Genomic DNA, 230,686 nt, shown 5'->3' with positions numbered 1-230,686 from the left:
GCCGTATGGGCGAGAGCAGTAAGGAAGTATTTGAATACGTGTTAAAGTATAAAGGCAAGCTCAACAAGGTTAAAGATTACGAGAACATCGTGATCAAGGCAAATGCCGATGGTTCAACTATCCGTTTGCAGGATGTTGCCCGTGTAGAATTCGGTTCATATACCTATTCATCAAACAGTGTACTTAACGGCAGCGCTACATCAGGTGTGGCTATCTTCCAAACAGCCGGATCAAACGCTAACGACATCTTGACAGAAGCAAAACGTTTGTTAGATGAATTCTCTACCACCTTACCAAAAGGTATTGAGCCGGTAGTAATGTATAACACCAAGGAGTTTTTAGATGCCTCTATTGAGCAGGTACAACATACGCTGATTGAAGCATTTGTGCTGGTATTCATCGTTGTATTCATTTTCTTGCAGGATTTCCGTTCTACCTTGATTCCGGCTATCGCCGTTCCGGTGGCTATTGTGGGTACTTTCTTCTTCATGGGGCTGTTTGGCTTTAGTATCAACCTGCTTACTTTGTTCGCGCTGGTACTGGCTATCGGTATTGTGGTGGATGATGCCATTGTGGTGGTCGAGGCGGTACACGCCAAAATGGAACATACGGGGCAGGACGCCAAAACGGCTACCATCGAGTCCATGAGTGAAATATCAGGCGCTATCGTATCCATAACACTGGTTATGGCGGCGGTATTCGTTCCGGTAGGCTTTATGCAGGGCCCGGCAGGTGTATTCTACCGTCAGTTTGCGTTTACATTAGCTATTGCGATTTTGATTTCGGCACTGAATGCCTTAACGCTTAGTCCGGCACTTACGGCCTTATTCCTAAAAAACCCGCATGCCCAAGGCGAACATGGCCATACGGAGCGTAAAGGCTTTGTTGGTCGCTTCTTCGCTGCATTCAACACTGGTTTTAACGCGCTTACAGGTAAGTATATCAGGTCTATCCAATTCCTGATAAAACGCAAATGGGTAGCTGTATCAGGTTTGGCATTGGTAGCCGCGGTTACTTTTGTCATGATCAAACGTACACCATCAGGCTTTATTCCAACTGAGGATCAGGGCTTCCTGCTTTATGCGGTAAACACCCCTCCGGGTAACTCATTGGAGCAAACCCGTAAGGCAATGAAGGAGATAGATGATATTGTAAAGAAAGATCCGATCACGCAGAACCATTACCAGGTAGAAGGTTTGAACTTTATCACCAACGCAAACGCTTCGTCATACGGTGCCGGTTTCATCCGCATGAAGGGTGAGGATGATCGTGGTGAGGTGAAGGATCTGAACCAGATCACTGCCATGATGACCCAAAAGGTTGCCGCCCAGGTAAAAGGTGCAAGCGCGTTCTTCTTTACCTTCCCAACCGTACAGGGTTTTGGTAACGTAAACGGTTTTGAAATGATGTTGCAGGACAGAACCAACGGTACTATGGGTAAGCTGGATTCAACTACCAAAGCATTTTTAGGTGCGCTTATGCAGCGTAAAGAGATCGCTTATGCCTTTACCACATTTGCTGCCGGTAACCCGCAATATCAACTGGATGTTGATAATGCCAAGGCCCGCCAGTTAGGCGTGCAGGTTAAGGACTTGCTGCAAACGCTGCAAGTGTACTACGGTAGTAGCTTCGTAAGCGACTTTAACCGCTTTGGTAAATATTACCGTGTAATGGTGCAGGCGGATGCTACTTACCGTACTAACCCGCAATCACTCAACAACATATTTGTAAAAAATAACCAGGGCGAAATGGTGCCGGTTAACTCGGTAGTAAAGCTTAAACGCGTTTACGGACCCGAAACGGTAACACGTAACAACCTGTTTAACGCCGTAACCATTAACGGTGTGCCTAAACCGGGTTACAGTACAGGCGACGCTATTAAAGCCGTTGAAGAAACAGCCAAACAAGCATTGCCACGCGGTTTTGGTTATGAGTGGACCGGCATGACCCGTGAGGAGATCAACGCGGGCTCACAAATACTGCTCATCTTTGTGATGAGTATGATATTCGTTTACTTCCTGCTGGCTGCGCAGTACGAGAGTTATATACTGCCGCTGGCGGTTATTCTGACTATACCGCTGGGTATATTCGGTGTTATGCTGTTTATTAACATGCTGGGTATCGATAACAATATCTACGTACAGGTGTGTTTGATCATGCTCATCGGATTGCTGGCCAAGAATGCCATTCTGATTGTAGAGTACGCGGTACAACGCCGCAAGGCAGGCATGGGCTTGGTTGAGGCTGCGCTTGAAGCATCTCAATTAAGGCTTCGCCCGATATTGATGACCTCATTCGCGTTCATCGTAGGTTTGATTCCGTTGATGAGGGCAAAAGGTGCATCAGCTCTGGGTAACCATAGTATTGGTGCTGGCGCTGTAGGCGGGATGCTTACCGGTGTAATACTGGGTGTATTTGTTATCCCGGTATTGTTCGTCATCTTCCAGGCCTTGCAGGAAAAATTGAGCGGTGGTAAAAAGAAAACCGAAGTAAAAGCCAATCAACAAGTACAACTTGAAAATGCCTGATCCATCATATATTATCATGAAAAAGAATAGTTTAATTATATATGCCGCATTGCTGATAGCGTTAACTCTGAACGCTTGTAAGGCAGGAAAAAATTACCAGCGGCCAACGGTGCAGTTACCCGAAAAGTTTGCCGGGGTAAGCTATGCCGATACCAGCAGTATTGCTAACATACAATGGAAACAATTTTTTACCGATACCACCTTGCAGGGTTTGATTGATAGGGGTATCAAATACAACTACAACCTGCAAATTGCGGTTAAACGTATTGATATTGCCCAGCAACAGGTAAAACAAGCCAAGTTATCGTTATTGCCGCAATTGAATTTGCAGGTAACCGGGCAATACAACCGCCCGTCAGACAATAGCTTGAACGGCCTGAGCGCGAGCAGCTTTTTAGGTAGCAAGCACATTGAGGATTACAACGCCAGCCTGCTGCTGTCATGGGAACTGGATACCTGGGGTAAGATCCGCAGACAACAAGAATCCGTTATGGCACAATACCTGCAAACGTACGAAGCTACAAAGGCGGTGCAAACCCAACTGGTTGCCGATATAGCACAGGGTTACTACAACCTGCTGATGCTGGACAGGCAGTTGACCATCGCCAAACAAAACCTGACACTTAGCGACAGTACGGTTAACCTAACCCGCCTGCTGAAAAATGCAGGCGAGGTTAACCTGCTGGCTGTTCAGCAAGCTGATGCGCAACGCCAAACTACGGCGCTGCTTATTCCTCAGTTGGAGCAAAGCATCACCATACAGGAAAATGCCTTGCAGATATTGACAGGGCAGCTACCCGGCGCTATTGCCCGCAACAAAGGTATTGAAGCGGCAGAGTTGCCCACCTCGCTTAACACCGGTTTACCTGCCGCACTACTGAGCCGCAGGCCGGATGTTCGCTCAAGCGAGATGGCGCTGGTGGCTTCAAACGCGCAGGTAGGGGTGGCGCAGGCTAACATGTACCCATCATTAACCATTACGGCGCAAGGTGGCTTGCAGTCATTTAAATCAAGCAACTGGTTTAATATCCCGGGTTCATTATTTGGTTTGGCTACCGGTACGGTGTTACAGCCTATCTTCCGAAATCGTACCCTGAAAACACAATACGAGGTTGCTAAAATTCAGCGTGAGCAAGCGGTGCTGCAATTCAGGCAATCGGTATTGAACGCGGTAGGCGAGGTAAGCAATGCCCTGGTGCAAAACCAAAAATTGCAGCAACAAAGGCAAATTGCTACCGGCCAGGTTGATACTTTAAACCAGGCGGTTAAAAATGCCCGCTTGCTGTTTAAAAGCGATATGGCTAATTACCTTGAGGTAATTACCGCGCAAACCAATGCCTTGCAAGCTCAGCTTAACCTGGCATCAATACAGCGGCAGCAATTAGGCGCCGTTGTTGAGCTTTACCGCTCACTGGGCGGCGGCTGGCAATAATTTTTAGATATATTGAGTATTTAGTGAAAGCCGGTTTGCACTTAATTGTGCAGCCGGTTTTTTGTTTTGAAAAAAACGTGTAAGCAAGTTACATGTGAAACTTACTTACACGGTAAGGGGTTAATTTTAATCGTTCGGCTGAATAAGTTGTGTGTAATCAACCCCGAGCGCGTCAGCTATCAGAAAAAAACGTTCGAGGCTGATTTTTGAATAGCCAAGCTCGATTTTACTGTAGGCATTTTGCGATATCCTGGCCTTCATGGCTACGTAATCCTGCGAAAAATTACGCGCCTTACGTACCTTCCGGATGTTGGCCGATATCATTTGGTTTACTGAAAACATAAAATAGGTTTTATTGGATATTAACAATTACGTAATATTCGGCTTAACAGTTTGGTTTTTCGCATAATAATTAATACAGCCGGCTTGTTACATTTACGTTATTCAAAAAGGCCTATCTTTGCCGCCGAAGATGAATGATGATACGGAAACGGTACCTGCGAATGCCGATACCAAGCCTGCCAAAAGTATTTACACCCTACAATTTTGCTTGCTTTGCCTAAGCTCCCTGCTGTTCTCGGCAAGTTTTAATATGCTGATACCTGAGCTGCCGGCCTATCTGAGCAGTTTGGGTGGAGCCAAATATAAAGGACTTATCATAGCGTTATTTACGCTAACCGCAGGCATATCCCGTCCCTTTAGCGGTAAATTTACCGATACCATAGGCCGCGTGCCCATAATGGCGGTGGGCTCTATAGTATGTTTTGTTTGCGGTTTTTTGTACCCCTTACTGGCAAGTGTAAGCGGTTTCCTGTTTCTGCGTTTAATCCACGGGTTTTCTACCGGTTTTAAGCCAACGGCTACAGCTGCTTACGTGGCCGACGTAATACCGCAAAGCCGTTGGGGCGAAGCGCTGGGCATACACGGGTTATGCTTTAGTACAGGTATGGCTATTGGCCCGGCAATAGGCAGCGCTATAACTTTACATTTTTCGATAGACATTTTGTTTTACTGTTCATCGGCCCTGGCGCTAATGTCAATTATTATTCTGACGAACATGAAGGAAACGCTTAAGGACAAAAAGCCATTCAGCTTTTCGCTTTTCCGTATCTCTAAAGATGACATTATAGACCGTAGAGTGATACCGGCAGGTGTGGTAACCCTGATATCCTACATGCCATACGGCGCGATATTAACTGTAATTCCGGATTGGTCGCAGCATATCGGCATAGCCAATAAGGGTATGTTCTTCATGGTATTTACTATTGCCTCGCTGCTGATCCGTTTTGTTGCCGGCAAGGTGTCTGACAGGCATGGCCGTGTCAACGTTATACGCGCGGGTATAGCTATCATAGCTGTTTCGCTCCTGGTATCCGGATTTGGCAATACACCGTTTATGCTGTTGACGGGCGCAGTGTTATTCGGCATCGGTTCGGGCATCGCATCGCCGGCTATTAACGCCTGGACGGTTGACCTGAGCGACCCGAAATTTCGGGGCAAGGCCGTTGCAACGATGTATATCTCATTAGAGGCAGGGATAGGTTTAGGCGCCTTACTCGCTGGCACCTATTACCAGGATGTGCTGGCGCGTATTCCGATAAGCTTATTCGTTTGCGCGGCAATTGCATTGTTGGCGTTGTTGTATATGATGGTTTGGAAACGCACACCGTTTTATACGCCGCACAATAGCTGATCGGTGTTAATTTAATTATTACTCAAAACATTTTTGCCCGGCGAGGTTTTTGTTTAAAACATCAACCAAGAAAAGACATGGGCATATTACAATCAAAAGTAGCTTTCATAACGGGTGCCGATTCAGGTATCGGTCGGGCAACGGCCATCGCTTTTGCCAAAGAAGGCGCGTCGGTAGCTATCTGCTACAGGTCTGACGAAGAGGGTGCAAAAGAAACTAAAGCACGCATTGAAGAGCACGGCGTTAAAGCGCTGTCGGTAAAACTCGACGTAACGGAAGAAGAAAAGGTAAATGAGGTTATAGACCGGATTATTGCAGAGCTTGGTGGCCTTGATATATTAGTGAATAACGCTGCGGTGAACGGCTCAAATATCAAGGTAGCGGAAATGGATACCAAAACGTTTGACACCTGTATTCGTACCAATGTTTACGGTCCGTTTTTTACCAGCCGTAAGTTTGTGCAGCATCTGCAAAAAAGTAATATTAAGGGTAAAATCATCAATATATCCTCCATCCACGAGGAAATAGCGACCCCCGGCAATGCAGATTACAATGCCTCAAAGGGTGCCCTGCGTAACTTTACCCGTTCGCTTGCGCTCGAACTTGCTGAAAGCGGTACCACGGTTAACAACATTGCGCCTGGCATGATACTTACGCCGATGAACCAAAAGGCTATGGATGACCCGGAGCAACTGAAAGAAGCCACATCGCATATACCGGCCAAGCGCGCCGGAAAGCCGGAAGAAATTGCGCAGGTAGCCTTGTTCCTGGCATCGCCGGCGGCAAATTATGTTACCGGCTCAACCTATGCTATGGATGGCGGCCTGATGATAAATTTAGGGCAGGGTGCGTAACTTGTTAAGTTTATAATAATTATATTGGCTGTATAATGGCCAATATAATTATTGAGACTGAGCGCCTTATTTTGCGTGAACTTACCTTAGCTGATGCCGAATTTATACTGGCATTAGTAAACACACCCGAATGGCTAACCAATGTAGGCGACCGCAACGTGCACAACCTAGCCCATGCGGAAAGGTACCTGCAAGGGCCGATAAAAAGCTATGCAGAGCATGGCCTGGGTTTATGGGCGGTTATCTTAAAATCCGATAATACGCCCATTGGTTTGTGCGGGCTGATTAAACGCAACGAGCTTGAAGATATTGATATCGGATATGCTTTGTTTAAAGAATATACGGGCAACGGTTACGCGCTCGAAGCCGCTGAAGCCGTTTTAAACAAGGGTTGGAATGATTTTGATTTTAAACGGATTGTAGCCATTACCATCCCTGAGAATACCCGCTCCGGGGCCTTGCTACTGAAGCTGGGCTTTACTTTAGAAAAAGAGTTTTACATGGATGGCGATACCCAGTTGCTACAGCTTTACAGTATTATCAGGTAGCCCGTTAACAAGCTTTACCCTTAGCAATAAAAAAATATTACTTTTGCCGCTACTGATACATGAACGAACCGACATTTAACTATCATGACCAGGCTTTCGGCCTTGATGCTGCGGCTGATTATACGTTGCTGGTACAACTGCACAGTAATAGTTTTACATACGCGGTAACTGCAGGCAATAATCTTTTGGTTTGCGAAAGCGGGCATCCGCTTGAAGAGTTATCGACTCCTGAAGAACTTGCCGACCTGTTTGAAGCGGATTACAAGCAACTGGTTATCGGTTTACCGGCAACAGGTTTTACCTTGTTGCCCAATGCGGTTTATAATGAAGCCGATATTACCGGTTATGGCCGGTTGCTGAATGTGCAATCATCAGATAAACTATTTGTTCAGCAACTCGATAGCGAGAACATGGTCATCTACAAGGTGCCCGTTAAACACGCCGACCTGGCAGAGCAGCGTTTCGGGCTCGAAAATACAGTGTTTAATGCTAAGGGTTGCGTAAACGCTATCGGAGCCAATCACCCGGCGGACGACACGCTTTATTTGAATTTACTGGACGGTCGTATTGATTTGCTTTACTTCAGATACGGTAAAATACGCTACTACAACAGCTTTGAATGCGCTACTGCGGATGATGTTTTGTATTTCTCGGCATTGGCGGCTAAAGCCATTAACATGGAGCCTGCCGACCTGCATCTCAGCATTAGCGGAGCCATTGAAAGCGACGATGAATTATTAAGCAAGGCAGCAGCGTTTTTTAAGGCGGCTGAATTAAATACCCTAAGCTTGTTTGCTTTACCGAGAGAGATAGAAGCGCAGCAGATATTGTCACTTACCGCGTTATCATTATGCGCATTATAGGGGGTAAGCTGCGCGGATTAAGGCTTAACCCGCCAAATAATCTTCCGGCGCGCCCCACTACCGATCTGGCCAAGGAAGCTTTGTTCAACATCCTGCAAAACCAAATTGAGTTGGAAGAAATCAGGGTGCTCGATCTGTTTAGTGGTACCGGTAATTTATCATTGGAGTTTTCATCAAGAGGAGCAAGCGTAGTTACCGCAGTAGACCGTAATATAAACGGCCTGAACTTTTTGAAGGATATGGCTAAAAAACACGGGCTGGAAGGTATTGAAACTTACCGTGCCGATGTGTTTAAATACCTGGCGATGGAAACCGAGCAATATAATTTGATTTTTGCTGATCCGCCGTACGATCTGAACCGCATTCCTGAAATTGCCAAGGTGATTTTCGAGAAAGATTTGTTATTGCCTGACGGTATGCTGATTATTGAGCATCAATCCATGCAAAACTTAAGCAATCATCCCGCCTTTGTTGAGCAGCGCAAATACGGCCACTCTTCGTTCTCATTCTTCAAAAAAAGGGCTTCCTGCGGCTGAATAGGCTTTTGATTTTTTGCCAGAAAGAACTCACACAAACGAACACTTCGCCTTTTACTATTTTAACCGGATAGGTGCGCACATAATCATTTTGCCCGGCGCTTCCCCTTCCGTTTTCAAGCGAGTAGGAGAAACGGTGTACCGGGCATACCAGTTTGCCTTCTTTACACCAGCCGCGACTTAAATCTTCGCCGGCATGCGGGCAACGTGCTGATAGCGCGTAGATATTACCTTCATAACCAACCACACATATACTTTTGCCATCAGCTTTTACCTTTTTAATAAAGGTATCAGCAGGCTGCACATCATCAATTTTAAACCACTCCATTTAAAAATCTACCTGCAAATTCATTACTGCCGGGTTGCGTGTAATTTCGTCCATGTCGGTAACCAGTGTAACACTTCGCCTGTCGGCTGATAATACCGCTTTAGGGTTATTCACCTTTTTTACCGGCTTGGCAAAATTAAGCACCACTTTGTAAGGCATATCAATTAACATGGCCTTGGCCATTACCAGGGTTGATTGCGTGCGTTTTAAAAACGCGTTGAACTTCATTTTGTCTACAATACGCCTGAAGCGGGTGGGGGTAATTTCGTACGTGTAATAATCCTGGCTGCCTATTAATGATTTTGAGTCGGCCTCGGTATTACGGCTTTGTCCTTTTGTAAGTGCGCTCAACTGACTGTTTTGCGATATTTTCGAGATGTTTTTCAGATAGTATTCAAGATCGGCTGTATTTTTTGCATAATGGCTGACCTTGACATTCATCATGCTTTTTTGCAGATCCATTTTAACGGCCAGGTCGCTGGTTTGAGCAAGCTTAATGTCCTCAGCCGTCATGGTACGCTGGATGCTATCCGGTATTGCGCTGTAAAAGTTAAGTACGGTATCCTTTTTCATGGAGAATTGCGGTGTGGTGCGCAACGAGTCGGTCATGAGGTTTTGCAATACCGATATAGCCCGGCTCATATCAAAACCATAAACTACCTTGCACGATCCATCGGCTGCAAAGCTATAGCGCTCCTCAATATCAACACATGATGATAGTAAGAGCATGACTATTAGGGTGATAGGAAGGCAGGTTTTTTTCATCAAGGTAAATTTAAAGTAAAATAACTAATATTCAATAAAATAAAAAAGCCGTAAAAAATTGGCTATGCCGTTAATGTGTATATTTGCCGATTAATTAGTATGGCACATCAAATACCGGACGACGGCACATTGCTTCCTTTAATGGAGGAGTTTTACACGATACAGGGCGAGGGATACAACACCGGCAAGGCGGCATATTTTATTCGTTTAGGCGGATGCGATGTGGGCTGCCATTGGTGTGATGTAAAAGAGAGCTGGGATGCTGAACTGCATGCGCTTACATCGGCTGATACGATAGTTGAACACGCTGCACAACACCCGGCAAAAAATGTGGTGGTTACAGGTGGTGAGCCTTTGATATACAACTTGGATTACCTTACTGCGCAATTAAAAATAAACGGTATCCGCACATTTATCGAAACCTCCGGTGCGTACCCGCTATCCGGCAACTGGGATTGGATTTGCCTTTCTCCAAAAAAGTTCAAGGCGCCATCGCCTGATGTGGCTGTAATGGCTAATGAGCTTAAAGTCATCATATTTAATAAGTCAGATTTTGAGTTTGCCGAACAGCATGCCAAAACCGTTTCGCCTGATTGCAAGCTGTTTTTGCAGCCGGAATGGTCAAAAGCCAAGGAAATGACCCCATTAATTGTAGATTATGTGATGAACAATCCGCAGTGGGAAATTTCGTTGCAAACGCACAAGTTTTTAAATATCCCTTGATTTATTGTAACTTGGGTTACTAACCATCGTTATTGTAACCTATGCGATACGTTTTTCTTCTGCTATGTTTTACATTAGCGGCATCAGTTTCTTTTGGTCAAAACGGCCAATATACCAGTAACAACAAGCAGGCTATCAAGCATTTTGTAGCGGCCAATCATTTAATGGACGACAGGATGTTCGACGAGGCTATTGCCGAATTAACCAAAGCTGTTGCTGAGGATGACAAGTTTGTTGAGGCGCATATTCAGTTAGGCGATCTATGGCGAAGAAAGCGCGAATTTGGTAAAGCCGTTAACTACTATCGCAAAGCCATTACAGCAAACCCCGAGTTTAACCGTGCTGTCTATTTAAAAGCAGGCGAGGCAGAAATTACCGAAGCGCAGTACGCGGAAGCAAAATTACACTTACAAAAGTATCTCGCCTTCGGTAACATCACGCTGCAAAATATGGCTTACGCGCAAAAGCTGATAGCCGATTGCGATTTCTCCATACAAGCTGTGAAAAATCCGGTAGCGTTTAAGCCAATAAATCTCGGCACAGGTGTAAACTCCGTTGATGACGAGTACATGCCTGTTGCCACCGCCGACGAGAGTATGCTGATCTTCACCCGTAAAATAAATAATAATGAGGATTTTTATAAAAGCGAAAAAAAGGATAGTAACTGGCAGCCTGCGGCATATTTAAGCTCTAATATTAATACTGCTCAATACAATGAGGGCGCTCAGTCTATATCGCAGGATGGTCGTTATTTGTTTTTTACAGGTTGTAACCGTCCTGATGGCAGAGGCAAATGCGATATCTATATTGCGCAAAAGCATGGCGAGGGTTGGGGTAAACCGGTAGGTATAAATCCGCCCGTTAATACAGGAGCCTGGGAATCGCAACCTTCGATAAGTGCTGATGGGCGGACGTTATATTTTGTAAGCAACAAAGCCGGCGGACTGGGCGGTTACGATATATGGAAAACTACGCTTACTGATAAAGGCTGGAGCCAACCTGAAAATCTTGGCCCAGGTATTAATACGCCATATGATGAGCAATCTCCCTTTATCCACCCCGATGATAATACACTTTATTTCAGTTCGAACGGCTGGCCGGGTTTAGGCAATAAGGATCTGTTTGTAAGCCGGCTTGATGCTAACGGAAAATGGCAAAAGCCTGAGAATTTGGGCTATCCCATTAATTCAAGCGGAGATGAGAACGGGTTGACACTGACCGCTCAGGGCGATTACGCATTTTTTTCTTCAAATAAATTACAGGGTAGCGGCGGGTTTGATATCTATACGTTCGAAATGCCGGTTAAGGCACGGCCAAAGCTGGTTACCTATGTAAAAGGAAAAGTAACTGATGCTAAAACTAAAAAGCCTATTGAAGCGGATGTGGAGATCATTGATCTCGAGCGAAACCATATTGTTTACCAGGATTACAGCAGCGAAGACGATGGCGGCTTTTTGGCCACACTCACTTCCGGTAAAAACTATGGGTTGAATATCTCTAAAAGTGGTTATTTGTTTTATTCCGAGAATTTTTCACTGGCAGGCCGTGAGCCAAAATCTCCGTTTATTATAAATGTAGAACTGTCGCCGATTGAAATAGGGAAGAAGGTGGTGCTGCGTAATATATTTTTCGATACAAACAAGTTTAACCTACGGCCTGAATCAAAAGCCGAACTTGCCAAACTGATTCAGTTTTTAAGTGAAAATGCAACAGTTAAAGTTGAAATATCAGGCCATACCGATAACGTAGGTAATGACGATCAGAATCTGGTGCTATCACAAAATAGGGCAAGGGAAGTGTATGATTATTTAATGGCCGCCAAAATATCCTCAGCGCGGTTAATATTTAAAGGTTACGGCGAAACGCAGCCTATTGCCGACAATAATACCGAAAACGGCCGCCAGTTAAACCGGCGTACCGAATTCAAAATTGTTGCGCAGTAATTATTATTATAATGCGTCGTCTGCGTCGGCAGCATACAGGTCTTCAATAGCCTCGGCATATTTTTGTTCGATAACGCGGCGTTTGGTTTTCATGGTAGGGGTGATCTCTCCCTCTTCCATGCTGAACGGTTTGCGTTTAACTTTGAAGTTTTTGATACGCTCAAACTTAGCTAACTCGTTTGAGTATTTGCGGATATCCTCCGCCATCCATTTAACAATTTCGGCATCATCAATAAAGGTTGCTTCCTGCTCAAAAAAACTTTCGGGCAACCCGAATTTGGTTTGCAGCGCATCTTTCGACGGGGTAATTATAGCGGTTATGTATTCGCGCCTGTCGCCAATTAAAAATACACCTTCAATTCGCGGGCTTTTCAGGTAAGTGTTTTCAACCGGTGTTGGGTAAACGTTTTTACCATAGGCATTTACCAGCATATTTTTCAACCGGTCGGTTATTTGAATGTTACCTTTAAAAAAGCGGCCAATATCACCTGTATGAAACCATCCATCCTTATCAATTGCGGCGGCAGTGTCTTCCGGTTTGTTCCAGTAGCCCTTCATCACGCAATGGCCACGCACAATAATCTCACCTTCGTCTGATTCAAAATCGGGCTTAAAGCTTTTATGGGTTTGGATGGTATATATCTGCTTGGTATCAATATTCTGTATGGCCACCTCAATACCCGGTATCACCCGGCCGGCAGTGCCATAAACCTGCCTGTCCTGCTCATTAACACTCATCACCGGAGATGTTTCCGTCAGCCCATATCCCTCCAGCACCTTAATGCCCAGATCGCCAAAAAACTCGCCTACATTTTTAGGCAACGCACCTCCCCCCGATATCATGAACTTCAGGCGGCCGCCGGTTTTCTCTTTAATTTTGCTGAACACTAATTTATCGGCAAGCTTGTTTTGGGTATTTAATATTAACCCCGGCAATTTCCCGGCTTCTAACGCGTAGCGGTATTTACGGCCAACGCTCAACGCCCATAAAAATATCTTGGCTTTGATGCCGCCAGCTTCAGTGCCTGTTTTCATGGCACGGTCCTGTATACGTTCCAACAGTCGGGGCACGCAGTTCATAATGGTAGGTCTGACCTCACCCATATTTTTTGCCAGTAGTTCAAGGCTTTGGGCGAAAACTATTTTACAACCCATTGCCAGGCAAATGTGGTAAGTGGCTGTGCGCTCAAATACATGCGATAGCGGCAGGAACGATAAAAATACATCCGTTTTTTCAACTACGGTTATCTGCTCGAGGCTCGCCCAAACATTGGCGGTAAGGTTTTGATGCGTAAGCATCGCGCCTTTAGGTGTACCCGTTGTGCCTGATGTATATATAAGGCATGAAATATCGGTAGGTAAAATTGCTTCGCGGGCTATATTGATATCTGCCTTATACTGGCCAAGCAGCGAAGTGCCTTCAGCAATAACCTGTTTAAGGCCAATGATACCGACGTTTAACGCTTGGCCTGATATATGTTTTTCAAATTCATCAAAAGCAGGTATGATGTGGATGAGCGAAGGGCAGTTGTTGGCAGCCTTTTGAATTTTGCGAAAAAGGAAGGGGTTGCCTACTAATATAGTGCGCGATTGCGAATCGTTCAGTATATACTCCACATCGGCCTCGCTAAGCGTTGGATATATAGATGTATTGACTGCGCCAATTTGTTGTAAAGCCTGGTCATAGTAAATATAGTCGGGCCCGTTCTCAATCATCAGTGCGAGATGATCGCCTTTTTTTACCCCGATGTGCAGCATCCAGGCTGATAAAGCGTTAATCTTTTCGAGCGCCTGATTGTATGTAATGTCAATCCATTCGTTTTTTACTTTGTGGCTTAAAAAGGGCTGATCCACAGGATGAATATTTTTGATGATGTTTTGTATAAAGGCCGGTACTGTCGCCGGTTTGCTGGCTAAATTCATTAAGGTACAATTGATTGTTGTAAAAAAAGCAAAGCTAATTTTATTTTACAAGTGGTAAACCATTTTAGCTGAACCTTTAATAAGTCAGCATTATTGTTAACAATATTAAAATGTTATAACGTTTTACCTTGCAAAAATCATAAACTGGTAGATTAATGTTAAATTTAACTGTCAAACGGTCAATTAAAAAATTCAAATCAGGGCTTTTTTAAATGAAATAATAAACTATATATTCGTGAATAATTAAAATATTTAAAAAGTATTGTCAAGATTACAGTTTTTTAATATTTTGATTTGTGTTTAGAAAAAAAAATTAAAAATTGTTTTGCATTTGTAACATTAATGTTAAATTGCCAATACATTTAAATATTAATTGCAGCTGGTATAATATGTATAAAATTTTTACCTGGTACATTAATCAAAAATCAAAAAAAGCTAATGTGGGCAATCGGTCCGCCAAGTTTTTTCTGAGTTCTGCAATCGATATCGAGCATATCATCCCGCTATCAATTTTCCAATATAAATCAAGGTTTGCGGTACCCGTTCTATATCCTATGGGTTCTATTCCGCGCGGCCTGTTGCAACGCTAAAAAAGACATGTATGTTATTAATTGATTATTAACCTTAAAACAAGATATATAATATGAGATAAACGGTACTCCGCAAAAAAAACAGGAATTATAATCAATAATTCCTGCAAGAAACTAATTAACTAAGGGCAATGCCAGTGGCAGCTGTTATTGCCTGATAATCAAGTCACTTTAACCGAGTAAAATTATGAAATATTTTGAACATCCATCGGGTGTAAGGGATAAGTACTGGCTAAAAAAAGCCTCATTAATTTTTAAGTTCTCTATGTTAGCCGTGGCCGCAACCAATTTCAGCAACACTGTTGCAGCGGCGCCGGTATCAGTTAAAAAAACAATAGCCCCTGTAGCCGTTACCGGTAGGGTGGTTGATGAAAAAGGAGCTCCGCTTCCGGGTGTATCTGTAGCCGTTAAAGGCTCAACCGCAGGCACCGTTACTGATGCTTCAGGTAAATTCTCTATCAACGCGCCAGATAACGGTACGCTGGTATTCTCATTTATAGGTTACCAATCTCAAGAGGTAGCCGTAGCAGGTAAAACAGTTATTAATGTAACTTTACAGCCATCGCAAACAGACCTTAAAGAGGTTGTTGTAACCGCTTTAGGTATCACTAAAGAACAAAAGAAACTGGGTTACGCTGTAACAACGGTAAATGGCGAGGCTTTAAACAAAGCTAAGGAAACCAACGTTGCTTTATCATTACAAGGCCGCGTTGCCGGTTTAAGTGTAGGCGGTTCAAACGGTGGTCCGGGTTCATCAGCGAGGGTATTATTGCGCGGTTTAACCAGCTTTACCGCAGGCGGCCCGCTTTATGTTATCAACGGTGTGCCGATGGATAATACACAAAGAGGCCAGTCTGGCGAGTGGGGCGGTGCCGACTATGGCGATGGTATCTCAAACATCAACTCTGACGATATCGAATCAATGACTGTATTGAAAGGACAGACCGCTTCGGCTCTATATGGTACACGTGCATCCAACGGTGTAATTTTAATTACTACCAAATCGGGTAAAAAGAACTCTCAGTTTGGTATTGAATTTAATAGCAACGTTCAGTTTGATAAAGCGGTTGATAATACCGATTTCCAGCAAGTTTATGGTCAGGGTATACAAGGAGTAAAACCTACTACACTTGATGCGGCCCGTTTATCAGGTAGCCTTGCCTGGGGTACCAGAATGGATGGATCTGATGTAATGCAGATCGACGGTAAAATGCATCCGTATTCTCCGGTATCTAATTACATTGATTTTTACCGTACTGCACCAAGCTTTACCAACACCGCTTCGTTTACCGGTGGTAACGAAACAGGTGCTTTCCGTTTATCGCTGTCAAACCTGCGTGCCAATTCAATTGTACCAAACAGTTATTTAGACAGGAAAACCTTTAACTTTAACGGTAGCCAGCAAGTTACCAAAAGGTTGAATATTAGTGTGGTAGCTAATTATGTACTCGAGAATTCTAAGAACAGGTCGGGTTTGAGCGATGGCCCGGGTAACCCGAACAACGGTCTTTTCCTGGCGCCGAATCAAGATATCAAGACCCTTTCGCCAGGCACTACAACCGGAGGTAAGGAGCTAACCTTTACGGATGATACTTATGTTACTAACCCATATTTCGCTGCTAACTTTTTCCAGAAAAATGTTAAACGTAATCGTTTAATATCTTCACTTTCTGCAAAGTACGATTTAACCAACTGGTTATATGTTCAAGGCCGTTTAGGTTATGATAACAGTAACGATTTAAGGGTTGATATTGAGCCAACAGGTACTGCTTACCGTAACGATAACGGTACTATGAATCAAACCAACCTGCAAACTACAGAGTTTAACGCGGACGTATTAATTAACGCTAAGCGTAACTTAGTTAAAGACTTGTTGGATTTAGACTTAAGCGTTGGTGGTAACATTCGTAAGTCAAATCTTACCGGTACTTATATCAACGGTCAAAATGGATTTATCATCCCATATTTTTATAGTTTAAGAAACTTTAGAACGAGAGATTCAGGACCGTATAATGATCTATCTGCTAATCAAGTAAATTCTGCGTACTACTCAGCTGATTTTTCATTCAAGAATTTCTTTGTATTGAGTACAACCGGCCGTTATGACTATTACAGCTCGATTTCTAAATCAGTTGGTCCCGGTATATTCTCGCCATCTGTTGCAGGTAGCTTTATCTTCTCTGAATTATATCAGATAAATGGCCTTGATTTAGGTAAAGTACGTTTATCATATGCGCAAACAAGCGCTGATGCGAAGCCATACGCTAACACAGTTTATTATGATCTGAACAATTCAATTAACGGCATACCTGCTGCGGGTTTCAGCAGCCAGTTGCCCAACTTGTTTTTGAAACCATACAGATTGCAAGAGCTTGAGGCTGGTTTAGAGATGAAATTCTGGGGTGACAGATTGGGTTTTGACATTACTTATTTCTCACGTAAAACCAAGGATGAGATCATCAATGCTCAAACTGACTGGACGGCCGGTTACACCAACCGTTACATCGGTACAGGCTCAACTCAAAACCGTGGTTTAGAGGTCGAAATTCATGGTACACCGGTAAGAAAATCAGACTTCAGCTGGACGCCGTCATTCAACTTTACTTTTGTTAAGAACAAGATCCTGTCAACTGATGATTTGGAAAATAACGTAAACTTTGGTACTTACCGTCCTGCGGCAAGTTCAGGTACCGCTATTACAGCGCTTGTAGTTGGTTTAGCTGGTCCGCAAATTCTGGCCAGTGATTACAAACGTGATGCTGCCGGTAACATCGTATATGATGGTGACGGATTGCCACAACGCGGCGAGTTGAAAGCTATGGGCTCAACCATCCCTAAAATTTACGGTGGTTTTAACAACACATTCAACTATAAACAATTTAACTTAAGCTTCCTGGTTGATTACCGTTTTGGTAACAAAGTGCTTTCAGCTACTGAAAACGGAAGTATTTTCAGAGGTTTAAATAAACTTACGTTGGAAGGCCGTGAAGGCGGTGTGGTTGGTCAGGGTGTTACTGAATCAGGTGCTACAAACACCACGGCTGCTCCTGCACAAACTTACTATCAGGCATTATCACGTAACGTAGGTGCGGTATCCGTATTAGATGGTAGCTTTATCAAATTGCGCCAGATAACTTTAGGTTATACCTTTAATGCTGCATTCCTGAGAGGTACTCCGTTCAGCAGCATTGGTGTTTCTGCAGTAGGCCGTAACCTTTGGACGATCATGAGAAAGACCAAAAACATCGATCCTGAGTCAGGCTTCTCTGCTGATCCAAGATATGCCGGTATTGAAGGTACCAGCTTACCTTTCACCAGAACTTATGGTTTAAACGTAAACTTTAAATTCAAAAACTAACGAGATGAAAAAACGATATATTATTGGGTTTTTGTTAGCGGGAGCTTCTCTCGTAACAAGTTGTACCAAAAATTTTGAAGAGGTAAATACGCAGCCAGACAAACTTACGGATGAGTTGATCAACCCCAATTACCTGATGTCGCAGGCCCAGATTACGTTTTCACAAACCGGATATGATCAGTTGCTGTTTCAAAGCATGTGGATGCAGTCATTAGCGTCAACATTCAGCTACTACAGCAATGGCGATAAATATGTATACGGTGGTGGTGGTACCGGTTATTTTAACCGCACCTGGAACCGTAGCTATCAGGCATTGTCATTGGTATATGAGATGAAAAATCTGATAAAAGACAAACCTGAGTATGCTAACCTTGAGGCTTGTGCCACTATCTTACAGGCAATGTTTATACAACGTGTTACCGACTTACATGGTGACGCGCCATATTCACAGGCTTCACAAGCAAAAAATGGCATTTTTGAGCCTGTATTTGACAAGCAAGAAGATATCTACAGAGCTATCCTGTCGCAATTAGAGCAAGCTACTGCAGCACTCGACGCGTCAAAAGCAACACCTACAGCGGATCTTTTCTACGGCGGTAACATCGCGCAGTGGAAACGTTTGGGTTACTCGCTGATGTTGAAAGCTGCAATGCGTTTAACTAAGGTTGACGCTGCTACTGCTAAAACATATGCTGAAAAAGCCTATGCAGGCGGTACCATGAGCTCTATTGCTGATAACGCTAAGGTAATGACCGATGCCAATGGTAACACCAGCAGTAATTCTGACGCTTTATTGGTTACTGATGATTTCAGGGAAGTGCGCTGGGGTAAAACATTGATTGATTTTATGAAATCAAGCAATGACCCTCGTGTATCTGCTATTGCCGAAATTACTGATGGTAATGGTAAGGCAGCTAATGAGGACCGTACCAAACCGGGTATAACTACTTACAGCCTGCAAATGGGTATGCCTAATGGCTATGTAACTACCGGTGGTTCGAGAGACATTTCAAATGCTCCCGGTTATCCTGGTGCTACTCCGGCCGCTTCAGCTACTGATGCTCCTGCACCCCTAGGCAAATATTCTCGCCCGCGCTTACAGGTTTATGCTGAGAGAACCAGCGCTAACTTCATCTATACTTATGGCGAATCTGAGCTATTGTTAGCCGAGGCTGCCACAAGGGGTTGGAGTACAGGTTCTGCAGCTACACATTATGCTAACGCATTAACTGCGGACATGGCTTCACTTGCTCAATATAACACTTCAGGAGCTGCTGCTGTTAATAGTGCTGCTATCGCAACGTATGTTGCTGCGCACCCGTTAGTTTCGGCAACTGCTTTAGAGCAAATAAACATGGAATATTATGTAGTTACATCAACTACCTTCAACTTCAACGAAACATTTGCTAATTGGAGAAGATCAGGTTTCCCTGTATTAACGCCGATAACTTATGCAGGTCAGTTTATCACAGGTCAGGTTCCGCGCAGAATGCCTTACCCAACCACATTATTGCAAACTAATGGTGCTAATTACCAGGCAGCGGTTCAACGCCAGGGCCCTGATAATTTTGCTACCCGTGTTTGGTGGGATAAGCAATAACTTTTCTTTTATAATTAATAATTACAACCCGGAAATGGGTTGTAATTATTAATTATTCTTTTTTCTCATTTATTTTTTCTTCCGATTCAGTTTATTATGGCCGGGTGGAGATCGTTCGCTTTGTGTGTTACGGCGGCATTTGCTGTACCTTTTAATGTGTTTGCGCAGCAGCCTTTATTCAGGCAGCTTGATGCAAAACAAACGGGCATTACTTTTTCAAATGCCATAAATGAAACAGAATCGCTTAACGTACTCTCGTACGAATACTTTTACAATGGCGGCGGCGTAGCCGCGGGGGACATCAACAACGATGGTTTAACTGACCTGATGTTTACCGCCAATATGCAACCTAATAAATTATACCTTAATTTAGGCGGACTGAAATTTAAGGACATCACCAAAGATGCCTGCAAGGAACTGGCCGGCCGGTCGGGCTCATGGAAAACAGGCGTTACCATGGCCGATGTTAACGGCGACGGACTATTAGATATTTACGTATGCTACTCAGGCAAGGTTGAAAATAACCAGCGCCGTAATCAACTCTTCATCAACCAGGGCAATAATAAGTTTAAGGAAGAAGCAGCCGCTTACGGCCTCGACGACCCGGGTTACAGTACGCAAGCCGCGTTTTTTGACTATGATAACGACGGTGACCTCGACATGTTTTTGCTGAACCATAATATCAAAAAAATTGATAACATGGAGCTGGCCCGTTATAAAAACGAAACGGATATGCTGGCGGGCAACAAACTGTTCGAGAACAATAACAATAAATTTACTGATGTATCTACGAAGGCGGGTATCATCCAAAATCCGCTGACGTTTGGTTTGGGCATTGCCATTGCCGATATTAATATGGACGGCTGGCAGGATGTTTATGTTACCAATGATTACAACGAGCCTGATTACATTTACATTAACAATCACAACAAAACATTTACCGATGCATCGAAGAAAATGCTGAGGCATATGTCGCATTTCTCGATGGGGGTTGATATTGCCGACTATAACAACGATGGTTTACCCGACATCCTGACCCTTGATATGTTGCCCGAGGATAACCACAGGCAAAAATCATTACAACTCGAAGAAAATTATGAGTCTTTTGAGCTAATGCTTAAGCAGGATCTCTACAAACAATATATGCGCAACATGCTGCAGCTCAATAATGGCGATGGCACGTTCAGTGAAATAGCTAACATGGCGGGAGTGGCCGCTACCGATTGGAGCTGGTGCCCGCTGATAGCTGATTTTGATAATGATGGTTATAAGGACATCTTCATCAGCAACGGTTACCTGCGCGATTACACCAACAAGGATTTTTTACGCTATTGGGGCGATTACAAGATCAAAAAAGCCATGAACAAAGAGCCGTTCCTGCTAATGGAGCTGATCAAGGCTATGCCTTCAACCAAATTGCCTAATTACATTTTCAGCAATAACCACAACCTCACTTTCAGCAATAAGCAAACGGAATGGGGCTTAACAGAGACGAGCATATCAAGCGGAGCTATTTATGCTGATTTGGATAATGATGGTGATCTGGATCTGATCATAAACAATATCAATCAGCCAGCATCAATTTACGAAAACACCCGTAACGCTGCGAATAACAATTACCTGGCCATTAAACTCAATGGCAAAAAGCCAAACCCAAATGCGGTAGGGGCAAAGGTTTATTTGTACGGTACAACAGGCGCCCAATACCAGGAAGTAAATCCTAACCGGGGCTATTTAAGCAGTACATCAACCATACTGAATTTTGGTTTGGGCGATACTAAAAAAGTGGATTCAATAAAAATTATCTGGCCCGATCAAATGGTGCAGGTTATTGGTAACCCGGCCGTTAATCAACGTTTGCAGGTTGAGCAGAATTCAACTGCGTCATTTAAAGAAGCATTAACCAGTACCAAAACAATATTCACCAAGCAAAAACCACTGGTCGATTTTAATCAGCAGGCATTGGTTATTAATGATTTTAAACGCCAGTTGCTGATGATGTTCATGTACTCGAAAACATCGCCGGTTATGGTTACTGCCGATATTAATGGCGATGGCTTACAGGATATTTACATCAGCAGTGCCGATAATACAACAGTAGGCAAAGTATACCTGCAACAGCAGGGCGGTACGTTTAAGGAAACTGATTTAAAACGTGGTAACGATCAAAATATAGGTACAGTAGCCGCTGCTGCTTTTTTTGATGCCAATGGTGATAAATTCCCTGACCTATACCTGGCCAAGGGCGGTTACGCTACTTATGAGGCAAACACAGGTAACCTGGAGGATGAACTTTATATTAACGATGGTAAAGGCAGCCTCACATGGGCGCCAACCGCATTGCCATCGCAAACCGGGGCAAACAGCAAATCGTGCGTTCGTCCGTATGATTTTGATAACGATGGCGACCTTGACCTGTTTGTAGGCGGCAGGGTAGTACCCGGTAAATATCCAACCGCGCCGGATAGTTTTTGGCTATTAAATGATGGCAAAGGTAAATTTACCGTAGCATCATCAGCAAAGCCGGGCATGGTAACAGATGCGCAATGGATCGACCTTAACAATGATAAACGTGCCGACCTGGTTGTTTGCGGTGAGTTTATGCCGATAATGGTGTACCTGAATACCACAGGTGGTTTTGTTGATAAAACAGCTGATTACTTCGCTACCCCGAAAAAAGGTGTGTGGATGTCGTTAACCATTGCCGATGCAAATAGTGATGGCAAGCCTGATATCATAGCAGGTAATATGGGAATTAATTCGCCGCTAAACGCGTCGGACAAGCAACCATCTGAATTATACTATGCTGACTTTGATGGCAACGGTTCCATTGATCCTTTCCTGAATTTCTACGTGCAGGGTAAAAGCTATCCGTTTGTGAGCCGTGATGAGCTTAACGAGCAGATCTACCCTATGCGCCGCAGGTTTGCATCCTATAGCGCCTACTCCGATGCTACAATGAAGGAGATATTCACGCCTGAGGAACTATCAAAGGCGAGTATGCTCAGCATCAACACAACCGAAACCACTTGTTTCGTAAACAACGGCGGCAAGTTTGAGGCTGTTGCTTTACCTGTGCAGGCGCAATTTACGGTAACAACGCAAATTTTAACCGGCGATTTCGATAACGATAAAAATACCGACCTGTTACTGCTTGGTAATCACTCAAACAACCGCCTGAAATTTGGAAGTATTGATGCCGGGTATGGTACCTTGTTGAAAGGCGACGGCAAGGGTAAATTTAGCTATGTACCACAACCGCTGTCGGGCTTATCAGTAACCGGCGATGTTAAATCGGCTATTCAAATAAAGGCAGGCAAGGATAAATATTTAGTGGTGGGTGCGGCTGAAGGGCCATTGCAATTTTATAAATACTGATGAAGAGAATTTTACAAAGGTTAGTATTTGTTATCCTGTTATTTAATGCCGTAGCGGGACTTGCACAGCAACGCGCCAAAAGTTTCCCGGATTATATGTGGCCGGGGCACGCGCTGCATAACGTGAGCATGGTAATGGTACACGATGTGGTTAGTCCGCCCGTAGCCGCGCGCTATTACGCTTACTGTATGCTGGGCGCGTATAATATTGTTAACGCGCATGATAATAATGTGCCACTGCTTAATAAACTGATCAAAAGCTATTCGCCTACGCATGGTATAGATACTGTAAAAATGGCTTATGATTACCGCATAGCCAGCTATTACAGTATTCTTGAAACCGCTAAGCTCATGCTGCCATCAGGATTTTTGATTAAGGATGATCAGGACGCTTTCATCACACAGGTGAAGAAAACCGGTATCAAGCAGGAAGTTATCGATAATTCGATAAAGGTAGGGCAGCAGGCAGCAATTGATGCGGTTAATTTTTCAAAAGGCGACAGGTACAACAAACTTAGCGCCCTGAAACGCTATACGCCGTTACAAGGCGAAGGCTACTGGTACCCAACCCCGCCGGGATATTTTGAGGCGGTTGAACCTAACTGGCGAACTATACGCACAATGGTGCTTGATACGGCCACGCAATGTAAACCGGCTCCGCTTACACCGTTTAGTAAAGATTCAACTTCGGCTTTTTACAAGCAGGTGAAAGAGGTTTACCAGGTATCAAAAAAACTGACTGATGACCAGATTAACCAGGCGCTTTTTTGGGATTGTAACCCGTTTGCAATAACCACTTCAGGCCATATGTCTATCGGGTATAAAAAGATAAGTCCGGGCGGGCATTGGATGCATATTACCGCGCTGGTATCAAAACAGGCAAAGCTTACGTTTGATGAAACAATATGCTTGCTGACTTTGGAAGGCTTAACCCTTATGGACTCGTTCATTGCCTGTTGGGAAGAAAAATTCGCTACTAACCGCATCCGGCCCGAAACATTCATTAACCGGTATATGGATGTAAAATGGCAGCCGATTTTACAAACGCCGCCATTCCCCGAATATACCAGCGGGCATTCGGTAGTATCAGCAGCATCGGCTGAGGTACTTACCTATATGTTGGGCGATAATTTTAAATACGAGGATGATACCGAACTACCTTTCGGAAGCGGAAAACGATCATTCAACTCATTCCGCCAGGCAGCTGATGAAGCCGGAATGTCGAGATTTTACGGAGGAATACATTATATAGAAAGTATAGAAACAGGCAGTACACAAGGAAAAAATGTAGCCGGCTATATCATAGCCAGGATGAAGGAAGCAGGCGTTAAGCCATGTATTAAACAAGGTAAATAATAAGTAAGCGAGGGAATATGTTACAACCTGATCTGTCTGTATTGAATGATAATGCCAACATTATACAATGCTTGTGCTATCATAACGCGTTATCGGGCACCGAAATAAGTAATTATATCAATAAAAGTATACCTTATACCGTTAAGGTAATAAACGGACTGATAAAGGCAGGTGTTATTGAGAAAAAAGGATATGCCGACTCAAACGGTGGCCGCAAGCCATTGAAGTATTCACTTGTGCCTGATACATTTTTTATCGTATCTGTAGCCATGAGCCAGTATGATATTGAATACGCGGTGCTCAACCTTAACAACCAGTTTGTAAAGGATATTGTAAAGGAAAAAATTGTAATTTACGATATGCAGGCTGATGAGCTTGTAGCCCGTATTGATCAGTATATTAGAAGTACGGGTATAAGTGCCGACAGGTTTTTGAGCGTAGGCATTACTATGCCTGGTTTTATTGCCACGGAGCGGGGCATAAACTTAAGCTATTTGCATGTTGATGCAGATACTACGCTGGCCGAAAAGCTACAGCAGGGTTTAGGTTTGCCTGTATTTATCGAAAATGACTCAACCGCGATAGCCTTGGGCGAGCAAAAGTTTGGGGCTGCCGTTGAACAGAACGATGCTATGATACTTAACCTGGGCTGGGGCATAGGTCTGGGCATGATACTCGATAACAAGGTATTTCGCGGGCATAGTGGCCTGGCGGGCGAGTTTAGCCATATATCGCTGGTTAACAACGGTAAAATATGTAAGTGCGGTAAGCGCGGATGCCTGGAAACGGATTCATCCTTAATAGCGATTACTGAAAATGCCGTGCTTGAAATGCAGAACGGCCAAAAAAGCAGCCTGAAAAACTACGACGTGGTTGATGCAAATGCTATTATTAACGAGGCAATTAAAGGGGATATGCTGTCGGTAAAATTAATATCAGAAGCGGCTTACAATGTGGGGCGCGGACTGGCTATGCTGATCCACATCATGAACCCATCCACGATTGTTTTGAGCGGCAAGGGCAGTGTTATTGGTAAGTTATGGCTGTCGCCCATACAGCAGGCCATTTATGAGCATTGCATACCGCAATTGGCTAACGACACCGAACTGGTTATATCAAAGCTTAACGTTAAAGCACAGTTGCTGGGTGGCTCGGTACTGGTTATTGAGCATTTGGGCCAGCCGTTAATTAATAAGATAAACGCATTACAAAATAAAGCGGTTACCATTGATGATAAGTAAATCTACTATATGTAAAGCCTTTGCTGCGGCAGCTATGCTGTACAGTACGGGCGTTTTAGGGCAGGCACACAACTTGTCTAAAAAGTACGAAAAACCGACCGACCCGCTGGTGGTGGCCAAACTTGCCCAATGGCAGGACCTGAAATTCGGCCTGTTTATGCACTGGGGTACTTACAGCCAGTGGGGCGTGGTTGAAAGCTGGAGCATTTGCCCTGAAGATGAAGGCTGGACGCAGCGAAAAGGCCCGTATTCAGATACTTACAATAATTACCTTAAGGCGTACGAAAACCTGCAAACAACCTTTAACCCGGTAAAGTTCAATCCCGAAAAATGGGTGAAGGCAGCTAACGAAGCCGGTATGAAATACGTGGTTTTCACCACCAAGCACCATGATGGCTTTAGTATGTTTGATACTAAGCAGACAGACTATAAGATAACGGATAAAAAAACGCCCTTCTCAACTAATCCAAGGGCTAACGTTACCAAGGAGATATTTAACGCCTTCAGGAAACAGAACTTCATGATCGGCGCATACTTTTCAAAACCCGATTGGCATTCAAAGGATTACTGGTGGCCATACTTCCCGCCCAAGGATCGTAATGTGAATTATGACCCGGCTAAATACCCGGAGCGCTGGGATGCTTTCAAAAAATTCACTTACAACCAGATAGAGGAATTAATGACCGGCTACGGCAAGGTAGATATTTTATGGCTGGATGGCGGCTGGGTTAGGCCCAAGGAAACCATTGATACGGCGGTTGACTGGCAGCGCGGCATCAAATTTAACCAGGATATTGACATGCCGAAGATAGCCGCAATGGCAAGGCAGCACCAGCCGGGTTTAATGGTGGTTGACCGTACCGTTGCCGGCCAATACGAAAATTATACCACCCCTGAACAGGAAGTACCCGAAAAACCGTTAAGCTATCCGTGGGAGAGCTGTATTACCATGGGTAACTCATGGAGCTATGTGCCGGGCGATAAATACAAATCGGCACATGATGTTATTGACCTTTTGGTTAAAATAGTATCGCGCGGCGGTAACCTGCTGATGAATATCGGCCCGGGTCCTGACGGCGATTGGGACCCCGTTGCTTACGATCGTTTGAAATCGATTGGAGCGTGGATCAAAATCAATGGTGAGGGTATATATAACTCACGGGCCGTTGCGCCATATTCAAATGGTAATGTATTCTATACCAAATCGAAAGATAAAAAAGTGGCCTATGCCTTTGTATTACCTGAGGGTGAACAAGGCGATAACGTAACCATTAACATTGAGGGTATGGGTAAGCCTAAGCAGGTATTGCTAATGGGCGGCAAACAAAAGGTAAAATGGAAGGCCGGTGCCGATGGTATAGTGGTGAGCAATTACAAAGCGCTTTATCAGCAGGCAGGTTTAAAAGAGGCCGCCGGTTTTAAAATCGTCTACTAAATTTTATATAAATCATTTATCGTTTTGAAGATCAACAGTAAAAGTATTTTAAAAGCACATATCGGTTTAGGCTCGGGTTTACTCATGGCCCTTAGCTTATCTGCCGCAAAGGCACAAACCACATACGAGTTAAATGAAGGCTGGTTATGCAAAAAGGCATCAACAGTACAGGCTGGTGGCGTAAAAATGTCGCAAGCCTCATTCGCTACCACAGATTGGGAAAAGGCTACCGTACCGGGTACGGTTTTAACTACCCAGCTCAATAACAAGCAGGTGCCTGATCCGTTTTACGGCATGAACAACCAGCGTATACCTGATATTTACAAGATTGGCCGCGATTACTATACCTACTGGTTTGTAAAGGATTTTAAGGAAGCCGCTCCACAAGGTAATAACCAGGTTTATTTGAACCTGCGTGGCGTTAATTACAGCTCAGATATCTATTTGAACGGCCATAAACTGAATGCAAACCTGCATAAGGGCATGTTCCTTCGTCAGCGTTATAATATTACCAAGTGGCTGGCTAAAAATGGCAGCAACCGCTTGGCTATCATCGTTCACCCGCCCGATGTGGTGGGCAATCCTAACGGTGGCCAGGGTGGTGATGGTACCATTGCCAAGGGCGTAGGTCTGCAGTACACCGCAGGATGGGACTGGATACAACCCATGCGCGACCGAAATACCGGTATATGGGATAAGGTAATCATTGAAAAAACCGGCGCTGTTGCTATCTTAAATCCACATGTAATTACTTTAGTTCCGGGTGTGCGCCAGCCTGAAGGTCCGCAAGCTCCGGCTACTATTAAGGTGGCTGCAACCGTACAAAACCCTACGGCGCAACCGGTAACCGGTACGCTGCGTTACACGATTGCAGGTGGTTCGGTTTCAAAAAAGATCATCCTAAAGCCATCATCATCTCAGGATGTTCAGTTGGATGATTACGTGCTTAAAAACCCGAAACTGTGGTGGCCTAATGGTTACGGCGAGCAAAACCTTTACAACTTGCGTATTGAGTTTTTAACTGCCGATAATAAGGTATCGTCAAAAGAAGATGTTGAGGTAGGCGTAAGGCAAATTACCACCAACTGGAACGAGAAAACCGAAAGCCGCCAGGTTAATGTTAACGGTCAAAAGATATTCATCAAAGGCGGTAACTGGATCATATCCGACGCGATGTTGCGCTTCTCGGATATGCGTTATGATGCCGAGGTTCGCTATCACCGTGATATGAACCTGAACCTAATCCGCATTTGGGGTGGCGCTATTGTTGAGCGCCCTGAGTTTTACAAGGCTTGCGATAGATATGGTTTGCTGGTATTCCAGGATCTATGGGGATCAGGCGATTGTAACGGTCGTTGGGTTGACCCGATGAAGGCTGAAGATCAGTGGACGCGCCGTAAATATCCGGATGATCATGACCTGTACATGCGTTCAGTATCTGACCAGGTGAAGATGGTACGTAACTATCCGTCGCTGGCCTTATGGTGCGGCGGTAACGAGATCACGCCTCCGCAGGATATCCTGGCTGCATTGCAGGATACCGTTTTCCCTAAGCTTGATCCAACCCGCTGGTTCGTATCCTACTCCAATTCAGAGCTCATGTCGCGCAACGTATTAGGTGGTAATGGCGATGGCCCGTACGGCATCCAACCGTTATCTGTTTTCTGGGATTTTAAAACGTACCCTTTCAACTCCGAGGTAGGCTCGGTAGGGGTAAGCGATTATACCTCGTTAAAAAGATTCATCCCTAAAGAAAATATGGTTGCGCCGGAGTTTGACGCGTCAACCGGTAAATCAAAGGTTGATTCGGTATGGGATTATCATAAGTATATCGGTTACGATGGCTTTATTGACAAGTACGGTAAGCCTCAGGATGCCGAGGATTTTGCCGAAAAAGCACAATTGATAAATTATGATCAGTATCGTGCCCTGATGGAAGGCTTTAGCTCGCACATGTGGGATTGGTATACCGGTGTCATCATCTGGAAAACACAAAACCCGTGGACGGCCATGCGCGGCCAGATGTATGATTATTACCTCGACCCAAATGCTTGCCTGTACGGCTTAACCAACGGCAGCCAGCCGCTGCACATTATGTACAACCCTGGCGATGGTATGGTGATGGTTGCCAATAATACCTTTAAAACGCATACCAACCTGATGATCGTTGCCAAGATACTTGATTTGGACGGTAAGGAGACACCGATAACACAAGTATTCGCGGATGTTACGCCAACCACCACCAAGAGGTACCTGTCAGTAAAAAAGCAATTAGATGAAGTAGCAAAGGATAAAGGCGCCTTCCTGGTATTGCAACTACAGGATCATACCCAAAAAATAATCAGCGAAAATATTTATTGGGTTGCCGATGCTAAGGGCGAGTATTCAGGCCTGAAAAACATGGCCGCTTCAAAAGTAACCGCTACGGCTAAAAAGGCAGCTAACGGCAAGGTTGAAGTAACATTAACTAACCCGGCTAACACGCCACTGGCATTCTTTAACCGTGTATCATTATTAAACAGCACTACAAAAGAGCGCATGTTACCTGTTTTTTATAGTGACAACTATGTATCGGTATTGCCGGGCACCAGCAAAACGGTGACTGTTGATTACGATCCGAAACTGCATACCGCCACACCGGCAGTAACCGTTAGCGGATGGAACTTAAAGGAAATAAGCATCGCTGTTAATTAAGAATTAGGGCTAAATTGGCGGGCTATTTAATAGTCTACAAAACAAAACAAATGAAAAAAAGTATTTTCTCGCTGTTTGCACTGGCGGCATTGTGCGGAGGGGCATTCGGGCAGGGCAAACCAACGGGCCTTTCAAAATATGTTGATCCGTACATTGGTACGGGCTTTCATGGTCACGTGTTCATGGGCGCCAACGTTCCCTTTGGCGCGGTACAATTAGGTCCGGTAAATGTATCTGAAGGTTGGGATTGGTGTTCGGGCTATCATATCAGCGATACCACCATTGTTGGCTTTAGCCATACCCGCCTGAGTGGTACGGGTATCGGCGATCTGGGTGATATTGCCCTGATGCCAACCACTGGCCCGATCAAGGTTGCTAAAGGCAGCCTTGAAAATCCGGAATCGGGTTTTATATCAACATTCAACCGTTCGTCAGAAACTGCGCAGGCCGGTTTTTATGCTGTAAAGCTAAATCGTTATAATATTGGTGTTAAATTAACCACCACGCCACGCGTAGGTTTTCATGAATATACCTTCCCTAAAAACGATCAATCACACATCGTGATCGACCTGCAGCAGGGCATAGGCTGGGACAGGCCGATGAAAACATCGCTTACCCTGGTGAACGATACCACCATCACAGGCTACCGTTACTCACAAGGCTGGGCGGTTGATCAGCGGATATTTTTTACCATGATCCTGTCAAAACCTGTCAAAACGCTAACGGTTTATGACAGCACCACTGTTAAAACCGGTACATCAATCGAGGCGGTTAAGGCTAAAGGGGTAATTACGTTCGCTACTAAAGACGGCGAAAAGGTTTATGTAAAAGTTGGCATCTCTCCGGTAAGTGTTGAGAATGCAGCCCTTAACATGAAAACCGAATTACCGGGCTGGGATTTTGCAGGCACTGTAACCAAGGCGCAAGCCGCTTGGGATAAAGCACTGAGCAAAGTAGCCATTACCACGCCCGATGAGGACAAGAAAAAGGTATTTTACACAGCCATGTACCACACCATGATAGCACCATCAGCATTTAATGATGTTAACGGCGATTATTGGGGAACTGATAAAAAGGTGCATAAAAACGAGGGTTTTAATAACCTGACCACCTTTTCGTTATGGGATACCTATCGTGCTGCCGACCCAATGTACACACTGTTGCACCCTGAGCGTGTAAGCGATATGATAAACACCATGCTGGCCATTTACAAGCAACAAGGCAAGCTGCCTGTATGGCACCTGATGGCTAATGAAACTAACTGTATGGTGGGTTACAGCGCTATACCGGTAGTGGTTGATGCCTACCTGAAAGGTTACAAAGGCTTTGACGAAAAATTAGCCTGGGAAGCGGTAAAAGCTACTGCCATGGGTGATGAGCGCGGCATCAAATTCGTAAAATTAATGGGTTATGTACCTGCGGATAGTACAGCCGAATCCGTATCAATGGGCTTAGAGTATGCTTTGGCCGATTGGAGTGCTGCGCAAATGGCGAAGAAGATGGGTAACATGGCCGATTACGAGTACTTTAGTAAACGGGGTAATTACTACAAAAACTATTTCGATAGCAAAACCGGTTTCTTTCGTGCTAAACTGGCTGATGGTAAGTTTAAAGAGCCGTTTGATCCGTTCCGCTCCATACACGAGCGTGGCGATTATACCGAGGGCAACGCCTGGCAATACCAATGGCTGGTGCCGCAGGATGTGGAGGGCTTGATAAAATTATTGGGTGGCGATAAAAAGTTTACCGCTAAACTGGATACCTTTTTTGTTGCCAAAGGCGATATGGGTGCCGAAGCATCAAACGATATTTCAGGTTTGATAGGCCAGTACGCGCACGGTAACGAGCCGAGCCACCATATTACCTACTTATACACTTACGCTGGGCAGCCCTGGAAAACAGCCGAAAAGGTACGCTACATCATGAAGGATTTTTATACCACCAAAACTGATGGCATCATCGGTAATGAGGACGTAGGGCAAATGTCGGCCTGGTATGTTTTATCATCATTAGGTTTTTACCCGGTTAACCCGGCTAATGGTAACTATGTGTTTGGTAGTCCGCTGTTTAACGAAGCGCTGATCAACCTGCCGGAGGGCAAAAAATTCAAACTTACCGCACTTAATAACAGCGATGAAAATAAATACATACAGCGCGTTACCTTAAACGGAAAACCATACACAAAAGCTTATATTAGCCATACCGAATTAATGAAGGGCGGCGAACTGGTTTTTGTAATGGGCAACAAACCCAACTTTAAATGGGGTACAAAACCGGCAGATCGTCCGTATTCCAAGAAGTAAACTATTTGATTGAGAGATGCCGCTAAAGGCAACCATATTTAAACCTGCTTTAAATACTGGCGCTGTAAAGCCGGTATATATTATTTTGCAATGCGCCGTAGCCATGTGTTTTATTGGCCACGGCGCATTTGGCATTATAACCAAACCCATCTGGTGTAACTATTTTGCCGTAGCCGGGATAGGAGAGGCGACGGCATACAAACTGATGCCTGTGGTAGGTATGGTTGATATTTTAATGGGCATCAGCATACTGATCTATCCTACACGTGCAGTTACACTTTGGTTGGTTGTATGGGGTTTAATTACCGCATCCATGCGCCCATTATCTGGCGAGCCTTTTGCCGAGATGATTGAACGTGCCGGTAATTACGGCGCGCCGCTGGCATTGCTTTTATTGTGCGGATTTGAGCCGTCTGTTGAATCATTATTTAGTAAGATGAAACAGCCGGTAACTGTTAGTGTAGCTCGTTTGCAGATGGTGCAATCAGCTTTACGCATAGCGGCGTTTTTACTGCTTACCGGGCACGGTTGGTTAAACCTGATCCACAAAAAAGGATTAATTGGGCAATATAATGCGCTGGGTTTCCGCCAGGCAGAAAATGTGGCTTTGGTAAATGGCATTGTTGAAATTGCGGCGGCCGTGTTTATTTCAGTTAGACCGAACCGTACTTTGCTACTGGTGTTTTTTATATGGAAAGTAGCAACCGAACTTTTGTACCCGCAATATGCCGCTTTGGAGTGGATTGAAAGGGGCGGAAGTTACGGTGTTTTATTGGCCTTATGGTTTATTTGCGCGCCGCATACCAAAACAGCACACGGCGCACAAAAACAGTCATTACATCTTGATGAATTATTTTGAGCTAACGCCAACCTCGGCAATCGCTACACCATTCCCGCTGACCACATGATCGGCTTGAAACTTAAAATAACGTGCTTTAATAGGTGCACTTAGCTTCACTTCCTGCTCAACAGGGTTGGCTTTTATGTTGGAGAATTCACCTTTTGCAGCTTCTTTCCAGTCGGTACCATTATCGCTCACATAAAAAGTATAGCGGTCAACAATACCCTCAGTTTTCTTGTCCTGTCGTGTCAGATAAGTGAATATGCTGATGGTTTGCGCAGTGCCCATATCGACAGCCAGTTCAGTTGGTTTGAAGCTTGCCGAAGTGTCTTTTTGTAAAGTATTCCAAATCGAGCGGTAATTCTCATCTATAGCTTGTGCAGCATCGTTATTGGCGGCGTTTAACAGTTTCCATTCTTTTTTATTCAGACCGAATTTTACGTTAGCGGCTTCGCTGGTTACACCTCCATCAACCGCTATAGCCTTAACAACGCCGCCCTTGGTCAAAACAAATGTTTTGTTGTATGGGGTGGATGATTTGGTTGGGGTGCTGCCATCCAGCGTGTAGTAAATGTTTGATACAGGCGCATCGGTACTGATGGTAACTTCACCGCTGCTGGTTTTACTGATAATCGGCGCGGTTACATGCACGGGTTCTTTATACAAGCCAAAATCGCTTAGCGCAATACTTACCGGTGATTTTACAATGCGGAGCCTTACCTTGCTTGCTGTAATGTTTTGCGGCAAGCGTATCAATCGTTTTGAGCCTATGCTTGTAGCGGTAGCTACCTGTTTCCACTCACTATTTTGATAGGCATCAACAGCCACTTCTTCAATACGCTGCCCTAATTTGATATTCTCACGCAGTTGAATCACATTAAAGCTAACCAGCTTTTTAAAGCTCAAGGTGAGCATTGGGGTATTCACTTTATCATCCGTGGCCCAGTACGAGAAAGGGTTAGTATCGGTCAGGAATTGGGTGCCGTACAATTTGCTGTTTTTGCCGCGTATATTACTGGCCGTAATTATAGCATCCTTAGCCAGATTAACCGCGAATGTTTGTTTCAATAATTCGCCAAAGGCTTTCAGCTTGGCTACATCATCAGCATCTATCACCCCATCACGATTTGGCGATAAACCCAGATCCAGCGCCGCGCCGCGGCCCACGCTTTTATAATACAGATCAAGCAGGGTATATGGCGATTTCGCCATCCCATCCTGACTGGCATGGTAAAACCATCCCGGACGCAAAGGTACATCACACTCTGCAGGCATCCAGTATCTGCCGTTGCGGGTGCCCTCGATGCCTAATTCATATAGCACCTCGCCGTTAGCCGGTTCTTTGCCGGGTTGCGAGGGTTTTGGTGTGTAGGTTGCCCAGCTGGTTTCGCCGGCATGGCCTTCCTCATTGCCTACCCAACGCACATCTGGGCCAACATCGCCAAACAAGGTTGCTCCGGGCTGCATTTTACGGGTAATGGCCCAGGTGTTTGGCCAGTCGTAATAAGTGGTGCGGTCTATTTTGCGTGTCTCGTTAGCGCCGCCGTAGTAGCCGTCGCCACCGTTGGCACCATCATGCCATGAAATAAATAACTTGCCATAGTTGCTGTATAACTCGCGCAACTGCTGCTGGTATATCTTCAGGTATTCAGGCTTGCCGTAAAAGGCATTGTTCCTGTCCCAGGGCGAGCAGTATAAGCCCAATTGCATACCCAATTTCTCGCAGGCCAGTTGGTATTCTTTCACCATATCGCCCTTGCCATTTTTCCAGGCGGCTTTGCTGATGTTGTGTTCGGTGGTTTTAGTAGGCCACAGGCACAATCCATCATGGTGTTTGGCCACCATAACAATCCCCTTAAAGCCTCCGTCCTTAGCTGCCTGTACTATTTGCACGGCGTCAAACTTTGCCGGGTTAATCAGCTTCGGGTCCTCATTGCCAAAACCCCATTCTTTATCAGTATACGTATCAACCCCGTAATGTACAATACAATACATCTCCAGTTTATGCCAGGTAAGCTGCGCTGCCGATGGCGTTACACCGTAAGGCTTAGGCGCAGGCTGGCCGAAGGCCAAAGCGCTTTGCAACAGGAGCGAGGCGAGGGCTATTTTTTTCATTCTGTATGTCTGTCTAAAAATGGACTAATGTTTTAACCATGATGCAGGTATTTCGGCCGGGGTTGAACCATCCTTACTGTAAAGCAGCTTTAGGGCGTAACCGCCGCCGCCTTCCAAAAAGTTAATCTCAAAGGGTTGCAGGCCTTTTTTAAGTGCTACCTGTCCGCTTTTTTCAATAGCCGAGTGCATAGCCTCATTGTCAACTACCAGGCGGTCGGCTACTTTAAGTATGCCGCCATCATCGCAGGTCAGATAAAAAGTGTATACGCCATCTGTTGGGATATCAAGATAGCCCCTGTACTTCAGTCCAAAGCTTGGCGCGGTGGCTTCTTTAGGCACTGTAACAGTACTCACTGTTAACGCCTGATTTTTAGCCGTGTCAGGTATCAGTGTAGTCTTTTTGTAGAACGCAGGGAAATAACGCACCACCAAACCTGCCTGTAAGCCTGTTTTGTTCACCGGTTCTGCCAATGGTTGCTTTACATACTTCAAGTTATACAGATCGCCACGAACGCCTGACGCGGTATAAGCCACCAAACGAATGTTTTGCGATTGCGAAATCTTTAACGGGCCGGTCAATTCGGTTGACTGCTGCGTTGGCAATAAGCCATCGGAAGTATAAAATATTTTTAATCCCGGTAGCGGTTTGCTTACGTTAAGCGTGGCTTCATCAGTAAATACGTTGCTTTCAACCAGCTCCGTAAAATCAGGTAAGCGGTAGTGAATCTTCAATGCATCAAAGCGCGGATATTGTTTCAGCAAGCGTTGCTGGTAGCTTTTGTAATTCTTTTTATTGGTCCATAAAACCTCGGCAAGGGCGGTCATGCGTGGAAATATCATGTAATCCGCACGGTTTTCTGTCGGGATGCGCTCGCTCCACAGGTTGGCCTGTGCGCCAATGACGTTGGCTGCTTCCTGTTTGTTCAGTTTTTCGGGTATCGGGTTAAAATGGTAAACATTGTAAACCGAGTTCTGATCCGGATCGTTATCAAAATACAGCGGGTTTCCCGGCGTCATGATCACCTTATTGCCATTCTTAGCAGCCTTGATCGGCGCGTTAGGCACCCAACTGCGCCAGTACATCACCACAGCGGTCGAGCTGATGCCATCCTCCAATATCTCATCCCAACCGATCAGTTTTTTGCCATTCCTGTTAAAGAATTTCTCCATTCGGTTAATGAAATAGCTTTGCAGTTCGGCCGATGTTTTGAGTCCCACTTTGGCCATCATGGCCTTGCAGGCTTCAGATTCGCCCCAACTGGTACGGTCAACCTCGTCGCCTCCTATGTGAATATACTTGCTCGGAAACAGCGCGAATATCTCTTTGTAAACGTTTTCGGCAAATTCGTAGGTGCTTTCGTTACAAGGGCATATCGGGGTAGTAAAAAGCTCACCCCATTTGCTGCCGCCTGTGCACGACAGGAATGGATAGTTGTTAATAGCCGCCATCATGTGCCCCGGCATATCAATTTCGGGGATGATGTCGATATGTCTTTTCATGGCATAGGCAATCACATCTTTCATTTGCGCCTGGGTGTAAAAGCCGCCATAAAGCGTTTTGCCATTACGTTTGATGATGTGTTTCGGGTCGATAGCGAAATCAGGGTTATCCTTTGATTTTTCGATACATGCCGAGTCCTGGTTATTAAACGTGCGCCATGCGCCAAACTCCGTTAGCTTTGGATATTTCTTGATCTCGATGCGCCAGCCCTGGTCATCTGTTAAGTGCAAGTGCAGCTTGTTGAATTTATAGAGGGCCAGGCGATCGATATACTTCTTCAAATACTCAACAGAGAAAAAGTGACGGGATACATCCAAATGCATACCACGCCACGCATACGCCGGCTGATCGGTAATTATTACCGCGGGCACGGTAAGGGTAATTGCCTTACCGGTTTGTTCAACACCGTCGGGCAATAATTGGCGTAAGGTTTCAACACCTCTGAATATACCTGACGCCGTTTTTGCGGCCAAGGTTATTTTTTGCGTGGTGACGGTTAGTTTATAACCTTCATCAGCAGTAATAGTATTATCCGTAATAAACTGTATTACATTTGCAGATGCAGGAGCATAAGCCAGCGACTTGCCTGATCCATTGGTGATAAGCACGTTAAGCAACTCAGCTTCCGGTAAAAATTTCTTACCCGCAGGCAGCGCTATTTTAGTTTTACTGTTAATAGTGAAAATGCCTGTACCTTTAATTACCGATTGCGGATAGGGTATAAGGTTAATTTGCGGAGCAGTTGTTTGGGCAGTAAGCGTTGAGATACTCACTATTATGCCAAGCAGCGCAATGGTTACGATTATAAAAAATTTTGATGTTTTATTTATTATCATTTCAGATTTGTGGTTATAGGGTTAACAGACACGCCCTTAAAGCAAATTAATGTCAGTCTTATTAACTGACCCGGATCAATCGCCAAATTAGTAAATCATATCTAAAAACAAATTAAAATATTTATAAAAACACTTATACTTTTATTAAAATTTTAAAATGTATTTGATTTTCGAAATTTATTAATAATCTTGTGATTTGCAATGCAACCGATTGCAATAAATTTAAGCTATGATAATTAAGCCAAACATTAAGTGCATTTTATTAGCGGCGGCGTGTACCTGCAGCTTCGTTGTTAAGGCGCAAAACAAGCCCAAGTTCAGGGACGAAAAATTACCGGTTAACACCAGGGTTAACGCGCTGATCTCTGAATTGACCTTACCCGAGAAAGCATCGCTAATGGGTTACCGCAGCGCCGAAGTACCACGCCTGAGTATACCAGCCTACAACTGGTGGAACGAAAGCTTACATGGTGTAGCAAGGGCAGGTGAGGCCACGGTTTTTCCGCAGGCTATTGCCATGGCGGCAACGTTTAATGATGACCTGGTAAATGAAATAGCAGGTGCCATTTCAACCGAGGCACGAGCTAAATACAATTTATCAATAGCTCAAAACAGGCGTTTAATGTATATGGGTTTAACCTTTTGGTCGCCCAATATCAATATTTTCCGTGACCCGCGTTGGGGGCGGGGACAAGAAACCTATGGTGAGGATCCGTTTTTAACCGGTACCATCGGCAGCGCTTACATAAAAGGTATGCAGGGCAATGATCCGGCACATCTTAAAACATCAGCCACAGCAAAACACTTCGCGGTACACAGCGGCCCCGAGGCGCAACGCGATTACTTTGATGCCAAGGTAGACGAAAAAGATCTGCGCGAAACCTATCTGTACGCTTTTCATAAACTGGTTGATGCCGGTGTGGAATCGGTTATGACGGCTTATAACCGGGTTAACGGTGTACCAACATCCACCAATAAAAAACTCATAACCCAGATTTTGCGCGGCGAATGGGGCTTTAAAGGCCACGTAGTAACCGATTGTGGCGCGTTGGATGATATTTATTTAACCCACAAGGTACTACCCGATAAAGTATCTGTAGCGGCGGCAGCAATAAAGGCAGGTACTAACCTGGACTGTTCCAGTATTTTCCAAAGCGATATTGTAAATGCGATCAATAAAAAACTGATCACCGAAAAAGAGGTAAATGAGTCGCTATCGCAAATTCTGCGTACACAGTTCAAACTTGGTTTTTACGATGATGCCAAAAGCTCACCTTATGCCGGTTATGGTGCTGATAGTGTACACAATGATTATCACATAGCTTTAGCCCGCAAGGCCGCGCTGCAAAGTATGGTACTGCTTAAAAACGATAAGAATATTCTCCCTTTAAATAAGCAAGACTATTCGAGTATTATGGTGGTTGGATCAAGCGCCGCATCGTTAGATGCGCTGGTAGCTAACTATCATGGCGTAAGCAGCCGTATGGTAAATTTTGTTGAGGGTATTACCGCCGCTGTTGGTCCGGCTACGCGTGTGGAGTACGATTTAGGATCGGGTAATAGAGATACCACCCATTTTGGCGGAATATGGGCTGCCGGTAATGCCGATGTAACAGTAGCCGTAGTAGGTTTAACCCCGGTATTAGAGGGTGAGGCAGGCGACGCATTCTTATCCGAAAGCGGTGGCGACAAAAAGACTTTAAGCATCCCGGCAGATAACATCGCTTTTTTAAAGGAACTGCGTAAAAAGGTAACCAAGCCCATTATAGCGGTAGTTACCTCGGGCAGTGATGTTGATATTGCCGAGATTGCCCCTTATGCCGATGCCATCATATTGGCCTGGTACCCAGGCGAGCAGGGGGGGAACGCGTTGGCCGATATACTGTTTGGTAAATATTCGCCATCCGGCCACTTGCCATTAACCTTCTACAAGTCGGTTAACGATTTGCCTGCGTATGATAATTACAACATGAAGGGGCGCACTTACCGCTTCTTTACCGGGCCGGTACAATATCCGTTCGGCTTCGGTATGAGCTACACTTCATTTAAGTTCGACTGGAAAACGCAGCCACAAAAAAGCTACAGCGCTAAGGATTCAATCACCGTATCGGTTAACGTAACCAACACCGGCGCTATGGATGGCGATGAAGTGGTGCAGGCTTACATCAAATATCCGCAGGGAGAGCGCATGCCATTGAAAGAATTAAAAGGCTTTAAACGCGTAACCGTTACTAAAGGCGGACAGCAAACAGCGACTATTAAAATACAGGTGAGCGATCTGCAAAAGTGGGATTTGAAAGCTAACAAATGGAAATTATATCCAGGCACTTACACATTAAACATCGGCAATAATTCGGCTGACGAAAGATTGACGGCGACATTTACTATTAAGTAGTAATGGGTTGTATAAACACAAAGGGAATATCAAGCGATATTCCCTTTGTTATTTTACGGTGTATCTAAACAGCGCGTAAATCGTGTACCAGGCCAAGCTTTACGGCTAATCTGCCTGCAATTTCGCTTCGGCTTTTGCCCTCAATGGCCATTAAAAATTCAATGGGGCCACCTTCTTTACCACAGCCGAAGCATTTAAACGTATTTTTATCCTGCGATACCATGAGCGATGCGCCAGAATCCGGATGGAATGGGCAGCGGCCTTTTAAGGCTTTGCGGCTATCCTGCAAAGGCAGGTAGGCTGACACGATATTTACAATAGGTGCTTTAGTTTGAATGTGCGATATCAGTTCGTCAGAAGGCATGGTTAATAGTAATTATTAGAGGCTCAAACTTAATAAAAAAGCCCATAATAATGCATATCAGCGGCATTGATCTATGGGGTAGAACTATCTTATTGTGCAGCAATAACAAAAATAGCAGGGCTGCGTTATTGCTCTTCCTTAAAAAATACTTTGTAATAGTTCATGGCCTTGTCATCATCAAAACCTTTCTCAATCAAATCCTTATCGCCATGAATATAGATATGGAAATTACGGTCGAGTTTTAACACGCTTTTATAAACCCGCGCTTGTTTTTTTACTGCGTTGGTTGATATCTCGAAGCTATCTGCAATGGGTGTTTCAAACTCGTCTTCGTATTGCTGTTTATAATTTTTGAATGACTCGATGGCTTGCTCATTGCCAATAACTTCGCCCGCAAATTCGTCCAGGTCAAACGTTTCTTTCTCCTTAAAATACTTCATGCTGCGGTTCAGCAGGTCTATCTTATCGGCCTTGCTCATCTCAAACTCATCGTCCAGCTTTTGGGTTACAAAATTTTTATATACGCTGAGTGTATTGGCTGTTTGGTTAAAATTGTCGTTGCGGATTTTAAGCTTTAAAAAATCATCTTTCCAGTAAACGGCTGCGTCCTGACTGTTGCCGGTTTTATCAATCACCACCACCTTGTAGCCGTCTTCTTTAGCGGTATTAAAAATGAGGCAGCCTTTATCCAGCTTATTAATGTTGATCCCGTTTTCCTCATAGTCCATCTTAAAGCCGCCCTTGTCAGGGTAAACTTTTAGATAGGTTTCCTTTGTTTCAGATTTGAAAACGCCTATCGCATCCAATAGCTCACCCTCGATTTGCACGTTATTGAATAATCCGACATAGAGCTCACCGGCTTTAATTTTTGGGTGGGTAGTAACCGCATAAAGGTGCTTGGCTATATGCTGTGATACCTCATGAAAACGCTCGTTATCCTCAAAAATCTGCGTGACAAAGCTGAATATCTCATTCAGGTTGATGTCGCTGTGATGCATCAGGTGGTATACCTCGTTGGTTTTTTCGAACGGGGTTAAAAAATACTGCATCAGCAGGCGGGGAATCATCTCGTCCTTCAGGTCAAGCGGTTCGTCAGACAGGGAGTACATTTCGTCCTGCGCCTGATTACCTACATGGTGAACGGATAGGGTATCTAAAAAAGCTTCGAAAGAGGTAATCATTTAATTATAGTATAGAATAAATCAAGAAAAAGATATACTTCAATAACTTGAAAAGTAAAGACTGCTAAGATTACACAATCAATAAATTCATGAATTGAAATGCCACAAATGTAAATGCTCGAATGAATTATAGCAACTTTGAAGCTTAAGTATAACAAAGCAATAATTGCTAACAATGCAGATGCAACAACTGCTTTCTTATTAAAATTTATAAGCTCATTAAATCGCCCACCTTGTTTTATCCGCTGTATAGAAGGCGTGTCACTTTGCAAAAGTAATGCTAATACAGCAAGCAAAAATCCAAAACTAATTGAAGAAATGTCAATTGCTTTATCTGAAAAGCTTTCCATATCAATTTTAGAACTGAGATGAAATTTACAATTCATTAAAGCGAAACCTAATGCAAGGACTGTAGATAAATATTTTTCCTTTAATTTATCTATTGTCATCATATAGGGTAGTTATCAAGGTCGTTTTTTATCCGTTCATAAGCACTTAATATTTCTTGCTTACGTAAAGTAGGTTTTAAGTCAACCATATTTTTATCTTCATTGTAGTTGATAAATTCAATCATTTTATCCTTAATAAAATCTACTTCAGTAATATTACTTTCATCTTCTTCATAACCTCTAATCGCAAATTTTCTTATATTGCTTTTCATCAAATCGTAATTATTGCCAATCCATTCAAGCATTTGATTGATTTTACTCGTATGAAGAGATTTATCCTTTTTACTTGTTATTTTATATGTGACATCAATTAATTCGGCTCCTAGTTCCTCACCAGGTTTTGCAATTTCTTTAAGTGATTTTTGATTGTTTTTAACTTTTTTTACTATTTCTTGCGGAGCAAAAAATTGCATATGAACCGATTTTTTACTGCCCATACCTAATAACTTTTTCATTGCATCGATATTCATTACTAAATCAAATCGAATATCAAAGGACTGGATCAAATATTCATTAGTTTCATTGTATTTATGAACTATGTCATAGATATGTTTGTCGAATTGTCCCATGTACAAACCATCTTTAGTTACTTCGTAGAGGAAAAATTTTGATGTTTTAGAGTACAGGAAGACATTGCCATATGCCAATCCTTCTGGCTCCGTTAAACCTAATGAAGACAACTGGTTTGTTAGAATATTATTTTTAGGTGGAGTTGCATTCATTTTAGTAGATTGAACTATACCTAATATTACATCTTCTTTTTCTTCAATAAATACAAATTGCGTATGTTTTGGGCCAGATTTTATACTAATTGATGTCAGGTCTGAATTTAATAGTAAATCTTCGAAATTTAGTACATCTCCGCTTAACGTTTTGATTCTAACCCGGAATACTTCGATCTTTTTTTTGCTCATGTGCGTAGGTTTAAATTTTAGATAAATTAGGAATATTAAATATAACAATTTATCTAAAATGCATAGTAATTCAATTATGGAAATTAAGTTTAGTGATTTATACCGAACTTTGCGCTGATTATGATACTTAATGACGATACTATTGTTGCCCTTGCCACGCCAAACGGCGTAGGCGCTATAGGCGTTATCCGCCTGTCTGGTCCCCAAGCCATAACCATCGCCCAGAGCGTTTTTAAGGGGAAGGATCTGACCAAACAAGCATCGCATACCATCCATTTTGGTCATGTAGTTGATGGCGACGTGTTGCTTGATGAGGTGCTGATGTCGTTATTCGTAGCGCCACGCTCATACACTCGCGAAAACGTGGTAGAGATATCGTGCCATGGTTCAAATTATATATTAGAAAGTATCATCCGGCTACTGATTAAGCACGGTGCGAGGGCTGCCAAACCCGGCGAGTTTACACTGCGGGCATTTTTAAACGGACAACTCGACTTGTCTCAGGCCGAAGCCGTTGCCGACCTAATCGCGGCCAATTCAAAGGCATCGCAGCAGGTGGCCCTGCAGCAACTACGTGGCGGATTCAGCAATCAGTTAACCTCATTACGCGAACAGCTGGTGCAATTTGCTTCATTGGTTGAACTGGAACTTGATTTTTCGGAAGAGGATATTGAATTCGCTAACCGCGTTCAGCTTAAGCAACTGGTTGTTGATACCATGAAGGTTATCGGTGGCTTAATACGCTCGTTTGAACTGGGTAACGCGATAAAACAAGGTGTTAACACCGTTATAGCCGGGCGACCTAACGCTGGTAAATCAACCTTACTGAATGCGCTGTTAAACGAAGAGCGTGCAATAGTAAGCCATATTGCAGGTACCACACGCGATACCATAGAAGAAGTTTTAAATATAAACGGCATTAATTTCAGGCTGATTGATACCGCCGGAATACGCGAGGCTACCGATGCCATTGAGCAGATAGGGGTGGAGCGTACCATGGAAAAAATTAGTCAGTCCGCCCTGATTATCTACGTTTACGATGCTGCCCAAATAACAGCAGAAGAACTTAATGCAGACATTGCTAAACTACAACGCCCCGGCATGAACCTGTTGTTGGTTGCTAACAAGATTGATCTATTGAACGAATCACAACTGACTATGCTGCATGCCGAAGCTATACAGGTATCAGCACAACAAAAACAACATATCGACTCGCTGAAAGACCACATATACCACGCGGCCATAAAGGAGCAACTTACTGGCAGCGAAACCCTGGTAACCAACATACGCCACCTCGAAGCCCTGCAAAAAACAGAAGAAGCCCTGAACCGCGTGCTCAACGGTGTGGACGGTTACATCACATCCGACTTTTTAGCCATGGATATAAAACAAGCCCTGCATTATCTTGGCGAAATTACAGGAACGGTTACAACTGATGATTTATTGGATAATATATTTAGTAAGTTCTGTATCGGCAAATGATCCCACAAAGTATCGCAAAATAAACATATAACAAGACAAACAAACGCCTCACTATCAAATAGTAGAGGCGTTTTTCTTTGTGTTATTTCGTGTCTGGTGAGGGTTCTTTGCAATGTTTTCGTAGGTGAGTTGTAACTGAAAATTGATTTTGTAACTCGAAAAAAAATGAGGGCGAAATTAGTGCACATAAGGACATCTAATGACATTAAAAGACGCCGAAAGACATTAAAAAACACTTAAATACACTTAATCCGGAGAAATTACGACAGGTGGAGAGTTTTTAAACTCAGGGTTTGTCATCTTGAATGGGAAATGATGGGAGAAATTGCGAGCCTTGCCATACAAATAAATTAAAGTTTTTTATAAAATCGAAATTTGACTATGATCGGTAACTTTGCTTTTTAACTAATACTGTAATAAAAAGTCGGAATATTAAAATTTACCGGTGATTTGAACATTGCCATCTATATCTAAAGCTATATCAACATTTTTTCAATTTGTTCTTCTATCTGCTTTGCTATTTCTGATTTTCGAAACCAACCCGATAAATGCCCAAAATAAGACTGGTTCATCTGTTGTGTCCGCTTTGGGTTCAGAATATGTATGCGTTAATTAAAAAGTATCTCCTCAATAATCTTTTTCATGCCGTTGGCTTGGTCGGCATTGGTGAAATAAACGTAACCAAACTGTTTTTCAGGATCAATCATAAAGGAAGAGGTGTACCCCAGGTTGTTTCCTCCATGCCAATAATTAGTAGCGCCATTGGCTTTGATAACGGCTAATCCTGCTGTCCAGCTATCTATTCGAAAAAAGAGTTTTACCGGATCATCCGACTTTAAAGTGATGACGGGTGTATACAAAGCCGGGTAGAGTTTTCTTACCTTCATCACCTGAATAACAAATTTGGCATAGTTGGTCACGTTAGCGAACATTCCACCGGCGGCGTCAAAGCTTTGACGGTCCCTGTTGTCAAGCACGGGCTTGCCGTCTTGATAACCAGTGGCGAAATTTTCTTTGCTTTCTTGCGTCAGGACAAAATGGAAGTGTTTAAGTTTTAACGGCAGGGCTACTTCACACTGAAAATCCTGGTCAAGGGTACGCAATGACTTCTTTTTTAAATGAGCTATAACTTTGGCGAGGTACATATAACCTTCGCCCGAGTAGGAAAACGCACTCCCTGGATCAAACGCCAGTTGCATCTTTTCACCTTCGCGCCAGTTAGGCAAGCCGGTGGTATGGCTCAGCACCATGCGTGCGGTAATTTTTTTGTAACGCTCATCATTAATATCTGCTGAAGGTAAATATTCAAAAAGTGGTTTATCCAGATCAATGACGCCATCGTTCGCTAATTTCTGAACATAAAAACTAAAGACGGGCTTTGACATAGACGCGGCTTCAAAGTATGTTTGAGCAGTAACCGGCTTGCGGCTTTCAACATTGGCAAAGCCGAACCCCCTTGCATATACGATTTTACCCTTGTTGATGATTGCAAGCGACATGCCGGGTATTTTGAGGGAATCCATGGCCTTTTTAACTTGCAACTCTATGCTTACAATACTGATACGTTTACCTGAATGGGTGCCGATCTGGGCTTTGCTGATGCTGGTTGATAATAGAAGTAAGATGAATATTTTGCGCATATATGGAAAGACGTTTGAGTATTGATAAGTGTGACGAGTAATTTCAAACGATATTATCAAGCCCAGGTTTGGGTGGAAATGACTATTCCAAAAGCTTAAGGTTTATTATCCGGATGTTGCTGGAAAACCATTATTTATTATTTAAAAAATGTTAGCTACCCCCAAGCTGATATACATTCTCAATAATCTCGCTGTTCTTGAACTGATTTTTTTCCCAAGTGATCAGAAAAGTACCGCCCCAAACTTTCTCCCGGTCGCGCAGAATTGGTCTGATCTGCTGCTTCATGAACTCAAAATGTAGCAATGGCAATGCTTTATCGGTTTGTATCCAATAGTATTCTACGCCTTTACCGGGAAGTTGATTAATACTACCCGCCTGGTATAATGCCGTATAGTATGTCCTGAATGATACCTCAGGATGATCTGGCACCCCTCTGAATTTATGCGTATACACCCCGGAAAGCTTGATATTGCTGATCCGCAATCCAAGAGTATGCGAAAGGCTATCCATTGCTTCCCTTATGGCTTGAGGCTTGTCCGACCGGATGGCGGGTGTATGCCAACCCAATCCGTTCTTCATCATCAAAATTTCGTTTTTGTTATTAAAGACGATCAGATACTGAACGGTATAATTATCGTTTGTCTTCGTTTGAGCCTGGCTGTTTTGTGCCCTGCATTCATTGATTACAAACATGGTGAGGAGTAAAAGTAAAGTATTGAAGGTTTTCATAAGCTATAGAGTTGATCAGCTGTGTCGTTCCCATGAGCTAAACGAATATAAATATAAAATAGGATCGTGCTGGTATTTTAAAGTCTTTATTGGCTCATTGCGGATCATAACCACTATTGGCAAGTAGGTCTTCGGGGTTGGTAGGCCCAAAAGCCTTGGTGCTCGTAATGCTGGAAAACAGCCACAATGCCGGCGGAATAGTCAAATAGGATTTGATCAGCCAGTAAGGTTTGTTCCTGGGCTATTGTTAATTCCGGTTGTGCCTCCCCAAGAAAGATCTCCAGCGAAAGTTTCCCTCGCCATCCAGCTCGCTATGTACCGCGTCATAAAGTCAAATCCACTGCTACGGTTCATTTACGTCTTCTTAAGCTTTGTAATGGATCGTATCCAATTCTCTTCTTAACTTGATAAACCGTTTGAAGTGTACATAACCCAATTGTCAATAGGAATGATGGCTTACCGCATCAATTAGACCATAAAACTGAAGAGCGATTTAGCGTATCCTTCACCTCAGTAAAAAATATCACAAGGTAAACTGTATTATTGATACTGTAAATTCGACCAATCAGTTAGCTAGAATATCATTAATAAACTAAAAAGAAAAAAGATATCAATTGATAACCATCGTAGTTGGGTTTTATAGCCAACGATTATTTTTTGGGGTTGCAGCAAATCAAATACTTATATATATAAAAAATATCAAAATGCTGTAAATGAAGATTTCAAGAAATTATAAAACAATAAAGCCTGTAAACTTTTAAATTACAGGCTTTACCAGCATTGCCGAGCAGGCAGGGCCAATTTCTTCACCCTCAAGTTTTGATAATGTTGATGTGTTAAAGTATAATTTTAAGATGGTACTGGATACTCTTAAAAGGAAGCTTTATTTAAAACAATTTTTATCGTTTTTACTATCTGTAAGTTGATTAGTTCTTAGCCTGATCCCAAATAGATTTGACTGTGTACACTTCCAGATTTTTCACATCGATGTTGTTACTCCAAAAATGGAATCCTTCGGTGTTCTTAGCATCCGGCTTGCGTTGCATGGAGTAGGAGTAAGCGCCATTATCAATAAATACCTCAATGGATGTACGGTCAATGTAAATATCAGCGCTTAGTTCCATGCTGGTCATGTCTTCGGGCGAGTAAAATACGCCGTTAAGCGTGTTGTAGTTCATATCGTAATCAATGATATGTTGCCCAAGAAGGTTAAGCCCGGCACTTGTAGCGTGCGACAGCTTGATGGTTGCCTTGATACGCAGCCGGTCATGGTTATTATATGCCTTAAGCAGATCATTAGCGGCGCCTTCTTTGAGGTTTGTCCACTGTCCGGTTTTTTCAAACAGTTGTTCGGTCTCTCTTATTGGCATACTGAACAGGCGAACGCCGTTCTTAGTGGTTTTCAGAGTAAGCTCAGTAGGCAATAGCATGATACCGTTAAACGGCATACCGGGGTGTGATAAGCGGCCCCAGCCGATTTGTATGCGGCGGCCATCGCTTTCAGGTATATTGGTAAATGTTTGCGCGGCGTAGATGGTACCGGTGCTAAAATAATGCTTGCCCGATTCGGGAGTGAACTTTTTACCATCAAATGAGCCGATCATATACGTGTTTGAAGCGCCGTACATCACCCATTTGGTTTTGCCTTTATCGCCATCAACCGGTAACTCAAACAGGTCAGGACATTCCCAAAAACCTGTAGTATGGCTTTGGTAAACCCAATCTTTAAGGTTAGCGGAGTTGTAGATGGAGTGCCCGTCGCGTTCGTTAAGCACCAAAACCCAATGTTTGCCCGGTGCATACCAAAACACCCGCGGGTCACGCGTATCCTGGCTGTTCCATTTTTCTTTTGAATCAATCAGCGGATTGCCTTTATACTTTGTCCAGGTACGGCCTTTATCAAGGCTATAAGCCATGCACTGTACTTGTTTGCCATGCCCGTCAACAGTGTAAGTGGCTATCATGGCAGGAGTTTTGCCTTTGTTAAAGCCGGCGGTATTATTGTAGTCGATCACGGTAGAGCCTGAGAACATGGTGCCCAGATCATCCGGACTAAGCGCTACCGGCAATTCCTGCCAGTGTATCATATCCTTACTCACTGCATGCCCCCATGACATGTTTTCCCATTCCTTTTCATAAGGATTATGCTGATAGAACAAATGGTATTCGCCCTCATAAAATATCAATCCATTAGGGTCATTGATCCAGCCACGGCGTGTGGTAAAGTGAAACTGCGGGCGGTTTTTTTCATGATAAATGGAATCCTGCCCGGCAATTTTATCATCCTGGTAAATTTTTGAGAGTCCTGCGTTGTCACCTTCGTAACTAATGGTTACGGTTTTGCCTTTCAGGTTACTTACATCGCAAAACACCCAGTATTCGGGTTCGCCGCTGGCTAAGCGTATCTTGAACTCGCGCTCCTTTTTGCCACCAACGGTAAACTTCATGTTGCTGCGTTGTTGCGCCTGCGATACCGGCAGGTTCAAATACCGCTTGGTAATTTTTATAGGCAGATCAGCAGCCTGTACATGTAATGCGCTGCAGGCGGCCAGGCAACAGGTAAGTATTGTTTTAGTAAATGTTTTCATAATCATACTTAGTTATAAATAAAAGGAAGAGATTATAAATTGTCTTCGGTTAAATTATTTAAGGGTTATAAAGGGTTTAATTTATTATTGCGAGCCATAAGTGTCATTCGGTTTGCTGTAATAAATTTTTCGCGCCTTTTTTGCCATACCAGTAAATAGTGGCTGAAATATCAGCGCTGCCGTTTTCCCAGCCAAGCATCTCCACGTTGTAATGAAACTGTTTGTTGAATGGTACCGCGTCGAGGTTTCGGGTACGTGTAAAGGTGTTTTCCCCAAATGAGTCCTCATTATCCGCACGCGTAGCATTTGCAAAAGGTGATTGGTAGATCACTACCGGCGCCCATGATGTGTTGTAATAATCCTCTAAGCCGGTACCGTATTCTGATGTGAATTGCTCCCCGTCAACCCATAATTTCTGATCACCCTCGCCATACCATTTGTGCATATGGTTATTTACCGAAAAGGTTTCGCCCACAAACAAGCCTGCACCGGTAAACTTAGCAACATCCCATTCAATAGGTTTATCAGCTTCTGTTCTTTTTATGGGGATGTTATTTTCCTGACGCCAATCGGCATGAAAGTAAAGGCTTGATGCATCCCAGTTCCAGGGCTTGGATATTACGGTAATAGTTAAATTGACTGCCGCGTCGTTTTTATTTACTACAGCAAGCCGGCCGCTACGCTGATAAGGCATCACAAAGCGGCTTATCATTTCAGCTTTTGGGCTTACCGTTCTGTACCAGCTGTTTACCGCGGTACTTCCGGCTCCGCTTCCAAAAAAATCACTTAGCGGACAATAAACTGTTTGTTCGCCATCAAACACAGCTTTTAAAAATAACGAACGCAATAGGGCATCGGTATACTGAGTTGTATCATTCAGTTTGATTTGAAAGAATGAAACAGCATGGCTACCTGCCGGGAGTGGGATTATGGCTGTGCCTTGTGCGGCTACTTTGTAAGCCTTGCTGTTTTTTATTTGCTGAATATTAGGGTTAAGCAACTTATCATTAACGCGTTTTATAAGCGCTTTATTAGCGGTAAACACGCTGCCTGAAAAGGTTTCGACCTTTGTACCGGCCGGATATTTACGGAAATTGATCTGGTAATAACGCTTCTCCGCAACAGGGTTCTGCGGGTCTTCCCAGGTTACCTTACAATGTTTTTTATAGGGCATAGGCAGGTATAAAGTGCTTCCGCCTTTTGCTTCTGCCTCATAACTTGAGTGCGGTATCAGAAGTCCCTTCCCCAAAGGGTAAGGGAACTTCATCAAATCATATCCGGGGATGATGATACGCGCGTTTGGTTCATTGTCAAAGTATATGCGCAAAGTGCCGGGCCTTTTAAAGGTGGTTTCCCAAAAACGCACAATAGCACCAGGCCCATCTTCGTCCATCATTACATGTTCATTACGACCGGAGTTGTTTTCCATACGTATAAAGTTTGTATGATCCTCATTAGCGAACCATCCCGGTTGCTGCGCGGATACCGAATGCCTGTCATAACTGCTTACCTGCCTGAGCAGGTATTGGCTTTCAGGCAATCTGGCAACCGCCGAGGCATCCGCTAGCTCATTCAGTAAGGATTTCAAGGTAACCACATTCTGAGCCGGAACGATGAGCGTACAGCTAATCAGCCAACCTGTAAGTATAACTTTGCGCAGTATATTCATCACCCTATATTGGTTTACCATCCGGTATTTTGTTTGTAAAGGCCCTTACTAAAGTTGATCTGGTTTAGTGGTATCGGCAAATACTCGTCACGGTTCTTTTTAAATGAGGCATCGTTTAGGTGTGTTACGCGGCCTTTTTCTTTGGCAAAGTACGTATTCATGTATTCAGCCGCAATACCCCAGCGTACCAGGTCAAAAAAGCGGTAACCTTCCATGGCAAACTCCATTCGGCGCTCATAACGCAGGGCCTGGCGCGCGTAGTCGTTAGTCCAGGTGCAATTTACACCGGGCTGATAGGTGTTAATCAGGTAGTTTGAGGTAGATGTACCATCACTCATCTTTAACCGGCCGGTACTGTTTTTGGCCCTCGTGCGTATAGCATTGATCAGCGGCAGGGCGTCCTGTTCGCGGCCCAGTTCAATAAGCGCCTCAGCTTTCATCAGCATCACATCGGCAAACCTGATGATAGCCCAGTTTTTCGAGCTCGACATAAAAGGAGGGAAGCGCTTGAAAGATGGATCATCAAATAATACCGTTTCTTTCAAACTTAGCATCGGCCCGTAAATTTGCGGCGCGCGCGACCATGATGTTTGATAGATGAATGATGGCCGGTACTTGTAAGGGTGCCCCGGTATAGCGGCGGTATGGTCAAGCCTCGGGTCGAACGAGTGCGATTCGTAGTCGCCGTCTTTGGCTATCTCGTTATTGTTAAAAGTGCTAAAATCAGGCAGGCCCTGGCTGTTAGTAACAAAGGCATTGATCAGGTTATAGCTAGGCACGTGAAATCCGCAGCAGCCATATTCCTTATTCATCGGGTAGTTTAGCGAATGCCCGTTATCAATACGGCCAAACGGGGTATTGTCATCAAGGGAGTACTGTATGGCGAATACCGATTCGGAACCGTTTTCATATTGGGTCAAAAAGTTTTGGGCATAGTCAGGAAACAGGGAATAAGGCCCTGCTATCACCTCGTCGCACAACGTATTAACCTCGGTTAGTTTTGCCTGGTCTTTACCGGTAACATTATTATTATCATCTTGCATATAGGCCTGATACAATAAAGTTTTAGCCAGATAGGCTTTAGCCGCGTATTGATTAGGGCGCCCAACTTCGGCCTGCGTTGTTGGCAGGCTTTCCGCTGCGAACCTGAAATCGTCGGCTATCTTGGTCCACAAGGCATCGCTTGAATAGCCTCGGTTTGATACCGTATCATAAGCGGCGCGATCAATGGTTTCATCAATATACGGCACATGCTTATACAATATCTTTAGCAAAAAATAAAAATGACCACGCAAAAAACGGGCTTCAGCCTGGCGGGCTGTTTTGTTAGGATAGTCGGCCTCCGTCATTGTATTGATGCGGGTTAAGGCATCGTTAGCACGACCAACCCCAATGTACAGCCTGAACCAGGTAACGTCCGACGCACCCAGATCAACACGATTAAGCGCGAAGGTTTCGTAAGCATGAAAATCGCCCACGTCGCCGGGGCCATCGCCGCCTTTATAAGCATCGCCGCTGCGTACGCTGCCATATGACCATAGGTTGCTATAAGGCGCGGTAAAGGCATCGTTACCTAAAGCTGAATAGGCGGATATAAGCATCTTGTCCACATTTTCAGGTGTATTCAGGTCATCGCCTGACACTGTGCCTTGAGGCTGCTCATCTAAAAACTTTTTGCACGATGTTGTCAGCAGGCAAACCATCAATACAGGTAATATATATCTTTTCATTTTTCTTTTATAATTAGTTAAAAGGTAACGTTAAGCCCAACTGTAGTTATAACCGGTATCGGAAAACCATTCCCCGGGTTTTCCGGATCAGGAGCTGTGTATGACGATGATTTGATGGTAACAAGGTTGCTGGCCTGCAAAAACAAGCGGGCATTTTGTACCTTGTATTTAGTTAAAACGTTTTTCAGGTTATACCCTAACTGAATGTTACGCAGTTTGAGGTACGATCCGCTCTCGATAAAATAAGTTGAGAAGCGTCCCTCGTTATTTCTGTCAACAGTGGTAAGGGCGGGTATGGTTGATGATGTGTTTTGGGGTGTCCAGGCATGCAACACGCGCGAGCCCCAGTTGGCACCGGGTTGTAATGACGAAAAATCGGTTAGTCCTTTGTAGGTGTTATTCACATCATTGCCCTTAACGCCTTGTAAAAAGAACGAAAGATCGAAACTTTTGTAGCTGATGTTGGCGTTGAAACCATAAAGAAAATCCGGGTCGCCGCGTCCTATGTAGTCGCGGTCGCGATCGTTAATGAGGTTATCGCCATTCAGGTCTTTATAACGGATACGGCCTACGCCTTTACCCGGCTGCTCGGGTGCGCCATCAACCTCGGCCTGGTTTTGAAATATGCCATCAGCCACGTAACCAAACATGGAATTTACCGAGCGGCCCAGAATGGTTTTGTCGGTACCGTTGCCGGGATATGAGGTCAATACCTCGGATGGTAGTTTGGTTATTTTGTTACGATAGGTGGAGAAGTTACCCGTCAGGTCAACCTTCCATTCGTTGAATGATGTTGAATAGTTAAGCACCATTTCAAAACCCTTGTTGTATACTGATGCGCCATTGGCAAAACGGTCGCCGCCGTTACCTTTAACGGCTAAATAGGCTGGCTTTATCAATATGTCTGTAGTGTTTTTGGTAAAGTAATCTATTGAACCGGTGATGCTGTTGTTGAATAAGCCAAAGTCGATACCATAGTTATTCTCGGTTTTTTCTTCCCACCTGATGTCGGGGTTACCGGTTTGTACCAGCACAAAACCTGATGGTAGCTGGCCTGTACCATTGCCGCCAATATCATAAGCGGTACCACCATCAAAATTACCTGTGGGGTTGGTGCCGTAAATAGGGGTGTATAATGAGTAGTTGGCGTAATTATCTATCTCCTGGTTACCGGTGCGGCCCCAGCCGTAACGCAGTTTCAGGTCGGATATAAATGGCAGGTTGTCCTTAATAAATGTTTCTTCGCTGATACGCCAGCCTAATGATGCAGCCGGGAATATACCGTACCTGTTATTGCTGCCAAATCGGGATGATCCGTCTCGGCGTAGTGTAACCGAAGCTATATACCGGTCGTTATACGAGTAATTTACCCTGCCAAATATTGATAGCAGTGAATTGCCCGAGCCACCACCGTAATTAGCGATGTTGGTTGAACCGGCATTCAGATAAGCATAATTCATGTTCTCCAGCGCGTAACCTTGCCTGCTGCCGCCAAGGTTGCGGTTCATGATCTTGATCTGCTCATGCGCTGCAAGCAGGTCAATCTTATGCTTTTTAAATGAAAGGTTATAAGTTAGCTGATTCTTCCAGATCAGGTTGCCATCGTACGAGCTGTTGCTGCCCACGGCATTCGAAGGGTCAACCAGATAACCCGACACGTATGATTTGCGTAACGTACGGTTGTAATTGGTAGCATAATCAATACCGTAATTAGTGGATAGGGTAAGGTTGGGCAATATAGCCAGATCGGCATAAGCGTTACCGAATACACGTCCCAGGTGATTGATGTTCTGTTTGTTATCCTCAATCAGCCTAACCGGGTTTTGCCTGTCAGCCATGCCCGCCGATGGACCGCCCCAACCGCCATCAATGGTTCGCACCGGAATGATAGAAAAATCAATTAGCGACAAACCAGTTATATCGCCCAGCGGCAGCATAGGGTTGCGGATATATGAGCCCGAAAAGTTCTCGCCAATTTTTAAGCGTCCGCCAAATAAACTATAATCAGAGTTGAACCTGGCAGTGATTTTCTGGTTACGACTTTCTTTAATAATACCTTTATTATCGTAATAACTAACCGAGAAGAGGGAATTGCTTTTTTCGGTTCCGTTTGATACATCCAGGTTATACTGTTGTATATGCGATGTTTGGGATATTTCATCAAACCAGCGGGTATCTGCCGGGCGCATGGTTTTTGCCGCATCTAAAAACTCGGGTAGTCTTACGTTGTTCAATACTGGATTATCAAAGTTGTTATTCCAATCGTATTGATAGGTTGAGTTAAGATTAGGGTTTTGCCTGTCGTTAACTGCGGCTTGCCAGTAAGCCCGGCCGCGGTCGTTTGTGTTTAACACATCCAGTTTAGAGTTGTAAAACTGCCATGATGATGAGCCATTGAACGTGATACGGCTTTGCCCGCTTTTAGCCCGCTTGGTAGTTACAATAATTACCCCGTTGGCCGCCCGCGAGCCATAAATAGAGGCTGATGAGGCATCCTTTAATACCTGTATCGATTCCACATCATCAGGGTTAAGCTCCTGCAAGCCGCGGGTAGTGGGCACACCGTCAATTACATACAGCGGATCATTATTGCCCAGCGTACCTATGCCGCGTATGCGCACTGTTGCGCCGCCGCCAGGGTTACCATCGGTAGTAATGTTAACACCGGCAACCCTGCCTTGTAGTGCTTTTACGGGGTTGCCCAGCGGTATGTCCTTAATATCCTTGGTATTTACTACGGATACCGCGCCCGTAAGGTCTTTTTTGCGTTCCTTTTGGTATCCGGTTACCACCACCTCGTTCAGGTCGGTGTTACTTATCTGCATAGTTACAGTGAGTTTGGCGGTGCCGGTTAATTTGCGGGTAACGCTTTGCGCACCCATGTAACTAAAGTTAAGGGTTTGGCCCGCGGCTGCCTGAATGTTAAAGCCGCCTTTTACATCGGTTATCACCGCTTTTTGTGTTTCAATAACCGTAACGGTAACACCCTCAAGCGGTGTTGAATTTTGATCGGTAACGGTACCGGTAATGGCTGGCGTTTGCGCCAGCCCGCTTTGCGCCAGCGCTGTTAGCAGGCAACAAAAAAGTAATAGTTTTCTCATGTTTGGTTTTAATTGGTTTTGGGTTATAACTGTAGGCGGTAATTCAAAAACTCATGCAATTCAATAGGCTGATAAACGGGGCAGCCGCCTTTTTTTGAGGCTACAAAGGCGCCCATGGCTACGGCATTGTCAATAATGGTTTGCGGTTGTTTTTGGTGATAGTGATTGTAGATAAAAGCAGCCAGGAAAGCATCGCCGCTGCCAATGGTATCGGCCATTTTTATAACCGGCGGATGTGCCTTAAAAACATCATCGCCGTTAAAATAAAGCGCTCCCTTACGCCCGCGGGTGAGTATTACTTCCTTTAATTCGAATTTTTCGATCAGGAAAAGTATCTGGCTATGGTTGTCATTCGGCGCGTCAAAAAGCTCGCAAATAATGTTGATCTCCTCCTGGTTGCATTTGAGTATATCTGTTTTTAAAAGCAGATTGTGCAGCAGGGTAGGCGTAAAGTGCGGCTGACGAAGATTAACGTCAAACACTTTTATAGCATCTGTTTCCAGCAAACGGAAAAGCGTATCGCGCGAGGCGGCATTACGTGAGGCTAAGGTGCCGAAAACAAGGTAACGTGCAGCATCCAGTGCTGCTGCCTGCTCTTGCTGGTATTCAATATAATCCCATGCTACGGGCGATACAATGGTGTATCTAACCTCTTCGGTGCCGTTTATTTCGGCTATTACTTCGCCCGTTTGTTGTGTAGCATTGGTTTGTATCAGGTTGGTAGCTATACCGGCGGAGCGCATAACGTCGATCAGTTTGTGGCCGTTATCGTCATCTCCAATACAACTTATCATGCCGGCAGGTAAGCCCAGCTTATTCAAATGGTAGCAAACGTTAAGCGGCGCGCCACCAGCCTGGGGGCCATCGGGTAAAATATCCCATAAAACTTCGCCGTAGCAAACAGCTAAATTTTGTTGTTGTAACATGGCTCTCAATTAATGAGTTATAAGATTGGTTTCGATTTGCTCAAGGCTGCGGCCCTTGGTTTCGGGCATAAACTTCCATACAAAAATGAGCTGGCACACCATCATGGTCGCAAAGAACAGGAAGGTGGTTTGGCCGCCCAGCTTTTCAGCAAAGTAGGGGAAACAGAAGGCTATGGCCGCCGCCATTACCCAGTGCGTTGAGCTGCCCAGGGTTTGCCCTTTGGCGCGTACTGAGTTAGGGAATATCTCAGAGATAAATACCCATATAACCGCCCCTTGCGAGAAGGCGAAGAACGCAATGAATATCATGATATAAACCGGAATGGAAAAGCCGCTTTGCGCCGCGTTGTTAAAGGAGAACGCCACCAGTAAGAGCGAACTGATGAGGCCGAACGAGCCGATCAGCATCAGCGTACGGCGGCCAACTTTATCAATAACATTAATGGCTGCCAGCGTGAATACAAAGTTGATTACGCCAATGCCCACGGTTGAGAGCAGCGAAGTATGCGCACCAAGTCCGGCCATTTCAAATATCCGCGGAGCGTAATATATAATGGCATTTATGCCCGATACCTGGTTAAAAAAGGCGAACATACCGGCTAATAAGATAGGTGTACGGTAATGCCCGGAAAACAAACTTTCCTGTTTACCGGTGTTCGTGTGGGCTGATGCCTGAATAGTTTGCAGCTCTTTCACGCTATTCAGCGGGTCAATAATATCTAATATTGATTTTGCCCGGGTCAGGTCATTTCTATGCAGAATAAGCCAGCGTGGGCTTTCAGGAATAAACCTGATCAGGATAAGAAATAATAATGACGGTACCGCCTGCACGCCCAGCATTAATCGCCAGCTATCTTCACCTGTTTGGCTGATAAGGTAATTGGAGAGGTAAGACAGCAGGATACCCAACACCACGTTAAACTGGAAAAGCCCTACCAGTTTGCCGCGCCTGTCGGCCGGTGATACTTCTGAAATATAGATAGGGGCGGTTACTGATGATATGCCTACACCTAAGCCGCCAAGAAATCTGAATACCAAGAAAATGATCCAATTGTTGGCGAAAGCGGTACCTAATGATGATAGCAGGTAGGCTGCGGCAACAAAGTAAAGGGTGTTTTTGCGGCCAAACCTGTCCGACGGTTTTGCGCCTAACAACGAGCCGATAACTGTGCCTATTAAGGCAATGGATATGGTGAGGCCATGCTCAAATACGCTAAGCTCCCAAAATTTTTGAATAGCCTTTTCGGCACCTGAAATTACGGCTGTGTCGAATCCAAACAAGAAGCCGCCAAGCGCCACGACCATTGACCAGGCCAGCACAGAATTTTTATTCATAAGTAAAGATTTATGTATTGGTTATTGCCGCAAATTATGGCGATGGGCACCTGTGCGGGTATTGTTTATATATCAAAAGGTATCAATTTTATAACATTTGATAATATGTTGATTATTAGTATTATACTATTATGATGCAGCTGTTTATTTAAACCGATCTTAGTTTTTGTTACCGCGTATGTTTGGCTTTGTTACATAGCGGGGCAGGTGTGTTTGGTACACCATTAAGTATGCGTAATTACTAATTGTTGTTATTTTTAGGGCGATGGTAATAGTAGGATAGATTTAAGTAGATGTGCAAAACAAGAAAGGCCGGATGAACCGGCCTTAAATAAGTTTTATTATGGTAGGTGTTAAACCTGCGTTTTTCGCTTATACTCGCTGGGAGTACAATTGTATTTGCCTTTAAAAACGGTAGCGAAGTAGTTAGGGTTTGAAAAGCCTACGGCGTAGGTAATTTCTGCAATGGTCATGTCCTCGTTAAGCAGCAGGTAGGTGGCTTTTTTCAGTCGACGGTTTAAAATATAATCGGTAATGCTGCAACCCAGCAGGGCCTTTACCTTACGATATAATTGTATGCGCGATACGCCTATCACCTTACATATATCATCAACACTAAACTGATCGTTAGCCAGGTTTTGCTCCACAATACCGGCAAAGTCATTCAGGAATTTCTTATCTATCTGCCTTGAACCTGATGCTCGTTCAAGCGGGGTAATGTCGCTGGTAAACCTGTCCTTAAGCAGGCGGCGGTTATACAGCAGGTTGTTCACGCTGGCCTGTAAATACTCCATATTAAATGGTTTGGTAATATACAAATCGGCCATGGCGTTAATGCCCGATATTTGCTGCTCCATGCTGCCCTGCGCTGTTAACAGTATGATAGGTATATGCGATGTACGCACATCCGATTTCAATTTCTCGCACAACGTTTTGCCCGATATTTCAGGTAAAACCACGTCAGAAAGTATCAGATCGGGCACCAGCTCATAAGCCTTGGTTATGGCATCGGTGCCGCTGGTGGCTGTGAACACCTCATAGCTTACCGAAAACTTATCGGCCAGGTAATCCAGTAGTTCGGCATTGTCTTCAACTATAAGTATTGAGTGCTGTTTAGGCTCCTCAAATGGACTTTTATCCATAACCTTAACCGGCTCCTTAATATCAGCGTTATAAATGGCCGAGCGTATTTCCATGCCAGCCCAGTTGCCCGGCAGTACAGATCGTTCCTCGTCGTTTAAATGAGCGTTGCCCAAGGGCAGACTTACGGTAAAGGTACTGCCATGCCATTTTTCGCTGGTTACGTTAATGTGGCCATGATGCAGGGCTACTATTTCTTTTGACAACGAAAGGCCAATACCCGAGCCATTCAGTGGCATGTGATCACTTTGATAAAAATGATCGAATACGAGCTTTAATTCCTCGGTGCTCATGCCCACGCCGGTATCCTGTACATCAACCTCAACATGGTCAGCCAGCCGGGTTATCTTAACCTTGATGCGTCCCTTTTCGCAGGTAAACTTTATGGCGTTAGCCAGCAGGTTAAAAAACACCTTTTCGAGCATGGCGGCATCAAACCAGCATTTTATATCACTTTCTGCCGATGATATGGTGAGCGATATATGCTGCTTCTGCGCATGCATCCTAAAGTTATCAACCACATCGCGCACAAAAGCTACAAGGTTACCCTCCGCGGTTTTGATGGATTGTTTATCGTATTCTATCTTACGGTAATCAATTATCTGGTTTACCATGCGCAGCAGGCGGTGACTGTTCTGGTGTATCAGGCGCATGCTTTTGCCTTCCATCGCCATCAGTTTCTGGTTGTTCATCATATCCTGCAAGGGCGATAGTATCAGCGTTAGCGGCGTACGAAACTCGTGCGATACATTGGTAAAAAAGTTTAGCTTAGCCTCGGTAGCCACCTCAGCCTTGGCCGACATTTCAAGCAATTGATTTCGCTGTAAAAGTATCTCCTCATTCTTGGCGTTAAGGCTTTTGTTGATCTTCCGGTTTTCATTCAGCGAATAAAACGCAAGCCCACCCGAAATAACGGTTAACACCAGCGCAATTACGATGACATCGAGTACTATCTGCTGGTTGTTGTAGATGTTCTGCTGTTCGGCTATCAGCGTTTGCTGACGCTCAATATCCTTTTGCTGATTTTGTACTTTATCCCATTGCAGGTTCATGAGCTGTACGTTGGCCGAGTCGATCACTAATGATTTAAGGATGTTCTCGCGCGCGAAGGGTTCATTGTTTAATATTTTAAAGGCGGTAGCTATGGCTTCCTTACCACCGGTAGGGTAAAGCACACTGGCATCAATAACTTTGTTCGCAATCATTTGTAAACCGCCACCTTGCCCCGGCAGCGCATCAACTCCTACAATGCGTGCCTTTAATGGTTGATGTAATGCTTTAAACGATTCGCTTACGCCTGACGCCATAACATCATTATGAGCAAATACGGCGTCAATTTTTGGTAGTTCGTTCTTGATGCGTGCCAGTTGCCGGCGCGTGTTTGGTTTTAGCCAGTCGCCATAAACCTTGGTTGCAATACGTACATCCGGAAATTGCTTCAATCCATCCCTGAAACCCCTGTCGCGTTCAATAGCAGGCGATGAGCCGGGCAGGCCCATTACCTCTAAAACCGATGTTTTTCCTTTTAAGGTAGATCCTAAATACTCACCGGCCATTTTGCCCAACTGATAGTTATCGGCCCCAACATAGGCGGTGTAAAGTGTTGATGCAGTTTTGCGGTCAATAATAATAACAGGGATGCCTTTATTATAAACCTCTTCCACAATTTCGGTAAGCGGCTGAGCTTCATTAGGCGATATAATCAATATGTCGATGCCCTGCTTCAGCATCTTTTTTACCTGTGCGATTTGCCTGCTGCTGCTATTTTGAGCGTCGGTATAAATAAATTTGGTGCCGGGGTGTAACGATAGCTCGATTTTCACCTCCTCGAGCATCGTCTTTCGCCAAAGGTCTGAACCTACGCATTGCGAAAACCCAATTTTGTAAGTAGCAAGCTCTTTTTTATGATTGCAACTTTCCATCAATGTCACCATCATAAACGCCCCTAATAAATTTAATACGCGGAAAAGACTTTTGATGTGAGACATATGAAGGATACAACTGACGTTTTACGAAGGATGCTTTAAATAATAAAATTAAAAAAAAAACCATAAACCTATAGACCGCAGATTTAGTCTCTTCTACAATCGGGCCAATTAAAAGTAGGATTTCTAGCCGCAGTGCATCGAGGCAATTGATAGCTATTTTATAATTTGAATTGAGCTTAGACGTAATAGTGGTCACCACACTGCTGCTCAAGGCATCGATAGCAGCAGCTATAAATCGGGCATCCAATTTACTCGCAACCCGCAACCGCTGTGAAAATTACTTCGAAAATAAAATGTAGCTTTGGGTGGTATCACTTTTGCAGATTTAGTGCTTAATACTGTGAGTTCGCTAACGTCGTTAGAGCAACTAACCACATCCACAAGCTATCACTCATCATTAAAGTATATTTACACGCAAAAAATCAATCCCCCAAATCAGAATTTTCCCAAGTGGCGCGAAGTCCTAACCTGATGGCTCAACAGAAAGGAGCGCATCTTCGAAACGTTTGAGCAACATAGCTCACAAAGGAATGGGGATACTTGCCACACTACGCGGCAGATTCTAATTGGACGCAATAGTTACTGCTGATCCGGCTACAAAAATCAGCAGTTCGGCTAATCTGCCGCCGGGCGCTGGCCGGTATATTTGTGAGGAGTACCTCAGTACAGGACGAATGCAATCACAGAACGAGAACAATCCGCCTTCGGGCAGCTCAGCTTACCGCCCGGACCCGGGATACAAGGATGTATTTGCCCGAACCGGCGGTACATCGGCCTTCGGCACTGCGCCCGGCGACTGGCAGGCGATGCGAAAAGCTGGTAACAAGGCCATGGAAGCGCTGGCCGGACAGGCACCGCAATATCCGGATATCAGAACCGAAACCTTTACTACCGCCGCGGAAGACGGCACCCCGCTTACCCGTCACTACTTCTATAAAGACGGAATACAGCCGTGCTCGGCTATCATTTACGCACACGGCGGCGCAATGATCATGGGCAGCGTCAGTCTCTTCCACTCTCTTATCGCACAGCATGTCAGCGGTACGGGTGTGCCATTCCTCGCGGTGGAATACCGTAAAGCACCTGACGAAGCGAGGGGAACGACGCTTGCCGGCGACCTCTGTTCGGGACTTCAATGGCTGATCCAAAACGCGGCTAAATTCGGTATCGATGCAGCGCGTATCGCTCTGATGGGCCACAGCGCCGGCGGCGGACTGGCCGCCGGCGCGGCGATCCTGGCCAGAGAAAAAAAATTAAAGGTCGCCATGCAACTGCTGATCTACCCGATGCTGGACGACCGGAACACCGATACGGAAAATGACGCGGCTGTGCAGCCCTACCTGACCTTCACCCATGAAGACAATTATACAGGCTGGAGCGCCCTTCTGGGCGACCGGGTCGGCACAGCACACGTTTTGCCCGTTGAAGCGCCGGCACGCTTAACAGACTTTGCCGGGCTGGCACCTGCCTATATCGAGACCGGTGAACTGGATATCTTCAGGAATGAGTCCATCGCATATGCCCTGGACCTTTCGAAAGCCGGCGTGCCTGTTGAATTTCACCTGCATCGTGGCGTGCCCCACGGTTATGACAACGTTCCCTCAGCGATCACAGAACGTGCGCTTGCCGACCGCTTCCGGGTGATCCGTTCGCTGTGACAACTGACGAATACCGAAACCTAATGACCAGACAAACAGTTACAGAACATAAAAACCACACTACCATGAAAAAGACCATATTCATTACAGGCGCCTCGACCGGCATGGGCCAGGCGACTGCCAGATTCTTTCAGCAAAAAGGCTGGCGCGTGATCGCGACGATGCGTGACCCCGGTAAAGACAAGGAGTTGTCCTTACTCGAGAACGTAACGCTGCTGCCCCTTGATGTGACCGATCCCGGGCAGATCAAAAGCACGGTCGCGCAAGCCATTGCCCTGCATCCCGTCGACGTGGTATTCAATAATGCCGGTTACGGCTTGATCGGCGTGCTGGAGTCGTTGAGCGACGAGCAGATCATGCGACAGCTGAACACCAATCTGATGGGCGTGATCCGGGTCACCCAGGCTTTCATCCCGCATTTCCGGGAAAGGAAGAGCGGCGTGTTCATCAGCACGACCTCAATGGGCGGATTGCTGGCCTTTCCGCTGTATTCCATTTACCACGCCGCCAAATTCGGCGTACAGGGCTGGTCGGAAAGCATGTCCTTCGAACTGGGCCTTCATAATATCCGGATCAAGACGGTCGCGCCCGGTGCGGTGCTCACGGATTTCCTGAGCCGTTCACTTGACAAGAGCAGTCATCCGGCCTACAAGGAACTGGAAGATAAATTATTCGCGGCATCGGAAAGTATGCTGTCGCAGGGCGTACCACCCGAAAAGATTGCCGAGGTCGTTTATGAGGCGGCCACAGACGATAAAGACCAGATTACTTACCTGGCCACACCGGATGCCAAAGCGGCTTATGAACGCCGGCTGGAGATCGGGGCCGAGGCATCCCGTAAGGAGATCCGCCAGCAGATCCTGGGTAGCTGATTACGGCAGATCACACACCTTCACTCAGGCTACCAGGCAACATGTAAAATATATTCGCGGTATCATGCAGGCCCTAAAAGCCTGCATGCTGCTTTTCCCAGATATTCTTTGATCCCGGGCGGTTCTGCCGGTAGTTTCGGATAGCCCGTACCGGAAACATTTTCCGCAAAAAGCCATCTTCCCTGCGCTTCGAGAAACCGGCGCATCGCAAAGAACCGCGGCCAGAAGATGCGGAGACCAGACCGAATTGTGCCTGATAGGAAAAGTGCCGGTCGCCGGCCAGCCCGGACAGCATCGCAGCCAGTTCGTTTCCGGTGACCAGATCACCGGCCAACACCTGTTTGGTGCCCTTATAAGTGTCCGGCGCATCGAAGAGCCAGGCTGCAGAGATCCCGATGTCCTGCAGCGCGATATAGGGTACCCGCGCGTCAGCGCCGAAGCGTCCCTTGATCACCTTGCCGCTGACCTTGAGCAGTTGCGAACCGATATGCTCCATGTATAATGCCGGCAGGATGATCATCGTGCCCGGCAGGTATTTCCTGAACAGCTCTTTCAAAACCAGTTTGCTGTCGATCCAGGGAACGCCCGAGGGGCTGCCCGTCAAGTTGATAACGGGCTGTAAACGACATGGGGAACACCGGCCTCCAGACAAGCCCAGACGATGTTCTTGCCTTGTCTCATCTCCGCGCCGGTGTCAAAGACCCCCGCGCTCATACGACCGGGGCTGGGTGACCGCGAAAACGCCATCGCAGGCATTCCGGAGTGATGCCATATCCGAGAGATCGGCCTGTACCACTTCGGCACCCGAAGCGGCAAGCGCCTCAGCCGCATCAGTATCCGGATCCCTGGTCAGGGCGGTGACCGACCAGCAGCCGCTACCGCGCCCCACTGGTTTCCCGTGGCTCCGCAGACGACTATTTTATTGCTTTGCATATCCTGTAATTAATTATAAATCATCTGGTGGCGATAAAGAAGGCGATGATGGAAACGGCAAGCCCACCGATAAAGGCCATATAGGCATAGGACAGATACGTGAATTTTTATTCAGCACCTTACGCACATTGAACACCTCTTTATAGATCTCGTTATAGACCTGCTGCTTTCCGCCTTTCAACAGGCTGTCGAGCTGTGCCGAATAGGTATTGAAATCGGCATCCCGGAATTCAAAGCCTACCAGATCGAAACTTCCGAAGAAAAAGGTCTGGTAGCTCTGCGAGTCCTTGTTCTGGCTATAGGAATTTCGTTGCGGCCGGCTCGCAAGAATGCTCAGCAGGATCGTAACGAAGGCGACACCGAGGATCAGGAAGATCGGCACGATCAGCATCGGGTACTTTTCCGTGCGGCTCATTGTAAAGCCGATCACGACGGAAATAATAATAGAGTTGAGTGGATCAGCAATCCCGCCTTGGAATCTGCCACATCGACCAGTTTGACGTAATTCCGGAAAGCAATCTTGAACATGTCCTCGGTCTCCTTGTCCGGCATGACCGCAGCGCCATGTTTGCCGGTGGCGGATGTTGCCACAGCCGCTGTACCGCTTAAGGACCTTGTTCTGGTTCCTGGCCATATCCTCCGCGTAATGCCGTTTGGCATAGTCGGTAAACAATGCTCACCGGAAAACTCGTCGCGTACTTTTTCCAGAATGACCAGTTTATCGAAATGCTCGGTATTCAGCCGGTTCATTTCCTCTTGGAGATACTGGATATGCATGAACATGTCGTCCATGCCAAGGCGGTAATCAAGGGCATCCCAGACCACCTTTTCAACGAGGTTCGCGGGTGCTTCAGCGCGGATGTGGCGGTCGATCATTCCGCGAACGACCGCTTGCTCTTGCTGGGGGTAACCGGCCTGCTGCGCGAAATCGGCAAGCAGCCGAAACGGTGTGTCTTCGCGCACCATGATTTTGGTCACGCCTGCGAAACGGAAAAGGGAGGCGAGCAGCGCATTGCCGAGCTCATAGCCGCCAAGCTGCTCATCTTTAGCAATCTTGAGGCATTCTTCCGCCAGCCGCCTGCAGATCGACAGACCATAACTGAAGTTGAGTTCGGAGAACGATTTATAGTAGCTGCCGAGATAAACCAGCGCAGATTCATAAATTTTGATGACGTTCTTCCTGTCGTTCATATTATGCAGTGTTTGATACAAAAGTCGTCAAGGGTATGCCGAAAACCTGCAACCCGGTGCCAAAGCGACACCGGGTTGCAGATCAGTACGGAATAAGATATAAGGCGATGACCTGGATCAGGCTAACAGCTCTTTAAGCCCGTAAGCTTCCATGGTCTTGTCAAATTCCGCCTGTGTGGCTTCGTTGATGGCACTGATGAACTGCCCGGTCGTCGGGTCGACGACAGTCCTCACCGGCCTTTCGCCCTTCGGCATGCCGATAAGTTTTACCACCGCATCGGCGATGTACTGCGGGTCCGGTTTATGGGTTTCGAAAAGCTGGCCGATAGCACCGAATATCTTGCTCGGATATTCTTCCAGCGCTTTATACCCATCACCCGCCGCGGTGTCCGCGCCGGTCTGTGTTTTGGTGCCCATTTCCGTCGGAAAGCCGCCCGGTTCAACGATGACAGCATCCACGCCTAAGGGTCTGAGTTCGTAAAAAAGTCCTTCGCTCAGGCCTTCCAGGGCGAACTTAGAAGCGCAGTACATGGTAAAGAACGGGAAGCTTACCCTGCCGAAACCGCTGGTCACGTTGATGATCAGCCCTTCGGACCGCTCACGCATTCCGGGTAAAGCCAGTTTCATCAGCCGCCAGGGGCCGACCACGTTGATGTCCAGCATACGCTGCAGATCGGCAGCCGTGGAGGTCTCGCCGACGCCGAACATGCTTGCGCCCGCATTATTGACCAGTACATCGACCTTTCCTTCCGCAGCGATTACGCTTTCGAAGGCTTTCTTCACACTGGCTTCATCAGTTACCTCTAGGTCTACCACGGTGACGTTCTCTACGCCTGACAGCTCACGGGCCTTCTCGGCGTTCTTGCCCGTTGTATCTCTCATGGTGGCATATACCTTATGCCCCAGTGCGGCAACGCTTTTCGCGGTCAGCCAGCCGAAACCGCTGTTGGTTCCGGTGATCAGTACGACTTTATTACTCATTTTTTTACAAGTTAGACATTTTTACAAATCTTGGGATTTGGCCGCCAAAACTGCTTACCATATGGTAAAAAATGAGTTAACGCAGATTTTTTCTGATCCTGCTCAGCGATTGCTGGGTGACGCCGATATAGGAAGCGACGTAAGCCAGCGGGATACGGGTCGCCAGTGCGGGAAAACTTTCCAGGAATACCAGGTAGCGCTCCGTGGCCTCGCTGGAAACCATTTTGCTGCGTCTCATTAAGGATTCGTCTAGGCATTTTTTAACCATCTGGGTCTCGATGTTCCGCCAGTTCACAATGGTCGCCAGCAGATCGTCCCAGTCCTCTTTGGTGAATACGAGCAATTTGCAATCGGTAACCGTCTGGACGTATTCGGATGAAATGATCTGCGCTTCGAACCTGGGGAAATCTGTGACAAACTGGCCTTCTCCGACGAAATAATGGGTGACCTCCTGACCTTTATTATTGTAGTAGCAGAAGCGCAGCACCCCTTCGAGAATATAGGCGACCTGCTTCGGCACCTTGCCCGCTTCGGAAAAGTAGGTCTCTTTGGGAAGTTTAAGAAGTTTGGCTTTGCTGGTGACCAGTTCCGCCTGCTGTTCGTTCAGTGTATCAAATCGCTGTAAATAATCAAGGAGTTCTTTCATGTATAAAGATCACAATAATATCAGGCGAAAAATTTATCATATGGTAAAAAAAATAATAGTGCTAACTCGCTCAGACAAGGATCACCTTGCCCGGCCGGCCGGATGACCGGGACCGCCGTATCGCGGCAGCGAAATCGTCCAGGGCGAAAGCTTCATCCGCACGGAGCTCCAGCGATCCGTCGGCAAGCAGCCCGAACAGTTCCCCGACGAAAGCGGCTTTCCGCTCATAACTGTTGCCGCTGAGCCAGTGAAGGCTCGTGTACCCGGAGACGGTCAGTTTTTTGCTAATGAACAGCATTGGATCTACGCTAACGGGCTGTTTGGAAAGATCGGAAAACAGGATCATCCGTCCGCCGAAACCGAGTGTGGCTGCCGCCTGCGTGCCGGTAATTCCGCCGACGGGATCGATCACGGCGCTCGTACCGGAGCCTTTCGTCAGATGGCGGGTGATCACCATGATATCTTCCTTTTGTGTATTGATGATGTGTTCCGCACCCATGGCCCGCATCTGCTCCGCCGCAATCCGGTCCCTGACCACGTTGATCAGTTTGAATTTGAATATCCGCGAGAACTGGACCAGCAACTGGCCAACGTTCATCGACGCTCCCGTATTCAGCACCCACTGGCCTTCGCGAATGTCCAATACGTCCCTGATGATCGCCAGGCAGGTCAGCGGGTTAACAATCAGGCAGGCCTGCGTGTCGCTTATGGCGTCGGGAACGGGAATGAATTTGTCGGGCGCGCCGGTGACAAGGTCCTGCCAGGTTCCGGGCAGGTCGACAGGTGTCGGGATCACCCGCTGACCGGTCCTGAAAATAGCGGCCCCGTCCGGGACATGTTCAACGATGCCTACGCCTTCAAAGCCGGGTACGACAGGCTGTCCGGGCTGCCGGTCACCACCGCTAATCAGCGCCAGTTCATAGGGATTGACCGGCCGCCGGAGCATCCGTACAAGAAGTTCGCCTTCTTTTACTGCGGGCACCGGTGCCTCTTCGACCCGGAGTACCTCTTCCGGTTTGCCGTACCGGTCAAAGACCAATCTTCTATTCATGCTGCCATTAATTTATTCGCACACAAAATTAGCTGGTGTACAGGAACATGGATGAGCCGGACCGCTGTTTTTTGTATCCTTATCGGGTCTGGAACGCAGATCGGCATCTTTTGCTCCTAACTTTGTTTGCGAGCTGTCATACGCCCGTGGATGCCAAGCGCCTGCCGGTCAGACCGGCAGGACAGGCAAAGCCGCTGGTCAGGCGACCTCTGCGACGGCGGAGCGTTCACCGACGATTACCTGACGGTGTTTTGCGCCCCACATGGCCAGATCCCGGATGATGTCCTGCAGCGACCAGCCGTAATCGGTCAGGTTATATTCGACGGTTACGGGCTGCCGGTCCAGGACCGTCCGTTTGATCAGCTTGTTCAGCTCCAGTTCTTTAAGTTCTTTGCTGAGTTGCTTATTGGAGATGCCGTCCAGGTCGCTCAGGATGTCCGAGAACCTGCGTTTGTTGTAATAACACATCGTTGAAAGGATGGATATTTTCCATTTCCCGCTCAGGACGTCCATCGCATCATGAATCGCCATGATATCTGTTTTGTGACAAATCTGTTCCGCCATAAGTTACTTGGTTACTCGAAATATACTGTTACTTTTAGTTACAAAGTTAATAAAGTATATTTTGTTTACATAATTTTGCAACCATATTAAAACATAAAACAATGAATTTCACAGGCAAGAATGTTATTATAACCGGCGGAAGCCAGGGTATCGGCTTCGCGACCGCACAAGCCTTCATCAAGGCAGGTGCACAGGTACTTATCACCGGCAGAAATGCAGGCGGACTTAAGAAAGCGGCGGATAAGATCGGCAGCCCAAACCTGCAGACAGCAGTAGCCGACACGTCGAATCTTGACGGCATAGCCGCGCTGGAAAAGGCGGTGGCTGATAGCGGCAAAACCGTGGACGTATTGTACCTCAATGCGGCTATCGCCGTTTTCGCACCAATTGAACATGTGAGTGAAAGCGATTTCGACGCGCAGTTCAACACGAACGTGAAAGGCCCTTTCTTTACACTGCAGAAACTGATCCCGCATTTAGCGACCGGCGCGTCCGTGATCATGACCTCCTCAGGCGTAGCAACCGCTGCCAGCTTCGCGGGCAGCGTTTATTCGGCGACCAAGGCGGCACTCAACAAGATCGCGGATGTCGCGGTAAATGAGTTGGCGGAGAGAAAGATACGTGTCAATGTCGTCAGCCCGGGACCGATCCAGACTCCCGGATTGCTATCCGTGGCAACGGCCGAAGTTCAGGCCTACCTGGCTTCAAAAAGCGCGTTGCAGCGTCTGGGTAACGCCGAAGAGGTCGCCAATACCGTGCTGTTCCTAGCATCTGACGGGGCGGCCTACATCAACGGAGCGGATATCGCGGTAGACGGCGGATCGATCCAGTATATGCTGAAATAAAACGTTTGGTCAGCCCTGATCGCCAGATGGCCGGAGCAGATATGCTTTCAGCCATCCGGCGTATACGGCTGCCGATTAGACGCCGCTGCTCATCAATGCATTGTTATATCTAAAGAACAACAATATGGAAAAAAGAGAGATCAACCCATGGACCTGGCAGGACGATCGCAATTACGTCCAGGCAGTTGAGGTCAAAAACGTTCAAAGCACGCTGTACTGTGCCGGGCAGGCGGCGGTACATCCGGACGGCAGGTCCAGCGACGCGGACATGAAAACGCAGCTGCTGCTGGCCATCAGTAACCTCGAAACGGTCATCCGGGAATCCGGCTACGAACTGAAGAATATTGTCAGGCTGAATGTTTACACGACGTCGAACGATGAGTTTCTTCCGCATTTCGATATCCTGAAAGAGTGGATAGCTAACAACCGCATCAGGCAGGCGCTGACGCTCTTCCACGTGACCAATCTGTTTGAGACCCTAAAGGTGGAGCTTGAAGCGACCGCGGTCAAATAGGTCGCCGTCCACTGATCCGGATCAAATTTCACCGGCCGGCAAGCTTTCTTGTCCAGCCGGTCCTCGCACTAAATAACACTATTCCCTTTGCCGGCTACTTTCTTCTTTAGACCCGCCTGTAGGTCGATGCATACAACATTCTGATTTACAAAGCCTTATCGCTACCGGGTTCTGCTACCTTTGGCGAAACCTCCATTTCTCGTATATTTATACGTTAATTAAGATCATTACTGCATCCAAATAAACGATACGCGAGGTCAATATGTATGAAGCTTTCTTTTCTTATCTCGGCAAATTCAGTGATTCGGCCCTCTCCGAATCGGAAAAGGACCTGATGAAGCGAACCTTCGTACCTCACCGGTTGAAAAAGAAGCAATATCTACTGCAGGCAGGTGATCACTGCAAGAATTTCGCTTTTATCGTCAAAGGCGCGATGCGAATGTACTCAGCGGATGAAAAGGGTTTTGACCACATCGTCCGGCTGGGTGTGGAGAACTGGTGGATGGGTGACCGGGAAAGCTGGTCCATGGCCCAGCCCAGCCGTTACCACATTGACGCCTGGGAAGATTGCGACCTGCTGTATATCACCCGGGAGGGTTCGATGGACTTGCAGAAGCAGGTGCCCGCATTCTGCGAGATGAAACTCCAGCTGGACGAACGCAATCACATTGCCAATAACCGCAGACTGACCTCTGCGATCAGCGAGACCGCTGAACAGCGCTATCTGCATTTTGCCGAATGCTATCCTGAGCTTAAGCAACGTTTTCCTCAGCATATCATTGCTTCCTATCTCGGCATCAATAAAGATACCCTGAGCCGGATCCGGCGACAGCTGATCAGAAGATAGCGCATGGCTTTCCCGGTTATATTATGCCCGGTCATTCTTTCTTACTTGACTGAGCGGAATTCCCGCGCTCGCCCTTAAGGCCAGTGTCTTTCCAAACAGGCGTTGTGCACGCGTCGTAGCATACCTTTCCGGCAATCTCTAGCCTGACATTAACTGTCCTTCATGAACGGGCGGGCTTTCCAACGTCCGATCGGGATACATAAAACAGCGATCTGGTTATTCCGCCCAAAATGCACCGCCTTTAAATTTGTCAGCTACCGCGCAGGCCGTAACCGGTCGTGGAACGGGACCAGCGTCAGTGAGGTCCGTCTGGACGCGCCTGAACGGAGTTTTTCAGACCTGAACCTTTCCGCCGCAGCTGATCCACGACCCGATCCGAGTCGAAAAGGTAGACATAGGTCTACTTCTTTTAACGACACAGGTCGTCGTTGTGATCATATGCGGGTTTGGAAATTTGGAAACGGCTCGCCGCGGTATCGTCAGGACCCTTGATGCCTGCAGCTTGCCTGATTGTAACAAACATTGACCTGTGACCGAAGATGAAAACACATGAATACCCCAACGGGGAAATAACGATCCTCTGGAAACCTGAACTATGTATCCATGCGGCCGTCTGTGTGCGGACGCTGCCGGATATTTACGACCCTAAACGCCGCCCCTGGATCCGGCCAGAGAACGCGAGCAGCCGGCAGCTGACCGATCAGGTCGCCAAATGCCCCTCGGGCGCACTGAGCATCAAAGAAAGCACGCTAACGAACCCAAAAGAAATATGATGGAAGATACCAAAGTTGTTTTTACTGACCATGTCCACGGTGAGGTACAGATATTTTCCGGCGACCGGCCCGCCGGCAAAATGAACCTGGCGATGACGGGCGGAAGGCTCGCGGTCTTCCATACAGAAGTATATCCTGAATTCAAGGGCCGCGGTTTGGCGAAGGCCATGCTTGAACGCCTTGTCGCTTACGCGCGGGAGAAAAAAGTGACGATCATTCCGCTATGCCCGTTCGTCAACGGGCAGTTCCACCGCGACCCCGAGATCTATGAAGATGTATGGAATAAAGACTGGCATAGATGAAATACCTGCTTGAATATCCGGTCAGAGGGATCATCGGCAGTGATCGATTCCTGACCTCCATTCACTGGCGGAACGGCATGCTGATCACGGACGAACCCGAAAAGCTTGGCGGCAGGGACCTCGGGCCTGACCCTTACACGCTGCTGCTGTCGTCGCTGATCTCCTGTACACTGGCGACCCTGAGAATGTACGCTGACCATAAAGCGATCCCGCTGCCGGAGATCGAGGTAACGGCGAACATGTACCAGCGCATCGGCAATGACGGCACCGTCATGCAGATCGAACGCGAGATTGTGATCCCCGGATCTGCGGATGAGGAGCTCCGGCAAAGGCTGATCCGCATAGCCGAGAGCTGTCCGGTTTCCAGGATCCTTAAAGGGAACATCAGGATCTCGACCAGCCTTCGGGACGGCGAAACGACGGAGGCTATGGCCCCGGCCGTCCGGGACCGGGAGACTGACTGAAACAGAAAATTAATTACGCGGCGCAGGTAAGCGTGCTTGCGCACTGAACAGAATATCATGGTCGACGAGACGGTTTTCGAAGCGGGCGATCAACATAAAGATAATAACGATGCATGAAGAGCTGCTGCTGATCCTGGGAATGTTGTTCGTTGTCATGCTGTTGGTTATGCTGGCACAGAAAGTAAAGATCGCTTACCCGATCTTTCTGGTCCTGGCAGGCCTTGGCATCGGCTTTCTGCCAGGCATTCCGGCACTCAAGCTGGACCCTGAAATGATCTTTCTCATTTTCCTGCCGCCGTTATTGTACGAGGCAGCCTGGTATACGTCCTGGAAGGATTTCAAGCGATGGAAGAACGCAATTGCCCTGCTCGCCTTCGGACTGGTGCTTATCACGTCCGTCGCGGTCGCCTATGCCACGAGCTATTTTACACCGGGCTTCACGCCGGCCACAGGCTTCCTGCTGGGCGGCATTGTGTCGCCTCCGGACGCGGTAGCGGCGACGACGGTGCTGAAGGGACTTAAAGTACCGCGCCGCACCAATACCATACTCGAAGGAGAAAGCCTGGTCAACGATGCTTCCTCCCTGATCGTCTTCCGTTTCGCGCTCGCTGCCGTTCTGACCGGAGCTTTCTCCCTGCAGCAGGCGACGGGGCAGTTCTTTGTCGTCGCCGGTATGGGTGTGGTCACCGGCCTGATCGGTGCGCATATCATGTATGCTGTTCATCGTTTCCTGCCGACCACCGCTGCAATCGATGCAACACTGACGGTCATGACGCCCTATATCTTATTCCTCGCCGCCGAACATTTTCATTTTTCGGGCGTGATGGCCGTAGTGAGCGGCGGCCTGTTCATGTCGTTCCGTGCGCACGAGATCTTCAGGACCGGGGCCACCCGGGTCAACATGGTGAGCGTCTGGCATACGCTCATTTTTGTTATGAATGCGCTCGTGTTCATTCTCATCGGCCTGGATCTCTCCGAAATCGTGCGGGGACTGGGGAGCCTGTCCATGACCGAAGCTTTGAAATACGGCGTTCTGACGAGTGTCAGCGTGATACTGATCAGACTGGTTTGGGTATTTCTGACCGCGCAGGTTCCCCTACTGTTCAGCAAAGCGAAGCAGCAGGCCCCTTCGCCAGGTTGGAAGAACCCGCTGATCATCGGCTGGGCGGGCATGCGCGGGGTCGTTTCCCTGGCGACTGCCTTATCGATCCCCCTATACCTGAATGACGGCAAGGCATTCCCGAACCGTGATCTCATCATCTTCATAACCTTCGTGGTGATCTTCATAACGCTCGTTTTCCAGAGTCTGACACTGCCAGGCATCATCAGGCTGACGGCTATCGCGGAGATCGATCCGGTTCTGCCGGAACATGAACAGCATGCCGGCATCAGACTGCGGCTGGACACGGTCGCTTTGCAGCACCTTAACGCCAGACATGCGGCGGCGAGCAGCAACAGCCTGCTTAAAGCTTACGCCCAGAAACTACAGCAGGCCATAGCGGGACATCGACAATACCTGGGCTCTGTCGAGGTCTGTACCAGTCATGACTCAGAGCGGGAACAATTTCAGGACGTCATGGCCGATATTTATAGCCGGCAGCGCCAGGAACTTTTCAAAATGAAGAATGAAAAGACCTATACCGACGAAGCGATACGCAAGGCGGAACACCTACTGGATATCAATGACCTGAGAATCGCTGAGAATACATTATAACTTTAATTCACATCAACCCAAATAAACATCATGAAAGACACACTTTACGAACAAAACCCGGAAAACAGAAAGGAATTCATCAAAGTCGCACCGAATGTGCGTCTTCACGTCACCGATATCGGAGAGGGAAAACCGCTGGTTCTGATCCACGGCTGGCCTTTAAGCGATGCCATGTATGAGTACCAGTATCAGTATTTTGTTGAGCGCGGCGTCCGCGTGATAGGCATCACCCTGCGCGGTTTCGGCAGATCCGGCAAACCGTTCGGCCGGTATGATTACGAAGTGTATGCCGCTGACATCAAAGCCGTCCTGGAGAAACTTGATATCCGGGACGCCGTTCTCGGCGGCTTCTCCATGGGCGGCGCGGTATCTGTTCAATTCGTGAGCCGATATCCGGGAGAGCACATCAGTAAGCTGGCTCTTTTCGGCGCGGCGGCACCGATCTGGACACAACGGCCGGACTTCCCGTTCAACATCACCCGGGAAGCTGCCCAGGAACTGATCGACCTGAGTCGTGCGGACCGGCCGAAACTTTACGAGGAGTTCGGTAAGATATTTCCGGCCAGCAACACTTCCGTCTCAGCGGGTATGGCGGCCTGGCTCGGCACGATCAACTGGGAAGCGTCGCCTTATGCGGTCACGCAGTCGCTGATCGCCTTGAAGGATACGGACCTTCGGTCACAGCTCTCGACGATTAATATCCCGACCGTGATCTTTCACGGAAGGTTCGACAAGATCTGCAGCTTTCAGCTGGCAGAGCAGATGCACCAGGCGATCAAAGGATCCGAACTTGTGCCCTTTGACCACAGCGGACATGCGCTTTTCATCGAAGAAGCCGAAAAATTCAATCAGGAACTCGAAGAATTTATCCTCAGTTGAGGCAGTCGCTTGATTCCATCAACTATGCAATACGAACATGAGTAAGAAGAAAGAACAGGTCAGATATCTTAAGAAAAGCTTTGCCGCCGCGCTCAGCGCCTTTAAGCGGGAAAAAGACAAACAAAAGCGAAAAGAGGCCTTTGAATTCCTTTCAGGGAGGATGGCCGAATTCAGAACGTGCGGCCGGGATACCGAGGATGCTACAAAGCTTCAGCCTGGCTCAGGAAGCGGCGGCGGGAATGGTCCGGCGGGGAACTTAGTGCCTTCACCTGCGCTGGTGGAGGAGATCCGCTCAGAACACCGGCATGAACCGGCGCCTGAAGGAGCCTCATGAGGACCGCGATAACGACGGAGCATCGACATAGGTCTATAACTTTTATAGGTTTATGTCGACGTGCTGTTTCGGCGGTAAGCGGGAGATTTGCAGAAACAAGCGGCACACGCCCCAGGCAAAACCAGGACAAGGGTTTTGTCCTGCGGATCTTTGCCCATGATCTGCCTGCCTGTCATTAAAGGACGGTAAGCGGGTCATTGCAGCACAGGAGAAAATTTATTTATCTATAAACCATACAACTATCAGACCATGTCAAACAACCAAAAAAAAGGCCTTGACGCCTTGTTACGCCCGGAAGACAGTATCCTTGTACTGATCGATCACCAGCCTTTTCAATTCACCAACCTGAACAGCCACGACCCGGCCGTCATCATCAACAATGTGACGGGCCTTTCCAAAGCGGCTAAGGTATTCAAAGTCCCAACCATCCTTACAACCGTAATCGAAGAACGCGGCGGCCTGATCATCAAGCAGCTGCAGGAACTCTTCCCGGACCAGAAGCCGATCAACCGCACCTTCATCAATACTTGGCAAGATCCCGCCGTTACCGATATCGTTGCTGCAAGCGGCCGTAAGCAGCTGATCATTGCAGGCTTATGGACGGAAGTATGCGTGGCGATGCCGGCGATCCAGGCGGTCGCAGAAGGCTATGATGTTTTCGTTGTTACGGACGCTTGCGGGGCAGTATCCAAGGAAGCCCATGATATGGCGGTGCGCCGCATGGTGCAACACGGTATCACGCCGATCAACTGGCTGGCCGTCGCTTCTGAATGGCAGCGTGACTGGGCACGGACAGAGACTGCAGGTCAGCTGGCCAGTGTACTGTTCGAGAACGGCGGTGCCAGCGGCGTAGCCTTAGCGTGGGAACTGCAGTTACTGGCCACACCGGTACCAGCTGAGAAGTAGTCGAATCGCAGGCGGCATCCCGGCCCGGCCGGGATGCCGCCTGCTGCTGAATGATCAACCTTTAATATTCAAAGACCATGAATAATGAACTATCCCGGATCATGGAGAACAACCTTGACCGGGTCTGGAACGAACGCGACCCGGCCGCCAGGCGGAAGGCCATCGAAGAATTATATACGGAGTCGGCCACTTTGAACCACGTGGAAGACCAGGTGACGGGCATCGACGCGATCGATCAAAGCGTTTCCGCTACACAAAAGGTGCTGCCCGCGAATTTCATATTCACCAAACTGGGTCCGGTCATCATCAATAACGGGATCGGCCGGCTTGTCTGGGGTGCGGGCCCTTCCGGTCAGTCGCCTGTCGCCACGGGAATGGATATCGTGCAGTTCCGGGAAGGCAGGATCGGCGCACTTTACGTGTTCCTGGACACAGGACCGAAGTGACCAGCCTTTGAAAAACCAATTACAACATTCATCAAACCATCATCATGACAAACAAAGAGATCGTGGTCCGGGCAATGAAGGAATTCTTCACCGAGCGTGACCACAGCGCCATAGAACGATACTGGCAGGAGAATTACATCCAGCATAACCCCTTGATGGCGAACGGGCATCAGGGATTGCGGGACCTTCTTGAACACATCGAGCCGGGTTTCCGTTGGGAACCGGGCATTTTCGTAGAGTCTAACGACCTCGTTCTCGCGCACAGCCAGGTACAAGGCTGGGGACCTTCGCCGCTTATCGTGGTCGACATCTTCAGGCTGGAGAACGGCAGGATCGCCGAACACTGGGACGTTGTCCAGTCCGAGGTGCATTCCAGCAAAACGGTGAGCGGCAATCCCATGACCTCATTCAGTTATGTAATACCTGCTGCACATGAAGCATGAACTGACCGGTAAACTGTTCCTGGCCGACCTCGGCGCGTTCAGGTCCGAGCTATATTTCGAGACCGATGAAACATTGGTATTCAAGATCATCGAAGGCGGCGGTCCGGGTGAACCGGGACATACCGAAAAAGTGAAGATCACGGTCGCCGAGGTGCGTCCGCAGGTCTTCATGGTCGCGTGGAAAGAAGCGACCGGTGCAACGGTGACACATATCGAAGATCATGAGAACGGGATACTTTACAGCAATGCGACCCTGCCTGACGGAAGCTTTTATCCGATGAAAGGAACGATCAGTCCGTTGGTCAGGTCTTCCGCGGCATCCTGAGTGATAACGATTAACAAAATTAAATAACATCAATTGTCCTGCAGGAAGAGCCGCAGCGACAGCTATAAAGAACAATCATATGGAAATAGGCATCGATAGCTTTGCATCGGCCATGTACGGAAGCAACGAGCTGAACAGTGTTGATGCCATGGCGCAGCTGCTGGACAGGATCGTGGCCGCCGACCAGGCGGGTCTTGATATCTTCGGCATCGGCGAACATCACAAAAAGGAATACCTGGACTCCGTGCCGTCGGTCATTCTGGCGGCTGCGGCAGCACGTACGAGCAGGATCAGGCTGACGAGCGCCGTGACCGTGCTCAGCACGTCAGACCCGGTGCGCGTCTTCCAGAGCTTCGCTACGCTGGATATCATTTCGAAGGGGCGGGCGGAGATCGTCGTCGGCCGGGGCAGCGCCGTCGAAGCTTATCCTTTATTCGGCTACGACCTGAACAGCTACGACGCATTATTCAAGGAAAAGTTGAAACTCCTGCTCCAGATCCGCGATGAAGAGTTCGTGACCTGGAAAGGGACCTTCCGCCCCGAAATGAAGGATCAGCCGGTCTACCCGCGGCCGGTCCAGGAAAAGCTGCCCGTCTGGGTCGGCGTCGGCGGAACACCCCAGTCATTCGTCCGTGCCGGAATGCTGGGTCTGCCCTTAATGGTCGCCGTGATCGGCGGCGAGACCGAGCGGTTCCGCCCGCTGATCGATCTCTACCGGAAGTCCGGTGCTGAGGCCGGCTTTAGCCCGGACCAGCTTAAAATAGGCCTGCACTCGCCGGGCTATGTCGGCGAGGACGACCGGTCTGCGATCGGGGAATATTACCCGGGATATGCAGAGACCTGGACCAAGGCCGGACGCGAGCGCGGGTGGCCGCCGGTTACCAGAAGCCAGTTCGACAGCCAGGTTGGTCCCAAAGGGGTGCTCATCGTCGGCGGCCCGGATACGGTAGCCGAAAAGCTGCTGAGGCACAGCGAGGCGCTGGGCGGCATAGACCGGTTCACCTTCCAGATGGACATTGCGGGCCTGAGCCATGAGCAGTTACTAAGCTCGATCGAGTTGATCGGCACGAAAGTGATACCGAAAGTCAGGAACGCCAGCCGGTGAACGGCCATTTAACCAATTATCATCAAACAAAGACCATGAAAAAGAAAAGCAGTTTCTCCACAAAAGGTCAAAGGGCCGATATCGGCGACATGGAGATCTACCGAATTCTGGCCAACAGGTATGCAGATGCGGTCGGACCATTCGTGTTTCTCGATCACATCGTTCCGAAGATCCAGACCGGTATCCAGCAAAAAGGGACCGGCGCGCATCCGCACAGGGGAATCGCGACGCTAAGCTATATCCTCCAGGGTGAAGACGAGCATTTTGACAGTGCCGGGAATTATGCCAAGGTACATTCCGGCGGCGTACAATGGATGAATGCCGGCAATGGCATCGTCCATGACGAAACGCTTAATTACGATTCACAGGGCGACTCCAAACTGATCCATGCCTTCCAGTTCTGGATCAACCTGCCACCGGATGTCAAAGCCGGCAATCCTGCTTATATGGCCATTGAAGGCCGTGATGTTCCGTTCAAACTGCTGCCCGACGGAAAAGGATGGATCAAAGTGATCGCCGGCAGCTTTGAAAAGCTGAAATCGGTGATCCCTGATTATTCCGTACAGTTCCTTTACCATGTCCGCCTGGAGCCCGGGGCGCGGTTCTCCCTGGAGATCGCCGATAAGCTGGAAACAGCTGTTTACCTGCCAACGCTGCCCGGCTTGATCAACGATGAGCGTTTCGCCGCAGGCGAGTTCATCGAATACGACAGGAATGCGGGGATACTGGAAATGGTGAATGAGGAGGCGCAGGCCTGCGATTACCTGGTATTCGGCGGCGAAACTTATGCCGAACCCATAGTCGCCGAAGGGCCTTTTGTCATGAATTCCGAACTGGAGATCGCCGATGCTTACCGGGACTTTTACAACGGCGATTACGGCAAGATACATTACGACGAACAAAGATCGGCGGCCGGTAAGGTCTGAATTGCCCTGCCTGAACAGAAACAGATCACATCTAAAATCGAAGAACAATGGACACAACACAAAAATTCAATGTCGGAGACAGGGTTACCGCGACCGAAGGGCCTATGAAGAACGTTTACGGGACCGTGGTCCTTTTCGACAGATCGCAGAACCGGTACCTGGTCAGGTACGGAGAGAAGCAACAGCTGTACTTTCAGGAGGATCAGCTCAGGATCTGGGACAACCAGGTCTGATCCCTATGGGCGATCGCTCCATAAATCGTTCAGCCCGGCGATTTCTTGAAGTAGTTAAATGGACAGCAGTTTTAGGATCGCCAATTTTGTGTCAGTTGCGGCGTTGACCGGGAGACATAAGGAATGGAGCGGGCGGTTATGGTCGGTGCGGTTAGCATCTTCAACTTTAAAACATACTGCTATGAAAAAAAACATCCTCTCTCTCCTGATGGCCTGCTGTACCATTGCGGCGACGGCCCAGAAACCAAGTCCCGAACTGCTTGATCCGAACAACCACACGCTGGTGATGATCGACCATGAAGGGCAGATGGCATTTGCGACCAAAAACATCACCGCCGACGAATTACGGAACAACGTGGCTATTGTGGCCGGCGCATCCAGAATATTCAAGGTACCTACGGTGATCACGACCGTTGCGGAAAGATCTTTTGCCGGACCGGTCTTCCCCGAGATCAAAGGGTTCTACCCGCAGGAGAGCTCGGGTTACATCGACCGGACGACCATGAACACCTGGGAGGACATGAACGCACACAAAGCGATCACCGGAAAGAATAAAAAGAAGATCGTTTTCTCCGGCCTCTGGACGAGCGTATGCATCGTAGGACCGGTCTTATCCGCGATCAGCGAAGATTACGAGGTCTACGTGCTGACCGACGCCTGCGGAGACGTGACGCGGGAGGCTCATGACCAGGCCGTAACGCGTATGGTGCAGGCCGGTGCACGGCCGATGACCGCTATCCAGTATCTGCTGGAGCTGCAGCGCGACTGGTCGCGGAAAGCGACCTACGGACCGGTCAACGACCTCGTTAAACGTTACGGCGGTGCATACGGCCTCGGCCTCCTGTATGCGCACGACATGCTCAAGCACTGAATCTATCTAGCTCCGTCAGGTCAAAGACCTGCCTCCCTTATTTCTATCACCTATGAAAAAACACACGCTGCAATGGTGCTTTTTGCTGTTGCTGACCGCGGCCGCAGCCTACGGTCAGAAAGCGGATATCATCATCACGAATGGCAGGATATCCACGCTGGATGACCGGAATACGGAAGTTCAGGCGGTGGCCATCGCCGGTAACAGGATCGTTCTGACCGGCAGCAATGCGCAGGTCCTCAAACGTGGGTCCCCGAAGACCAGGCTGATCGACGCTGCAGGCCGGCGGGTCATCCCCGGTCTGTTCGATAGCCATACGCATTTTATCAGGGGCGGACGATTTTACAATACCGAACTGCGCTGGGACGGCGTGACCACGCTGAAGCGCGCACTGCAAATGCTGAAAGATCAGTCCGCCAGAACGCCGAAAGGCCAATGGGTCAGGGTGGTCGGCGGCTGGAACGAATATCAGTTCGCGGAAAAAAGGCTGCCGACACCAGAAGAGATCAACGAGGCCACCGGTGATGTACCGGCTTTCATCCTGTATCTGTACGGGAAAGCCTGGCTGAACAAGGCCGGCTTAAAAGCGCTGAACATCACTGGCGACACCCCGAACCCTACTGACGGCCTGATCGAGCGGGACAGCAATGGAGACCCTACCGGTTACCTGGTCGCAGAACCCAATGCTTTTGTCCTGTACTCAACCCTGGCCAAACTGCCGGAACTGAGCCGGGCGGAGCAGCTTAATTCGACGCTTCAGTTTATGACGGAACTGAACCGGCTCGGCGTCACGGCGCTGATGGATGCGGGCGGCGGCTTTCAGAACTTTCCGGACGATTACCGTATTACCGACGAGCTGAATAAACAAGGAAAGATAACGCTCAGACTGTCATATTTCCTGTTCGCGCAGAAAAAAGGAACCGAACTTCAGGACTATTCTAAATGGACCGGTATGGTCACGATCGACGAGCACAGCAATCGGAGCGGCGGCGATCCGGTCGGCTACCGCGTCGAAGGCGGCGGCGAGAACCTGGTATCCGACGCAGCGGATTTTGAGAATTTCCTGTTCAAGCGTCCGGAGCTCCCGGCCACGATGGAAAAAAACCTGAAAGAGGTCGTGTCGCTGCTGGTGTGCAAACGCTGGCCTTTCCGGATCCATGCCACTTACAACGAAAGCATCACCCGCTTTTTGAACGTGATCGAGCAGGTGGAAAGGGAAACACCGCTCGTCGGCCTGCCCTGGTTCTTCGATCATGCCGAAACGGTCTCTGACGAAAATCTGGACCGGATCAAAGCGCTGGGCGGCGGTATCGCCGTGCAGCACCGCCTGGCCTACCAGGGTGAGGTCTTCATCCGGCGTTACGGGAGATCCGCCGCGCAGGCCGCGCCGCCGGTCAGGAAAATGCTGCAGCGCGGGATCCGGGTAGGTCTCGGCACGGATGCCACACGTGTTGCCAGCTATAATCCCTGGGTCGCCTTATACTGGCTGACCACAGGTAAGACCGTCGGCGGAACACAGGTAATGGCGCGTGAAAATACGCTTGAACGGACGGTGGCACTGAAACTGCTTACCTCGGGCGGTTATGACCTGATCGGTGAGAAACAGAAAGGAAAGATTTTAAAAGACAATTATGCCGACCTGGTGATACTGGAACAGGATTATTTCAAGGTGCCGGAAGAAGACATTAGGCGGATCACTTCTGCATTGACCATAGTTGACGGAAAGATCGTTTATGGCGCCGATAGCTACCGGGAATTCGCGCCCGTCGCTTTGCCGGTCATGCCAGAATGGTCGCCCGTGAAATTCTACGGCGGCTACCAGAAAAATTAATTACGGAAGAGCGGACGACCAGCCAATGAGAAGAGAGATGCAAATGATCGTTTGCCTGCTGCTGACAGCGAAAAGTGTCAGTGCACAGTCTTTCAAGCTGATGCGTTTCGATGAGAATTACCTGCACCTGAAAGACTCGGCCAGGACTGCATATTCTTCGTTCAAATACCTGCCCTTGTCCCGCAGCGGGTCCGGGTATCCGTATCTGTCTTCCGGCGGGGAGATCAGGGCAGAATATGACTATGTCCGGAACGAGGACTGGGGAGAGAACGGCCAAGGTACCGACCCTTACTTCACAGCGCGTTTCAACGTCCACGCTGATCTTCAGGTGAATGAACGTCTGAGGATGTTCGCGCAGCTGCGCAGCGCCCAGGAAGACGGACGCAACAACGGCCCCAGACCGATCGATGAGGACCGGCTCAATATACAGAACCTGTTCCTTGAGCTGGCGCCATTCCGGACCGGAAAGAACTTGATCAGGCTGCGCCTGGGAAGACAGGAGGTCGATTACGGAAGCGGCCGCCTGATCTCCGTTCAGGAAGGACCGAATGCGCGGCTGTACTTCGATGGCGCCAAGATCATGTATACCGCCGCAGGCTTTACATTCGACGCTTTCGCCCTTGCGGCCGCCCGAGTAAACCCAGGCATATTCGATAATGTCACGTCAAAAAAACCGGGGCTCTGGGGAGGCTACGGTACGCTCGACATGTCGCAGGCAGGCAACCTTGACCTCTATTACATCGGCTTCCGGCAGGAAGAACTGCGGTATGAGGAAGGCACTGGCAACGAGCTGCGGCACACCTACGGTCTCCGCTACTGGCGCAAAGGCCAGGGATTCAATTATAACCTCGAAGCGGCATGGCAATCGGGAAGATTCGGTAACAGAAATATCCGGGCGTGGACGGGCTCCGTCGATATCGCCTATCAGTTCGCCGGGATCGGTGGCCGCCCCCTTGCAGGGCTGCGTCATGACTATATCTCGGGGGATGGGTCGCCGGACGACGGCAAATTGCAGACCTTCAACCCGATCTATCCGCGGGCAGGTTATTTCGGTTTCAATCCCCAGCTGGGGCCGGTAAACCTGATCGATTTCCATCCGTACTTTACCTGGAATGCGTACAGCAGGCTGCTGCTGACGCTGGACATGGTCTTTAACTGGCGATACTCGCTGAACGACGGCGTTTACCGGCCTAATGGCAGGTTCAGCACAGGTTCCCGAGGCTCGGATAGGCGCTACATCGGAACGGTCCTGCTGGCTGGGGCTGAATGGCAGATCAGCAGGTACCTTGCTTTCAACTCCGGGGTACAATACTTCAAGACCGGTGCCTTCATCAATGATATCATCGCCGATCACAGGGACGGCTTTTTTATGAGTTATCAGGTACAATTCAAATTTTAAGGGAATAACGCTATGGAAAACAAGAACAAACATTCACTGCAGATCGGCCGAAGCCTGATGGCACTGGCACTGATCTTCCGGACCCTGACCGGTATGGCACAGCAAACGGCCACGGCCGTAGGGACGTCCATGACCTGGGGAACGGTCGATGGCATCAGGTTCACAGGTCTGGTTCAGGGGCCTTCATCCACGACAGCCGACCTTCAAGTCGCCTGCGTATTCGAGTACACCGAGGGTGATATCTACACCGCTCCGCCAGCCTTACCGGCCTCTTTGAATGGCCTGGTGCATCTGGACGAGGCGTTGAAAGGCCAGCTGACGGAGATCAGGAAGACAGGGAGGTTTGACGGACGTTACCTGACCACCTTTTACCTCGATCTGCCGCCGGGAACCATCGCTGGAAAAAAGCTGCTGCTGATCGGCCTGGGTGACCGCGCCAGGTTCGATGAAGCGATCATGACCGGCGTCGGCCGGGTGGCAGCCCGTGAAGCGCTGAAATTAGGCGTCAGGAATTTTGCGCTGGCCACCGACATCAAGGACGCCGGCATCAGCTCGAAGACCGCCCTGGTCCAGACCAATGTCGCGAAAGGAATCGTTGCGGAATACCGCTCACAATCTTCTTTAAGATCCCGCGGCCTGACTAAGTTTCAGCCACTTTCGGAGGTATTCCTGCTCGCCGGGCCGGCTTTCTTCATCGACGCGGGCAGCGGCATAACCGCCGCGATCGCGGAACTTACCCAATAATTTATTAACCATTTAAATATACATACCATGAGCAGCATCACACCTATCCGTGATCCGAAGAACGATCACCTGATCACACCTGAAAATTCAGCCCTTATCCTGATCGATTACCAGCCGCTTCAGGTCAATTCCGTTCGGTCGATGGACCATGAAGAACTGGTCAAGAACATTGTCATTGTAACCAAACTGGCAAAGGGATTCAACGTACCAATCATCCTGACCACGGTCAACGTGCAAAGCGGTATCAACAAACCGACCATCAAACATCTGAAAGAGGTACTGCCCGACGTGCAGGAGATTGATCGCACGACGGTCAATTCCTGGGAAGACAAAGAATTCCAGGACGCCGTAAAGGCGCTCAACAGAAAAAAACTGGTGATCTGCGCGCTGTGGACCGAGGTCTGCCTGAGTTTTCCGGCGCTCGACCTGCTGAAAGAAGGATACGAGATCTACACGATCGTCGATGCCGTCGGCGGTACCTCCCGGATCGCCCACGAGGTGGCCCTGCGCCGGATGGAACAGGCCGGCGTACAATTGTCTTCGGTGACCCAGTACGGCTGTGAACTGCAGCGCGACTGGAACCGGCTGGAGACCAAACAACTGTTCTTCGACAACCTGATGGAGAACGGCTCCTTTTTCGTGGAAACACTCCGCTGGTGATCCCAGCCGGAAAAGCAACAGACCGGGTCTGAAGACCCGGCCTGTTATTGATATATACGTCTGAAACGGCGAAAAAATGATATGAGGTCTTAAATGAATATAATCAGCACTATCCTGGATAAGCACCGGCTGCTATCCTTACCCGAACCGCTGCATCCTTTGGTCAGTGTGGTCCGGGTAGCGGATGTTCGTGCGGCAGACGATCCGATCTGGGAACGATTTTCGCTGAATTTTTACTGCATCGCACTGAAAAGGAATTTAAAAAGTAAAATGCAGTATGGCGGGCAGGCATACGACCACGATCGTGGTGTACTGACCTTTATCGCCCCCAAGCAGATCCTTTCCTTCGACGGACCGCTGGTCTATGAAAGCGGCGAGGACGCCGGGTACGCACTGTTCTTTCACCAGGATTTTCTGTATGGCTTCCCGCTCGCTTCCAGGATCAAGAATTTCGGTTTCTTTTCTTACGTTGCCAGTGAAGCACTCCACCTTTCCGAAAAGGAAGAGCATTGTATCACCGGGATCCTGCTGAATATCGAAGAGGAATACCGGGAGCTCGATGAACACTCGCAGGAGGTGATCATCGCGCAGATAGAACTGCTGCTGACTTACAGCAACCGATTCTATGAACGGCAGTTTGCCACGCGCAAGACCGTCAACCATGCTGCGATCATCAAGCTGGATCAGATCATGGATGGGTATTATGAGAAAAAACTGGCTTTGAGGTCCGGTATCCCGACCGTCGAGTATATAGCGGCCTGTCTTCATCTTTCGCCGCATTACTTCAGCGATCTGCTTCGGTCGATCACCGGCGAGGGCGCGCAGTATCATATCCAGGAAAAGCTGGTCGACAGGGCGAAAGAATATCTATCGGTCACTGATCTGACCGTCTCGGAGATCGCATACCAGCTGGGATTTAAGCATCCGCAATCGCTTAACAAGTTATTCAGGCGAAAGACCGGAAGCTCACCGCTGGAATTCCGAAGGGCCTTAAGTGTGCAACACCGAAGGCCCGGCAGCGTCCCGGACAGTCAGGGAACGGAGACCCGTCCCGCGGGCTGATTCCGCTCGGGCAGGTGCCGGGCAAACGCCCGTTTTAATGAAAACATGCCGGCCCGGGTGAAGATCGCAGACCGGCAGACCCGGGCGCGCATTACTCAGGCAGTGTCGCCATGAACGCAATGATCTCTGTACCGATCTCCTCTGCATGGGTTTCCAGTGCAAAGTGGCCGGTGTCATAAAATTTTAGTTTGGCGGCAGGCAGGTCTTTTAAGTACGCTTTCGCACCGGCGGGCAGAAAATAAGGGTCGCGGTTACCCCAGACCAGGAGCGTTTTCGGCTGGTATTTTTTAAAGTATTCATGGAACCTGGGGTACAATGCCACATTGGTCCGGTAATCCCTGACCAGGTCAAGCTGTATGTCGATATTACCGGGCCTGTCCAGCAGGCGCTGATCAAGCATATACGTCTCCGGAGCGATGAGGGACGCATCGGCTACGCCTTCATGGTATTGGAACCGTGTGGCCTTCTCCGAAACGAAATCCCTGAGGGCGTCACGGTTCGCTTGTGAAGGATCTCTCCAGTATTTTTGGATCGGGTCCCATTCCTTGCTCAGCCCTTCCTCATAGGCGTTGCCGTTCTGTGAAATGATGCCGGTGATCTTTTCCGGGTTGCGCATGGCCAGGCGCAGGCCAACTGGCGAACCGTAATCGAAGATGTAGATCGCGAATCGCTTCAGGGCCAGCCGGTCAATAAACCCCTGCATCGTTTCAGCCAGGTTGTCGAAAGTGTAGGCGAAATCCCGATGTCCTGGGGCATCCGAATTGCCGAAACCGGGCAGATCCGGTGCGATCACATGATAGTTGTCTTTGAGCTGCGGTATCAGATTCCTGAACATATGCGACGAGGTTGGATAACCATGCAGCAAGAGGATTGCAGGCGCGGAAGGATTCCCGGCTTCCCGGTAGAAGATATTGAGGTTGTTCACACGGACAGTGCGGTAATGAATTGATGTAGTTCCCATATGATGATCTTTAATTATGTTTCCTTTTCGCTGTGCCGCTGATGTCACTGCCAGCGAGATGATGAGCGATGAACAGATGATGAGGCGTTGGGCTATTTTGTGCATTTTGTCATTATTTTATATCAAAGTTAAATTTGATATTTGATTATTAAAAACGATTAATTATGATAATATAAATCACTTTTAATGATTTTAAAATATGGATACGAATGATGTGAAGATATTTGAATCGGTTGCCGAGCATCAAAGTTTCACCAAAGCGGCGAAGTCCATGTTCACTGTGCAATCGAACGTAACGGCGAGGATCAAAAGCCTGGAAGAGGAATTCGGGGCAGAATTGTTCGACAGGGATTCCCGCAGGATCGGACTCACGCCGTCCGGCGAGATTCTGATGCGCTACTGCAAGCAGATAGGGCAGCTGCTGGACGAGGCAAAAAGCAGCATAAAAAACAGGGAATTGTTGCCGGGACGTTGAGGATCGGGTGCATATAGACTACCATGGCCCTCAAAGCCCCCGAAATACTCAGGCAATTCGAGGAAAAGTTCCCTGCCGTTGAACTTGAGTTCAGGTCGGCCATGAGAAACAGACTAATCGACGAGGTGCTGAATTACGAACTCGACGCGGCGTTCGTTTCCGCGCCGGTCAGTGTGAAGGGCCTGCAACAGCTCCCGGTCATGGAGGAGCGGCTGGATATATATTAAGCGCAGCCCAAGGTCCTGAACTCAGGGACCTGCTGATCAATCAGCCGGTCAGGATCGTGGTATTCGCAGAGGGCTGCATTTTCAGGGAACGGCTGGAAACCTGGCTAAGCTCACAGGGTGTCGTTCAATATAAAAGCACGATACTGAACTCGATCGAAGGAATCATCAACTTCGTTGAAGCCGGTATCGGCATCAGCATTCTCCCCGAAGGGATCATTACGCAATATTATCCCGGACGGCAAATTAGAATGCAGCCGCTGAATAAACAGCTGGGCACCATGAATACGGTACTGATCCACCGGTCGGAAGGCACACCGTCAAGCGCGTTACGGGCATTTCTGGACACATATCGATAAGGATCCCGGCAAAAGCCCGGACGGTGAAAGATGATCTTAATTACCTGATATCGCTTATTAAGGGGCGGTCAGGTTCCTCATTGTCTACAAGAGCAGTTCATATTTGAAAAAAATCATGGCCAGTTTCATTTTTTACCATATGGTAAACAGTTTATCTTAATAGTTTATAATGTTTGTAACATCATAATCCGATCTCTGGACAATGGGCAAAATTTTGTAAGACTTAACATATTCAACCGTCGCGATGTTCGAAAATATACTTCTTAATGTCAGCAGGAACATCACTTTGACGGATGACGAAAAAGCCACCTTCACCGGGTTGCTGGAACGAAAACTGGTACCCCGCAAGACGGTGCTGCTTCGTGCCGGCGACATCTGCCAGTTCGAAGCCTACATCGTGAAAGGATGCGCAAGGATCTACCATGTCGATATCAATGGCTGCGAGATCATCCTTTCTTTCGCGGTCGAAGACTGGTGGATCAGCGACCTTGCCTCGTTCCATGAGCAGAAGCCGTCGACCTTTTTCATCGAAGCGCTTGAAAAAACGGAGATACTCATGCTTAGTCCGCAGAACAAGCAAAGACTGCTTCGCGAGGTGCCAAAATTCGAACGCGTCTTCCGGATACTGATCCAGCGAAGCCTGTACACCACTCAAAACAGGCTGTTAAGCACGATCGGAAAATCAGCAATGGAAAGATACCTTGAATTCGTTGACCTGTATCCCACCGTCCCGCCGCGTGTTCCGCAATACCAGATCGCGTCCTACATCGGCGTTTCACCCGAATTTATCAGTATCATCAGGAGACGGCTCGCGTCCAAAACCGATCAGGCCCCGTAAGACCGGGATGGTGATGAACATTAGCGATCGGAATTTCGCTGCATCGGTCACCTTATTTGCCCGTTCAACCGCTGTTCCCAGCCGCATTTAAGCGCTCATCCGACGGTCATCATTCAATAACTCAACCTATGAAAGAAGTGACGGTAAACTGGCTCCGGGCCATCGATTATTTTAAAGACGTTCCTGATGAACAGCTGCAATGGTTCATCGACAGCAGTTCCATCCGGGAACTGCCTGCAGGCGGCAGCCTGTTCAGGCAGGGCGACGAGATGCCCGGGCCTTTCGTCATCTTGTCCGGGAAGGTGATCCTGAGCGTCCCGCAGGGCAAGGAACTGCATGAGGCCGGAACGTTCGAGCCGGGCAGTATCGGCGGCCACCTGCCGTTCTCACGGGGCAAGTTTGCGACGATCGTCGCTGAAGCCGCTGAAGACGTTCGCTACCTGGTGCTGCCGAGGAATAAACTGGACGAAATGATCCGCTCGCAGTTTTTGCTGACCCAGGCCCTGGTTCATGTCATGGCGAACCGTATCCGCGAAGCAACAGCGTTCCAGCAACAGAATGAAAAAATGATGGCGCTTGGCAAGCTGTCCGCCGGACTGGCCCACGAGCTTAACAACCCCGCGGCGGCCGTGGTCAGCGGAGCGGCCGCCTTAATTAAACATCTCAAGCTGGTCCCGGACGCATTCAAACGGCTGATGTCGCTTCGGCTGGACCCGAAGGACGTCGATCTTATCGCCGATAAATTATTCGCCGCGCTGTCCCGGAGACCCGTGCTCAGCATGATGGAGCGCTCCGCGCTCGAAGATGATATATTGGAAAGGCTGGAAAAACATGATCTGTCCTGCGCCGCCGAAACGGCAGAAAATCTTGTCGACTTTGGCTTCAGCGTGGCTGACCTGGACGATATCGAAGCGCAGCTCCCGGCTGACGCCGTTGCGGCGGTCCTGAACTGGATCAACAGCAACCTGGTGACCGAAAAGATTGTCACTGATGTGCAGCAGGCCTCCGGCAGGATAGCGGACCTTGTGGGCGCGGTCAAGAATTATACACACATGGACCAGGGCCATGGCAGGCAGCTGGCGGATATCCATGTCGGTATCCGGAGTACGATCACGATGCTGCAGCACAAGATCCGAAATGGGAACGTGCAGGTCGTCGAGGAATTCGACACCGGTTTGCCCGAGGTCAACGCGATGGTCGGGGAACTGAACCAGGTGTGGACCAATCTGCTGGACAACGCGCTGGACGCCATGGAACCTAACAGACAGGGCCGGCTGACCATCACCACCGGCAGGGCGAAAGACTGCGTGCGCATCACGGTCTCGGACGACGGCTGCGGCATTCCCGGAGAGGTGAAGAGCAGGATATTCGATCCGTTCTTTACGACGAAACAGATCGGCAAGGGAACGGGACTCGGACTGGACGTCGTGATGCGGATCGTCAGGCAGCATAAAGGCGCTGTGAGGGTACAGTCCGTGCCTGGCCGGACCGACTTTATCGTGGAGTTTCCCATTAAAGGCTAAGTATCACTTTTAAATATTTAAACTGATAACCTATGAGTTTACCGATCATATTTTGTATTGATGACGATGCCCAGGTACTGCGGGCGATCACCCGGGACCTGAAAAGCCGCTATCGCGACCGTTACCGCATCCTGAGCACGACCATCATCAGCGAGGCGCTGGATAGCCTGCTTGAACTGAACAATAAAGGGGAAGCCGTTGCTTTGTTCCTGGCAGACCAGCGGATGCCCGAAATGCAGGGCGTCAAGTTCCTGATGCGCGCGATGCAGTATTTTCCCGAAGCCAAACGGGCGCTGCTGACCGCTTATTCGGATAAGGATGCCGCGATCCGGGCCATCAACGAGGTGAGGCTGGACTATTACCTGGTCAAGCCATGGGATCCGCCCGAAGAACGCTTATTCCCGGTGATCGACGACCTGCTGCATGAATGGCAGTGTGACTATCATCCGGTGTTCAGGGGGATCAAGGTGATAGGCTATCAGTACTCCCAGAGTTCCCATGAACTGAAGGACTTCCTGGCCGGCAATCTGGTGCCCTATCAGTGGCTGGACGTGAGGACGGATAAGGACGGACAGAAGCTCCTCGCTAACAATGGCCTCAGCGAGGCTGACCTGCCCGTGGTTTTGCTGGAGGACGGCAGCGTTCTTTCCATGCCGGGTCTCGCGGAACTTGCCGGCCGTATCGGTCTGAACCCGCAGATCGAGCGCCGGGACATCTATGATGTGGTGATCATCGGCGCCGGTCCCGCTGGCCTAGCGGCTGGCGTTTACGGCGCCTCAGAAGGATTAAAAACCTTACTCATCGAACGCCGCGCCCCGGGCGGGCAGGCGGGTACGAGCTCGAGGATAGAGAATTATTTAGGGTTTCCGACCGGGCTCAGCGGTGCCGAGCTGACCCGCCGCGCCATCACGCAGGCGACCCGGCTGGGAACGGAATTTCTTTCGCCGTGCTCCGTGCGTTCGATCGGGCAGAAAGACGGATACAAAAGGATCGTCCTGGACGACGCCGAGGATATCCTGACGCGGAGCGTTGTCATCACCACGGGGGTGGATTACCGCAAACTGGATACCGAAGGTGTTGCGGCACTTACCGGCGCCGGCATTTATTACGGCGCCGCCATGACCGAGGCCACCGCCTGCAGGGATAAAGAGGTTTATATCGTGGGCGGCGGAAACTCCGCCGGACAAGCGGCCATGTACCTTTCCAAATTCGCCCGAAATGTTTACATCCTGATCCGAAAGGACGACCTGTCTGCTACCATGTCCGCCTACCTCATCGACCAGATCGCGGCAGAAGAAAACATCCATCTGATGCCGAAGTCAGAGGTCGCCGCCGCACATGGTTCCGACCGGCTCGAGAGCCTCGCTATCCGTTCTTATGAGACGAATGAAGTGACCAATCACCCCGCGGATGCGCTTTACATATTCATCGGGGCCAAACCCTATACTGACTGGATAGAACTGGGCATTATGAAGGATGACAAAGGTTTTCTGCTCACGGGCCGCGATCTCAAGAACCTCACAGATTACGGCAGGATCTGGAAGCAGAGGCGTGACCCATACCTGCTGGAGACCAGTTGTCCGGGTGTTTTTGCGGCAGGCGACGTAAGAGCCGGCGCGATGAACCGCGTTGCGTCCGCCGTCGGGGAAGGATCCATGGCGATCAGTTTTGTTCATAAATATCTTGCCGAGGTGAAATGACCCGGCCACGAACATCAGCAAATCAAAAACAACTATCTTTAAACTATATGACACGCTTTCGCCTGACCTGGTTCCCTGTCATCTGTTTGATACTGGCTTTCGGTTCCCATGCGAATGCGCAGGACTTCGAAAAAACACCCGTATTGCATGGGGACTCCGTCGTTTTCCCCATTACCCTGATCAACGGGTATCCTTTCATCGCCGGTTCGGTGAACGGGGTCAGCGGCAAATTCATGTTCGATACCGGCTTCAGGACATCACTGTCGCTGAATGACAACCTGGTAAATCTTCCCGGCAAAAGGACGAAGAGTACGGGTGTCACCGGCAGCGGGAATGCATTCAGGACCAGCACGAATGACATGATCAGGGAGGTCAGATTTACGAATGGCATCACTTACCGGAACCTCGAAAATGTCAGCAGCGGTAACTACGATTTTCTTCAGAAATATATTACGCCGGATTGTCTCGGCTACCTCGGACACGACTTCTTCGATGGTTATCTTTTCAAGCTGGACTATCTGCACCGGAAGGTGACCTTTTACAGGAACACCGCAGAACGGAACAAAGACCAGGATTTCCTGAAGGGCGAGAAACTATTAGCGGTGATTGGATTTGAGAACAGGAAGCTGCCCAATCATCCCATGGTAAAATTAACGATAAGCGGGACCCCTGTTTTAGGAGCATTTGATACGGGTCAGAACGGCCTGCTGCAACTGGATGAACCTTCTGCCCGAGCCTTGAAAGGCCGGGGCGCTGTTCGCATCTCCGGAACGGACAGCGGCGGCGATACGATACTTACCATTAAGGATATTATCATCGACGGAAAATATAAATCTGACCTAAAGGGCGTAGAGAAGTCTTCGCTGAAGGATACCCGAGTCATCAGAAGAGAGCTCGGGATCACTGAACCAAACCTCATGAATCTGGGTTACCGTTTCTTAACGCAATTTAAAACGATCTGGGATTACGCCAATAAAAAAATTTACCTGCTCGAATACTGATGGAGCGCTTAACCAATTTAAACCCATGAACCTGATGCTTAAAATTACAGGTATAATCATCATCGCTGCAGGCATCCTGCTGACGTTCAGGCCGGAACTGGTCAGTCCGGCCGCATCGCAAATCGCAGGATATGAGCTGATCGAGAAAAGGGTCAGGTGGGGTTTCCTCATCGGCACCGGCATCTTGCTTTGTTTTTTTCAGCACTGGGGTCACCGGGGGATGACCGTCTGGGCAACGCTGGCGGCAATGACCTATGGGATCATCATCGCCCGGCTGATCGGGTCGTTCCTGGACGGTTTTTTCATAAAGCAGTTTTACTGGCTGGTGATCGAGCTGATACTGGCGGCTGTTTTCAGCTGGTTGTACTGGAGACTTATCAGACAGTAAGGTGCTGTGAAGCTGATCTTTGCAGCCAGTGGGCCAAACAAAATAAATTACGGATAACATATAGTCAATTATGATAAAATCTTTCCTAATGATCGGGCAATCCAACATGGGTGGTCGCGGGTATCTCAAAGACGTTAAACCGATCGTTGACGAGAAGATCAGCATGCTGGTGAACGGGCGCTGGCAAATAATGACTGAACCGATCAATTTCGACAGGCCAACCTCCGGCGTAGGGCTTGCCGCATCTTTTGCTGGGGCCTGGAGACTAAAACATGAAGATGGACAGATCGGACTTATCCCGTGTGCTGATGGTGGTTCCAGCCTCGATGACTGGGCGGCAGGCGGACCGCTTTTTGACCATGCGGTGTTGCAGGCGAAACTTGCTTTGCGAACCAGCCAGGTCGACGGCATCCTGTGGCACCAGGGAGAAAATGATAGTATGGCCGGCCGCTCTGCGGTGTACTATGGCAAACTAAGTGTGATCGTAAAGGCACTGCGGGAAGAGTTGAATTTACCGGATGTTCCTTTCATCGCAGGCGGGCTCGGGACCTTTCTTTCAACGGGCAGGTACGGCCAGTACTTTACGGAAAGTGATGCGGTCAATTCAGCTTTATCGAAATACGCCGAGACCACGCCGAACGCTTATTTCGTAACGGCGGAAGGGCTGACCGCCAACGCGGACGGACTCCATTTTGACGCGGTTTCCCTGCGAAAGTTCGGTATTCGATATTTTGAAGCCTACCACAAACGGACGAACGTATGGACACCGCTGCCAGGCGAAAGCGAAATGGTCTCCGTCGTAGAAGAAAGGGAATTGAATCAAGCGGAGAAAAGAATGTTGCTGGAGATCGGTTTTGGTCGCGGCGAGATGACATTAAGCGAGCTGGAAGAAAAGCTGACCGCATTGAAATGATCAGGATAGTTTCCGCCGATCCCATGTTTATGGTATTGAAACGAACGCACGTAATACTAATTAAAATGCTATGCCCCAAAATGACGTAAAAAACAGATCCGGAAACGAGCCTGATCATCAATAACCGCATTATATGGGAGAGATCAGGACCTTCGAATTTACGCCGATTAGTAATGAACGGCAACAGATCCATACTATTTCGTTCGCTAACCGAATAAGGAAAGGCGGCGAAGGCGTATTGAATCCCCACCGTACGAATTTTTACATCCTGTTGTTCGTCACACGCGGCTGTTCAAGGCATATGATCGATTTCGAAGTGCTTGATATCAGCGCGGGAGATTTTTTCATCATCAGACCCGGGCAGGTCCATGCGTTTTATCCATCCGCAGATTCAGACGGTACCATTATTGCATTCACAGAGGACTTTTTACTGCAGCGAGCCGACCTTTGCGTTATTTCCGAGAACACGGAAGCATTGAATGAGCTTTCTATCGGTTGCCATTTTAGTTTACGGGTTAACGACAGTGAGAGGATCGACCGGCACATCCAGATGATTCAGCAGGAATTATGCGGCGCTTATGACGAACTGCAGGAAAGTATATTGCAAAAATATTTATCGTCATTACTGTTGGGTCTTCTTCGTATCAAACGCGGGGACGGACATCTTTTTGCTGAAAATGGCAAGGCACGGCTTTACGCTTTGAAATTTAAATGCCTGGCAGATAAAAGATGTAAAATGCAGTTAACGGTGTCCCAGTTCGCCGCGGAGGTGGGTATCAGTAAGCGAAGCCTTCAAAGGCTGACCGTACTGCATTTCGGCAAAACTCCGAAACTTATGATCCAGGAATCCCTGCTGCTGGAAAGTAAGCGCATGCTTATCGACCCCTCACGTACGGTCAAGGAGATATCCTACGATTTGGGATTTAACGAGCCAACGAATTTCACTAAGTTCTTTAAGAAATTCACCTGCATGTCGCCTGAACAGTTCCGCAAATCACGGCAATGATCGCCCGCCTTTTCCCGCGTCGTATTTTTACCAGTGATCGACCTTTTTTTACCTTTTGCCGCAGCTCTATGCAGCATAGTTTTGGATCGGGTTCAACCTGATCAATTTACATGCACGGTAAAAGATCCGGACGAAGGAGGCTTAGACACCCTTTGTTACCTGATCTTATGATCTCCAGTTCTATCATCGCAGCGGAAATGCGTCGTGACGAGGTGGCGAGAACAGGTGATCCTTTACGCTTTTATTTTGACCAGTAGCTCGAAACGTCATTATTTCACTTAACTATAAATACATCACACATGAAAACTCCTGTCGAAACCATTGAGCTTTTTCTGGCGAACACAACCAATCCCGATGTTATAGAATCGATCGTTGATGCGAACGCTACTTACATCTCTTTAAACTTTAACAATCCTGAATTGCAGAAGATCATGCCCTGGGCAGGCACACACCACGAAGGGGCAACAGGCTTCATCAATACCTTTGCCGGGGTCAATGATTTCTGGACGATCCAGGCTTTCGAAGTGCAGGATATCTTTTCAGAAAACGAAAAAGTGGCGGTCTTTGGCAGTTTCACCTACACCTCCAGGTCCCTTAACAAACAAGTCACTTCGCCTTTCTCGATCCTTGCAAAAGTGAAAGAGGGTAAAATTTATCATTTCATGTTCATGGAGGATACTTTTGCAACAGCCGGTAGCTTTAGAGTAACGCCGGCCGGAACGTTCCAAAGCGATCCAAAGGCCACTGAGTTCACATTGTAATCTCAGTGGTATGCGATCTCATTGATCCATATCAATGAGATCGCAACCATTAAATTTTTTTAAGGAACGTTGCATGTCCCATGATCTATCTAACGGGGCAAAAGCAACTGGTCTGGGATTGCGAAACATGCAAAATTATATGTTGACAGAGAAGCGAAAAGTCATGATCATCGATGACGATGCAGATATTTGCGATATTATGCACGATGTTCTTCATTACGAAGGATTTGAAGTGAAATGTTTATTAGGACCTGACCGACTGTTCGAAGAGATAGCTGCTTTTAAGCCACAAGTTATTATCCTGGACTATATTTTAAAGGGCATCACTGGCGGTGAGGTCTGTTCGGAGCTGAAAAAACGCAGATCAACCTCCGTCTTACCAATTATATTAATGTCAGCTTATCCTCGTGTATCAAAGTCTACGGTTGATTGTTGCTTTGAAACTTTTATCGCCAAACCTTTTGACCTGGAAGAGTTCGTGAGCGCCGTTAGGCACCTTGCGATTGGACATTGACTATTGTATTGAATGCAGCGGTATGATCAACTTTGGCAGTCTTATATACTGAATAGAAAACAAACTCGCCGCGGCTAATCAGGCAATCTCATTGATTCGTAATATGCCTCCAATAAGTACTTTGCTGCCTGCATATAAGTTAATAACAGAGCCGAATCTCAAACGCTTACGACATATTTTGCAATTATAGGTCTGTCGCCATTCTCATCCCAGATCAATTCCCAGTTTTCTGTTTCAACGACATCAATTTCTTTTCGGCTTTCTTTTTCTTCGGCCAGGAAATGAACCTGAAAACGTACGTCGAATCGATTTCTTTCTGTTTCCTCGATCACTAAGTTCTTTACTTCATGCTTTATCGGAGCTTCCAGCTTTTCCCTTATTGAATAATACCATGAATTAAACTCGGTATGTCCTTTCATGTTACCGTAACCTGGAAATGTGAATTCAATATCTTGATGAAGATACTGGATAAAGTAACCGTTTTCATCCAGTACATCGAAATGTTTAAACCATTTGTGAATGAAATTTTCCACTTTTTCTTTATTCCCTTTTGAGAAATCCTGAATTTTTTCAATCAGTCTTTCTGCATGCGCAATAGCATTTTCTCTTACTTCCGACATGGAGTTAAGTACTTCTGGAACATAAGCATTTCGATAAGAATACAAAGGTGGATTGTAAATCATCTGTATGTGATAAACCGATTGCTGCATTGGTTTTAAAATATCTTCGATACTGAAACGATTATACCCAAGTGGTGTAAAAGACTCTCTTGATCCTCCTAACGTAATACTTTGTAAAAAATGTTTGCCTTTAAGTTTGTCTCCGCCGGTACCATAAGCGAATCCCCAGGTCATTACATCATCTACATATTTTTTTAAAATAGCCGGTGTAGCATACCAGTAAAGCGGATGCTGAAAGACTATAAGATCTGCGTTGAGCAAAGCAGCCTGCTCTGCATTTATATCGATCTTAAAATCTGGGTATAACGATTCGAGATGACGCACCTCTAATTGAGATTCTGGTAGCGCTTTTTTGATATGCCCAATAATTGTTTTGTTAGCTATTGAACGCTCTATGTCTGGATGCGAAAGTATTATTAAGGTTTTTCTGTCGAGACGATTTAATGTATTTATTCGAGTCGTCGAACGTGTTGTCGTCATTTTTTAACTATATAAATTATAGTCCAAAACTATTCTCAAATTTGTAAACCATCAATAACTGTCAAAATTGACAGGTTGCAATTATTAAAAATGAATGACAAAAGGTTAATACGGACTACTAAAATAAATGATATAAAATTCCATTGTGAGATGGATGTGGCGATGCATTACGTAGGCGGAAAATGGAAAACCGTGGTGCTTTGGTACCTGATAGAGGGTAAAAAAAGGTTTCATGAAATAAAGAAACATATCCCTAATATCACCGAAAAGATGCTTTCTATTCAATTAAAAAGTCTGGAAGAGGACGGGATCATCAAAAAGGAAGTTTTTAATCCTAAACCGCCTTTGCGAGTAGAGTATTCATTAACAGATTTTGGCAAGACACTTGTTCCATTATTGGAATATATGGTTACCTGGGGACGTTTCGTTGTGAAAGAGAAATCATACTCTATTCACGTTAATACAATATCTACAGAAGCAGATATCGACTTATAAAAGATGACCACCATATTCAGGGCATTATCCATTAATGCTTATTGGCCGGTACCGTTGGAAAACATGGCGCCCGGGCATTTCCCTGATTTCCATCCAAATCCTGACTTCATGCCAGCGATGAAAAAGATATACAGCATGGCGTAAATACAGGCGCTGGAAGCTTATTGGATGAATAAGTATAACACGTTTCGACATCCATTTCTTTCGTCAGATTACAATTGTTAATGAATGAAGTGTAGCTGAATTATGCAGGGCTCATGGCATCGGCCGACAAACTTTGCACCAGCATGTTGAGCGGTATCTTTGCAAGTCGCCGGTCTTGTTTCGTAAGACCCTCAGATTCCGCAAGGACATGAAAAGCTTTCAGCCGGATCGGGTGACGCGGGGGGAAGACCAACTATCAGCTTTAGCCAATCACTTCGATTGCCACAGAATCCGGATTTCAGCAACTTTTCAGGCTGGTAACGGAGAGTTGAACCTGATTTTCATCGATTAAGTCGTTCTCCGCGAAATAATTTTCAGATAAGGCCGATGACCTTACTGTTAAGCATTGTCGAGATTTTGATTTTGAATGCAATGGCCAACCTGGTTTACCTAATTCTACCCTGAGATATATTTAAAAAAAATGCGTCTAAGAGGCGGTAATCTTGCTATATAGCTTGAAAGCGTTGACAGGTCAAAGATGATCGCCAACGCTTTTGAATTTATATTTAAGAAGAACGGCCTTCCCAGATGTTAACCTGGCCAAGACGGTCGGCACCTTGTGTGTTTAGCATCCAACCCGGATATTCAGGTGGTAAAGTGCTCGCCTCATCCAACTGATTTATTTCATCTGATGATAATTGCAGTTCTATCGCCGCAATATTATCATCAAGCTGGTCTTTTCGCTTCGCGCCAATTACTATAGAAGTTACTGCTTGTTTAGCTAAAAGCCAGGCAAGCGCTATACGTGCCGCGCTACAATTATGCGCCTTTGCTATCGGGGCAATCACATCCAGTATTTTCCATGCCCGTTCTTTGTCCACTATCGGAAAGTCAAAGCCGGATCTCCTGGAATTTACCGGATTCTGGTTCTCCCTGCTGAACTTGCCGGAAAGCAAGCCACCGGCCAGCGGGCTCCAAACCATCAGTCCTAATTTTTCCTCTTCCAGTAAAGGCACAATTTCGCGCTCCAAATCCCGGCCTGCTATCGAATAATAAGCCTGTAAAGAATCAAAACGGGCCAGGTTTTTTGCTGAAGAGATACCTAGCGCTTTCGCAATTTTCCAGGCCTGCCAGTTCGAACAGCCAATATAACGCACTTTGCCCGAGCGTACCAGGTCATCCAGTGATCGTAAAATTTCCTCTGTTGGGGTCAGAATATCGTTAGCGTGTATCTGGTAAAGATCAATATGATCCGTCTGCAGGTTTTTTAAACTGGCTTCCACGCCATCCATAATATGTTTACGCGAGGCGCCTACATCATTTCGGCCCGGTCCTGTCCGCGAGTAGACCTTAGTGGCAATAACTACATCTTTCCTGGCAATGTTCAGGTTTTTAAAAGCCTGTCCAAGTATCCGCTCACTTTCACCAGCCGAGTATACATCCGCCGTATCAAAAAAGTTGATACCGGCATCAAACGAACTTTTAATAAGCTGATCGGCATCTGCCTGCCCTACATTGCCAATGTGTCCGTAAATACCAGTTCCGGGGCCCATGGTCATGGTGCCTAAACAAAGGCGCGAAACCAGCAGTCCTGTGTTTCCTAATGTTTTGTATTCCATAGTTCAGTTTTTAAGTAAATGAGTTGTAAGACAAATGTAAATGCATGGAACCGCGGTTTAGATGAAGTAATCAAACCAGAAACTGCAAAAATCAAACCTTCTAAATGATGCTTATTTTACCAGGATGACAAACCTGAACTTTTTAGTATGATTCGTGATAGGGAGGCAACCGTTATTTGCATAATTGCCGTCACTTAAAACCCGATCTGCAGACCGGCCGCGGCATAAAGCGACCCTCTGAATGAGTACCCTTTATCCTGAAAAATAGTCTTCAAGCTCCGGTTTGTAATCTGTGCCGTACGGGTAGCATTCACGCCAAAGGTAAGGGGAATGATCATTCGTTTTCCTAACCTTATCTCCGGGCGGAGGCCAAAAACAACGTACTGATGGGTAAATATCTTATCCTTGCCTCCCTGCTCCAGTAAAGCCATTTGCCCGTTAACTTCCATTACCAGGTTCAGCTTAATGTTTTTATTAAAATTGTAACCGGCCGATACTTCCAAACCATCACGCAGCGATGCCTGAACCGAGTAACGCCCGCCCGTTCTCCAATTTAGGTAAAATGCCGGGAACAACATAGGGAAACCAAATGAGTTATTCAGCGCAAGTCCACCTCCAAGGTCAAGGTTAGGCCTTAAATGCCTGATAAATATTGCACTTACGCTTCCAAGTACATTTTTGAACCTGAGTTTCGAAATATCAGTAGTAGGCATAAATATACCGCCGCCGATACCTGTCCGGAGCGACCAACGTTCATTTAGCGGTCGCAGGTAGTTTAAGCTTACTCCTACATTCAACACCTCGTTAATAACCAGCGGTTGGGTAAAATTTTTGTTGTTAAGGTTCACATAGGCGCCACCAATACCCACCGACCATATGGTAGGCTGGTTCCGTTCATTTACTTTTTTTGATAGCGGAATATTAATACCGCCCTGGTACACCATGGCCGAGCCCCGGCTGTTGCCTATGCGCTGGCTGGAATCACCTTGGGTCATCTGGTAACCCGATTCACCAAAATACTCTGTTTTAAAAAAGGCTTGCGCATTGCTTTTAGCAGCGGCAAAGCTCATAATAATTGCGATAATGAATAATGATCTCATACGTTTTTAATGAATAATTTTAAATGATTCAGACGTCCCCTGCGTCTTTCCAAAACAAATATGAGTTGACGGCACAGCGCGGTTACAATTCTTTTGACCGATGGTTCCCAGGCTTTGACGGATGGTAGCCGCGCTGTAAATCAATCCGTTTACCTTTGTAGTATGATTTTGTTAAAGAATTTTAATCGGTTCATTATTCTGATCTGGATATTTCTGGCTGTTATTTTTTGGTGCAGGTACATACCTGATTCATCGGTGCCGGAAGGTGGTTTGCTTTCCATTTGCGTTTTGGCGTGCTTATACCCGTTTACTACTTATTTAAGTAGAACCCTGCTGCAAAAGGCCATGCGCCAAAAGAAAATGCTTTTATTTACCGGGCAGTTCTTCCTTGTATCTATTGTAACTGCATTGCTTATACCTGCCGTTCTTCACGCCTTTCTTTATCTGGAACAAAGCGGCTTTTTTCCACCATCTGATCTGGTATTAGGTAAAAACCTGTTTGTAATACTGTTTATCAATGCCTTAATGGTGTCCTTATTTGTGAATTTTGGGTTTTGCGGATTACGTTTCCATGAGGAGAGCATGAAACTTCATGAAGCCTTGGTTGAATCGCAGTTGCAATTGCTGCAACAACAGATCAGTCCGCATTTTATGTTCAACGTGTTAAACCACATCAATATACTGATGCGCGAAGATGTAAGTTTAGCCTCTGCATTGCTGATCAGGTACGCTAAAATACTTCGTTACCAGTTGGATAACGACAAGAATAAAAAGGGGAACCTGGGGAAGGACGTCCAGTTTTTACAGGACTTTGTCGAGATCCAAAAAATAAGATGGGGGGAGGAGTTGGATATCTGCTGCTCGTGGAAGATGGAGAACTGCGACAGAGAGTTTCCGCCTTTGTTACTGATTACTTTTATAGAGAATGCTTTCAAGCACGTGTCCCGCGGTGTTACAGATAAAGCTTATGTAGACATAAATTTCATCCAAACAACTCAATATGTTTGTTTAAACGTTAAAAATTCCAAGTCGATTATCCAGCGCGACAAATATCCTGTGTCCGGAATTGGCCTGTTAAACGTAAAAAAGCGGTTGGACATTCTTTATGGTGCGAATTATGATTTGACCGTTGAAGATTCAGAAACCACTTATTATACCAAATTGCACATCAGTTTATAGTATTATGAGCGAAGTAGTATCGAGGCAAACAAGCAGTAGGCTTTTAAAATGCCTTATTATTGATGATGAGCCGATTGCCATTAAAGGCGTAGTTAATTTGATTAACCAGTTGGGTTTTTTAGAGGTTGCAGGTACCAGCACCTCTGCCATAAAAGCCGCGGAAATCTTAAAAACCAAAGAAATAGACTTGATGTTCCTGGATATTAATATGCCCATGTTATCCGGACTTGAGTTTTTAGGATCATTAGAGCGGGCACCGCTTACTATCATGACCACCGCCTATTCGGAACATGCGCTGGAAGGGTTCCGGCTAAACGTGGTGGATTACCTGATGAAGCCCCTGGAGTTTCAGCGCTTTTTTCAGGCTGCTAACAAAGCATTAGACATATATCAATCCCGTATTATATTACAAAATAGAGAAGGGGCTGATTCAGACATGTATATCCGGCAGGGTGACACCTTTCAACGGATAGAGTGGCAGGACATATTATTTGCAGAGGGAATGCAGAACTATCTAAAGTTACATTTTACCGATAAAGCTTTTATCATTCATCAAACCATGGCATCGTTAGAGGAGATGCTGCCAAAAGACTGGTTTTTCAGAATACATCAGTCGTTTTTGGTTAATACCCATAAAATAGATGCAATTTCCGGCGGAAGAGTTTTTATCAACGGAAAGCAGCTTCCTGTTTCGCGCCATAGAAAAGAAGATCTGCTTAGGTCGGTTGTGTATGGCAAGTTGATAAGTAAATAAAGTACTGATTCAGAAGGCTACATTTATGCTTGAGCCAAAGCTCCAAGTTCGCCCTGCTGATAATGCAACCGTTTTGTATAATTGCATTACTTATGAGTCATCAACTGCGCGAACATATTGAGAAGGTCATATCGCTTACCGACGAAGAGTATCAATTTATCTTCAGCCATTTTACGCATAAGCGCTACAAAAAGCACCAGTTTATGGTACAGGTTGGCGAACCTGTACTGCACAATTATTACCTGCTATCGGGTTTGACCAAACTCGTTTACACAGATCAAAAAGCGAAGCAACATATACTGGCATTTGCTATGGAAGACTGGTGGGATAATGATTTTCAGGCCTACTATACCCGAACCAACGCGACGCTATCTATGGAATGCCTGGAAGATACCGAAGCACTTTGCCTCTCGCTCGATAATTTTAAGGCTTTAAGGGTGGGCTTGCCTAAAATTGAAGCCTTTTTTCTGGAAAGAGTAACGAACGGTTTTCTTGCTGCACAGCGCCGGATACTGTCGTTAATGACCACCAGCGTTCAGGAGCGGTACGAACAGTTGATACGGCAACAACCAAAGTTATTACAGCGCGTACCCAAAACGCAGCTTGCTGCTTACCTTGGCGTATCCAGAGAGGCATTAAGCAGGCTCAGCTTTTGATGTGATATTGCGCACAACACTTTTGTGACCTACCTCACAGGCGTATTCAATTAATTATAAAGAACTTTGGATATGATCAAACACTAATTTGATCTGTTATATAATAAAGATAAAAACTATGGAAAAGCGCATTATTAATCCCTGGAAATGGCAGGATGACCGCCATTATGTTCAGGCGGTAGAAGTTACACAAGTACAAGGAACGCTCTATTGTGCTGGTCAGGCAGCAGTATTACCTGATGGTACTTCAAGCACAGCAGATATGAAAACGCAGCTGTTGATCGCGATCGAAAACCTTGAAAGGGTAATAACTCAAGCTGGTTATGAAACTAAAAATATAGTTAGACTAACAGTTTATACCACCTCTCATGAGGAATTTTTAGCTGTTTTTGACACCTTTGGTGAGTGGATTGCCAAGAACGATATTAAGCAGGCCGGAACATTTGTGGAAGTCAAGGAGCTTTACGAAACCTTGAAGGTGGAGTTGGAAGCTACCGTTGTAAGATAATGAAACAGCTACAGGCTGAGCATATGCGAACATTGATGTTGTATATGCGTTAATGCTGTGGCGTTTAACCTTTAACCTGTAAAAAAGCGGTATTGTATGCCTATGCTATAATATCGCTTTTGAATTTTCAAGAATGAAAACCCTTATAATAGCAATTCATCCAAATATCGAAACCTCGGTCGTAAGCAAGCGATGGATCGAGGAGCTAAATAAATACCCTGATCTGTATAGGGTCCATCAGCTGTATAAAGCTTACCCGGATGAACAGTTAGATGTTGAGGCGGAACAGAAGCTGGTAGAAAAGTTCGATAAGATCGTATTTCAGTTTCCATTCTATTGGTTTAACTGTCCTTCGTTTTTTAAGAAATGGCTTGATGAGGTAGTGCTGCCAGGCTGGGCATTCGGCAGGGAAAGCGAGTTTGGTTTGGCCGGTAAAAAGATAACCATGGCTATCTCGACCGGCATCGCGGAGCATGATTATCAACCTTCGGGTAAATACGGGATCACCGTTGAGAAACTTATTCGCCCGTTCAAATTGAGCTTTGATTATATCAGGGCTGAGTATCGCCCGCCATTCGTTTACTTTGGTATAGACGATCATTCATCTGCTGACTGGATAGAAAAAAGTGTTCCTAAATATTTAGAGTTCCTCAAGACACTTTAAGCTTATCTGCGAAATTCACATCATCTTAATCAGAATATTATTATCCTGAAGCTGAGCTAGGTCGTCAACTTCAGGATTTATTTATACCAGCTCTCCAGCTAATTCATCTCACTGGCCATCGCAATATCTTTTTGCGCGTCAAGTGCCTCCAATCTTGAGATAAGTGAAGCTCGCATATCTCGATAAGCATCACCGCCTAAGGCCAGCCGTAACGGGGCAGGAGACTTTTTCAGGCTGTCAATGATAGATTTTACGCTGATGTCAACATCATTCCGAATAGGGAAACTACCCGAAGCGATAGCTCTTCTTACTTCGCCGGCAGGCGTATTTTCATAAGCTTCCATTACCGGGGCTGTAACCATTGCGGTACCAAACGCGGTTGGATGCGCACTCGGTTCAACAATGGTAACTTCAATATTCAATGGCGCTAATTCTTTTGCAATAGTATCACAGAAGCCTTCAATTGCCACTTAGTGGTATGGTAATATCCAAAATTAGGGTAAGTGGTTTGTCCGCCAGCTGTTGAAATCTGCATAATCCGGCCGTGCCCTTGCTGTCTTAAAAATGGCAACGCGGCACGTATGACCTGTATCGAACCTATAACGTTGGTATCGATCTGCTGTCTTATCTGTTCATTCGATGCCTCCTCAACCGCACAGAATAATGCATATCCCGCGTTGTTTACAATAACATCAATGTTACCCATCTCGGCAAAAGCCTTAGTAATTACCTCGTTGATTGCCGCGGTATCGGTTACATCTAGTATAGCAACAGATAGCGTTTCGGGATATTGCGCTTTCAAATCATCAAGTGCGTCCGGTTTACGTATGGTGGCAAACACCTTGTCACCCTTTTTAATAACTTTTCTATGAGTACTCTGCCAATTCCGGTAGACGTTCCTGTTATGAACCAAGTTTTCATTTTTCCAAAAGGTTAGTGTTTTTTATAAGTTTTCAAAGTAAAGCTACAACACTTTAAAAATCGAGTGGTTTATTTCTTTCAGAAGCTAATCTTTAGTTGAACTTCGCAGACTATTTGCTTGCAATAATTCAGCCAGCCGGTAAGTATCCAAAAAAGCAGTTACCTTAACAATTTTACCGTTAATAAAAGTCATGTGCCAGGCGTAATTATTATGGTAAGTCCCTCCATTTTTCGCCGGGGCCTTACCATGCCAAAGCGCAATGACCAAACTGTCGCGGGCAACGATGCTTTCAACTGTGGGAACGATCGCGCCGCTCAACTTACCATTGATCCGGCCCACAACAGCTAAAAGCTCTTTCTTACTATGGTAAGTACCTGATACCGGACTTGATCCGGCAACTACCCAGGTTACCTTTTCATCAAGCAGATCAAACACGGTGCCTTCATTGTTCTTCCAGTTTTCAAATGCTTTTTCGACCAATTGTAAATTTTGCTGCTCGGTTTGCCTGTCCTCGTCTATATGACAGCCAACGCTAAAGGCAAGCATTATGCTCATGAGAAATACTTTTAGTTTCATAGATGTTTTTTTAATAAGCGCTTATTTGATCTCCCTGTAAAATATATAGTCACCGTGCGCCAGCGTGTTATCATCGGTAAAATCCCCGTCAGCGGTAAAGCCGGTGTCATCCCAATATTCAATGTGTGCCCCCTTGATTTCGTAGTGCCCGTTAGGTAAAAGCTCCTGCCTGATGTAGCTATCAGCAGTAACCCACATATCGATAATATTTATGATCATCCGTGGCGTTGTATTTAATGAAGATCCGGAACCTGCCGGCTCCGGATCTCTTGAATAGTTATTGTTTTACTTTTAACAGATGGCTGTAGCCCAGAACCCGGAAAGCACGTTCCGTCAATGCTTCCCTAACGCCGTTACCTGGCTCAGCAAGCCAGTCCGAATAATCCACGGTTGTTCTTAGCGGCCGTTGCCCTTCCGGAATGTTCAATATTTCGGCGATCTTGTCGGCAACGCTCTGTATGGGCGCATCTCCAAAGCGAAATAAATTTCGTAATCCTGCTTCATAATGATCATAATCCTTTTGCAATCGCTCATAATCCTTCAGCACTTCTTCATCAGCTGGAAATTCTGCCGTTTCAAAATGCGAGGTATCGTCCATGTAAACGCCGGGCATCAATATGGTGGTTTCCACGCCGAACTGGCTGATCTCGTAAGCGGTATTTTCGGCTAATGCGTCAAGTGCCGCCTTACCGATCACATACGGCGCCATAAAGGGTGCGGTAACATTTGTAATTCCGCTACCCACATATAAGATCAGGCCGCTTCCTTGTTTCCGCATATAGGGCAGTACTGCCCTGTTAAGCCGGTGGGCACCCAATACATTGGTATTTAACGAACTGGCGATCTGCTCAGGCTTAAAGCCTTCTGAATAACCAATGAAAAGATGTGCAGCATTATGGATCACGACATCGACTTGGCCATACTTGTTATTTATATATTTTGCAGCTTGTGCACAAGAATCCTCTTTAAGTATATCGAGGTCCACGATCTCGATACTTTTACCACGGCTTTCAACATATTCAAGCAAACGCTTTGACTTATGCGTATTCCGTCCCTGCGGGTCCCTGATCCCGGCAAAGACCTGGTAGCCTTGTAATGCTAAAGTTTGCGCAGTATGTAAACCCATTCCAGATCCTGCGCCGGTGATCAGAACGGTAGTGTTGCGTTGGTTTTCCATAGTCTGACAAGTGTATTTTAAAATGATTTTTGTGCCGTCGGACGAACGACGATCTCATTAACATCTACATCGGCGGGTTGCTCAATTGCATAAGCTACAGCCCTGGCAATTGCCTCGGCAGGCAAAAGGTTGATGCGGAACTTTTCAATAGCCTGTTTCTTAAGTTCAGGATCTGAAATAGTTTCCGCCAGTTCTGACTGGGTTGCACCGGGCGCTACCAGTGTTACCCGGATATTCTCGCTTACTTCTTGCCGCAAGCCATCTGATATTGCCCTTACGGCAAACTTGGTCGCACTGTAAACGGTAGAAGTTGGGCCTACCCAGCGATCGCCAACAGAAGTGATGTTTACGAATTGGCCGCTATCCTTTGCTTCAAAGATGGGCAGGGCAGCTGCGATACCATGTAAGACACCTTTCACGTTCACATCGATCATCTGGTGCCATTCCTTGATTTTATATGCGTTGATCATCGACAGCGGCATGAGTCCGGCGTTATTGATGAAAACATCGAGCGTGCCGTACTGCTCTGTGGCAAACTTTGCAAAAGAAGCTACGTCCTGCTGATCGGTTACGTCGAGGCTTTTGTAAACAGCCTGTCCGCCTTGGGCAATGATGGCCCCGGTGATCGTTTTTAGGTTGTCGGTACGCCTTGCGCCTAATACCACCTTCGCACCCAACTTAGCCAGGTGTTTGGCAATTGCCTCGCCAATACCGCTGCTCGCACCTGTAATGGCGACTACTTTTCCTTGAATTTTGATCTGTTCCATATTTAGATATTTTGTTAGATCAAAATTATCGGGCATCCAAAAAGCGTAGCTGCGAATAAAAAACCAAAAGCTGCAAAATTCAAACATTCTGCATGTACTGCGCCCCACGTCCGGATGCCTTAACGCTCGAATAGTTTTTTTCTTGACCAAAGTCAACGTCCTAATTTTTCCTGCCGGGATACATTTGCTGCATCACAAATAAAACCCTCAACATGAAATGTTTTACGACGATCAACACACAGAAAAAGAAGAATTTGACACACTTTATGCTTGCTTTTGGTGCCTTTATCTTTATGGGTTCGCCTGCATTTGCGCAAACTGGTAATATCCGCGGCCGTATATCGGACGCCACAGTTGATAACCCGATCAAAGGCGCAACCATAACCGTGGCCGAAGACAGCACCATCAGAACTTCCACAGGTGCAGATGGTACTTACCGATTAAGTAAAGTGCCTGTAGGCCGCAAAACACTCATCATCACATTCGTTGGTTACGAAAGAACATCGGTACCCAATATTGATGTCATCACCGGCAAGGATGCCTTAGCCGATGTAAAGCTTACAGCAAGCTTTAAAAGTCTAACCGAAGTGGTGATCAGCGTGGGGCCGCCTAAAGACCGGCCATTGAACAAACTGGCTGCGGTAAGCGCACGGCAGGTAAGCCCGGAAGAAATATCAAAGTTTGCCGGTGGTCGGAGCGATGTGGCGCGTCTGGCCACTAATTTCGCCGGGGTATCTGCACCGGATGATAGCCGTAATGATATTGTAGTGCGTGGTAATTCGCCTACAGGTGTACTATGGCGCATTGAAGGCATACCTGTGCCCAGTCCCAACCACTTTTCCAGTTTAGGTACTACCGGCAGCCCGGTGTCGGCCCTCAATGTAAATGTGATTGGCAACTCTGATTTTATAACCTCTGCTTTTCCAGGGGAATATGGCAACGCGTTAGGCGGCGTTTTTGATATCGCTTTTCGCAAGGGGAACAAAGATGTTTATGAGTATACGTTTTCCGCAGGTGCCTTCACAGGGGCAGAGGCAATGGCCGAAGGACCGCTCGCAAAAAAGGGATCGTTCCTGGTCGCTGCACGGTACGGGTTAGCGGGATTGTTTAATGCCGGCGGTACCACAGCCTTACCAAATTATGCTGACCTTTCTTTTAACTTCGACCTGGGCAAATCTAAGCTTGGTAACTTTTCACTGTTCGGGATAGCTGCCCGTTCAAATATAAACTTCCGGGGCGATGGGATCGATGAGAACGATCTCTTTGCTGCTAAAGATGAGAATACCGACGTCGTCTCAAAGTTTGGCGTTATCGGTTTAAAGCACTTGTTAGCTGTTAACAGCTATTCTTCAATTAAGACAACCATCGGCGCATCTTCCAGCAGTGAGAATGTTGACCGTGAGCGTATTTTTAATTATGACACTCCACGATCAACAACGTTGCCATTTACAAAGATCAATAACAACGAAAGCCGTATCACCTTGTCTTCTGTTTACAATGCCCGGTATAGCAATCGTTTTAATTTGCGCGCAGGATTATTGCTGGAACGGTATAATTTAAAGGCTGATCTGACAAGTCGTGAAAGGCAGGCCGATAGTGACAACGACAGCTTTCCGGACTATATCAACCTGATCAATTCAAATAACAGTTATACCATCTTTCAACCTTATGTACAAGGGCAATTTCGGATTGCTGAAGCATTGACCTTAAATGCGGGGTTGCATGGTCAGTACGTTTCGCTGAACAGTGAATTTGTTCCTGAACCCAGGGCCTCGCTTACCTGGCGTATCGCACCGGCACACAGCCTTTCGTTCGGGTATGGCTTACACCATCAAAACGTCCCGGCACCGATCTTATTCCTGAATCAGTACATCAACGGAAGTCCTGTTCAGACCAACAGAGATCTTGACCTGGTACGCAGTAACCACTATGTGCTGGGGTATGACCTGCGTCCGGCCAGTGGCTGGCGAACCAAGATTGAAGCCTATTATCAAAGTATTAGCAATGCAGCAGTAGAAGCGAACCCGAGCAGCTATTCGTCGCTTACCGAGGGAGCTACCTTTGGATTCAGTATAGATAAATTCGGCTTGGTAAGCAAAGGGTCGGGCCGCAATGCAGGCGTTGAGCTTACCATCGAAAAGTTCCTCGACAATGGATGGTACGGGCTGACTACGGCGTCAGTATTTGAAGCCAAGTACAAGGGCAGCGATGGCATAACCCGCAATTCACCCTTCAATAACGGTTATGTGGTCAACGTACTTGCCGGTAAGGAGTTTAAGGTAGGCAGCGGCCGTAACGTGCTTTTCGCGGACACGCGCCTCAGCACGGCAGGGGGTCGACACTATACACCGGTCGATCTGCAGGCAAGCCGTGCGGCAGGGTATGAAGTGTTACAGGATAACATTGCCTTCAGTCGGCAATATGATGCCTATTTTCGAATGGATGTAAAGTTTGGTATGAAAATCAACAGCAGCCGTAAAAAAGTATCACACCAGTTTTATATCGACCTGCAAAATGTAACTAATAAAAAGAATGTGTTTGTGCGCCGGTACAACCGCCTGACAAATAATGTTGACCAGGCGGATCAGATCGGCTTATTTCCAGATTTTGGTTACAAGTTGCAGTTTTAACGTTTAAGTCATTACTTTAACAGCTAATGGAAGAGCAGGAAACACGGGAATCATTGAGAGCGTTCGTTAACTATTTCGCACCTGTAGAGGAAGAAGCGTTCAATAAATATGCGGATCTGCATCGCGCAGTTCAGATCAGGAAGTGGGACCATCTGTCTAGGGAAGGTGATTCGGTCAAGAACCTATATTACCTTCATTCGGGTATATTAAGATGCTATTACCTGAATGACGGCGTGGAGCATACTTCGAATTTTTTCTTCAGTCCGGACCTGATAACGGATCTTGACGCATTGAGGGAAAACAAACCTGCCTTGAGCAATATACAGGCCATGAAAGATTCCGTATGTTTTGAGGCGAATTTTGCCGAAGTAGAGGAACTGGCCTATGAGTATCCTTCGCTTTTAAAATGCTTTTTTAAAATGTACGAAGCTATACTCAGATCCAGCATAAACCGCCAGGTGTCACTGATCTATGATTCACCTAAGCAACGGTACCTGAATCTATTTAAAGAGCGGCCGAATGTTATTGCCGAAATTCCACAGCATCATATCGCTTCATACCTCGGCATAAAGCCGGAAACGTTGAGCCGGATCAGAAAGAAAATTTTTTAACGTTCTACATTTTTTAATACCGTTTGCACCGGCGTAGATTCTTAACGTATAATTTGTGTTGCGAATTTGACTACATAAAAGCAAAGCCCCCAAGATCGGCTTATACGTGGGGGCTTTCAAGCTTAGTGATTCTTACGGAAATGCTTCGGCGTCAATACTTCGTTCTTTTTAAAGAAGTTAATAAAATGAGGTAACTCCTCAAATCCAAGGCACCAGCTTACTTCTGATATATTCCAGTCCGTATGTTGAAGCAAAATTCTTGCTTCCTGCATCAGGCGGGCAGCGATCAGCTGTGATGTGGTCTTCCCGGTGACTTTTTTCAGTGAACGGTTGAGATGATTGATATGCACGGACAAATGCTCGGCATAATCGGCCGGGAATTTCAACCTGACCCGTTGATTCGGGGATTCTATAGGGAACTGACGCTCTAGCAACTCGGTAAATAACCCGGCTATCCGTACTGCTCCATTTGACTCTGTTAACGGCCGGCTTTCAACAGGTTGCATTTTTAATGCCTTATAGATCAGTTCCTGGGTAAGAGTTCTAAGCACGTCATACTTGTAGATGAAGTCAGTTGCGATCTCCTCCTGCATCCGCTTAAATATTCCACTGATATCCTTCACCTGTTCACTCGTTAGCTCGAATAAAGGATTGCTTCCGGGCTTAAAGATCGGATAATCCTTGATCTGGTAATGTTCATCAAAGAAAGCCTCAGTAAAAATACAATAGTAGCCTGTCTGTTCCTCACTGAAACATTCCCAGGAATAAGGAATATAAGGATTAGAGAATAATAAAGCGCTTTCTTTGAATTCCAGGTCCTTATCCGCGTAATAAAGCTTGGTGTGGCCGGTTAGGAGGCTGATCTTGTAGAAGCCCTTACGGTTATAAGGTTGGCAATTGGTAAAATTGCCAGGTGTATTATTGATAGCAAAAATGTTAAATTGCCCCATCTCCCGTTGCAGGTAATCTGGCATCCAGAGGTTTTGCAGACCAAGTTCAGTTAGTGTTCCCATTTTTAAAGTATTATTTTACCAAGTATTTGTTGCCCATAATGACGCATCGGGAATGAAGCAAATATCATTCATTGAAAGCATAGCTGCGGCTATCTGCGCTACATCAGCGGGTTTTAGCTTACGATCTTCATTTTTAATTTCCATTCTGGCTTTGGCAACAAAATCAGTGATTACATCGCTTGGATTGATCTGCATTGCCCTGATGTTGTGCGAGCGTAGCTCAGCCCGCCAGCAATCAGTTAAGCCAGAGACTGCGAACTTACTGGCTACGTAAGCCGATCCGTTCGCATAGCCACGCAATGATGCCGTTGAGCCTATATTAAAGATATTACCGTAATTTTGAGGTATAAAGTATTTAGCTGCCTCTTTACCAGCGAGGAACAGGCCTTTCACATTGATTTCCCAGACCTCCTGAAAATCAGCAACGGGTGTATCTGTAAGTGCTGCGAATATGCCGATACCAGCGTTGTTAATCAGCACGTTGGCCGAGCCCATTTGTTCAACAGCAAGGCTGAACAGTTCAGTTATCGCAGTCTCGTTACTTACATCGGCTGTACAACCGTAAACACCAAACTCGTCAGCAGCAAATCTTACTTTTGCAGCATTCCTGCCGCTTACGATAACGGTAGCCCCTATATCTCTTAATGTTCGGGCAATTTCGTATCCTATTCCACCTGTTGCTCCGGTCACAATTACTTTAGCTTCTTTAAAATTCATTTCAATTACAAATTTCATCTATACAGGTATTCAACAACTGCATAAATCAAACCAAAAGTTATAAAAATGAAATACAGAAATATGAGTGGATAGGAATTCGCAGGATTTAGTATAAACCCCAAGAGTTTTGAAAAGGTAATTAGCAGGTATGAGGATATTCAGTAGACTCTCTACCTGCTAATTTTAAAACTATCTGACCGTTGGAAAGTTACCGCCGTCTATAAAATAATTTGCCCCGGTGATATAGGAAGCGCCCGGTGATACCAAGAAATGAACCAACTCAGCCGTTTCTTCAGGCTCCGCCATTCTGCCGAGCGGAACACCACCAACCCGGTCAAAAAGCTTCTGGGTCATTTCCTCGAATGTTATTCCGGCCTGTTTTGCAAGATCATTCAAGAACGCTGACATTGCCTCTGTTTTTGTGAGTCCCGGTGAAACGGTTACTACTCTAACTCCTTTTTGCCCAACTTCAGTAGCTAATGACTTACTGTAAGAATTCAAAGCTGTTTTAGCAGCACTATAGGCCATGGTAGATTCCCAGATGGGAAATTGGCCGCTGGTGGAAGAAATATGAATGATCACACCACTATTTCGCTCAAGCATTGCGGGTAACAGGACCCTGTCTAAACGGACAGAAGAAAGCAGGTTAATCTCTAATGCCTGATACCAGTGTTCATCATTGAGGGTACTAAAGCCACCACCTGGGAAAATGTTCGCACCCATATTATTAATCAGGATATCTACCCCGCCATATTGCTTAATAATAGCTGCTGCTACTCTTTCCAAATCCTCATGGTTCGCAAGGTCTGCACCAATGAATTGATATGGCTTGTTGACTTGTTCAGGCTCGTTACGTGCCGTTACAATTACGGTTGCGCCAGCCGCATGTAAACGGTCGGCAATCGCTTTTCCGATGCCCTTTGTTCCGCCTGTTACTAACGCTATCTTACCTTCCAGGTCTTTGCTCCAATTTTGTCGGTTACTCATCTTAATATAATTACTTTTGTTTCGCAAAGAAACTAAAGCAATTACTGGCAACAGAAGAAATGTCCGTAATTGGTGGTTACAAGCTGGTAACTAAAGGCAATAAGTGGTAACATACTGGTAACTAACAGATGAGAAAAATGCTGCAAAACCCCGAGAACTGTGCTGTAGTACGTACGGTAGGTTATATCGGGAACAAATGGAAACCGATCATTTTGATCCGGTTGCTAAACGGCGGGAAGGTGCGATTCGGTAAATTAAGTGTGCAGATGCCGGATATATCCCGCAAGATACTCAGTCAACAGCTGAAGGAAATGGAAGAAGATAAGCTGATCATTCGTCATAGTTATATGGAAAAGCCGCCAAGAGTAGAATATGAATTAAGTGAACTAGGCAAATCCCTTATCCCGGTACTTAAAGCGATGTTCGATTGGGGTAACCAGATAGCTGATCCAAAGGACAGATGTACCTGGGATCCGGTTGTTAAGTAGTGCATGTTTATTACTTTGACACAAGTATACTCGGTTATAGTTAAGTGATGTTGTCTATTTTCGGCATTATTTAGGGGTTGAGATAGTAGATTAATAATTAGAAAAATCTTTATATTGATTTTTCGTGCACTATAGAGATAAATTGCATTGTAGCGTTGAACTTGGAAGTTTCGTAGTGTATTAAGATGGCAATTTGAATGAATCGACTTGAGATTACGTGTAGATTTCAAATAAATAATTTTTGAAAAAAATTTACTGTTTGTGGCTTTATTAAAAATCGTCACCGTACGCCCCGTATGGTTGTTTTTGGCGTTAATAATTTTCGGGAAGACTCTTATTTACGCACAGAGCGTACAATATATGGCAATGCCCAAGATACAGCATTATAGCCGTGCTGATTATAACGCCTACAATCAAAATTGGTCCATCGCACAGGCTCCTGACGGTATTATGTATTTTGCTAATTCAAAGGGACTGCTTGCTTATAATGGCAGTGAATGGCAGCTTTATGAATTACCCATGAAACAGGTGATCCGCACAGTTGCAACCGATAACGAAGGTCGCATTTATACAGGTGGCTATGCCGAGATTGGTTACTGGGAAAAGCCACGTTATGGAAAGCTCAGTTATCATTCTTATGGAGATAATATTAGCTATTCCAAGTTTAAACAGGAAGAAATCTGGAACATCGCTGTAATTGGAAATGAAGAAATCATTTTCCAATCACTTACAACTATTTACTATTCCAAGAAAGGAGCCATCAAAGTACTCAGCACCGGACATTCATTTACTAACGTAAAAGTCATTAACGGAAAGGTCTTCATTCTGTCTGACGAAGGACTATACGAATATAAAAATAATATATTAGCACTCGTTGCCGGAAGTATTTCTCTTAACGGCGGACAAATAGCAGAACTTATACCTTATGCGTTTGATCAGCTCCTTGCAATTACATCCGGCGGCAATACTTTTATTTACAATCACAAGCAATTTAAGGCATTCGAGTCTGAAGCAGAATCATTTCTCAGAGACAATGGTGTTACAAAAGCGCTGCGCATAGATGAAAATAAGTTTGCATTCAGCACATTTAGTAAAGGCGTTATTATCACGGATGGATTTGGGCGAATAATTCATAAGCTCAATCTAAATACAGGTTTAGCAAGTAATACAGCATTATCGTTATTTTCAGATCAACATTCGGATTTATGGATTGGACTGGAGGGGGGTATAAGTAATGTTTTGCTCCAGTCACCTTTCACGCAATTTAAGGACAGGGATGGCCAGATGGGAGTCGTTTATAGTGCTGGTGTTTACCACGGAGCAATTTATCTTGCCACATCCCACGGCCTTTTTTCGAAGACTTTGACAGATCGTACGGGTACTTTGGTACGAGTACACGGTATTGCCGATCCAGTCACGAGTTTGGAAATATTTGACGAAGCATTGTTGTTCAGTTCTACAACCGGTATGTACGAGGTTAAAGACAACACACTTAGAAAAATCTCCGATGTTGGCGTAGCGTGGGTTATTAAAAGATTTAATCAGAATCCAGACTATTTTATACAAGGGTCATATTATGGCCTCGTAATATACAAAAAGCAGCAAGGTAAGTGGAGGATACATGCAAAACTTCATTCAAATGAGTGGTTACCTGCCCGTGACCTGGACTTCGATAAACAGGGCAATATCTGGATGAAGCACCTGTATCACGGCATCTATAAGATTACCCTTAGCGCTGATAAGCGGTCCATTATCAAAACCAAGCAATTCAATGCTGATTCAGGACTTCCAAAAACAGGTAAGCTCAATATTTTCAAATACAACAACGATGTCCGTGTCTCAAATAGCAGCGGTATATACAAGCTCGTCCGGAATGACCGCTTCGTACCTGATGTGGCGCTAAAAAAAATATTAGGGCCGTATTTTTACGCAAAGCGAATTATATCAACGTTCCAGCCCGAGTGGTGGATGATTATGGATGATAATTCTATCGCCCGTGTGAAGTGGCTTAAGAATGGTAAAACGGAGTTTGAAAGGTTCAAGCAGCGAAACTTTTACCTGTTGAACGATTATGAGCATATCCGAAGATATATAACTACTTATCTCTTTTGTACAGAAGATGGTTTCAGTCTTTTTGATGATAATATGGTTGCTAAGGCCAACAGTGAAACTGCACCTTTAATAAACGAAATAAACGTACTGCAAAACAGCATCTATGAGCCCATAGGTAAGTATGATACGGCCGTCCGTCCGCGACTTGCTTATAATCAAAACAGCATTTCGGTATCCTGGGGGATGCCTTTGTTTGACTCTCAAAAATTATATAGTTATCGCGTTGTGGGAACGCCAGAATACAAAGACTGGAGCACTTGGTCACCGGATTTTAAGAAGCAATTTGATAACCTCTCATCAGGCAAATATACCTTTCAGGTAAGGAGCGATTTAAACCGGCAGATTACGTCCTTTGAATTTGAGATTTTGCCGCCCTGGTATCTCACTTTTTGGGCCAAGATATATTATGTGGTTGTTTTTCTGTCTCTAGGCATATTCCTGTATCGAACTCATCGGAAGAAACTGGCAGAGCAGAAAAAACAATTTGAAATTGATGCGGAACGCCGTATGCGTCAGGAGCGAATAAATCATGAACATCTTTTGATGCAGGTTGAACAGCAAAAGCTGGCGCAGCAGGTAGAAATGAACAGCAGGCACCTGGCCAATTCATCTCTTAACCTTGTTAAAAAGAATGAATTTTTAAACAGGATAAAAACTTCCTTGAACAATATGAAAGAGGAATCAGGGGGCAGCGTTCCAACTGACAAAATCAATCGGGTGATCAAGATGATCAATACCCATACCAGTAAAGACAAAGATATGCAGTTATTCGACGAGAGCTTCGAGCGGGTGCATAACAGCTTTTTTAATCGGCTACTACAGGCATATCCCGATCTTGCACCGCAGGACCTTAAACTGGCTGCTTATCTCAAGATGAATCTGAGCACAAAAGAAATAGCGCCACTTCTTCAGATCAGTCCAAGGGGTGTTGAAATAAAGCGTTATCGTTTACGGAAAAGACTTAAATTAAACAGTGACCAGAATCTTATAGAGTTTATGATGACCATTTGATTAGACTCGGGGTAGTTGTTTTAGGTATATGGATCTGATATATATCATATACTTGATATCCAATAAATTGTATTTGTTGTGATGTATTAGTGATGAAGTATTCCTATGATGTTTTTAGCCACTGATGTAGTTGTGTAAGGGTGCCTGTAATGGGCATTCGAGCGAGCATAGCTTAGATTAGCAATCTATTAACTGACTCCAAACTTTACGTCTTTGAAAAAACTTTTACTTCAATCACTAAAACTTCTTTTAGTACTGCCTATCATGTCTGCCGCTTGCTTCAGCGTACAGGCACAGCAAAAAGCCCAGGCTTCCATTTTTAGCAATGGTGTTTTGCGTGGCGTCGTAAACATCAAATTAGCACCGCAAATTGAATCTAAGGTTGGATCACGTGCGATATCTGCTAAAAGCGGTAAACTCGTTACAGGTGTATCTGCCCTTGACGTGGTGGCTCAGCGTTACAAGGCCACAGCAATGCAGCGCGTATTCCCATACGATGCTAAGCACGAAGAACAATTGCGCAGGCATGGTTTGCATCTTTGGTATAAATTGACATTTGATCCAAACGTTGATGTAAAGCAGGCCATAACTGCATTCAGTAAACTTTCAGAAATCACCGTAGCACAGCCTGTTTACGAGAAGAAGCTAAATGATGGCTATCTGCCGGGCAGTACAAAAGTGGTGACGCCGCTGAACAGATCTTCAGTTGCCGCAAATTTTCCAAATGATCCATATTTTTCACAACAATGGCATTATAACAATACCGGACAGAACGGCGGTACACCGGGTGCAGACATTAATCTGGTTAAAGCCTGGGAGATAACGAAGGGATCGGCCAATGTAATAGTAGCGGTACATGATGTGGGCATGGATGTGAGGCATGAAGATCTTAGAGCCAATTTGTGGATAAATATGGCCGAAGCCAACGGTAAGCCGGGGGTTGACGATGATTTAAATGGCTATGTAGATGATATCAACGGTTATAATTATGTAACTGAAAGTGGTGCTATTGACCCTGACGACCACGCAACGCACGTAGCGGGTACCATAGCAGCGGTAAACAACAACGGCATTGGTGTCTCCGGAGTGGCAGGCGGAACAGGTAAAGGCGATGGCGCGCGGATAATGTCATTAAAGATATTGGGGGGGGCCTCACCTGAGAGCATTGCTCTGTCTTACATATACGCTGCAAATAATGGCGCGGTAATATCCCAAAACAGTTGGGGTTACAATGCGCCAGGTGTTGATGAACAGATAATTCATGAAGCGATTAAATACTTCGTTGCCGAAGCCGGGCGCTATCCCGGCAGCCCTATGCGGGGTGGTTTGGTACTATTTGCATCAGGCAATAGCGGCGCTGACGGACAATGGTACCCAGGCTATTATGACGAGGTTATTGCTGTTTCCGCACTCAACAAAAACAACGTACGTACCTATTTTTCTAATTACGGCAACTGGGTAGATATATCTGCTCCGGGCGGTGAGCAAACAACCGGCAATGAGGATGGCATTTTAAGTTTACTACCTAACAATCGTTACGGATATTTCCAGGGTACATCAATGGCTTGCCCGCATGTGGCCGGTATAGCGGCACTGGTCGTATCAAAATATGGCGGGCCGGGATTTACCGCGGAAAAGCTCAAACAGCATATTCTCACCGGTGTGAAAAATGTTTATGAAGCTAACCCTGATGACGTGGGTAACCTGGGCGCCGGTTATGCTGATGCCGAACTGGCCTTGAAAACAAATAATCTTGCAAGACCAGAAAGGGTAAATGATCTCGCAGTCACTTCCGCTACGCAGGATGCTATAAGCGTTAGCTTTAAAGTGCCGGTCGATCGTGACGATAATTATCCAGCTACGTTACGCTTATATTACGATACTAAGCCGATCACTTCAGCAACACTAAGCAAGTCGCGGTATATTGTATTACGCAACTGGGAAGCTGCAGGAACATTAAAAGAATACACGTTCGAAAAATTATCACCTTTAACCAAGTATTATTTCGCTGTGGTTGCCATTGACCGTTGGAATAATGTTTCTGACCTTTCAAATATTATAGAGGCGAGTACAACGGCAGGCCCGGTAATTAGTGTTGATAAATCCTCTCTTGCTTTTAATCTTGATGCTAAAACCGGCCTTAACGCAACCAATAGTTTCAATATTGCTAATGCCGGTGCCGGAAATTTATTATGGAATACCATTGTTCGACAAAGAGCAACGGAAATTGACATGGCGCGCGCTAAAGCACGGACGTTAAAAAGTACCGGTTCTAAAGCTAATGTAAAGCACAGGGTAGGTATGGTAAGGGCAACAGCGGTTCGCACCACGATTAAACCTAAACTTATGGCCTTTGAGCCTATTGAGATGTACTATTCCGATTTTCCTACCAACGTTATCGGAGATAATGATCTATCTGTACCAAACTCATCTGCAACGAAGTTTATCGTTAACAGTGATCAGGGTTTTAACCTAACCCATGTGCGCGCTTACCTTAACATAAAAAAGGCTGATGTACCAATAGTTGTAGAAGTTTTTAAAGGCGGCGTAAAGCCGGAGCCTGAAAATTTGATTTATTCACAGACAACACCATCACTTGCGGTGCAAGAGTATTATACTATAAGGCTTGATCAACAGGTGAATTTTAATCAGAATGAAGAATTTTGGATAGTAATTCACACACCTGCAGGTAACCAATATCCGTTGGGTATGGGTTATCTGATTAATGAGACCACACCATCGGGCTATTTTCTCATGAGCTTTGACACCGGAGCAAGTTGGACTACACTGGCCAATGCAATTGCTGCTGATGGCTTTGCATGGAATGTAATGGCCCAAAGCCTTGAACCGCATAACGGTGAATTTATTACGCTTGACCCATCTTCAGGTGAGATCGAAGGAAATCCCAAGGCGCTTTCACCCGTAAATGCGCATGTTGATGCTGCTAATCTGGTAAATGGCAATTACTCAAATGTAATTGTTATTAACAGTAATGACCCGGCAAAAAAAGAAGTACGCATACCGGTTGATGTTAAGGTTACCAACCGGCAGCCGGAGCTGAATCTGCCAGATATTGTTGAATTCGGGACCGTATTTATCGGCAAGCAAAAACAGGTTTCAGTGAGATTGGAAAATAAAGGCTATGGCAATTACAGCACCGCCTCAGTTAACGCTTCGGACGGGCAATTCACGATAAATGATCCCGGCACAATACAAGCCCGTAGCCAGACCGATATACTTTTGACATTTAAACCTGAAAGGGTGGGTACTATCAATGCAAGTTTAACGCTTACCGATGATAAAGGACTTAAGTACCAGTTAAGCCTGTTTGCTGTTGCTGCGGAACCTGCGCAATTAAAAATTGAGCCGGCTGAGCGAAGCTTTGATCTTGCCATCGGCGATACTGCATCGGCTGCTTTTACAATTACCAACACCGGAAAGTATCCACTTAAGTATGTCGCACCAAAATTTTCCAAAAAGGTTCTTGACGAAGTAGATCCGAAAAAGGTGAGTACCTATGGTTATTCTTTTAAAGTAACCGGAGAAGGATATAATTGGACGGAAATAAGCACAGATGGCAAAGATATCACAGAAACGTTTAAACCTATCAACTCCTACTACTACGCAGTAGATCTCGGATTTTCCATCAATTTTTTTGGCCGTAAGGTTGACAAGTTATTTATTACACGGCGCGGAGCACTTACTTGCGATAATTTTGCTGATCTTTCAAACAGCAGCACTCCGGATATTAAAGCGGACTATATGCCTAACGGTTATATATCAGCAAGTTATATACCATACGACTTCAATAAAGGTGGCCATGTGTATTATAAACGCGAACCCGGCAAACTGATAGTTGAATACAAAAACGTTTACTCTAATTATTTTAATGAAGCTACAAAGCCTGCAACTTTTCAGATCATTGTATTTGATACAGGTAATATACAATACCTGTATGATCAGGTTGATGAAACCGGTTTAACTGATTACTTTGTTGCCGTAGAAGGTTTTGACAGGGAAGATGCGTTGCTGATTCAAAACCTGTCAACAACTGTAAACATCAGCAATAAAACGGTTGTAAACATTGTCAGTCCCGGCGCTGAAATGGTTACAGCATTTTCAAGTCCGGATGGAATTATAGCTCCTGGTGCCAGTAAGCCGGTAACACTTAAGCTGAATACGGATAGTTTAACTGAGGGTAGCCATACACAAAATATTACGCTGTTTACTAATGATCCTCAGCGTCAATCAGCATACTTAACTGTAAAAGTTAACGCTAAAGGCGGCACCACAGCTTTGGCGCTCGACCAAACGCAAATTGATTTTGGCAAGTTGCAGCAAGGTAGTACTGGTGAACGTACTGTGGTACTAAGCAATACAGGGACGGCACAGTTGAAGATTGAATCGGTAAGTCTTGGCAATAGACATTTTACCTTTTCAGGTGAAAAAAGTTTTGTTGTTAAGGCAAAAAGCAAAGTATTCATTGATCTTCGAATTGATTCAACAAAAGCAGTAGGCGTTTATAATGATGTTTTAACTATTAAGCCTGCCAACGCAAAATTACTTACAGTAAAAATAAAAGCACAAGTTATTCCTTCGCCGGCCATATCGGTTGAAATCAAGCCAATAGCTGAAACGCTTGCGGCGGGTGAGAGCAAAGAAAGACAGCTTACAATTGATAACAGTGCCGGAAAGGCCTCGCTGGAAGTTATTCCAACAGCCGCTCACTGGTTAAGTTTGTATGACAAAAAAGATACTAAGTCGGCACCTGCCTATAGCTGGACAGACAGCCGTAGTGCCGACGGGCCAAAGTTTGAGTGGATAGATCTCATAAAACAGGGCACCCGGATAGATTATAGCGGAAACAGCCCTGAAACATCAAAAGCTATTGAACTTCCATTTGAATTTGAGTATTATGGAAAGAAATACAAAAAAGTTTACATTGGATTATGGGCGGGTGCTATATCATTTACAGATACTATACCGGAAGCATCCCGTTTCGGACCATCTGAATTACCATCTGCCGAGGCGCCTAACACTTATCTTGCGCCTTGCTTTACCCGTGGCGGTATAGATGTTACTGCACCAAAGGCATCGTCAGGAATATTTTATAAGTACTTTGATGATAAGGTAGTTATATCTTATGAAAACTTTATATCCAGTTCAGCATTCGCAGGGGGTAATATTTCCTTCCAGATCATTTTATATAAAAACGGAACTTTTAAATTTCAATATAACGGTGTAGGCGATGAGTGGGGCGTTGAATTTTGGATAAGGAGCCCGTTGGTAGGGATTGAAAACCACGACGGTACCTCAGGGGTACTTGTGGCGAGGGATAAAGAATTTATTATCAATAAGCTCGCTGTAGCTTTCCAGCCATCTTATAAATTAAGCATCCCGGCCGGGCAATCAAAAGTTTATGATCTTAAATTTGATGCCACAACACTCAGTGCAGGTGAGTATAATACCAACCTTACATTACAAAACAATACCCCGTCAAATGCAAATGTTATAATACCGGTATCATTATCAGTAAGTGGCGCCCCACTTGTCGTGATACCTGATACCATAAATGTCGGTACGGTCATGATAAGCGCTGAGAACAGAACCACTTACACCTATTTTGACATTGTAAACTCCGGCAATGCGCCGTTTATCATAAATAGCATGGCGTTTAACAATAGCGCCTCCCTTAGCTTGGAGTCAGGTAAAGAAGTGCAGAGCAATTTTGGGCTGGATACAATCTGGACGCCTGTAAATGATGTATTGCCAAACGAGCAGTTAACAGTTACTACTAACGAAACGGCCTTGTTTCGCTTAGTGGTTGATGGTACAAAGCCCATTGTGTTTAACAATACTCTTACAATAGCCGGCAATGCACAAATCAAGCCGATCAGGATTCTGGGAACTGTTGCATACCCGCCGGTAATGTCAGTTTACGAAAAAAGTATCATAGCCCGCGCGAATACCGCCACAGATGTAGTGAATAAGTCATTTACTATTGACAATACTAAGGGCCAATCAGAATTGACGTATGACCTGAGTATCAAATACGAGCGTCAGGACGAACAACCGACAGGCGATCTGGAGATCGGCGGATTGGCTAAAAGCAGAAAGCGTGCCGCCGTAGCCTCGAAAGTGATAAGAAAACCAATAACGCGCAACAATACATATAGCCGTTTAACTAACCCAGTAGTTAATGCGGCCTCAAATGTACTGGAGTATGATAATGCTACCCATACAGATGGATTCTTGGGCATGGGTGTTGGCACTGCATTTTGGACAGCCACAGCTTTTGTGGCTGGAAGTGATGGATTCAATTTGTCGAAAGTGCAAACCTATATGATGCTGGAGAATACGCCATCGGCAGCCGTCAATGTTGAAATATGGGCGGGTGAAGATATTACTACTGCCAGGCGAATACATACCCAGCGTTTTCAAATTCAGCGCAGCGTACCGGACAAAGGTTCGTTTGAAACATTTTCTCTGTCGGATGTTAAAAAAATATATCCGAACGAGAAATTCTTTGTCCTTATCAATTATCCGCTTGGGGTGCAATTTCCGCAGGGTGTTACAGAGTTAACTGAATCTTTACCTGGCACCTTCTTCTTTTTTGATGAGTTGAACTGGATGTGGGTTGACCTGGCCTCGCAGGACGGATTAAATAAAACTGCCTTTATGGTTAAAGCAATAGCCGATGATAACAGCAACAACGGATGGGTTAACATAGCCTCGCCATTAAAAGGAACTGTGGCAAATGGTACCAAGAAAACTGTTGACATAAAGTTTACAGCAGCCAATACTCAAAACCCGGAAAACCGTGCACAAGTCATCGTTAATGGGAATGACCCCGTGAAAAACCGGGATGCGGTTGCACTCACATTCCAACTCAATCAACCGCCGGCGTTTGTAAAAGTTCCGCAAGGTAACCAGGTTAGTATTAAAGAAAGCCGGGATACAACGGTTATTTTACAAGCTACAGACCCTGAAAAAGATAAGATCACATATTCTGTAGCAAATGCCCCGGCATGGATAACTTTTCAATCAGCGGATAGCACCGTTAGGATAAATTTAAAGCCAGGTTATGCAGATGCAGGCAGTTACTCATTAACTGTAAACGCTACAGACGCTTACCAGCATGTTACCGGGTATAAACTGAACATAGAGGTGGTCAATAATAATCGTCCTCCTGTTGCCGCGATAGATCAGCAACTCACGCTTAGAACCGGCATTGTGTATCGAGCCAAACAGGCGCCATGGTTCAGTGATGCGGATTCCGATCCGATAACTTACAAGTTTATAGTTGCGAACAGCCAGTTACTACAGGTGTCCGCAGTTGGCGATGAATTCATATTTAATCCGTTACGCGCCGGTACCACTACTCTGAAGTTAATTGGAGATGATGGTCAAGGAGGTGTAGACACGCTGACGGTGAACGCTGTTATCCGGAACAATAATTCTCCGGTTATAGTTACGCAACCAGGTTCGCTGGTAATTAATATCGCTGATGGTTTGAAGCGAATTAACCTTGGCCAGTATTTTACAGATGCCGACGGTGATACGCTGCGATATACATCCGCCATAAATGATAGTACAGTTGCAAGGCTTGCTGTTGAAAGGAACGAGCTTACCATAACACCATTGAAAGTAGGAGACGCATCAGTAATGATTATTACTGACGATGGTGCCGGAGGTACCGCCAGTGCACCGCTGTTGCTCAAAGTTGTTACAGGTAACAATCAAAACCTGCGAGCGTATCCTAACCCGGTGGCAACGAGTACTACCATAGAATATTTGTTGCCGAAAAGTGGGAGTGTCCTTTTACGCGTATTTGATGTTTCCGGTAAAGTAGTACGCACATTGGTGAAGGAGAACCAGAATATTGGTAATTATAAAATCGAGTTCAACATGTCAGGCATGACCCCCGGGCTCTATTTCTACAGTCTGTCTTTTAATAACGAAGATAGCATCACCCAAAAATTGATAAAACAATAATATAATCATCAGGGATTGCCTGTTCAGGCAATCCTTTTGCAATTTAAATAATGAAAAGAAATTTATTAAGGCTGTGCTATATGCTTTTATTATTAAGCTTAAGCGTTAAATTATCAGCACAGAATAATAGTACAACGGCTGTTCCTTTTTTGAATATTGTGCCCGATTCAAGGTCATCCGCTATGGGCGATGTTGGCGCAGCGACATCTGCAGATGCCGATCCGAATGCGGTATACCACAATGCGTCAAAGCTGGCTTTTGCTGCTGATACTACTGCATTTAGTGTGAGCTATGCACCATGGTTTAGAAATTTGGGTGTGAAAGATGCATATCTGGCCAATTTATCTGGATACACTGTTCTTGATGAAAGGCAAACACTGGCGGCTTCTCTCAGATATTTTTCATTAGGCGATATTGATTTTACCAATGATTATGGTGATCTGTTACAACAATATCGTGCCAATGAACTGGCAATTGATGTGGCCTATATACGCAAGATGAGCAACAACTTTTCCATGTCGTTATCAGCCGTGTACATCAGGTCATCGATGGGCTCCGGAAATTATAACAATCTCGATATAAAGCCGGGTAACGCTATAGCTGCTACGGTTGGCATGTACTTTAAAGATGATGCAAAATTATTCGCTAAAGATGCCAAGTTAGCGCTCGGGGTAAATATTTCAAACTTAGGTACCAATATTGGCTATGGAACGCAAAGATCATTTCTTCCGGCAAACCTAAAGGTTGGTAGTACGGCTGAGTTCCAATTAGCAGAAAAGAGTATGCTGGCCTGGTCTTTAGATTTCAATAAACTACTTATTCCTGAAAATGCAGATGATGATATGAGCTTGCCTTCAGCAATAGGTAAGTCTTTCTCACCAATAAACCTTTCTGTAGGTACAGGTTTAGAATATTGGTATGATAGGGTATTCGCGGTGCGAACCGGTTTCTTTACAGCTCCTTCAAAATACAATTTACAGTATATAACCGCCGGGGCCGGTTTTCGGTACAATGTGTTGCAGTTTGATCTTTCTTATCTCATATCTACCAAGAGTCGTAGTGCAAATGACAATACTCTACGATTATCGCTAATTTATGCGTTTAGATAGTATTTGCACTTCATTGAAAATGGAGGATATAGTTCGTTGGCTAATAACTGTCTGTTTTTAATAGCTGTTGAAAGTCATATTAACAAGTTGACATAATGCATATAAGATAGGAATAGATTTTTAATAATATAATCTATAGAATTAGTAGTGTTTATAATTATTTGTATTACCTTTGCTTTGAAATAGCTGATTGATCATTATCAAGAAAGACGGAGGGAAAGGCCCGATGATGTCTTAGCAACCTTAAATACTTATTAAAGGTGCTAATTCCTGTCTGCCAAAAGCAGAAAAGATAATGCGGCAATAGTGATTGTATATCATATGCTTCTGCGCTTCTCCGGTAACGATGAAGGCTATTTCATAACTCAAAATGTATTATGAAAACACCATTTACAAAAACAGAAATTTACTACGCTGCAAATATTTGCCCTTTTAATTACCTCAACATTACTAACAACACCTGTTGTTGTTGCCGTTAATACTAACGCTGCATTGCAATGTTAGTTCCGTGATATAACGGATTCTGAATATCATTAAATCATTCTTACAATTAGTTTACCTGCCTTTTTGAGCAGGCAGGCAGTTTATTGCTTTATTATTAATAAATCATGTTGAAAATATACAAACAGGCCTTAGCCGCGTTGCTATTGCTTTTTGCTGTGCAATCGGTTGTAGCGCAATCAGTAAAAATAAGCGGAACTATCACGGCCAAGTCAGACGGGTTGCCGCTACCCGGTGTAAGTGTTGCCGTAAAAGGCACTACTACAGGTACACAAACTAATGTTGATGGTAAGTTCATTATCAATGCTAAAGTGAATGACATTATCAGTATCAGCTATGTAGGCTACACTACTAAAGAGGTAAAGGTATCAGCAAATACCACTACGTTGAACATTGTACTTGACGAGGGAGCCAACGCGCTGAATGAGGTAGTGGTAACGGCTTTAAATATATCGAAAGATAAAAAATCATTAGGTTACGCGGTACAAACTGTAAAATCAAATGATATTTCCGAGGCGCGCGAAACAAATTTTGTGAATGCCTTGTCGGGCAAAATAGCTGGTGTGCAGGTAACGGGTAGCCAGGGCGATATGGGATCTTCCAGGATCATCATCCGCGGCGAAACCTCTGTTTCGGGCAATAATCAGCCATTATTTGTCATTGACGGTATCATTGTAGACAACTCTCAGTTCCAGGGCACCAATGGGTCGCGCGATTTTGCGAATGCTATATCCAGTTTTAATTCTGAGGATATTGAATCAGTAAGTGTGCTTAAAGGGCCTAACGCGGCCGCGCTATACGGTTCACGTGCGGCGGCTGGTGTTATCCTGATTAAGACTAAGTCAGGCAAAGGGGTAAAGGGAATAGGGGTGGAGATTAATTCAAACACGGTATTTTCCAGTTTAAAAGTATTTCCCGATTACCAAAACCAGTTTGGGCAGGGCTCCAATGGCAAATTCAGTTATGTTGATGGCAAGGGCGGCGGCGTTAACGACGGAGTTGACGAAAGTTGGGGGCCCGCGTTAGACGGCGCGCTGATACCGCAATTCTATTCAAATGGTGAGGCTGTACCCTTTGTTGCTCACCCTAACAATGTGCGCGATTTTTTCAAAACAGGTGCTACTTTTAATAACGGTGTAGCCTTATCAAGCAGCAGCGACAAGCATAACTTTCGTATATCTTACAACAATCTGCATCAAACAGGGGTAGTGCCTAATTCGTCGCAGGGACGTAACTCGTTTTTGCTGAACGGGAGTTACAAACTGACACCTAAACTTACCATTAACACCACAGCAAGCTACATTAAGGACGATGCCGGTAATTTGCCAGGCGCTTACGGCAGACGTGCAACCAGCACCATGTTGCAGTTTACCTGGTTTGGCCGCCAGGTTGATATAAACCGCTTAAAAAATTATCGTAATGCTGATGGCAGCACTTTTAACTGGAACAACAGCTATTATAGCAACCCATATTTTGTAGCGTATGAAAACACGGTATCGCAACTTAAAAACAGGTTTACCGGGAGTGCTGAGCTGAACTACAAAATAAACAGCGAGTTCTCGGTGAACTTTCGAACCACTACCGATTTTTATAACGACCGACGGAAGATCAGGGTGGCTTTCGGTACAAACGGTACGCCATTTGGCTCCTATGAAGAAGATGCTTACTACGTAAATGAAACAAATACCGAAGCCCGCCTGCAATACACCAAAAAAATAACCGACGATTTTTCGCTGGATGTTTTTGGCGGTGGCAATATCAGCACCATTACTAATGAGCAGAACGATCAGTTAGCGCCAAAGCTGGCTGTTCCTAATGTTTACAATGTAAATAACTCACGCGATCCGCTCGTGTCGACCAATTATTACGGCAAGCTAAAAACCTACAGCTACTTCGTTTCCGGACAAATAGGTTTCAAAAATTATGCTTTTATAAATTTTACCGGCCGTAATGATTGGTCGTCAACGCTACCCAGCTCAAGCCTGTCATACTTTTATCCATCTGTGAACGGTAGCTTGATACTTTCTGACGCGCTTGATATTAACAGCAATATATTAAGTTATTTAAAAGTGCGTGGAGGCTGGTCAAAAGTAGGTAAGGCCACTACGCCTTATCAGTTACTTAACACTTACCTGTCATCGCCTTTGTTTGGCACTAACCCGCAGCAAAGTGCCAACACTATAAATCTGAATCCTAACTTAAAACCTGAAACAACCACATCATCAGAAGCGGGTGTTGAACTCGGATTTTTTAAGGACCGTTTACGTTTAGATGTCAGCGTTTACAGCACTAATAGCTACGATCAGATACTTGATGTGGAAGTTAGCCCTACAACCGGTTTTAATAAAAATTTGATAAATGGCGGCCGTATCACCAATAAAGGCTTAGAAGTGCAACTGGCGGGTACACCAATAAAGGGTAAAGATTTTGCCTGGGATGTTACCGTTAACTATTCATTAAACCGCAGCAAGGTTATCTCGCTTGATAAGGAGGGTGTACTACCGGCTTATATTTTAGGTACAAATCGTACTGTACAGGTTTTGGCGGCAATTGGCCAGCCTTACGGTACCTTGTTTGGCACGGCTTATCTACGTGATGCTTCAGGACAAATAATAGTTAGCAACAGCGGAACTCCGGTGGTTAATCCAACCAAACAGTTTTTAGGTAAATACACACCTAACTGGCTGGGCAGTATTAATAACAGCTTTAGTTATAAAGGAATACACTTAAGCGCATTAGTTGATGCGCGAATTGGAGGATCCATTTATTCAAATACCAACCGCACAGGTACTTACACCGGCGTGCTGGCTTCAACACTGCCGGGGCGCGGTACTGCCAACGGTGGTTTAAGCTACTATTATGCCAGGAACAATAATGCCACACCTGCTATACTGGTAGGCAGCGGCGCAACAGCGCCTAACGGCGAAACAGTGTATAACGATGGTATGATATTTAAGGGCGTTAAAGCTGATGGTACAGCCAATACAACTATAATACCGGCACAGGCTTATTATAAAGGTTACACCAATGTTGATGAGGCCTTTGTGTATGATGCATCTTACGTAAAATTAAGAGAGGTTAAGCTGGGGTATACCTTCGCTTCTGAGTGGGTAAAACGCATTGGCTTGCAGTCGGCAACATTTTCAATAGTTGGCCGTAACCTGTGGATCATTCATAAAAACGTGCCCAACATCGATCCCGAAACAGCTTTTAATACGGGCAACGGCCAGGGATTGGAAGATTTGACCCTGCCAACCGTGCGCAACCTTGGCTTTAATGTTAACCTTAAATTTTAATTGTAATGAAACTTAAATATATAACCACGCTAATATCAGGCACCGCAGTGTTATTGTCGGTTTCCTGCAAAAAAGAGCTTACGGATCTCAATAAAAACCCCAATTCATCTGAAACGGCGCAGCCTGAATATTTGCTGACCGCGGCATCAAAAGCAACTGCCGACACCTACTGGGGCACAAGTAATAACATGGATGCCAGTTTACTATTTGTGCAGCACTGGGCTAAAATACAGTACACTGATCCGGACAGATATATTTACACCAATACAGGCTTCCAGGAATTGTGGACGGTAGGGTATACAAGGGGTATCTATAATCTCAACCAAATTATAAAACTGGCTGATGCACAGGTTAATCCCAATCCGAATTATAAGGGTGTAGCCCTGGTATTAAGGTCATGGGTATTTACTTTGCTTACCGATAATTATGGCGATATACCGTACAAGCAGTCATCAAACATTGCACAATTTGTAACACCGGCTTATGATAAACAAAAGGATGTTTACTTTGCCTTGCTGGATGATCTGAAAAATGCCCAGGCAACACTTGATCCCGCTGGTAAAGCTATTGCCGGTGACGTAATATATGGCAACAGTATAACAAAATGGAAAAAATTTGCCAACTCATTACGCTTGCGTATCGCCTTGCGCATTGCCGATAGAGAGCCCGAAAAATCAAAGCAGGTATTGCAGGAAATTGCCGCTGAAGGTAGCGGATACATTAGCAGTAACGATGAGATAGCTAAGTTTGGGTATCTGGATTCGCCTAACCAAAACCCGATAAGTAATTTGTTTGACACGCGGGATGATTATCGCGTAAGTAAAACGATAGTGGACAAATTGTTTGATCTAAACGACCCTCGATTACCTGTTTACATAAGCAAAACTGCGGCTGCTACACCCGCCGAATATGTAGGATTACCCAATGGTTTATTACCAGGTGATGCCAGTAACATCGGCTTCACTAAAACATCAAAGCCGGGTGCTTACTTTTTAGCACCAAAGGCGCCTGCAGTTATTATAAGTTATGCTGAAGTATTATTTGACCGGGCCGAAGCTGCCGCGCGCGGTTTTACCTCAGAAGATGCTGAAGATTTATATAAACAGGCTATTCAGGCATCTTTCAATCAGTATGGTGTTAGCGGGAGTACGGTTGACACCTACCTTGCGCAACCAAAAGTGCAATATAACGCTGCTAACTATAAAAAGTCAATTGGCGAGCAAAAGTGGATAGCATTGTTTGGTCAGGGCCTGGAGGCTTTTGCTGAATGGCGCAGGCTTGACTACCCGGTGCTGCAACCTGCGGTTCAAGGAGTGTTGGATGGTAAGTTACCGGTGAGGTTTATTTATCCGGGTACGGAACAATCATTGAATGGTGCTAATTACCGGGCCGCAGTTGCCAATCAGGGGGCCGATGCACTTACTACAAAGCTTTGGTTTGATGTAAATTGATTGGTTATTTATTTATCGCCGCATTATTTCAATCATAGAATGAGTAGTTAAAACAACAAGCGCCGGATTGACCCGGTGCTTGTCAGCTGTCATGATGAAACCGGTTGATCATGCATCTTTACACGGTCCGGAACCGGGGGAGAAATAAACAGGTAGAAGGCGGCCATGGCCGCCTTTCTCATTTAGTCTTTGTTCTCCCGGTCGTGCCCTTCGAGTTTCACCAGCTTGTTGTAAATGCCCAGCAGCAGGAATGGTGCCGCCCATTGTCCTACAAACAAGGCGGTACGTTTTTTCCTCAGGATTTTCAGGGTCAGTGATGCCGCCATAGCGCCGAGGGATGCCCACAGGAATACGTCGGACGGCAGCTTCGCTGTTTGATTTTCGATAGCGGTAGCTACCTTGCCTTCGCTTTTTTCGTTTTAATTGTTAGCCATATCGATGTTTTTTGTTTCAATTCCAACGATTCGGCACGACTAATGTTAGTTTTTAAAGAAAAATATTTTCTCAAAAAGAAAAATAAATAACGATATGAATAAGCCGATCTCCAGAGACATCCATATTTTGATCGATTATAGCTATGCGGCGATCGTGCCCTTACTGCCTGAACTTGCGGGGTTCAGTAAGCTACGGATGGCGAAAACGGCCTGCCGCCTGCTCGGAGCAGGAGCCCTTGGGTACACGTTACTTACGAAGGCACCTTACACAGCCCTCCGCGTATTGCCGTTCAGGGCGCATCTTGTTATAGATGCCGCTGTAAGTTTACTGGCGCTTGCCACGCCCTGGCTGCTGGGGTTCTCGCGCAACAGCGCCGCCAGAAATACGTTAGTAACCGTTGGCCTGGCCGGCTTATCGGTTAATTTGCTCACCGATCTGGCTAAGAAAGCAGATAGCGCTCAGGAAACGCTTTTTATTTGACCGCCACTATGAGCCATTTAACGATTCTTGATGATATATCGACAGATGTTAAGCTGCATCATACAGGCGAAGCCTTTAAACTGTGGACGCGTAAAAGGGTAGTATTTATAGCTGATGGCTATGCAGAACAACAGGACTGTGCGCCGCCAGGCATTGATTTTTTAATGATTGTTCATAATTTGTTAGCAACATTTAAGGCTTTTTATTTACTTTATAGCGCTTCATCGTCCCTTGAAATACCGAAAGAATAAAACATAAAACTAATTGATAATTTGAGCTTTATTTTTTTGTCATTTTTTTTTTAACTTATTTGTCATTTGTTTTGTAACTTAATTGTACTGATAATTCATATTTATTTGGCTTTCAACACCTCGGTACTTTCTGTATCGGCAAATGCTCCCACCAAACAACCCAAAACATTGACAACTTACGACAATTAAATATTTGATTGTTAGTATTTTATATTTTTTTGCTTGTCCATTTTCTTGGATAATTAGCGATGTATTTCTTACTTTTGTTACTACCTTGTTACTCAAACGGAACGGATTCGAACCGGTAGATTAAATGAAGGAGCGAGGCTTATCTACTTGATTACCAAAGAATTGGGAGGAAATAAAAACGGGAAGCAACGTCTTTTAGAACGTGCTTCCCGTCAAGTACTCGGGGCGGGAATCGAACCCGCACTCGCTTTAAGGCGAACAGGATTTTAAGTCCTGCGTGTCTACCAGTTCCACCACCCGAGCAGGTGATTGACCTTTTAAAAATAAATCCCTTCTGATTGAGAGAAGGGATTGGAGCGAAAGACGAGATTCGAACTCGCGACCCCGACCTTGGCAAGGTCGTGCTCTACCAACTGAGCTACTTTCGCAATTTTTTTGCTTACAATCGCTGTCGTGTTTCGTTCGTTGATTGTGGTTGCAAAGATAGAGAGAAAACCATTTTCCGCAAGTAAAAAGTGCAAATTTTTTAAAATTTTTTATAACTCGTTGTTTTTCAAAACATCTAAAATTACATCGCTCTCAAAACCCCGGCTCAAGGCGTGTTGTTGCAGCTTATAACGCCGTTTTAACGGGTGTTTTTCTTTTACCGATGCGGCCTTTTTTTGTAAAAGCTGCTGCAACGCGGCCATGTAATCGTCAAGGTCAATACAGGCAAGGGCTTTTTTTATGAGCACATCAGGCACTCTTTTTAGTTTCAGGCCTTGTTTTATTTTTATTTTACCCCAATGCTTTTGGTTGAATTTGCTTCGGGCGTAAACACGTGCAAAGCGCTCTTCGTTCAAAAAATTCTCGGTAATTAACCGGCTGATCACGATCTCGATAATACGCCCGGCAACACCCCATTCATACATTTTATCGCGCACTTCCTGCTGCGAGCGTTCCTGGTAGGCGCAGTAACGCATGGCTTTGGTAAGGGCGGTGTTTTCGTCGGTAATTTTTATCGGGTTATCGCGTTCCATTTCAAAATCAAAATTCGCTAAATTTTCTTCTATTAAGCAGAAATATAAGCAACTTAGCATTGTAATGTACAAAAGCCGATATACTACCGCCCAGGTTAAACAAATATTAAACGCTACAGGTGATGTAGTTAACGATAACCCAATCAGCCTGTTAATTACGGATAGCCGCCGCATCAGCAACCCATCCGGCGGGTTATTCTTCGCCCTTAGCGGCCGGCGTAACGGGCATGAGTTTGTAGCCGAAGCTTATAATGCCGGCGTACGCGATTTTGTGTTAAGTGCGAAACCGGAGGGTTATTTTCCCGAAGCTAATTTGCTGATAGTTGATAATGTATTGGCGGCATTACAACATTTGGCTACCCATCACCGTGCCGCCTTTAATTTGCCGGTAATTGGCGTAACCGGCAGTAACGGTAAAACCATTGTAAAGGAGTGGTTATACCAACTCATGTCGCCCGATAAGAACGTTGTACGTAACCCTAAAAGTTATAACTCGCAGATAGGAGTGCCGTTATCTGTATGGCAAATCAACGAAAAGAACGACTTGGGTATATTTGAAGCCGGTGTATCAACCACGGGTGAGATGGATAAGTTGGAGGCCATCATTCAGCCCGAAATAGGTGTCCTTACCCATATTGGGTCAGCGCATGATGAAGGCTTTGCCGACCGCGATGAAAAGGTTGCTGAAAAGCTCCGTTTGTTCAAAAACAGCCGCTTGCTGATTTATAATTATGAGCAAATGCTCGATTATAAAAAGCTGATAGCCACTCCTGAAACGTTCATTTGGAGCCGTAAATTCAACCAGGCCGATCTGTATGTATTCAGCGAAGCGGTGATCTCGAAAAACTATTACATGCGGGCGGTTTTTAAAGGTAAAGAAATTGAATGCATTATTCCTTTCAGGGATGAGGCATCCATAGAGAATGCCGTGATTTGCTGGGCTACCATGCTGGCTATAGGTTATGACCCGGCCGTGGCCGATGACCGCCTGGAACGCCTGGCACCGGTAAGCATGCGTCTCGAACTAAAGAACGGTATAAATGATTGTTCGATTATTGACGACACTTATAACTCCGACATACAATCCTTAGAGATAGCGCTTAACTTTTTGAGCCAGCAAAATCAGCATCAAAAAAAGACTTTGATCCTGTCGGATATCTACCAGTCGGGCTTACAGCAGGACGTGCTGTACAAGCAGGTAGCTGAATTAATAAAGGCGCGTAAGGTAGATAAGTTTATAGGTGTTGGCACCGCAATGTCAAGCTATCGTGATGATTTTGAAGTAGCGGAAAAACAGTTTTACCCCGACACCACGAGCTTTTTGGCACAATTGCAAACCCAGCAATACCGAAACGAAACTATATTGGTAAAAGGTTCTCGCAGTTTTGAATTTGAACGCATAAGCCAAGTATTTGTGCAAAAAGCGCACGAAACAGTAATGGAGATCAACCTGAACGCCATGCTTAATAACCTCAATTATTACCGGTCAAAGTTAAAACCCGGCGTAAAGGTAATGGCCATGGTTAAGGCGTTCTCGTACGGCAGCGGCACTTATGAGCTGGCCAATATACTGCAATATAACAAGGTTGATTACCTCGCCGTAGCTTATGCCGATGAAGGGGTTTCCTTACGGCAGGCAGGCATCAGTTTACCCATAGTGGTGCTGAACACCGAAGTCGGCGCATTTGAAAAATTGACGAGTTTTAAACTTGAGCCGGTTATTTACAGTTTCGGCTTGTTTGATGAATTTATAAAATATGTGCAGGATAGCAATATCTTCAACTATCCGGTGCACATCAAGATAGATACGGGTATGCACCGCCTGGGTTTTGAAGGTTTTGAGGTGGAAACGTTGTGCGATATGCTGGAGGAAAACCCTTATGTAAGGGTGCAGTCGGTATTTTCGCACCTGGTGGCGAGTGATGCTGCCGAGCACGATCTGTTTACCAAGAAGCAGATAGACTTATTTGAAAAGGCTTATATTGAAATTGAGGATGCCCTGGGCTATAAAGTTATCAAACATCTTTGCAATACTTCGGGCATAACCCGGTGGCCGCAGGCGCAGTATGATATGGTGAGGCTAGGTATCGGCCTTTACGGTGTTGATGGTGCCATACCAGCCGACGAAGGTGTGTTGCAACCAATCGCGACGCTGAAAACAAGCATATCCCAGGTAAAAAAAATGCCTGCAGGTGAAACGGTGAGCTATATGCGTAATGGTAGCTTAGCTAAAGACGGAAGAATAGCTACCGTGCGTATCGGCTATGCCGACGGTTACCTCCGGGCCTTTGGCAACGGAGTAGGTTGTATGCTGGTTAATGGCGTACTTGCTCCCACGGTGGGTAACATCACCATGGATATGTGTATGATTGATGTAAGCCAGGTAGAAGTGAAGGAGGGCGATGAGGTGATTGTTTTTAACGACAAGCTGCGCATCGAGGAACTGGCTAAACAGATAGGCACCATACCTTATGAAATACTCACCAATATTTCGCAAAGGGTAAAGCGGGTGTATTTTTATGAATAGGAAATATGATAAAATAATTAACTATCCAAAACATACATAATATATTGAAGCTAAATTTCTAAAATTTCTAAATCAAAAGTATTAGATAATTTAACTTGTTTTAGTTTTACATGACTATATATATTATTGTTGGATAATATATTAATTACATCTTTCTTAAAACTCTGTGATGCATTACATCCAAGGATAACTTCTGATATTAGTTCTGCTGGATACGGGTACAAGTATATAGAGAAAGGAGTTGAATCTAAGATATGTACACAATCCTTTAAGAATTTTGCATATCTCCATTCGTTTTCATATTCCCAATGAATAGATTTAGTTAAAAATAATTCTTTAAAAGACAGACTTTCAGGATATCCACTTGGCCGAGATTGTGAATAAAATATTTTATTTAAAGAACGCTCATTGCCAGAGTTTATCGTTTCTGGACTAAAAAAAGGATGGTTAGAGTTGAATCCTATTGCATACCCTTGATTATTAAAACCATAGTGTGACCACATTAAATTATTGTCAGGTGTTTCCGTTAGTGAAAGTACTCCCATAGAATTCGGTATATGTGCCGCCAAACTGGCTCTAAAGCCTTCCATCATAAAAGAGTTGTCAATGTCAGGGCCTGAAAGTATGATTGCGTTTAAAGAAAAATTGGGATCATGTTTTATTGATTTATCAAGATGCTCTCTAAACCTAGTACGAATTGTAGGATCGAATATGTCATTTACAACAAATACTTTGGCTCCAACGTTATTTACATTTTTGTTATCTATCTTAAAGTTTGGATTTCCTTCAAAAGGATCGTTTAGTGCCTCTACTTGTGTAAATCTTATTTCCAGATTATTCAATACATCAATTCTTTCCGGACTTAAATATTTATATAAAATCATATTGTTTAATTACAAATTTAAAAGTAACTGCCATTAAAAGTAGTTTACGTGAGTGAAATTTTATTGTGATGTTTCTTATATTATTCATAATTATTTAAAATCTATTAGATTTTGGAATTGACTTAGTAAAGAGTGTACTTTTAACCTTGCTATTATATCAGCTCTATACGATATGAAAAAATTGTTCGGTGCCATATTAAACTACTTTATCAAAGGCCTGCTGGTGGTAGTACCTTTGGGTGCCGCGTTTTTTTTGATCTATTGGGCGGTATCAAGTATTGATAATGCGCTTAACCTGAGCGATGTATTCTGGACGGATAAGCACGGCAAACCCATTTACATACCCGGCCTCGGTATTTTAAATGTACTGGTCATCATCCTGATAGCGGGTATACTGGTGACCAACGTAATAACCGACCCCATAAAACGCTGGATGAGCCGCTGGCTTAACCGCTTGCCCTTGTTTAAGTTTCTATACTCATCCATTAAAGATTTAACCGAGGCTTTTGTGGGCGAAGAAAAGAAATTCAGCGAACCTGTTTTGGTTGAGGTAAATGAGTTTGGATTGAAGAAGATTGGCTTTTTAGTTAAAAAAGACTTAAGCTCTATTGATCTGCCTGGGGAGGTCGCCGTTTATTTTCCTTTGTCCTATTCGTTTGCCGGGCAAGTTGTTATTATTCCTAATGATAAAGTTAAACCCATCAACAAAAGCGCTGCCGAGGTGATGAAGTTCGTGGTATCAGGCGGCGTAAGCGGGTTGGATGATCATCATAAAGCGCATTAAACTTTACACGTTCTGTTAAAGTAACCGAAAAATTTATACATTCGGATGTAACTAAACTCCATCTGCATGTCACCAGCTATACTGCTTTCTTTCATCATCGGGTACTTTTTGGTACTGATCGTGATCTCATGGCTAACCTCACGCAACTCAGCCGATAACGATACCTTTTTTGTAGCTAACCGTAACTCTAAATGGTACCTGGTAGCGTTTGGTATGATTGGCACCGCGCTTAGCGGCGTTACCTTTATATCTGTACCGGGCAAAGTAGGGGCACCTTCGGGCGATGAGTTTGCATACTTTCAGTTTGTGCTGGGTAACGCGGCAGGTTTTATTATTATAGCTACGGTATTGCTCCCCTTATATTACCGGCTTAAGCTAACATCAATTTACAGCTATATAGAGGGGGCATTAGGCATCTGGAGTTACAAAACAGCCGCGGGGATCTTTCTTATAAGCCGCACTATCGGCTCGGCATTCAGGTTATACCTGGTGGTAATTGTGCTGCAACGATTTGTTTTTGATGCTTATCATGTGCCTTTTGCCGCCACGGTGCTGATCTGTTTGGTTTTGATATGGTCATACACTTTCAAAGGTGGTTTAAAAACCATTATTATTACAGATAGTTTGCAGACGTTATTCCTCGTATCATCCGTATTTTTATCTATCTATTTTATTTGCGATAGCCTGGATATGACTGTTTTTCAGGCGGCTGATGAAATTGCAAAGAGCAGTTATTCCAAAATATTTTTCCTTGAGGAATTTGTCACCAGCAAATTCCATTTCAGCAAGCAGTTTTTAGGAGGCTTGTTTATCACGGTAGCTATGACGGGGCTGGATCAGGATTTGATGCAGAAAAACCTCAGCCTGAAAAACATACGCGAGGCGCAAAAAAACATGTTCAGCTTCACCAGCATATTTGTGGTGATCAATATCTTTTTCCTTAGTGTGGGAGCTTTGCTTTATATCTATGCCAATAAATACGGCATCACTGTTGAAAAAACAGATTACTTGTACCCAACCATTGCGCTTAATTACCTGGGTTTGGTGCCGGCTATTGTATTTATGCTCGGCTTAACGGCGGCAACCTTCGCCACTACCGATTCGGCGCTTACGGCGCTGACTACATCTTTCTGCGTAGATTTTCTGAATTTTAATAAAAAGCAGGACGTAAACAGCAAGCGTAATGTAGCCATTAGGCATTATGTGCATGTTGCTTTTTCGGGTTTAATGTTTTTAACCATTATTATCTTTAATTCGATAAATAATGATGCTGTGGTAAGTGCTATATTCACAGTAGCTTCATACACATACGGCCCTTTGTTGGGCTTGTATTCCTTCGGTTTATTTATGAGTGGAAGGCAGGTTAATGATAAGCTGGTGCCTTTTATCTGCCTTGTTTCGCCGGCCATTTGTTTCTACCTTAAAACATATTCTGCCGAACTATTTGATGGCTACGTGTTCGATAACGAACTGATTATTGTAAACGGATTAATAACCTTTGTTGGGTTATTGTTAACATCAAAAGCCAAAACAAAAGTGGCCGCTTTATAATTATATTTTCCTAACTATATATGTGATTTATGACCGGTGATGAAAAAATAAGAAATGCCTTTGAGAACAAGAACTGGCCCGAGGTTAAGGTAACCGACTCGTGGCAGATATTTAAAATAATGGCAGAGTTTGTTGATGGGTTTGAGAAGCTGGCGCGTATTGGCCCATGTGTATCTATATTTGGCTCAGCCCGTACCAAAACCGATCACCCGTATTATGGCCTTGCTGAGGACATAGCCAGCAGGTTAACAGAACGCGGCTACGGCGTGATAACCGGCGGTGGTCCCGGTATAATGGAAGCCGGCAATAAAGGGGCTTACGAAGCAGGTGGTAAATCGGTAGGTTTGAATATTGAGCTGCCCTTTGAGCAATTTCATAATAAATATATTGACAGGGATAAGCTGCTGGAGTTTGATTACTTTTTTGTGCGCAAGGTAATGTTCATGAAGTACTCGCAGGGTTTTATCATTCTGCCTGGCGGCTTCGGTACTATGGACGAATCATTCGAGGCCATCACCCTGATACAAACGGGTAAGATTGCCCGTTTCCCCATCGTGTTTGTAGGCCGTGATTACTGGAAGGGTTTGTTTGACTGGGTGGAGGAGAAGATGCTCAACCAGGAAAACAATATCAGTCCAGACGACCTGAACCTGTACCGCGTAGTTGATACAGCCGAAGAAGCTACCGAACACATCTTCAGGTTTTACGACAAGTACATGCTTAAGCCAAATTTTTAACCATAAAAAAAGCGATAGTTGCCTATCGCTTTTTTTATGGTTAGCCGGACTCTATTTGCCGGTTGATATCGCTTTTGTCTTGATGTCGGCTTTTGCAGCTGCAGGACTGGCCAGCATGTCAATCATGTTGCTTACCTCATTCAGCACACCTTCATCGGTACCTGAAAAACCTACGTGCTTGAAGCGGATATTGCCGGTTTGGTCAATTACGAATTTGGTTGGAATACCATCTACTTTGTATGATGAAACTACTTTTGATTGGCGGCCGTCGCTGCCTTTTTCATCAATCAATACATGGAAGGTGTATTTATTATCAGCAATAAATTTCTTTACGCCGGGTACGTAGTTATCGCCACTTTCCCAGGTATCAATAAACAGGAATTTTACGTTCGGGTTATCCTTGTATTTATTAACAGCTAACTGCATACCGGGAAATGAAGCTTTACAAGGGCCGCACCAGGTTGCCCAAAAGTCAAGTATAACCACTTTGCCCTTAAGGCTCGCTAATGACACTTCCTTGCCGTCAAAATCCTTCAAGGCAAATGTAGGCGCGGTTTCGTTAATCATGCTTTTGGTCAGCTCTTCGCGGGCTTTTTCTTTCGCGGCTTTATCAAATGCGCCGGCATACGCGTCAAACCCGGCTTCGCTGCCTTTCTGCTTAACGTATATCTTTTTCAACTCCTCACGCAAAGCGGTTGAGCCTTTGCCATCTTGTAACGCTTTTTCAATGATCTGCTTTGCTTTGTCTGTTTGTCCGGCGCCTGATAGTATGAGCGCGTAGTGCTCGGTAATCTCCGCATCAGGGGTAGGGGTGCTTTCATAAACCTTTTGCTGATACTTTAATGCTTCATTATAATCACCCTGCTTATATTTAATAAAGGCATAAGTATCGGCAAACATATTATACATTGACCGGTTGTTGCCTTTAGCCTGTTTAACTGATTGAAACATGGCCGGTTTAGGATCAGCATAAGCGGCATCCAAAATATCCAATGATTGCTTAGAGTAAGCCGCTGCTTTTTCAAGGTTTTCGCCTTTTTCAGCCATTGGCCAGGCAACGCTGTTTAATACACTTGCCAGGTTTGATTTATCTTTCATTTGCGTGGCATACTTTTGATAGCCCGCATCATTACCGGCTTTTAAGTATGCTGAAGCCATTTGCATCCTGAAGTTATCAATAAGGCCGGCATTGTCTTTGTTTTCAGGATATTTAGCCAGGTAGTCATTTAGTAACGCTTCTTTTTTTACCGGGTCGGCTTCCTTATTAAAAGCCATTCCAGCTTCATTTTTAGCAAGTTCACCTTTCGGGAATTTGGCTTTGATAATGGCATTAACTGAATCTGCCTGTGCGGCTTTGCGCTGGCGTGCGTACCAGTTGCTTAAAGTCATCAGGTCTTTTTCATCTTTGCTGGTACCAAGGGCGGCTATCTTTTTATCTATTAACTCCTTATTGCCTGGTTCTTTAACAGAAGACAAATACGTCAGGTAATTTATCAGATGTTCTTTTTCGCTTTTAGGGTTAGTAGCAAACTCCTTTTTGTAAAGTTCTCCTGCGCGTGCAATGTCAGCGGGTATTTGCGCAAAATAATTACCCATGCCCGATTGAATCAAATATGCCTCATTTGCATAAGCGCCCTCAACCGGTTTCTTGTTTTTGTAAACTTCGTATATATAACCCTTTCCGCCGTTATTGTCAATGTTTTTACCGTTTGCCAGGCGCACAAAAAAGGCGGTAGCTGTAGCCGGTACAATGAATTCGCCTTTAAATAGTTTGCCATCCTGGCTAAGCTCTACATCGCTTACCGGATACGTTTTTTCCAGGAAGTGTACTGTAGCTTCGGGTTTACCGCCCAGGTTTGATCCCGTTGTATCATAAGTAAAAGTTATTTTTTGATTTACCGCCGGGTTTGCGGTTGAAAGCTTAAGCCTTTCAGGTGTTTGGGCAAAAGCACTTTGCGCCAACAGGGTAAGCAGCAAAGCGGATAAGAGTTTTAAGTTTTTCATTGTAACTATAATTTTAGTCAATGTAAAAATTAAATTATTAATAACCAAAAATTTAATTGATACTTATTTACTTTGCGAAATGGAAAAATTTGCAACGCAAAATCATCAGCGTGGTTTAGTATTTATATTTATAACGTTATTGGTTGATGTTATTGGTTTGGCGATAGTTATACCGGTTTTTCCAAAGCTTATCGAGAAGCTGATACACGGCAACGTAAGCGAGGCTTCGAGCTATGCGGGGTGGTTGCTGGTGGCTTATTCTGTGATGCAGTTCCTGTTCTCTCCGTTAATTGGCAATTTAAGTGATAAGTATGGCCGGCGGCCGGTACTGCTTGTTTCGTTGTTAGGGTTTGGTGTTGATTATTTGTTTTGCGCCTTTGCGCCAACAATAGGCTGGTTATTTTTAGGTCGGGTGATCGCAGGTATTACAGGCGCCAGTTTTACCACGGCATCAGCCTACATAGCTGATGTTAGCCCGCCCGAAAAGCGTGCACAAAACTTTGGTATGATAGGCGTTGCCTTCGGCTTAGGCTTTATAATTGGCCCGGTATTAGGCGGTATATTGGGCAAAATTGACACGCATTACCCGTTTTACGCAGCAGCCGGTTTAGCGCTGCTTAATGCCATATATGGCTATTTTGTTTTACCCGAATCGCTCAGCATAGAAAATCGCCGCGAGTTTGATATTAAACGCGCTAACCCAATGGGTTCGTTGCTGCAATTGCAAAAATATCCGTCGGTTATTGGTTTAGCCTTATGCCTGTTTATTGTATACTTTGCAGGCCATGCTGTGCAAAGCGTGTGGACGTATTATACTATCGAAAAGTTTAAATGGAGTGAAGACCTGATTGGCTACTCATTAGGATTTATCGGTTTGATGATTGCCATCGTTCAGGGCGGATTGATCCGCATAACCATCCCTAAATTAGGGCAGGAGCGAAGCATATGGATTGGTTTATTGCTTTATGCCATCGGTATGCTGCTTTTCGGCCTCGCCAATAAAAGCTGGATGATGTTTGCCTTTATGGTGCCTTACGCCCTTGGCGGTATTGCCGGCCCGGCGTTACAAGGTATCATGACCAGCGAAGTGCCCGCCAACGAGCAGGGAGAATTGCAGGGCGGGCTTACCAGCTTAATGAGTTTAAGCTCCATCTTCGGTCCGCTTTTCATGACGCAGATATTCTCTTACTTTACCAGCGCTAAAACGCCTCTACATTTACCCGGCGCGCCGTATTATGTAGCATCGGCATTAATGCTGCTTAGCGTATGGCTGGCGGTTCGCAGTTTTAAAAAGGTACATCACCACAACGATAAGCCTGCCGAAGTTTTTGTTTCGCACTAAATTTACATTACGCTTGCGTGTACTGTATTCAGTCTTCATCAAAAACCTTAATTAAATAGCTAATTTTGCAGTATGAATTTTTCTTCAAAACTGCTGGAAGATGCCGTTGCAGAGTTTTCAAAATTACCGGGTGTGGGCCAAAAAACTGCTTTGCGGCTGGTTTTGCACCTGCTTAACCAGGATAAGCCAGAAGTAGAAAAATTCAGTCGAGCCATTAGCAAACTACGTAATGAGATACAGTTTTGCCAGGTATGCCACAACATATCTGATACAAATATATGTGAGATATGCGCTTCGCATAAACGAGAGAAAAGCCTGATCTGCATAGTAGAAGATACCCGCGATGTGATGGCCATTGAAAATACCAATCAATACAACGGCGTATACCACGTTTTGGGCGGCTTAATTTCACCGATGGACGGTGTAGGCCCGTCTGACCTGCAGGTTGACTCGCTGATACAACGATTGGAAACCGGCGAGGTTAAAGAGATTATTTTTGCGTTGAGCGCTACCATGGAAGGTGATACCACCATCTTCTATCTTAATAAACGTGTAAAACATTTTACGATTACCATCTCGACCATTGCCCGTGGCATAGCTTTTGGTGGTGAATTGGAGTATGTGGATGAAGTAACGCTTGGCCGGTCAATTGCCACGCGCGTTCCGTACGAAAATTCGCTAACCCGGTAGTTATGAAGTTATCCGTTATTATAGTAAACCACAACTTATGTATGTGGCTAAGGCAATGCATTAGCGCTTTACAAGCAGCACGATATGGCGTTGACTGTGAGATTGTTGTAGTTGACAACGGATCGGATGACAAATCTGTCGAAATGCTTACAGAACAATTTGCCGACATTAAGATTATCGCCAATGATAGCAATATAGGAATAGCGAAGGCATATAATCAAGCTATTGAACTGACGTCAGGAGAGTATGTTTTTTTGGTCAGTCCGGACACTATTGTAACAAAAGACACGCTTACAAAAGCGATTGATTTTATGGACACGCATACGGAAGCCGCCGGTTCAAGCATACGTATGGTTACGCCCCAGGGGCATTTTATCCGCTCATCAAAATACGGCCTTACCAAAAAATGGAACCTGCTTATTAAATGGACCGGACTATCAAAATACTTCGCGAAATCACGTATCACCTCGCATATTAAAGCCCGGCCTGATGAGTTTGAAACCGCGGAGATAGATGTACTTAACCGCTCGGCAATGATATTGCGCCGCCATGCACTTAAAGAGGTTGGTATGTTTGATGAACGCTTTACCATGTTCGGGTATGATGTTGATCTGTCTTTCCGTTTAAAAATTGAAGGTTTCCGTAATTTTTATTTCCATAAAACTTACGTTATTAATTTTAATATCAAGCCGGTGCCAAAGTATACCTTTAGTTATTTAAAATACTATTACGGCGCTATGCTGGCCTTTGTAACCAAGTATTTGTTAGAAGCGCCAAAGTTAAGTCTTGATACCACCCGAAAAGTAGTATTTACGCCGCAATACGAAGTGAAGCAATAATATTGGTTAGATATTTATAAAAATTGCATTTCAAAAAAATATTTACATATTTGTGCCGTAATGAAATCGACAATATTAAACAACAACTGGTGGTGGCTTAACGAGTAATCGTAAGGCAATTCCGTTTTTGTTTTTTTATAATATTCAGGAAGGGTTGCCACAAGGCAGCCCTTTTTTGTTTTAACATGAAAAAGATATTAAATCATTTATTTGAGCACAAAACTTTTACCCGCGAGCAGTCAAAGGAAATTCTGACCGACATTGCGCAGGGTAAGTACAATACATCGCAAATGTCCGCTTTCATGACGGCCTATTGCATGCGCAGCATCACCGTGAGCGAGTTAGAGGGTTTTCGCGATGCCATGCTGGAGCTTTGCCTGCCAGTTGATATTGAGCACGATACGCTGATTGACCTTTGCGGTACCGGCGGCGATGGTAAGGATACCTTTAATATATCTACCCTGGCCTCATTTGTAGTGGCGGGGGCGGGGTACAAGGTTGCCAAGCACGGTAACTACGGCGTGTCATCGAGCTGCGGTTCATCAAACGTGATGGAATATCTGGGCTACCAGTTCACCAGTGATATCGACACGTTAAAACGTAATGTTGACGAGGCTAATATCTGCTTTTTGCATGCCCCGCTGTTTCACCCGGCCATGAAAACCGTTGCACCAATACGCCGCGAACTGGGGGTAAAAACATTCTTCAATATGCTTGGTCCGCTTGTTAACCCGGCAAGGCCAAAAAACCAGTTGGTAGGTGTGTTTAACCTGGAGCTGGCAAGGGTGTATGCTTATTTGTACCAGCAATCAAAAGCAAAATACACTATTGTAAATGCTTTGGATGGTTATGATGAGGTATCGTTAACAGGCGATTTTAAGACATTCTCGGCTGATGGCGAAAAGATCAACAACATTGAAAGCCTCGGCTTTGAACGTTTGGATGCGGCCGAAATAGCAGGCGGCCACACCGTTGCCGAATCGGCAGGCATATTCAGCGCGGTATTAAACGGCGAATGTACATCAGCACAAAACGATGTGGTGCTATGTAATGCGGCACTGGCAATCCGCACCATCGAACCAGGAAAAAGCTTTGCCGATTGTTATTACGAAGCTGAAGAGGCACTGACAAGCAAAAAGGCCTTGCTAAGTTTTAAACGCTTAATTGAAAACTAAAGGTGAAAATCAAGGTTTGCGGTTTAAGGGAGTCTGATAATGTCAGTGAGGTAGCAGCATTGCAGCCTGATTTTATGGGATTTATATGTTACAACCGATCGCCAAGGTATATTGACGGACTCAAGGCGGACGCTTTAGACCACATACCCGTAGGTATCATCAGAACCGGGGTATTTGTTAACGAGAGCGCTGAGCAGATCAATGCGCTAATTGAAAAATATAATTTTAAAGCCATCCAACTCCACGGCAGCGAAACACCTAAGTTTTGCGCGCTGTTTAAAGGTAAGGTGCAGGTAATAAAGGCCTTTGGGGTTGATGCTGATTTCAATTTTGATGTATTAACACCTTACGAAAATGGGGTTGATGTTTTTTTGTTCGATACCAAAACCGCGGCACATGGCGGCTCGGGCCAAAGGTTTGACTGGCAGGTGTTGAGCAAATATACGTTAGATGTGCCCTTCTTCCTTTCGGGAGGCATAGGTTTGGAGAACCTGGAAGAAGTAAAAACAGTCAAACATCCGCAGTTAGCGGGACTTGACCTGAACAGCCGGTTTGAACTATCGCCGGGTAATAAAGATATAAGTAAGCTGAAACAAGCTTTTGAAATAATTAAGCAACTATAATGCACATGAAATACGGAGTTGATGAACATGGATATTACGGCGATTTTGGCGGAGCTTACATTCCCGAAATGCTGTACCCTAACATAGAGGCGTTGCGCGCGCAGTACTTAAAAGTACTGGATGATGACGACTTTAAGGCTGAGTATGACCAGTTACTAAAAGATTACGTTGGCCGCCCTTCGCCGCTGTACCATGCCAAACGCTATTCAGAAAAATATGGTGCCAATATATTCTTCAAGCGCGAGGATCTGAACCATACCGGCTCACATAAAATAAACAATGCCATAGGGCAAATATTGCTTGCCGAACGCCTGGGCAAAAAGCGTATTATCGCGGAAACAGGTGCGGGGCAGCATGGTGTTGCAACGGCTACCGTTTGCGCTTTAAAAGGGCTTGAGTGTGTAGTATACATGGGCGAGATTGATATGGAACGCCAGGCACCAAACGTTGCCCGCATGAAGATGCTGGGTGCTAAGGTTGTACCTGCCACATCGGGCAGTAAAACTTTAAAAGATGCCACCAATGAAGCCTTGCGCGACTGGATAGGCAACCCGGAAGATACGCACTACATCATCGGCTCCGCAGTAGGGCCATATCCATACCCGGAAATGGTAGCCAAATTCCAGTCTATTATATCTTATGAAACAAAAAAACAGTTGCTGGAGCAAACCGGCAACGAACTGCCGCAATATGTGCTGGCCTGCGTAGGCGGCGGCAGCAATGCTATCGGTATGTTCTACAATTTTCTGGATGATGAATCGGTGAGGCTGATAGCTGTTGAGGCAGCGGGCAAGGGGGTTGAAACCGGTCACTCGGCTGCTACTACATCGTTAGGTAAAGAGGGGGTATTGCATGGTACCCGTACCATTTTAATGCAAACCGAGGACGGGCAGGTGGTTGAACCTTATTCCATTTCGGCAGGGTTGGATTACCCTGGCATTGGCCCGCAGCACGCTCACTTGTTTAAAGTAAACCGTGCCGAATACGTAAGCGCTACGGATGATGAAGCATTGAACGCCGGTTTGTTAGCCTGCCAGTTAGAAGGGATCATCCCGGCAATTGAAAGCGCTCATGCGTTGGCGCACCTCGAAAAAATGACCTTTAACCCCGGCGATAACGTAGTGATCTGCCTGTCAGGCCGTGGTGATAAAGATCTGGATACGTATATAAAGCACTTTGGATATTAATTGATCAGCTTATAGTTGATGGTTCATAGATTATAGCATAAGCGACCATGATCTATGAACTATCAACCATCAACTAAAAACATGAACCGTTTACAAACTCTTTTCGCGAATAAAAAAAGCAACCTGCTGTCTATCTATTTTACTGCGGGTTACCCTGAACTAAACACCACGCTTGATATTGCTGAGGCATTGGAAAACGCCGGGGCGGATTTCCTGGAGATCGGTTTCCCTTACTCTGACCCGGTGGCGGATGGGCCGACCATTCAGAAAAGTTCAGAAAAAGCGCTGGAGAACGGCATGACGCTGAATGTGTTATTTAAGCAGTTAACGCAACTGCGCGAACGTGTAAATATCCCGGTTTTATTAATGGGCTACATTAACCCGATAGTGCAATATGGCATCGAGCGTTTTTGCCAGAAAGCCGCCGAAGTAGGGGTGGACGGCGTGATCGTCCCCGACCTACCTATTTACGAATACGAAAAGCTTTATGCCGACACGTTCAAACAAAACAACCTCAGCAATATATTCCTGGTGACGCCCAATACCAGCGAGGAGCGCATCCGCAAGATAGACGGGCTGAGCAATAGTTTTATTTACCTGCTGTCGTCATCTTCCATAACGGGCAGTACGTTAAATGTATCAACATCTATCGAGGATTATTATAAACGCATCAAGGAGATGGAGCTCGCCAACCCGACCATTATTGGCTTCGGTATATCAAACAATGCATCCTACACCAAAGCTTGCGAGTATGCCAATGGCGCAATTGTAGGCAGCGCGTTTGTTAAGCATTTGGCTACGGATAATTACCTGCAAACCATTCCCGGGTTTATAGATAACATCCGGCCGAAATCATAGATATAGCTCGAGGTCGCCTTTACCTTCGCGGATCACTTCAAAGTCGCCTGAGGTGCAGTCTATCACCGTTGATGCCAGGTTGCCACCGTAGCCACCGTCGATCACCAGGTCAACCAGATCCTCGTATTTCTCGTGGATCAACTCCGGATCGGTAGAGTATTCCATGATCTCGTCCTCATCCTTAATAGAGGTCGACAGGATGGGATTGCCCAACACCCGCACAATTTCACGGGCAATGCTGTTATCCGGCACGCGTATACCTACCGTTTTTTTGTTGGAGCTTAGCAACTTAGGTACGGCATGGCTCGCGTTAAAAATAAAGGTGAACGGGCCCGGCAGCGCCTTTTTCAATACCCGGAACGTGGTATTGTCGATTGGTTTTATATAGTCGGATATATGGCTCAGATCATAGCAAATGAAAGAAAAGTTAGCCTTTTCGGGCTTTATATTGCGCAAACGGGCAATGCGCTCAATAGCTTTATGATTGGTGATATCGCAACCCAAGCCATAAACCGTATCAGTAGGGTAGATGATGATGCCCCCTTTACGTAGCACCTGCACCGCCTGCTCAATGGTTTTTTCGTTCGGGTTTTCGGGGTATATTTTAATTAACATATTAGATAAAGCAAATATATAGCTTAAAAGGTTTTAAAAACAAAAGAGCCACCTGCAAAGCAGGTGGCTCAAATATATATCAGTACGGAAAAAATTATTTCTGTTTTGCAAACTGTACGTTGGCTATCAGTTTAATGTCGTCGCCAACAACAATTGAACCGGCTTCGGTTACACCTTCCCAGGTTAAGCCAAATTCTTTACGGCTTATTTTACCAGTTACTTCAAAACCGGCTTTAGTATTTCCATAAAAGTCGTCAGCCGAGCCACCGAACTCTACATTAAGGGTTACCGGTTTAGTAATGCCTTTAACGGTCAGGTCGCCTACGGCCACATACTCGTCATCACCCTTTGCGGTTAAGCTGGTTGATTTGAAAGTGATTTTAGGATATTGCTCGGCATCAAAAAAGTCAGCGCTTTTAAGGTGACCATCGCGTTGCTCCTGGTTGGTGTCAATTGAGTTAACGTCTAATGAAAATTCAACCGTACCGTTAGCAATATCATCGCCTTCGGTAGTTAAGGTACCTTCAAAATTCTTGAATGAACCTGTTACAGTTGAAATTACCAGGTGTTTAACTTTAAACTGTACTTCTGAGTGGGTAGGATCTAATGTCCAAACTGTAGTTGCCATGATTGTATGTGATTTAAATTTTTATTTACTTATCGATTAACAGAACAAAGATATAAATAGATGTTTAAACATGTAATTATTAATTATCTTCTGACAATCAGCAGACAATGAATGTTTAAACGCACAATATGGAAAATTAGTTTAGGTTTTTTGAACAATAAAAAAGGGGACAAGCGTCCCCTTTATATTCATTGATTAACGAGTTATTAATTCGCTAAAACTTCTTTAACACGCTCGGCAGCTTCTTTCAGCAAAATAGCTGAGAAAACTTTCAGGCCTGAATTGTCAATCAGTTCTTTCGCTTCGGCAGCATTAGTGCCTTGCAAACGCACGATAATAGGCACCGGGATGTTGCCAATTTCCTGGTAAGCGTCAATAACGCCTTGTGCAACGCGGTCGCAACGTACAATACCACCAAAGATGTTGATCAGGATGGCACGCACATTAGGGTCTTGTAATATGATGTTAAAACCAGCTTTAACCGTTTGCGCGTTAGCAGTACCACCTACGTCCAAAAAGTTAGCAGGCTCGCCACCGGCAATTTTGATAATATCCATGGTAGCCATAGCTAAGCCCGCACCATTAACCATACAGCCAACGTTACCATCAAGCTTAACATAGTTTAGGTTTGATTTGCTGGCTTCAACTTCAGTAGGGTCTTCCTCTGAGGTATCGCGCAGGGCGGCGTAATCCGGGTGACGGTATAGTGCGTTATCGTCAAGGTTTACCTTAGCGTCAACGGCTAATATTTTATTGTCAGATGTTTTTAAAACCGGGTTGATCTCAAACATCGATGAGTCAGTAGCGATGTACGCTTTGTATAAAGCCGTGATGAATTTGGTCATGTCCTTAAAGGCATCGCCTGACAGGCCCAGGTTAAAGGCAATTTTACGTGCCTGGAAACCCTGTAAACCCACTTTAGGATCAATCTCCTCTTTAAATATTTTATCTGGTGTATGCTCAGCAACCTCTTCAATGTCCATACCACCTTCGGTTGAGTACATGATGATGTTACGGCCTTTAGCGCGGTCAAGCAATACACTCACATAAAACTCTTTGGTTTCACTTTCGCCTGGATAATATACGTCTTGTGCTATTAATACTTTGTTAACCTTTTTGCCTTCGGGGCCGGTTTGAGGGGTAACCAGTTGCATACCGATGATAGCGCCTGCTTTTTCCTTAACCTCGTCAAGATTTTTTGCCAGCTTAACACCACCACCTTTACCGCGGCCACCTGCATGTATTTGTGCTTTTACCACAACCCAGTCTGAGTTGTACTCATCCTTAAGCTTTTGCGCCGCCTCAACAGCCTGATCAACAGTGTCGGCAACAATGCCTTCCTGAACTCTTACACCAAAGCTTTTTAAGATAGCTTTACCTTGATATTCGTGAATGTTCATGTTCTAAATAGTATTTGCGGTAAATCTACACTTTTTTGCTTTAAATGGTAGTTTGATGATCTATTAAGTTGCTTTTGTGTAATTGTTGTGATAAAATGTCGGCACGGCTAAGTGTAGTCTCTTCTTTTGAATACAGGATGCCGATGAGCATGGTGGTGCAAATCAGCAGCCACAAGCTTACCATCCCGTATAGCTGCATGTTTATACTGTAAGGCAAAAACACAATTCCTATTTTTTCGAAGTTTAATATACTTACAACACGTACGTAAGCGGCATAAATAATGATACCAGCAACAGCTGCTTTAAACCATGGTGTAGCTATCAATCTCCGGACGGTAGCGTAGATGGTGGTATAGTCTATAAATGCAAGGTATACTATTCCATTAACAATAAAATTTATATTAAAAAACAGCAAGTTAACCAGGTGGAAGCCCGCTGCGAGCAAAAGCCAGCTTTGCCATAGTTTGCGAGAATACAGCAGCGCAGCAAACGGCAACAACTCAAAAATAACGCCTGTAATATCCATTGCTTTAAAGACCCAGAATGGCGACATTTTAAGCAGCGGCGCAAGGAGAGGCTCACGCTGATAGTTGTAAAGTGAATTATAAAACCAGCGCGCCGATCCGGTAGTGTTCATATCGAGATTAAGCCAGAAGATAGCTTTCTCAAACGCAGCGCTGAAGTAACCAAAGCAAATTAACACAGCCAGCAGGGCGAGGCTTTTTGAGGTGGAATCATATTTCGAGGCTTTGTCTGGCCATAAGGCCAATCTTTGTCCCCAACCCGAAAATGCCATGCATACCAGCATAGTTGCCAGCAAGATTTCATGGTCAATTTTTCCAAAGGCGTATTGATAGTTTAATACAATTAGTCGGGTAACGGCAAACAAGAGTGTTGCGATACGTGGTTTTATTCCTAAAATGATAGCGATAGGTGTAAGCAGCAGTACAAAATCAGCAATTAGTAGCCAGGCTTTATGCGGAAAGCCTGCTGCAAATAAGTTGATCGGGCTTAGTACGGGGGGCGTAAACAGCGCTAAGGGCAAATCAGCCATCCAGGCGTAATTTATGGTGAGCACTAATAGCAAAAAAGCGCCGGTCAATATCCTGAAAATTGCTAACGAAAAAACGTTCGTCGCGGTTGATTTAACCACCGCGCTCCAAAATTTGTTGGTGATATTATCAATCGAGGTCATAATATTTCTCTTTTTTAAGTTCCCTTTTTATTATTTCTCCGTTAGCGGTTGATATGGTGTTTACATAAGTGCTCACCCGTATTTTCGATGTTTGATAGCCACTTTTGGCCAACCGTTGCTTTAGCCATACGCGCAGCTCTGTTGTGTTTAAGTTAGGCGAATTGCTGCGTTGAAAACGGAAAAAGTGATTTACCAACTTGTACTTGCCGTTAAACAAATGAGGCTTTAACTCTTTAAAACCCATGTTTTTTAGGGTAAGGTTTGTAAGGTAAGCCGCGGGTGCCGGGTGCATAAATTCTTTCGGCTCGATGCGCTTCCAATGGCCATTAGGGTTGATGCCAAACAATTGTTTAAACTCCATTTTAATGCTCCCCTGATGTTTTTTGACAATTTGTGGCCCGGACGGTAATAGTATAGCAGGGTACGGTTCATACTTCATCAGCCTTAAACTGAAAGGGATGATCAGGCAAAGCAGTAACAGAAAGGTGAATTTTGTAGAATACATGGCATGTGTTTAGGTTTAAATAAATTTTACAATTGATCCGGATTTTCGCTATAGCTTTAAAATTACGAATCGTCCGGTGTTACCAAGAATTACTATAAGTCGCAGCAGTAGAACATAAAGTGTCAGAATTTAAATCAAGAAGTGGTATAGCTTATCCTTTGGTTATAAAGAACTTATAGTATAAACTTACAACTTGTAGTTGACGAATGCAAATTATTTTTTCGCAAAAATGAATAATGTGAAAGGGTGTTTCTACTGGAATAATAAGCAAAAAAAGCAGCTGTTAGGCTGCTTTTCTGTTAATTATAAGTATAATTAAGTCAATTGAGGGGAGAGTTCGTCGGCATCCTCATAAACCGTTTGCTCCTTTGATTTAATGATGGTTACGAAGAGAGCGGCACAAATAAGAGCCCATATAACCAGCATACAGTATAAATTAGCGTTACCGTTATCCGGGATGAATATAATACCCACGTTTTTTGACGTCAGGATACTTATTCCCCTAACAACGGCCGCGTAGCCTACAGCTGCCAGGATAAGCGCTTTTGCTAAAAACGACTTGGTAATATTAACTATATAGCTGTAAACGGGTTTGTAGTTGATAAATGCGATATAAACTAACCCGTTACCAATAAAGTTAATGTTGAACAGCAGGTAATTAACCAAGTGAAACGCTGCCGCGAAGAACAGCCATATCCGCCAGGCTTTGCGGGAAATTAGCACTGCAATAATAGGTGTTAGCTCAAAAATTACACCTACAACATCCATAATTTTAAAAAACCAAAAAGGCGCGTTTTTTAGCGCTGGGGCGAGTATTGGCTGGCGTTGCAGGTTGTAAAGGCCGAGGTAAAACCAGCGAGCGGTACCGTTTGAGTTAAGATCGAAGTTTAGCCAATGGATAGCCTTTTCAATACCTGCGCTGAAATATCCGAACCCGATGAGTACCGCTATAACCGACAGGCTTTTTGACGGCGAGTCCCATTTCGTTTTTTTATCTGGAACCAGCGCTAAAGTTTGTCCCCAGCCCGAAAAAGCCATGCATGCCAAGGTGGCCGGTAACATAATGTCGTGGTCTATCTTACCAAAAGAGTATTGGAAGCTGAGCACGCAAATTTTTAGTACCACAAAGGCCAGCGTAGCAAAGCGAGAGTATATACCTAGCACAATACCCACAATTGAAGCCACCATTAAAAAATCAACGGTGACTAAAAACGCCCTGCCCGGAAAATCGTCTGCTAACAAATTCACAAAACTAATTATAGGCGGCGTGTACAATGCCTTTGGCAGATCGGCAATCCAGGTGTAAGTAGGGGTAGTTACAAAAAGCAGGTAAATGCCCATTATCACCCTAAAAACAGCAACAGATTCTACCCCCGTAGCAGTTGAGTTAACAATGGTGTGCCAAAACCGTTCATTAAGGGAATTAATCCAGCTTGTAGTACTTTTCATCCTTAAGTTCTTTTTTTAGAATATTACCGTTGGTTGTTGAAATGACGTTGGAGTAGGTGGCCACCTTTACCTCAGATGTTTGATAGTTGCCGCGTTTTAAGCGCTTTTTTATCCAGTTGCGCAGTTCCGCATCCTCGGCCGCGTTTGAAGAACTGTTTTGCGACCGGTATAGGTAATTTACAATACCGATTTTTCCTTTTAACGGAAAAGGCTTCTGTTTTTTAAACCCCATATTTTTTGATACCAGCTTAGCCAGTTGAATAGCCGACACCGGGTACATGAATGCTTTAGGTTCAACCAATGCCCATTGCCCGTTTTGATTTTTGGCAAACAGCTGCTTGGTCTCAATTTTTGTTTTGCCGTTAACCTGTTTCACGGTTTCTGGTCCCGAAGGGAAAAGAATTGCCGGATAGGGCTCCAGACCGAACAAGCGTAAAACAAACGGAATTAAAAAAATCGCAAATAAGATGCCCGTAAATTTCAGCGAATGCATAGCGTATGTTTAGTTGATTTGTTAGTGCTAACAGAAAATAACACAACAGGTAAGATTAAATGTGTCAAGGTTACTAATGTGTAGATTATCTATAATTATAATTATTTCAAATTTATGAATTAAAATGTATAAATCAAGGCTCTATTTTATGTTTATATTAACAAAAATGAAATTTTACATTTAGTGATTTTATCTTATTAAACAATTATAAAAATTACCTTTGCTTTATGCTTAAAGCGCAGTCTATACATAAAAAATATGGTTCGCTCCAGATACTAAAAGGGGTGGATATAGAGGTAAACACCGGTGAAATAGTGAGCATAGTTGGCGCTTCGGGCGCCGGTAAAAGTACGTTGCTCAATATACTGGGTACGCTGGACAGCCCCGACTCCGGTATCATCCATATAAATAATACCGAGGTGAGCCGTTTAAAAAGCAAGCACTTAAGCGCTTTCCGTAACCGGCATATCGGTTTTATATTCCAATTCCACCACCTGCTTGCGGAGTTTTCTGCTTTAGAGAATGTATGTATACCTTCATTTATTGCAGGTTCATCAAAGCAAGCGGCTGAAGCACGCGCTACAGAATTATTAGAGCGCCTGGGCCTTGCCGACCGTTTACAGCATAAACCCAACCAGCTTTCGGGCGGCGAACAGCAGCGCGTGGCTGTAGCAAGGGCCCTGGTAAACAACCCGGCGTTGATTTTTGCCGATGAACCATCCGGAAATCTCGACTCTACCAATGCCCGTGAGTTGCACGAGCTTTTTGTAAAGTTGCGCCTTGAGTTTAATCAAACCTTCATTATCGTTACCCATAATGAGGATCTGGCAGCACTGTCAGACCGTAAAGTAACCATGAAGGACGGCTTGATACAACAATCGTAAAATGCCATATACTTTAATTACGGCGGCTACCGGCGCACTGGCGCATCAGCTTAAGCAAGCCCTTGGTGACAGCGCATTACTTGGCGATTACAGAGAACTGCCTGCTTTTATGATAGCATCCGGCAAGATGGTGCAACTGCCCAATCCCGCCGCTGCAAGCTATGCCCATCAGATGCTTACATTATGCTTGGATAGGGATATTACGGCTATCTTTCCGTTAGAAGAAGCGGAAGCAACCCTACTTGCCGAAGCGGCCCAATTATTTAACGAGTTTAATATTGTACTGCACCTGCCCGATGACTTATAGTGACATAGACCTCAAAAAACAAGCCTTTATTTTTGAGCTTGATAATGTACTCTATCCTGAAAAGGATTACCTGCTCCAGGTTTACTATCTTTTTGCGGGTATGATAGAATATACCGAACTATGGGACGCTAAGGCCATGACTTCGCTAATGACTGAAACCTATAAAGAACATGGCCATGAAGCGGTTTTTGATGCGCTGAAGCAAAAATTCAACATAGGTGAAAAATACCGCCGCAATTTTGATGATATGTTAATTACATCGAAGCTGCCTTTAAAATTGTTGCTCTTTCAGCGTATGCTAGAGTTGCTGCAGCAAATAGTGGTTGACCGTAAAAAAATATTCATAGTAACCAATGGTAACCCTCAGCAACAGCTTAATAAAATAAAGCAAACCGAATGGAACGGGCTCGAATCATACTTAACCTGCTACTTTGCCGACGAAATAAATGCCAAGCCTGAGCCCCATACCATTAACCAATTGCTTGCCGACCATAATATAGAGCGCCGGCACGCGGTAATGATCGGGATAACCGAGGCCGACGAGTTATGCGCCCAGGCGGCAGGTATCGACTTTATAAATTCATACCGCTTTATGTAACATATTTGCGGATATAACGTTCAGATACTTATATTTAGAGAGATGAAAAAATATATTTACGCCGCCGCGTTTTCTGTTGCCATACTGGCTACTGCCTGCAAAAAAGAGAAAAATACTGACACTGGAGGAGACGATAAAAATACTCCGCCAACAACCGGGTCAACAATAGATAAAGTTAAAGATTCCGTATTGCTGTACGCCCAGGAAGATTACTTGTGGAACGACCAGTTGCCTACATACGATAACTTTAAACCACGTTCGTTCACCGGATCAAATGACCTGGAGGCTCTGCAAAATGAGGTTGATGCGTTGTCGCAATACGCTAAAAATCCATCAACCAACAGGGCATTTGAGTATAATCCCTCAAATCCGGGTACGTCAAAATATTCCTTTATTGATGATGGCACTACCTCAGGCGAATTGGGTGGCCAGGCCAGCGGCGACTTCGGTTTTGAGCCGCGCTATGGCGCTGATGGTGGTTTATATATAAAGTACGTATATGCTAATTCGCCCGCCGGAAATGCCGGGGTGAAACGTGGGTATAAAGTGACGAGGATAAACAATCGTACATCCTGGAACCCGCAATCAAATTCAGACATACAGTTTATTGTAAGTTCATTTTACTCGAGCAACAACATTAAGTTAGGCTTACAAAAGCCCGATGGCTCAACAATCAATATTGATATTAACGCGGCCAGTTACACCATTAACCCCGTGCTGGCTTACAAGGTATTTACGGTAGGTAACAAAAAAATCGGCTACATGGTGTTCAACACCTTTACCTCGCCTGCAAACGCGCAGCCTAAAATAGACCAGGCGTTTACTTTATTTAACAGCGAAAATGTAACCGACTTAATAGTAGACTTCCGTTATAACGGTGGGGGCTACGTGGCAACAGCCGATTACCTGTGTAACCTGATTGTGCCGGCAGCTAAAAATAACCAGGTAATGTACACTTACTATTTCAACAAAGGCCTGCAGGATAATAAGTATACCCTGATCAATAAAAGTGTTTTTGATAATAAGTTAACCGCCGGATCATTCAAACCTGAAAATAACCAGGAGAAATTCAGCAAAAAGGGATCGTTGAATTTGGGTAAAGTGGTATTTATCGTATCGGGCTCATCCGCGTCTGCCAGTGAATTAACCATTAATACGCTATTGCCGCATATGGATGTAAAAATTGTAGGCGAAACCAGCTATGGCAAGCCTGTCGGATTTTTTGCTATTCCGATTAATAAGTACGAACTGTATATTCCGGAATTCGAAACCCGAAACTCAGCCGGTAAAGCTGATTATTACGCGGGTATGGTACCGGGGTCAACTAATTTCCCGGGCGTTGAGGCTGACGACGATGTTGCGCATGATTTTGGCGACGCGGATGAGCAATGCACACAAAGGGCAATTAGCTACATCACTACCGGCAATTACCTGTCATTAGCTAAACAGCAAACCAAGCGTGTAAATGCCGTGCGCATGCTATCGGTTGATCAAACACGGGATTTAGGCTTGAAACTGGAAAGGCCACACTTTAAAGGTATGGTTGCCGAAAGGTTGAAGTAATCAAGTAAAGAGATTTTAATTTATGAAGCGGTGCTGAAAAGTGCCGCTTTTTTTTAATCAACCAGTTCGCGCAGGTCAACCGGTACTACGCGCGATATGCCTTGCTCAACCATGGTAACGCCGTAAATTACATCGGTGCTAGCTATGGTGCGCTTATTGTGTGATACGATGATAAATTGTGAATCTTTTGAGAACGTGCGGATAATGTTGTTGAACTTGTCAATGTTAGTATCATCCAGCGGAGCGTCAACCTCATCAAATATACAAAAGGGGGCAGGCTTTAACAGGTAAAGCGAAAACAGAATAGCTGTGGCCGTCAGCGTTTTTTCGCCGCCGGATAGCTGGTTGATTGATAACGGACGCTTACCTTTTGGGCGTGCAATAATATCAATGTCTGATTCCAAAGGCTTATCCGGATCGGTCAGTATCAGATCGCATGAATCCTGCTCATTAAACAACGAACGGAAAACTTTAATGAAATTCTCGCGCACCATGGTAAATGCCGACATGAATTTTTCCCTCGCGGTATCATCAATCTCCTGAATAGTAGCCAATAGAGACGCCTTGGCATCCGCCAGATCGCGCTTTTGCGATTGGATGAACTCATAACGTTCGTTCATCTCATTGTACGCCTCAACCGCCATCGGGTTAATGGCGCCGAAATCATCCAGTTGTTTCTTTAGTTTATCCGTTTTTTCGCGAAGATCGTTCTCGTTCTCGCCCTCAGGGATTTCTGTTTCAAGCAAATCCTCAATGTCTACATTAAATTCAACGGAGAGGCGCTCTTTCAGGCTGTTTAATTCTATTTTAAGGCTGTTCCGCTTGTCGCGCAATTCATTCTCAATTACTTCGGCATTATCTTTTTTGCGGCGCAAGGCGGCTATTTCATTTTCAGTTTCGGCGATTTTGCCGCGCCAGGCATAATGCTCCTGTTCAGCTTGCTGGGTAGCTTTTTCCAACAGTTCTTTCTGCTCGTACATCTCCAGCAGGTCGTCATCAGAGTGCCCGGTTTGTTGCAGGTTTTCCTGAATGGCCGCCTTAACTTTCTCCAACTCTGTACTGTTTTGCCTGATGCGGGTATCAAGGCTCTCATGTTGCGATTCGCGGTACTCAATATCTTTAAATAAGCCCGACACTTTATTTTGCTGCTGGTGAAAGCGGATATTTTCTTGATTGTAAGCGTTTGACCGAACGGTTACCAATTCATTCAGTTCGGCAAAGTCCGCCTGCTTCTCCAGCATTTGCTCATTCTGTATCTGCTTTTGCGTTTTAAGTTCTTCCAGTTCAGGCTTCAGCTTTAAAATATCCTGTGTAATGCTCGCAATTTTATTGGCGATATCCTGCTTGCGGTTAAGGCTGTTCTCAATAAATGCCTGGTACTGTTCCTGTCGGGTTTTTATTGTGATGAGTTCCGTATTGAGTTTGCTCAGTTCCTGCTGTTGCTGGCGTATCTCGTTAGCTTTCCCGGCGGATTTTAAAGCTACCAGCTTATCCTGTTGATTTTGTAATTCGGCACGACCGGCATTTACCTGCGCATCAATACCCTTAATTTCTTTTAGCAGATTTTCTAAATTTTTAGCCCTGCCAATACGCTTACCCTCAAACAAACCCACCGAACCGCCGGCCATGGTGTATTTGGACTTATTGAACTTACCGCTTTTGCCCAGTAACATCATATCGGCGGGCAACACGGTGTTGTTAATGGCCTGCTCATTATCATCATTTACCAGGTAAACATTTTTAAGCAGATGATTGCATAATGGCTGGTAACGTTTTTCAACTTCGATAACCGATAGGGCAGGTATGTGGTTAGCTGCAGGGTTTGGGCCTACAGCGGTTTCATCACCAAAATTACTCAATATAAAAAACTGCGCCCTTCCGCGTGATGCATTGCTTAAAAGGTTGATGGCTTTAATGGCTTCGTCATAATTTTCAACCACATAGTGGTTCATCAGCGGTTCCAGGTAATTTTCAATAGCTACCCGGTACTCCTCGCGGCAAAACAATACATCACTAAAAAGCGGTGCGTTTTTCGCCCAGTCCGTATTCTTTTTCAGGAAACGGATAGACTCAGGGAAACCCTCCAGGTTATCAACCAAACTTTTGGTTAGGTTGTATTCGTTTTGTTTGGCATCCAAACGGCGTCCCTCGGCGGTTATGGTGTCTTTAAGGGTTGATATGTTGGTCTCTGTTTGCGCTATCTGTTCCTGTAGTTTATTTTCAAAATCAATAGCAGCCTGATATTCGCCTTCCAGCGTTTCTACCCGCGTTTGTAAATTGGCTACAGCCTCATTAAAATGCGATAGCTCGGCTTCTTTATTAGTGGTGTCTTCAATATTACGCTGGCTTTCCTGTTCGAGCGCCTGTTGTTGTATACCGAGAATTTCTAAATCCTTTTCGGTTTTATATACCTGATTTTGCAGGCGGTTGTTAATGCTGGTTAGTTCATTCAGTTCGTTACGTGCTTCGGTTTGTTGCTCACGCAGCTCGTCAACGGCATCTTTCAAATCAGCAACACGACTTTGTATGGTTTGCAGGTTCTCATCTTCCTGCATCTTTTCTTCAGCCAGGCGTTTTAAGTTATACAGCACGTGGTTAAGCTGGCTGCGGTCGCGTTCCAGTTCGTCACTTAGGCGTGCTTCCTTATCCTGCTGAAATTTTAGCTGCTCATTCTTTATTTTCTTTTCACTTTCGTACGCGCGTATCTTAGCCACAAACTCGTTGGTGGTTTTTTGTTGTACGGATAGGTTTTTCTCCTTGGTAATGCTTTCCAGCTTTTGCTGCTGAACAACCGCCTCCAAGGTATCTATTTGCGTTACGATGCCCGATTTTTCAACACGGTGCCTTTGCTCTTCATCCTCAATACGCGCCAGCGATTCGCTGAACGACGCTATGCGAAAGGATGCCAGCGTAACGCTTAACGCTTTATACTGATCGCGCAGGCGGTAATAACGCTCGGTTTTTTTTGCCTGGTTTTCAAGTGTTTTTAAGTTCTTCTCTATCTCGAAAAGCAGATCATCAACCCGGGCGAGGTCGGCTTCGGTATCACGGAGTTTATTGAACGTCTGTTTCTTACGTAGTTTATATTTCGATATGCCAGACGCTTCCTCAAACAAGTTGCGGCGTGAGCCTTCTTTGTTGGTGATGATCTCATCTATCATCTTTAGTTCGATAATAGAGTAGGAGTCGGAGCCAATACCTGTGTCTAAAAACAGGTCGGTAATATCTTTCAAACGGCACTGCACATCGTTCAGGCGGTATTCGCTGTCGCCGGTGCGGTATAATTTACGGGTTAGCGTTACCTGTGAAAATTCAGTGGGCAATACATTTTTGGTATTATCAAACGTGAGTGATACCTCTGCAAGGTTAGCCGCCTTACGGTTTTTGGTGCCGTTAAAGATGATGTTCTCCATCTTTTCTGACCGCAGGGCACGGGTGCTTTGTTCGCCCAATACCCAGCGTATCGAGTCGACGACGTTTGATTTGCCGCAGCCGTTGGGGCCAACAATCCCGGTAACACCATCATTAAAGTTGATGGTGATCTTATCGCCGAAACTTTTAAAACCTTTAATTTCTAACCGTGTAAGCTGCATGCACCTTTTATTCCCGCTAAGGGGATGATATAAAAGTGAAATATACTAAACATCCCTGTTTGTGGCAACAGGGATGTTTATAGTATCGGGTTAAATGCTTACAGATAAATTTCGCCCCGTAAAAACGTTACGGCTTTACCTGCCATTAAAACGCGGTCGCTATTTAGTTTGCACCAAAGTTCGCCTTTACGTGCCGATAGCTGATAGGCATGCAGGTCATTCTTTCCTAACTTATCGGCCCAGTAAGGTATCAGGTTACAATGTGCCGAGCCGGTTACCGGATCTTCATTTATACTGGCCGCGGGGGCAAAAAATCGGGATACAAAATCAACGGCTATACCCGGCGCGGTTATGATTACGCCCACGGTCGGAATTTTTGCCAGCCTGGCAAAATCAGGCGAGGCGGCGCGAATATCATATTCACTCTCATAAACCAGCATATAATCGCGCGCCCTAAATACCTCAAGTGGCGCTTTCATGCCAAGTGCTTCTATCAATCCATCGGGCAATTCAGCCCGCTCAGCCGGGCGCGAGGGGAAGTCCATGCTGTACTTGTCGCCGTCTTTCTTAACTATAAGCGTGCCTGCTTTTACGGTTTCAAAATGAATTTCGTTTCCGGTATAACCCAACTCAGTATATATAATATGCGCGCTCGCTAATGTAGCATGGCCGCAAAGATCAATCTCATACTCCGGCGTAAACCAGCGTAGTTTGTAACCGGTATTTGTTTTTACAAAAAACGCGGTTTCCGCCAGGTTGTTTTCAACCGCGATCTTTTGCATCAGTTCGTCAGATAACCATTCGTTAAGCGGACAAATTGCCGCGGGGTTGCCACCGAACAACTGATCGGTAAAGGCATCAACCTGGTAAATTGGTAATTTCATTTTTTATTTTGTTTTGGTTGAGTTTTCAGGGTCTATCCATATAACAGAATTCCCGGTGTCAAACTCGTTGCCTTCCCATTGCTTGTTTGCCGGGTCAAGCAGCCAGTTGCCATCCACAATAAACTTGTAGCGGGTTTTGCCAATGGGCAGTTTAATGCTGAGCACCCACTCGTCGCCTTTGCGGCCCATGGTATACTGATCCATATTCCAGCTGTTAAAACTGCCTGCCACCCGCACGGTCTGGGCATTCGGGTAACCTCTGAGCTTAAAGGTGTAATTCGGGTTAACCGATATAAAAGAGTTGGTTTCGCCACCATCTTCAACATAACAGGTATTAGCCGGGTCAGTTATCCACCTGCCGTCAACAATGTACTTGTAGCCGTAATTGCCTTCAGGCATAATTACCGGCAGTTGCCATATATTATTTATCTTTTTCAGAAAGATGCGTTCGGGCTGCCAGTTGTTAAAGCTTCCCGCTACCGACACCTTCCTGGCGTTGGCGTAGCCCTTAAGCTTAAAATTTACCGTTTCGCCCAAATTGATTGCCGAAGCTATCAGGCCTTTTTCATCGTAACCTTTGGTTTTATTTGCCGGGTCGGTTACCCACTTGTTGTCAAGCATAAAACGATATAAATGCATCCCGTCATGCAAATATAGGGATGCCTGCCAGCCGTTGCCCCTGCGTGTGAGCGGTATTTCTGTCGCGTTCCAGCGGTTAAAACTGCCTGCTACCTGCACCCTGTTTACTTTTTGAAATCCGTTAAGCTTAAACGTATAATTGTAGCGATAGTAAATTGAATTTACACTATGGAAGCCATCACCTTCGGTAAGCTTGTTGTTTACATCGTGCGTCCAGCGGCCATTAATAATAAACTTATAAGCATAAACGCCGGGTTTTAGCCTGATGTCGGTGATCCAACCGCTATCCGTTTTCAGCATGACGCCCTTTGACAAACTCCACATGTTGAAGTTGCCGGACAGCAATACCCTTTTTGCTGTAAGATTACCGGGCACAAAAAAACGTGTTGAACCGTTCGGCAGCTCGTACACCGTTTGCCTGTTAAACTTATTTACACCATAAAGTACATCTGCCGGGTAACCAGGGCTAGCCTCGCCGTTTACACTATTTGTAGTGATAATAAATGGCTGCTGAGGTTGAATATTAATACTGATGTTGAGTGGCCGATTGAATGTTGTTTTAAACCGACTCTTTTCAGCAAGTTGCCAGCCTTGGCTGGTGAGCACGCTGTAATCGCCCTTCAGCAGTTTAACACTTACATCATTCCCGCTTACACCTGCACGGGTTAGTATGGTATCGAGATAGTTTTTGGTTGAGCGTTTATCAATTTGTAATACCAGCTTATCGTTTGCGATGGTGAGGCTGTTACGTTGCTGCGCGAGCACGGGCAGGCAACCCGCAAACAGCAGGAAAACAATAAACCAACACCATAAAAACCTCATACCTTATAAGTATACATCGCAAACTCCTTTTTTACAAAGTTTATTGTGAAAACCCCGCGCATAAAGAAGTCGTAACCCAAAATTCCGTCAACCGAGTGGCCGTAGGCTCTGCCCATGTTATCAAGGCTGGTAAGCACTACCTTGTTTTTGGTAAACAGGTTGTCGCCCACTGTAAGCTGATCTAATTTAGCATAAATTATTTCAAACTTAGAGCCACCCACGCCGGTTAATTTTGAGGCGCTTAATACTTCAAAATTTTGTATGATTTTTTTTGAACGCCTGTAGTCGAGCAAATTGGTTTCAGCACCTGTATCAAAGGCCATCCACAGGATATTATCGTTGATAGAAGTTTTAAGGAAGATTACATCATTCATCAGTTTAAAACCGGTTTTCATAAACGGTTTGCTGAAAGGTAATTCTGTTTGATTAAAATTGCCATCACTGTCCAGCTTATGGATATACAGCATGTTATTAAATATATCCACCGTTATGGCCAGTTTGGCAAACAAACGGGTACCCAGTAAGCCGAGTACTTTAATATTACGTCCGTTTTCGATGGCGGATAAATCTGTAACATCGGCTTTTAAGCGCTTGTAAAACAAATCAAGTATAGCGAAATTTTGTACTTCTGAAACAAAAGAGTTAGCTACCTCGCCGTTCACGCCGCCCGATTCCTGGTTGGCTATCCGGGGCATGTCTCTAAAATAGGTAGCATTTAAAACCAGGTGAGGAGCACCGGTATCTAATACAAAATTGCCGATAACGCTATCAACCCGTGCCTCAACAATGATGAGGTTGCCCGCCCGTTTTATCGGAACGGTAAGCGTACTGAAATCGCCGTAAGGGTCAGGAGCAGGGTCATCAAACGTACTGATGTAAACACCGCCTATGTTGATATGGCCTGCATGGGCGTTCGCCTGAACGCCCATTGCCAGCAAAATCATAATAAGGTATGTTAAAAATTTGCGCATCAGTAAGGTTGTGATATCTATAAGACGGCACAACACATCACTGTGTTACATGCTATAACGTTTAAATAGTTATTTTTTGTTTAAATAATTATAAGTTACTAAATCAGCGGCATCTTTTACAGGCCGGGTACACCCGTTGTTGAGCAAAATTATGCGATCGCTTACATCCAGCACATTGTAATATTGATGGTCGGTAACGATAATGCCTTTTGTTTTGGCGGATTTCTCCATCATTATTTTGAGGTCATCAGCTTGAACGGGCGAAATATGTGTGAAAGGTTCATCAAGTAAAATAAAGTCGGCACAACTGTAAACAATCATCAATGTTTCCAGCTGTCTTAACTCACCACCCGAGAGCTGACCAACTGTTTTATGTTGATGCTGCTGATAGGCGGGTTGGTCATTAAAATCGCTCCATAGTAAAGGGTCAATAAAAGGCTTTGCCAGTTTTTGTATTTTGATGCCTGAAGGCAGATAATTGTGCTGCGGCAGATATGCTATGCGGTTGTTATGATAACCTTTAATTATGTGCTGACCGTTAATACTTACGTGCTTGTAACCGCAACTCAAGCTTCCGAATATAATGCGCAATAATGATGATTTACCGCAGCCGTTACGGCCAAGCAGGCCAACCACCTCGCCGGTTGAGCAGTCGAGGTAAATGTCCTGCAATATTTTGCGGCCATCAAACTCTAGCTGAACGCTATCAACCTTTAATGTTTGCGAGGGCATAAAACGGGATTAAAATAATGGTTGATAACAGGATGAATATCAGCGTATCTAATATGAAAATGTAAGCATACATCTGCCTTGAGCTGAAACCGGCATTACGGTAATAAAAATACGATTTGGCAGCAAATAAGTACTGATAGCCAAGACACACCAGATATCCAAATAACTTAATTATCAATACAATAGGCATGGCAACTAAACCAAGCTTAATCAGGTTAAAGATTGCGCAAAAACTAAACAACAGGTTAACAAAAAACACAGGCCGGTAAAAATGAAAGATGAGCGTTGCCAGTCGTTTCATTTTTGGTAATTGCGAAGTTTAGCTGAAAAGGTCATGTTGTGTGTTAGGTACTCTGCCGTTGGCTATCCGTATCTTATTTACCAGCAAGTGGGCCTGACGGGTAGGTTCGGGCATACGGTAACCGCGAAGGCACTGTTTTATCACCTCAACGCTTTGTGGTATATCAATATTGTTCCCCGGCGAAATAAACAGCGGGTTACAGTTGCGCTTGCTGCGCAGGGCGACGCCAACCAGCTCGCCTTTGTGGTATAGCGGACTTTCGGCCATTGCTTCGTTTGGGGGCTCCTGGAAATTGCCGGCCAGGCGGCTTTTTGCGCATCCCAATGTTGTAGCGCCGGTAATCAACCCGAAATGTGTAGCGATACCTAAACGGCGTTCGTGCGCTATGCCCTGACCATCGAGCACAAGCAGATCGGGTTTCGTTTCCAGTTTGTTCCAGGCCTCCAGCAAGGCAGGTACCTCGCGGAATGCCAGCAGGCCTGAAATGTAAGGGAACGGTGTGCGGCTGATAGCTGTAGCATTGCCAATTATCTTAAGATCGGGGTAACTGAACACCACAATGCCCGCGTAAACCGTTTCCTCGTGCTTATTGAATGATATGTCTGCCCCGGCAATGGTGCGTATCGGCGTTTGGAGCGGCTTAATTTGAATTTGTTTACGTAACTCGTGCTGGTAAGCTATGGCTTGAGCAGTGGTGAGGTGTTCGTAGTCGATTGGTAACAGCATGTTTGTTAAACAAAAAAGCCTTCCGTAATGTTCGGGAAGGCTTCTTTATGTTAACCTAAATATGATTTCAGGATCTTGCTCCTGGAGGTGTGCCGCAATCGTTGCAACGCCTTGTCTTTTATCTGCCTTACACGCTCGCGTGTCAAGTTAAATTTCTCTCCTATCTCTTCAAGCGATAGCGGGTGGTTAGTGCCCAAACCGAAGAACAGTACGATAATTTCGCGCTCACGCTCAGTAAGCGTAGATAACGAACGTTTGATCTCCTCTGATAATGATTCATTGATCAGTATCGAGTCGGTGTTTGGCTCGTGGTTTTCAAGTACGTCTAACAGCGTATTTTCCTCGCCCTGAACAAACGGCGCATCCATAGATACATGGCGGCCTGAGTTGCTCAGTGTGTCAGATATCTTGTCAACCGTAGTTTCCAGTATATCGGCAAGCTCTTCAGGAGACGGCTCGCGCTCATATTCCTGTTCAAGCTTTGAAAATGCCTTGCTGATCTTGCTTAATGAACCTACCTGGTTTAATGGTAAACGCACAATACGAGATTGCTCAGCAATAGCCTGCAATATCGACTGGCGGATCCACCATACGGCGTATGATATAAATTTGAAACCTTTAGTTTCGTCAAAACGCTTGGCCGCTTTAATTAAGCCAAGATTACCTTCGTTTATCAGGTCGCCCAGGGTTAAGCCCTGGTTTTGATATTGTTTAGCTACAGAAACAACAAAGCGAAGGTTGGTTTTAGTTAAACGCTCGAGAGCAGCTTGATCGCCTTCGCGTATCTTTTGGGCTAAAATTACTTCTTCTTCGGCAGTTATCAGGTCAACTTTACCAATTTCGTGAAGATATTTATCAAGTGATTGCGATTCACGATTGGTAATGGATTGTGTTATTTTGAGTTGTCTCATCTATTTTTATAACCTCGATTCTTTGATTGAGAATTGAACGTGCAAAGGTACAAAATTGTTCGCTATTTAGCACTGTAATATAGCATATTTACACAAATATTATATAGGCTTATATAAATTCGCGCAAATTAAATGTCTCTTTTAAACGGATGCCTTTTTCAGTTTGTTGCAATGTACAGCACTCATTTTCGGCATCATGCTCCAAAAACAAAATATATTCGTTTTCTAATGCTTCCGTTAAAATACTTTTCTTTTCACTCAGCGTCGTCAGCGGAAACATGTCATAAGCCATCACATAGGGCAGCGGCAAATGCCCGACTGTCGGCAGCAAGTCCGCCATATACAGCAGCTTTTTACCTTTATAATTAATTAACGGCAACATTTGGGCGTCAGTATGTCCGTTTACAAATCTTACGTCAATGCCCGGTAAAAAACTAACCCCGTCCTTATCTTCAATAAATCGTAACTGGCCGCTTTCCTGCAAGGGTAATATGTTTTCCTTTAAAAAGGATGCCTTCTCCCGCTCGTTGGGGTTTACCGCCCAGTCCCAGTGTCTCTTATTACTCCAGTAAGTGGCATTTTTAAATGCAGGCAGCAGCTTTTCACCATCCCGAATTACTGAACCACCTACATGGTCAAAATGCAGGTGGGTCAAAAATATATCTGTTACATCGTCACGATGAAAACCGTGTTTAGCCAGTGAACTATCCAGCGTAGCATCGCCATGCAAATAATAATGGCTAAAAAACTTTTCGCTTTGCTTGTTGCCAATGCCGGTATCAATCAGTATTAACCGGTTGTCTTCTTCAACCAGCAGGCAGCGCATCGCTAAGTCGCACAGGTTATTGGCATCCGCCGGATTGGTTTTGTTCCAGATGGTTTTGGGTACCACCCCGAACATTGCGCCCCCGTCCAATTTAAATAAGCCGGTATCAATGGTGTACAGGTTCATAGCACTTCTTGAATAACAATAGCGACAGGCTATATTAACCTGTCGCTATGTATTTGATGTCAATAACGGTAAAAACCGCATTGATATTTTAGATATGGATCACCTCGCCGTAAGCGGCGGCAGCAGCTTCCATAACAGCCTCGCTCATGGTAGGGTGAGGGTGTACTGATTTAATGATCTCATGGCCCGTAGTTTCCAGTTTACGTGCGGTAACTACTTCGGCAATCATCTCGGTAACGTTATTGCCAATCAAATGCGCACCTAAAAACTCGCCGTATTTAGCGTCAAATATCACTTTAACAAAACCATCTTTAGCACCGGCAGCACTTGCCTTGCCTGACGCCGAGAATGGGAATTTACCTACTTTAACTTCATAACCTGCTTCTTTAGCCGCTTTTTCAGTATAACCTACTGAGGCAACTTCAGGAGAGCAGTAAGTACAGCCCGGAATATTGTTGTAATTAATAGGCTCAGGGTTTAAGCCTGCTATTTTCTCAACACAGGTAATTCCTTCGGCAGATGCTACGTGAGCCAGGGCCTGGCCTTTAACAATATCGCCTATGGCATAAACACCTTCAACGTTAGTTTTATAGTAATCGTCAACCAGCACCTTGCCTTTGTCGGTTTTTACACCGACTTCTTCCAGGCCAATGCCTTCAAGGTTTGTTGACACACCTACGGCTGATAGCACGATCTCGGCTTCCAGTACTTCAGTACCTTTAGCGGTTTTAACACTCACTTTGCAAAGATCACCCGCTGTATCAACCGACTCAACAGTTGAATTGGTCATGATATTGATACCTTGTTTTTTTAGCGAACGTTCTAATTGCTTGGATACTTCTTCGTCTTCCAGCGGTACAACATTCGGTAAAAACTCAACTACGGTTACTTTAGTGCCGATTGAATTATAGAAATAAGCAAATTCAATACCGATTGCGCCTGAACCTACAACAACCATTGATTTTGGTTGCTGCGGTAACACCATGGCCTGGCGGTAACCGATGATCTTTTTACCATCCTGTTTAAGGTTCGGCAACTCGCGCGAGCGTCCGCCTGTGGCAACTATAATATGTTTCGCAGTATAATCTTTAGTCGCGCCGTTAGCGTCTTTTACTTCAACAGTGCCTTTGCCTTTCAGTTTACCAAAGCCCATGATCACTTCGATCTTGTTCTTTTTCATTAAAAACTGAACGCCTTTGCTCATGCCTTCGGCCACATCACGGCTGCGTTTTACAACGGCTTTAAAATCAACCTCGCCGGCGCCGTTAACTTTTATACCGTAATCGGCAGCGTGGTTTATATATTCAAACACCTGGGCGCTTTTCAGTAAAGCTTTAGTTGGTATACAACCCCAGTTAAGGCATATACCCCCGAGCGATTCCTTTTCAATAATCGCGGTTTTTAAACCTAACTGAGAGGCACGTATAGCTGCAACGTAACCTCCGGGACCTGAACCAATAACAATTAGATCGTAGTTCATATTACTTGTTATATGTTTTTGTTGTTGCCAAAGCTAAGTAAATAGCCTGAAATGACGAAATAGCCGGTTTCACCGTTGTGTAACTTTAACACCCCTGCAAACTCAACTTTGAAGTTTGCTGTACATTTAATATGATTTAAGCAATAAATTAAAGCGCGTGTTGTAACTTTTTAATTAAATGCATATTAATGTTGATAAATTTTTTAGAATAGTTAATGTTAAGTTAACATAGAGCGCAAAACTTTTCTATATTTTTGCAGAATATTAATTAACTGATTTATTGACAAATTTTCACCACATGAGAAAGTTTTTACTTTTTTTATTTTTCTCCATGTTGACTTTAGGTGCAGCCTATTCGCAGGTTACTACGAGTAGCTTAACCGGAGTTATCAAAGACGCTAAAGGCGAAACTTTAATTGGCGCTACAATTAAAGCTACTCACCAGCCCAGCGGAACAAATTATTACACATCTACCAATGCCGATGGTCGTTATACCATCCCTAACATGCGTGTTGGCGGCCCTTACCTTATCGAGGCTTCATACATAGGGTATGAAAAAAGTACTACAGATAATATCAATTTGAGATTAGGCGAGCAGTTTGTGCTTAATTTTACTTTATCTCAAAATGGAGTAAGTCTGAGTGAAGTACAAATTACCGGTCGTAAGGATGCTGTAATGAATAGCAAACGTACAGGTGCTTCAACCAACATCAGCAAAGCACAACTTGAAAATTTGCCAACTCTTTCGCGTTCATTACAGGATTTTACCCGTTTAACACCACAAGCTAATGGCAACTCATTTGGCGGTGTGAGCAACAGGTTTAATAACATTACCATTGATGGTGCGGTAAATAACGATGTATTCGGCCTTTCGGGATCAGGTACTCCGGGTGGCCAGGCAAGCACGCAGCCTATTGCACTTGATGCGATCCAGGAAATTCAGGTTGTATTGGCGCCTTATGACGTATCATATGGTAACTTTACCGGTGGTGGCATAAACGCTGTAACCCGTTCTGGTACAAATGAAGTACAGGCCTCGGCTTATTTTTATGGCAAAAGCCAGGGTTTAGTTGGTAAAAATCCATTAACTGATGCTAAATACACCAATTTTACCGATAATCAATATGGATTTAGAGTAGGTGCACCAATTATAAAAAATAAGTTATTCTTTTTTGTAAGTGGTGAGCTTGGTCGTCGTGAAGCTCCGTCAACTTTTAATGCAGGCGACGCTGGGGCTGCTATCACTACAGCTACCGCTCAAAGCATCAAAAATTATATGATGGATACTTACAAATACGATGTAGGATCATACGAAGAAGTAAACTTGCGCAGGAATAATGACAAAGCATTTATTCGTTTTGACTGGAACATTAATGATAAACATCAGCTAACACTGCGCCATAACTATGTGAGTGCGTTTGATGACAATTTAACACGCAACGGTACTAACTTTGCTTTTAGCAATAACCTTTATAAGTTTAATAATAAACAAAATATAACGGTAGCTGAATTGAGAAGTAATTTTTCAAACCGGTTTTCAAATAATTTGATTTTAGGATACTCGGCAATACGTGATAACCGCGAAACTGCAGGAGCTCTGTTTCCTCAGATCCAGGTTAAAAATATTGACAATATCTCCTCTAACAGCGCATACTTAGGTTCAGAGCGCAGCTCAGTTGCAAACAGCCTTAGCCAGGATATATTTGAGTTTACTGATAACTTTAAATATTACGCAGGTAAGCATACATTTACATTTGGTACGCATAACGAATTTTTTAAGTTTGATAACTTGTTTATCAATAACTTGAACGGTCGTTGGGATTTTGAAAACGTTAACAATTTCCTTACAAATGTTCCTCAACAAGCACGTGCTTCATATTCTTTACTGCCAAATAACCCATCACCATCAGCTAAATTCAGCGCTGCACAGTTAGGTTTATATGCTCAGGATGAATTTGATGCTTTTGAAGGTTTCAGGTTAACGTTAGGTTTACGTGTTGATATGCCTATCATCAATGATAAGCCGTTATATAATGCTAAAGTTGAGACATCATTCCCGGGTGTTCGTACAGATGAAACCCCAAGTGGCAAATTACTTTGGGCTCCGCGTGTAGGTTTTAATTACGACATTAACGGTGATCGTTCAGTACAAATTCGCGGTGGTGCAGGTATTTTCTCTGGCCGCGTACCCTTTGTATGGCTGTCTAACCAATTTGTTAACAGTGGCCTATTGTTAGGTACTGTTGATGTACGTGGTACTGCTATTAATGGTGGTAATGGTTTTGAACCTAACGTAGACAAACAGAAAGACGTTGGCGGACCAGTTGCTACAACCGAAATCAATGCGGTTAATAAAGATTTCAAAATACCTCAAGTAGCAAGGTTTAACTTAGCTGCTGATGTAAAATTGCCATATGGTATTATTGGTACTATTGAAGGTATTTATTCAAAAACAATGAATAATGTAAACTATACAGACCTTAACCTGAAAGCAGCACCTGCTGTTAATAATCAGGCGGCCGTTATTGATCCTGTTTACACCGGTGGCGCTGATACTCGTCCGTTATATAGCACAGCCAACACCAATAAGGTTGATCCGGCGTTTACTAACGTTATTTACTTAACTAATACCAATAAGGGTTATACTTATTCAATAACCGGCCAACTACAAAAGAATTTTGATTTTGGTCTGAACGCTATGGTTGCTTATACGTACAACCGTGCAACTGATTTAAATTCAGGAACAAGTAGTACAGCTCTTTCAAACTGGGAGTTTGTACAAAATGTAAACGGTCCTAATAACTTACCTTTAGCCACTTCTTATTATGAAACCCGCCATCGTATAGTAGGTAGTGGTGGATACAAAGTTAGCTATGGTAAGAATAAGAATTTTGCTACAGGCATTAATTTATTTTATGCAGGCTTCTCTGGTACTCCATACAGCTATGTTTATAATGGTGATTTAAACGGCGATGGTCGTTTTAGCAATGACCTGTTATTTGTACCTGCTAACAGATCTCAAATAAACTTACAGGATATAAAAGATAGGAATGGTGTAGTTACCCTTACTGCAGATCAGCAATGGGCAAACCTTGAATCGTTTATCAATAGAGATCCTTATCTGAGCAAAAATAAAGGTAAATACACCGCGAGAAATGCTGCTACTACCCCTTGGGAACACCATTTTGATGTGCGTATTACGCAAGATCTGGGTACACTTATTAAAGGTAAGAACCATAAGCTGCAACTTACATTTGATATATTTAACGTTGGTAACCTAATCAATAAGGATTGGGGCAGATCTTATTTTAACCAAAATCAGGCTGTTCAGTTAATTTCAACAACCAGCGCTAAAGGTTTTAACTATAGTAGGTCAAATCCTGATGGATATGATTTATCTGACTTAGCTTCAAGATGGCAAGGCCAATTCGGTATCAGATACATCTTTAACTAAAATAGCTTATTTAATAGTGAAAACGCCTGCCGGATATCCGGCAGGCGTTTTATTTTCACAAAAAATGCCTGTTGAATGTTCAACAGGCATTTTTGTCGATTAAACACAGGTTTAATTATATACAAACTCCCCAAATTCCGATTGTATGGTTACCTGCTTTTTATCAGCAGCTTCAACACGGCCGATGATCTGCGCATCTACATTAAAGCTCTTTGATATGGCGATAATGTCGGCAGCAATATCTTCAGATACATAGAGCTCCATGCGGTGGCCCATATTGAACACCTTATACATTTCCTGCCATGAGGTGCCTGATTCTTCATGGATCAATTTAAACAAAGGTGGCACCGGGAAAAGGTTATCTTTTATCACGTGTACATCATCCACAAAATGGAGCACTTTGGTTTGTGCGCCGCCGCTACAATGTACCATGCCATCAATTTGCGAGCGGTATCTTTCCAATATAGCTTTAATGATTGGGGCGTAAGTGCGTGTTGGTGATAGCACAAGTTTGCCCGCTGTTACGGTTTTTCCATTTCCAATTTCAATTTGATCAGTCAGACTTTTTGAGCCGGAGAAGATCAAATCATAAGGAATACCTGCATCGTAACTTTCCGGATATTTGTCGGCAATGGTTTTGTTAAACACATCGTGCCTTGCCGAGGTTAAGCCGTTGCTTCCCATGCCACCATTGTATTCGGTTTCGTATGTGGCTTGTCCGTATGAGGCCAGGCCTACAATTACATTGCCGGGTTTAATTCGGTGGTTCGAGATAACATCTTCGCGTTTCATGCGGCAGGTAACGGTAGAGTCGACAATGATGGTGCGCACCAGGTCGCCCACGTCGGCAGTTTCGCCACCGGTGGAATATATGCCGATGCCCGCATCACGCAGCTCAGCCAAAATTTCTTCGGTACCATTAATTATAGCAGCAATAACTTCACCCGGTATCAGGTTTTTGTTACGGCCGATGGTTGATGATAACAGGATATTATCAACCGCGCCTACGCAAAGCAGGTCGTCAATGTTCATGATGATGGCATCCTGCGCTATGCCGCGCCATACGGATATATCACCGGTTTCTTTCCAGTAAGTATACGCTAATGACGATTTGGTGCCCGCGCCGTCGGCGTGCATAATATTGCAGTAATCCGGGTCGTTTGTTAAAATATCAGGAATTATCTTACAAAAAGCTTTAGGATATATACCTTTGTCGATGTTTTTGATCGCGTTGTGCACATCATCCTTTGATGCCGACACGCCGCGCTGATCGTATCTTTGCGAAGAAGTCATGGGCAAATATACGGCTTAATCGCTTTTTTCAACTTCTAAAAATTTCACATTGCCAAAATTTGCTATGTATATACTTAAAACGCTTACCTATAAACTTAACCGATTACGATCAACCCTCAACAGTCAACGCAATTTCCTGATATACTGTAGTGTATTTGTAGGCCTTATGGGCGGTTTGGCAGCGGTGGTGCTTAAGTTTATGGTGCATTTTATGGAAGAGCTAAGCCGGAACATTTCCGCGCATTTACCTTACCATTTTATTTACGTGTTTTTACCGGCCCTGGGTATATTGGCTACGGTAGCTTATTTACACCTTATTAACAGAGATAAAATACAAAAGGGCATCGGCAATATTTTGGTTAACATTAAACGTAATCGGTCGAACATATTATTCAATAATGTTTATTCGCATTTAATAAGCAGTTCGTTAACGGTTGGTTTTGGCGGTTCATCCGGACTTGAAGCGCCAATCGTATGTACGGGCGCCGCCATCGGCTCAAACACTGGCAGATTTTTCAAACTATCCGCTTACGAAAAAACCGTGTTGCTTGCAGCGGGCACTTCTGCGGGTATCGCAGCTGTGTTTAACAGCCCGATAGCGGGGGTGCTGTTTTCGCTTGAATTATTAATAGGAGAGATTACCATACCTACTTTTATACCTTTGCTCATTGCTTCGGCAACCGGGGTGGTGGTGTCAAAAACTTTGTACTCGGGCCAATTATTTCACCTGGTTACCGAAGGTTGGGTGATGCAGGCATTGCCATTTTATATATTGTTAGGAGTATTATGCGGTTTGGTGTCAGTATATATCTCGACAGTTGCAGGCAAACTTGAAAAAGGATTGTTCGTTAATCAAAACCGTTATGTACGGGCCGTGGCCGGCGGGCTATTGCTCGGTGTTTTGATCCTGATTTTTCCACCGCTGTTCGGCGAGGGTTACCATGATCTGCAACAGGCCTTAAACGGAAACATCGAGGCTATTAAAGATGAATCGCTACTGAGCCAATACCTTAATCATCCGCTGGCTTTGTTAGGGTTTATTGCACTGCTGGTATTTATGAAGATAATCGCCGCCGGTATAACCATCGGCTCGGGCGGTAATGGGGGTACATTTGCGCCAACCATGTTTACCGGAGCGTTCTTAGGTTTGTTTATCGCTTACGGCTGTAACCTTACCGGTTTGATACATCTTAATACCAGTAACTTTATCGCTGTCGGAATGGCGGGCGCGCTAAGCGGCGTTTTGCATGCGCCGCTAACAGCTATATTTTTGATTGCCGAAATAACGGGTGGCTATGTGTTATTTATTCCGCTGATGATCGTGTCGGCCATATCGTACATTATATCCCGCCATTTTAATCCGCATAATATGTACTGGCACGATCTGGTTCACGAGCGCAATATTCACCCCGACCATGATTATGACATGCTATCCTCTATCACTATTGATAGCGTAATTAACCGCAATTTTACAGCGGTTAGCAAAGAGTTATCCATACGCGATTTTTATAAAGTGATATCACTAAGTCCGGCTAATATTTTCCCGGTACTTGGCGCTGATAAGCGCATTGATGGGGTGGTTTTGGTTGACGAAATTCGCCGGCAGTTGTTTACCGATGATTTTGCCGACCATACTGTAGCCGAAATTATGATAACGCCACCTGCGATAATAAAATATCACGAGCCGGTTGATGCCGTGATGAAGCAGTTTGACCGGTTGGATGTTTGGCAACTACCTGTTGAGCAGGATGGGCGCTTTATCGGCTTTGTTTCAAAATCGGCCTTGTTGGCTCAATACCGCGAAGCCTTTATCGCGCAGCATAAGCAGGCCGACTTGTTTGCACACTAATAAAAAGGGGCATCGTTTCGATGCCCCTTTGCTTTTTCTATTTAAAGAATAATAATTCCCTGAACTTTGGTAGAGGCCAAAGCGAGTCGTCAACCAGTTGCTCCAGTTTGTCAACATGGTAACGTATAGGCTGAAAGTAGGAGCGTACCTTTTCATCGTAATCAATGGCTTTCTGGCGCACATCCTCAACATTGTTATTGATGTTTTTACGCGCCTGAACCATTTCTTCAACATTGTCTTTTACAAAGTTGATGTGCTCCGATAATCTGGTAATGATATCCAGTTGCGCCTTGTAGGTGCTTTTATCCAGGCCGATATCTTTGAGTCCCTTTACGTTTTCAACCAGTTTACTTTGGTAAGCGATGGCCGCCGGAATAATTACGTTGTTGGCCAATTCGCCCATAACCCGCGCTTCTATCTGTACTTTTTTATAATAGCTTTCAAGCAATATTTCGTGGCGGGCATGTGCTTCGCGTGGCGTAAACACGCCGGTGTTGGCAAAAAGCTCGGCGGTTTTTTCAGTTATCATTACATCAAGCGCCTTTGGCGTGGTTTTGATGTTCGACAAGCCGCGTGCTTCGGCTTCCTTCTCCCAATCCTCGCTGTAACCATTGCCTTCAAACCGTATGCTGCGTGATTCTTTCAAATAACGCTTAATCGTCATCATAAGGGCTACATCCTTTTTCTCGCCCTTCTTCAGGAGCTTATCAACGTCGGTCTTGAATTTTTTAAGCTGATCCGCAACAATCAGGTTCAGCACGGTCATGGGGCTGGCCGAGTTGGCCGATGAGCCCACCGCGCGCAACTCAAATTTATTACCGGTAAAGGCAAAAGGAGAGGTGCGGTTACGGTCGGTATTGTCGGCTAATATTTGCGGTATTTTAGGAATACCTTGCCAAAGCGTGTTTTCCTCTTTTATTTTTTTGCTCAGGCGAGATGTTTCGATCTCATCGAGCACCTCGGTAAGCTGGCTGCCTAAAAAAATGGAGATAATAGCGGGTGGCGCTTCATTGGCACCCAAACGATGATCGTTATTTACTGATGCGATTGAAGCACGCAACAGGTCGGCATGCTCATAAACAGCTTTAATAGTGTTTACAAAAAAGGTAAGGAACATCAGGTTGTTTTTAGGCGTTTTGCCCGGCGACAACAGGTTTTTACCTGTATTGGTAATCATGCTCCAGTTATTGTGCTTACCCGAGCCGTTGATGCCGGCATAAGGTTTTTCGTGCAGCAGTACTTTAAAGTTATGGCGTTTAGCTACGCGATCCATCAAATCCATCAATAGTTGGTTATGGTCAATAGCCAGGTTGATCTCCTCATATATAGGGGCGCACTCAAACTGCGATGGCGCTACTTCGTTATGGCGGGTCTTTAAAGGTATACCTAATAACAAAGCCTCAGTTTCCATATCCTGCATAAAAGCAAGCACACGCTCGGGTATCGAACCGAAATAATGATCTTCTAACTGCTGGTTTTTGGCTGATATATGGCCAAACAGCGTACGGCCGGTTACATATAAATCCGGCCGTGCATTAAACAGGGCGATGTCAACCAAAAAGTACTCCTGCTCGATGCCTAAGGATGCGTTTACCTTCTCGATGCTTTTATCAAAGTAGTGGCAAACATCAACGGCTGCTTTATCCAGCGCGGTTAACGCTTTTAATAACGGTACTTTATAATCCAGCGCTTCGCCAGTGTATGATACAAACACAGTAGGTATACATAAGGTGCGCCCCATCAGGAACGCCGGTGATGACGGATCCCAGGCTGTGTATCCGCGTGCTTCAAAAGTATTACGTATGCCACCGCTTGGAAAGCTTGATGCATCCGGCTCTTGTTGTGCCAGCGCATCGCCTGAAAAGCGTTCAATGGCGCCACCGTCAGCCGTGGGCTCGAAAAATGAATCGTGTTTTTCGGCAGTGCTGCCGGTTAATGGCTGAAACCAATGTGTGTAGTGTGTAGCACTTTTGCTTATAGCCCAGGCACGCATAGCTGAAGCTACCTGCTCGGCCATGTCGCGTTGTATAGGCTCGCCATGCTCTATTGAATTGATAACGCTTGCATACGCATCATCAGATAAATATTCCTTCATTTTCTTTTTATCGAAAACATTGGCTCCGTAAAAATCAGAAATTTTTGTTGAAGGCGCTTTTATCTCCGGCACGGTACGGTTTAGCACCGATTGCAGCGCTTGAAAACGGGTATTCGACATATTGGATCAATTTTTTTAGGTCGTTCAAAAATAGAACAAAGTATTTATCTATCCAACACGACAGATTTTCGATAATTCAAGTTTCTTTTTGCAGATAATTTCTCTTTTTGATTTAAATTTTTCGTTTGAGTATTCAATAAGTTATTAAAAATTTTAAAAACCGTTAATAAACGATGTGTAAAATTCATATTTGCTCAAAAAACGAGTGTGTATTTTATAATTTTTCCAATAAAATACATTAATAATTTTGTTTTGTGATTTTGCATATATATTTTAGTCAAAAATAACTTAATATTCACAGCTAAATCTATTTTAAATGTATAAATGCACTTATTGTTAAATATTATATAGGTTAAATGTGAATTCAAATCAAATTAAATACGCATATGCTTAAAAATTCATCTTAAATAATTGATATCAACTAAAAATTACTAACTAACCCCTTAACTATCCAAATCATTATCATGAAAAAAAGATTTTTACTATTTTCTTTTCTCGCTTTTGGCGTTTCTTCAATTGTAAAAGCGCAGGATTCGACGCAAACAGATCCGCCTTTAACAATTACCGGCTCAGTAGATACTTATTATAAGTACGATTTTGCTGACCGCAGCAACCTGCCAACCAGTTTCGCGTCTGACCACAATTCTATGTCGATAGGTATGGTTGATATCGCCCTAAAGAAAAAAGTGAGTAAAGCGTCATTTGTCGGCGAAATTTCTTTCGGTCCGCGTGGTCAGTCTCAGTCCATACCAAACGCCGCAGGTGTTTATGATGAAACTACCAACAGTTACAACATTCAAAACTTGTACGTATCGTATGATGTAACGGATAAACTTGCCTTAACCGCCGGTTATATGGCAACGTTTGTAGGCTATGAAGTGATCAGCCCTGTAGGTAATTTTAATTATTCAACTTCGTACCTGTTCACTAACGGTCCGTTCCAGAACGCGGGCTTTAAGGCTTCGTACGCTATCTCGAGCAAAGTGGGCTTAATGGCCGGTATTTTTAATGATTACTGGAACGTTTATAAGTCAGCATCAAAACTGAATACCTTCGGCGCGCAGTTGTCGTTAACTCCGGTTGAAGGCTGGTCGGCTTATGTGAATTTACTTACCGGTCCGTCATCAGGTACCGAAATTGATTTTACAACAGCTTACCAAATAACCCCGGCATTTAAATTAGGCTTGAATGCAGCTACATTCTCTGCCGGTAATGATTATGAGGACGGCGGTTTTACCGGCGTTGCATTATACCCGCAATACGCGGTATCAAGCGCGGTAACACTGGGTTTGCGCGGCGAATATTTTAAAACCAAAGCAGGCGATTACGCTACCTTCGGTCCGGCGCCGGGCGAATCGGTAACTGCTATAACAGCAACGGCTAACATCAAAGCAGGTCCGTTAAGCTTGATCCCCGAGGTGCGTTTTGATAATATGAGTAGTGATGCCGTATTTGTTAAAAAGAATGGTTCGCCATCAAAAAATGCCGGTCAGTTTGTATTGGCGGCGGTATACGCATTCTAACAGAATATGATTTAGTTTAAGTTGATTTTTGTAAAGGCCGCTACCTGTTAATCAGGTGCGGCTTTTTTATATTTACAGGATGAAGAGATTGATATTAATATTGCTGGTGGCCTTATCGGGTAATGATCTGTATGCCCAGGCTTCGCAAAAGGATTCGCTGGGTTTTGATGAGAATAACAAATATATATACTACCAAGTAGTTGCACAGCCCGGCCTTAATGCGGATTCCATTTACCGGCGGGCCTTGTATTTTTTGCAGGCGGCTTATTCAAAAGATAAATTAAAACTGAAAAAACAGGAACCTGCAAACGGCGTATTGAAAGGGGAAGGTGGGTTTATGGTATCAAAAAAGGCGTTGGTATCAAAGCATGATGACGGCAGGATCACCTATGATTTAAATATCGAAGTAAAGGATGGCAAGTACCGTTACTGGCTTACTAATTTTGTGATTATCCCGTATGAGCGAGACCGTTATGCCAACTTTGTTCCGGTAAACGGAAAGAAGACGCCGCTTGAACACGCGCTGCGTTTATTAGGGCAAAAGGATCTGGATGATTACCTGGAAAAGGTGCTGGTCAACAGTCGTTTTGTTGGAGATCGTTTAAAGAATTTTATTCTGTCGCCTGCGCCATCTGTCAAAAAAGAGCGTAAAATAGCGCCTGTAATTAAAAAGGATTGGTGAAAATCAGAATTATATTTTGTTAAAGCCGGAGCTATCCGGCTTTTTTTATGTAAAAAATTCAACCATTTAACGGAATTTTACTTTTGTTACAAAAATTTGGCGGAGAGATTAAAAATATTGTAAAAATTTTGTTTTGTATATTTAAACAAAATTTTATTCTGTAGAATAGCGTTATAATTAAAACTAAATTCTAATTGTATGCTTATCACCAAACTAAATTTGTACACCACCGAGTGGCTCGATGTTGTATTTGAGAACCGCAATAAAAGTTACGGTGCTTACCAACTGCGTAAAAGCAATGGTGCAAATATGCTGAAATCTTTGCTGATTACATTCTCCGCAGTAGGATTGGGCATAATTATTTATTCGTTTACGCATAAAGTTGCCATTGTTGAACCGCCGTTGATTTCGCCTAATGAGCGAGAAATACCTGTAGAGATTAAAAATCTCCTCCCTCCAAAAGAAGAAGAAAAGGTATTTGAAGCAACCCCTAAAACAGAATTGCCAAAAGCGGTGGCCAAGGCTGCAAAAGTAAAAACTAAAGCTATACCAAACAGAGTTGTGAGGGATGAGTTGGTAAAAACAGATCCTCCAAAAACAAGCGACGAAGGCGCCATCGGCCCGACAAATCAGGATGGTCCTGCAACCGAGATTAACATACCGGCGGGTACAACAACAGGCACTCCTGGCGGGTCGGGTACAGGTGGGGGTGATGCTACAGGTGATGAGGTGCATACTTCAATAGGTTTATCATCACTTCCTGAACCTTATGACGGCATGGAAGGCTGGAACAAATATTTAAGCCGCAACCTGCGTTACCCTGTCATCGCGGCGGAGAATGGTTTGTCAGGTAAAGTTTTTATCAGCTTTATTATTGAAAAGGACGGTACCCTTACCGATATAAAAGTAGAACGAGGCGCCGGCAACGGTTTTGATGAGGAAGCCCTGCGTGTACTTAAAAAGGCCAAAGCCTGGAAACCCGGTACACAAAACGGCAGGCCGGTTAGGGTGCGGTATACCATACCCATTAGCTTTACCATTACCAACAACTAATATTACCTAAACCTGTAAATATGCCGGTGCCATACTGCTGTGTGGCCCGGCTGCTTTTTTTAGTACCTTACAGTGTAACTAAACTGCAAACTTATTTACCTGCTTTCGCCTGATTTTCCTAATTTTGCCACATCCTTTAAAATAAATATAAAGCATTGGAGAATCAGGAGCTAACTACCGTTGATACCGCCAAAGACCTTGGCCTGTTACCCGAAGAGTTTGATCGTATAAAAGAGATACTTGGCCGCGTGCCTAACTTTACCGAATTGTCCATCTTCTCGGTAATGTGGAGCGAGCACTGCTCATACAAAAACTCTATTACATGGTTAAAAACCTTACCAAAGGATGGGCCACGCATGTTGGCCAAAGCCGGTGAAGAAAATGCCGGTCTGGTTGACCTTGGTGATGGAATTGGTTGCGCTTTCAAAATAGAATCACACAACCACCCATCGGCGCTTGAGCCTTACCAGGGCGCGGCAACAGGTGTAGGCGGTATTAACCGCGATATTTTTACCATGGGTGCAAGGCCTATCGCACAGCTTAACTCCCTGCGTTTTGGCGACATCAACCTGGATAAAACCAAATGGTTAATTAAGGGGGTGGTTAAAGGCATCAGCCATTATGGTAATGCCTTTGGTATTCCAACCGTAGGCGGCGAGCTTTTCTTTGACGAATGCTATAACATTAATCCCCTGGTAAACGCCATGTCGGCCGGTATAGTTAAGGCCGGCGAAACCGTTTCGGCTACATCTTATGGCGTAGGCAATCCGGTTTACATAGTTGGCTCGGCCACTGGTAAAGATGGTATACACGGTGCGGCTTTCGCATCAAAAGATATTACGGAAGATTCAGTGAACGATCTGCCGGCCGTACAGGTAGGCGATCCGTTTCAGGAAAAACTGTTGCTTGAAGCTACGCTCGAAGTTATTAAGACCGGTGCTGTAGTGGGTATGCAGGATATGGGTGCCGCGGGTATCATCTGCTCAAACTCCGAAATGTCGGCCAAGGGCGAGCATGGTATGCGAATAAACCTTGACGCGGTGCCAACCCGTCAGGAAAACATGAAACCTTTTGAGATATTGCTTTCAGAATCGCAGGAGCGTATGCTGATTGTGGTGCACAAAGGCCGCGAAAAAGAAGTTGAAGCCGTTTTTGATAAGTGGGATTTAAACTGCGCCATTATTGGTGAGGTTACCGATACCAAACGCCTGGAGTATTTTATGAATGGCGAACTGGTGGCTGACGTACCTGCTGATGACCTGGTGTTGGGTGGCGGCGCGCCGGTTTACCAGCGCGAATACCGTGAGCCTGCTTACTATGCCGAAAACCAAAAATTCAAGATAGAAGATATTGCCGAGCCGGAAGATCTGGTTGCTGTAGCCGAGCATTTGCTGGGTCATCCTAACATCGCGTCCAAGCGTTGGGTAACTGATCAGTACGACTCCATGGTAGGCGTATCAACCATGACCACCAACCGCCCGAGCGATGCGGCCGTTGTTGCCGTACGCGATACCGAAAAAGCGATTGTTTTAACGGTTGACTGCAACTCACGCTACGTATATGCTGATCCGCAAAAAGGCTGTGCTATTGCCGTTGCCGAGGCCGCGCGTAATATTACCTGCGCCGGTGGCGAGCCGGTTGCTATTACCAATTGTTTGAACTTTGGCAACCCTTATATTCCTGAAGTATACTGGCAGTTTGTAAGCGCTATTAAAGGTATGGGCGAAGCTTGTACTAAGTTTGAAACCCCGGTTACAGGCGGTAACGTGAGCTTTTACAACCAATCATCTGATGAAGGCCCGGTATTCCCGACCCCAACCATCGGTATGCTGGGCGTAATGGATAACATTGACAACATCATGACGCTTGACTTTAAACAGCCGGGCGATTTTATATACCTTATTGGCGAATCAGTTAATGATATCGCTTCATCACAATACCTGGCCTCATGGCATAAGGTATCGGCTTCTCCGGCTCCGCATTTTAATCTGGATCAGGAGTATGCTACACACCAGGTGATCAAAGAGCTGATCAAGCACAAGCTGGTACAATCTGCCCATGACGTTGCTGATGGCGGTTTATACGTAACGCTTGCCGAAGCGGCCATGCCAAACGGTTTAGGTTTTGATATCAGTACCGATGCCGCAATCCGTAAGGATGCCTTCCTGTTCGGCGAAGCACAGGGCAGGATAGTAGTAAGCGTTGCACCGGCAGATCAGGACAAATTTGTTGAACTGATGGCCACCAGCGAAACCGAATTCACACTGCTGGGCACAGTAACTAATGGTTTCTTTAATGTAGATGAACAATTGTTTGGCCACGTAACGGATGTGAAGCTGTTGTTTGACAACGTACTTCACGTTGCTTTAGGCGAATAATTATTTGCTATTAAATCGTCATTGCGAGGTACGAAGCAATCTCTTTAATAATACAATTCGGAGATTGCTTCGTACCTCGCAATGACGTAAAATTTCCAACTATGCTAAAACTCAACCGTGTACATCATATAGCCATAATCTGTACCGACTATCAACGGTCGAAGCAGTTTTATACGGATGTGCTTGGTTTAACCATAGTGCGCGAGGTTTACCGTGCCGAAAGGCAGTCATATAAGCTTGATATGGAAGTTTCAGGACTATACCAGATCGAGCTTTTCTCTTTTCCTGAGCCACCGGCAAGACCGTCACGCCCTGAGGCTGCTGGTTTGCGTCACCTGGCTTTTGAGGTAGATGATGTTGAAGCGGCAATCAACCATGTAAACGCACATGGTGTAACTGCCGAACCCATCCGGGTAGACGAATTTACCGGCAAGCGCTTCACCTTTCTTGCTGACCCTGACGGGTTGCCCATCGAATTTTACGAGAAGTAAATGGCGGGCATTTTTCGCTTCAAACAGTTCAATGTCGATCAGTCGGGCTGCACCATGAAGATCAATACCGACGGGGTGCTGTTAGGCGCGCTGGCAGGTGAGGGGCAACCATCAACTATATTAGATATCGGCACCGGTACAGGTGTAATTGCCCTGATGCTGGCACAACGCTTTACATCGGCACAGATAGACGCGGTGGAAATAGATAGCAACGCCGCCGAAACCGCTCAGCTAAATTTTGAAGCTTCGCCATTTAAGGATAGGCTCACGGCTTATCATCAGGATTTTAATACATTCTTTACCCTGCATCCCGAAAAGCGTTATGATCTCATCATATCAAACCCGCCTTTTTATATTGATTCACTTTTATCACCACAAAAAGAAAAGAATATAGCTAAACATGCTGGTAGGGATTTTTTTAATGGATTGATGGAGATAATGTTCAAGCAACTTACAGTTGGGGGGCAATGCTGGTTGGTATTGCCTGTAAATACCGCTTCATGGGTAAAAAATATTGCGATTGGGTTTGGGCTTTATTTGCAGAAGATAGTTAAAATTAAATCGTTTGAAGATTTGGAGCCACATCGAGAAATTGTTGTTTTCGGAATGGAAGTGGGAGATGTGCTAACATCATCATTTATTATTTACAGTTCAATTGGTAAATATTCAACTGCTTATAACCAACTTTTGCAGCCATTTTTTATAACATTGTAATTATGCGCATATTGTCTTTTGTATTGTTATTAGTTACAGTTTTGCTTTGTGCTGGACATGTTATGAACGTTATTCAATGTCAGAATGTATTAGTTAGCCCTTTAATACCACAACAGTTAATTGATTCAAGTATAAAAATGCAATATGTTAGAATTATTTTTTACTTATTTGGGTTAATAGGAGCAATATTTTTGCACGTTAAAAGTAAATTCACTTTAAATGTATTTTTATTAAGTGGCGTGTTGATAACCGGTCAATTTCTACCTATATGGTTAAAATAGGCCTGATATCAGACACGCATAGCTATTTGGATGATGCCGTTTTTAAGCATTTCGAGCAATGCGACGAGATATGGCATGCCGGCGATATCGGTAACATAGGCTTAGCCGATCAGCTTGCAGCATTTAGGCCTTTGAAAGCCGTTTACGGCAATATTGATGGTGTCGATGTACGCATTGTATACCCTGAAAACTTGCGCTTTAAATGTGAGGATGTTGATGTCTGGATAACGCATATCGGCGGCTACCCCGGTAAATATAGTCCACAAGTGCGAAGTGAAATATATGCCAATCCGCCTCAGTTGTTCATTTGCGGCCACTCGCACATATTGAAAGTAATGTTTGATGAACGTATAAAATGTCTGCACCTCAACCCCGGCGCGGCCGGCAAACAAGGCTGGCACAAAGTACGCACGCTGATACGCTTTAATATTGATGGCGCGAAAATTCAGGATTTGCAGATAATTGAGTTAAACGGCAGGTAGTAGATGCACAGAGCTTTGTTTACAATATATTTAGTTTGCCTATCAGTTTTTTATGTACGGTTATTTTTGTCGTACTTGATAGCTAATGCCGCATTAGCAACCGGTGATGCCGAAAACCCTGACGGAATTTTAAAAGTGCTGACTTTTGCTTGCATAGTATCTGCATCCCTTATCCTGGTAGAAGTTTTATTCTACCGTAAACAAAAGCGTGAGGTAGCCTGGGTGATAAATGGAATAGGAGTAATTATGAGTTTAGTGCTGTCTCTGAGTACCTACTTTAGGGATAGGGATTTATAATAAATTCACCCTCGCATTCTCAGCCTCAAATACAGTATCAATTTTAAGGTTAGGTTGTTTAGATGCTGCAACAGCTAATTGATCGCAACGCTCATTCTCCGGGTGGCCGGCGTGGCCTTTAACCCATATCAGTTTAATTTTATGCGGTTTACTTACTTCGAGGTATCGCAGCCAAAGGTCTTTGTTCTTTTTATCCTTAAACCCTTTTTGCAGCCAGCCGTACACCCAGCGCTTCTCAATAGCATCGATCACATATTTCGAGTCGGAGTAGAGGATTACTTCCTGGTTTGGATTCTTAAGCGCTTCGAGGCCTTTGATAACGGCAAGCAACTCCATGCGGTTATTGGTTGTTTTACGGAAACCCTCTGAAAGTTCCTTATAGTGCTGGCCAGCACGTAGTATAGCTCCGTATCCGCCCGGTCCAGGGTTGCCGCTCGATGCGCCATCCGTAAACAATTCAATAACCATGCGGCAAATGTATCAGTAAAAATTAAAAAATCTTTGTAATTAATGCGGAGATTTCTATTTTTGCACACCAAACAAAAACACGGTAGGTATAGCTCAGTTGGTTAGAGCACCAGATTGTGGTTCTGGGGGTCGTCGGTTCGAACCCGATTACTTACCCTTACGCCTTTCAAGATTTCTTGAAGGGCGTTTTTGTTTTACAAAGGTCCTAATCGTCAATTAGACCGGCGTGTCGATTTTCTTTTGAACGCATTAGTCGTACCTTAATTGATTATTTTACGAATAAGCTGATTTAAGATGAAATGGATTACACGTGAACGACCAAAAATTGATCGGATTGCCTGTCCTTGGCTAATATTGCGTTTTATAGATCAAGATGCCGAAATTATTTATGCACCTTATGCAGAAGTGCTGGAGAAGGCCGCAGAACTTAATGCGATACCGTTTGACCTGCCTAATGTTGAATACTCCCATTATGATGACAACTGTACTTTTGATTACTTTATTAAAAAACATAAACTTGAAGATGACGCCTTAAGCCGAATAGCTGCTATCGTTCGTGGTGCGGATACGGACCGCCATGACTTTGCGCCACAAGCAGCCGGACTTGAAGCGATATTTTCAGGTCTCTCTCATAAAATATTGGATGATCAAGAACTCCTAAGCTTGGGCTTAACTATCTATGATGGGCTTTACATATGGGCAAAAAAGTTATACAATCTGAAACATACGCAAGCAGGCCCGGTAGAGCAACTGCTGCTACAGGTTTATCAACAATATCTTAAGACAGATAAAGATAAGAAACCGCCAGCCTGGGCAAAAGCTTTAAAAGGTATGATTCAGGATCAGTTAGATACTAACATGGCACTAAGTTTACAGCAGGCGTCTGACGAATTGGAGCTAAACCCAACTTATCTATCCAGGGAGTTCTCTAAATATTTTGACAACATGTCCTTCGGCGAATATATGCGTAAGCTAAGAATCAATAAAGCTATTGAACTGATGAAGGATAAAAATTACGCGTTGACCGAAATTGCTTATCTTACCGGATTCTCAGACCAAAGCCACTTTAATCGAACGTTCAAAAAGCAGGTGGGTTGTAATCCGCTAAACCATAGAAAAAATATGCTTAAGTAAAAAAGGTACAAATTTGTAAAGCAGGTTCTATTTTGCGTAGGCAATTGACGCTAAAATTGCCTGTATGAAAGCATTTAAAATATTAATAGCAATGTTGACCTCAATTTCTTCAACAACATTCGCTCAAAACAATATACAGTTACAAAATTATCCAAGGATTGCTGGTTATGTGGGCCTTCTTCATCCTATAGTTACATTTAGCAGTGCAGGCACTGACACAAACTTTGGCGATCATTATGTCGTAGGCATGCCCACTGGCATCAATATCTGGAAGAGTGCAAAAATTGGCTTTTCCGCAGAATTTGTCCCGACCATCCGTGCCGAGAACGGTACGAGTAAAATGGCCAACTTTATGTTTCACCCCGGAGTATTGGTTGCACTTGGTAAAGGCTGGACTTTTGCAGGGAGGGCAGCCTTTGAAACATCCGGTAGATATGGCTTGACACCGGTGCTTAACAAAACGGTAATTAAAGGTAAATCAAGCAGTATGTTCGCAGCGTTGCCTTTGCCGTTACGCTTTGGGAACGACCGGCCAACAACCTTTACTATTGGTTTTCAAGTTGGTTTAGCATTTTAACAATAGGTAGCCTACAAATAAACATTAAGCATTTCGTATAACATTAAACAATATCAATGCTGCTGTTATTGGAGCTATTGCAATGTAATAATACGAACCTCGGCAATATCTACCTGTAGTTCTTCTTTCCTGATGGCTTCGTCTGAATACAGCTTTCTTTTGCGCAGATGGTAAAGTTCGCGGCGTTGTGCTTTATAAATGTCTTTAATTACCCGTCGGTAAATAACCAGTTCGCGCTGCCCGTTTTCGGCACATTCCATGCAAACCAGTTTTTCCTGGGTATGCTTAAGGTTATTTTGGTATTCGGCTTGCACAGCCATCAATAAACTGTTGCCTTCTAATTCCTCTTTATGTTTATCCTGTAACCGGTTTAGTGCTATTTCAGTTAACCTGATCCGTATTTCAGCTTCCTGCTGCTCAAGCGGCGCAGCAATGTCCATCTCTTCTATTTTTAACGCCTTTATAATTAATGGAAGGGTTAAGCCCTGAAAGACAAGCGTTACCAATATTACTACAAAGGTGATGAAAATGATCAGGTTTCGCTCCGGCAATGGCTGACCGTTTTCCATAGTAAGTGGAAGCGATAATGCTGCCGCTAACGAAACTACGCCGCGCATACCTGCCCAGCCAATTACAAAAGGCCCTTTCCAACCCGGGTTTGGCTCATTCTCTCGTATGCTTTTAAATAACCAACGGGGGATGAATGTAGCTGGGTAAATCCACGCCATGCGGATAATAATGACCAGGGCGCTGACCAATAAGCCATACGTACAAGCTTGCATTAATGAGTACCCCTCTAAACCTGCAACAATACCGGGCAAACCAAGGCCGATCATGATAAAAACCAATCCGTTGAGGATTATGGAGATGGTTGACCATACATTGATGGTTTGCAGCCGGCTTTGGCCATCCTGAAAAATTTCGTGTGAGCGGTACGATAAAAACAGTCCGCCGCTTACTACAGCCATTACACCCGAATAATGAAAATGCTCTGCCACGAGGTACATTACGTAAGGGGCTATCAGCGTAAAAGCCGAATCGATACTGGCGGTGGTTGGCAGAAACCTATGGATCAGGTAAGCAACATGCGCAACCGCTAACCCGATGATAATACCCATCACCGTCATGTTAACAAAACTTACGGAGGCATCACTAAAAGAAAAAGCCCCGGCCATGATAGTAGCCAGCGCGAAACGGAATACCGTTAAGCTTGATGCATCATTAACCAGGCTTTCGCCCTCTAAAATGGTAATGATACGTTTAGGTACCCTGATGGTTTTTAAAACCGAGGTAGCGGCAATAGCATCAGGAGGCGATATGATACCGCCGAGCAGGAAACCGGTAGCCAATGAGAAACCGGGTATTATTGCCGATACCGTATAAGCCACCACGGTAGACGTCAGAAAAACCAAACCAAAGGCAAGCAATGATATTGGGCGTTTCCATTTCCAAAACTCATTCCACGATGTCCACCAGGCGGCTTCGTAAAGCAGTGGGGGTAAAAATATCAGGAATATCAGCTCAGGCTCAATATTGATTTCGGGCATACCCGGTATATTGCTTACAATAAGCCCGGCTAATACCAAAAAAATAGGATAGGCAATCTTTAAACGCCGGGCCAGTAAAATAAGCAGAAACGTAGCCGATAATAAAAGCAGGTATTGTAGTAAAGAGTTATGCATTGAACAATTGTAATAGCTTTAGATAGATTAATACGCCAGAAAGATTATTCAAAAATACGCTTAAAAGTTTATTTATCTGTTGCAACAGCTTTAAGTAAATAGCCTTCAAACAATAAAGGGCGACTTTACAGTCACCCTTTCTATAAGATCAATATTTAATATCATTCCTCTATAAACGCCAAAATATCGGCATTGATTGTAGGGGCCTCGGTAGTAGGCATACCATGCGGAAAGCCAGGGTATGATATCAATTTACCGTTCTTTAACAACGTTACGGCAATTTTACCCGTAGTTTCAAACGGTACAATCTGGTCGTCTTCGCCATGCAATACCAAAACAGGCACTTCGGTATTTTTCAGGTCATTGGTAAAATCCGTTTCAGAGAACGCCGCGATGCAATCATAGTGGGCTTTGATGCCGCCCATCATGCCCTGGCGCCACCAGTTGTCCTTAATGCCTTGCGAAACTTTTGCGCCTTCGCGGTTATAACCGAAGAATGGCGTGGTAAAATCCTGGAAATATTGTGTACGGTTGGTTGCAGTGTTCTTGCGTATCTCATCAAAAACTTCAGGCGGCACGCCGTTCGGGTTGTTTTCATTTTTAACCATTATAGGAGTTACCGCGCTGATAAGCACGGCCTTGGCAACACGGCCATTACCACCATATTTGGCCACATACCTGATTACCTCGCCGCCGCCTGTTGAGTGACCGATGTGGATGGCATTTTGAATATTAAGCGCATCCATCAATTGCTTAACATCTTCAACATAGGTATCCATGTTATTGCCTTCGGAGGTTTGGGTTGATCGGCCATGCCCGCGGCGGTCATGCGCGATAACGCGATATCCCTTTTGTACAAAGAACATCATTTGCAGGTCCCAGTCGTCGCTTGAAAGCGGCCAGCCATGGTGAAACACGATAGGTTGACCTGTGCCCCAATCCTTGTAGTAAATTTCAACTCCGTCAGTTGTGGTGATTTTCATAATAAATTGTGAGATTAAGTGTGAAATAGATTTGTATATTAAAAAAGACCAATAAATCCTCGATTATAAGCGTTCAGAAATCGATTGTTTTACGGTATTTACCGATTAAAGTTTGCGCTATAACAAGTTAATATGTCCGGTGAAACTAATACAGAACAATAGTATTGCTAAATATTATCCAAATGGTTATAGTTGTGTTAAGTTAAATAAAACCTTTTAATAATTAAAGCCTGTATACATTAATGCGATAACAGTAAAAACGGAAAGCCGTTATAGGCTTTCCGTTTTTTTACGTGTTAGTTTGTTATTACAATGTCCAATCAGGCCGCTCAAAGTGGCAGGTGTAACCAAACGGATGCTTTTGCAGGTAATCCTGATGCTCCTCTTCGGCATCCCAAAAATCACCGGCAGGTACAACTTCGGTCACAATTTTACCTGGCCATTTGCCTGATGCTTCCATCTCATTAATCTGCTTTAAAGCAGTTTCTTTCTGTTGTTCATCCAGGTAAAAAATAGCTGAACGGTATGAGGTGCCGATATCATTACCCTGGCGGTTTCGCGTAGTAGGGTCATGTATCTGGAAAAAATATTCCAGCAATTTACGGTATGATATTATTTCCGGATCAAAGGTAATGGCGATGCCCTCGGCATGCGTACCGTGGTTACGATAGGTGGCGTTCGGTACGTCTCCGCCGGTGTATCCAACCATCGTGCTTTTAACGCCGGGTAATTGCCTTATCAGTTCTTCAACACCCCAAAAGCAGCCTCCGGCTAAAATAGCTTTTTCAATGCTCATATATTTTTTGATTAGTTCCAGGTGTAATTCAACAGTCGTGCCACACCCTTTATGGCAGTAATTAACGCCATCTTGGCGGGTACTGTTAAAATATTGTCATTCAAACATCAAATGCATATTTGACGGCATCCGTTTACTAAAGTATATCGTTTATACAATTATAACGCGTTTAACATACGCTTTTAATTAATACAAAACTGATTTATGAGACTAACCATCATTTTATTTCTACTTACCCTGGGCATGGGTGCATTCGCCCAAAATATAAAAAGTGAAAAGGGGCATGAAAACAACCCGTATTACTCCAACACCGATACTAAAAAGTTAAAGGTAAGTAACGCCCAATGGAAAAAGATTTTGCCGACAGAGCTATACAAGGTAGCGCGCGAAGCGGCTACTGAACGCGCGTTCACCGGCAAATACTGGAATGCCACAGCTAAAGGAACATATTATTGCGCGGTGTGCGGCAACAAGCTTTTCCGGTCAGACGCTAAATTTGCCAGCGAATGCGGTTGGCCGAGTTTTTTTGAACCGGTTAGGAAGAACAGTGTGACCTACGTTGAGGATAACTCGATAGGTATGGAGCGTATTGAAGTTAAATGCGCACGTTGCGATTCGCACTTAGGGCATATTTTTGATGATGGCCCGCCGCCAACACACAAACGCTATTGCATGAACTCCGTTTCGTTAGATTTTCAGCCCGATAGCGCTTTATAACATTTTTGTTAGCTTAAGTCAATTAGTTTGGGTTTGCACAGAAAATTATATCTTGCCCCCACCAATTGAATAACTATGCGAAAAGCACTATTACTTGTGTTATGGCTATGCCCTGCGCTGCTTAATGCCCAAACCCCTGTAAATTTTAAAGGATTTAGTAAAACCGGCCCGGTTAAGGCTACCGTTAAAAATGATGTATTAACGCTTAACTGGCCGGCCGGCAATAATCGAAAAGGGGTATTGCTACTTGATTTAAAAGCGGGTTCACCGTTATTTAAAAGTATGCAGATTGCCCAGGGCAATACTTACAAAGAAGTAAGCAGTAATCTTGATCCGGCATTTGTACTTACCGTTGGTAAGCGCGACCTGATATCGCAAAATGGCTGGAATATATTTTTTGATAAGGTGCCCCAAAAGCCGCATCAATCATACGCCGTTAAATTTGAAAAGGGTAGCACCAGTGTTAGCACCGCCGGATCACGAACTGTGGTGAGGGTTGGCAAGGTAAGCGCCTCATCCTTCAACGGAGCAATTGAAATTACGCTATATAATGGCTCGCCGCTGGTAAATATAGCGGCTGTTATGTCTACTCCGGTCGACTCAACCGCTATTGTATATGATGCCGGGTTAGTAAGCCAATCACCTGCTTGGAAAAATATTTCGTGGTCATCAACCGATAATAAACTGCAGACAGCAGCCGTCAATGCAGGTGATGCAAGCCAAAATCTGGCTGTTAAATACCGTACAATTATTGCAGAAGGCAAGGCTGGCAATATGGCTGTTTTCCCGGCACCGCATCAATACTTTTATCCGTTGGATGAAGCTTTTAACTTGAAATTTGTGTGGCACGGTAGTAACTACCGTAACCTATTGCCAGGCTATGGTATAGGCATACGGCAGGAGTTGGAGGGCGATAAGCGCTTTGTGCCCTGGTTTAACGCACCGCCTAACACGCAGCAGCGGTTAAACTTTTTTATTTTGCTGAGTGCGGGATCACCTGCTGCTACATTGGCGGAGGTCAAAAAGTTTACGCACAATGATGTTTATCCTAAAGTAGCGGGGTATAAAACCTTGTCGAGCCATTTTCATAATGAATTTGTTATGAACGTTGTGCGAAAAGGCAAGCCGGTGCCAGATAGCCCGAATTTTGTTAAGGTGTTTAAAAATACAGGTATCGATATTATTCACCTCGCCGAATTCCATTATACAGCACATCCTAAAGGGCCAGACAGTCTGCGTTTGCCCGAGTTAAAGGCACTGCATGATATATGTGCTCGTTTTTCAAACGATAAATTTTTATTACTACCCGGCGAAGAGCCGAACGAATTTTTAGGCGGGCATTGGCTGTCGTTTTTCCCCAAACCCGTTTACTGGGTAATGTCGCGCAAAGCGGATCAGCCTTTTGTGAGCGAAGTACCGGGCTACGGCAAGGTTTACCATATAGGCAATAAAGAAGACATGCTGAAGCTGATGGAAGCAGAAAATGGACTGATGTGGACGGCTCACCCACGTACCAAAGGTTCAACCGGCTACCCGGATAAGTATAAAGATGAAAAGTTTTTCCTGTCCGACCATTTTATGGGTGGTGCCTGGAAGCATATTCCGGCCGATCTGTCAAAGCCACGCTTTGGCGACCGGGTGTTTGACTTACTGGATGACATGAATAACTGGGGACTAAAGAAACACATTATAGCCGAAGCCGACCTGTTTACCGTTGAGCCTGAAAATGAAATGTACGCCCACCTCAATGTGAACTACCTGAAGATGGATAAACTGCCTGACTATAAACAAGGCTGGCAACCGGTTTTGGACGTGATTAAGCAAGGTGAATTTTTTACCTCTACAGGTGAAATTATGCTGCCTAAATTCAGCGTTAACGGTGCTCCATCCGGCGGAACGTTAAAGTTGCCCGCAAACGGAAGGGTAACGGTGAACGCACAAATAAACTGGACTTTCCCGCTCAGTTTTGCAGAGATAATTTCGGGCGATGGCAGCAAAGTTTATCGTCATCGTATAGAGTTGAACAGCACACAGGCTTTCGGCAATAAAAAGTTCAGTTGGCCGGTTGATCTGAAAGGCCGCAAGTGGATGAGGCTTGAGGTTTGGGATGCTGCCGTTAACGGCGCTTTTACGCAGACTGTTTATTTGCAATAATACTACGCAACAAGCGAATTTAACCATTTTATAATACACTTTATTCATCTAATAGCATATGCGGTGATAGCTTTGCCGCATAGCTATACTTGAAGTCAAGATGCAAAGAAGATCTGTATTAAAAACCCTTGGCGCTGCATTGTTAACGCCATCAATAACGTTGGCATCACCAAATCCGGTGCGCAAGCGGGTTTTGCGTGTCGCCCATTTAACTGATGTTCATCTAAAAAACGAACTGGGCGCACCTGCAAAGTTTGCTAAATGCCTGCACCATGTACAGCAGCAAACGCCTAAGGTGGATATGATATTGAATGGCGGCGACATTGTTTTTGATATGAATAAGGAAAACCTGGATACCATTAACGCGCAGTGGAAGCTGTACAAGGATATTCTGAAAAGTGATTGCAGCCTGCCGGTAACTTATTGCCTTGGCAACCATGATATATGGTGGGCCGAAGATACTAAGGGCCAGGCGGTTTACGGCAAACAATACGCGCTTGACCAATTACAACTCAGCAACCCATATTACAGCATGATGAAGAATGGCTGGAAATTGATCATGCTGGACAGTGTGAACCTGGATATTGACGGCACCTGGTATATCGGTAAGCTGGGAGATGCGCAGTTTAGCTGGTTAGAGCAGGAACTTAAAAATACGGACAGTAAAACACCTGTGCTTATCATGTCGCATATACCCATATTAACCGCAACTAACCTGATTGAGGATAATATTGTAAACCGCTGGCAAATGTATGGTGGCGATATGCATACCGATGTATTAAAAATCATCAAGCTTTTTTACCGGCACCCTAATGTAAAGTTATGCCTTAGCGGCCACATACATCTGCGCGAGCGCCTGGAATATAATAACGTAACTTATATATGCGATGGCGCCGTAAGTGGTGCCTGGTGGAACGGTAACCGCCGCGAAACCGCGCCGGGCTACGGTTTGATAGATTTGTTTGATGATGGCACTTTTGAAGAGCGGTATGTAAACTACTTATCTTGATCGGATTTTTGGAATCTATGAATTTACAAAATGCTTGTCAGTCGATAAAAATGGCTGTTATCTTGAGCTTGTCGATGGGTGTGTGCGAGCAGGAATAGTTTGTTATTGCTTCGACCGGCTCTGCATCACAGTTATACAAATTAAAAGAATAAAATCCTGTCCATCGTTAATTCCCAAAAATCATGGTCAGGAATATAAGTGTAACTTTGCGGCCATGCACCGTAAAATATCGTCACATATAAAAATCTTATACATTACAATTGGGTTAGCTGTTATTTCCATATTTACCGCTTCTGCCCAGCTTACACCGTTTGAAAAAAGCAGCGATAAAAATTACACCGCCACCTACGCCGAAGTAACGGCCTATTACCAGGCTTTGGCAAAGCAACACCCCAGGCAAATGCACTTGTTTAATTATGGAAGTACCGATGTTGGCAAACCACTCACCTTAGTCGTACTTTCAAAAAGCGGGGTGTTTGATCCCGTCGTATTAAAAAAGCAAAATAAGCGGGTGCTGCTTATCAACAATGGTATACACCCGGGCGAACCTGAGGGTATTGATGCCAGCATGATGCTTACGCGAGATTTGCTGAAAGATAAAAAACTACCCAATGATGTAGTCTTGTGCTTTATCGCGCTGTATAATATTGATGGCGGCCTGAACAGGGGAGTATCGCGTATCAGTCAGAATGGGCCTGTCGCATACGGCTTCAGGGGTAATTATCGTAACCTTGATTTAAACCGGGATTTCATAAAAGCCGACAGCCGTAACGCGTTGGCGTTTATGCAGATATTTAATACCTGGCAGCCGGAAGTATTGCTTGATAACCACGCAAGTAATGGTGCTGACTACCAGTATGTAATGACGCTTATTGAAACGCAGAAAGATAAACAAAATCCTATTTTGGCCGATTATACATCCAAAACACTATCACCTGAATTGTATAAGCGCATGGCGGCAGGTGGTTACGAGATGACGCCTTACGTGGAAAGCATGAAGGAAAAGCCCGACTCGGGCATTGTAGCTTTTTTAGAAACGCCGCGATTTTCTACCGGGTACGGCGCGCAGCATAACGTGATCAGTTACATGACGGAGACACATATGCTTAAGCCTTATAACAAAAAGGTATATGCAACCTACACGTTTATGCAAAGCCTGATTAACATATGCCAGCGTGATGCTAAAAAAATAGGTGAATTGAAAAGACAGGCAGATGCTGCTGTTGCCAAACAACAAACTTACGCGCTCAACTGGGGGCTCGATGCCGATAAGTTTGATATGATAACCTTTAAAGGGTTTGAGGCCGGGCACAAACCAAGCGATATCAGCGGTTTGCAAAGATTATACTACGATAGGAATAAGCCCTTTACCAAACAAATAAAATATTATAATACGTACAAAGCCACAATTACGGTAAACAAACCGATAGCGTACATTATTCCGCAGGCGTGGGGGAGAATAATTGATTTGTTCAGGTTAAATAAGGTGGCGATGAAGCAGTTGCAGCAGGACACTACGTTAACTGTACAAACCTATTATATAGCTGACTATAAAACACGCTCTAAACCTTATGAGGGACATTATTTGCATTATGACGTATCGCTCAAAACGGTTGATAACAATAAAGTGAAATTCTACAAAGGAGACTATCTGGTGTATACCGATCAGCCTGTTAACCGATATATAGTAGAAACGCTGGAGCCGCAGGGCGTTGACTCCTTCTTTGCCTGGGGATTTTTTGACTCGATACTGGGGCAAAAAGAACACTATTCCGATTATGTATTTGAGGATATCGCAACTCAATATCTCAAAACTCATCCCGATCTGCAAAAAAAACTGGACTCGGCAAAGGCCGCAGATACTAAATTAGCGAAAAGCGGCTCTGCGCAACTGGAATTTATTTATCAAAATTCACCATTTTTCGAACAAACCTATTTAAGATACCCTGTCGGGCGTTTGTTAACACGTTAACTCAACATGTCGCTTAAGATTATGTCAGCGCTGTATAATATTCGCTTCAAATAGTGTATAATTTACACTGCGTGATTTATTTTTGTTTTGGATTGAATAAATAACGTAGCTAAAAAATTTAATGGCATACTTTTCGTTGTAAACTTTATTCAACACAGTGAACATGACGAAACTTTTTATCGTGGGTATTCCCCGCGACATGGACGAGGCCGAACTGGCTGAGATATGCCATCAATATGGCCACGTGGCATCAGTGAAAATAATTACCGATATAGATAGTGGCCAAAGCAAAGGCTATGGTTTTATTAATATGGTTGATGAACTGAGCGCTGCCGCTTTAATAAAAGCGCTTGACGGAGGTACCATTGATGACCGCACCATCAGCGTTCGCCCCGCCGATAGGCAGCAACCAGCTCAACAGCAGCAACAGCCGCAGGTAAGGCGTAAGCCCGTGCGCCCGGAAGGTTACTCAATTGCTGCAGTATCCGAACGCAGGGGCAAACGCCCGAGAAAAGCATCCTGATCAGTTAACAGGTTCGTTAACGGTTTCAAGGCCGTTAACCACTTCGCGCCACTCGGTTAATTCGGGCACGCCTGGTTTTCGCTTACCGAACATTTGCAATATCATTTCGCCTTGCTCGTCATATAATTCAATCGAATTTACATCGCCATCGGTTGATGGTTTTATAACATGCCATGTTTCTGCAATAGCATCCATGCGCAGGTGCAGGTTAAATTCCGGGTCCAAAACATTGTACCATGGCCCCATTTCTACCAGTTTGTCAATATTGCCGGTATGTATTTGTATGCAAGCATGATTAGGTACAAAAATCATAACCGGAACGTTGTTCCCGGCGCATAATTCACACGCTTTTTTAAAATTCTCAGCGTTTAATTTTTTAGCAAACCCTTCCGGTGCCAAACGCAGTGCCTGTGTGCGCGAAACATTGAATCTTCTCAACAGTCCAAAAAACTCATGGCTATCGCCCATGCCTTTCCATGCGGTCTTGAAATCATCAACCTGAACGGCTTCGTCAGGCATTTCAGCGGCGCGCTTATTTTCCTTAGGTAAAACGCTGATCGTTTGAACCGAGCTTTCCGTAAAGTCATTCAACAGGTTTTGGTAAGTCTCTTCATTGCTTTTATCTGTCAGGTATATCTTATGCAAAGCAGTGCCGGTCTTGTCAAAAAATTGCAGGCTTCTTCTATCGTTCTCGTTAACGGCAAAACCAAACTGCCAGTGCTGCATAAACAGCCGCAGATCAATATCCTCCCCTAAAACCAAACCCGCGTGTGGTGTAAATGATATTCTCTCATAAACACCTTTACGTTCGCTCACACAGTATTCATTACGGGTAAGCGCCATTACATAACCCAGTTCAGGTATGCGATTAAGCAGATTCTCAAAATCTTTTTTTAGGGGGATGGCTGTTTCACCTATGCCGGTGGCTACCAGTTCTGCTTCGCTTACATTTAACTCGTTCGCAATTTCACGAATGCGTTTTTTAGGGTTAGCCGCTTTGTATTCAGTGTACCTTTGTTTCAGGTTGTTTTGTGTTGTTTCCATATCCGAAGGGTTTAATGTTTGTTTATAGTTAAAAGCCACTTCACGCGGCATAATCATTTGTTTTAATGTTGATGGATTGATTACGATATCCGTTTCTATCTCAAAAATTTCATATACAGATTTTGGCTGTAGTATTTCCTGTGGGCTACCGTCATACCATTTGCGGCCATTCTTAAGCATCATTACGCGGTCGGCATAGTGCGATGCCAGGTTCATATCATGCAATACGCATATCACCATGTGGCCTCGGCGAGCCATCGCCTTTAAAATGGCCAGTGTTTGCTGCTGATAAAGTATATCCATACCGGTAACCGGTTCGTCCATTAACAACAGTGAGTTTTTTTGCTGCCATAGCTGGGTCAGCGCACGGGCCAGCTGAACACGCTGCTGTTCGCCGCCGGATAGGGTGAGGTACGATCGGTCGGCAATATGGGTAATACCTGTCGCGCTCATTACTTCATTTACTATTTGTGAATCGTTGGCCCCGGGCAAATTTTTGAAATAGGGATAACGGCCCATCATTACCAATTCGGCTACCGTAAATGGCAGGCTAACATTATTTTGCTGATTAAGTACGGCGCGGTTCATGGCAAGCTCGGCCGTAGTATATGCTTCAAGCGGTTTGCCATTGAACACAACAAGCCCTTTCTCAGCTTTGTGCGTACCGGCAATTATTTTAAGCAGTGTGGACTTACCGGCGCCATTCGCTCCGAGCAACGCTACCATTTCACCCGGACGAATACTGAACGATACATCACTTACAAGGGTGCGGTGCCCTGCTTTGTATGATATGTTGTTTACCGTAATCATGCTGTTAAATAATCAGTTTTCGTTTATCGCGTATCAATATGTATAAGAATACCGGGGCGCCTATCAGGGCTGTTATTACGCCAATGGGTAGTTCAATAGGGGCGATGATGGTGCGCGCTATCAGATCGGCAAGGGTAAGCATCAACGCACCTGATAAAGCTGATGCAGGCAATACATGCGTATTGTCCACCCCGACCACCAGCCGTACAATGTGCGGTACAAGCAATCCAACAAAACTAATGATGCCGGTTAATGATACCGCCGCCCCAACAGCCATTGTTGATAGTAGTATAACGCGCTTCTTTACCTTGTCAACATCAATACCTAAGTAACCGGCTTGCGCCTCACCAAGCGAAAAGGCATTCAAAGCCTTGCCCGAGAAGGGCAGCAGAATAGCAGGTATCAGCACAAAAGGTACCAGTGTAATTATAGTTTGCCAGGTTGCTCCACCCAAACTACCCAGCAGCCAGAAGGTAATATTACGCAACTGCTGCTCGGTAGCAAGGTATGTGATAAGGCCGGTTAAAGCCCCCGCCAGGGCGTTTATGGCAATGCCCGCCAACAACATGGTGGTGATGTTAGGCCGCCCTTCGTGTTTGGACAGGTTGTAAATTATAAGTGCTGTAACACCGGCACCGGCAAATGCGCCGAATGCCAGCAGATAGTAGCCAAGCAAATTGCTCAAACCGGCAAACAATATTCCTTCAAGCCCAATAACGGCCACAGCGGCTAATGATGCGCCGGCGGAAACACCGATGAGCCCAGGCTCAGCAAGCGGGTTGCGGAAGATGCCCTGTATTGATGCGCCCGATATGCCCAGCGCAGCGCCTGCTAATAAGCCTAGCAACAATCGCGGTAAACGCACAATGGTTATAATAGCTTCATGTTGCGGGTCAGTGGCGCTCTTTGAGCCGATAATTTTGTTTATTAATATTCCGGCTACCTCTGCGGGAGGAATACTTACCGCGCCTAAGCCAACAGATAATATCCCGGCTATTATGATGCCTGCTATCACTAATGTATAAAACAGCTTTTTATTCATCAGAGCTTTTTATGTAGTTGGATGACAGCCTGATCAAGCCTGGTACTAAAACCTACCAATAAGTTTGAATCCATTTGTACAATGCGTTTACTTTTACCCGCATTGGTTTGCAACATGCCTGGTATCTTTAAAATACTTTCAGTTCCGCCAAGGCTGCTAAAGCCGAAGTCAAACATGAGTATCATATCCGGATTGGCCTCTACCAGCGCCTCGGTTGTAAATGGTTTAAAATCGTCAAAGCCGGTTACCGCATTTTGCCCGCCTGCCAGGTTTATCATGGCATCAATACTCGTTTTTTTACCGGCAACCATCATTACACCCGTACCCCGGGCATAAATAAATAATACCTTGGTTTTTTTGGGATGCTGTTTTACAAAGCTTATTGCCTTATTTACTTTGGCTTGCAGCAATTTAATAAGCGCGCTGCCTTTTGCCGGTACCTGCAATGCCGCTGCAACATCCTTAATGAGTTGGTAAGTACCAGCGGGCGAATAAACTTGTTTAATTTGAATCACCTTGATGCCCGCGGCGGTTAATTGATATTCAATCTCTTTGTTTATGCCTCCTTCAGCTGCAAGCACAATATCCGGGTTAAAGGATAACAACCCCTCAGCCGAAACCGAACGGTTTTTGCTCGCCTTCGGGAGTTTTGTTACGTAAGCAGGGTAGGTGCTGGTAACGTCAACAGCAACCAGGTTTTTACCAAGCCCAAGCGCGTCAACCGTTTCGGTAAGGGTATTGTTAAGCGTGATAATGCGTTTTGGCGGCGCTGACATTGCGGTTTGCAATGTTGCCAGCAAAATAAGTATAACGATATGTTTTTTCATGCTTAATTAGTTGGCTTTGCTGATGAAGGCGTATCTGAAGGTGTAGTATCCGGCCTCTCCATCACCGTTTTTATAATAATTGAGAATCTCCAGCTTTGCATATTTGCCTGAAGCAGTTTTTACTATGATGATATGACCAGGTGCCGGGTTAACCGTATGATTGGTCATATCATATAAATACCAGCCCTGGCCACTGCCCGGCGGCACTGCCTTGGCCTGTACCGAATCTTCATTATAGCCATCTGCAGGGGCAACGGTCACATTATCAAATGAAACTTTTTTTAATAGTTGGGCGGTTGTTGTGCCTTTGCCGCTGCTGCCGCTATTAACTGAAAAGGCTGTACGTTGCAGCGCGATATCCCATTTAGCCGTCGCGGTATCAGTTCCGCTTATCGTTTTACCTTCATCAATACTGAAATAAACCTTTGATTGAGCAGGCAGATCTTTTACAACCTTTATATCATTATTAGGCTGCGCTTTTATTTTGGAGTAGGGTATAAGTAATAAACCTAATGTTAAACCAAGGCTCAGGCTTATAAATTTTGTAAAGGATTTCATGCCGCAAATGAACCGCTTATTTATAAGCATTCCAAATAAGGCGCATGCTGATTATGGAATCGGGAATGAAGAGGTCGCGCACAACCGAGCATCGCTGTATAATTTATATATATTGATAATTGTCTTATATACAGTGATATGGGATTAATCAATCGCGCTTTTTTGCCCTTGTTTGATAGCTCATTTATGTTATCAGTTGCTCATTTTACTTGAATAACAGTCCCAAAGTCATAAAAAATAATCCCGATTTCGGTAATAAACTATCAATTAAACTATACACCTTTGTCTTGTTATTATTTAGACTGATTAAAAATAATATCAGCCCCTGATTTAAATGAAAGACTTGTATTGCTTGTTATTTATGCTACTATCATCATTACATATTGCCATCTCACAAACGCCTGCAGGGTGCATAAGCGGTACTGTTACTGATGATAAAGGCAAGGCAGTTCAAGGTGTGGCTGTTACTATAATACAGACAGGGCAGGGAAGAGCAACCGGGGCACATGGCGAATTTGTTATCAATAACGTTGCTGCCGGCAACTACCATGTGAGGATAAGCGCGGTGGGGTTAAAGCCGCAGGTGGTGAAAACCAGCGTTAAGCAAGGGCAGCAAGTAATATTAGCCATCTCGGCAGAAGCAGATGTAAACGCCTTGAACGAGGTAAGCATTAACACTAAGCCGTATAACCCGGATAACCTGATCGATTTTCAGCGAACTGCAATGCCCGTAACGGTAATTACCCGTAAGCAAATTGACCAGATGGGCAGCCGCAGGCTCGATGAGGTTTTAAAAGAACAAACTGGCTTGGCCATTGTAAGCGATGTTGGCGCTGGGCCACGAGCGGTGGGTTTACAAATGCAGGGCTTTGATAGTGGTTACACCATGATCCTGATTGATGGCCAACCCATGACCGGCCGTAATTCCGGTAACTTTGACCTTTCGCGCATCACTGTTGCTAACATTGAGCGTATCGAAATTATTAAAGGCGCGTCATCGTGCCTGTTTGGCAGTGAGGCAATGGCCGGTGCAATAAACATTGTCACCCGCCAGCGTATATCGCAAAGCCAGGGTATGGCATCAGTTCGTTACGGCAGCTTTAATGTGGTTGATGCCAATCTGGAAGGTGAAGCACCATTTGCCGGTGGCCGGGGGGCGGGGTACATTGGTGCCAATTATTACCGGACCGATGGTTTCAATGCCAATCCCTATCTTACTGAAGGTAAGACAGTTTATCCATACAGCAGCTATACCATACAGGGGCGCGGCCGTTACGCTTTAAGTGAAATAAATTCCCTCAATTTTACAGGCAGGTTTGCTTCGCGCGAATCGGTGAACGACAAATCATTTAACTCCGCTACGCAGCGTGATGCCATGAGTGAGGATGACCTGAACGCATCAGCAGTGCTGAATACGAACCTGAAAAGCGGCTTGCGACTAAAAACGCAATATTACCTTACACGATATTCTACCCGCCAAAACAATACCGACCTTACATCTACCCAAACTTTAACTGCGAACAATTTTACGCAGTACCTGCACCGTGGCGAGGTGCAGGTATCAAGGTCGTGGCAAAACGCTTTTACACTTACAGGTGGTGCGGGTACACAATACGAAACAATGGACAACACGCTGTATGGTGGCAGCCGTAGCCAGCAAAACAGTTTTGCTTATACACAAGCAGATTGGCAACTAACCAATAAAACAACTATAGTTGGCGGGTTACGGCTTGAGCACCATAATCGCTATGGCAGCAGCTTAACGCCAAGCTTTGGTATCGATCATAAAATAAACCATGTTTTTACATTAAAAGCGGCTGTAGCATCGGGCTTTAAAACGCCTGATTACAGGCAGCTGTACATGGTGTTTACCAATTTTGCGGGGGGCGGTTACACCGTTTTAGGCAACGAAGTATTTTCACGGGAACTGCAACGCTTACAGCAGAACGGCGAAATATCGTCGGTGTTCCCTAATGCCGACCGTGTGGGGCAGTTAAAAGCCGAGCGCTCAGTATCCTATAGCGCAGGGTTTGCTTACACGCCCGGCAACAAGATCAGTATACAGGTTAATGGTTTTTACAATAATGTGCGCAATTTCATCAATACAGAACAGGTTGCATCTAAGTCTAACGGCCAGCAGGTGTTCTCTTACTTCAACATTGATAGGGTATTCTTAACAGGCGTTGAGGTAAATGGCAGCATAAAAGCGGCCCGTGGATTAACCATATCAGCCGGATATCAAATGCTTTACGCAAAAGACAGGGGTGTTATTGATTCAATAAAAGCTGGCACAGGCGACTTTGCAACAGTACACGTACCTGAGACAGCTACAGATAGGCGCTCCACCACTGCCGATTATTTTGGCCTTACCAATCGTTCACGCCACATGGCCAATCTGCGTTTTGTGTACGAGTATGAACCCAAGGAAGTAACCGGCACCTTACGAGTAAACTATCGAGGCAAATATGGCTTTATGGAAGCCGGAAGGCGCAACAATTTTCTAGATCCGTATGACACCTACGTGCCCGGATATTTTTTGCTGAACGCTTCGGTGCAAAAGGCTTTAACGCAAAAGCATCTGGCGCTACAGGTGATAATTGATAACATAATGAATTACCGGCACGAGCTTATGCCTGCCAATTCAGGCCGTACAATACTGCTGGGTGTTAGTTACAGGTTTTTTTAATGAAAGTGTATGAAACTAAATCGACTTATAAAGTTAAGATCAATTGTATCAGGTTTGGCGTTGGTTGTTGGGCTGAGCGCCTGCACCAAGGAGCAAGTTAAACCGGTGTTAGCCGACGGTAGAAGTACCGTTGTGGCAGACTTACCGGGCGATGTTGGCAACACCGTTGGTAGCGGTAAGCCGTTCACGCCGTTTTATTTCAGTTTTACAACAAACACTAAGGTTGATAGCAGTGAGAAAAAAACTACCAAGTGGGATATCGCTTTTGCTAAAGAGTACAACTCTTATGTATCGATAAACAATGGCACCAATCAGTCGAGCTTCGGCCTAGGCGGGCCGGGCAAGGGGGCGTTGATCGCTGTAAATCAAAGTTACGATAAGCTGACTACGGCCCCATCTGATGAGGAATTCGCCAAAAACGGAATAACCGCAGCGGGTTGGGACAGCGGCAACGGCAACGGCTGGTACTTTTACGATATTAAAACCCATATCGCCATACCTGTAAAAAACCGCACCTACGTATTGCGCACGGCTGACGGCAAATTCGCAAAGCTCGAAATGGTGAGCATGTATGAAGGCGCGCCGGCAGTGGTAACGGATATTACATGGCCGGCGCCTTACTTCACTTTCAGATATTATGTACAACAGGATGGCAGCCGCAATCTGTCAACCAAAGACCAATAATCTATTTACTTAACAAATACATATACAAAACATGATGCGATCATTATTAAAAAGTTCAGGAAGATGGTTTTTTATGCTTACGGTGATGAGTGTGCTTTTTACGGCATGTTCAAAAGATAACGATGTAGTGCCGGATGATGAAGAAACCGGAACTGAAACACCTAAACCAAACGGTACGATACCTTACTATAAAATACAACGTGTTGAGAATTTTTTAGCCCCGGTTGATGATAGCCAACCAACCACACCGCCACCGGTAGTTTTTTTTAGCTTGGAAAACAAAGAACAGGTTGCCGCGGAGTTTAAAACAACAGCCCGCTGGGATATTAGCTTTAGCAGTTTGTATAACAGCTTTATAGGTGCCAATAACGGTAAGGATGAAAAAAACATAGGTTACGGCGCTAACGGAGTTGGCGGTATACTAATAGTTGAAAAGCCGTTTGAAGAAATTACCGACGTGCCTGCAAGCGGTGACTTTTCAACATCAGCAACATACGGTACCGACAAGCTTGGCGCTTTTGGTGATGGAACGGGCTGGTACCTCTATGATTTTAATGGCACTATTCGCGGCGATGGCAGCGAGCAAAAAAAGCACGTAGCCTATGCTATGCCCGAATCGCGCACGCTGGTAGTACGTACTGCTTCAGGCGATTTTGCTAAAATCAAAATGATCAGCTGCTATAAAGATGCTTTTACGCCCGATAAGTGGTTTAAAGATACCCCGCACATGTATTTCACTTTTGAATATGTACTTGTACCTAAAGGCAGCACCAAATTCGAGATCAAGTAATCTGAACCTCATCCTTAAAATGAAACCAAAACTTATTCAATTTATATTAGTGATTATGGCTGCGGCAGGCATGGCATCATGTACCAAAACGATGGACTTACCAAGCTTGCCGCAAAATAAGATAACCTCGTATAAAGTGGTTAACCTGCCTGATACGGTGATTTATGGCGCCATCGATAACATAGAAAAAACGATAACCGTTTATGTGCCATTTTACTATAATATGGTGGTTATCGACCCGGAGATTACACTGTCAGAAGGAGCTAAGCTTAGCGAAAGAGCGTTGCCGGTATCGATAAATGCCACTAACGTAAAATATACCGTAACCGGTGCCGATGGCAATATCAATATTTACAGTTTAAAAATTGTTAACCAATCCATTTCATCGCTTACGGTTGATTGGCTTACTACAGAAGAACAGGTTGCTAATCCGGTAGGGGTATTGCCGAGCATCAAAGGCAACTTTCAAAGCAGGAATGCACAGGCGGTAGGTATTGAACTTGCCAAACGTGGTTCCGGGCAAAAGGTAAACCTTGCTATGGCTGCTGCAGGTATGCAAACTGAAGGCAATGATTACACCCTGTTTAATGTGCCCATACCGGCAACTATTGATACGGGTTACTATGATGTTACATTAGCGTTTGCCGGCCATACAGCCAAACTTGCCAAACCGGTACATATTACATTTCAGCAGCCTGATTTATTGATACCCAGCCGCGAGGTTAAGCAAGGTGGTGAGATCAGCTTTGATGCTTTTAACACGGTATTTGTGGGCCTGAAAGCTGCTTCGGTCACGGTTAACGATCAAATCTACCCGCTAACCATACTAAGTTACGACAGGCTGAAGATGACCCTTAAAACACCTGACGATCTGCCGGTAGGCGTGTATAACTATACTGCCACTTACAACTTTGAGTTTGAGGGTTGGCCAATAGTAAGTAAGGTTGGCGCATTAACAGTACTTCCAAAATAAACAAAGGTTATTCCGCTTTAGCGTACGGAGAGCGACTAACATACATCAAATCTATTTACATTTTTAATCTTAAAAACAATGAAAAACAAATTATTCAGCACCGTAAGGTCAGTAACCGCAATTGCCGCTATCGCCATTGTTGCCGTATCATGTAAAAAAGATGCCGCTGTACCTGAGTCATCAGCTTCATCAAAATCAAACCTGACAACCAATGCAGTGCCAAGCAGCGCTACCTACACCATTAACGGACGTTATGCTAACCCGGCTTTAGGCCCTGCCGGTTACGGTACTATCTACGTTGATTTGGCCAACGGCGATCAGGACAGCGTTGCCACCTTCGCAGGTGTTGATGTGCACTTCACCAGCACTAATAACTCTGTTATACAGGTGCCATCAGGTTCAACTTTAAAAACCTTATATAACACTTCTAAAACATTCGCTTCATTAAAAATCTCTGATTTTACAGGTAGCGCGGTAACAAGTGTTGGCCGTAACACATCAACTACAAGCACACCTAATGGCTGGTATAACTATGCCGTTCCGGGTGGTGTAACGCCAATCGCAGGTTTCTTTATACTGGTAACTCCTGCAAGCGGTAGCCCTTATGCTATCCAGGTAACTGCAGCTGCTGGTCAGGGTACTGCAACCAGCAACAGGGGTGTGTACACTATTAAAACAGGTGTAATTAATAACTTATAATTACCTCAGCAAAGCAGTTGTGCCCCTGGGGCACAACTGCTTTTAACGTGCAAAAGGCACGCATTTATTAAACATGTTTAAAAATGATCGGCATTAAACGCATTACAGTGATCAGAAAATTTTACCCGTTTATTTTAATTATTGCGGTATTGGCAGGTTTATCATCCTGTAAAAAGGAATACCCGGCCTTACCGTATAACGATATTGAGCAGTTTACCATTAAGGATGCCGCAGGCAACGATATTAAGGCTTCAATTGATGGCAGCAGTATCATAGTATATTATCCGCCATTTCAAACAGTTCCGGATAAAGTGAAACCGATTATTGTAGTGTCCGAAGGTGCAACTATAACGCCCGAATCAGGCAGTGAAGTTGAATATAAGGACGGTGTAACCTTTGAGGTCAGAGCTGCTGATGGCAGTACAAAAACCTACACATTAAAAGCGTTGGTAAACCAGCCTGCACCAACAATTGAGGTTGGCGATACTCAGTTAGATTATGGTTTATCAATAACCGGCGAATATTTATTGCCCGATACTAATCAAACAAAAATATTTTTAATCAATTCTCAGAATAAAGAAACTCAAGTACCGGCTTCTACTTTTACCGAATTCTCAGCTTCACGCATTTCAGCCCCGATACCTGCTGGTATTGATACGGGACGTTACCAGGTACGTGTAATTAGCGGTACACATAATATAGTTAAAGGTTCTATATTAATTGGACCGCCGACGCTTTCTTTTGATTTGGCGCAAGAAACTGTGAAAAGAGGAGGAGAGATAAATATAACAAATTCTAATGGAGCACTTAAATACTATCGTAGCGGTATTGCAGCCAAAGTCAGGCTCCTTTACTCTCGTCGAGATTTTGTTGAAGCTGACATAATCAGCACAAGCGATACAGAAATAAAAGTAAAAGTGCCTGCCGATTTCCCTGCTAATATTATCACTCTTGTGGTGATAAATGTAGAGGGTAATGATAATGTAATTTCACCATTAATGGGTACCATAACAGTTACTGATTAATATACATACACAACCTTTTAATCACTAAACAAAAAAAGCCCTGTGTACCCATGCTGGTTTGGCATGGGTACGGCAGGCACAACTGTTACTAATGCACATTAAATCAAAAATAGAGGGGTTTGAAGATTGGCTGTTCATCGAAGAACTGCCTGATACGTTTAACGCCGGCACGCCATTGGCCGAAAAGCGCATGACGATTAAGCGGCCGCCTGTTCAGGAATTTTCTAATTATATGCTCAGCTCGGGTGGCGTTTTTTTAATGCATGCAAAAATGCAGTTTACCCAACCTGCTACCATTTTGTTTGAGATTGAAGGCGAAACCATTAACTCGCAATTTATTTTTTATGATAATATACCAGCAAATGATGATAAGGGCAACAAAAAGGCTAGGGGCGGTGCCCGCCATAATATCAGGTATATTCCCTCTCTCTCCGGCAAATATGAACTAACGAAGGGCGTTAGCTACAGCTATTTCCTGGTGGTGCTTTCAAAGGAGTATTATTTCCATCTAATCAATAAGGACTCTATCCTTCATGCTGATTTTGTTGAGGAGATAAAGAATGGCAAGTACACCTCTATCTCAGCTAAAGATCTGCTGGTGTCGCATGAGATGCGGCAAATTATAAATGATATTGTTGAGTGCCGCAAAACAGGGGAGCTTAAGCGCCTGTTTACCGAAGCTAAAATATTGGAGCTGCTGATGCTGCAAATGGAGCAGATACAGCACGATCAGTTAAGCGAAACCAACACCTTTACACCCGCCGAGCAAGAAAAAGTAGAGCATGCCCGCGATTTGCTGGACGAACAATTTGTTAATCCACCGGTACTGCCGGTGCTGTCACGTTTAGTGGGCTTGAATGAGTTTAAGCTAAAACGTGGTTTTAAAGCTTATTTTGGAACTACCATTTATGGCTATATTACCCGCCTGAAGATGGAGCATGCCCGTCATCTATTAATTGATAAAAAGCTGACCGTACGCGAAGTAACGTACGAGGTGGGTTTTAAACATCAGTCGCACCTGTCCGAAGCATTCAAAAAATATTACGGAATATTACCAAGCGAGGTAAAGCAGTAACTTAATTATTGAAGCGGGCGCCTGCCGCCAAGCCATAACAAACCGTTTATAATCAACCGGTTCTCAACATCCCCGTCAAACGTGTGCGATAATGTTTCATTGGTGCCATGCTCATAATCCATATCGTTATGGCCCATGTTAAAGTATAACATTTTATACCGGGTATTCGTCCACACCACCGGATAGTAGCCGCTATGCCATATTTCTTCGGGTTTTGGCCCCGTACCCAGCGGGAAGCTGCAGCTATCAATAGAACATAGTATGCGTATATCTTTATTTTGGCGAAGGTCTTTTTCCCAGCGGTACCACTCGTTAGGCGTAGCCCTGAACAATACCGGCATGCCTTTGGTAACCGGATGGTTTCTGTCCTCAACCTTAATACTGGCTGATGTTGGACGCCAGGTATTACTTACGTAACTGCCCGAACCCAGGAACTCATTATGATACCAGTCCCAGTTTTGCGGATAATCAGAAGGGGTAAGCGCAAACGCCGAAAAATGGAAACCTATCCACCCGCCGCCGTTACGCATATAGGCTTCAAAAGCCTCACGTTGCGCTTTCGCTTCGGGACGGCTGTCTAAAAACAATACTACTTTATATTTAGCCAGATTTTTGGTATTAAGCTTTGTCCAGTCATTTGTGGCTTCATACGTAAAATGATTTTGAGCTGCCACCTGTGTAAACCATTTGTTAGCCTCGTTTACAAAACTGATGTGCGCAGCATCTTTTTTAGCGCTGTAAAATGCCAATACTTTAAATGATGGCTGCAACTTTTGCGTAAAGCCCGAGGTACTAACAAGCATCAGCACCAATAGTACGATCAATCTGTAATTTAACCTGTAAAATTTAATATTCATAAGTAAACACGTTACGCCTGTTTTGTTGTAAGCGTTAAATAAACCGGTTACGCGGTGTGCGTAAGGTACGGTTTTTAAAAACAAAAAAGCATTCACTTTGTGTTGAATGCTTCGGGATGTTAGTATTTGTAATCGTCATCGTCGTCATCATAACTGTTGCCTAACGAGTCATAATCAAGTTCGTCCAGTGGGGCATCAAACTCGTCATCATCATCGTCGTCAATAAACCTTTTTTGCGGCTTGTTACTATCAGCCAGTCCGCTTGATTTTTTAGCGCCGTTGCTTTTTGCACCGGCAGGCTTTTTATTCACTGGTTTCTTTGGCGTTCCCATACAAACAATCGGTAATATTAATTCAAATTAGTTATTAGCTGTCGGCTATTTAATCAGGGTTAAATTGCGTTCAGTAAAAATAATTAAAATCCATTTTCTTATAAAAAAAAGCGAAAAATTATTCGGTGGCTTCACCGATGGCTGTAGCCTCGCTGGTAAGTTCTTTAATCTGAGGTAATTCATCGGCCGAGTTGATGCCGAAATAATCCATAAAAAGCGGGCTGGTACCGTATAATATAGGCCTGCCTATGGCTTCGGATTTTCCTACAATGGTTATCAATTCCTTCTCGAGCAGCTTTTGTATGGAATAGTCGCAGTTTACCCCACGGATTTGTTCCACTTCGGTTTTTGTTACAGGCTGTTTATAGGCAATAATTGCAAGAGTTTCCATAGCTGCCTGGCTTAATTTTTTCTTAGCCCGCTGAGCCTGTAATAACCCTACAACCTTGTGGAATTGCTTTTTTGTTAAAAACTGGTAGCCATTATTAAGTTTTACCAGTTCGATGGCGAAATCATCCTGATGATATTTTTTTTGGATGCTATCAATGCAGGTTAACACCTTCTGGTCGTCAAAGTCCTGTTCAAAAGCACTCTGCAAGCAGTAAATTATCTCCTCAAGCCGCAGGCTTTGTTCTGATGAAAATATCAGCGCTTCTATATAAAGTTCAATGTTATTCATCTTGAAAAAAGGGTGTTACTCCTTTCAGTTGTTGTTATGTTGAGCCTGAAACAAAACTGTTAACACTAAAAATGGGTATGTACAATTATAAACCAAATATTTTACAATCAGTATTATGAAAACAGAAACACAAAATCCTTATAACGCGAATATGGCAAGGCGGGCCTTTTTGCGTTATGCTGGAGCAAGTACTGCTGTTGCCGGTATTCTGGCTATGCAAAGCTGCTCTAAAGACAATAGTGCCTACGAGGAAGATGGCAGCGGTGGCGGAAGCAGCACTGTTGACGTAGGATCAGGTGATACAGGTATATTAAATTATGCCTACGCACTTGAGCAGCTCGAAGCTGCATTTTACATCCAGGTAGTAAACTCATTCGCATCCGATTTTAACTCAGATGAGAGAGCATTATTTACAGATATTCGCGACCATGAGGTATCTCACCGCGAGTTTTTTAAAGCGGCACTGGGCTCAGGTGCTATTAAAGGGTTGACTCCTGACTTCAGCAAAATTGATTTTGGCAGCCGTACCGCCGTATTAAACGCGGCAAAAACTTTTGAAGATTTAGGCGTTGCAGCGTATGACGGTGTTGCATCTAAAATACAAAATCCGGATTACCTGGTTATTGCGGGCAAAATCGTATCGGTTGAGGCGCGTCATGCGGCAGTGATCAGTAACCTTCGTTCGCAGGGTAGTTTTGTTGACAGCGATCAGGTTGATGGTGATGGCCTTAACATCACTTTAGGCCCAACAAAGGTGGTTGCTGCGGCTAACCTCTACCTGAAAACCAAGATCAGTGCAAAAAGCTTTAACTTTTAACAACAGCTACCATGAACTTATTTAACATTATTGAAGATATAGAGAAGATTGACCCGGAGTTGGGCGATCGTATCAATCCGCGCCGTAGCGCCATCAGAAACATGGCGAGTTTCGGCTCAAAGGTAGCTGTTGCTGCCCTGCCATTCGCATTCGGTACTTTACTTAAAAAAGCATACGGACAAGCACTGCCAACTGCTGTGGTAGGAGTGTTAAACTACGCCCTAACGCTTGAGTATCTGGAAGCGGAGTTTTACAACCAGGGCAGGGCACAGGCCAGCCTGATTCCGTCTGCCGATAAATCAGCCTATTTTGATAAAATATCCCGTGACGAGAATAATCACGTAAAATTCTTACAAACCGCATTGGGTTCAGCAGCAACGCCAAAAAGCGCGTTTACTTTTGACCTGACAGCAAACGGTACTTTTGCTGATGTATTAACTAATTACGATACATTCCTTAAAGTATCCGTAGCGTTTGAAGATACCGGCGTACGTGCGTACAAAGGCCAGGTTACCGCCCTGCAAAGTGTGCCTGATATTTTAACTGCGGCTGTATCTATCCACGCGGTTGAAGCACGCCACGCGGCTATAGCGCGTTATGTGCTTAACAAAAAACTTAACCTTGGCCTTAAGCCGTGGATTGTAAGCACTACAACAGGTAACGATACCGGTATTGCCGCAGTTAACGGAAATTACGCAGGTGAAGATAATGTAAGCCAGGCAGGTGTTGACCTTACTAAATTACCGGCAACAGGTACCAGCGCCAGCAAGGCATCGGTTACCGCCGCGTTTGATGAGCCGCTTACTAAGGATGCCACCTTGGCATTGCTGGTAGGCTCGTTTATTAAGCCTAAATAAAGTTAATACCAAACTTAAATAAAGCAAAACGGGCCGCTTAATGCAGGCCCGTTTTGCTTTTATATTAAGTAATAACTTTAGTAATTAATTACCTGCTCCTCAATTTGAGCGGGCATTTCTCGCCACTCATATTTTTGGTTACGCAGCTGTGGTTCAAAACCGGCTTCAATAATGGATTGCTGGATGCCTTTGGCCGTAAAGCGGTGCGGTGCTCCGGCGGCTGATACTACGTTTTCTTCGATCATGATCGAACCAAAATCATTAGCGCCGGCGTGTAAGCATAATTGCGCTACCTGTTTACCTACCGTAAGCCACGAAGCCTGTATGTTTTTAACATTTGGCAGCATAATGCGGCTCAACGCTATCATGCGGATATATTCGTCGCCGCTTACATTGTTGGTTATGCCACGAACCTTGCGCAGCAGGGTACCGTCGTCCTGAAACGGCCAGGGAATAAAGGCAGTGAAGCCGTAATGGCCTTCCGGTTTTTCAGCCTGCACTTCGCGTATCCAAACCAGGTGTTCAAAACGCTCCTCGATGGTTTCCACATGGCCAAACATCATAGTGGCTGATGTGGGCAGGTTTAGCTTATGAGCTGCGCGCATAACATCCAGCCACTCTTTACCGCCGCATTTGCCTTTGGAGATCAACCGGCGTACGCGGTCATTCAATATTTCGGCACCGGCTCCGGGCAGCGAATCTAAACCGGCTTCCTGCATCGCTTTCAAAACGTCGTAATGGCTCATGCCTTCAAGTTTTGATACATGGGCAATCTCCGGCGGGCCAAGCGAATGTAACTTAAGCGCAGGATAAAGCTCCTTTAACTGGCGGAATAACGTAGTGTAGAATTCCAGGCCGAGATCAGGATGGTGGCCGCCCTGTAACAGTAACTGATCGCCGCCATATTTAAAAGTTTCCTCTATTTTACGTTTATACGTTTCAATATCGGTTATGTAACTATCCTCGTGCCCGGGGCGACGGAAGAAATTACAGAATTTACAGTTGGCAATACAAACGTTGGTTGTGTTTACGTTACGGTCAATCTGCCAGGTTACTTTACCATGCGGCACCTGTATTTTTCGTAGTTGATTGGCAACATGCATCAGCTCGGTAGTAGGGGCATTGTGGTATAAGTAAACGCCTTCCTCCAAACTCAAAAAATCAAACCTCAGGGCGCGCTGTAACAGATCGGCTGTATTCATATAGGCAAAAATACATGTATTACATGCCAAATAAAACTACCGATCAATAATTGACACAAAATGTACAGATTGATGCTTATATTTATTTGTTATATAGTAAGATTATGAGCCGTAAACCTAAATCTGTAAAATTCTATCATCCGGGAATAATCAGTCTGCTTATTCTGCCAATGATCTGCGCAATCTACATTTACCATAATGCTTTTTCTGTTAAATATTATCTAACATCGGTTAATTGGTCCTATGATGTGGAAGAGGATGATGTGATCTCCACGCGCTATATTCAACCGCTAATAATACCCAATAGGAAATTTAACGCGATAACCCTGGATGGCACAACAGTATAAAACGATTTAGCTATTGAAAGATTTGAAGCTATGGTAACAAAGTTGTCAACAAGTAATGACACCCTTAATGGTGTAAAGATACAGTTTAGTAAGAGCACCAGCTATAAGAATATGGTAGATGCGATAGATATATGTAATCGTACCGAAAAAGACCACCTTAGCTATGTAATTAAAAACGATGAATTATTTGCATATATTAATAACAATAACAGTAAACAAGTTTATGATTCACTCAGAGTTAAACCTTTATTGTTTGATTGTGTAGGTAGTGATCATGTGTTTGTAAAATCAGATACTCAATCATCATCAATACAAAGCATATTAAACGTACCCGATGATCTCTCGGGATATGGTATTAAAATGCCGCTGGTATTCGCATTATGTGCGTTATGGATATGTATATTCCTTAATATGTTTGTCCAAGCACTACGACAAATTATGCATTTTAGCTAACCACTTCACCTACTAATAGCCGTAAGACTTTATCAACACTATCCGGTATTTCGTGCTGATAGTGGGTTACGTATATCAGCGTAACCGGGGTATTTTGGCAAATTTGCTCAATTACATGTTTAAAGTGTTCCTGCTGATGGGTATCGAGTCCCTGGCAGGGTTCATCAAATATCAGCAACGGCGGGTTTTTAACTAATGCACGTGCCAGCAGGCAAAGCCTTTGTGCCGATGCCGGTATGTTTTTTAGTGCGTTGCGGGCGTATTTATCTATCTCCAAAACCTGCATCCATTGCAGGGCTTTTTGCTGGTATGCCGATGTTGACTGTCGGAACAACCCCAATGTATCGTAAAATCCGGATTCGATAACCTGCAAGCAACTGTTATCGGCCGGAAAATACTGGTAGAACTCCGGCGATACATAACCGATCTTCTTTTTAATATCCCAAATGCTTTCGCCGCTGCCGCGCTTTTTGTCAAACAACATTATGTCATTAGCATACGCCTGTGGGTTATCGCCATTGATCAAACTTAACAGCGTTGATTTACCGGCGCCGTTCGGCCCTAACAAAGCCCAGTGTTCACCGGGCTTTATTTGCCAGTTTACATCTTTCAACACCTGGTTCTCTCCATATCGAATATTTACATTTCGCATATTCACAATGTATTCAAATGGCGAAGCGTAAGTTTGTTTAGTGAGTTCAGCTATAGCATTACCATCTATAGCCCTTGATGTGTCGAATTTATATTTGCCGGCGTCAAAATTCTCGCGGAGACTGGTTTCAACAATAGCACCATCTTTAAGTACAGCCACATGCGTTATAGCCGGCGGTATTTCGTTCGGCGCAGCAGTAATAATTACCGCGGTACCTGTTTGGGTGATCTTACTGATGATGTTATTGAACTCCTGCCTTGTATTTACGTCGAGCCCAGCCAGCGGGTTATCAAGCAGCATTAGCGCGGGGCTTTTTATTAAAGCTGATGCTATACGTAACCGCTTGGTTTCGCCGTTTGAGAGCATGATCAGTTTTTTATGCAGCAGCGGTTGCAGTTTGAGCTGGTCAATAGCCTCGTCAAAGGTCCAGCGTTCTGGGCCTTTTAAAGGCTGTATGCCTTGCAAATATTCACTAACGGTAGGTGCGTCGTCCGAGTCGGACGAATTGAAACGCTGCTGATAATAAAAATCGGTGGTATTAGACAGGTTTTTGAAATGATGCTTTGACTCAAGCAAGGTAATCAGCTGATGGAAGGTGATATGATCCTGATCCGGATGTGACCGTATATACTCCTGCCAAAAACCGTAAGTGATATTGCCATTGGTTATATTTAGCTTACCGGCAATGGTTTGCAGCAGCGCGCTTTTGCCCGAACCGCTCTCGCCTACAAACGCCCAGCTTTCGCCCTTTTGTATATTTAGGGAAAGATGCTCGAATACTAACTTGCTATATCCTCTTACGCTTATGTTATCAATCTTCAAAAAAGTTTCTGATCCGTTCATTGGTGGCTAAAATAAACATATCGCTCAATAAATAATGCTGCCGGGCAAAAACATAGCGGGCTAAGCTTATGTTAACAGTTAAATAAAATCGTAACTGTAATAAACATATACCATGAGAAAATTTAGTATGCTGGCTTTTATGCTGGCTATAATGAGCATAAGCAGTTGCCAGGTAATTGGCGACATATTTAAGGCCGGCGTTTACGTTGGTATTATAATTGTTATACTGGTAGTGGCCATCATTATCTGGATAATCAGGAAGATAAGCGGATGAGGTGGCTGTTTAAAAACATCATCATCATGGAAAACACAAAAGCAACAGTTGAAATTCTGAATGATCTGGTTCAGATCAACAACGACCGGATAAGCGGTTTTGAAAAAGCGTTGAAGGATTTGAAGGAACAGGATGCCGATATTCGTTATCTGTTTACCAACTGCATTGGCCAAAGCCACGAATTTAAAATGGAACTGGCAACAGAAGTGCAGGCGTTAAGCAATCCTAAGGATGTGGAGAACACTACTTCTGTATCTGGCACGCTGCACCGTACCTGGCTCGACTTGAAAGCGAAATTTACAGGCCACAATACCCATAGTATTTTAGAAGAATGTGAGTTTGGCGAGGATGCCATTTTAAAGGCGTACAATTCCGCGCTTGCTGAAGAATACATTCCTGCTTACATACGCGAAATGCTAACTAAGCACAACGCTATATTGCAAAAGGCCCATGACGAGGTAAAAGCGATGCGCGATGCTATAGCAAATTAAATGCTGATATAAAAAGAAAAGCACCGGTTCTAACTGGTGCTTTTCTTCTTTAATGGCTTTTTGTATTATTAATGTGGATTGCAATTGTCTAATTCGCTCCGTCAATCTTAGCCCGCTCAACCGCATAGTTGCCTACCTTTTGGCCGGTTATTAAGCCTTGCGAGCAATCAGAGCGGTAGTGAATACCACCATACATGCGCGACATGGATGCCTCGTTAGCCATATCCTCAAAATTCTTGGCTTTTGACGGCACCAGGTAAGCCAGTATAGTGGCCGCGGCCCCGCTAAATGTGGAGTGCCCCGATATATATGCCGGGAAATTAGGTACACCGGTAAATGTTTTAATGCGCGCGTCTAACTGGCAGGGGCGGGCATTAAAATAATAGTATTTGGTGTTCCAGCACACAATGGCCGCGTCCATCATTGATGCGTTTAGTAATGCGTAGTTACGTGCCCAGCGTACTTCGCTGTACTGGTGCTTAACAAATTCTGTAGTGGCAATGGCGTTCCAATGACCGGGAGGGGTGTAAGTGCCTACGCCATCAGCCCAGTCGTTAACAATGCGCATGTGCTCGCGGCTTGCATTTTTTGTGATTTCCAATACCTCGGCAACCTCTTTCTTCATCTCTTCAGAATTGGTTGCAGGCGGAGCAGCGGGGCGTAAGTTAGGCACATCGTTAACAGTAAACATCATTGGTTTTACATTACCGAACACCGGTAGCATAGGCGGCCTTTTAGGTATTTCAAGCGAATACCATGGTGTTTCACCCTTCGCCATACAATCATCTTCCAGTTTTTTCCAAACAGTGGGGTTGCCAACTGCTGCACCCATGCCATCGGTTTTTGCGCGGGCTACAATTTTGCGGGCTACCCAACGGCCTAACGAATCGCCGGCTATTATGTCGCTCGCTACGTTAGCGCCCGCCAGCATACGGTATTGCTTTTCCTCATCAGCCTTTTGTTTAATGTAATCAATATCAGCCGGGAAAAGCAGCTTCATGATCTCAAAAGACGCGCCTGCGATAACCGCATCTTCTGAGGGATAAGATGGTAGGTCACTTTTTGGTATCGAAACTGAAATGCCGCCGTCAGCTTTGTATGGAGCCTGGCGATTATACTCGTATTTAAAATGCCAGGCTGCAATCAGGGCATCATATTGCGCAGCACTTACATAGGCATAAGCACGGGCGGCATACGGCGGGTTTGAGAACGGAAATTGTGGATATGAGAACGGATTAGCCGCGCTCGGGATAGGGTAGGTTCCATCCGGATTTTGGTAGGGCGGCAGGTTATGCTTGGCTACCAGCTCGCGCATGATTTCGTTCCAGCGTAACACGCTGCCTACTTTCCAGTAATTAACAATAGCGCGCTGTTCGGCTGTAAGATTAGCTGTTAGCGATTTTAGGTCGTTAACCTCAGCCTTGTAAGCGGCTGATGTAGCCGCTTCAGGTGCCGGAATGTTAAATTCATCGGCAGAGGTAATTACCAATGGTTTCCAGTTGCCGGCTGCTTCATCAAGCTTGGCTGGCGTAAGTGCCGGAAAATCGTCATTATATTCTTTAATATCCTTGTTACAGGCAGTGATGGACGCGGCTAACAGGATAGAGGATGCGTAAGTAAATAGTTTCTTCATAAAATCAGGTAATTTATTAATTACAGTTTAGCCGTGTTTAAAGTGTAAAGCACACCAGCTATAAAGCCGGTTGCCTGGCCAACGTTACGGCCTTCCAAAGTTCTCCATGCGGCGGCATGTATACCCAGCGCGCGCAGCTTAGGCAGATAGTATTTGCCCTCAAAGCCTACGTTGGTGTTGTTCATGGTGTTGCTCACAAATGGCATATCATTCCGGCGTATGTCAAAACCACCATAGGTACGCATATGGTCTACATAGGCTTCTGCTATAATAAAAGGCGTACGGTAACCTGTTCTGAACTGGTATACGCCGGCGTTGGGCATTTGTACCTGATTGGAGTTGATCTGACGTGTGGTATAGTAGGCCGTACGGTCAATCTGCACATTGCTGCGGTATAAATATGAGCCCGACGCGGTCGCGAAGAATTTGCTGAGTTGATAGTCAACGATCAACCGGCCGGTTGTAACGTTACTGCCCATACCGATTGACACCGGCATCAGGTCTACATTGTAATTATGGCTGGGTGCGCTGTAACCACCTACCGCAAATACCGATAGCTTTTGGCTGCCAAATGTTTTGCGAACGGGCCTGTATTTTACATAAAAGCTCAGATCCTGGAAGCCGTTCAGTCCGCTCAATGTGCCCGCTGAAGTTTTGGTTGATACGTAAGGCAGGGAAACCATGATGTTAAGATCATCGCTTATGCCGTAATTCAGCATCGCCATAATACTGGAAGATGAAAAAGTGCCGATGTTCGCGTTGTCGCGCTTCAGGTTACCTTCCCAGTATTTGCCCCACGAATTATAGGCGTATCCGGCGGCAATGCATAAATTCTTTTTACCCATCATCAGGGCATCTGTTTCGGTTTGGGCTCGAGCGGTTGATGCCATTAAAGCAGCGCCCGCAATAATAATTGCAAGAGGTTTAAAAAAGGTTCTCATAAAGCTTAATTAGGGTTAGCTTTTTAATTTTTGTGTAAGTTAAGTAATAAGTTTATTACAAAACAATAACTTATTAAAAATTTAACAAAGTTTTCCAAATGCGCATAAACTGCTCATTTTTAATTGGTAAAACAACGGAGTGAATTTAAATAGAAAATGCATTTGCTGCAAAGCATGACCATTTTATATAACAGATTGATAAAATAGTATTATTGGTAATTTACCATTCGACTTAGTTTTGAAGCACGCTGTTGATAAGTTTATACATCAATCAGGCGTAGCGTAAAATTTCTCAATAGTTTAATAAAATCATCAACCAAGTAGGCCTTTTGGAAAATATAAATTACATGCATGAATATGGCTCAGAATTAAAGTCAGAGTTAAAAAATATTCTCAACTATTGGCGTGCTTATACCGTTGATGAAGTAAACGATGGATTTATCGGAAAAATAGATCATGCTAATATTCGCTATGGTGGTGCTGAAAAGGGCGCCGTATTAAATGCCCGTATATTATGGGCGTTTTCAGCTGCTTATAATTTTGAGGCTGATAGTGTGTATTTAATATATGCAGAACGCGCGTATCAATACATTAGCCAATATCTTACAGATAGAGAATATGGCGGTATTTATTGGTCAGTTACTTATTCAGGTGAGCCGGTTGATACCAGGAAACAGGTGTATGCCAATGCTTTTGTTATTTATGCCTTAGCCGAATATTACAAAGCCGTTAATAAGAATGAAATAAAGCAGCAAGCCATAAGCTTATATAATTTATTGGTTGATAAAAGCTACGATATCCAATACACAGGGTATTTTGAGGCTTTTACGCGCGAATGGGAACCCATTGATGATTTGCGATTAAGCGCGAAAGATGCCAACGAGAAAAAATCAATGAATACGCACTTGCACGTACTTGAGGCGTATGCCAACCTGTATACTATTTGGCCTGACGACGGTTTAAAGCGACAGATCATCGGCTTGCTTAAAAATTTTAGCGATCTTATTATTGATTCGGATACCTTTCATCTGCAATTGTTTTTTGACGAGAAATGGAACAGGCGGTCGTCCATTGTCTCCTATGGGCACGATATCGAGGCAGCCTGGTTACTGCTGGAGGCCGCTGAAATTATTGGTGAAGAACAACTGATAACTAGATTTCAGGATTATGCCGTTAAAATGGCTGATTCCGCTCTTGAAGGAATTGACACTGCCGATGGTGGTTTGTGGTACGAATATGATCCTGCGCATGGCGGTTTGGTGCGCGAAAAACATTGGTGGGTACAGGCAGAAGCTATGGTTGGTTATTTGAACGCCTGGCAACTTACCGGCGAATGGAAGTACGCGGCCATATCGATCAGACTTTGGCAATTTGTACAGCAGCATATTATTGATAGTAAAAATGGTGAGTGGGTGTGGGGTGTACATGCCGATGGTAGCCTGATGGCCCACGAGGATAAGGTAGGCATCTGGAAATGCCCGTACCATAACAGCCGTACCTGTATAGAGATACACCGGCGGATAGTTAGATCTGAACAGATGCTTACCCCGTCTCAGCTTTTAAACGGCTAACTTATACGTGATATCGGCTAAAATTGGCACAAAGTACAGCTTCCTGTTATGCTATCTTGCCGGAGTTAAAAATATAAACCAAACAGTTATATCGTAATTTTTTATAATGAAGAACATCTCCAAGTTTAGCCTCGCCATGCTTGCCATGCTGAGTTGCCAGCAACTCATAGCGCAGCAAAAAAGCTACACCGTTATTTCTCCGGATAATAAGGTTAAAGTTACCTTGAATGCTGGTAAGCAAATCAGTTGGTCGCTAAGCTATAACGGCAGCGAGATTATCCAGCCTTCGGTAGCAGCCATCAGGCTTGAGGGCGGTGAAGTATTAGGTAGCGATGTGAAGGTAAACTCAGACAAAACGTTAACCGTAAACTCAAAATTTGAAGCCTACAATTACAAAAAGAAGTTTATCATCGAAAATTACCGGCAGCTTACCCTTAATTGTAAAGGTGGTTACAGTTTTATAGTCCGGGCATATAATGATGGTATGGCATATCGCTTCGTGCTCAATAAAACCCAGCCCGTAAAGGTGATGGCCGAGGATGTCAATTTTAAATTTACGAATGATTACAACATATTCATCCCTTACGCGCACGATCCCCGCTTAAAAGGCGACTATTATCAAACCTCCTTTGAGGCCCTGTATAACGAGGTGCCTTTATCAAAAGTAATGGCAGACTCACTGGCTTTTTTACCTATGCTGGTTGATTTGGGTAATGGTGCCAAGGCTGCCGTTTTGGAAGCAGGATTGGAGGATTATCCGGGCATGTATGTGGTTAAAAACAAGGATGAACAAAATGCCCTAAAAGCCGAATTCGCCAAATACCCTGCTAAAGAAGAACTGCGGAGGCTGAATACCTTGGTTACCGAAAGAGCCGACTACATAGCAACCGTTAAAGGGAAAGCCGCTTTGCCCTGGCGGGCGGTTATTGTAACGCCGGACGATAAAACTTTGCTTAATAATGATATGGTGCAAAAACTGGCAGGGCCGTCGCGCATAAAAGATATTGCCTGGATAAAACCCGGCAAAGTAGCCTGGGACTGGTGGAACGACTGGAACATATCGCATGTTGATTTTAAAGCGGGCATCAACACCGCTACCTATAAATACTATGTTGATTTTGCATCAGAGAATAAGCTGGAGTATGTGATACTGGATGAAGGCTGGAGTAACTCGGTTGACATGACCAAGCTCAACCCGGCTGTTGATTTGCAGGAGATCATTACCTACGCCAAGCAAAAAAACGTAGGTATTATACTATGGGCCACCTGGCATGGAGTAATGGCCAACATGGATGGCGTATTTAAACAATATGCGGATATGGGTGCCAAAGGTTTTAAGATAGACTTTTTTGACCGCGATGACCAAAAGGTAACATCATCCGTTTATAAGATAGCCGAAACTGCGGCTAAGTATCATTTGCTGGTTGATTTACATGGCATGTACAAACCCGATGGTATACAGCGCATTTATCCTAATGTGTTGAACTTCGAGGGCGTAAAGGGGTTGGAAAATGCTAAATGGGCACTTAATGATGATGTGCCACGCTATGATGTTTCGATACCCTTTATCAGGATGCTGGCCGGGCCGATGGATTATACGCCGGGTGCTATGCGCAATGCAAACAAGGCATCATACCGCCCGATCAACTCAAACCCGATGAGCCAGGGTACACGCAGCCACCAACTGGCTATGTATGTGATATTTGAGGCACCGATACAAATGCTGGCTGATAATCCGTCGGCTTACCGCAGGGAGCAGGAATCAACCACCTTTATAAGCAAAGTACCAACCGTTTTTGATGAAACCGTGCCGCTATTGGGCAAGGTAGGCGAGCATGTGGCTATTGCCCGCCGTAATGGCGACACATGGTACGTAGGAGCCATGACCAACTGGGACGCGCGCGACCTGGAGATCGATCTGTCATTCCTGCCAAAACGGAATTATGAAGCCGAAGTATTTAAGGACGGCGTTAATGCCGACCGTGATGCTACCGACTATACGCGTGAAGTGATAAAGGTGTCATCATCAGATAAAATAAAAGTACACCTGAGCAACGGCGGCGGCTGGGCAGCCAGAATATACCCGGCAAAATAAAGATACCAGTTATGCGGATTTTGAGTTTATTAATAGGAGCTGTATGGTTAACCGGCTTATGGGCATTTAAAGCGCCCTCGGATGATCTGCATGAATACAAACCGGCTGATAAACGCTTTCAGTACGTAGGCCGTATTGATTTTACCAATCCGCAGCTACCACGCTTTTGGGCGGCGGGTGTTTATATTAAGGCTGCCTTTAAAGGTGCCTCGTGCGAACTGTTAATTAATGATGAAATGATGTGGGGTAAGGATCATAACTATATTTCGGTAGCTGTTGATAACCTGCCTGTGCAGCGTATAAAACTCACCCAAAAAACTAACACCATTAAGGTTGCAAATAACCTTACAGACGTACGGCACGAGATCACCATTTGCAAAAGTACCGAATCGGGCATTGGGTACCTGGAATTTGTTGGGTTACGTTGCAAACAGTTGCTTGCTCCGGCATCATTGCCGGTACGTAAAATTGAATTTATAGGCAATTCCATAACCTGCGGTACGGGTAGTGATGAAAGCACTTTCCCTTGCAATACCGGCCAATGGTACGATCAGCATAACGCTTACATGGCTTACGGGCCAATAACCGCACGGGCTTTAAACGCGCAGTGGCACCTAACAGCGGTAGCGGGTATTGGTTTAACCAAAAGCTGCTGCCAGATGGAAGTTACCATGCCTGATGTGCTTGATAAAGTTAACCTGCGCGCCAATGCCATCCGGTGGGATTTTAAAAAATACCGGCCCGATGTAGTGACCGTATGCCTCGGGCAAAATGATGGCCCTGTTGATTCAGTAAAGTTTTGCCCGCCTTATGTATCGTTTATTAAAAGATTGCGGGCTTACTACCCATCAGCAACCATTATTTGCCTAACCAGCCCGATGGCCGACAGCAGCCTGGTGCAAGTTCAAAAAAATTACCTGCGTGGTATTGTTAACGAAGTAAATAATGCAGGAGATAAAAACGTGTATAAATACTACTTTAGCAAACGCTATCATAAAGGTTGCGGCGATCATCCTGACCTGAGTGAACACCGCCTGATAGCTGATGAACTGATTGCATTTATTGAAAAAACAAAACACTGGAGAAGAAACACACCATGAAGAAAACCTTTATTTTGCCGGCGCTATTTTCGGCGCTGCTATTTACCTCGGCTTATGGCCAAACTGCCGATACGGCACGCATGGCTAAGGAATTAAAACAATTAAGATATTTGAAAGACGACTGGGCGAACCTGAAACGTTTTGAAAAAGAGAATGCCGTCGTGCAGCCACCAGCAAAGGGGGAGGATCGTGTGGTTTTTATGGGTAACTCCATTACCCAGGGCTGGAGCGATAGGGACCCCGACTTTTTTAAAGGCAAACCTTACATAAACCGTGGTATAGGCGGCCAAACCACCCCGCAAATGCTGCTGCGTTTTCGCCCGGATGTGATCAACCTGAAACCAAAGGTAGTGGTTATACTGGCCGGTACTAACGATATAGCGGGTAACACAGGCCCGACATCCGAAGAAACTATTGTTGGTAATATCGAATCAATGGCGTTACTGGCGCAACACTATGGCATCAAGGTGGTACTATCATCCATACTGCCGGTGTATGATTACCCTTGGAGCCGCGGTAAGGACCCGGTGCCTAAGATCGCCTACATCAACAAAAGCCTGAAAGAATTTGCCGAGGCCAACAAAATGGTTTATGTAGATTATTTTACGCCGATGGCCGATGATAAAAAAGGCCTAAAAGCAGAATACACCACTGATGGTGTACACCCAACTGTGGCCGGCTACAAAGTAATGGAGCCGCTTGTTGAAGCAGCCATTAAAGCAGCTTTAAAGAAGAAGTAATTATCTTTAAACAGATAAAAGAAAAGCGGCTTGTAGTGATACAGGCCGCTTTTCTTTTATCTATTAAAATCGATATATACTATTGGATGGGAGTTCAATTAACTCTACTTGCTGGCCGCTATTCAATATATTAGTAATCACTTCGTCAGCAATTAATTTGGCTTTACTATAAGTTATATCAGGATTAAAGGTCATTTGTATACCAGGTGGCTCCCATGAGTAAGTAAAATAATCACTTTCTACTAAATAGTATGGCCATCCGTCACACATAGTCTTTGTGCAAATAAAAGTGTTAGGCGTCATAATATCATCATAGATATCAGCAGTAAGCTCTATGTCTCCAGTTATCAAAAATTCAAAATCTTTGCCGGTCCAATAGGATTTGTCAGTATTGTTCATTATTGACTATTAGTGACATCAAATATATATACCATCATCAAAATCATTCAATAAAATTATTTCTTATTCAACACATGATCTGCCGCCAGGGCCAGGAACAGGTAGTCGGTTGTGCCTCCACCTAATACGTACTCACCTTGCTGCCATAGATATGGCCATTTCAGCAATTCCGGGAAATCCGGGCGGATCAAGGCTGTGCCTGATGCGCTGCCGCCCGGTATGTACGACCAATCCGCACGGTTAAAGCCATACGCCGTGGTCATGGATTGTGAACCCACGCCCGATACGAATGAAGAGGTATTTGAACCCGGATGGCATCCTAATACAAAGTTCAACGCATCCAGCATGTAGTCAGTCGGTATAATATCAGGGAACGAGGCATGTAAAAAATACTGCCTGAAACCGAAGCTCTGTATACCCCAGCCTGCGCCCCAGATATCCGGTTCGTATGGTACGCCATACGGTGTTTTTTTACCGTCGGCTACGATTGTGCTATACATGGTTTTCACGGCTGAATTTACCGCCTGTTTGTATTGGGTGTTATTAACCAGCTTTAATGTACGGCCTATGTACCAGCCTGTTCTGGTTATATTTTTGGTAATGTCGTCTGTTTTGCTCACCAGGTAATCAGCATATTCTTTATCGCCGGTTGTTATTAACAGCTCGGCAGCCAGTTGTATGCGCGGCAATATGTTGTTTGATGCCGTATTCTTCCAAACCTCCTTGGCTATTTGCAGAGATTGCGTGGCCAGGGTATCATTATAACCCTTCATAACGCGACTGGCAGCGGCCAAATCAGCAGCGGCTTCCAGCTCACGTGGCGGGTTCTGCTCGGTAAATACCCAGCGGTCATCGGCCCAGGTTTTAATACCTGTAGCGTTTACCGGCGGCTGTTTGCTGTTGTAAGGAATGTTATCCGTAAGGTTGGCGGCATCGCCCAATAATACATATTGTTGTAAGGTTGGCTCAATAATACCCCGATAAAAGCGCCCTAATGTTCTGTAGCCATTAGTAACGGATAATAAACCATGCTCAATCTGCTGCAGCAGGTCGGGCTTGCTATCGGGTTCATGTATCTCGGTAACTAACGTTGTTTGATTGATGGCGGTATTATCATGCTTTTCGCCAAACTCTTCATAAGCCAGGGTGAGCCCGTAAACAGTTTCCGCTTGCGATTCTACCCTAAGGTCAAAATCGCCCGCGTCATGCCAGGCCCCACGGTTAAGCATAGGCACATTATCACCGGGTTTATATTTGGTAAGGGTTGAGCCACCCTGAATATAACCATCAAAGTGATTTGAGTCGATAGGAGCCATGCGGGCATCATCCAGATGGCACCAGCCATGCCAAACCCGATACTTCTCGTTAACGCGCATGTGGCACATTTGCGCGGGTAAAAAG

200 protein-coding genes, 3 tRNA genes and 1 riboswitch (2 of these 204 cut by a window edge) are annotated in these 230,686 nt (G+C 45.0%); of the genes, 121 read left to right on the top strand and 82 right to left on the bottom strand.

Features of this window, described 5'->3' with window-relative positions; all coding sequences use genetic code 11:
• Together ABD960_RS11035 and ABD960_RS11030 are read left to right on the top strand one after the other, a co-directional pair.
• A protein-coding gene (locus ABD960_RS11035; protein WP_345331211.1) for an efflux RND transporter permease subunit crosses the window boundary here: on the top strand, positions 1-2,528 show its 3' portion. Its footprint begins 652 nt before the window's first position; only the last 2,528 of its 3,180 coding nucleotides appear in the window; the start codon falls outside the window, past its left edge; its stop codon occupies positions 2,526-2,528.
• Between the two features lie 16 nt (positions 2,529-2,544).
• A complete protein-coding gene (locus ABD960_RS11030; protein ID WP_345331210.1) occupies positions 2,545-3,960 on the top strand; it encodes an efflux transporter outer membrane subunit in 1,416 nt (471 codons plus the stop codon).
• Positions 3,961-4,086: 126 nt separating this feature from the next.
• Here ABD960_RS11030 and ABD960_RS11025 read toward each other — a convergent pair whose 3' ends face one another.
• The gene (locus tag ABD960_RS11025) at positions 4,087-4,302 is read right to left on the bottom strand and encodes a helix-turn-helix domain-containing protein (protein WP_345331209.1); all 216 of its coding nucleotides are present in this window, start codon (positions 4,300-4,302) and stop codon (positions 4,087-4,089) included.
• Between the two features lie 130 nt (positions 4,303-4,432).
• Here ABD960_RS11025 and ABD960_RS11020 point away from each other — a divergent pair, with 130 nt between their 5' ends.
• From ABD960_RS11020 to rsmD, 5 genes are all read left to right on the top strand, one after another.
• Positions 4,433-5,653 carry an MFS transporter gene (locus ABD960_RS11020; protein WP_345331208.1) on the top strand — a complete coding sequence of 407 codons (1,221 nt, stop codon included), beginning with the start codon at positions 4,433-4,435 and terminating at the stop codon, positions 5,651-5,653.
• Positions 5,654-5,730: 77 nt separating this feature from the next.
• Positions 5,731-6,507: an SDR family NAD(P)-dependent oxidoreductase gene (locus tag ABD960_RS11015; protein WP_345331207.1), complete on the top strand. Its 777-nt coding sequence runs from the start codon at positions 5,731-5,733 to the stop codon at positions 6,505-6,507.
• Positions 6,508-6,542: 35 nt separating this feature from the next.
• Positions 6,543-7,055, top strand: a complete 513-nt coding sequence (locus tag ABD960_RS11010) for a GNAT family N-acetyltransferase (RefSeq protein ID WP_345331206.1) — start codon at positions 6,543-6,545, stop codon at positions 7,053-7,055.
• 59 nt (positions 7,056-7,114) lie between these two features.
• On the top strand, positions 7,115-7,918 hold the full coding sequence (locus ABD960_RS11005) for a DUF3822 family protein (protein WP_345331205.1): 804 nt from the start codon (positions 7,115-7,117) through the stop codon (positions 7,916-7,918).
• Positions 7,906-8,454, top strand: coding sequence for a 16S rRNA (guanine(966)-N(2))-methyltransferase RsmD (rsmD, locus tag ABD960_RS11000; RefSeq protein ID WP_345331204.1), 549 nt, complete (start codon positions 7,906-7,908; stop codon positions 8,452-8,454). The genes ABD960_RS11005 and rsmD overlap by 13 nt, the downstream gene beginning before the upstream one ends.
• Here rsmD and ABD960_RS10995 read toward each other — a convergent pair.
• On the bottom strand, positions 8,429-8,782 hold the full coding sequence (locus ABD960_RS10995) for a Rieske (2Fe-2S) protein (protein ID WP_345331203.1): 354 nt from the start codon (positions 8,780-8,782) through the stop codon (positions 8,429-8,431). The genes rsmD and ABD960_RS10995 overlap by 26 nt on opposite strands.
• Entirely contained in the window at positions 8,783-9,547 is a 765-nt protein-coding gene (locus ABD960_RS10990) for a hypothetical protein (protein WP_345331202.1), read from the bottom strand.
• A gap of 99 nt (positions 9,548-9,646) precedes the next feature.
• On the opposite strand from ABD960_RS10990, the gene ABD960_RS10985 reads away from it, so the two are divergent.
• Entirely contained in the window at positions 9,647-10,270 is a 624-nt protein-coding gene (locus tag ABD960_RS10985) for a 7-carboxy-7-deazaguanine synthase QueE (protein WP_345331201.1), read from the top strand.
• Positions 10,271-10,311: 41 nt separating this feature from the next.
• Positions 10,312-12,213, top strand: coding sequence for an OmpA family protein (locus ABD960_RS10980; protein WP_345331200.1), 1,902 nt, complete (start codon positions 10,312-10,314; stop codon positions 12,211-12,213).
• Positions 12,214-12,219: 6 nt separating this feature from the next.
• Here ABD960_RS10980 and ABD960_RS10975 read toward each other — a convergent pair whose 3' ends face one another.
• A complete protein-coding gene (locus ABD960_RS10975) occupies positions 12,220-14,136 on the bottom strand; it encodes an AMP-dependent synthetase/ligase (RefSeq protein ID WP_345331199.1) in 1,917 nt (638 codons plus the stop codon).
• A 777-nt stretch (positions 14,137-14,913) separates the two neighbouring features.
• On the opposite strand from ABD960_RS10975, the gene ABD960_RS10970 reads away from it, so the two are divergent.
• From ABD960_RS10970 to ABD960_RS10930, 9 genes are all read left to right on the top strand, one after another.
• Positions 14,914-18,084: a SusC/RagA family TonB-linked outer membrane protein gene (locus ABD960_RS10970; protein ID WP_345331198.1), complete on the top strand. Its 3,171-nt coding sequence runs from the start codon at positions 14,914-14,916 to the stop codon at positions 18,082-18,084.
• Positions 18,085-18,088: 4 nt separating this feature from the next.
• Positions 18,089-19,684 carry a SusD/RagB family nutrient-binding outer membrane lipoprotein gene (locus ABD960_RS10965; RefSeq protein ID WP_345331197.1) on the top strand — a complete coding sequence of 532 codons (1,596 nt, stop codon included), beginning with the start codon at positions 18,089-18,091 and terminating at the stop codon, positions 19,682-19,684.
• A 96-nt stretch (positions 19,685-19,780) separates the two neighbouring features.
• A complete protein-coding gene (locus ABD960_RS10960) occupies positions 19,781-23,062 on the top strand; it encodes a VCBS repeat-containing protein (protein WP_345331196.1) in 3,282 nt (1,093 codons plus the stop codon).
• Positions 23,062-24,417 carry a vanadium-dependent haloperoxidase gene (locus ABD960_RS10955; protein WP_345331195.1) on the top strand — a complete coding sequence of 452 codons (1,356 nt, stop codon included), beginning with the start codon at positions 23,062-23,064 and terminating at the stop codon, positions 24,415-24,417. Before ABD960_RS10960 ends, ABD960_RS10955 begins: the two co-directional genes overlap by 1 nt.
• A 17-nt stretch (positions 24,418-24,434) precedes the next feature.
• Positions 24,435-25,658 (top strand): ROK family protein, encoded by a 1,224-nt coding sequence (locus ABD960_RS10950; protein ID WP_345331194.1) that lies wholly within the window; start codon positions 24,435-24,437, stop codon positions 25,656-25,658.
• Positions 25,648-27,093 (top strand): alpha-L-fucosidase, encoded by a 1,446-nt coding sequence (locus ABD960_RS10945; protein ID WP_345331193.1) that lies wholly within the window; start codon positions 25,648-25,650, stop codon positions 27,091-27,093. The genes ABD960_RS10950 and ABD960_RS10945 overlap by 11 nt, the downstream gene beginning before the upstream one ends.
• Positions 27,094-27,117: 24 nt before the next feature.
• Positions 27,118-29,787: a glycoside hydrolase family 2 protein gene (locus ABD960_RS10940; RefSeq protein WP_345331192.1), complete on the top strand. Its 2,670-nt coding sequence runs from the start codon at positions 27,118-27,120 to the stop codon at positions 29,785-29,787.
• 50 nt (positions 29,788-29,837) lie between these two features.
• On the top strand, positions 29,838-32,090 hold the full coding sequence (locus ABD960_RS10935; RefSeq protein ID WP_345331191.1) for a GH92 family glycosyl hydrolase: 2,253 nt from the start codon (positions 29,838-29,840) through the stop codon (positions 32,088-32,090).
• A 16-nt stretch (positions 32,091-32,106) separates the two neighbouring features.
• Positions 32,107-32,949, top strand: a complete 843-nt coding sequence (locus ABD960_RS10930) for a hypothetical protein (RefSeq protein WP_345331190.1) — start codon at positions 32,107-32,109, stop codon at positions 32,947-32,949.
• Here ABD960_RS10930 and ABD960_RS10925 read toward each other — a convergent pair.
• Positions 32,941-35,046, bottom strand: coding sequence for an alpha-L-fucosidase (locus tag ABD960_RS10925; protein WP_345331189.1), 2,106 nt, complete (start codon positions 35,044-35,046; stop codon positions 32,941-32,943). The genes ABD960_RS10930 and ABD960_RS10925 overlap by 9 nt on opposite strands.
• Positions 35,047-35,070: 24 nt before the next feature.
• The gene (locus ABD960_RS10920) at positions 35,071-37,383 is read right to left on the bottom strand and encodes a family 20 glycosylhydrolase (protein WP_345331188.1); all 2,313 of its coding nucleotides are present in this window, start codon (positions 37,381-37,383) and stop codon (positions 35,071-35,073) included.
• A gap of 229 nt (positions 37,384-37,612) precedes the next feature.
• On the opposite strand from ABD960_RS10920, the gene ABD960_RS10915 reads away from it, so the two are divergent.
• Positions 37,613-39,778 carry a glycoside hydrolase family 3 N-terminal domain-containing protein gene (locus ABD960_RS10915; RefSeq protein ID WP_345331187.1) on the top strand — a complete coding sequence of 722 codons (2,166 nt, stop codon included), beginning with the start codon at positions 37,613-37,615 and terminating at the stop codon, positions 39,776-39,778.
• A 64-nt stretch (positions 39,779-39,842) separates the two neighbouring features.
• On the opposite strand, the gene ABD960_RS10910 is transcribed toward ABD960_RS10915, so the two are convergent.
• From ABD960_RS10910 to ABD960_RS10895, 4 genes are all read right to left on the bottom strand, one after another.
• Positions 39,843-40,142, bottom strand: coding sequence for a CHC2 zinc finger domain-containing protein (locus tag ABD960_RS10910; protein ID WP_345331186.1), 300 nt, complete (start codon positions 40,140-40,142; stop codon positions 39,843-39,845).
• A gap of 125 nt (positions 40,143-40,267) precedes the next feature.
• Positions 40,268-41,323 carry a nucleoid-associated protein gene (locus tag ABD960_RS10905; RefSeq protein ID WP_345331185.1) on the bottom strand — a complete coding sequence of 352 codons (1,056 nt, stop codon included), beginning with the start codon at positions 41,321-41,323 and terminating at the stop codon, positions 40,268-40,270.
• Entirely contained in the window at positions 41,320-41,775 is a 456-nt protein-coding gene (locus ABD960_RS10900) for a hypothetical protein (protein WP_345331184.1), read from the bottom strand. Before ABD960_RS10900 ends, ABD960_RS10905 begins: the two co-directional genes overlap by 4 nt.
• A complete protein-coding gene (locus ABD960_RS10895; RefSeq protein WP_345331183.1) occupies positions 41,772-42,686 on the bottom strand; it encodes a hypothetical protein in 915 nt (304 codons plus the stop codon). Before ABD960_RS10895 ends, ABD960_RS10900 begins: the two co-directional genes overlap by 4 nt.
• A gap of 120 nt (positions 42,687-42,806) precedes the next feature.
• Here ABD960_RS10895 and mnmE point away from each other — a divergent pair, with 120 nt between their 5' ends.
• On the top strand, positions 42,807-44,168 hold the full coding sequence (gene mnmE / locus ABD960_RS10890) for a tRNA uridine-5-carboxymethylaminomethyl(34) synthesis GTPase MnmE (RefSeq protein WP_345331182.1): 1,362 nt from the start codon (positions 42,807-42,809) through the stop codon (positions 44,166-44,168).
• 608 nt (positions 44,169-44,776) lie between these two features.
• Here the strand turns inward: mnmE and ABD960_RS10885 are convergent.
• From ABD960_RS10885 to ABD960_RS10845, 9 genes are all read right to left on the bottom strand, one after another.
• Positions 44,777-45,808: a serine hydrolase domain-containing protein gene (locus tag ABD960_RS10885; protein WP_345331181.1), complete on the bottom strand. Its 1,032-nt coding sequence runs from the start codon at positions 45,806-45,808 to the stop codon at positions 44,777-44,779.
• 151 nt (positions 45,809-45,959) lie between these two features.
• Entirely contained in the window at positions 45,960-46,502 is a 543-nt protein-coding gene (locus tag ABD960_RS10880; protein WP_345331180.1) for an NUDIX hydrolase, read from the bottom strand.
• Positions 46,503-47,464: 962 nt separating this feature from the next.
• Complete coding sequence (locus tag ABD960_RS10875) at positions 47,465-49,126, bottom strand: glycoside hydrolase family 32 protein (RefSeq protein WP_345331179.1); 1,662 nt, start codon at positions 49,124-49,126, stop codon at positions 47,465-47,467.
• 103 nt (positions 49,127-49,229) lie between these two features.
• Positions 49,230-50,816, bottom strand: a complete 1,587-nt coding sequence (locus ABD960_RS10870) for a glycoside hydrolase family 172 protein (protein WP_345331178.1) — start codon at positions 50,814-50,816, stop codon at positions 49,230-49,232.
• Positions 50,810-52,525 carry a RagB/SusD family nutrient uptake outer membrane protein gene (locus ABD960_RS10865; protein WP_345331177.1) on the bottom strand — a complete coding sequence of 572 codons (1,716 nt, stop codon included), beginning with the start codon at positions 52,523-52,525 and terminating at the stop codon, positions 50,810-50,812. Before ABD960_RS10865 ends, ABD960_RS10870 begins: the two co-directional genes overlap by 7 nt.
• A 17-nt stretch (positions 52,526-52,542) precedes the next feature.
• Positions 52,543-55,626, bottom strand: a complete 3,084-nt coding sequence (locus ABD960_RS10860) for a SusC/RagA family TonB-linked outer membrane protein (protein WP_345331176.1) — start codon at positions 55,624-55,626, stop codon at positions 52,543-52,545.
• 23 nt (positions 55,627-55,649) lie between these two features.
• A complete protein-coding gene (locus ABD960_RS10855; RefSeq protein WP_345331175.1) occupies positions 55,650-56,552 on the bottom strand; it encodes a carbohydrate kinase family protein in 903 nt (300 codons plus the stop codon).
• Positions 56,553-56,561: 9 nt separating this feature from the next.
• On the bottom strand, positions 56,562-57,887 hold the full coding sequence (locus ABD960_RS10850) for a sugar porter family MFS transporter (RefSeq protein ID WP_345331174.1): 1,326 nt from the start codon (positions 57,885-57,887) through the stop codon (positions 56,562-56,564).
• Positions 57,888-58,240: 353 nt separating this feature from the next.
• Entirely contained in the window at positions 58,241-60,949 is a 2,709-nt protein-coding gene (locus tag ABD960_RS10845) for a substrate-binding domain-containing protein (protein ID WP_345331173.1), read from the bottom strand.
• Positions 60,950-61,689: 740 nt separating this feature from the next.
• Between ABD960_RS10845 and ABD960_RS10840 the strand changes: the two genes are divergently transcribed.
• On the top strand, positions 61,690-62,673 hold the full coding sequence (locus tag ABD960_RS10840; RefSeq protein ID WP_345331172.1) for an alpha/beta hydrolase fold domain-containing protein: 984 nt from the start codon (positions 61,690-61,692) through the stop codon (positions 62,671-62,673).
• Positions 62,674-62,738: 65 nt separating this feature from the next.
• A complete protein-coding gene (locus ABD960_RS10835) occupies positions 62,739-63,545 on the top strand; it encodes an SDR family oxidoreductase (protein WP_345331171.1) in 807 nt (268 codons plus the stop codon).
• Positions 63,546-63,618: 73 nt separating this feature from the next.
• Here the strand turns inward: ABD960_RS10835 and ABD960_RS10830 are convergent, their stop codons facing one another.
• The 8 genes from ABD960_RS10830 to ABD960_RS10800 all read right to left on the bottom strand — a co-directional run bounded on the left by ABD960_RS10830 (position 63,619) and on the right by ABD960_RS10800 (position 68,911).
• Positions 63,619-64,149, bottom strand: a complete 531-nt coding sequence (locus ABD960_RS10830) for a Rossmann-fold NAD(P)-binding domain-containing protein (protein WP_345331170.1) — start codon at positions 64,147-64,149, stop codon at positions 63,619-63,621.
• 90 nt (positions 64,150-64,239) lie between these two features.
• Positions 64,240-64,434, bottom strand: a complete 195-nt coding sequence (locus ABD960_RS20995) for an NmrA family NAD(P)-binding protein (RefSeq protein WP_425563469.1) — start codon at positions 64,432-64,434, stop codon at positions 64,240-64,242.
• A 57-nt stretch (positions 64,435-64,491) separates the two neighbouring features.
• Positions 64,492-64,893 (bottom strand): Pycsar system effector family protein, encoded by a 402-nt coding sequence (locus ABD960_RS10825; protein ID WP_345331169.1) that lies wholly within the window; start codon positions 64,891-64,893, stop codon positions 64,492-64,494.
• A gap of 11 nt (positions 64,894-64,904) precedes the next feature.
• Positions 64,905-65,669: a hypothetical protein gene (locus tag ABD960_RS10820; RefSeq protein ID WP_345331168.1), complete on the bottom strand. Its 765-nt coding sequence runs from the start codon at positions 65,667-65,669 to the stop codon at positions 64,905-64,907.
• A gap of 117 nt (positions 65,670-65,786) precedes the next feature.
• On the bottom strand, positions 65,787-66,650 hold the full coding sequence (locus tag ABD960_RS10815; protein ID WP_345331167.1) for an SDR family oxidoreductase: 864 nt from the start codon (positions 66,648-66,650) through the stop codon (positions 65,787-65,789).
• A gap of 76 nt (positions 66,651-66,726) precedes the next feature.
• Positions 66,727-67,296 (bottom strand): Crp/Fnr family transcriptional regulator, encoded by a 570-nt coding sequence (locus tag ABD960_RS10810; RefSeq protein WP_345331166.1) that lies wholly within the window; start codon positions 67,294-67,296, stop codon positions 66,727-66,729.
• A gap of 70 nt (positions 67,297-67,366) precedes the next feature.
• Positions 67,367-68,347, bottom strand: a complete 981-nt coding sequence (locus tag ABD960_RS10805) for a zinc-dependent alcohol dehydrogenase family protein (protein WP_345331165.1) — start codon at positions 68,345-68,347, stop codon at positions 67,367-67,369.
• A 198-nt stretch (positions 68,348-68,545) separates the two neighbouring features.
• Positions 68,546-68,911 (bottom strand): winged helix-turn-helix transcriptional regulator, encoded by a 366-nt coding sequence (locus ABD960_RS10800; RefSeq protein ID WP_345331164.1) that lies wholly within the window; start codon positions 68,909-68,911, stop codon positions 68,546-68,548.
• A gap of 101 nt (positions 68,912-69,012) precedes the next feature.
• Between ABD960_RS10800 and ABD960_RS10795 the strand changes: the two genes are divergently transcribed.
• The 21 genes from ABD960_RS10795 (at position 69,013) to ABD960_RS10695 (ending at position 86,534) form a co-directional block, all read left to right on the top strand.
• Positions 69,013-69,756: an SDR family oxidoreductase gene (locus ABD960_RS10795; protein WP_345331163.1), complete on the top strand. Its 744-nt coding sequence runs from the start codon at positions 69,013-69,015 to the stop codon at positions 69,754-69,756.
• A 124-nt stretch (positions 69,757-69,880) separates the two neighbouring features.
• Positions 69,881-70,270: a RidA family protein gene (locus tag ABD960_RS10790; protein WP_345331162.1), complete on the top strand. Its 390-nt coding sequence runs from the start codon at positions 69,881-69,883 to the stop codon at positions 70,268-70,270.
• A 262-nt stretch (positions 70,271-70,532) separates the two neighbouring features.
• The gene (locus tag ABD960_RS10785) at positions 70,533-71,117 is read left to right on the top strand and encodes a Crp/Fnr family transcriptional regulator (RefSeq protein ID WP_345331161.1); all 585 of its coding nucleotides are present in this window, start codon (positions 70,533-70,535) and stop codon (positions 71,115-71,117) included.
• 539 nt (positions 71,118-71,656) lie between these two features.
• Positions 71,657-71,890, top strand: coding sequence for a (4Fe-4S)-binding protein (locus ABD960_RS10780; protein WP_345331160.1), 234 nt, complete (start codon positions 71,657-71,659; stop codon positions 71,888-71,890).
• Positions 71,890-72,192 carry a GNAT family N-acetyltransferase gene (locus ABD960_RS10775; RefSeq protein ID WP_345331159.1) on the top strand — a complete coding sequence of 101 codons (303 nt, stop codon included), beginning with the start codon at positions 71,890-71,892 and terminating at the stop codon, positions 72,190-72,192. Before ABD960_RS10780 ends, ABD960_RS10775 begins: the two co-directional genes overlap by 1 nt.
• Positions 72,189-72,656 (top strand): OsmC family protein, encoded by a 468-nt coding sequence (locus tag ABD960_RS10770; RefSeq protein ID WP_345331158.1) that lies wholly within the window; start codon positions 72,189-72,191, stop codon positions 72,654-72,656. Before ABD960_RS10775 ends, ABD960_RS10770 begins: the two co-directional genes overlap by 4 nt.
• Before the next feature lie 109 nt (positions 72,657-72,765).
• Positions 72,766-74,370: a Na+/H+ antiporter gene (locus ABD960_RS10765; RefSeq protein ID WP_345331157.1), complete on the top strand. Its 1,605-nt coding sequence runs from the start codon at positions 72,766-72,768 to the stop codon at positions 74,368-74,370.
• Between the two features lie 30 nt (positions 74,371-74,400).
• Positions 74,401-75,249, top strand: coding sequence for an alpha/beta fold hydrolase (locus tag ABD960_RS10760; RefSeq protein WP_345331156.1), 849 nt, complete (start codon positions 74,401-74,403; stop codon positions 75,247-75,249).
• A gap of 37 nt (positions 75,250-75,286) precedes the next feature.
• Complete coding sequence (locus tag ABD960_RS10755; RefSeq protein WP_345331155.1) at positions 75,287-75,583, top strand: hypothetical protein; 297 nt, start codon at positions 75,287-75,289, stop codon at positions 75,581-75,583.
• A gap of 249 nt (positions 75,584-75,832) precedes the next feature.
• Positions 75,833-76,489 (top strand): hydrolase, encoded by a 657-nt coding sequence (locus tag ABD960_RS10750; protein ID WP_345331154.1) that lies wholly within the window; start codon positions 75,833-75,835, stop codon positions 76,487-76,489.
• A gap of 77 nt (positions 76,490-76,566) precedes the next feature.
• Positions 76,567-76,935 carry a nuclear transport factor 2 family protein gene (locus ABD960_RS10745; RefSeq protein ID WP_345331153.1) on the top strand — a complete coding sequence of 123 codons (369 nt, stop codon included), beginning with the start codon at positions 76,567-76,569 and terminating at the stop codon, positions 76,933-76,935.
• Between the two features lie 44 nt (positions 76,936-76,979).
• Positions 76,980-77,378, top strand: coding sequence for a nuclear transport factor 2 family protein (locus ABD960_RS10740; protein WP_345331152.1), 399 nt, complete (start codon positions 76,980-76,982; stop codon positions 77,376-77,378).
• Positions 77,368-77,703 carry a phenolic acid decarboxylase gene (locus tag ABD960_RS10735; RefSeq protein WP_345331151.1) on the top strand — a complete coding sequence of 112 codons (336 nt, stop codon included), beginning with the start codon at positions 77,368-77,370 and terminating at the stop codon, positions 77,701-77,703. The genes ABD960_RS10740 and ABD960_RS10735 overlap by 11 nt, the downstream gene beginning before the upstream one ends.
• 79 nt (positions 77,704-77,782) lie before the next feature.
• On the top strand, positions 77,783-78,808 hold the full coding sequence (locus tag ABD960_RS10730; RefSeq protein ID WP_345331150.1) for an LLM class flavin-dependent oxidoreductase: 1,026 nt from the start codon (positions 77,783-77,785) through the stop codon (positions 78,806-78,808).
• A gap of 35 nt (positions 78,809-78,843) precedes the next feature.
• Entirely contained in the window at positions 78,844-79,734 is an 891-nt protein-coding gene (locus tag ABD960_RS10725) for a pirin family protein (RefSeq protein ID WP_345331149.1), read from the top strand.
• 414 nt (positions 79,735-80,148) lie between these two features.
• A complete protein-coding gene (locus tag ABD960_RS10720) occupies positions 80,149-80,838 on the top strand; it encodes an isochorismatase family protein (protein WP_345331148.1) in 690 nt (229 codons plus the stop codon).
• A 52-nt stretch (positions 80,839-80,890) separates the two neighbouring features.
• Positions 80,891-82,669: an amidohydrolase gene (locus ABD960_RS10715; protein ID WP_345331147.1), complete on the top strand. Its 1,779-nt coding sequence runs from the start codon at positions 80,891-80,893 to the stop codon at positions 82,667-82,669.
• 25 nt (positions 82,670-82,694) lie between these two features.
• Positions 82,695-84,068, top strand: coding sequence for an alginate export family protein (locus ABD960_RS10710; RefSeq protein ID WP_345331146.1), 1,374 nt, complete (start codon positions 82,695-82,697; stop codon positions 84,066-84,068).
• 12 nt (positions 84,069-84,080) lie between these two features.
• Positions 84,081-84,812, top strand: coding sequence for a M17 family peptidase N-terminal domain-containing protein (locus ABD960_RS10705; RefSeq protein WP_345331145.1), 732 nt, complete (start codon positions 84,081-84,083; stop codon positions 84,810-84,812).
• Positions 84,813-84,839: 27 nt separating this feature from the next.
• Positions 84,840-85,472, top strand: coding sequence for a hydrolase (locus ABD960_RS10700; protein WP_345331144.1), 633 nt, complete (start codon positions 84,840-84,842; stop codon positions 85,470-85,472).
• A 93-nt stretch (positions 85,473-85,565) separates the two neighbouring features.
• Positions 85,566-86,534 (top strand): helix-turn-helix domain-containing protein, encoded by a 969-nt coding sequence (locus ABD960_RS10695; protein ID WP_345331143.1) that lies wholly within the window; start codon positions 85,566-85,568, stop codon positions 86,532-86,534.
• Positions 86,535-86,625: 91 nt separating this feature from the next.
• On the opposite strand, the gene ABD960_RS10690 is transcribed toward ABD960_RS10695, so the two are convergent.
• Positions 86,626-87,600, bottom strand: coding sequence for an alpha/beta fold hydrolase (locus tag ABD960_RS10690; protein ID WP_345331142.1), 975 nt, complete (start codon positions 87,598-87,600; stop codon positions 86,626-86,628).
• Between the two features lie 94 nt (positions 87,601-87,694).
• On the opposite strand from ABD960_RS10690, the gene ABD960_RS10685 reads away from it, so the two are divergent.
• From ABD960_RS10685 to ABD960_RS10630, 12 genes are all read left to right on the top strand, one after another.
• Entirely contained in the window at positions 87,695-87,970 is a 276-nt protein-coding gene (locus tag ABD960_RS10685; protein ID WP_345331141.1) for a LysR family transcriptional regulator, read from the top strand.
• Between the two features lie 23 nt (positions 87,971-87,993).
• The gene (locus ABD960_RS10680; RefSeq protein ID WP_345331140.1) at positions 87,994-88,197 is read left to right on the top strand and encodes a LysR substrate-binding domain-containing protein; all 204 of its coding nucleotides are present in this window, start codon (positions 87,994-87,996) and stop codon (positions 88,195-88,197) included.
• Between the two features lie 56 nt (positions 88,198-88,253).
• A complete protein-coding gene (locus ABD960_RS10675) occupies positions 88,254-88,553 on the top strand; it encodes a LysR substrate-binding domain-containing protein (protein ID WP_345331139.1) in 300 nt (99 codons plus the stop codon).
• A gap of 244 nt (positions 88,554-88,797) precedes the next feature.
• The gene (locus ABD960_RS10670; RefSeq protein ID WP_345331138.1) at positions 88,798-89,391 is read left to right on the top strand and encodes a Crp/Fnr family transcriptional regulator; all 594 of its coding nucleotides are present in this window, start codon (positions 88,798-88,800) and stop codon (positions 89,389-89,391) included.
• Between the two features lie 128 nt (positions 89,392-89,519).
• Positions 89,520-90,914, top strand: coding sequence for a sensor histidine kinase (locus ABD960_RS10665; RefSeq protein ID WP_345331137.1), 1,395 nt, complete (start codon positions 89,520-89,522; stop codon positions 90,912-90,914).
• Between the two features lie 32 nt (positions 90,915-90,946).
• Positions 90,947-92,614 (top strand): NAD(P)/FAD-dependent oxidoreductase, encoded by a 1,668-nt coding sequence (locus ABD960_RS10660; RefSeq protein WP_345331136.1) that lies wholly within the window; start codon positions 90,947-90,949, stop codon positions 92,612-92,614.
• 47 nt (positions 92,615-92,661) lie between these two features.
• Positions 92,662-93,615 (top strand): hypothetical protein, encoded by a 954-nt coding sequence (locus ABD960_RS10655; protein ID WP_345331135.1) that lies wholly within the window; start codon positions 92,662-92,664, stop codon positions 93,613-93,615.
• A 25-nt stretch (positions 93,616-93,640) separates the two neighbouring features.
• Positions 93,641-94,003 carry a hypothetical protein gene (locus ABD960_RS10650; protein ID WP_345331134.1) on the top strand — a complete coding sequence of 121 codons (363 nt, stop codon included), beginning with the start codon at positions 93,641-93,643 and terminating at the stop codon, positions 94,001-94,003.
• 70 nt (positions 94,004-94,073) lie between these two features.
• The gene (locus tag ABD960_RS10645; RefSeq protein WP_345331133.1) at positions 94,074-94,916 is read left to right on the top strand and encodes a sialate O-acetylesterase; all 843 of its coding nucleotides are present in this window, start codon (positions 94,074-94,076) and stop codon (positions 94,914-94,916) included.
• Between the two features lie 133 nt (positions 94,917-95,049).
• Positions 95,050-95,922 (top strand): helix-turn-helix domain-containing protein, encoded by an 873-nt coding sequence (locus ABD960_RS10640; protein WP_345331132.1) that lies wholly within the window; start codon positions 95,050-95,052, stop codon positions 95,920-95,922.
• 299 nt (positions 95,923-96,221) lie between these two features.
• The gene (locus tag ABD960_RS10635) at positions 96,222-96,683 is read left to right on the top strand and encodes a nuclear transport factor 2 family protein (protein ID WP_345331131.1); all 462 of its coding nucleotides are present in this window, start codon (positions 96,222-96,224) and stop codon (positions 96,681-96,683) included.
• Positions 96,684-96,756: 73 nt separating this feature from the next.
• Entirely contained in the window at positions 96,757-97,197 is a 441-nt protein-coding gene (locus tag ABD960_RS10630) for a response regulator (protein ID WP_345331130.1), read from the top strand.
• A gap of 158 nt (positions 97,198-97,355) precedes the next feature.
• On the opposite strand, the gene ABD960_RS10625 is transcribed toward ABD960_RS10630, so the two are convergent.
• A complete protein-coding gene (locus ABD960_RS10625) occupies positions 97,356-98,357 on the bottom strand; it encodes an NAD(P)H-dependent oxidoreductase (RefSeq protein ID WP_345331129.1) in 1,002 nt (333 codons plus the stop codon).
• 90 nt (positions 98,358-98,447) lie between these two features.
• On the opposite strand from ABD960_RS10625, the gene ABD960_RS10620 reads away from it, so the two are divergent.
• Together ABD960_RS10620 and ABD960_RS10615 are read left to right on the top strand one after the other, a co-directional pair.
• A complete protein-coding gene (locus ABD960_RS10620) occupies positions 98,448-98,852 on the top strand; it encodes a winged helix-turn-helix transcriptional regulator (protein ID WP_345331128.1) in 405 nt (134 codons plus the stop codon).
• A 3-nt stretch (positions 98,853-98,855) separates the two neighbouring features.
• Positions 98,856-98,996, top strand: coding sequence for a hypothetical protein (locus ABD960_RS10615; protein WP_345331127.1), 141 nt, complete (start codon positions 98,856-98,858; stop codon positions 98,994-98,996).
• A gap of 566 nt (positions 98,997-99,562) precedes the next feature.
• Here ABD960_RS10615 and ABD960_RS10610 read toward each other — a convergent pair.
• Together ABD960_RS10610 and ABD960_RS10605 are read right to left on the bottom strand one after the other, a co-directional pair.
• A complete protein-coding gene (locus tag ABD960_RS10610) occupies positions 99,563-100,615 on the bottom strand; it encodes an aldo/keto reductase (RefSeq protein WP_345331126.1) in 1,053 nt (350 codons plus the stop codon).
• 194 nt (positions 100,616-100,809) lie between these two features.
• The gene (locus tag ABD960_RS10605; RefSeq protein WP_345331125.1) at positions 100,810-101,715 is read right to left on the bottom strand and encodes a DUF6268 family outer membrane beta-barrel protein; all 906 of its coding nucleotides are present in this window, start codon (positions 101,713-101,715) and stop codon (positions 100,810-100,812) included.
• A 288-nt stretch (positions 101,716-102,003) separates the two neighbouring features.
• Here ABD960_RS10605 and ABD960_RS10600 point away from each other — a divergent pair, with 288 nt between their 5' ends.
• The 5 genes from ABD960_RS10600 to ABD960_RS10580 all read left to right on the top strand — a co-directional run bounded on the left by ABD960_RS10600 (position 102,004) and on the right by ABD960_RS10580 (position 105,476).
• Positions 102,004-102,894, top strand: a complete 891-nt coding sequence (locus ABD960_RS10600) for a sensor histidine kinase (RefSeq protein ID WP_345331124.1) — start codon at positions 102,004-102,006, stop codon at positions 102,892-102,894.
• 4 nt (positions 102,895-102,898) lie between these two features.
• Positions 102,899-103,648: a LytR/AlgR family response regulator transcription factor gene (locus ABD960_RS10595; protein WP_345331123.1), complete on the top strand. Its 750-nt coding sequence runs from the start codon at positions 102,899-102,901 to the stop codon at positions 103,646-103,648.
• A 92-nt stretch (positions 103,649-103,740) separates the two neighbouring features.
• Positions 103,741-104,304 carry a Crp/Fnr family transcriptional regulator gene (locus ABD960_RS10590; RefSeq protein ID WP_345331122.1) on the top strand — a complete coding sequence of 188 codons (564 nt, stop codon included), beginning with the start codon at positions 103,741-103,743 and terminating at the stop codon, positions 104,302-104,304.
• Between the two features lie 118 nt (positions 104,305-104,422).
• Positions 104,423-104,812 carry a RidA family protein gene (locus tag ABD960_RS10585; RefSeq protein WP_345331121.1) on the top strand — a complete coding sequence of 130 codons (390 nt, stop codon included), beginning with the start codon at positions 104,423-104,425 and terminating at the stop codon, positions 104,810-104,812.
• Positions 104,813-104,945: 133 nt separating this feature from the next.
• The gene (locus tag ABD960_RS10580; RefSeq protein WP_345331120.1) at positions 104,946-105,476 is read left to right on the top strand and encodes an NAD(P)H-dependent oxidoreductase; all 531 of its coding nucleotides are present in this window, start codon (positions 104,946-104,948) and stop codon (positions 105,474-105,476) included.
• 98 nt (positions 105,477-105,574) lie between these two features.
• Here ABD960_RS10580 and ABD960_RS10575 read toward each other — a convergent pair whose 3' ends face one another.
• The 6 genes from ABD960_RS10575 to ABD960_RS10550 all read right to left on the bottom strand — a co-directional run bounded on the left by ABD960_RS10575 (position 105,575) and on the right by ABD960_RS10550 (position 108,918).
• Positions 105,575-105,898 (bottom strand): Rossmann-fold NAD(P)-binding domain-containing protein, encoded by a 324-nt coding sequence (locus ABD960_RS10575; protein ID WP_345331119.1) that lies wholly within the window; start codon positions 105,896-105,898, stop codon positions 105,575-105,577.
• 5 nt (positions 105,899-105,903) lie between these two features.
• Complete coding sequence (locus ABD960_RS10570; protein WP_345331118.1) at positions 105,904-106,389, bottom strand: SDR family NAD(P)-dependent oxidoreductase; 486 nt, start codon at positions 106,387-106,389, stop codon at positions 105,904-105,906.
• A gap of 93 nt (positions 106,390-106,482) precedes the next feature.
• On the bottom strand, positions 106,483-106,974 hold the full coding sequence (locus ABD960_RS10565; RefSeq protein ID WP_345331117.1) for a nuclear transport factor 2 family protein: 492 nt from the start codon (positions 106,972-106,974) through the stop codon (positions 106,483-106,485).
• A 21-nt stretch (positions 106,975-106,995) separates the two neighbouring features.
• On the bottom strand, positions 106,996-107,193 hold the full coding sequence (locus ABD960_RS10560) for an Atu4866 domain-containing protein (RefSeq protein ID WP_345331116.1): 198 nt from the start codon (positions 107,191-107,193) through the stop codon (positions 106,996-106,998).
• A 58-nt stretch (positions 107,194-107,251) separates the two neighbouring features.
• On the bottom strand, positions 107,252-108,151 hold the full coding sequence (locus ABD960_RS10555; protein ID WP_345331115.1) for an SDR family NAD(P)-dependent oxidoreductase: 900 nt from the start codon (positions 108,149-108,151) through the stop codon (positions 107,252-107,254).
• 17 nt (positions 108,152-108,168) lie between these two features.
• Positions 108,169-108,918: an SDR family oxidoreductase gene (locus ABD960_RS10550; protein ID WP_345331114.1), complete on the bottom strand. Its 750-nt coding sequence runs from the start codon at positions 108,916-108,918 to the stop codon at positions 108,169-108,171.
• A 212-nt stretch (positions 108,919-109,130) separates the two neighbouring features.
• Between ABD960_RS10550 and ABD960_RS10545 the strand changes: the two genes are divergently transcribed.
• Positions 109,131-111,548: a TonB-dependent receptor gene (locus ABD960_RS10545; RefSeq protein WP_345331113.1), complete on the top strand. Its 2,418-nt coding sequence runs from the start codon at positions 109,131-109,133 to the stop codon at positions 111,546-111,548.
• Between the two features lie 26 nt (positions 111,549-111,574).
• A complete protein-coding gene (locus ABD960_RS10540) occupies positions 111,575-112,159 on the top strand; it encodes a Crp/Fnr family transcriptional regulator (RefSeq protein WP_345331112.1) in 585 nt (194 codons plus the stop codon).
• 122 nt (positions 112,160-112,281) lie between these two features.
• On the opposite strand, the gene ABD960_RS10535 is transcribed toward ABD960_RS10540, so the two are convergent.
• From ABD960_RS10535 to ABD960_RS10525, 3 genes are all read right to left on the bottom strand, one after another.
• Positions 112,282-113,172: a helix-turn-helix domain-containing protein gene (locus ABD960_RS10535; RefSeq protein WP_345331111.1), complete on the bottom strand. Its 891-nt coding sequence runs from the start codon at positions 113,170-113,172 to the stop codon at positions 112,282-112,284.
• A gap of 15 nt (positions 113,173-113,187) precedes the next feature.
• A complete protein-coding gene (locus ABD960_RS10530; protein ID WP_345331110.1) occupies positions 113,188-113,907 on the bottom strand; it encodes an SDR family oxidoreductase in 720 nt (239 codons plus the stop codon).
• A 171-nt stretch (positions 113,908-114,078) separates the two neighbouring features.
• Complete coding sequence (locus tag ABD960_RS10525) at positions 114,079-114,876, bottom strand: SDR family oxidoreductase (protein WP_345331109.1); 798 nt, start codon at positions 114,874-114,876, stop codon at positions 114,079-114,081.
• A 128-nt stretch (positions 114,877-115,004) separates the two neighbouring features.
• Here ABD960_RS10525 and ABD960_RS10520 point away from each other — a divergent pair, with 128 nt between their 5' ends.
• The 6 genes from ABD960_RS10520 (at position 115,005) to ABD960_RS10495 (ending at position 132,839) form a co-directional block, all read left to right on the top strand.
• Positions 115,005-115,364, top strand: coding sequence for a winged helix-turn-helix transcriptional regulator (locus tag ABD960_RS10520; protein WP_345331108.1), 360 nt, complete (start codon positions 115,005-115,007; stop codon positions 115,362-115,364).
• A 366-nt stretch (positions 115,365-115,730) separates the two neighbouring features.
• Positions 115,731-118,487, top strand: a complete 2,757-nt coding sequence (locus tag ABD960_RS10515) for a LuxR C-terminal-related transcriptional regulator (protein WP_345331107.1) — start codon at positions 115,731-115,733, stop codon at positions 118,485-118,487.
• Positions 118,488-118,700: 213 nt separating this feature from the next.
• Complete coding sequence (locus ABD960_RS10510; RefSeq protein WP_345331106.1) at positions 118,701-126,482, top strand: S8 family serine peptidase; 7,782 nt, start codon at positions 118,701-118,703, stop codon at positions 126,480-126,482.
• 50 nt (positions 126,483-126,532) lie between these two features.
• Positions 126,533-127,591, top strand: coding sequence for a type IX secretion system outer membrane channel protein PorV (gene porV, locus ABD960_RS10505; protein WP_345331105.1), 1,059 nt, complete (start codon positions 126,533-126,535; stop codon positions 127,589-127,591).
• A 194-nt stretch (positions 127,592-127,785) separates the two neighbouring features.
• Positions 127,786-127,890: riboswitch (SAM riboswitch) on the top strand.
• 309 nt (positions 127,891-128,199) lie between these two features.
• Positions 128,200-131,388, top strand: coding sequence for a SusC/RagA family TonB-linked outer membrane protein (locus ABD960_RS10500; protein WP_345331104.1), 3,189 nt, complete (start codon positions 128,200-128,202; stop codon positions 131,386-131,388).
• Positions 131,389-131,393: 5 nt separating this feature from the next.
• Positions 131,394-132,839, top strand: coding sequence for a SusD/RagB family nutrient-binding outer membrane lipoprotein (locus ABD960_RS10495; protein ID WP_345331103.1), 1,446 nt, complete (start codon positions 131,394-131,396; stop codon positions 132,837-132,839).
• Between the two features lie 182 nt (positions 132,840-133,021).
• Here ABD960_RS10495 and ABD960_RS10490 read toward each other — a convergent pair whose 3' ends face one another.
• A complete protein-coding gene (locus ABD960_RS10490) occupies positions 133,022-133,165 on the bottom strand; it encodes a hypothetical protein (protein WP_345331102.1) in 144 nt (47 codons plus the stop codon).
• Between the two features lie 235 nt (positions 133,166-133,400).
• Between ABD960_RS10490 and ABD960_RS10485 the strand changes: the two genes are divergently transcribed.
• Both ABD960_RS10485 and ABD960_RS10480 read left to right on the top strand, forming a co-directional pair.
• Positions 133,401-133,754, top strand: a complete 354-nt coding sequence (locus tag ABD960_RS10485; protein WP_345331101.1) for a hypothetical protein — start codon at positions 133,401-133,403, stop codon at positions 133,752-133,754.
• Between the two features lie 8 nt (positions 133,755-133,762).
• Entirely contained in the window at positions 133,763-134,005 is a 243-nt protein-coding gene (locus tag ABD960_RS10480) for a hypothetical protein (protein ID WP_345331100.1), read from the top strand.
• A gap of 406 nt (positions 134,006-134,411) precedes the next feature.
• Here ABD960_RS10480 and ABD960_RS10475 read toward each other — a convergent pair.
• From ABD960_RS10475 to ABD960_RS10465, 3 genes are all read right to left on the bottom strand, one after another.
• Positions 134,412-134,497 (bottom strand) — tRNA-Leu (locus tag ABD960_RS10475).
• 49 nt (positions 134,498-134,546) lie between these two features.
• A tRNA-Gly gene (locus tag ABD960_RS10470) sits at positions 134,547-134,622 on the bottom strand.
• A gap of 108 nt (positions 134,623-134,730) precedes the next feature.
• Complete coding sequence (locus ABD960_RS10465; RefSeq protein ID WP_345331099.1) at positions 134,731-135,213, bottom strand: regulatory protein RecX; 483 nt, start codon at positions 135,211-135,213, stop codon at positions 134,731-134,733.
• Positions 135,214-135,277: 64 nt separating this feature from the next.
• Between ABD960_RS10465 and ABD960_RS10460 the strand changes: the two genes are divergently transcribed.
• Positions 135,278-137,740: a bifunctional UDP-N-acetylmuramoyl-tripeptide:D-alanyl-D-alanine ligase/alanine racemase gene (locus ABD960_RS10460; RefSeq protein WP_345331098.1), complete on the top strand. Its 2,463-nt coding sequence runs from the start codon at positions 135,278-135,280 to the stop codon at positions 137,738-137,740.
• 50 nt (positions 137,741-137,790) lie between these two features.
• On the opposite strand, the gene ABD960_RS10455 is transcribed toward ABD960_RS10460, so the two are convergent.
• On the bottom strand, positions 137,791-138,624 hold the full coding sequence (locus tag ABD960_RS10455; RefSeq protein ID WP_345331097.1) for a DUF2971 domain-containing protein: 834 nt from the start codon (positions 138,622-138,624) through the stop codon (positions 137,791-137,793).
• A gap of 172 nt (positions 138,625-138,796) precedes the next feature.
• On the opposite strand from ABD960_RS10455, the gene ABD960_RS10450 reads away from it, so the two are divergent.
• The 3 genes from ABD960_RS10450 (at position 138,797) to ABD960_RS10440 (ending at position 141,696) form a co-directional block, all read left to right on the top strand.
• Entirely contained in the window at positions 138,797-139,408 is a 612-nt protein-coding gene (locus ABD960_RS10450; protein WP_345331096.1) for a DUF502 domain-containing protein, read from the top strand.
• Positions 139,409-139,474: 66 nt separating this feature from the next.
• Positions 139,475-140,959 carry a sodium:solute symporter gene (locus tag ABD960_RS10445; protein WP_345331095.1) on the top strand — a complete coding sequence of 495 codons (1,485 nt, stop codon included), beginning with the start codon at positions 139,475-139,477 and terminating at the stop codon, positions 140,957-140,959.
• Between the two features lie 29 nt (positions 140,960-140,988).
• Entirely contained in the window at positions 140,989-141,696 is a 708-nt protein-coding gene (locus tag ABD960_RS10440) for an LOG family protein (protein WP_345331094.1), read from the top strand.
• A 51-nt stretch (positions 141,697-141,747) separates the two neighbouring features.
• Here ABD960_RS10440 and ABD960_RS10435 read toward each other — a convergent pair whose 3' ends face one another.
• The gene (locus ABD960_RS10435) at positions 141,748-143,700 is read right to left on the bottom strand and encodes a TlpA family protein disulfide reductase (RefSeq protein WP_345331093.1); all 1,953 of its coding nucleotides are present in this window, start codon (positions 143,698-143,700) and stop codon (positions 141,748-141,750) included.
• Positions 143,701-143,779: 79 nt separating this feature from the next.
• Here ABD960_RS10435 and ABD960_RS10430 point away from each other — a divergent pair, with 79 nt between their 5' ends.
• From ABD960_RS10430 to trpA, 7 genes are all read left to right on the top strand, one after another.
• The gene (locus tag ABD960_RS10430) at positions 143,780-145,042 is read left to right on the top strand and encodes a TCR/Tet family MFS transporter (protein WP_345331092.1); all 1,263 of its coding nucleotides are present in this window, start codon (positions 143,780-143,782) and stop codon (positions 145,040-145,042) included.
• Between the two features lie 72 nt (positions 145,043-145,114).
• Positions 145,115-145,732 (top strand): recombination mediator RecR, encoded by a 618-nt coding sequence (gene recR / locus ABD960_RS10425; RefSeq protein ID WP_345331091.1) that lies wholly within the window; start codon positions 145,115-145,117, stop codon positions 145,730-145,732.
• Positions 145,733-145,734: 2 nt separating this feature from the next.
• The gene (locus ABD960_RS10420) at positions 145,735-146,571 is read left to right on the top strand and encodes a glycosyltransferase family 2 protein (RefSeq protein ID WP_345331090.1); all 837 of its coding nucleotides are present in this window, start codon (positions 145,735-145,737) and stop codon (positions 146,569-146,571) included.
• Positions 146,572-146,756: 185 nt separating this feature from the next.
• Entirely contained in the window at positions 146,757-147,746 is a 990-nt protein-coding gene (gene trpD / locus ABD960_RS10415; protein WP_345331089.1) for an anthranilate phosphoribosyltransferase, read from the top strand.
• Between the two features lie 2 nt (positions 147,747-147,748).
• A complete protein-coding gene (locus tag ABD960_RS10410; protein WP_345331088.1) occupies positions 147,749-148,369 on the top strand; it encodes a phosphoribosylanthranilate isomerase in 621 nt (206 codons plus the stop codon).
• Positions 148,370-148,374: 5 nt separating this feature from the next.
• Positions 148,375-149,556 carry a tryptophan synthase subunit beta gene (trpB, locus tag ABD960_RS10405; protein ID WP_345331087.1) on the top strand — a complete coding sequence of 394 codons (1,182 nt, stop codon included), beginning with the start codon at positions 148,375-148,377 and terminating at the stop codon, positions 149,554-149,556.
• A gap of 81 nt (positions 149,557-149,637) precedes the next feature.
• The gene (gene trpA / locus ABD960_RS10400) at positions 149,638-150,414 is read left to right on the top strand and encodes a tryptophan synthase subunit alpha (RefSeq protein WP_345331086.1); all 777 of its coding nucleotides are present in this window, start codon (positions 149,638-149,640) and stop codon (positions 150,412-150,414) included.
• Here trpA and ABD960_RS10395 read toward each other — a convergent pair.
• From ABD960_RS10395 to ABD960_RS10365, 7 genes are all read right to left on the bottom strand, one after another.
• Complete coding sequence (locus ABD960_RS10395) at positions 150,409-151,029, bottom strand: L-threonylcarbamoyladenylate synthase (RefSeq protein ID WP_345331085.1); 621 nt, start codon at positions 151,027-151,029, stop codon at positions 150,409-150,411. The genes trpA and ABD960_RS10395 overlap by 6 nt on opposite strands.
• Before the next feature lie 94 nt (positions 151,030-151,123).
• The gene (locus ABD960_RS10390; protein ID WP_345331084.1) at positions 151,124-151,657 is read right to left on the bottom strand and encodes a YceI family protein; all 534 of its coding nucleotides are present in this window, start codon (positions 151,655-151,657) and stop codon (positions 151,124-151,126) included.
• Between the two features lie 206 nt (positions 151,658-151,863).
• Entirely contained in the window at positions 151,864-153,057 is a 1,194-nt protein-coding gene (gene sucC / locus ABD960_RS10385) for an ADP-forming succinate--CoA ligase subunit beta (protein WP_232178626.1), read from the bottom strand.
• Between the two features lie 40 nt (positions 153,058-153,097).
• The gene (locus ABD960_RS10380) at positions 153,098-154,252 is read right to left on the bottom strand and encodes a hypothetical protein (RefSeq protein ID WP_345331083.1); all 1,155 of its coding nucleotides are present in this window, start codon (positions 154,250-154,252) and stop codon (positions 153,098-153,100) included.
• The gene (locus ABD960_RS10375) at positions 154,239-154,757 is read right to left on the bottom strand and encodes a hypothetical protein (RefSeq protein ID WP_345331082.1); all 519 of its coding nucleotides are present in this window, start codon (positions 154,755-154,757) and stop codon (positions 154,239-154,241) included. Before ABD960_RS10375 ends, ABD960_RS10380 begins: the two co-directional genes overlap by 14 nt.
• Before the next feature lie 315 nt (positions 154,758-155,072).
• Positions 155,073-156,206: an HTTM domain-containing protein gene (locus ABD960_RS10370; protein ID WP_345331081.1), complete on the bottom strand. Its 1,134-nt coding sequence runs from the start codon at positions 156,204-156,206 to the stop codon at positions 155,073-155,075.
• Positions 156,181-156,699 carry a hypothetical protein gene (locus tag ABD960_RS10365; protein WP_345331080.1) on the bottom strand — a complete coding sequence of 173 codons (519 nt, stop codon included), beginning with the start codon at positions 156,697-156,699 and terminating at the stop codon, positions 156,181-156,183. Before ABD960_RS10365 ends, ABD960_RS10370 begins: the two co-directional genes overlap by 26 nt.
• Before the next feature lie 227 nt (positions 156,700-156,926).
• On the opposite strand from ABD960_RS10365, the gene ABD960_RS10360 reads away from it, so the two are divergent.
• The 4 genes from ABD960_RS10360 to ABD960_RS10345 are packed head-to-tail and all read left to right on the top strand — an operon-like array spanning position 156,927 to position 160,051.
• Positions 156,927-157,583, top strand: a complete 657-nt coding sequence (locus ABD960_RS10360) for an ABC transporter ATP-binding protein (RefSeq protein ID WP_345331079.1) — start codon at positions 156,927-156,929, stop codon at positions 157,581-157,583.
• A 1-nt stretch (position 157,584) separates the two neighbouring features.
• On the top strand, positions 157,585-157,890 hold the full coding sequence (locus ABD960_RS10355) for a hypothetical protein (RefSeq protein WP_345331078.1): 306 nt from the start codon (positions 157,585-157,587) through the stop codon (positions 157,888-157,890).
• Complete coding sequence (locus ABD960_RS10350; RefSeq protein WP_345331077.1) at positions 157,880-158,488, top strand: HAD family hydrolase; 609 nt, start codon at positions 157,880-157,882, stop codon at positions 158,486-158,488. The genes ABD960_RS10355 and ABD960_RS10350 overlap by 11 nt, the downstream gene beginning before the upstream one ends.
• 42 nt (positions 158,489-158,530) lie before the next feature.
• Positions 158,531-160,051 carry a S41 family peptidase gene (locus ABD960_RS10345; RefSeq protein ID WP_345331076.1) on the top strand — a complete coding sequence of 507 codons (1,521 nt, stop codon included), beginning with the start codon at positions 158,531-158,533 and terminating at the stop codon, positions 160,049-160,051.
• A gap of 53 nt (positions 160,052-160,104) precedes the next feature.
• On the opposite strand, the gene smc is transcribed toward ABD960_RS10345, so the two are convergent.
• The 10 genes from smc to lpdA form a co-directional block, all read right to left on the bottom strand.
• Entirely contained in the window at positions 160,105-163,644 is a 3,540-nt protein-coding gene (gene smc / locus ABD960_RS10340; RefSeq protein ID WP_345331075.1) for a chromosome segregation protein SMC, read from the bottom strand.
• A 98-nt stretch (positions 163,645-163,742) separates the two neighbouring features.
• Positions 163,743-164,528: a PhzF family phenazine biosynthesis protein gene (locus tag ABD960_RS10335; protein ID WP_345331074.1), complete on the bottom strand. Its 786-nt coding sequence runs from the start codon at positions 164,526-164,528 to the stop codon at positions 163,743-163,745.
• Positions 164,529-164,531: 3 nt separating this feature from the next.
• Positions 164,532-165,989, bottom strand: coding sequence for an early set domain-containing protein (locus ABD960_RS10330; RefSeq protein ID WP_345331073.1), 1,458 nt, complete (start codon positions 165,987-165,989; stop codon positions 164,532-164,534).
• The gene (locus ABD960_RS10325; RefSeq protein WP_345331072.1) at positions 165,986-166,960 is read right to left on the bottom strand and encodes a pepsin/retropepsin-like aspartic protease family protein; all 975 of its coding nucleotides are present in this window, start codon (positions 166,958-166,960) and stop codon (positions 165,986-165,988) included. The genes ABD960_RS10330 and ABD960_RS10325 overlap by 4 nt, the downstream gene beginning before the upstream one ends.
• A gap of 69 nt (positions 166,961-167,029) precedes the next feature.
• Entirely contained in the window at positions 167,030-167,692 is a 663-nt protein-coding gene (locus ABD960_RS10320; RefSeq protein WP_345331071.1) for an ATP-binding cassette domain-containing protein, read from the bottom strand.
• The gene (locus ABD960_RS10315; RefSeq protein WP_345331070.1) at positions 167,667-167,993 is read right to left on the bottom strand and encodes a hypothetical protein; all 327 of its coding nucleotides are present in this window, start codon (positions 167,991-167,993) and stop codon (positions 167,667-167,669) included. Before ABD960_RS10315 ends, ABD960_RS10320 begins: the two co-directional genes overlap by 26 nt.
• An 18-nt stretch (positions 167,994-168,011) precedes the next feature.
• Complete coding sequence (gene nfi / locus ABD960_RS10310) at positions 168,012-168,719, bottom strand: deoxyribonuclease V (protein ID WP_345331069.1); 708 nt, start codon at positions 168,717-168,719, stop codon at positions 168,012-168,014.
• 50 nt (positions 168,720-168,769) lie between these two features.
• Positions 168,770-169,630, bottom strand: a complete 861-nt coding sequence (locus ABD960_RS10305; protein ID WP_114004714.1) for a sigma-70 family RNA polymerase sigma factor — start codon at positions 169,628-169,630, stop codon at positions 168,770-168,772.
• A 109-nt stretch (positions 169,631-169,739) separates the two neighbouring features.
• Positions 169,740-170,582, bottom strand: a complete 843-nt coding sequence (locus tag ABD960_RS10300) for an MBL fold metallo-hydrolase (protein WP_345331068.1) — start codon at positions 170,580-170,582, stop codon at positions 169,740-169,742.
• Between the two features lie 88 nt (positions 170,583-170,670).
• Positions 170,671-172,062 (bottom strand): dihydrolipoyl dehydrogenase, encoded by a 1,392-nt coding sequence (lpdA, locus tag ABD960_RS10295; RefSeq protein WP_345331067.1) that lies wholly within the window; start codon positions 172,060-172,062, stop codon positions 170,671-170,673.
• 298 nt (positions 172,063-172,360) lie between these two features.
• Between lpdA and ABD960_RS10290 the strand changes: the two genes are divergently transcribed.
• Positions 172,361-175,516, top strand: coding sequence for a TonB-dependent receptor (locus tag ABD960_RS10290; RefSeq protein WP_345331066.1), 3,156 nt, complete (start codon positions 172,361-172,363; stop codon positions 175,514-175,516).
• 111 nt (positions 175,517-175,627) lie between these two features.
• Here the strand turns inward: ABD960_RS10290 and ABD960_RS10285 are convergent, their stop codons facing one another.
• Positions 175,628-176,809 carry an AIR synthase related protein gene (locus tag ABD960_RS10285; protein WP_345331065.1) on the bottom strand — a complete coding sequence of 394 codons (1,182 nt, stop codon included), beginning with the start codon at positions 176,807-176,809 and terminating at the stop codon, positions 175,628-175,630.
• 64 nt (positions 176,810-176,873) lie between these two features.
• On the opposite strand from ABD960_RS10285, the gene ABD960_RS10280 reads away from it, so the two are divergent.
• Positions 176,874-178,658: a chloride channel protein gene (locus ABD960_RS10280; protein ID WP_345331064.1), complete on the top strand. Its 1,785-nt coding sequence runs from the start codon at positions 176,874-176,876 to the stop codon at positions 178,656-178,658.
• A gap of 37 nt (positions 178,659-178,695) precedes the next feature.
• Here ABD960_RS10280 and ABD960_RS10275 read toward each other — a convergent pair whose 3' ends face one another.
• Positions 178,696-180,873: a glutamine synthetase III family protein gene (locus tag ABD960_RS10275; protein ID WP_345331063.1), complete on the bottom strand. Its 2,178-nt coding sequence runs from the start codon at positions 180,871-180,873 to the stop codon at positions 178,696-178,698.
• Between the two features lie 464 nt (positions 180,874-181,337).
• Here ABD960_RS10275 and ABD960_RS10270 point away from each other — a divergent pair, with 464 nt between their 5' ends.
• The 8 genes from ABD960_RS10270 to ABD960_RS10235 all read left to right on the top strand — a co-directional run bounded on the left by ABD960_RS10270 (position 181,338) and on the right by ABD960_RS10235 (position 188,774).
• Positions 181,338-182,396, top strand: coding sequence for a porin (locus ABD960_RS10270; protein ID WP_345331062.1), 1,059 nt, complete (start codon positions 181,338-181,340; stop codon positions 182,394-182,396).
• A gap of 79 nt (positions 182,397-182,475) precedes the next feature.
• Positions 182,476-183,078 carry a DUF4468 domain-containing protein gene (locus ABD960_RS10265; RefSeq protein ID WP_345331061.1) on the top strand — a complete coding sequence of 201 codons (603 nt, stop codon included), beginning with the start codon at positions 182,476-182,478 and terminating at the stop codon, positions 183,076-183,078.
• A 198-nt stretch (positions 183,079-183,276) separates the two neighbouring features.
• Positions 183,277-184,131, top strand: a complete 855-nt coding sequence (locus ABD960_RS10260) for an energy transducer TonB (protein WP_345331060.1) — start codon at positions 183,277-183,279, stop codon at positions 184,129-184,131.
• A gap of 155 nt (positions 184,132-184,286) precedes the next feature.
• Complete coding sequence (purL, locus tag ABD960_RS10255) at positions 184,287-186,509, top strand: phosphoribosylformylglycinamidine synthase subunit PurL (protein ID WP_345331059.1); 2,223 nt, start codon at positions 184,287-184,289, stop codon at positions 186,507-186,509.
• Positions 186,510-186,610: 101 nt separating this feature from the next.
• Positions 186,611-187,000: an SMU1112c/YaeR family gloxylase I-like metalloprotein gene (gloA2, locus tag ABD960_RS10250; protein WP_345331058.1), complete on the top strand. Its 390-nt coding sequence runs from the start codon at positions 186,611-186,613 to the stop codon at positions 186,998-187,000.
• Entirely contained in the window at positions 187,001-187,714 is a 714-nt protein-coding gene (locus ABD960_RS10245) for a tRNA1(Val) (adenine(37)-N6)-methyltransferase (RefSeq protein WP_345331057.1), read from the top strand.
• A gap of 268 nt (positions 187,715-187,982) precedes the next feature.
• The gene (locus ABD960_RS10240) at positions 187,983-188,477 is read left to right on the top strand and encodes a metallophosphoesterase family protein (RefSeq protein WP_345331056.1); all 495 of its coding nucleotides are present in this window, start codon (positions 187,983-187,985) and stop codon (positions 188,475-188,477) included.
• 66 nt (positions 188,478-188,543) lie between these two features.
• On the top strand, positions 188,544-188,774 hold the full coding sequence (locus tag ABD960_RS10235) for a hypothetical protein (RefSeq protein ID WP_345331055.1): 231 nt from the start codon (positions 188,544-188,546) through the stop codon (positions 188,772-188,774).
• Here ABD960_RS10235 and rnhA read toward each other — a convergent pair.
• Positions 188,769-189,242, bottom strand: a complete 474-nt coding sequence (rnhA, locus tag ABD960_RS10230; RefSeq protein WP_345331054.1) for a ribonuclease HI — start codon at positions 189,240-189,242, stop codon at positions 188,769-188,771. The two genes, ABD960_RS10235 and rnhA, sit on opposite strands and share 6 nt — an antisense overlap.
• 82 nt (positions 189,243-189,324) lie before the next feature.
• On the opposite strand from rnhA, the gene ABD960_RS10225 reads away from it, so the two are divergent.
• The 3 genes from ABD960_RS10225 (at position 189,325) to ABD960_RS10215 (ending at position 190,953) form a co-directional block, all read left to right on the top strand.
• Positions 189,325-189,398, top strand: a tRNA-His gene (locus tag ABD960_RS10225).
• A 138-nt stretch (positions 189,399-189,536) separates the two neighbouring features.
• Positions 189,537-190,376, top strand: a complete 840-nt coding sequence (locus ABD960_RS10220) for a chromate resistance protein ChrB domain-containing protein (protein ID WP_345331053.1) — start codon at positions 189,537-189,539, stop codon at positions 190,374-190,376.
• Between the two features lie 64 nt (positions 190,377-190,440).
• Entirely contained in the window at positions 190,441-190,953 is a 513-nt protein-coding gene (locus ABD960_RS10215) for a hypothetical protein (protein ID WP_345331052.1), read from the top strand.
• A 74-nt stretch (positions 190,954-191,027) separates the two neighbouring features.
• Here ABD960_RS10215 and ABD960_RS10210 read toward each other — a convergent pair whose 3' ends face one another.
• From ABD960_RS10210 to msrA, 3 genes are all read right to left on the bottom strand, one after another.
• A complete protein-coding gene (locus ABD960_RS10210; protein ID WP_345331051.1) occupies positions 191,028-192,635 on the bottom strand; it encodes a Na+/H+ antiporter in 1,608 nt (535 codons plus the stop codon).
• 161 nt (positions 192,636-192,796) lie between these two features.
• Entirely contained in the window at positions 192,797-193,618 is an 822-nt protein-coding gene (locus tag ABD960_RS10205) for an alpha/beta fold hydrolase (RefSeq protein ID WP_345331050.1), read from the bottom strand.
• Between the two features lie 307 nt (positions 193,619-193,925).
• The gene (gene msrA / locus ABD960_RS10200) at positions 193,926-194,414 is read right to left on the bottom strand and encodes a peptide-methionine (S)-S-oxide reductase MsrA (protein ID WP_345331049.1); all 489 of its coding nucleotides are present in this window, start codon (positions 194,412-194,414) and stop codon (positions 193,926-193,928) included.
• A gap of 204 nt (positions 194,415-194,618) precedes the next feature.
• Here msrA and msrB point away from each other — a divergent pair, with 204 nt between their 5' ends.
• The 5 genes from msrB (at position 194,619) to ABD960_RS10175 (ending at position 200,789) form a co-directional block, all read left to right on the top strand.
• A complete protein-coding gene (gene msrB / locus ABD960_RS10195; protein WP_345331048.1) occupies positions 194,619-195,131 on the top strand; it encodes a peptide-methionine (R)-S-oxide reductase MsrB in 513 nt (170 codons plus the stop codon).
• Between the two features lie 75 nt (positions 195,132-195,206).
• The gene (locus ABD960_RS10190; RefSeq protein WP_345331047.1) at positions 195,207-197,285 is read left to right on the top strand and encodes a CehA/McbA family metallohydrolase domain-containing protein; all 2,079 of its coding nucleotides are present in this window, start codon (positions 195,207-195,209) and stop codon (positions 197,283-197,285) included.
• Between the two features lie 100 nt (positions 197,286-197,385).
• Positions 197,386-198,294 (top strand): metallophosphoesterase family protein, encoded by a 909-nt coding sequence (locus tag ABD960_RS10185; protein WP_345331046.1) that lies wholly within the window; start codon positions 197,386-197,388, stop codon positions 198,292-198,294.
• A gap of 214 nt (positions 198,295-198,508) precedes the next feature.
• Positions 198,509-200,266: a M14 family zinc carboxypeptidase gene (locus ABD960_RS10180; protein ID WP_345331045.1), complete on the top strand. Its 1,758-nt coding sequence runs from the start codon at positions 198,509-198,511 to the stop codon at positions 200,264-200,266.
• A 163-nt stretch (positions 200,267-200,429) separates the two neighbouring features.
• Positions 200,430-200,789, top strand: a complete 360-nt coding sequence (locus ABD960_RS10175) for an RNA recognition motif domain-containing protein (protein ID WP_345331044.1) — start codon at positions 200,430-200,432, stop codon at positions 200,787-200,789.
• Here ABD960_RS10175 and ABD960_RS10170 read toward each other — a convergent pair whose 3' ends face one another.
• The 4 genes from ABD960_RS10170 to ABD960_RS10155 are packed head-to-tail and all read right to left on the bottom strand — an operon-like array spanning position 200,790 to position 205,070.
• The gene (locus ABD960_RS10170) at positions 200,790-202,643 is read right to left on the bottom strand and encodes a heme ABC transporter ATP-binding protein (RefSeq protein WP_345331043.1); all 1,854 of its coding nucleotides are present in this window, start codon (positions 202,641-202,643) and stop codon (positions 200,790-200,792) included. It abuts the gene before it with no gap.
• A 4-nt stretch (positions 202,644-202,647) separates the two neighbouring features.
• Positions 202,648-203,685, bottom strand: coding sequence for a FecCD family ABC transporter permease (locus ABD960_RS10165; protein WP_345331042.1), 1,038 nt, complete (start codon positions 203,683-203,685; stop codon positions 202,648-202,650).
• Positions 203,685-204,512, bottom strand: a complete 828-nt coding sequence (locus tag ABD960_RS10160) for a heme/hemin ABC transporter substrate-binding protein (protein WP_345331041.1) — start codon at positions 204,510-204,512, stop codon at positions 203,685-203,687. The genes ABD960_RS10165 and ABD960_RS10160 overlap by 1 nt, the downstream gene beginning before the upstream one ends.
• A 6-nt stretch (positions 204,513-204,518) precedes the next feature.
• Positions 204,519-205,070 carry an HmuY family protein gene (locus ABD960_RS10155; RefSeq protein WP_345331040.1) on the bottom strand — a complete coding sequence of 184 codons (552 nt, stop codon included), beginning with the start codon at positions 205,068-205,070 and terminating at the stop codon, positions 204,519-204,521.
• Positions 205,071-205,404: 334 nt separating this feature from the next.
• Here ABD960_RS10155 and ABD960_RS10150 point away from each other — a divergent pair, with 334 nt between their 5' ends.
• From ABD960_RS10150 to ABD960_RS10120, 7 genes are all read left to right on the top strand, one after another.
• On the top strand, positions 205,405-207,756 hold the full coding sequence (locus ABD960_RS10150; RefSeq protein WP_345331039.1) for a TonB-dependent receptor: 2,352 nt from the start codon (positions 205,405-205,407) through the stop codon (positions 207,754-207,756).
• Positions 207,757-207,765: 9 nt separating this feature from the next.
• Positions 207,766-208,440: an HmuY family protein gene (locus tag ABD960_RS10145; protein WP_345331038.1), complete on the top strand. Its 675-nt coding sequence runs from the start codon at positions 207,766-207,768 to the stop codon at positions 208,438-208,440.
• A 31-nt stretch (positions 208,441-208,471) separates the two neighbouring features.
• Positions 208,472-209,230, top strand: a complete 759-nt coding sequence (locus ABD960_RS10140; RefSeq protein WP_345331037.1) for an HmuY family protein — start codon at positions 208,472-208,474, stop codon at positions 209,228-209,230.
• Between the two features lie 19 nt (positions 209,231-209,249).
• The gene (locus ABD960_RS10135) at positions 209,250-210,203 is read left to right on the top strand and encodes a hypothetical protein (protein ID WP_345331036.1); all 954 of its coding nucleotides are present in this window, start codon (positions 209,250-209,252) and stop codon (positions 210,201-210,203) included.
• Positions 210,204-210,281: 78 nt separating this feature from the next.
• Positions 210,282-210,902 (top strand): Vmc-like lipoprotein signal peptide domain-containing protein, encoded by a 621-nt coding sequence (locus tag ABD960_RS10130; protein ID WP_345331035.1) that lies wholly within the window; start codon positions 210,282-210,284, stop codon positions 210,900-210,902.
• 83 nt (positions 210,903-210,985) lie between these two features.
• On the top strand, positions 210,986-211,927 hold the full coding sequence (locus ABD960_RS10125) for a hypothetical protein (protein WP_345331034.1): 942 nt from the start codon (positions 210,986-210,988) through the stop codon (positions 211,925-211,927).
• A gap of 91 nt (positions 211,928-212,018) precedes the next feature.
• Entirely contained in the window at positions 212,019-213,002 is a 984-nt protein-coding gene (locus ABD960_RS10120; RefSeq protein WP_345331033.1) for a helix-turn-helix transcriptional regulator, read from the top strand.
• Positions 213,003-213,007: 5 nt separating this feature from the next.
• Here the strand turns inward: ABD960_RS10120 and ABD960_RS10115 are convergent, their stop codons facing one another.
• The 3 genes from ABD960_RS10115 to scpB all read right to left on the bottom strand — a co-directional run bounded on the left by ABD960_RS10115 (position 213,008) and on the right by scpB (position 214,870).
• On the bottom strand, positions 213,008-213,859 hold the full coding sequence (locus ABD960_RS10115; protein WP_345331032.1) for a ThuA domain-containing protein: 852 nt from the start codon (positions 213,857-213,859) through the stop codon (positions 213,008-213,010).
• Positions 213,860-213,978: 119 nt separating this feature from the next.
• Complete coding sequence (locus ABD960_RS10110) at positions 213,979-214,191, bottom strand: hypothetical protein (RefSeq protein ID WP_345331031.1); 213 nt, start codon at positions 214,189-214,191, stop codon at positions 213,979-213,981.
• Positions 214,192-214,309: 118 nt separating this feature from the next.
• Positions 214,310-214,870 carry an SMC-Scp complex subunit ScpB gene (gene scpB, locus ABD960_RS10105; protein WP_345331030.1) on the bottom strand — a complete coding sequence of 187 codons (561 nt, stop codon included), beginning with the start codon at positions 214,868-214,870 and terminating at the stop codon, positions 214,310-214,312.
• Positions 214,871-214,985: 115 nt separating this feature from the next.
• Between scpB and ABD960_RS10100 the strand changes: the two genes are divergently transcribed.
• Both ABD960_RS10100 and ABD960_RS10095 read left to right on the top strand, forming a co-directional pair.
• Positions 214,986-215,687 (top strand): ferritin-like domain-containing protein, encoded by a 702-nt coding sequence (locus ABD960_RS10100; protein WP_345331029.1) that lies wholly within the window; start codon positions 214,986-214,988, stop codon positions 215,685-215,687.
• 11 nt (positions 215,688-215,698) lie between these two features.
• The gene (locus ABD960_RS10095; protein WP_345331028.1) at positions 215,699-216,544 is read left to right on the top strand and encodes a ferritin-like domain-containing protein; all 846 of its coding nucleotides are present in this window, start codon (positions 215,699-215,701) and stop codon (positions 216,542-216,544) included.
• A gap of 77 nt (positions 216,545-216,621) precedes the next feature.
• On the opposite strand, the gene mqnC is transcribed toward ABD960_RS10095, so the two are convergent.
• Complete coding sequence (mqnC, locus tag ABD960_RS10090; RefSeq protein ID WP_345331027.1) at positions 216,622-217,746, bottom strand: cyclic dehypoxanthinyl futalosine synthase; 1,125 nt, start codon at positions 217,744-217,746, stop codon at positions 216,622-216,624.
• Between the two features lie 377 nt (positions 217,747-218,123).
• Between mqnC and ABD960_RS10085 the strand changes: the two genes are divergently transcribed.
• Positions 218,124-218,546 carry a hypothetical protein gene (locus ABD960_RS10085; RefSeq protein WP_345331026.1) on the top strand — a complete coding sequence of 141 codons (423 nt, stop codon included), beginning with the start codon at positions 218,124-218,126 and terminating at the stop codon, positions 218,544-218,546.
• Here the strand turns inward: ABD960_RS10085 and ABD960_RS10080 are convergent.
• Positions 218,539-220,041 carry an ATP-binding cassette domain-containing protein gene (locus tag ABD960_RS10080; protein WP_345331025.1) on the bottom strand — a complete coding sequence of 501 codons (1,503 nt, stop codon included), beginning with the start codon at positions 220,039-220,041 and terminating at the stop codon, positions 218,539-218,541. The genes ABD960_RS10085 and ABD960_RS10080 overlap by 8 nt on opposite strands.
• 112 nt (positions 220,042-220,153) lie before the next feature.
• Between ABD960_RS10080 and ABD960_RS10075 the strand changes: the two genes are divergently transcribed.
• Positions 220,154-220,315, top strand: coding sequence for a hypothetical protein (locus ABD960_RS10075; protein ID WP_345331024.1), 162 nt, complete (start codon positions 220,154-220,156; stop codon positions 220,313-220,315).
• Positions 220,316-220,341: 26 nt separating this feature from the next.
• Complete coding sequence (locus tag ABD960_RS10070) at positions 220,342-220,806, top strand: PA2169 family four-helix-bundle protein (RefSeq protein WP_345331023.1); 465 nt, start codon at positions 220,342-220,344, stop codon at positions 220,804-220,806.
• 88 nt (positions 220,807-220,894) lie between these two features.
• Here the strand turns inward: ABD960_RS10070 and ABD960_RS10065 are convergent, their stop codons facing one another.
• Complete coding sequence (locus tag ABD960_RS10065) at positions 220,895-222,439, bottom strand: vanadium-dependent haloperoxidase (RefSeq protein WP_345331022.1); 1,545 nt, start codon at positions 222,437-222,439, stop codon at positions 220,895-220,897.
• A 20-nt stretch (positions 222,440-222,459) separates the two neighbouring features.
• The gene (locus ABD960_RS10060) at positions 222,460-223,380 is read right to left on the bottom strand and encodes a hypothetical protein (protein ID WP_345331021.1); all 921 of its coding nucleotides are present in this window, start codon (positions 223,378-223,380) and stop codon (positions 222,460-222,462) included.
• Positions 223,381-223,709: 329 nt separating this feature from the next.
• Here ABD960_RS10060 and ABD960_RS10055 point away from each other — a divergent pair, with 329 nt between their 5' ends.
• The 4 genes from ABD960_RS10055 to ABD960_RS10040 all read left to right on the top strand — a co-directional run bounded on the left by ABD960_RS10055 (position 223,710) and on the right by ABD960_RS10040 (position 228,886).
• Positions 223,710-224,951, top strand: coding sequence for an AGE family epimerase/isomerase (locus ABD960_RS10055; protein ID WP_345331020.1), 1,242 nt, complete (start codon positions 223,710-223,712; stop codon positions 224,949-224,951).
• Between the two features lie 106 nt (positions 224,952-225,057).
• Complete coding sequence (locus tag ABD960_RS10050) at positions 225,058-227,046, top strand: retaining alpha-galactosidase (protein WP_345331019.1); 1,989 nt, start codon at positions 225,058-225,060, stop codon at positions 227,044-227,046.
• A gap of 11 nt (positions 227,047-227,057) precedes the next feature.
• A complete protein-coding gene (locus ABD960_RS10045) occupies positions 227,058-228,146 on the top strand; it encodes an SGNH/GDSL hydrolase family protein (RefSeq protein ID WP_345331018.1) in 1,089 nt (362 codons plus the stop codon).
• On the top strand, positions 228,143-228,886 hold the full coding sequence (locus ABD960_RS10040; RefSeq protein WP_345331017.1) for an SGNH/GDSL hydrolase family protein: 744 nt from the start codon (positions 228,143-228,145) through the stop codon (positions 228,884-228,886). Before ABD960_RS10045 ends, ABD960_RS10040 begins: the two co-directional genes overlap by 4 nt.
• A gap of 63 nt (positions 228,887-228,949) precedes the next feature.
• On the opposite strand, the gene ABD960_RS10035 is transcribed toward ABD960_RS10040, so the two are convergent.
• Both ABD960_RS10035 and ABD960_RS10030 read right to left on the bottom strand, forming a co-directional pair.
• The gene (locus tag ABD960_RS10035; protein WP_345331016.1) at positions 228,950-229,285 is read right to left on the bottom strand and encodes a hypothetical protein; all 336 of its coding nucleotides are present in this window, start codon (positions 229,283-229,285) and stop codon (positions 228,950-228,952) included.
• Positions 229,286-229,341: 56 nt separating this feature from the next.
• Positions 229,342-230,686, bottom strand: the 3' portion of a protein-coding gene (locus ABD960_RS10030) for a glycoside hydrolase family 9 protein (protein ID WP_345331015.1). The gene runs 1,142 nt beyond the window's last position; only the last 1,345 of its 2,487 coding nucleotides appear in the window; the start codon falls outside the window, past its right edge — the gene reads right to left on this strand; it ends in the stop codon at positions 229,342-229,344.

The organism is Mucilaginibacter defluvii, from assembly GCF_039543225.1.
Lineage (GTDB): Bacteria > Bacteroidota > Bacteroidia > Sphingobacteriales > Sphingobacteriaceae > Mucilaginibacter > Mucilaginibacter defluvii.
Note: the sequence above shows the minus strand (reverse complement) of the source record. Positions and strands in the feature narration are given on the sequence as shown.

Coding starts and splice junctions, on each gene's coding strand:
- ABD960_RS10925 (WP_345331189.1), bottom strand. CDS start 35,046: ATGAAAAAAATAGCCCTCGCCTCGCTCCTGTTGCAAAGCGCTTTGGCC.
- ABD960_RS10550 (WP_345331114.1), bottom strand. CDS start 108,918: ATGGAACAGATCAAAATTCAAGGAAAAGTAGTCGCCATTACAGGTGCG.
- ABD960_RS10265 (WP_345331061.1), top strand. CDS start 182,476: ATGAAGAGATTGATATTAATATTGCTGGTGGCCTTATCGGGTAATGAT.
- ABD960_RS10185 (WP_345331046.1), top strand. CDS start 197,386: ATGCAAAGAAGATCTGTATTAAAAACCCTTGGCGCTGCATTGTTAACG.
- ABD960_RS10775 (WP_345331159.1), top strand. CDS start 71,890: ATGGAAGATACCAAAGTTGTTTTTACTGACCATGTCCACGGTGAGGTA.
- ABD960_RS10260 (WP_345331060.1), top strand. CDS start 183,277: ATGCTTATCACCAAACTAAATTTGTACACCACCGAGTGGCTCGATGTT.
- ABD960_RS10760 (WP_345331156.1), top strand. CDS start 74,401: ATGAAAGACACACTTTACGAACAAAACCCGGAAAACAGAAAGGAATTC.
- ABD960_RS10155 (WP_345331040.1), bottom strand. CDS start 205,070: ATGAAATCCTTTACAAAATTTATAAGCCTGAGCCTTGGTTTAACATTA.
- ABD960_RS10585 (WP_345331121.1), top strand. CDS start 104,423: ATGGAAAAGCGCATTATTAATCCCTGGAAATGGCAGGATGACCGCCAT.
- ABD960_RS10280 (WP_345331064.1), top strand. CDS start 176,874: ATGTATATACTTAAAACGCTTACCTATAAACTTAACCGATTACGATCA.
- trpD (WP_345331089.1), top strand. CDS start 146,757: ATGAAAAAGATATTAAATCATTTATTTGAGCACAAAACTTTTACCCGC.
- ABD960_RS10935 (WP_345331191.1), top strand. CDS start 29,838: ATGAAAAAAAGTATTTTCTCGCTGTTTGCACTGGCGGCATTGTGCGGA.
- ABD960_RS10605 (WP_345331125.1), bottom strand. CDS start 101,715: ATGAGATCATTATTCATTATCGCAATTATTATGAGCTTTGCCGCTGCT.
- ABD960_RS10680 (WP_345331140.1), top strand. CDS start 87,994: ATGGCCCTCAAAGCCCCCGAAATACTCAGGCAATTCGAGGAAAAGTTC.
- ABD960_RS10595 (WP_345331123.1), top strand. CDS start 102,899: ATGAGCGAAGTAGTATCGAGGCAAACAAGCAGTAGGCTTTTAAAATGC.
- ABD960_RS10580 (WP_345331120.1), top strand. CDS start 104,946: ATGAAAACCCTTATAATAGCAATTCATCCAAATATCGAAACCTCGGTC.
- ABD960_RS10345 (WP_345331076.1), top strand. CDS start 158,531: ATGAAAAAATATATTTACGCCGCCGCGTTTTCTGTTGCCATACTGGCT.
- ABD960_RS10900 (WP_345331184.1), bottom strand. CDS start 41,775: ATGATGACAATAGATAAATTAAAGGAAAAATATTTATCTACAGTCCTT.
- ABD960_RS10745 (WP_345331153.1), top strand. CDS start 76,567: ATGAATAATGAACTATCCCGGATCATGGAGAACAACCTTGACCGGGTC.
- ABD960_RS10850 (WP_345331174.1), bottom strand. CDS start 57,887: ATGAATAAAAATTCTGTGCTGGCCTGGTCAATGGTCGTGGCGCTTGGC.
- ABD960_RS10445 (WP_345331095.1), top strand. CDS start 139,475: ATGTCACCAGCTATACTGCTTTCTTTCATCATCGGGTACTTTTTGGTA.
- ABD960_RS10835 (WP_345331171.1), top strand. CDS start 62,739: ATGAAAAAGACCATATTCATTACAGGCGCCTCGACCGGCATGGGCCAG.
- ABD960_RS10865 (WP_345331177.1), bottom strand. CDS start 52,525: ATGAAAAGATATATATTACCTGTATTGATGGTTTGCCTGCTGACAACA.
- rsmD (WP_345331204.1), top strand. CDS start 7,906: ATGCGCATTATAGGGGGTAAGCTGCGCGGATTAAGGCTTAACCCGCCA.
- ABD960_RS10615 (WP_345331127.1), top strand. CDS start 98,856: ATGACCACCATATTCAGGGCATTATCCATTAATGCTTATTGGCCGGTA.
- nfi (WP_345331069.1), bottom strand. CDS start 168,719: ATGCTGTTACCAATCGACTACGAACACCTCACCACTGCTCAAGCCATA.
- ABD960_RS10945 (WP_345331193.1), top strand. CDS start 25,648: ATGATAAGTAAATCTACTATATGTAAAGCCTTTGCTGCGGCAGCTATG.
- ABD960_RS10290 (WP_345331066.1), top strand. CDS start 172,361: ATGAGAAAGTTTTTACTTTTTTTATTTTTCTCCATGTTGACTTTAGGT.
- ABD960_RS10740 (WP_345331152.1), top strand. CDS start 76,980: ATGACAAACAAAGAGATCGTGGTCCGGGCAATGAAGGAATTCTTCACC.
- ABD960_RS10640 (WP_345331132.1), top strand. CDS start 95,050: ATGGGAGAGATCAGGACCTTCGAATTTACGCCGATTAGTAATGAACGG.
- ABD960_RS10800 (WP_345331164.1), bottom strand. CDS start 68,911: ATGGCGGAACAGATTTGTCACAAAACAGATATCATGGCGATTCATGAT.
- ABD960_RS10530 (WP_345331110.1), bottom strand. CDS start 113,907: ATGAAATTTGTAATTGAAATGAATTTTAAAGAAGCTAAAGTAATTGTG.
- ABD960_RS10495 (WP_345331103.1), top strand. CDS start 131,394: ATGAAACTTAAATATATAACCACGCTAATATCAGGCACCGCAGTGTTA.
- ABD960_RS10620 (WP_345331128.1), top strand. CDS start 98,448: ATGAATGACAAAAGGTTAATACGGACTACTAAAATAAATGATATAAAA.
- ABD960_RS10135 (WP_345331036.1), top strand. CDS start 209,250: ATGAAACCAAAACTTATTCAATTTATATTAGTGATTATGGCTGCGGCA.
- ABD960_RS10540 (WP_345331112.1), top strand. CDS start 111,575: ATGGAAGAGCAGGAAACACGGGAATCATTGAGAGCGTTCGTTAACTAT.
- ABD960_RS10765 (WP_345331157.1), top strand. CDS start 72,766: ATGCATGAAGAGCTGCTGCTGATCCTGGGAATGTTGTTCGTTGTCATG.
- ABD960_RS10815 (WP_345331167.1), bottom strand. CDS start 66,650: ATGAGTAATAAAGTCGTACTGATCACCGGAACCAACAGCGGTTTCGGC.
- ABD960_RS10780 (WP_345331160.1), top strand. CDS start 71,657: ATGAAAACACATGAATACCCCAACGGGGAAATAACGATCCTCTGGAAA.
- ABD960_RS10085 (WP_345331026.1), top strand. CDS start 218,124: ATGGTAACAAAGTTGTCAACAAGTAATGACACCCTTAATGGTGTAAAG.
- ABD960_RS10545 (WP_345331113.1), top strand. CDS start 109,131: ATGAAATGTTTTACGACGATCAACACACAGAAAAAGAAGAATTTGACA.
- ABD960_RS10735 (WP_345331151.1), top strand. CDS start 77,368: ATGAAGCATGAACTGACCGGTAAACTGTTCCTGGCCGACCTCGGCGCG.
- ABD960_RS10930 (WP_345331190.1), top strand. CDS start 32,107: ATGCCGCTAAAGGCAACCATATTTAAACCTGCTTTAAATACTGGCGCT.
- ABD960_RS10300 (WP_345331068.1), bottom strand. CDS start 170,582: ATGAACCTGTACACCATTGATACCGGCTTATTTAAATTGGACGGGGGC.
- ABD960_RS10390 (WP_345331084.1), bottom strand. CDS start 151,657: ATGGCAACTACAGTTTGGACATTAGATCCTACCCACTCAGAAGTACAG.
- ABD960_RS10880 (WP_345331180.1), bottom strand. CDS start 46,502: ATGTTTGTAATCAATGAATGCAGGGCACAAAACAGCCAGGCTCAAACG.
- ABD960_RS10790 (WP_345331162.1), top strand. CDS start 69,881: ATGGAAAAAAGAGAGATCAACCCATGGACCTGGCAGGACGATCGCAAT.
- ABD960_RS10810 (WP_345331166.1), bottom strand. CDS start 67,296: ATGAAAGAACTCCTTGATTATTTACAGCGATTTGATACACTGAACGAA.
- ABD960_RS10825 (WP_345331169.1), bottom strand. CDS start 64,893: ATGAGCCGCACGGAAAAGTACCCGATGCTGATCGTGCCGATCTTCCTG.
- ABD960_RS10335 (WP_345331074.1), bottom strand. CDS start 164,528: ATGAAATTACCAATTTACCAGGTTGATGCCTTTACCGATCAGTTGTTC.
- ABD960_RS10040 (WP_345331017.1), top strand. CDS start 228,143: ATGAAGAAAACCTTTATTTTGCCGGCGCTATTTTCGGCGCTGCTATTT.
- ABD960_RS10720 (WP_345331148.1), top strand. CDS start 80,149: ATGAAAAAAAACATCCTCTCTCTCCTGATGGCCTGCTGTACCATTGCG.
- ABD960_RS10500 (WP_345331104.1), top strand. CDS start 128,200: ATGTTGAAAATATACAAACAGGCCTTAGCCGCGTTGCTATTGCTTTTT.
- ABD960_RS10355 (WP_345331078.1), top strand. CDS start 157,585: ATGCCATATACTTTAATTACGGCGGCTACCGGCGCACTGGCGCATCAG.
- ABD960_RS10110 (WP_345331031.1), bottom strand. CDS start 214,191: ATGGGAACGCCAAAGAAACCAGTGAATAAAAAGCCTGCCGGTGCAAAA.
- gloA2 (WP_345331058.1), top strand. CDS start 186,611: ATGCTAAAACTCAACCGTGTACATCATATAGCCATAATCTGTACCGAC.
- ABD960_RS10995 (WP_345331203.1), bottom strand. CDS start 8,782: ATGGAGTGGTTTAAAATTGATGATGTGCAGCCTGCTGATACCTTTATT.
- ABD960_RS10360 (WP_345331079.1), top strand. CDS start 156,927: ATGCTTAAAGCGCAGTCTATACATAAAAAATATGGTTCGCTCCAGATA.
- ABD960_RS10905 (WP_345331185.1), bottom strand. CDS start 41,323: ATGATTACCTCTTTCGAAGCTTTTTTAGATACCCTATCCGTTCACCAT.
- ABD960_RS10695 (WP_345331143.1), top strand. CDS start 85,566: ATGAATATAATCAGCACTATCCTGGATAAGCACCGGCTGCTATCCTTA.
- ABD960_RS10080 (WP_345331025.1), bottom strand. CDS start 220,041: ATGAACGGATCAGAAACTTTTTTGAAGATTGATAACATAAGCGTAAGA.
- ABD960_RS10795 (WP_345331163.1), top strand. CDS start 69,013: ATGAATTTCACAGGCAAGAATGTTATTATAACCGGCGGAAGCCAGGGT.
- ABD960_RS10395 (WP_345331085.1), bottom strand. CDS start 151,029: ATGTTAATTAAAATATACCCCGAAAACCCGAACGAAAAAACCATTGAG.
- ABD960_RS10960 (WP_345331196.1), top strand. CDS start 19,781: ATGGCCGGGTGGAGATCGTTCGCTTTGTGTGTTACGGCGGCATTTGCT.
- ABD960_RS10630 (WP_345331130.1), top strand. CDS start 96,757: ATGTCCCATGATCTATCTAACGGGGCAAAAGCAACTGGTCTGGGATTG.
- ABD960_RS10985 (WP_345331201.1), top strand. CDS start 9,647: ATGGCACATCAAATACCGGACGACGGCACATTGCTTCCTTTAATGGAG.
- ABD960_RS10120 (WP_345331033.1), top strand. CDS start 212,019: ATGCACATTAAATCAAAAATAGAGGGGTTTGAAGATTGGCTGTTCATC.
- ABD960_RS10070 (WP_345331023.1), top strand. CDS start 220,342: ATGGAAAACACAAAAGCAACAGTTGAAATTCTGAATGATCTGGTTCAG.
- ABD960_RS10465 (WP_345331099.1), bottom strand. CDS start 135,213: ATGGAACGCGATAACCCGATAAAAATTACCGACGAAAACACCGCCCTT.
- ABD960_RS10100 (WP_345331029.1), top strand. CDS start 214,986: ATGAAAACAGAAACACAAAATCCTTATAACGCGAATATGGCAAGGCGG.
- ABD960_RS10690 (WP_345331142.1), bottom strand. CDS start 87,600: ATGCACAAAATAGCCCAACGCCTCATCATCTGTTCATCGCTCATCATC.
- ABD960_RS10285 (WP_345331065.1), bottom strand. CDS start 176,809: ATGACTTCTTCGCAAAGATACGATCAGCGCGGCGTGTCGGCATCAAAG.
- trpA (WP_345331086.1), top strand. CDS start 149,638: ATGAACCGTTTACAAACTCTTTTCGCGAATAAAAAAAGCAACCTGCTG.
- ABD960_RS10655 (WP_345331135.1), top strand. CDS start 92,662: ATGACACGCTTTCGCCTGACCTGGTTCCCTGTCATCTGTTTGATACTG.
- ABD960_RS10325 (WP_345331072.1), bottom strand. CDS start 166,960: ATGCGCAAATTTTTAACATACCTTATTATGATTTTGCTGGCAATGGGC.
- ABD960_RS10610 (WP_345331126.1), bottom strand. CDS start 100,615: ATGGAATACAAAACATTAGGAAACACAGGACTGCTGGTTTCGCGCCTT.
- ABD960_RS10435 (WP_345331093.1), bottom strand. CDS start 143,700: ATGAAAAACTTAAAACTCTTATCCGCTTTGCTGCTTACCCTGTTGGCG.
- ABD960_RS10870 (WP_345331178.1), bottom strand. CDS start 50,816: ATGGTAAACCAATATAGGGTGATGAATATACTGCGCAAAGTTATACTT.
- ABD960_RS10715 (WP_345331147.1), top strand. CDS start 80,891: ATGAAAAAACACACGCTGCAATGGTGCTTTTTGCTGTTGCTGACCGCG.
- ABD960_RS10955 (WP_345331195.1), top strand. CDS start 23,062: ATGAAGAGAATTTTACAAAGGTTAGTATTTGTTATCCTGTTATTTAAT.
- ABD960_RS10625 (WP_345331129.1), bottom strand. CDS start 98,357: ATGACGACAACACGTTCGACGACTCGAATAAATACATTAAATCGTCTC.
- ABD960_RS10770 (WP_345331158.1), top strand. CDS start 72,189: ATGAAATACCTGCTTGAATATCCGGTCAGAGGGATCATCGGCAGTGAT.
- ABD960_RS11005 (WP_345331205.1), top strand. CDS start 7,115: ATGAACGAACCGACATTTAACTATCATGACCAGGCTTTCGGCCTTGAT.
- ABD960_RS10915 (WP_345331187.1), top strand. CDS start 37,613: ATGATAATTAAGCCAAACATTAAGTGCATTTTATTAGCGGCGGCGTGT.
- ABD960_RS10645 (WP_345331133.1), top strand. CDS start 94,074: ATGATAAAATCTTTCCTAATGATCGGGCAATCCAACATGGGTGGTCGC.
- ABD960_RS10440 (WP_345331094.1), top strand. CDS start 140,989: ATGACCGGTGATGAAAAAATAAGAAATGCCTTTGAGAACAAGAACTGG.
- trpB (WP_345331087.1), top strand. CDS start 148,375: ATGAAATACGGAGTTGATGAACATGGATATTACGGCGATTTTGGCGGA.
- ABD960_RS10920 (WP_345331188.1), bottom strand. CDS start 37,383: ATGATAATAAATAAAACATCAAAATTTTTTATAATCGTAACCATTGCG.
- ABD960_RS10845 (WP_345331173.1), bottom strand. CDS start 60,949: ATGGAAAGTTGCAATCATAAAAAAGAGCTTGCTACTTACAAAATTGGG.
- ABD960_RS10190 (WP_345331047.1), top strand. CDS start 195,207: ATGCGAAAAGCACTATTACTTGTGTTATGGCTATGCCCTGCGCTGCTT.
- ABD960_RS11025 (WP_345331209.1), bottom strand. CDS start 4,302: ATGTTTTCAGTAAACCAAATGATATCGGCCAACATCCGGAAGGTACGT.
- ABD960_RS10215 (WP_345331052.1), top strand. CDS start 190,441: ATGAAAGCATTTAAAATATTAATAGCAATGTTGACCTCAATTTCTTCA.
- ABD960_RS10480 (WP_345331100.1), top strand. CDS start 133,763: ATGAGCCATTTAACGATTCTTGATGATATATCGACAGATGTTAAGCTG.
- ABD960_RS10670 (WP_345331138.1), top strand. CDS start 88,798: ATGTTCGAAAATATACTTCTTAATGTCAGCAGGAACATCACTTTGACG.
- ABD960_RS10450 (WP_345331096.1), top strand. CDS start 138,797: ATGAAAAAATTGTTCGGTGCCATATTAAACTACTTTATCAAAGGCCTG.
- ABD960_RS10175 (WP_345331044.1), top strand. CDS start 200,430: ATGACGAAACTTTTTATCGTGGGTATTCCCCGCGACATGGACGAGGCC.
- ABD960_RS10560 (WP_345331116.1), bottom strand. CDS start 107,193: ATGATCATAAATATTATCGATATGTGGGTTACTGCTGATAGCTACATC.
- ABD960_RS10730 (WP_345331150.1), top strand. CDS start 77,783: ATGGAAATAGGCATCGATAGCTTTGCATCGGCCATGTACGGAAGCAAC.
- ABD960_RS10270 (WP_345331062.1), top strand. CDS start 181,338: ATGAAAAAAAGATTTTTACTATTTTCTTTTCTCGCTTTTGGCGTTTCT.
- ABD960_RS10635 (WP_345331131.1), top strand. CDS start 96,222: ATGAAAACTCCTGTCGAAACCATTGAGCTTTTTCTGGCGAACACAACC.
- msrA (WP_345331049.1), bottom strand. CDS start 194,414: ATGAGCATTGAAAAAGCTATTTTAGCCGGAGGCTGCTTTTGGGGTGTT.
- ABD960_RS10750 (WP_345331154.1), top strand. CDS start 75,833: ATGTCAAACAACCAAAAAAAAGGCCTTGACGCCTTGTTACGCCCGGAA.
- ABD960_RS10170 (WP_345331043.1), bottom strand. CDS start 202,643: ATGATTACGGTAAACAACATATCATACAAAGCAGGGCACCGCACCCTT.
- ABD960_RS10095 (WP_345331028.1), top strand. CDS start 215,699: ATGAACTTATTTAACATTATTGAAGATATAGAGAAGATTGACCCGGAG.
- lpdA (WP_345331067.1), bottom strand. CDS start 172,062: ATGAACTACGATCTAATTGTTATTGGTTCAGGTCCCGGAGGTTACGTT.
- ABD960_RS11020 (WP_345331208.1), top strand. CDS start 4,433: ATGAATGATGATACGGAAACGGTACCTGCGAATGCCGATACCAAGCCT.
- ABD960_RS10060 (WP_345331021.1), bottom strand. CDS start 223,380: ATGAGAACCTTTTTTAAACCTCTTGCAATTATTATTGCGGGCGCTGCT.
- ABD960_RS10380 (WP_345331083.1), bottom strand. CDS start 154,252: ATGACCTCGATTGATAATATCACCAACAAATTTTGGAGCGCGGTGGTT.
- ABD960_RS10130 (WP_345331035.1), top strand. CDS start 210,282: ATGAAAAACAAATTATTCAGCACCGTAAGGTCAGTAACCGCAATTGCC.
- ABD960_RS10590 (WP_345331122.1), top strand. CDS start 103,741: ATGAGTCATCAACTGCGCGAACATATTGAGAAGGTCATATCGCTTACC.
- ABD960_RS10455 (WP_345331097.1), bottom strand. CDS start 138,624: ATGATTTTATATAAATATTTAAGTCCGGAAAGAATTGATGTATTGAAT.
- ABD960_RS10375 (WP_345331082.1), bottom strand. CDS start 154,757: ATGTATTCTACAAAATTCACCTTTCTGTTACTGCTTTGCCTGATCATC.
- ABD960_RS10125 (WP_345331034.1), top strand. CDS start 210,986: ATGATCGGCATTAAACGCATTACAGTGATCAGAAAATTTTACCCGTTT.
- ABD960_RS10755 (WP_345331155.1), top strand. CDS start 75,287: ATGAGTAAGAAGAAAGAACAGGTCAGATATCTTAAGAAAAGCTTTGCC.
- ABD960_RS10565 (WP_345331117.1), bottom strand. CDS start 106,974: ATGAAACTAAAAGTATTTCTCATGAGCATAATGCTTGCCTTTAGCGTT.
- sucC (WP_232178626.1), bottom strand. CDS start 153,057: ATGAACATTCACGAATATCAAGGTAAAGCTATCTTAAAAAGCTTTGGT.
- ABD960_RS10115 (WP_345331032.1), bottom strand. CDS start 213,859: ATGAATATTAAATTTTACAGGTTAAATTACAGATTGATCGTACTATTG.
- ABD960_RS10990 (WP_345331202.1), bottom strand. CDS start 9,547: ATGAAAAAAACCTGCCTTCCTATCACCCTAATAGTCATGCTCTTACTA.
- ABD960_RS10820 (WP_345331168.1), bottom strand. CDS start 65,669: ATGAACGACAGGAAGAACGTCATCAAAATTTATGAATCTGCGCTGGTT.
- ABD960_RS10970 (WP_345331198.1), top strand. CDS start 14,914: ATGAAATATTTTGAACATCCATCGGGTGTAAGGGATAAGTACTGGCTA.
- ABD960_RS10035 (WP_345331016.1), bottom strand. CDS start 229,285: ATGAACAATACTGACAAATCCTATTGGACCGGCAAAGATTTTGAATTT.
- ABD960_RS10665 (WP_345331137.1), top strand. CDS start 89,520: ATGAAAGAAGTGACGGTAAACTGGCTCCGGGCCATCGATTATTTTAAA.
- smc (WP_345331075.1), bottom strand. CDS start 163,644: ATGCAGCTTACACGGTTAGAAATTAAAGGTTTTAAAAGTTTCGGCGAT.
- ABD960_RS11015 (WP_345331207.1), top strand. CDS start 5,731: ATGGGCATATTACAATCAAAAGTAGCTTTCATAACGGGTGCCGATTCA.
- ABD960_RS10515 (WP_345331107.1), top strand. CDS start 115,731: ATGCCCAAGATACAGCATTATAGCCGTGCTGATTATAACGCCTACAAT.
- ABD960_RS10525 (WP_345331109.1), bottom strand. CDS start 114,876: ATGAGTAACCGACAAAATTGGAGCAAAGACCTGGAAGGTAAGATAGCG.
- ABD960_RS11010 (WP_345331206.1), top strand. CDS start 6,543: ATGGCCAATATAATTATTGAGACTGAGCGCCTTATTTTGCGTGAACTT.
- ABD960_RS10275 (WP_345331063.1), bottom strand. CDS start 180,873: ATGTCGAATACCCGTTTTCAAGCGCTGCAATCGGTGCTAAACCGTACC.
- ABD960_RS10245 (WP_345331057.1), top strand. CDS start 187,001: ATGGCGGGCATTTTTCGCTTCAAACAGTTCAATGTCGATCAGTCGGGC.
- ABD960_RS10460 (WP_345331098.1), top strand. CDS start 135,278: ATGTACAAAAGCCGATATACTACCGCCCAGGTTAAACAAATATTAAAC.
- ABD960_RS10980 (WP_345331200.1), top strand. CDS start 10,312: ATGCGATACGTTTTTCTTCTGCTATGTTTTACATTAGCGGCATCAGTT.
- ABD960_RS10420 (WP_345331090.1), top strand. CDS start 145,735: ATGAAGTTATCCGTTATTATAGTAAACCACAACTTATGTATGTGGCTA.
- ABD960_RS10075 (WP_345331024.1), top strand. CDS start 220,154: ATGAGAAAATTTAGTATGCTGGCTTTTATGCTGGCTATAATGAGCATA.
- porV (WP_345331105.1), top strand. CDS start 126,533: ATGAAAAGAAATTTATTAAGGCTGTGCTATATGCTTTTATTATTAAGC.
- ABD960_RS10240 (WP_345331056.1), top strand. CDS start 187,983: ATGGTTAAAATAGGCCTGATATCAGACACGCATAGCTATTTGGATGAT.
- ABD960_RS10855 (WP_345331175.1), bottom strand. CDS start 56,552: ATGTTACAACAACAAAATTTAGCTGTTTGCTACGGCGAAGTTTTATGG.
- mqnC (WP_345331027.1), bottom strand. CDS start 217,746: ATGAATACAGCCGATCTGTTACAGCGCGCCCTGAGGTTTGATTTTTTG.
- ABD960_RS10045 (WP_345331018.1), top strand. CDS start 227,058: ATGCGGATTTTGAGTTTATTAATAGGAGCTGTATGGTTAACCGGCTTA.
- ABD960_RS10910 (WP_345331186.1), bottom strand. CDS start 40,142: ATGCCTTCTGACGAACTGATATCGCACATTCAAACTAAAGCACCTATT.
- ABD960_RS10210 (WP_345331051.1), bottom strand. CDS start 192,635: ATGCATAACTCTTTACTACAATACCTGCTTTTATTATCGGCTACGTTT.
- ABD960_RS10140 (WP_345331037.1), top strand. CDS start 208,472: ATGATGCGATCATTATTAAAAAGTTCAGGAAGATGGTTTTTTATGCTT.
- ABD960_RS10875 (WP_345331179.1), bottom strand. CDS start 49,126: ATGAAAACATTTACTAAAACAATACTTACCTGTTGCCTGGCCGCCTGC.
- ABD960_RS10660 (WP_345331136.1), top strand. CDS start 90,947: ATGAGTTTACCGATCATATTTTGTATTGATGACGATGCCCAGGTACTG.
- ABD960_RS10320 (WP_345331071.1), bottom strand. CDS start 167,692: ATGCCCTCGCAAACATTAAAGGTTGATAGCGTTCAGCTAGAGTTTGAT.
- ABD960_RS10725 (WP_345331149.1), top strand. CDS start 78,844: ATGAAAAAGAAAAGCAGTTTCTCCACAAAAGGTCAAAGGGCCGATATC.
- ABD960_RS11030 (WP_345331210.1), top strand. CDS start 2,545: ATGAAAAAGAATAGTTTAATTATATATGCCGCATTGCTGATAGCGTTA.
- ABD960_RS10065 (WP_345331022.1), bottom strand. CDS start 222,439: ATGAAGAAACTATTTACTTACGCATCCTCTATCCTGTTAGCCGCGTCC.
- ABD960_RS10160 (WP_345331041.1), bottom strand. CDS start 204,512: ATGAAAAAACATATCGTTATACTTATTTTGCTGGCAACATTGCAAACC.
- ABD960_RS10685 (WP_345331141.1), top strand. CDS start 87,695: ATGGATACGAATGATGTGAAGATATTTGAATCGGTTGCCGAGCATCAA.
- ABD960_RS10520 (WP_345331108.1), top strand. CDS start 115,005: ATGAGAAAAATGCTGCAAAACCCCGAGAACTGTGCTGTAGTACGTACG.
- ABD960_RS10305 (WP_114004714.1), bottom strand. CDS start 169,630: ATGAGACAACTCAAAATAACACAATCCATTACCAATCGTGAATCGCAA.
- rnhA (WP_345331054.1), bottom strand. CDS start 189,242: ATGGTTATTGAATTGTTTACGGATGGCGCATCGAGCGGCAACCCTGGA.
- ABD960_RS10315 (WP_345331070.1), bottom strand. CDS start 167,993: ATGAAACGACTGGCAACGCTCATCTTTCATTTTTACCGGCCTGTGTTT.
- ABD960_RS10535 (WP_345331111.1), bottom strand. CDS start 113,172: ATGGGAACACTAACTGAACTTGGTCTGCAAAACCTCTGGATGCCAGAT.
- ABD960_RS10490 (WP_345331102.1), bottom strand. CDS start 133,165: ATGGCGGCATCACTGACCCTGAAAATCCTGAGGAAAAAACGTACCGCC.
- ABD960_RS10710 (WP_345331146.1), top strand. CDS start 82,695: ATGAGAAGAGAGATGCAAATGATCGTTTGCCTGCTGCTGACAGCGAAA.
- ABD960_RS10330 (WP_345331073.1), bottom strand. CDS start 165,989: ATGAGGTTTTTATGGTGTTGGTTTATTGTTTTCCTGCTGTTTGCGGGT.
- mnmE (WP_345331182.1), top strand. CDS start 42,807: ATGATACTTAATGACGATACTATTGTTGCCCTTGCCACGCCAAACGGC.
- ABD960_RS10950 (WP_345331194.1), top strand. CDS start 24,435: ATGTTACAACCTGATCTGTCTGTATTGAATGATAATGCCAACATTATA.
- ABD960_RS10350 (WP_345331077.1), top strand. CDS start 157,880: ATGACTTATAGTGACATAGACCTCAAAAAACAAGCCTTTATTTTTGAG.
- ABD960_RS10050 (WP_345331019.1), top strand. CDS start 225,058: ATGAAGAACATCTCCAAGTTTAGCCTCGCCATGCTTGCCATGCTGAGT.
- ABD960_RS10370 (WP_345331081.1), bottom strand. CDS start 156,206: ATGAAAAGTACTACAAGCTGGATTAATTCCCTTAATGAACGGTTTTGG.
- ABD960_RS10165 (WP_345331042.1), bottom strand. CDS start 203,685: ATGAATAAAAAGCTGTTTTATACATTAGTGATAGCAGGCATCATAATA.
- ABD960_RS10860 (WP_345331176.1), bottom strand. CDS start 55,626: ATGAGAAAACTATTACTTTTTTGTTGCCTGCTAACAGCGCTGGCGCAA.
- recR (WP_345331091.1), top strand. CDS start 145,115: ATGAATTTTTCTTCAAAACTGCTGGAAGATGCCGTTGCAGAGTTTTCA.
- ABD960_RS10145 (WP_345331038.1), top strand. CDS start 207,766: ATGAAACTAAATCGACTTATAAAGTTAAGATCAATTGTATCAGGTTTG.
- ABD960_RS10650 (WP_345331134.1), top strand. CDS start 93,641: ATGAACCTGATGCTTAAAATTACAGGTATAATCATCATCGCTGCAGGC.
- ABD960_RS10975 (WP_345331199.1), bottom strand. CDS start 14,136: ATGAATTTAGCCAGCAAACCGGCGACAGTACCGGCCTTTATACAAAAC.
- scpB (WP_345331030.1), bottom strand. CDS start 214,870: ATGAATAACATTGAACTTTATATAGAAGCGCTGATATTTTCATCAGAA.
- ABD960_RS10895 (WP_345331183.1), bottom strand. CDS start 42,686: ATGAGCAAAAAAAAGATCGAAGTATTCCGGGTTAGAATCAAAACGTTA.
- ABD960_RS10150 (WP_345331039.1), top strand. CDS start 205,405: ATGAAAGACTTGTATTGCTTGTTATTTATGCTACTATCATCATTACAT.
- ABD960_RS10885 (WP_345331181.1), bottom strand. CDS start 45,808: ATGCGCAAAATATTCATCTTACTTCTATTATCAACCAGCATCAGCAAA.
- ABD960_RS10805 (WP_345331165.1), bottom strand. CDS start 68,347: ATGAATAGAAGATTGGTCTTTGACCGGTACGGCAAACCGGAAGAGGTA.
- ABD960_RS10700 (WP_345331144.1), top strand. CDS start 84,840: ATGAGCAGCATCACACCTATCCGTGATCCGAAGAACGATCACCTGATC.
- ABD960_RS10965 (WP_345331197.1), top strand. CDS start 18,089: ATGAAAAAACGATATATTATTGGGTTTTTGTTAGCGGGAGCTTCTCTC.
- ABD960_RS10180 (WP_345331045.1), top strand. CDS start 198,509: ATGCACCGTAAAATATCGTCACATATAAAAATCTTATACATTACAATT.
- ABD960_RS10785 (WP_345331161.1), top strand. CDS start 70,533: ATGTATGAAGCTTTCTTTTCTTATCTCGGCAAATTCAGTGATTCGGCC.
- ABD960_RS10365 (WP_345331080.1), bottom strand. CDS start 156,699: ATGCATTCGCTGAAATTTACGGGCATCTTATTTGCGATTTTTTTAATT.
- ABD960_RS10555 (WP_345331115.1), bottom strand. CDS start 108,151: ATGGAAAACCAACGCAACACTACCGTTCTGATCACCGGCGCAGGATCT.
- ABD960_RS10840 (WP_345331172.1), top strand. CDS start 61,690: ATGCAATCACAGAACGAGAACAATCCGCCTTCGGGCAGCTCAGCTTAC.
- msrB (WP_345331048.1), top strand. CDS start 194,619: ATGAGACTAACCATCATTTTATTTCTACTTACCCTGGGCATGGGTGCA.
- ABD960_RS10205 (WP_345331050.1), bottom strand. CDS start 193,618: ATGAAAATCACCACAACTGACGGAGTTGAAATTTACTACAAGGATTGG.
- ABD960_RS10705 (WP_345331145.1), top strand. CDS start 84,081: ATGGAAAACAAGAACAAACATTCACTGCAGATCGGCCGAAGCCTGATG.
- ABD960_RS10220 (WP_345331053.1), top strand. CDS start 189,537: ATGAAATGGATTACACGTGAACGACCAAAAATTGATCGGATTGCCTGT.
- ABD960_RS10430 (WP_345331092.1), top strand. CDS start 143,780: ATGGAAAAATTTGCAACGCAAAATCATCAGCGTGGTTTAGTATTTATA.